This is a genomic window from Arthrobacter sp. HLT1-20 (assembly GCF_054510895.1).
This window is the reverse complement of the sequence record NZ_JBTNDR010000004.1, coordinates 1-180,191: the sequence shown is the minus strand read 5'-3', so window position 1 is coordinate 180,191 and position 180,191 is coordinate 1. Positions and strand designations below refer to the sequence as shown.

The 180,191-nt window shown below is 62.6% G+C and carries 166 protein-coding genes, 1 tRNA gene and 1 pseudogene; 98 read left to right on the top strand and 70 right to left on the bottom strand.

From position 1 onward, the window contains the following. Both ACX80Q_RS04235 and ACX80Q_RS04230 read left to right on the top strand, forming a co-directional pair. Positions 1-118: pseudogene (locus ACX80Q_RS04235) on the top strand (lipoyl synthase); the annotation flags it as partial. 28 nt (positions 119-146) lie between these two features. After that, positions 147-947 (top strand): methylenetetrahydrofolate reductase, encoded by an 801-nt coding sequence (locus tag ACX80Q_RS04230; RefSeq protein ID WP_459329268.1) that lies wholly within the window; start codon positions 147-149, stop codon positions 945-947. Between the two features lie 2 nt (positions 948-949). On the opposite strand, the gene ACX80Q_RS04225 is transcribed toward ACX80Q_RS04230, so the two are convergent. Both ACX80Q_RS04225 and ACX80Q_RS04220 read right to left on the bottom strand, forming a co-directional pair. Beyond that, the gene (locus ACX80Q_RS04225; protein WP_459329267.1) at positions 950-1,837 is read right to left on the bottom strand and encodes an FHA domain-containing protein; all 888 of its coding nucleotides are present in this window, start codon (positions 1,835-1,837) and stop codon (positions 950-952) included. Between the two features lie 10 nt (positions 1,838-1,847). Continuing rightward, the gene (locus tag ACX80Q_RS04220; RefSeq protein WP_459329266.1) at positions 1,848-2,102 is read right to left on the bottom strand and encodes a hypothetical protein; all 255 of its coding nucleotides are present in this window, start codon (positions 2,100-2,102) and stop codon (positions 1,848-1,850) included. Positions 2,103-2,373: 271 nt separating this feature from the next. On the opposite strand from ACX80Q_RS04220, the gene ACX80Q_RS04215 reads away from it, so the two are divergent. After that, positions 2,374-2,751, top strand: a complete 378-nt coding sequence (locus ACX80Q_RS04215; RefSeq protein WP_459329265.1) for a VOC family protein — start codon at positions 2,374-2,376, stop codon at positions 2,749-2,751. Between the two features lie 279 nt (positions 2,752-3,030). On the opposite strand, the gene ACX80Q_RS04210 is transcribed toward ACX80Q_RS04215, so the two are convergent. Further along, entirely contained in the window at positions 3,031-3,708 is a 678-nt protein-coding gene (locus tag ACX80Q_RS04210; RefSeq protein ID WP_459329264.1) for a GAP family protein, read from the bottom strand. A 411-nt stretch (positions 3,709-4,119) separates the two neighbouring features. Between ACX80Q_RS04210 and ACX80Q_RS04205 the strand changes: the two genes are divergently transcribed. Beyond that, entirely contained in the window at positions 4,120-5,706 is a 1,587-nt protein-coding gene (locus tag ACX80Q_RS04205; RefSeq protein ID WP_459329263.1) for an ABC-F family ATP-binding cassette domain-containing protein, read from the top strand. Positions 5,707-5,722: 16 nt separating this feature from the next. Here ACX80Q_RS04205 and ACX80Q_RS04200 read toward each other — a convergent pair whose 3' ends face one another. Both ACX80Q_RS04200 and ACX80Q_RS04195 read right to left on the bottom strand, forming a co-directional pair. Continuing rightward, on the bottom strand, positions 5,723-6,253 hold the full coding sequence (locus ACX80Q_RS04200) for a hypothetical protein (RefSeq protein ID WP_459329262.1): 531 nt from the start codon (positions 6,251-6,253) through the stop codon (positions 5,723-5,725). Between the two features lie 27 nt (positions 6,254-6,280). Further along, positions 6,281-8,524: an MMPL family transporter gene (locus ACX80Q_RS04195; RefSeq protein ID WP_459329261.1), complete on the bottom strand. Its 2,244-nt coding sequence runs from the start codon at positions 8,522-8,524 to the stop codon at positions 6,281-6,283. A gap of 89 nt (positions 8,525-8,613) precedes the next feature. Here ACX80Q_RS04195 and ACX80Q_RS04190 point away from each other — a divergent pair, with 89 nt between their 5' ends. The 7 genes from ACX80Q_RS04190 (at position 8,614) to ACX80Q_RS04160 (ending at position 16,714) form a co-directional block, all read left to right on the top strand. Further along, positions 8,614-9,123 (top strand): MarR family winged helix-turn-helix transcriptional regulator, encoded by a 510-nt coding sequence (locus tag ACX80Q_RS04190; protein ID WP_459329260.1) that lies wholly within the window; start codon positions 8,614-8,616, stop codon positions 9,121-9,123. A gap of 172 nt (positions 9,124-9,295) precedes the next feature. Next, a complete protein-coding gene (locus tag ACX80Q_RS04185) occupies positions 9,296-11,236 on the top strand; it encodes a penicillin-binding transpeptidase domain-containing protein (RefSeq protein WP_459329259.1) in 1,941 nt (646 codons plus the stop codon). A gap of 433 nt (positions 11,237-11,669) precedes the next feature. Continuing rightward, positions 11,670-11,945, top strand: a complete 276-nt coding sequence (locus ACX80Q_RS04180) for a DivIVA domain-containing protein (protein ID WP_459329258.1) — start codon at positions 11,670-11,672, stop codon at positions 11,943-11,945. Positions 11,946-12,161: 216 nt separating this feature from the next. After that, a complete protein-coding gene (locus ACX80Q_RS04175) occupies positions 12,162-13,421 on the top strand; it encodes an APC family permease (RefSeq protein ID WP_459329257.1) in 1,260 nt (419 codons plus the stop codon). Positions 13,422-13,505: 84 nt separating this feature from the next. Further along, positions 13,506-15,353, top strand: a complete 1,848-nt coding sequence (locus ACX80Q_RS04170; protein ID WP_459329256.1) for a DUF2264 domain-containing protein — start codon at positions 13,506-13,508, stop codon at positions 15,351-15,353. Between the two features lie 431 nt (positions 15,354-15,784). Continuing rightward, positions 15,785-16,405: a hypothetical protein gene (locus ACX80Q_RS04165; RefSeq protein WP_459329255.1), complete on the top strand. Its 621-nt coding sequence runs from the start codon at positions 15,785-15,787 to the stop codon at positions 16,403-16,405. 18 nt (positions 16,406-16,423) lie between these two features. Beyond that, positions 16,424-16,714, top strand: a complete 291-nt coding sequence (locus ACX80Q_RS04160; protein ID WP_459329254.1) for a hypothetical protein — start codon at positions 16,424-16,426, stop codon at positions 16,712-16,714. 102 nt (positions 16,715-16,816) lie between these two features. On the opposite strand, the gene ACX80Q_RS04155 is transcribed toward ACX80Q_RS04160, so the two are convergent. The 3 genes from ACX80Q_RS04155 to ACX80Q_RS04145 are packed head-to-tail and all read right to left on the bottom strand — an operon-like array spanning position 16,817 to position 20,100. After that, a complete protein-coding gene (locus tag ACX80Q_RS04155) occupies positions 16,817-18,457 on the bottom strand; it encodes an ABC transporter permease (RefSeq protein WP_459329253.1) in 1,641 nt (546 codons plus the stop codon). Beyond that, positions 18,454-19,416: an ABC transporter ATP-binding protein gene (locus ACX80Q_RS04150; protein ID WP_459329252.1), complete on the bottom strand. Its 963-nt coding sequence runs from the start codon at positions 19,414-19,416 to the stop codon at positions 18,454-18,456. The genes ACX80Q_RS04155 and ACX80Q_RS04150 overlap by 4 nt, the downstream gene beginning before the upstream one ends. A gap of 9 nt (positions 19,417-19,425) precedes the next feature. Continuing rightward, positions 19,426-20,100: a TetR family transcriptional regulator gene (locus tag ACX80Q_RS04145; RefSeq protein WP_459329251.1), complete on the bottom strand. Its 675-nt coding sequence runs from the start codon at positions 20,098-20,100 to the stop codon at positions 19,426-19,428. A gap of 281 nt (positions 20,101-20,381) precedes the next feature. Between ACX80Q_RS04145 and ACX80Q_RS04140 the strand changes: the two genes are divergently transcribed. Both ACX80Q_RS04140 and ACX80Q_RS04135 read left to right on the top strand, forming a co-directional pair. Then, complete coding sequence (locus tag ACX80Q_RS04140) at positions 20,382-21,095, top strand: NUDIX hydrolase (RefSeq protein WP_459329250.1); 714 nt, start codon at positions 20,382-20,384, stop codon at positions 21,093-21,095. Between the two features lie 32 nt (positions 21,096-21,127). Next, positions 21,128-21,346 carry a PLDc N-terminal domain-containing protein gene (locus tag ACX80Q_RS04135; protein ID WP_459329249.1) on the top strand — a complete coding sequence of 73 codons (219 nt, stop codon included), beginning with the start codon at positions 21,128-21,130 and terminating at the stop codon, positions 21,344-21,346. Here the strand turns inward: ACX80Q_RS04135 and ACX80Q_RS04130 are convergent. The 3 genes from ACX80Q_RS04130 to ACX80Q_RS04120 are packed head-to-tail and all read right to left on the bottom strand — an operon-like array spanning position 21,343 to position 24,701. Beyond that, on the bottom strand, positions 21,343-22,923 hold the full coding sequence (locus ACX80Q_RS04130; RefSeq protein WP_459329248.1) for a 5-oxoprolinase subunit B/C family protein: 1,581 nt from the start codon (positions 22,921-22,923) through the stop codon (positions 21,343-21,345). The two genes, ACX80Q_RS04135 and ACX80Q_RS04130, sit on opposite strands and share 4 nt — an antisense overlap. Further along, entirely contained in the window at positions 22,924-23,682 is a 759-nt protein-coding gene (locus ACX80Q_RS04125) for a LamB/YcsF family protein (RefSeq protein WP_459329276.1), read from the bottom strand. It abuts the gene before it with no gap. 23 nt (positions 23,683-23,705) lie between these two features. Further along, complete coding sequence (locus ACX80Q_RS04120) at positions 23,706-24,701, bottom strand: malate dehydrogenase (protein ID WP_459329247.1); 996 nt, start codon at positions 24,699-24,701, stop codon at positions 23,706-23,708. 113 nt (positions 24,702-24,814) lie between these two features. On the opposite strand from ACX80Q_RS04120, the gene ACX80Q_RS04115 reads away from it, so the two are divergent. Further along, entirely contained in the window at positions 24,815-24,973 is a 159-nt protein-coding gene (locus ACX80Q_RS04115; RefSeq protein ID WP_459329246.1) for a hypothetical protein, read from the top strand. 265 nt (positions 24,974-25,238) lie between these two features. On the opposite strand, the gene ACX80Q_RS04110 is transcribed toward ACX80Q_RS04115, so the two are convergent. Beyond that, positions 25,239-29,615: a family 20 glycosylhydrolase gene (locus ACX80Q_RS04110; RefSeq protein ID WP_459329245.1), complete on the bottom strand. Its 4,377-nt coding sequence runs from the start codon at positions 29,613-29,615 to the stop codon at positions 25,239-25,241. A 381-nt stretch (positions 29,616-29,996) separates the two neighbouring features. Continuing rightward, positions 29,997-30,623, bottom strand: coding sequence for a malonic semialdehyde reductase (locus ACX80Q_RS04105; protein ID WP_459329275.1), 627 nt, complete (start codon positions 30,621-30,623; stop codon positions 29,997-29,999). A 175-nt stretch (positions 30,624-30,798) separates the two neighbouring features. On the opposite strand from ACX80Q_RS04105, the gene ACX80Q_RS04100 reads away from it, so the two are divergent. Further along, complete coding sequence (locus tag ACX80Q_RS04100; RefSeq protein WP_459329244.1) at positions 30,799-32,085, top strand: ATP-binding protein; 1,287 nt, start codon at positions 30,799-30,801, stop codon at positions 32,083-32,085. A gap of 16 nt (positions 32,086-32,101) precedes the next feature. Here ACX80Q_RS04100 and corA read toward each other — a convergent pair whose 3' ends face one another. The 3 genes from corA to ACX80Q_RS04085 all read right to left on the bottom strand — a co-directional run bounded on the left by corA (position 32,102) and on the right by ACX80Q_RS04085 (position 34,867). Then, positions 32,102-33,097, bottom strand: coding sequence for a magnesium/cobalt transporter CorA (corA, locus tag ACX80Q_RS04095; RefSeq protein WP_459329243.1), 996 nt, complete (start codon positions 33,095-33,097; stop codon positions 32,102-32,104). An 87-nt stretch (positions 33,098-33,184) separates the two neighbouring features. Beyond that, positions 33,185-33,700: an Lrp/AsnC family transcriptional regulator gene (locus ACX80Q_RS04090; RefSeq protein WP_459329242.1), complete on the bottom strand. Its 516-nt coding sequence runs from the start codon at positions 33,698-33,700 to the stop codon at positions 33,185-33,187. A 138-nt stretch (positions 33,701-33,838) separates the two neighbouring features. After that, a complete protein-coding gene (locus tag ACX80Q_RS04085; protein ID WP_459329241.1) occupies positions 33,839-34,867 on the bottom strand; it encodes a nitronate monooxygenase in 1,029 nt (342 codons plus the stop codon). Positions 34,868-34,884: 17 nt separating this feature from the next. On the opposite strand from ACX80Q_RS04085, the gene ACX80Q_RS04080 reads away from it, so the two are divergent. Further along, on the top strand, positions 34,885-35,796 hold the full coding sequence (locus ACX80Q_RS04080) for an N-acetylglucosamine kinase (protein ID WP_459329240.1): 912 nt from the start codon (positions 34,885-34,887) through the stop codon (positions 35,794-35,796). Between the two features lie 90 nt (positions 35,797-35,886). Here the strand turns inward: ACX80Q_RS04080 and ACX80Q_RS04075 are convergent, their stop codons facing one another. Beyond that, on the bottom strand, positions 35,887-36,909 hold the full coding sequence (locus ACX80Q_RS04075) for a LacI family DNA-binding transcriptional regulator (RefSeq protein WP_459329239.1): 1,023 nt from the start codon (positions 36,907-36,909) through the stop codon (positions 35,887-35,889). Positions 36,910-37,120: 211 nt separating this feature from the next. Between ACX80Q_RS04075 and ACX80Q_RS04070 the strand changes: the two genes are divergently transcribed. From ACX80Q_RS04070 to ACX80Q_RS04055, 4 genes are all read left to right on the top strand, one after another. After that, the gene (locus ACX80Q_RS04070) at positions 37,121-39,061 is read left to right on the top strand and encodes a beta-galactosidase (RefSeq protein WP_459329238.1); all 1,941 of its coding nucleotides are present in this window, start codon (positions 37,121-37,123) and stop codon (positions 39,059-39,061) included. 28 nt (positions 39,062-39,089) lie between these two features. Beyond that, positions 39,090-40,049: an ABC transporter substrate-binding protein gene (locus tag ACX80Q_RS04065; RefSeq protein WP_459329237.1), complete on the top strand. Its 960-nt coding sequence runs from the start codon at positions 39,090-39,092 to the stop codon at positions 40,047-40,049. Between the two features lie 67 nt (positions 40,050-40,116). Then, positions 40,117-41,334 carry a pyridoxal phosphate-dependent aminotransferase gene (locus tag ACX80Q_RS04060; protein ID WP_459329236.1) on the top strand — a complete coding sequence of 406 codons (1,218 nt, stop codon included), beginning with the start codon at positions 40,117-40,119 and terminating at the stop codon, positions 41,332-41,334. A 14-nt stretch (positions 41,335-41,348) separates the two neighbouring features. Further along, positions 41,349-42,203 (top strand): PPK2 family polyphosphate kinase, encoded by an 855-nt coding sequence (locus tag ACX80Q_RS04055; protein ID WP_459329235.1) that lies wholly within the window; start codon positions 41,349-41,351, stop codon positions 42,201-42,203. A gap of 106 nt (positions 42,204-42,309) precedes the next feature. Here ACX80Q_RS04055 and ACX80Q_RS04050 read toward each other — a convergent pair whose 3' ends face one another. Genes ACX80Q_RS04050 through xseA form a run of 3 tightly spaced genes read right to left on the bottom strand, consistent with a single transcriptional unit; the run spans position 42,310 to position 44,814 of the window. Next, positions 42,310-43,227: a CE1 family esterase gene (locus tag ACX80Q_RS04050; protein WP_459329234.1), complete on the bottom strand. Its 918-nt coding sequence runs from the start codon at positions 43,225-43,227 to the stop codon at positions 42,310-42,312. Between the two features lie 40 nt (positions 43,228-43,267). After that, positions 43,268-43,513: an exodeoxyribonuclease VII small subunit gene (locus ACX80Q_RS04045; protein ID WP_459329233.1), complete on the bottom strand. Its 246-nt coding sequence runs from the start codon at positions 43,511-43,513 to the stop codon at positions 43,268-43,270. Continuing rightward, on the bottom strand, positions 43,510-44,814 hold the full coding sequence (gene xseA / locus ACX80Q_RS04040) for an exodeoxyribonuclease VII large subunit (RefSeq protein WP_459329232.1): 1,305 nt from the start codon (positions 44,812-44,814) through the stop codon (positions 43,510-43,512). Before xseA ends, ACX80Q_RS04045 begins: the two co-directional genes overlap by 4 nt. 165 nt (positions 44,815-44,979) lie before the next feature. Between xseA and ACX80Q_RS04035 the strand changes: the two genes are divergently transcribed. Together ACX80Q_RS04035 and ACX80Q_RS04030 are read left to right on the top strand one after the other, a co-directional pair. Next, positions 44,980-45,813 carry a hypothetical protein gene (locus ACX80Q_RS04035; RefSeq protein WP_459329231.1) on the top strand — a complete coding sequence of 278 codons (834 nt, stop codon included), beginning with the start codon at positions 44,980-44,982 and terminating at the stop codon, positions 45,811-45,813. A 10-nt stretch (positions 45,814-45,823) separates the two neighbouring features. Continuing rightward, positions 45,824-46,897 (top strand): 4-hydroxy-3-methylbut-2-enyl diphosphate reductase, encoded by a 1,074-nt coding sequence (locus ACX80Q_RS04030; RefSeq protein WP_459329230.1) that lies wholly within the window; start codon positions 45,824-45,826, stop codon positions 46,895-46,897. Here the strand turns inward: ACX80Q_RS04030 and ACX80Q_RS04025 are convergent. Then, positions 46,894-48,072, bottom strand: a complete 1,179-nt coding sequence (locus tag ACX80Q_RS04025) for a DNA recombination protein RmuC (protein ID WP_459329229.1) — start codon at positions 48,070-48,072, stop codon at positions 46,894-46,896. The genes ACX80Q_RS04030 and ACX80Q_RS04025 overlap by 4 nt on opposite strands. A gap of 252 nt (positions 48,073-48,324) precedes the next feature. On the opposite strand from ACX80Q_RS04025, the gene ychF reads away from it, so the two are divergent. Continuing rightward, on the top strand, positions 48,325-49,410 hold the full coding sequence (gene ychF, locus ACX80Q_RS04020) for a redox-regulated ATPase YchF (protein WP_459329228.1): 1,086 nt from the start codon (positions 48,325-48,327) through the stop codon (positions 49,408-49,410). A 67-nt stretch (positions 49,411-49,477) separates the two neighbouring features. On the opposite strand, the gene ACX80Q_RS04015 is transcribed toward ychF, so the two are convergent. Genes ACX80Q_RS04015 through ACX80Q_RS04005 form a run of 3 tightly spaced genes read right to left on the bottom strand, consistent with a single transcriptional unit; the run spans position 49,478 to position 51,513 of the window. Beyond that, a complete protein-coding gene (locus ACX80Q_RS04015; RefSeq protein ID WP_459329227.1) occupies positions 49,478-50,245 on the bottom strand; it encodes an SCO1664 family protein in 768 nt (255 codons plus the stop codon). Beyond that, entirely contained in the window at positions 50,245-50,796 is a 552-nt protein-coding gene (locus tag ACX80Q_RS04010) for a DUF3090 domain-containing protein (protein WP_459329226.1), read from the bottom strand. The genes ACX80Q_RS04015 and ACX80Q_RS04010 overlap by 1 nt, the downstream gene beginning before the upstream one ends. A 24-nt stretch (positions 50,797-50,820) precedes the next feature. Beyond that, entirely contained in the window at positions 50,821-51,513 is a 693-nt protein-coding gene (locus ACX80Q_RS04005; protein ID WP_459329225.1) for a histidine phosphatase family protein, read from the bottom strand. Between the two features lie 522 nt (positions 51,514-52,035). On the opposite strand from ACX80Q_RS04005, the gene ACX80Q_RS04000 reads away from it, so the two are divergent. Then, complete coding sequence (locus ACX80Q_RS04000; protein ID WP_459329224.1) at positions 52,036-52,680, top strand: dihydrofolate reductase family protein; 645 nt, start codon at positions 52,036-52,038, stop codon at positions 52,678-52,680. Positions 52,681-53,166: 486 nt separating this feature from the next. Next, a complete protein-coding gene (locus ACX80Q_RS03995; RefSeq protein WP_459329223.1) occupies positions 53,167-53,331 on the top strand; it encodes a YiaA/YiaB family inner membrane protein in 165 nt (54 codons plus the stop codon). Positions 53,332-53,421: 90 nt separating this feature from the next. On the opposite strand, the gene ACX80Q_RS03990 is transcribed toward ACX80Q_RS03995, so the two are convergent. Continuing rightward, complete coding sequence (locus ACX80Q_RS03990; protein ID WP_459329222.1) at positions 53,422-54,051, bottom strand: NAD(P)-dependent oxidoreductase; 630 nt, start codon at positions 54,049-54,051, stop codon at positions 53,422-53,424. Between the two features lie 242 nt (positions 54,052-54,293). Between ACX80Q_RS03990 and ACX80Q_RS03985 the strand changes: the two genes are divergently transcribed. After that, entirely contained in the window at positions 54,294-55,181 is an 888-nt protein-coding gene (locus ACX80Q_RS03985; protein WP_459329221.1) for a DUF808 domain-containing protein, read from the top strand. Between the two features lie 117 nt (positions 55,182-55,298). Here the strand turns inward: ACX80Q_RS03985 and ACX80Q_RS03980 are convergent, their stop codons facing one another. The 3 genes from ACX80Q_RS03980 to ACX80Q_RS03970 form a co-directional block, all read right to left on the bottom strand. Next, on the bottom strand, positions 55,299-55,556 hold the full coding sequence (locus ACX80Q_RS03980; RefSeq protein ID WP_459329220.1) for a hypothetical protein: 258 nt from the start codon (positions 55,554-55,556) through the stop codon (positions 55,299-55,301). A 74-nt stretch (positions 55,557-55,630) separates the two neighbouring features. Then, entirely contained in the window at positions 55,631-56,671 is a 1,041-nt protein-coding gene (locus ACX80Q_RS03975) for an LLM class flavin-dependent oxidoreductase (RefSeq protein WP_459329219.1), read from the bottom strand. 216 nt (positions 56,672-56,887) lie between these two features. Then, on the bottom strand, positions 56,888-57,283 hold the full coding sequence (locus tag ACX80Q_RS03970; RefSeq protein WP_459329218.1) for a VOC family protein: 396 nt from the start codon (positions 57,281-57,283) through the stop codon (positions 56,888-56,890). Between the two features lie 115 nt (positions 57,284-57,398). Here ACX80Q_RS03970 and ACX80Q_RS03965 point away from each other — a divergent pair, with 115 nt between their 5' ends. The 10 genes from ACX80Q_RS03965 (at position 57,399) to ACX80Q_RS03920 (ending at position 70,157) form a co-directional block, all read left to right on the top strand. After that, complete coding sequence (locus ACX80Q_RS03965) at positions 57,399-57,935, top strand: DinB family protein (RefSeq protein WP_459329217.1); 537 nt, start codon at positions 57,399-57,401, stop codon at positions 57,933-57,935. 199 nt (positions 57,936-58,134) lie between these two features. Further along, on the top strand, positions 58,135-59,925 hold the full coding sequence (locus ACX80Q_RS03960; protein ID WP_459329216.1) for an ABC transporter substrate-binding protein: 1,791 nt from the start codon (positions 58,135-58,137) through the stop codon (positions 59,923-59,925). A 64-nt stretch (positions 59,926-59,989) separates the two neighbouring features. After that, entirely contained in the window at positions 59,990-60,646 is a 657-nt protein-coding gene (locus ACX80Q_RS03955) for a hypothetical protein (RefSeq protein WP_459329215.1), read from the top strand. Between the two features lie 281 nt (positions 60,647-60,927). Further along, complete coding sequence (gene typA, locus ACX80Q_RS03950; protein ID WP_459329214.1) at positions 60,928-62,844, top strand: translational GTPase TypA; 1,917 nt, start codon at positions 60,928-60,930, stop codon at positions 62,842-62,844. A gap of 265 nt (positions 62,845-63,109) precedes the next feature. Then, on the top strand, positions 63,110-64,744 hold the full coding sequence (locus ACX80Q_RS03945; protein ID WP_459329213.1) for a peptide ABC transporter substrate-binding protein: 1,635 nt from the start codon (positions 63,110-63,112) through the stop codon (positions 64,742-64,744). A gap of 201 nt (positions 64,745-64,945) precedes the next feature. Further along, entirely contained in the window at positions 64,946-65,872 is a 927-nt protein-coding gene (locus tag ACX80Q_RS03940; RefSeq protein ID WP_459329212.1) for an ABC transporter permease, read from the top strand. Next, entirely contained in the window at positions 65,865-66,878 is a 1,014-nt protein-coding gene (locus ACX80Q_RS03935; protein WP_459329211.1) for an ABC transporter permease, read from the top strand. The genes ACX80Q_RS03940 and ACX80Q_RS03935 overlap by 8 nt, the downstream gene beginning before the upstream one ends. Positions 66,879-66,882: 4 nt before the next feature. Beyond that, on the top strand, positions 66,883-68,664 hold the full coding sequence (locus tag ACX80Q_RS03930; protein ID WP_459329210.1) for an ABC transporter ATP-binding protein: 1,782 nt from the start codon (positions 66,883-66,885) through the stop codon (positions 68,662-68,664). Between the two features lie 126 nt (positions 68,665-68,790). Beyond that, on the top strand, positions 68,791-69,702 hold the full coding sequence (locus tag ACX80Q_RS03925) for a PIG-L family deacetylase (protein ID WP_459329209.1): 912 nt from the start codon (positions 68,791-68,793) through the stop codon (positions 69,700-69,702). After that, the gene (locus tag ACX80Q_RS03920) at positions 69,699-70,157 is read left to right on the top strand and encodes a hypothetical protein (RefSeq protein ID WP_459329208.1); all 459 of its coding nucleotides are present in this window, start codon (positions 69,699-69,701) and stop codon (positions 70,155-70,157) included. The genes ACX80Q_RS03925 and ACX80Q_RS03920 overlap by 4 nt, the downstream gene beginning before the upstream one ends. 268 nt (positions 70,158-70,425) lie before the next feature. On the opposite strand, the gene ACX80Q_RS03915 is transcribed toward ACX80Q_RS03920, so the two are convergent. Next, complete coding sequence (locus ACX80Q_RS03915; protein ID WP_459329207.1) at positions 70,426-70,659, bottom strand: putative acetyltransferase; 234 nt, start codon at positions 70,657-70,659, stop codon at positions 70,426-70,428. A gap of 111 nt (positions 70,660-70,770) precedes the next feature. On the opposite strand from ACX80Q_RS03915, the gene fdxA reads away from it, so the two are divergent. The 6 genes from fdxA (at position 70,771) to ACX80Q_RS03885 (ending at position 75,658) form a co-directional block, all read left to right on the top strand. After that, positions 70,771-71,094, top strand: coding sequence for a ferredoxin (gene fdxA, locus ACX80Q_RS03910; RefSeq protein WP_054012064.1), 324 nt, complete (start codon positions 70,771-70,773; stop codon positions 71,092-71,094). A gap of 10 nt (positions 71,095-71,104) precedes the next feature. After that, positions 71,105-72,268: a succinyldiaminopimelate transaminase gene (dapC, locus tag ACX80Q_RS03905; protein ID WP_459329206.1), complete on the top strand. Its 1,164-nt coding sequence runs from the start codon at positions 71,105-71,107 to the stop codon at positions 72,266-72,268. A gap of 211 nt (positions 72,269-72,479) precedes the next feature. After that, entirely contained in the window at positions 72,480-73,763 is a 1,284-nt protein-coding gene (locus ACX80Q_RS03900; RefSeq protein WP_459329205.1) for a citrate synthase, read from the top strand. A 120-nt stretch (positions 73,764-73,883) separates the two neighbouring features. Beyond that, positions 73,884-74,069 carry a hypothetical protein gene (locus ACX80Q_RS03895; RefSeq protein WP_459329204.1) on the top strand — a complete coding sequence of 62 codons (186 nt, stop codon included), beginning with the start codon at positions 73,884-73,886 and terminating at the stop codon, positions 74,067-74,069. 57 nt (positions 74,070-74,126) lie between these two features. Next, the gene (locus tag ACX80Q_RS03890) at positions 74,127-74,750 is read left to right on the top strand and encodes a TetR/AcrR family transcriptional regulator (protein ID WP_459329203.1); all 624 of its coding nucleotides are present in this window, start codon (positions 74,127-74,129) and stop codon (positions 74,748-74,750) included. A 296-nt stretch (positions 74,751-75,046) separates the two neighbouring features. Beyond that, positions 75,047-75,658: a hypothetical protein gene (locus tag ACX80Q_RS03885; protein WP_459329202.1), complete on the top strand. Its 612-nt coding sequence runs from the start codon at positions 75,047-75,049 to the stop codon at positions 75,656-75,658. A 6-nt stretch (positions 75,659-75,664) separates the two neighbouring features. On the opposite strand, the gene ACX80Q_RS03880 is transcribed toward ACX80Q_RS03885, so the two are convergent. Continuing rightward, entirely contained in the window at positions 75,665-76,558 is an 894-nt protein-coding gene (locus ACX80Q_RS03880; protein WP_459329201.1) for a hypothetical protein, read from the bottom strand. Between the two features lie 42 nt (positions 76,559-76,600). After that, entirely contained in the window at positions 76,601-77,590 is a 990-nt protein-coding gene (dapD, locus tag ACX80Q_RS03875) for a 2,3,4,5-tetrahydropyridine-2,6-dicarboxylate N-succinyltransferase (RefSeq protein WP_459329200.1), read from the bottom strand. A 206-nt stretch (positions 77,591-77,796) separates the two neighbouring features. Here dapD and ACX80Q_RS03870 point away from each other — a divergent pair, with 206 nt between their 5' ends. Both ACX80Q_RS03870 and ACX80Q_RS03865 read left to right on the top strand, forming a co-directional pair. Continuing rightward, positions 77,797-78,933 (top strand): glycosyltransferase family 2 protein, encoded by a 1,137-nt coding sequence (locus ACX80Q_RS03870; RefSeq protein ID WP_459329199.1) that lies wholly within the window; start codon positions 77,797-77,799, stop codon positions 78,931-78,933. Between the two features lie 5 nt (positions 78,934-78,938). Beyond that, a complete protein-coding gene (locus ACX80Q_RS03865; RefSeq protein WP_459329198.1) occupies positions 78,939-79,103 on the top strand; it encodes a hypothetical protein in 165 nt (54 codons plus the stop codon). 68 nt (positions 79,104-79,171) lie between these two features. Here ACX80Q_RS03865 and ACX80Q_RS03860 read toward each other — a convergent pair whose 3' ends face one another. The 5 genes from ACX80Q_RS03860 to ACX80Q_RS03840 form a co-directional block, all read right to left on the bottom strand. Next, positions 79,172-80,293, bottom strand: a complete 1,122-nt coding sequence (locus tag ACX80Q_RS03860) for a hypothetical protein (RefSeq protein ID WP_459329197.1) — start codon at positions 80,291-80,293, stop codon at positions 79,172-79,174. Positions 80,294-80,609: 316 nt separating this feature from the next. Beyond that, positions 80,610-82,214, bottom strand: coding sequence for a molybdopterin-dependent oxidoreductase (locus ACX80Q_RS03855; RefSeq protein WP_459329196.1), 1,605 nt, complete (start codon positions 82,212-82,214; stop codon positions 80,610-80,612). A gap of 128 nt (positions 82,215-82,342) precedes the next feature. Beyond that, a complete protein-coding gene (locus tag ACX80Q_RS03850; RefSeq protein ID WP_459329195.1) occupies positions 82,343-83,161 on the bottom strand; it encodes an anti-sigma factor in 819 nt (272 codons plus the stop codon). Next, positions 83,161-83,742, bottom strand: a complete 582-nt coding sequence (gene sigK / locus ACX80Q_RS03845; RefSeq protein ID WP_459329194.1) for an ECF RNA polymerase sigma factor SigK — start codon at positions 83,740-83,742, stop codon at positions 83,161-83,163. Before sigK ends, ACX80Q_RS03850 begins: the two co-directional genes overlap by 1 nt. Before the next feature lie 93 nt (positions 83,743-83,835). Beyond that, positions 83,836-84,510 carry a fasciclin domain-containing protein gene (locus ACX80Q_RS03840; RefSeq protein ID WP_459329274.1) on the bottom strand — a complete coding sequence of 225 codons (675 nt, stop codon included), beginning with the start codon at positions 84,508-84,510 and terminating at the stop codon, positions 83,836-83,838. 269 nt (positions 84,511-84,779) lie between these two features. Between ACX80Q_RS03840 and dapE the strand changes: the two genes are divergently transcribed. Continuing rightward, positions 84,780-85,856 (top strand): succinyl-diaminopimelate desuccinylase, encoded by a 1,077-nt coding sequence (dapE, locus tag ACX80Q_RS03835; protein ID WP_459329273.1) that lies wholly within the window; start codon positions 84,780-84,782, stop codon positions 85,854-85,856. A 95-nt stretch (positions 85,857-85,951) separates the two neighbouring features. Here dapE and ACX80Q_RS03830 read toward each other — a convergent pair whose 3' ends face one another. The 4 genes from ACX80Q_RS03830 to ACX80Q_RS03815 all read right to left on the bottom strand — a co-directional run bounded on the left by ACX80Q_RS03830 (position 85,952) and on the right by ACX80Q_RS03815 (position 89,253). Then, positions 85,952-86,794, bottom strand: coding sequence for an amino acid ABC transporter permease (locus tag ACX80Q_RS03830; RefSeq protein ID WP_459329193.1), 843 nt, complete (start codon positions 86,792-86,794; stop codon positions 85,952-85,954). Continuing rightward, positions 86,791-87,441, bottom strand: coding sequence for an amino acid ABC transporter permease (locus ACX80Q_RS03825; protein WP_459329192.1), 651 nt, complete (start codon positions 87,439-87,441; stop codon positions 86,791-86,793). The genes ACX80Q_RS03830 and ACX80Q_RS03825 overlap by 4 nt, the downstream gene beginning before the upstream one ends. Before the next feature lie 85 nt (positions 87,442-87,526). Continuing rightward, entirely contained in the window at positions 87,527-88,423 is an 897-nt protein-coding gene (locus ACX80Q_RS03820; RefSeq protein ID WP_459329191.1) for a glutamate ABC transporter substrate-binding protein, read from the bottom strand. Positions 88,424-88,497: 74 nt separating this feature from the next. Then, positions 88,498-89,253 carry an amino acid ABC transporter ATP-binding protein gene (locus tag ACX80Q_RS03815; RefSeq protein ID WP_459329190.1) on the bottom strand — a complete coding sequence of 252 codons (756 nt, stop codon included), beginning with the start codon at positions 89,251-89,253 and terminating at the stop codon, positions 88,498-88,500. A gap of 121 nt (positions 89,254-89,374) precedes the next feature. Between ACX80Q_RS03815 and ACX80Q_RS03810 the strand changes: the two genes are divergently transcribed. From ACX80Q_RS03810 to ACX80Q_RS03790, 5 genes are all read left to right on the top strand, one after another. Next, entirely contained in the window at positions 89,375-90,148 is a 774-nt protein-coding gene (locus ACX80Q_RS03810; protein ID WP_459329189.1) for an LOG family protein, read from the top strand. Between the two features lie 51 nt (positions 90,149-90,199). Further along, positions 90,200-90,691 (top strand): DivIVA domain-containing protein, encoded by a 492-nt coding sequence (locus ACX80Q_RS03805; protein WP_459329188.1) that lies wholly within the window; start codon positions 90,200-90,202, stop codon positions 90,689-90,691. Positions 90,692-90,696: 5 nt separating this feature from the next. Then, a complete protein-coding gene (locus ACX80Q_RS03800) occupies positions 90,697-91,332 on the top strand; it encodes a DNA-3-methyladenine glycosylase I (protein ID WP_459329187.1) in 636 nt (211 codons plus the stop codon). Then, complete coding sequence (locus ACX80Q_RS03795) at positions 91,329-92,582, top strand: hypothetical protein (protein ID WP_459329186.1); 1,254 nt, start codon at positions 91,329-91,331, stop codon at positions 92,580-92,582. Before ACX80Q_RS03800 ends, ACX80Q_RS03795 begins: the two co-directional genes overlap by 4 nt. 168 nt (positions 92,583-92,750) lie before the next feature. Further along, positions 92,751-92,918, top strand: a complete 168-nt coding sequence (locus tag ACX80Q_RS03790) for a DUF3117 domain-containing protein (protein WP_082000207.1) — start codon at positions 92,751-92,753, stop codon at positions 92,916-92,918. A gap of 79 nt (positions 92,919-92,997) precedes the next feature. Here ACX80Q_RS03790 and ACX80Q_RS03785 read toward each other — a convergent pair whose 3' ends face one another. After that, a complete protein-coding gene (locus ACX80Q_RS03785) occupies positions 92,998-93,630 on the bottom strand; it encodes an O-methyltransferase (RefSeq protein ID WP_459329185.1) in 633 nt (210 codons plus the stop codon). A 187-nt stretch (positions 93,631-93,817) separates the two neighbouring features. Here ACX80Q_RS03785 and sigE point away from each other — a divergent pair, with 187 nt between their 5' ends. Both sigE and ACX80Q_RS03775 read left to right on the top strand, forming a co-directional pair. Next, positions 93,818-94,465, top strand: a complete 648-nt coding sequence (sigE, locus tag ACX80Q_RS03780) for an RNA polymerase sigma factor SigE (protein WP_459329184.1) — start codon at positions 93,818-93,820, stop codon at positions 94,463-94,465. Positions 94,466-94,576: 111 nt separating this feature from the next. After that, complete coding sequence (locus tag ACX80Q_RS03775; protein ID WP_459329183.1) at positions 94,577-94,993, top strand: Sec-independent protein translocase family protein; 417 nt, start codon at positions 94,577-94,579, stop codon at positions 94,991-94,993. Between the two features lie 227 nt (positions 94,994-95,220). On the opposite strand, the gene ACX80Q_RS03770 is transcribed toward ACX80Q_RS03775, so the two are convergent. Genes ACX80Q_RS03770 through ACX80Q_RS03760 form a run of 3 tightly spaced genes read right to left on the bottom strand, consistent with a single transcriptional unit; the run spans position 95,221 to position 98,233 of the window. Further along, entirely contained in the window at positions 95,221-96,348 is a 1,128-nt protein-coding gene (locus ACX80Q_RS03770; protein WP_459329182.1) for an Mrp/NBP35 family ATP-binding protein, read from the bottom strand. A 12-nt stretch (positions 96,349-96,360) separates the two neighbouring features. Then, complete coding sequence (locus ACX80Q_RS03765) at positions 96,361-96,912, bottom strand: DUF1003 domain-containing protein (protein ID WP_459329272.1); 552 nt, start codon at positions 96,910-96,912, stop codon at positions 96,361-96,363. Between the two features lie 37 nt (positions 96,913-96,949). Next, positions 96,950-98,233, bottom strand: coding sequence for a magnesium transporter MgtE N-terminal domain-containing protein (locus tag ACX80Q_RS03760; protein WP_459329181.1), 1,284 nt, complete (start codon positions 98,231-98,233; stop codon positions 96,950-96,952). A gap of 167 nt (positions 98,234-98,400) precedes the next feature. Between ACX80Q_RS03760 and ACX80Q_RS03755 the strand changes: the two genes are divergently transcribed. From ACX80Q_RS03755 to ACX80Q_RS03745, 3 genes are all read left to right on the top strand, one after another. After that, the gene (locus ACX80Q_RS03755) at positions 98,401-99,228 is read left to right on the top strand and encodes a general stress protein (protein WP_459329180.1); all 828 of its coding nucleotides are present in this window, start codon (positions 98,401-98,403) and stop codon (positions 99,226-99,228) included. A gap of 525 nt (positions 99,229-99,753) precedes the next feature. Next, positions 99,754-100,209, top strand: a complete 456-nt coding sequence (locus ACX80Q_RS03750) for a hypothetical protein (RefSeq protein WP_459329179.1) — start codon at positions 99,754-99,756, stop codon at positions 100,207-100,209. Further along, a complete protein-coding gene (locus tag ACX80Q_RS03745) occupies positions 100,206-100,490 on the top strand; it encodes a transcriptional regulator (RefSeq protein ID WP_459329178.1) in 285 nt (94 codons plus the stop codon). The genes ACX80Q_RS03750 and ACX80Q_RS03745 overlap by 4 nt, the downstream gene beginning before the upstream one ends. Positions 100,491-100,602: 112 nt before the next feature. Here ACX80Q_RS03745 and ACX80Q_RS03740 read toward each other — a convergent pair whose 3' ends face one another. Beyond that, complete coding sequence (locus tag ACX80Q_RS03740) at positions 100,603-102,177, bottom strand: aminopeptidase P family protein (protein ID WP_459329177.1); 1,575 nt, start codon at positions 102,175-102,177, stop codon at positions 100,603-100,605. Positions 102,178-102,310: 133 nt separating this feature from the next. On the opposite strand from ACX80Q_RS03740, the gene ACX80Q_RS03735 reads away from it, so the two are divergent. From ACX80Q_RS03735 to ACX80Q_RS03725, 3 genes are all read left to right on the top strand, one after another. Next, positions 102,311-103,159 (top strand): PHP domain-containing protein, encoded by an 849-nt coding sequence (locus ACX80Q_RS03735; RefSeq protein ID WP_459329176.1) that lies wholly within the window; start codon positions 102,311-102,313, stop codon positions 103,157-103,159. Between the two features lie 359 nt (positions 103,160-103,518). Then, positions 103,519-105,210 carry a sodium:solute symporter family protein gene (locus tag ACX80Q_RS03730; RefSeq protein WP_459329175.1) on the top strand — a complete coding sequence of 564 codons (1,692 nt, stop codon included), beginning with the start codon at positions 103,519-103,521 and terminating at the stop codon, positions 105,208-105,210. Between the two features lie 9 nt (positions 105,211-105,219). Further along, a complete protein-coding gene (locus ACX80Q_RS03725) occupies positions 105,220-105,351 on the top strand; it encodes a putative transporter small subunit (protein WP_243399839.1) in 132 nt (43 codons plus the stop codon). A 105-nt stretch (positions 105,352-105,456) separates the two neighbouring features. Here ACX80Q_RS03725 and ACX80Q_RS03720 read toward each other — a convergent pair whose 3' ends face one another. Both ACX80Q_RS03720 and ACX80Q_RS03715 read right to left on the bottom strand, forming a co-directional pair. After that, positions 105,457-107,124: a DEAD/DEAH box helicase gene (locus tag ACX80Q_RS03720; protein WP_459329271.1), complete on the bottom strand. Its 1,668-nt coding sequence runs from the start codon at positions 107,122-107,124 to the stop codon at positions 105,457-105,459. A gap of 309 nt (positions 107,125-107,433) precedes the next feature. Further along, on the bottom strand, positions 107,434-108,906 hold the full coding sequence (locus tag ACX80Q_RS03715; RefSeq protein WP_459329174.1) for an RNB domain-containing ribonuclease: 1,473 nt from the start codon (positions 108,904-108,906) through the stop codon (positions 107,434-107,436). A gap of 65 nt (positions 108,907-108,971) precedes the next feature. Here ACX80Q_RS03715 and ACX80Q_RS03710 point away from each other — a divergent pair, with 65 nt between their 5' ends. Then, positions 108,972-109,676, top strand: coding sequence for a ferritin-like fold-containing protein (locus ACX80Q_RS03710; protein ID WP_459329173.1), 705 nt, complete (start codon positions 108,972-108,974; stop codon positions 109,674-109,676). On the opposite strand, the gene ACX80Q_RS03705 is transcribed toward ACX80Q_RS03710, so the two are convergent. From ACX80Q_RS03705 to ACX80Q_RS03685, 5 genes are all read right to left on the bottom strand, one after another. Then, a complete protein-coding gene (locus tag ACX80Q_RS03705; RefSeq protein ID WP_459329172.1) occupies positions 109,666-110,082 on the bottom strand; it encodes a RidA family protein in 417 nt (138 codons plus the stop codon). The genes ACX80Q_RS03710 and ACX80Q_RS03705 overlap by 11 nt on opposite strands. Before the next feature lie 69 nt (positions 110,083-110,151). Then, positions 110,152-110,916, bottom strand: coding sequence for an amino acid ABC transporter ATP-binding protein (locus tag ACX80Q_RS03700; protein WP_459329171.1), 765 nt, complete (start codon positions 110,914-110,916; stop codon positions 110,152-110,154). Next, on the bottom strand, positions 110,913-111,842 hold the full coding sequence (locus ACX80Q_RS03695; protein WP_459329170.1) for an amino acid ABC transporter permease: 930 nt from the start codon (positions 111,840-111,842) through the stop codon (positions 110,913-110,915). Before ACX80Q_RS03695 ends, ACX80Q_RS03700 begins: the two co-directional genes overlap by 4 nt. Before the next feature lie 12 nt (positions 111,843-111,854). Then, the gene (locus ACX80Q_RS03690) at positions 111,855-112,778 is read right to left on the bottom strand and encodes a transporter substrate-binding domain-containing protein (protein ID WP_459329169.1); all 924 of its coding nucleotides are present in this window, start codon (positions 112,776-112,778) and stop codon (positions 111,855-111,857) included. Then, a complete protein-coding gene (locus tag ACX80Q_RS03685) occupies positions 112,775-114,076 on the bottom strand; it encodes an alpha-hydroxy acid oxidase (RefSeq protein ID WP_459329168.1) in 1,302 nt (433 codons plus the stop codon). The genes ACX80Q_RS03690 and ACX80Q_RS03685 overlap by 4 nt, the downstream gene beginning before the upstream one ends. Positions 114,077-114,194: 118 nt before the next feature. On the opposite strand from ACX80Q_RS03685, the gene ACX80Q_RS03680 reads away from it, so the two are divergent. The 9 genes from ACX80Q_RS03680 to ACX80Q_RS03640 all read left to right on the top strand — a co-directional run bounded on the left by ACX80Q_RS03680 (position 114,195) and on the right by ACX80Q_RS03640 (position 123,780). Beyond that, entirely contained in the window at positions 114,195-115,856 is a 1,662-nt protein-coding gene (locus tag ACX80Q_RS03680; protein WP_459329167.1) for a PucR family transcriptional regulator, read from the top strand. Next, positions 115,853-117,259 carry an MFS transporter gene (locus tag ACX80Q_RS03675; protein WP_459329166.1) on the top strand — a complete coding sequence of 469 codons (1,407 nt, stop codon included), beginning with the start codon at positions 115,853-115,855 and terminating at the stop codon, positions 117,257-117,259. The genes ACX80Q_RS03680 and ACX80Q_RS03675 overlap by 4 nt, the downstream gene beginning before the upstream one ends. A 392-nt stretch (positions 117,260-117,651) precedes the next feature. Further along, positions 117,652-118,857 carry a hypothetical protein gene (locus tag ACX80Q_RS03670; protein WP_459329165.1) on the top strand — a complete coding sequence of 402 codons (1,206 nt, stop codon included), beginning with the start codon at positions 117,652-117,654 and terminating at the stop codon, positions 118,855-118,857. Continuing rightward, entirely contained in the window at positions 118,857-119,213 is a 357-nt protein-coding gene (locus ACX80Q_RS03665; protein WP_459329164.1) for a hypothetical protein, read from the top strand. The genes ACX80Q_RS03670 and ACX80Q_RS03665 overlap by 1 nt, the downstream gene beginning before the upstream one ends. A 108-nt stretch (positions 119,214-119,321) precedes the next feature. Continuing rightward, on the top strand, positions 119,322-119,723 hold the full coding sequence (locus tag ACX80Q_RS03660; protein WP_459329163.1) for a LexA family protein: 402 nt from the start codon (positions 119,322-119,324) through the stop codon (positions 119,721-119,723). 33 nt (positions 119,724-119,756) lie between these two features. Then, complete coding sequence (locus tag ACX80Q_RS03655) at positions 119,757-121,034, top strand: Y-family DNA polymerase (protein ID WP_459329162.1); 1,278 nt, start codon at positions 119,757-119,759, stop codon at positions 121,032-121,034. 36 nt (positions 121,035-121,070) lie between these two features. Continuing rightward, complete coding sequence (locus ACX80Q_RS03650) at positions 121,071-121,487, top strand: DUF2809 domain-containing protein (protein ID WP_459329161.1); 417 nt, start codon at positions 121,071-121,073, stop codon at positions 121,485-121,487. A 41-nt stretch (positions 121,488-121,528) separates the two neighbouring features. Further along, positions 121,529-122,617 (top strand): FAD-dependent oxidoreductase, encoded by a 1,089-nt coding sequence (locus tag ACX80Q_RS03645; protein WP_459329160.1) that lies wholly within the window; start codon positions 121,529-121,531, stop codon positions 122,615-122,617. Between the two features lie 164 nt (positions 122,618-122,781). Next, positions 122,782-123,780, top strand: coding sequence for an LLM class flavin-dependent oxidoreductase (locus ACX80Q_RS03640; protein WP_459329159.1), 999 nt, complete (start codon positions 122,782-122,784; stop codon positions 123,778-123,780). Positions 123,781-123,824: 44 nt separating this feature from the next. On the opposite strand, the gene ACX80Q_RS03635 is transcribed toward ACX80Q_RS03640, so the two are convergent. Then, complete coding sequence (locus tag ACX80Q_RS03635; protein WP_459329158.1) at positions 123,825-124,535, bottom strand: HAD family hydrolase; 711 nt, start codon at positions 124,533-124,535, stop codon at positions 123,825-123,827. A 174-nt stretch (positions 124,536-124,709) separates the two neighbouring features. Further along, the gene (locus tag ACX80Q_RS03630; RefSeq protein WP_459329157.1) at positions 124,710-125,681 is read right to left on the bottom strand and encodes an NAD-dependent epimerase/dehydratase family protein; all 972 of its coding nucleotides are present in this window, start codon (positions 125,679-125,681) and stop codon (positions 124,710-124,712) included. A 133-nt stretch (positions 125,682-125,814) separates the two neighbouring features. On the opposite strand from ACX80Q_RS03630, the gene ACX80Q_RS03625 reads away from it, so the two are divergent. Next, complete coding sequence (locus ACX80Q_RS03625; protein WP_459329156.1) at positions 125,815-126,513, top strand: TetR/AcrR family transcriptional regulator; 699 nt, start codon at positions 125,815-125,817, stop codon at positions 126,511-126,513. Positions 126,514-126,624: 111 nt separating this feature from the next. Here ACX80Q_RS03625 and thiE read toward each other — a convergent pair whose 3' ends face one another. After that, positions 126,625-127,305: a thiamine phosphate synthase gene (gene thiE, locus ACX80Q_RS03620; RefSeq protein WP_459329155.1), complete on the bottom strand. Its 681-nt coding sequence runs from the start codon at positions 127,303-127,305 to the stop codon at positions 126,625-126,627. Between the two features lie 133 nt (positions 127,306-127,438). Between thiE and thiO the strand changes: the two genes are divergently transcribed. Genes thiO through ACX80Q_RS03600 form a run of 4 tightly spaced genes read left to right on the top strand, consistent with a single transcriptional unit; the run spans position 127,439 to position 130,144 of the window. Then, positions 127,439-128,695 carry a glycine oxidase ThiO gene (gene thiO, locus ACX80Q_RS03615; RefSeq protein ID WP_459329154.1) on the top strand — a complete coding sequence of 419 codons (1,257 nt, stop codon included), beginning with the start codon at positions 127,439-127,441 and terminating at the stop codon, positions 128,693-128,695. After that, a complete protein-coding gene (gene thiS / locus ACX80Q_RS03610) occupies positions 128,692-128,931 on the top strand; it encodes a sulfur carrier protein ThiS (RefSeq protein WP_459329153.1) in 240 nt (79 codons plus the stop codon). Before thiO ends, thiS begins: the two co-directional genes overlap by 4 nt. A gap of 53 nt (positions 128,932-128,984) precedes the next feature. Beyond that, positions 128,985-129,785, top strand: a complete 801-nt coding sequence (locus tag ACX80Q_RS03605; RefSeq protein WP_459329152.1) for a thiazole synthase — start codon at positions 128,985-128,987, stop codon at positions 129,783-129,785. 23 nt (positions 129,786-129,808) lie between these two features. Continuing rightward, entirely contained in the window at positions 129,809-130,144 is a 336-nt protein-coding gene (locus tag ACX80Q_RS03600) for a 4a-hydroxytetrahydrobiopterin dehydratase (RefSeq protein ID WP_459329151.1), read from the top strand. 105 nt (positions 130,145-130,249) lie between these two features. Here ACX80Q_RS03600 and ACX80Q_RS03595 read toward each other — a convergent pair whose 3' ends face one another. The 3 genes from ACX80Q_RS03595 to ACX80Q_RS03585 form a co-directional block, all read right to left on the bottom strand. Next, positions 130,250-130,555 carry a hypothetical protein gene (locus ACX80Q_RS03595; RefSeq protein ID WP_459329150.1) on the bottom strand — a complete coding sequence of 102 codons (306 nt, stop codon included), beginning with the start codon at positions 130,553-130,555 and terminating at the stop codon, positions 130,250-130,252. Positions 130,556-130,601: 46 nt separating this feature from the next. Beyond that, the gene (locus ACX80Q_RS03590; RefSeq protein ID WP_459329149.1) at positions 130,602-130,826 is read right to left on the bottom strand and encodes a DUF3107 domain-containing protein; all 225 of its coding nucleotides are present in this window, start codon (positions 130,824-130,826) and stop codon (positions 130,602-130,604) included. Between the two features lie 62 nt (positions 130,827-130,888). Continuing rightward, a complete protein-coding gene (locus tag ACX80Q_RS03585) occupies positions 130,889-131,527 on the bottom strand; it encodes a TetR/AcrR family transcriptional regulator (RefSeq protein WP_459329148.1) in 639 nt (212 codons plus the stop codon). A 111-nt stretch (positions 131,528-131,638) separates the two neighbouring features. Here ACX80Q_RS03585 and moeB point away from each other — a divergent pair, with 111 nt between their 5' ends. Both moeB and ACX80Q_RS03575 read left to right on the top strand, forming a co-directional pair. Further along, complete coding sequence (gene moeB / locus ACX80Q_RS03580) at positions 131,639-132,838, top strand: molybdopterin-synthase adenylyltransferase MoeB (protein WP_459329147.1); 1,200 nt, start codon at positions 131,639-131,641, stop codon at positions 132,836-132,838. A 71-nt stretch (positions 132,839-132,909) separates the two neighbouring features. Further along, positions 132,910-133,896 (top strand): SDR family NAD(P)-dependent oxidoreductase, encoded by a 987-nt coding sequence (locus ACX80Q_RS03575; protein ID WP_459329146.1) that lies wholly within the window; start codon positions 132,910-132,912, stop codon positions 133,894-133,896. Between the two features lie 82 nt (positions 133,897-133,978). Here the strand turns inward: ACX80Q_RS03575 and ACX80Q_RS03570 are convergent, their stop codons facing one another. Beyond that, positions 133,979-135,316, bottom strand: a complete 1,338-nt coding sequence (locus ACX80Q_RS03570) for a glutamyl-tRNA reductase (RefSeq protein WP_459329145.1) — start codon at positions 135,314-135,316, stop codon at positions 133,979-133,981. A 164-nt stretch (positions 135,317-135,480) separates the two neighbouring features. Here ACX80Q_RS03570 and hemE point away from each other — a divergent pair, with 164 nt between their 5' ends. The 9 genes from hemE (at position 135,481) to ACX80Q_RS03525 (ending at position 145,022) form a co-directional block, all read left to right on the top strand. After that, complete coding sequence (gene hemE / locus ACX80Q_RS03565) at positions 135,481-136,536, top strand: uroporphyrinogen decarboxylase (protein WP_459329144.1); 1,056 nt, start codon at positions 135,481-135,483, stop codon at positions 136,534-136,536. 34 nt (positions 136,537-136,570) lie between these two features. Beyond that, on the top strand, positions 136,571-138,124 hold the full coding sequence (locus ACX80Q_RS03560; RefSeq protein WP_459329143.1) for a protoporphyrinogen/coproporphyrinogen oxidase: 1,554 nt from the start codon (positions 136,571-136,573) through the stop codon (positions 138,122-138,124). Between the two features lie 74 nt (positions 138,125-138,198). Beyond that, on the top strand, positions 138,199-138,894 hold the full coding sequence (hemQ, locus tag ACX80Q_RS03555) for a hydrogen peroxide-dependent heme synthase (RefSeq protein WP_459329142.1): 696 nt from the start codon (positions 138,199-138,201) through the stop codon (positions 138,892-138,894). Beyond that, positions 138,891-140,072 carry a ferrochelatase gene (locus ACX80Q_RS03550; protein ID WP_459329141.1) on the top strand — a complete coding sequence of 394 codons (1,182 nt, stop codon included), beginning with the start codon at positions 138,891-138,893 and terminating at the stop codon, positions 140,070-140,072. Before hemQ ends, ACX80Q_RS03550 begins: the two co-directional genes overlap by 4 nt. Positions 140,073-140,089: 17 nt before the next feature. After that, on the top strand, positions 140,090-141,073 hold the full coding sequence (gene hemC / locus ACX80Q_RS03545) for a hydroxymethylbilane synthase (RefSeq protein ID WP_459329270.1): 984 nt from the start codon (positions 140,090-140,092) through the stop codon (positions 141,071-141,073). After that, on the top strand, positions 141,070-142,086 hold the full coding sequence (locus tag ACX80Q_RS03540; RefSeq protein ID WP_459329140.1) for a uroporphyrinogen-III synthase: 1,017 nt from the start codon (positions 141,070-141,072) through the stop codon (positions 142,084-142,086). Before hemC ends, ACX80Q_RS03540 begins: the two co-directional genes overlap by 4 nt. Positions 142,087-142,103: 17 nt before the next feature. Continuing rightward, a complete protein-coding gene (hemB, locus tag ACX80Q_RS03535) occupies positions 142,104-143,084 on the top strand; it encodes a porphobilinogen synthase (RefSeq protein ID WP_459329139.1) in 981 nt (326 codons plus the stop codon). 42 nt (positions 143,085-143,126) lie between these two features. After that, the gene (hemL, locus tag ACX80Q_RS03530) at positions 143,127-144,434 is read left to right on the top strand and encodes a glutamate-1-semialdehyde 2,1-aminomutase (protein WP_459329138.1); all 1,308 of its coding nucleotides are present in this window, start codon (positions 143,127-143,129) and stop codon (positions 144,432-144,434) included. A gap of 39 nt (positions 144,435-144,473) precedes the next feature. Continuing rightward, a complete protein-coding gene (locus tag ACX80Q_RS03525) occupies positions 144,474-145,022 on the top strand; it encodes an MOSC domain-containing protein (RefSeq protein ID WP_459329137.1) in 549 nt (182 codons plus the stop codon). A 79-nt stretch (positions 145,023-145,101) separates the two neighbouring features. Here ACX80Q_RS03525 and ACX80Q_RS03520 read toward each other — a convergent pair whose 3' ends face one another. The 4 genes from ACX80Q_RS03520 to ACX80Q_RS03505 form a co-directional block, all read right to left on the bottom strand. Next, complete coding sequence (locus ACX80Q_RS03520) at positions 145,102-145,839, bottom strand: amino acid ABC transporter ATP-binding protein (protein ID WP_459329136.1); 738 nt, start codon at positions 145,837-145,839, stop codon at positions 145,102-145,104. A 3-nt stretch (positions 145,840-145,842) separates the two neighbouring features. Next, positions 145,843-146,601 carry an amino acid ABC transporter permease gene (locus tag ACX80Q_RS03515; protein ID WP_459329135.1) on the bottom strand — a complete coding sequence of 253 codons (759 nt, stop codon included), beginning with the start codon at positions 146,599-146,601 and terminating at the stop codon, positions 145,843-145,845. 6 nt (positions 146,602-146,607) lie between these two features. Then, the gene (locus ACX80Q_RS03510) at positions 146,608-147,543 is read right to left on the bottom strand and encodes an ABC transporter substrate-binding protein (protein ID WP_459329134.1); all 936 of its coding nucleotides are present in this window, start codon (positions 147,541-147,543) and stop codon (positions 146,608-146,610) included. Positions 147,544-147,888: 345 nt separating this feature from the next. Continuing rightward, a complete protein-coding gene (locus tag ACX80Q_RS03505) occupies positions 147,889-148,575 on the bottom strand; it encodes an exonuclease domain-containing protein (protein ID WP_459329133.1) in 687 nt (228 codons plus the stop codon). Positions 148,576-148,643: 68 nt separating this feature from the next. Here ACX80Q_RS03505 and ACX80Q_RS03500 point away from each other — a divergent pair, with 68 nt between their 5' ends. Genes ACX80Q_RS03500 through ACX80Q_RS03490 form a run of 3 tightly spaced genes read left to right on the top strand, consistent with a single transcriptional unit; the run spans position 148,644 to position 155,886 of the window. Next, on the top strand, positions 148,644-149,114 hold the full coding sequence (locus ACX80Q_RS03500; RefSeq protein ID WP_459329132.1) for an MGMT family protein: 471 nt from the start codon (positions 148,644-148,646) through the stop codon (positions 149,112-149,114). After that, on the top strand, positions 149,111-152,452 hold the full coding sequence (locus ACX80Q_RS03495) for an ATP-dependent helicase (protein ID WP_459329131.1): 3,342 nt from the start codon (positions 149,111-149,113) through the stop codon (positions 152,450-152,452). Before ACX80Q_RS03500 ends, ACX80Q_RS03495 begins: the two co-directional genes overlap by 4 nt. Then, complete coding sequence (locus ACX80Q_RS03490) at positions 152,449-155,886, top strand: ATP-dependent helicase (RefSeq protein ID WP_459329130.1); 3,438 nt, start codon at positions 152,449-152,451, stop codon at positions 155,884-155,886. Before ACX80Q_RS03495 ends, ACX80Q_RS03490 begins: the two co-directional genes overlap by 4 nt. A gap of 10 nt (positions 155,887-155,896) precedes the next feature. Here the strand turns inward: ACX80Q_RS03490 and ACX80Q_RS03485 are convergent, their stop codons facing one another. Beyond that, positions 155,897-157,093, bottom strand: coding sequence for a macrolide 2'-phosphotransferase (locus ACX80Q_RS03485; protein ID WP_459329129.1), 1,197 nt, complete (start codon positions 157,091-157,093; stop codon positions 155,897-155,899). 152 nt (positions 157,094-157,245) lie between these two features. On the opposite strand from ACX80Q_RS03485, the gene nudC reads away from it, so the two are divergent. Then, positions 157,246-158,211, top strand: coding sequence for an NAD(+) diphosphatase (nudC, locus tag ACX80Q_RS03480; RefSeq protein WP_459329128.1), 966 nt, complete (start codon positions 157,246-157,248; stop codon positions 158,209-158,211). Further along, a complete protein-coding gene (locus tag ACX80Q_RS03475; protein ID WP_459329127.1) occupies positions 158,208-160,355 on the top strand; it encodes an ATP-dependent DNA helicase UvrD2 in 2,148 nt (715 codons plus the stop codon). Before nudC ends, ACX80Q_RS03475 begins: the two co-directional genes overlap by 4 nt. Here the strand turns inward: ACX80Q_RS03475 and ACX80Q_RS03470 are convergent. Next, positions 160,316-161,527 carry a TOMM precursor leader peptide-binding protein gene (locus ACX80Q_RS03470; RefSeq protein ID WP_459329126.1) on the bottom strand — a complete coding sequence of 404 codons (1,212 nt, stop codon included), beginning with the start codon at positions 161,525-161,527 and terminating at the stop codon, positions 160,316-160,318. The genes ACX80Q_RS03475 and ACX80Q_RS03470 overlap by 40 nt on opposite strands. A 53-nt stretch (positions 161,528-161,580) precedes the next feature. Here ACX80Q_RS03470 and ACX80Q_RS03465 point away from each other — a divergent pair, with 53 nt between their 5' ends. Next, entirely contained in the window at positions 161,581-162,240 is a 660-nt protein-coding gene (locus tag ACX80Q_RS03465) for a M48 metallopeptidase family protein (RefSeq protein WP_459329125.1), read from the top strand. Positions 162,241-162,266: 26 nt separating this feature from the next. On the opposite strand, the gene ACX80Q_RS03460 is transcribed toward ACX80Q_RS03465, so the two are convergent. Next, complete coding sequence (locus tag ACX80Q_RS03460; protein WP_459329124.1) at positions 162,267-163,640, bottom strand: zinc-dependent metalloprotease; 1,374 nt, start codon at positions 163,638-163,640, stop codon at positions 162,267-162,269. 254 nt (positions 163,641-163,894) lie between these two features. On the opposite strand from ACX80Q_RS03460, the gene ACX80Q_RS03455 reads away from it, so the two are divergent. The 3 genes from ACX80Q_RS03455 (at position 163,895) to ACX80Q_RS03445 (ending at position 168,353) form a co-directional block, all read left to right on the top strand. Beyond that, positions 163,895-164,989, top strand: coding sequence for a YlbL family protein (locus ACX80Q_RS03455; RefSeq protein ID WP_459329123.1), 1,095 nt, complete (start codon positions 163,895-163,897; stop codon positions 164,987-164,989). Between the two features lie 111 nt (positions 164,990-165,100). Then, on the top strand, positions 165,101-168,103 hold the full coding sequence (locus tag ACX80Q_RS03450; RefSeq protein ID WP_459329122.1) for a UPF0182 family membrane protein: 3,003 nt from the start codon (positions 165,101-165,103) through the stop codon (positions 168,101-168,103). Positions 168,104-168,276: 173 nt separating this feature from the next. Further along, positions 168,277-168,353, top strand: a tRNA-Met gene (locus ACX80Q_RS03445). A 136-nt stretch (positions 168,354-168,489) separates the two neighbouring features. On the opposite strand, the gene ACX80Q_RS03440 is transcribed toward ACX80Q_RS03445, so the two are convergent. Further along, positions 168,490-170,298 carry an SLC13 family permease gene (locus ACX80Q_RS03440; protein ID WP_459329121.1) on the bottom strand — a complete coding sequence of 603 codons (1,809 nt, stop codon included), beginning with the start codon at positions 170,296-170,298 and terminating at the stop codon, positions 168,490-168,492. A 197-nt stretch (positions 170,299-170,495) separates the two neighbouring features. Here ACX80Q_RS03440 and ACX80Q_RS03435 point away from each other — a divergent pair, with 197 nt between their 5' ends. The 4 genes from ACX80Q_RS03435 (at position 170,496) to cls (ending at position 175,565) form a co-directional block, all read left to right on the top strand. Then, positions 170,496-170,873, top strand: a complete 378-nt coding sequence (locus ACX80Q_RS03435) for an SHOCT domain-containing protein (RefSeq protein WP_459329120.1) — start codon at positions 170,496-170,498, stop codon at positions 170,871-170,873. Positions 170,874-170,904: 31 nt separating this feature from the next. Continuing rightward, positions 170,905-172,458, top strand: a complete 1,554-nt coding sequence (locus ACX80Q_RS03430) for an AbgT family transporter (protein WP_459329119.1) — start codon at positions 170,905-170,907, stop codon at positions 172,456-172,458. A gap of 33 nt (positions 172,459-172,491) precedes the next feature. Further along, complete coding sequence (locus tag ACX80Q_RS03425; protein WP_459329118.1) at positions 172,492-173,997, top strand: leucyl aminopeptidase; 1,506 nt, start codon at positions 172,492-172,494, stop codon at positions 173,995-173,997. Between the two features lie 101 nt (positions 173,998-174,098). Continuing rightward, on the top strand, positions 174,099-175,565 hold the full coding sequence (cls, locus tag ACX80Q_RS03420; protein WP_459329269.1) for a cardiolipin synthase: 1,467 nt from the start codon (positions 174,099-174,101) through the stop codon (positions 175,563-175,565). A 117-nt stretch (positions 175,566-175,682) separates the two neighbouring features. On the opposite strand, the gene ACX80Q_RS03415 is transcribed toward cls, so the two are convergent. From ACX80Q_RS03415 to ACX80Q_RS03405, 3 genes are all read right to left on the bottom strand, one after another. Further along, positions 175,683-176,819: an AI-2E family transporter gene (locus ACX80Q_RS03415; protein WP_459329117.1), complete on the bottom strand. Its 1,137-nt coding sequence runs from the start codon at positions 176,817-176,819 to the stop codon at positions 175,683-175,685. Between the two features lie 424 nt (positions 176,820-177,243). After that, entirely contained in the window at positions 177,244-177,912 is a 669-nt protein-coding gene (locus tag ACX80Q_RS03410; RefSeq protein ID WP_459329116.1) for a TetR/AcrR family transcriptional regulator, read from the bottom strand. Further along, on the bottom strand, positions 177,909-178,769 hold the full coding sequence (locus tag ACX80Q_RS03405; RefSeq protein WP_459329115.1) for an enoyl-CoA hydratase-related protein: 861 nt from the start codon (positions 178,767-178,769) through the stop codon (positions 177,909-177,911). The genes ACX80Q_RS03410 and ACX80Q_RS03405 overlap by 4 nt, the downstream gene beginning before the upstream one ends. A 79-nt stretch (positions 178,770-178,848) precedes the next feature. On the opposite strand from ACX80Q_RS03405, the gene ACX80Q_RS03400 reads away from it, so the two are divergent. Next, the gene (locus tag ACX80Q_RS03400) at positions 178,849-180,021 is read left to right on the top strand and encodes an acyl-CoA dehydrogenase family protein (RefSeq protein WP_459329114.1); all 1,173 of its coding nucleotides are present in this window, start codon (positions 178,849-178,851) and stop codon (positions 180,019-180,021) included. Positions 180,022-180,191: the final 170 nt, after the last annotated feature.

The window sequence follows — 180,191 nt, the reverse complement described above, 5'->3', positions numbered from 1 at the left end:
CACCGCCATGCGCAAGAAGGGCCGCGACATCCCCGAACACCTCGCCCACATCGCCGACGGCATCGAGGACTCCGGCCACACCCGCCAAGAAGCAGCCTCACTCATCACAGCCCGGTAGTTCCACTCCTCCAGGGAAGAGCCTGACCATGTTCCCCTCACGCTTGGAAGTAATCCCCACCAAGGACATAGTTCCCGCGGTGTTGGCACAGGTTTCCGCCGGCACCACCATCACCGTGACCTGCCTGCCCCAGCACGGGGTGGAACGCACCATGGAAGCGGCGTCGGCCTTGGCCGGGCATGGCTTTCATGTGGTCCCGCATTTGGCTGCCCGCTCCATTGCCTCACGCGGGCAGCTCGCAGGCATTTTGCGTGCGTGCAGCACCGTCGCAATCACAGAGCTTTTCGTCATTGGTGGCGACAAGGGTCAGGCTGCAGGGCCCTACGAATCAGGTGAAAGCCTCATGCGCGAGATCGCGCAGTTGAGTGGCAACAGCATGAGGATGGGCGTTGCCGGCTACCCGGAGGGGCACCCGTCCATCCCAGAGGACCAGCTCTTGGAATCGCTGCGGACCAAACAGGAACTGGCAACTCACGTTGTGACGCAAATGTGCTTTTCACCGGCGAAGATCGCCGAATACATGGCGGGTCTGCGCCGTGAGGGCGTGATGCTGCCCGTATGGGCCGGAGTTGCAGGAGCCGTCCCGCGAACCAAGCTGCTCCGCCTCGCCACGAAGATCGGCGTGGGCAGTTCGCTGCGGTTCATCAGTGGCAAGGGAACCTTGGGCAGAACCTTGCTGGGCGGCACCAGCTACCAGCCAGAGCAGTTCATTGCGGACTTGGGGGAGCTTGCCGTTCCGCCGGCCGGCATTCACTTGTACACCTTTAACAGCCTTGACTCCCTGCCGGAAGTGAGTGGGTACGGCGCCACTGCCGTCCCTTCCCCCTAGAACTATTGTGGCTGACGCGAATCACCCACACCTGCGACGGCGTCGTACTCCAGCTGCCCCCGGCGCGGATCAAATTGAGGACGCTGGGGGCGGGCAAATTCGCCTGCCGAACGCCCACCAAACGGCCGTCCGTGGTCGGCGTACTCCTCCCGGAAGAAGACCAGCCGCCACGGTCCCAGCACCAGACGTGCGCCGGTGCGCAACACCTGCGCTCGCCCTGCAGGGCTGTCGGGCCGGCCAGCGATGAACACGTACTCGTCGTCGTCCCTGTGCACTATATGTGCTTGGACGTCAGTCAATTCCGGCAAGACGAATGTGGCGTCGCTGCCACTGCCAATGAGGGTTGTTTCCGCCACCAAGTTGAACTCGCTGGGTGGGCGTCCGTCCCAGGTTTCGCTGTCCCGGACGAATATCAGCCGGGGCCGCCCGCCGCCAAAGGTGTAGTGCGTGGTGGTGGGTTTGAGGCGGAAGCGCCGTTGAAATGTGGGGGCCAACGGCAAAGGCGTGCCCGGTGGAATGAGGCTGCCTTGGAATTCGCCTCGGGTTTGTGCCTTGAGCAGGGTTGACCAGGTGTTCGATTTGCCCGGCAAGATATGCGCAGAATTGGTGATCAGCCGGTGAAGTGCCGAGACCTCCACGGCCCCCAGGCTGACAATGGTGCCTTCCGGGACGGAAACCGTAACCGTGATTCCGTTCTTCGCCAAGTAACGCGCCGCGTCCCGAATGGCTGGCAAATTTCTGCGGGAGCCCAACCGGAACAGGGCCGCACTGTCGGTGTGTATTTGTATTTCCCGTCCGGCGGCCTTGATGGTGCCATGCACCACTGCCGGCTCGCTGCCGTCCTCAACAGGGAGCTCAACAGAGAAATCCAGATCAATGTCAAAACGCATGGGCCATCACCTACGGCTTCGGCGCCGGGGAGACGGTGCCTTCATTGTCGCTTGTGGTCACGCGCAGTGTGCCGTTGAACTTCCACGTGGCCCTGGGTGCGTCGGGTCCAATGTCGCGGGGCACTTCAACGCTCATGTCCACAAAGCTGTAGTTGACCTCTGCTCCGCGCCCCGTCAAGTACTGCCACAGCTGCTGCCCCAAATCGGACCAATCGCTGATGGGAACTGAGCGGAAGTCGTCAGTCAGTGGGTGGTTCTCAGTCATGGCGGTGCCCTCCAAATAAGTGGCTGGTGGTGCCCAGCGCCCCGCCAGAAGTGCACAATTCACGAGTAAAAGCTGGTCGCTTTTTGTTGGTGCACTTGCTGCAACCCTAGTGATTGCGGCTGGCGAATGATATAGATACTTCAACAATCTGAATATATGTTTTACCACTCATTTTGATGCGGCGGCTGCAGCAAATTTGGCCGGCAACTGACGTTGGCAAATTGGCGCGAAGCCCTGTTGGTAAGTGCTACCACGGAGTAGCGTGTCCGGCATGGACTGGAAACTTGAACTGGTATTTGTCCCCGTGTCCGATGTGGACCGCGCCAAGGATTTCTATGTGAACAAGGTTGGCTTCAACGCCGACTATGACGAGCGGCCCGGAGGTGGAATCCGCTTTGTGCAACTGACGCCACCCGGCTCGGCCTGTTCCATCTGCATTGGTGAAGGTCTCACGGATGCTGCCCCGGGCACTGCGCCGAACCTGCAAATGGTTGTCAGCGACATCCAGACCGCCCATGACCAGCTCAAGTCCAACGGTGTGGAGGTCAGCGACGTCGATATTCAGGACTGGGGCCACTTTGTGTACTTCGCGGACCCGGACGGTAACAAGTGGGCCGTCCAGTACCTCCCCAACAGGCCCAACGGCTAGCTGAAATCTCGACGCCGTTCGGGGCCTATCCTGCTAGGGCTGGGCCCGCACAAGCGGCTGTGGTGCTCCGGCGCCGGGCTCTGTGATGCGTCCCTGGTGGGTACTCCCGCAGATGTAGGGGTTCCCACTGCGAAAGGCCACAGGCCTGTGATTTTCTCGACCTTGTGCTCCATGCTTTTTCCTCACCGATCGCGGCAGCAGACTGCCCTCTGTGGTGCGGCCGGATGAAACTGCCGCCCACTTAATTCGGAGCGGCGGGCTGTTCGGATTGGAGCTAATTTATGCCTGGAAGCTGCCGATTCCGTTGCCGATGAGGATAAAGCCAAACACCAGCAGCAACAGTCCCGTCATGATCGAGTGGTTGGTGCGCAGCCAACCCATGAGCGATGCCAGCGGTACCGCCATTTTTTCCGGTGCCACCAGGTAGCCGGTCACCGGAAGAACGACTGTCACCGAGCACACCACCAAGAAGGCCGCCATGGCCCACAGCTCCTGCGTCACGCTGAGGCTGGCAGCACCGATGGTGACACCTGCAGCCGCCGTAATCATCAGGTTCTTGGGGTTGGCAGCGGATAGTGCCAACCCGGTCAACAGGCTGCGGGAGGGTGCCATGGTCTCGGCGGAGGCCATCCAACGGGGGAGGGAACCGGCGCCGGACTGTTTGATGCGCTTGGCAAACTTGCGTCCTGCCAGGAACAGCAGCCCGGCGCCCAAGGCAAGGCGCAGAATCCCTGCCACGGCGTTCGGGTCCCCGTTTCCGGAAGATTCAACGGTGTCCAGCAGGAGCGTGAGCGCAGCGACGATGACAGCGATTCCCGCCACCCAGCCAAGCAGGAACGCCAGGCCGTTCGCCTTGGGGTGGGTGGATCCCAGCAGCAGCACAATCATGATGATGGGAAACGGACTCAATGAAATGCCCAGTCCCAGGGGGATCAGCGTCCCAATGACCTCATACATCTCCGGCGTCTCCTGATGGCGATGGATACAACTCTTCATCGAAGTTTGGCACGGATACTCGGAGAGTCAAGACAATACTTGAGTTGCCCAGCGCAAAAAATTGCGGTTGATGGTGTGGTGGGACAAGCAATCCACGAGGGACTTCGGTGGGCGCCCAAACAGTGGCGCCACTAGGAAAAGTGAGGGGTCGGCATGAGAATGAATCTGACCAGCGTGCTCGTTGACGACTAGGCGAAGGCGCGGCCTTACTCCACAGGGGTACTCGGGTTCGTGCTCAAGCATGACCTTCCGATGGGCCCTGAGCGTTGTTTAGCCCCCGGCCCCTGGCCGCAGTGCCCGGGTGCGCCTGCGCGGTAAAGTGGAGGCGGGTGTTTTTCCTGCCCCGACTTTCCGCAACAAAGGACCACACCCATGAGCTTGATCCGCCTCAATGACGTTTCCGTGCGCTTCGACAAGGTTCAGGTGCTGCGCGAGGCGTTTTTCAAGCTCGAAGCCGGCGACCGGGTGGGCATGATTGGTAAGAACGGCTCCGGAAAATCCACGCTACTCAAGCTCGTGATGGATCAGGTGGAACCGGACACCGGCACCGTTGCCGTGGAGCTCGGCACCAAGATTGGCTACTTCTCCCAGTTCTCCGAGCTGAACGGGGCTTCCACGATCCTGGAGGTGCTGGAAGAGCTCTTTGCCCATGTCAAGGACATTGAGGCTGAGCTGGCTGGCATCGACGCTGCCATCGCGGCGGACCCCGCAGCCGATGAGCTGGACCGCCTGATCCACCGCCAATCCGAGCTGTTCGATGACATGGACCGCCTGGACGGCTGGGACTACAAACGCAACATCGACAAGGTGCTGACCACCCTGAGCTTCAGCGAGGCCCACCGTGTTTCGGCCATTGATGACCTCTCCGGCGGCTGGCGCAACCGTGCCGCCCTGGCCAAGATCCTGCTGGAAGCGCCCGATGTGTTGCTCCTGGATGAGCCCACCAACTACCTTGACGTGGCAGGTGTGGAATGGCTTGAGGCCTGGTTCAAGAACTTCAAGGGTGCGGCGATCATCGTCTCCCACGACAGGAAGTTCCTCGATGCCGTGGTTAACCGGATCATTGAGTTGGAGAACTTCCACCTGCACGAGTACCCCGGCAACTTTGCCGAGTACGTTGTGGCCAAGCAATTCCGGCTGAAGACGCTGGAAAGCCAGTTCATGCACGAATCCGAGTTGCTGGCGTTTGAATCTGAAGGAATCTCAGATCGGCGCGAGGCCGCCAAGGCTGCGTCCAAGGGCCTGGATTCGAAGCTCTCCAAGATCAAGAAGTCCCGCGCGCCGCGCCCCGTGGACAAGATCATCACCGAGATTTACGGTGGCCTGCACGTCAAGGATGTTCTCTGCCGGGTGGAATCGCTTACCAAGTCCTATGGCGAGCGCACCTTGTTTAGCGACCTTAGCTTTGAGATCCGCCGCGGCAACAGGATTGTGGTGCTGGGATCCAACGGCTCCGGCAAGTCCACGCTCCTGCGCGCCCTGACCGGGGAAGAGGCCGCCGATTCCGGCTACGTCACCTGGGCCAAGGGTGGCGGGCTGGTCTCCTACAACCAGCTCCTGGACGAACTGGACCCAGATGACACCGTCACACACGCCGTCAACGCCATGCCGGACAGCCTTGCCCTGACCGCCACCAAGAAGTCGGTCAACAGATTCCTGGCCATGTTCCAGTTCTCGGAGGCCGATCTCAAGCAGAAGATCAGCAACCTCTCCGGTGGTCAGCGTGCCCGTGTAGCCATGGCGCAGTGCCTGCTCTCCGGTGCCTCGGTGCTGGTGCTCGATGAGCCCACCAACCACTTGGACATGTCCAGCACGCAGGTCATGGAGCGGGCGCTGCTGCATTTCCCCGGCGCAGTTCTGGTGGTCAGCCACGACAGGTTCTTCACGGACAAGATCGCCAACCGTCGTTTGGTGTTCGACGCCGGGAACCCGGGAGTCATCGCCGTCAGCGGCGGCTAGGAAACTGGTCCGGGATCTAGCGTCTGGAACGGACCTTCCGGCCCCGGCGCGGAGCCCGGAGTTTCTGGGCACGGGGCTTCCTGATGCGGGGCCAGATGTCCCGGATGGCCAGCCACACCAGAACTAGCGCGATTGCCCAACCGATCACTGCCGAAACTATTCTCCCCGACAGGGTGTATGGCCTTCCCGGGTCGACTGCCAGCCGGGCGGCCTCGGGCATTTGAGCCGCGTACACCACCCCAACCCGCTGATTTTTGGTGTAGTTCCTGTTGCTTCCCGCTGTGTAGACACGTGTTGAGACGGGGACGCCGTCACGAGTTGTGAATGCCACGTGGATGACCCTGCTGCTGGATTTTCCTCCGGTCCCCACTTCAGTCACCCTGCCAGAAACCTCCTGCAGCGTGGTGCCAGCGCTCTCAAGGGCAGCAGTCCGCTCCGCGTCGGTCAAGCTCTTGGACACGCCCATGATGCCGCCCGCGACAAAAAGGGCAATCAAAAGGGTGCAGGCCAGTGTCCCCACCCAGTTCCAGGGTTTCTTCTTGGCCATGCGGGTGGGGCTCCTTGCTGGTGGCAGTTACGGCCCATCAAGCCTACCGGTGATCGAGCCTGTCGAGACCGGGATTTGGACGGGCTCAATCACCGCCGGGGCCGCTGCGCCCAGTTTGGATGGCCACCACACCCTGTTGCCAATGTCGTACGTCAGTGCCGGAACCAGAAGGGTCCGCACAATCACGGTGTCCAGCAGCACACCAAATGCCACGATGAACGCCAATTGCACCAGGAACAGCAGCGGAATGATGCCCAAAGCCGCAAACGTTGCAGCAAGGACCACTCCGGCGGAGGTGATGACCCCGCCGGTCATGCCCAAACCTCGCAGTACCCCGGCGTGAGTGCCCATCACCATGGACTCCTCCCTGACGCGCGTCATGAGGAAGATGTTGTAGTCAACACCTAGCGCCACCAGGAACACGAAGCCGAATAGCGGAACCGTTGCGTCCGCACCCGGGAAGCCGAACACATGGTTGAACACCAGCGCCGAAACGCCCATGGTGGCCACATAGGAGAGCACCACAGTGCCAATCAACAACAGTGGCGCAACGATGGAGCGCAGCAGGAAGATCAAGACGATGAAAATGACAATCAACACCAGCGGCACAATCTTGAACAGGTCACTTTGTGCGGTGACATTGGTGTCCAGGGCAATCGCGGACACGCCGCCCACCAAAGCGCTGGCATCCACGGCCGGCAATTGCTGGCGCAGTTTCACCACCACCTGCTCCGCAGCCTCCGAATCAGCCTGATCCTGCAACGTGGCATTGATCAGCACGCGCCCATCCTTCACCACTGGCGCCGCTGCGGGGTCGGGGCGGCCATTGCCCGTGAAGAGGCTGGCCTCGCCGATGCCTTCCGTGCCTTCGACGGCAGCCAACACCTGATCGGATTTACCTTGGTCAGCAATGATCAGCACCGGGCTGCCGCTGCCGCCATCGAAATGCTCGGCCAACGCCCGTTGTCCGTCCACGGCGTTGCTCTGGCCCAAAATAATCTCGGTTTGTGACACCCCGTTGGCCTGCAACTGCAAAATTCCAGAGCTCGCGGCCAGCAGCAGCACCAGGGTGGCAACCCAGGTCATGCGCGGCTTGCGGGCAATGAGAAGGCCAATGCGTCGCCACAGGCCACCAATCCCGGCCAGTCCGCGGTCAACGTCGGTGGCGGTTGCCCCCTCCATCCCGGAGCCCACAATGGCCTCATGCTTGTGAGCATGCTCCACCTTCGGCTTGAAAGGCCAAAAGGAGCCGCGGCCAAACGCCACCAATAGGGCGGGAAGGCACGTCAGGGCCGCGAGCAGCGAGAAGAAAATGCCAATTGCGGCGATGGGCCCCAAGCTCCTGTTGGAGTTCAAGTCCGAGAACAGGAGGCAGAGCATGGCCAGGATGACTGTGGATCCGGAGGCGACGATTGGCTCCCAGGCGCCGCGCAGGGCACGTCCCATGGCCGCCCACTTTGAATCGACCTGGTGCAGGGCCTCACGGAATCGAGCCACCAGCAGCAGCGAGTAGTCGGTGGCGGCGCCGATCACCAGAATGGAAAGAATGCCTTGGCTTTGCCCGCTGAGTTTGATCCAATCCCAGCTGGCCATGTAGTAGATCACCAGGATGGACGCGCAGAGTGCCACGACGGATGTGAATAGCACTAGAACGGGCAACACCACTGAGCGGTAGACAACCAGCAGAATAACAAAAACCGCCAAGAGTGCCACCAGCAACAGAACCCCGTCAATGCCGCCAAAGGCATTGACTAGATCGGCTGTCAGTCCTGCCGGCCCCGTGACGTAGACACTCATGCCGGCCGGAGCCGATGCGGCGAGCACATCCCGCAATTCGTCAACAACCGTCTTTATTTCACCGGTGTCGGAGATGGGGACCAGAAATTCAACAGCAAGCTTGTCTGCGGAGGGAATGGGCCCGGCGATGGTGGTTGTGGCTGGTGGTGTGGGCTTTTGCACTCCGTCAACCGCGCCCAATTTATCCGACAGTGCGGATATTTCGCCCAGCTGGGCCGCCGTCAGCGGCTCGTCGCTGGTTAGCAGCACCACAGCAGGAATCACATTGCTGTCCACGAACCGCAATTGCCATTCCCGCGCCACAGTTGATTCCGCATTGGCGGGAAGGAAGCTGGCTTGATCGTTGCTGGAGACATCGGAGATTTTGCCGAAAGTGGGCCCGCCCAGTCCTGCTATCAAGAACCAGACAACTATCAAAACTGCGGGCAATGTAAGCCGCAGCCAACGCTTGGGTGACCAGTCACTAGTTTTCATAGAAACAATAGTACTTCCACAGTGGAGAGATTCCATAGTGGAGATATTATTTTAACCAGTGAATGACAAATAGGGGGATGATTGTTCTCATGAAGTCTCCCCAGCCCCATACCGAACTATTCACAGTGATGCGCGAGTTCACCCTTGAATCGGATCGCTATGTTGAGCGGGTTGCTTCCTTGCACGGCCTGCACCGCACCGATCTGAACGCTCTGGGCTTTCTTGTGCGCCCCAGCCGCGAAGGAAACACCATGACGCCGGGCAAGTTGGGCGACGCACTCAACCTCAGCTCACCCGCCACCACAGCATTGGTGGACAGGCTGGAACGTTCAGGTCATGTTGTGCGTCAGAGAGACCAGGCGGACCGTCGGCAAATTCAGCTCTCCATGACTGAACACGCCAGGAATGTGGGCCGCACCTTGTTCCTTCCCCTGGCCATGGAACTCAGCGGTGCAGTGGAGAACTACACAGCCGAGGAGTTGGCGCTGGTGGAGCGGTTCCTGCGTGACATGACAACAGCCACCTCCACTGCCATGGAAAACCTCAAGGGGCCGGAGCCGCATGCTGACTCGGCGGCTCCCGCCCAGGTAGCCCAGTAGTCCGCAGGAGCCATCGCAACCCCGGGCCGTTGCAGCCACCACCCGTGCTGGCGTGATGAAATATCCGCCCACAGGATGAAATTGCCGCCAGAAAAGCACAACTGTCAGTGAGCGTCGCTGGATTGCTCCTCACCGTGGGTAGGCTGGGGCACATACCAACGTCAGGGAGCCCATGATTCGTCGCGCCACAGTTTTGCTGCTAACCCTCAGCCTCGCCTTCGGGGCAGTGTCCTGTTCGACGCCGGACAACGGCACCTCCACCGCCGACGCCCTGGCCAAGGCTCTGTCCGCCCACACAGTGGGGGACCTCAGCTTCGACAAGCCGGCGGCGGACGTCCAAAAGGAATTGAGCGAACTTTCCAAGAGCATTGACCCGGTGTGGCCCACTGTCACAGTGACCGGCGTCGAGGTCAAGGATGACAATGCCCGGGTCTCCTTGAACTACACCTGGAACATTCCGAAGCTGGCCAAACCGTGGACGTATTCCACCGGGGCCGACATGAAGCGCAACGGCAAGGCCTGGACCATCACCTGGACCCCGGAAATGGTGGAACCCAAGTTGGCAGCCGGTGAACGCTTCAAGCTCACCACCACCTACGGACAGCGCGCGGGCATTCTCTCCGCGGATGGCCAGGCCATTGTGAAAGACCGCCCCGTAAAAATTGTGGGCGTCAACAAGGAAGGCCTGAGCGATGCCCAGGCTGAGGCCTCAGCAAAGGCGCTAGCAGCCGTGCTGGGCATTGACGCCGCAGCCTATGTTGCCAAGGTCAAGACCTACGGCCCGGTGGTATTCGTGGACGCCATAACTCTGCGCGAAGACGCCTTTAATGCGCTGAACCAGGACCAGCTCAACGCCGTCAAGGGCCTTCTTGTCACACCTGACACCATGCCGCTGGCGCCGTCGCGCACTTTTGCCTCAGCAATTCTCGGCACGGTCCACGAGGCCACGGCCGAGGACATTGAAAAGTCCGACGGCAAAGTGGTGGCAGGCCAAGTGGTGGGTTCCGGTGGCTTGCAGGCCTCCTTTGATGCCCAGCTCTCCGGCGCCCCGGGCGTCACTGTCAGTGCCGTCACGCCCACCGCTGCCACCCCAACAGCCACACCCACGGACGCTGCTGCGAAAGCGGCCGACGCAGACAAGGCGCCAGCCAAGGTTCTCTTCACCACGGAAGCGACTGATGGCAAGGACGTGAAAACCACTCTGGTTCCGGGCCTGCAAAGCGCGGCCGAGGAGGCGCTGGCCAGCGTCAAGACGCCCAGTTCCATTGTGGTGATGCGCCCGTCAACGGGAGCCATTTTGGCGTCCGCCAACGGCCCCGACAGCAAGGGCTACAACACTGCGTTCCTGGGCCAGTACGCCCCGGGCTCAACTTTCAAGATTGCCACCTCACTGGGCCTCTTCCGCCTGGGCATGAACCCGGCTTCCACCGTGAGCTGCACGCCGGAATTCATCGCCGACGGCAAAAAGTTCCTCAACGCCCCGGGATACGCGGCCGATGCCACGGGTCAGGTGTCCCTGACAACAGCGGTGGCCCACTCCTGCAACACCGCTTTCGTGTCGCAGTTTGAAAAACTGTCGCAGGAAAAGTTGGCGGATGCTGCGGGGGCACTGGGCATCGGCATGGCTAACGACCTTGGCCTGGATTCCTACATGGGTGCCGTCCCGCGCGACTCCGCAGGAACAGAACATGCGGCGTCCATGATTGGCCAGGGCAAGGTGCTGACTTCGCCGCTGGCCATGGCGGCCCTGATGTCCGCCGTGGTCAAGGGTTCGGCCGTCCCGCCGGTCCTGGTTGACGGCCACGATGGCAAGGCCAAGCCCGCGGACGGCACGGCACTGACGGCTAAGGAGGCCGGGGACCTGCGAACCATGATGCGCGCAGTGGTTACCGATGGTTATCTGGACATTCTTGCTGATCTGCCCGGGGCCCCGGCCATTGGCAAGACAGGAACTGCCGAATACGGCAACGACGTCCCGCCGCGCACACACTCTTGGGTCATTGCAGCCAAGGGCGACATCGCCGTGGCTGTGTTTGTTGAGGACGGCGATTTGGGGGCAGTCACAGGTGGTCCCCTGGCCAAGGCCATCCTTGCCGCGGCGGCCGGCCAATAGCAGCTGCTCTGGCTAATGTTCGACGGCGGGAGGCGGGGGAGAAGGTTCCCCCGCCTCCCGCCGTCGAACGTTAATGAAGAGTGCTGGCGGCCGAAACCCTAAGGGGCGGCCCGGCCCAAAGTGGCGCCGGAATCGGTGGAGCTGCAAGGGTTGCCAACACCACAATGAAAATTGCCACGAGTGCGCAGAGGCAGGCACAAAGACGGCGGTAATTCTTCACCGCAGCCCTACACGAGTGCTTGCAGGGGCAGTACCTGCTCACCACCGACGGTAGTCGATTTCCTGGGGCTGAACCGCTTTTGTACTGCCCCAGGGCCGAAACCTCGGGCCGCTTTAAGGATTTCTTAAGTATTATTCCGGCACCCGGTTTAGGGTGGGCATGGAACGTCAATTGCGGAACAATGTTGTTTCGCCCGGCGGTAAGGCGGCAAAGATGCATAGTTCGGAGATTTCCGCGGTTGGTTTGCCCACCACAGTGTTCCGTGAAGGCTACAACCGGGACGAGGTTGACTCCTTCATGGAGACCGCCCGCCAGTCACTTCAGCAATGGGAGGCGGGACGCGTCGGCGAGCTGACCTCCAGCGGTGTTGTTGAGGCCCGCTTCACCCCCACCATGTTCCGTTCCGGATACAAACAAGGTGAGGTGGACGATTTCCTCGACCAAATAGCTGAAACCCTGGGCAGCTATGAATCGGAGCAGCGTCCCTGACCTCCGGGTTTGGTGCCGGCCAACTTTTTGACGATCAGCGGCGAACCGGCAGGACGGCTCTCCACCTACCCTGGCGTTCACTTCCGGGCGGTATCATCGTCGAAGTTCCCCTTGTGACGTCGCCTCGCTGATGGCGGATGCGAGGCGGGCGCCGCCATGGACGTTCAACGCCCGCACCCTGTGTGCCACCAGCCTTTGTAGAGGGACTTCACCCGCATGAGCAATCCTCCCGCCCTTGCCCGCCGCCTGGGCGCCTTTGATGCCGTGGTCATTGGAATGGGGTCGATGATCGGTGCCGGTGTGTTTGCCGCGTTCACCCCGGCCGCCGCAGCAGCCGGATCGGGTCTGCTGGTAGGACTCGCGGTGGCCCTGCTGGTTGCCTTTTGCAACGCTACTTCCTCCGCCCAGCTGGCCGCGGCCTACCCCAGTTCGGGTGGCACATACGTGTACGGCCGTGAACGGCTGGGGCCCTGGTCCGGGTACCTGGCCGGGTGGGGGTTCATCATTGGCAAGACCGCCAGCGCCGCGGCCATGGCCATGACGTTTGCCGCCTATGCGGCCCCTGCAGGGTGGGAGCGGCCGGTGGCGATCGCCGCCGTGGTGCTGCTGGCCGCAGTCAACTACCACGGGGTGAGCCGGACTGCAGGGCTGACCCGCATCCTGGTGGTTGGGGTGGTCCTGGCATTGGGCATTGCAGTGGCAGTGTGCTGGGGCGGGCTGGCCCCGGAACAGGGGCATTTTCTTGGCAGCGGACTGCTGGCGCACGGCTGGTACGGGATCCTGCAGTCTGCCGGACTGCTGTTCTTCGCGTTTGCCGGCTACGCCAGAATAGCCACCATGGGGGAGGAGGTGCGCAATCCCCGGCGCACCATCCCCCGGGCCATTGTGCTTGCTCTGGCCATCACCGCCGTTATCTACGCAGTGATTGCCGTGACGTTGCTGGCCGCACTAGGGCCCGACGGCGTGGCAGCCACCCCCACGCCCCTGGCCGACGCCGTGGGGACGGGCTCGTGGGCGGCCCCCATTGTCAGAATCGGTGCAGCGGTGGCGGCTCTTGGCGCCCTGTTGGCGCTCATCGCCGGGTTGGGCAGGACCAGCCTGGCCATGGCCCGCGAGCGCGACCTGCCACACTGGCTCGCCGCCATCCACCCCCGCTACCAGGTCCCACACCGGGCCGAGACTGTCCTTGCCGCGGTGATTTGCGCAGTCATCCTGGTCGCTGACCTGCGCGGCGCCATCGGCTTCTCCTCCTTTGGCGTGCTCATCTACTACTTGGTGGCCAACATGGCCGCGTTCACCCAGCCTGCCAGTGACCGCCGGTACCCCAAGTCGCTGCAAGTCTTTGGGGCAGTGGCGTGCGTGGTTCTCGTGGCCACACTGCCGCCCCTGTCGGTAGGACTTGGCCTGGCCATGTTTGGTGTGGGCATCTGCCTGCGACTGCTTCGTCTGAATCGGGCCCGGCCGGGCAAAGGCTGACATTCACAATTCACTCGGAAAGCCCTTTCCAGGTACTGTAAAAGACAAGTTTCCTGACGCGGCAAAGGAGCAGCAATGATTGGCATGCCTGAAGACAACCGGGTGTTGAGCCCCATCACCGGCTACACACGCGAGCACTGGCTGGCTGCGGCGGATGCCCAGTTGCAGGCAGTGCGTCCCTTCGCTTCCAGGGGACGAGCTCTCATCAATCTGCCCGGCATCGCCAGCGTTTCCGGGGAACTGTCCGACGGACTGGAGGGCTTTGCCCGCACCTTCATGCTGGCAGCATTCAGGGTCGCCGGCGAAGCTGGGAATGATCCGCACGGCCACCTCGAGTTCTACCGCAAGGGCCTGCTGGCCGGCACCCACCCGGAATCCACCGAGGCGTGGCCCCGCATCAACGTGACCCGGCAGGCTTTGGTGGAGGCGGCGTCGTTGGTTCTAGGTCTGCATCTGACCCGGCGCTGGCTCTGGGACACTCTGGAAACTGCGGAACAGGACCAGGTGGTTGCCTGGTTGGGCGGATCTGTTGGTGTGGCCATCCCGGACAACAACTGGGTCATGTTCAAGGTGATGGTCCAGGAATTCATCGCCTCCACGGGGCGGCCCTGCCATGAGGAGGACATCACCAACGGACTGGCACGCATCGAGGACTGGTACGTGGGGGAGGGCTGGTACACCGACGGCGACGGGCAGCGCTTTGACTACTACGCCGGCTGGGCCATGCACCTCTACCCCTGCCTGTGGACGCTCATGGCGGCGCAGCGCGTACCCGAACTGGCCTCGCAGAAGGCAGCCATTTACACCGAACGGCTGCGCCAATACCTGCAGGACTTCCCCTACTTCTTCGGCTCCAACGGTGCCCCGCTGTTCCAGGGCCGCTCGCTGATCTACCGTTTCGGTGCCACGGCCCCGCTGTGGCTGGGCGAACTCATGGGCGTCAGTTCCCTGGGTCCGGGCGCCACCCGCAGCCTGGGCAGCGCGGCGCTGAAATACTTCAACGACGGCGGAGCCTTCGGTTCGGCGGACACTCTTGGCTGCGGCTGGTTCGACACCTTCCGCCCGATGACCCAGAGCTACTCGGGGCCGGCCTCCCCGTACTGGGCGTCCAAGGGTTTTCTGGGCTTGCTGCTTCCGGCCGGCCACCCGGTGTGGACGGACACCGAACAGGGCGGGCCCGTGGCCGCCGCGGATTCCGTGCGGGTCCTGCCCGCCCCAGGATTCCTGCTCTCCAGCACTGCCGCGGACGGAGTGGTGCGCCTGACCAACCACGGCAGCGACAACTACTTCGGCGCCGGACAAGCGGATGACCTGCACTACTCCCGCCTTGCCTACTCCACCCACACAGCGCCGGAGTATTGCGCCCCGCTGGACAATCACCTTGCCGTGTTGGATGCCTTGGACGCCCCGTCCCGCCGCACAGCAATCCACCGCCGTGAGAGTTCGACGCCGGACACCCTGGCCAGTGCCCACCGCCCGGTTTGGGGCAGCAACGAAGGGGAGATGGACTCGCCATGGCTGATCACCACCGCCACTGCAGTCCGGGGACCTTGGGAACTGCGCCTGCACGTGGTGGAATCCAGTACCGGGCAGGGTGCCACTGTTCGTGAAGGCGGCTACGCAGCTCCCTGTGGCGGTGCCGTGTCCACGTTCCTGATCCCCGTACTGGGCTACACCGGTTCGGGGCTTGAGAATGCCCAGGGAAGCAACCCCATGGCGCCGGCCACCACCATTCCGTGGCTGTCCGGGGAGCACTTGGGTGGCACCCGCAGTGTGCACGCCTCTTTGGCAGTGCTCACGGGTGACCCGGGCGTGGTGGCCTTGATGGCCGGGGCTGGGCTGAACCCCGAACTGAGCGAACAAGAGGGTGTGGTGGCCCTGAGCGTCACAGTCCCGGACGGCTCACGGCTCAGCGCCGGGGTGTTTATCTGACATCTCAACGGGGAGGGGTGTTCCGGGACGATATCTCGGCTGTGGAAACGCCAAATTTCAAACTTTGCCACATCATTGTGAGTGCCTAGACGGACAGAATCTACTGTTAGATTCCTAGCTGCAAGGTGCAGGAACATCCCCTTGGATCCATCGTTCGGTCAGGCCACTGATCTTTCGGCGTTCAATCGCGTGATTGCGGACAGTGCCACTGGCAACGGCTTTGACACAGTATCTATTGCGTCATTGATGATTGGGGTGCCCTTGCCCAGGGGAGAAGTTTCCAACCTCACCGAAAGGACAGGGCAACCGCAAGTGGGTCAGTTGGGCCAGCTGGCCCAAGTCCGTGTTTAGCCGCCTTGCGTTCTTGCGTCTAACGTCTTGATTGTCGGCTTGTACATGAGTCACCGACATGACCTATTGGGGGACTGGACATGGAAAACTTGCTCAAGAAACACAAAAAGCCAAAGACTCGGGCTTGGTCTGCTCTGGGTGTTGCTGTTCTGATGTTGCTCGGAGGATCGCCGGCTCTCGCTGTGCCAGCTGCGCAAAATGCTGAGTCCGCTTCTTCTTCGCCCGCCAAATTCAACTCCACGCCAACGAAATCGAACAACAAAGAATTTGATGCACAGGTGTCAAAGGCCCTGAAATTCATGCGGGCCACTGGGGGACAGGCCAGCTACTTCGATACTGCGGCTGCCGAAGCGGGCGGCGCTGACTCTGTAACGCTTGAAGTCGGTGCCATAGTCAACTCTCTGGCAGCAGGGCAAAACAATGGTGGAGGTGACCAAGCGGCGGCAAAGTTGGGCCTTCCCATTTGGGGCAACTGGTGCGGCCCTGGCCACGGCGGTGGAGCTGCGGTGGATGTGCTGGATTCGATTTGCCGGACACACGACAAGTGCTACGGCTCCCGTGGTTACTTTGCCTGTTCCTGCGACCGGGCCATCATTAGCGACATCAACAAGAATATTAACAAGATGAAGACACAGGAACGCGTAACCGCTGCCGCAGTAAGCGTCTACTTCACCTATTGCATGTGCAATCCATTCAAGTAAGGACAAGGCCTGCGCACCATGACGAGTATCAATCAGCCAACGGATTCAACGAGCCCAACAGGAAAGCCAATCGTCACCTGGGCGTTCATGGCCCTGGCAACGGTGGTTGTCTTGCTCATGCCCGACTGGAGCGGTTCCGGCAGCACTAGGCCGCTTTGGCTATTCTTGGTGCCGATCGCGCTGGGGATTGCCGGGGCGGCCTTTGCCCTGAGGAGCCGGCATATCTGGTGGGCCATGATCTCCGGGTTGTGGGGATTCGCCTTGATCCAGGGTCTTGTCCTCCTCGTTACCCTTGTCAGCGGGCCCTGAACTGGCTCACCCAATGGCCGTGGGTGCCAGCCGGTGCCACGGCCTTGGAAGGGTCACGGCCCAGCGCAGGGTTTTTCACCCGACATGTCACCCGGGAGGACCTTACTCCCCGAGGATGTCGCGCGTGCGGAAACGCCAGATGCCCGGCGCGGCGAGCACCACCGCGAGGACCGTTAGCACCAGCAAGGGAAGCAAGGTGAAATTGTCCGCCGGCATGCGCGGCACGGCGCCAAAGGGGGTGGCCTTGATGGTTTCCTCCGACAGTGAGAACAAGCGGCCGAACATGGCCACCAACAGGGAAACGCCATACACGGCCCAGGTCAGGCTGACACTCCACCGCGGCAGGAAACCGTGGAGGAACAGCAGCAGGCCCATCAGCAGCAGCACCGCAGGCCAGTAGGCAAGAGACGCCGAGGCCATGGCGCTGCCGGTGATTGCGCCGCCGGATGATGCTCCCGCCAGATAGCCGCCCAACAGCAGCATGAGCATGGAACCCGCACCGGCAACAAGGATCTGAGCCGCCTGCCACTTGTACCGTGACAGTGCCCCGGCCAGTTGGGATTCCAGCCGACCGCCCGCTTCCTCGCTGCGCGTCATGGCCAGACATTGCACGGCGAAGGCGGCGGCGAGCACTCCATTGAACAACGCAATGAGGCTGAAGACGCCGTCGAGCACGCTATTTGAGCTGCCCAGCAGGGACTTGCCGTAGAAGCTTGAGGGGTCCATCACCTCGGTCATGGCCCGGGCCACACTGCCATAGAACAGTCCGGCAACCACGTCGCCCATGAACCAGCCCACCAGACTGCCACCCTGCAGGCGCAGGGCCAAGCCAATGGGGTGGGTCAGGAAGGCGGATGCACGCCCCGGGCCGCGCCGTTCAGGCAGCAAACCCATCCCCAGATCCCGGTTACTTTCGATCCTAAGGGCTGCGGCAGAACCCACAACGCTAAGTGTCAGCAGCGCAACCAGCGGCCACCAGTTGTCCTGGCCAAAGGGGCGCATGTTTTGTGCCCAGCCAAGGGGGGAGAGCCAGCTCAGCGGGCTGACGTCAGTGCCATTGGCTTGGAGGTCGGCCCCTGCACGGATGAAGTAAAACAGGGCAAGCACGCCAACGCCCAATGAGTTGGCGCCGCGACTGGTTGAACCCAACTGTCCGCAGAGCGCGGCAACGGCCACGAAGGCCAGCCCCGTTCCTGCAATGGAGGCGCCCATGACCCACGAGCCGGCCATGGGCAGGCTGGCGGACAGGCAGAGCAGCGACACCAGCAAACCCACCAGCACGCTCAAGCCGCCAGCCACACCATAGTTGGCCACACTGTAGGCATGGCGTCCCACGGCGGAGGAGCGCAGCAGTTCGGTGCGCCCCGCCTCCTCATCGGCCCGCCCGTTGCGGGTCACCAGGAAAATCGAGGCAAAGCCAAGAGCGACGGCAAGCGTCATCCAGATCTTGATGACCAGTATGCCGCCCAGGGAACCTGCCGCATACGGCAGGCCGGTCATGGCTGCCACGGCGGGGGTGTTTGCCACCTGGGCGTAAGCATCCCGGGCTGCCTGGGTGGGGAACGCCTGCTGCTGGGAGTCGTACACCACGGGGATCATGACGGCCAGGACTACCGCCCACACGAGCAGCCGCAACCAGTTCCGGCGCAGGATAAAGCGCACACACAGCAGGAATCCGGTCATGGTGCCCCAGGGTGGCACCGCCCTGGCCGCGCTGTGGGCCCCAAGCGTTGCCGTGCTCATCGTGCACCTGCTCCCTGGGCTGCCTTCTTGGACAAGGCTGCTGCGCTCGCCGCAGAAGTGTCCAGGACGGTGCCGCCGTAGTGGCGCAGGAACAGGTCTTCCAAGGATGGCGGGCTGGAGACAAGCGTGCGCGGTGAATACGCAGACAGGGCAGCCAGGACACCACCCAACTCCTCCTCACCCACAGTGAACGTGGCCTTGGGGCCGTCAACTACTAGCTCATTCACCCCTGCCACGGACGCCAGTACCGAAGCATCACGGTCCAGGACCACCGAAACCACAGTGCTGTGCAGGTGGCGGAGTTCATCGAGCCGGCCGGCCTCAACTGTTTGGCCGTCACGGATGATGGTGACGGTGTCGCACAGTTTCTCCACCTCGGCGAAGATGTGGCTTGAGAGCAGTACGCTGCGGCCCGCCGCCTTCACGTCGCGGATGCACTCCGTGAAGACCTGCTCCATGAGGGGATCCAGGCCGGAGGTGGGCTCGTCCAGGATCAACAGCTCGGCATCCGAGGCCAAGCCAGCCACCAGCGCCACCTTTTGGCGGTTGCCCTTCGAGTAGCTGCGCGCCTTCTTGGACGGGTCAAGCTCAAACCGAACAAGGAGTTCGTCGCGCTTAGCGTAGTCAACCCCGCCGCGCAGCCGGGCCAAGATGTCAATGGCCTGTCCACCTGTCAGATTGGGCCACAGGCTCACGTCGCCGGGGACGTAAGCGATGCGCCGGTGCAGGTCCACGGCGTCACCCCACGGATCGCCGCCCAACAGCCTGGCCGTCCCGCCGTCGGACTTCAAAAGCCCCAGCAGGATGCGGATGGTGGTGGACTTGCCGGATCCGTTGGGGCCCAGGAAGCCGCCAACGCTGCCCTGGGCAAGCTGCAGGTTCAGGCCCGCCAGTGCTGCAGACTTGCCAAAATGCTTGTGCAGCGCCGTGACCTCGATGACCAAATTACTTGAGGACATGATGATTCCTTAGCGAGGTGCTGTTTCTCCCGCGAGCCCCACGGGTGGGTGGTTGGTGGCGGTTAGGTAGCTGAGGTATTCCTCGAGATAGCCGCGCCCGGTGAACAGGCCCTCCGTGAACAGCTCGAGGGTTGGCAGCAGGGCGTCGGCGTAGGAGGCCTCCATGACGCCCTGGAAATCATCCAACGCGGTGTCGGGGTGCATGGCCAGCCGGACCACCATGGCCCCAACGGATTGGTACGTGAGGAAGCGAACCCGCGCTTCCTCATCGCGACTGGGCACCACCAGGCCGCGTTCCTCGGCGTTGCGGGTGAACAGCAACGCGTCGGCAACCATGTGTTCAATGAACTCGCGGCCGGCCGCGCCGCCCTCGCGGACGCTGCGCAAAATGTAAACCAGCAGGATGCCGCCCTCCCTGGAGACAGGGAACTGGGCAAACAGCTGCTGGGGAGCGGTCTCGATGCTCTCCGTCTTCAGTGCGCTGTAGCGCTTGAGGACAGTGGCGTCGCACTCGGCACGCAGCCGCTTTTTGGAGCCAAAATGGTGCCTGACCAGGCCAGCGCTGACCCCCGCGCGTGCGGCAATGGCCCGCAGGGATTCATCAAAACCCTGCGCCGCAAAGCATTCGATGGCCGCATCCCGCAGCCTTGCCCGTCCGGTCAGGTCCTCATGAGCTGCGCTCATGAATAGGATGCTACTCGCATGTATAGGGGCCGGCAATGGCCAGTGTTGGCTTTGGCCATGCGCGCTGCTGGCCACTTGGTTTGCGCAGGAATGACAGTGGCGCAGTGCCAGCACGCTCCCTCGCGCATAGCCCAAGTCAACTTTGGCCATGCGCGCTGCTGGCCACTTGGTTTGCGCAGGAATGACAGTGGCGCAGTGCCAGGACGCTCCCTCGCGCATAGCCCAAGTCAACTTTGGCCATGCGCAGGCTGCGGTGCCGGCGTGGGGACTAGGATGGCTGCATGAACACAGACGCACCACTTGCGCCGCTTGAGGACGCCTGCACCATAGTGCTGATACGTGACGGTGCTGCGGAGCTTGAGGTGTTGCTGCTGGAGCGCCCGGATAACAGCAGGTCCTTTGCCGGTGCTTGGGTCTTTCCCGGCGGGAAGGTGGACCCGGCGGACCGGGTCGATGCCAGCGGTGGTGTGCGGAATGACTTTGCCGCCGCCCAAGTGGCGGGACTTCGCGAATTGGCCGAGGAAACAGGGCAGCAGCTCGCGGCGGATGACCTGGTGTGGCTGGCCCAGTGGACACCCATGCAAAACATCCCACGACGCTTCAGGACCTGGTTCTTCCTGGCCGCAGCCTCCTCCGACAATGTGGTTTTGAACCCTGAGGAGCACGAGTGGTACGCGTGGATGTCACCGGCCGAGGCACTGCGTGCGCACGCCGCCCAGGAGATGACGCTGGTGCCACCCACCTGGGTCACCTTGCACCATTTGGCCCAGCTGGATTCCATGGCCCAGGCGCTGGAACAAAGCAGGAACACGGATCCAGTCATCTACGAGACCCAGCTGTTGATGCCCGAGCCCTTGATCAAGCCAAAAGACAGCGGTCCGGCAGGTCTTTTGTGGGCTGGAGATGAGGCGTACCCCGCTTCCACGGCCCCAGCCGGTGCCCGGCACAGGCTCACCATGGCCGGGCTGCCCTGGGTTTTTGAACGTACAGTGTGAGCACCATCCGCCGTCAGAAAACAGGAGCCGTCATGTCCACCAGGAAGCATTGGAAAGACCTCAGCAAGTCCGCCAAGGTTGCCATCATGTTTGGCACTGCGGTTCAAATTTTCCTGCAGGTGGCTGCCCTGCGTGACCTCTCCAGGAGGACCCCGGCGCAGGTCAACGGCGCCAAAGGCAAGTGGGTGGCGGCGTCGTTCCTGAACTTTGTGGGACCCATTGCGTACTTCCTCAAGGGCCGGAAAAACTAGGTACCAGCCGCTGGGGGCACGAACCGGACAGCCGCCCCAGGCGGCAGCTGGGCCGCCATGTCCAAGTCCTCGCGGAGCACCACGCCCAGAACGGGATAGCCGCCCGTTACCGGGTGGTCGGCCAGGAAAAGCACTGGCAGGCCCGACGGCGGCACTTGGATTGCGCCGTCGACCATGCCTTCGCTGGGTAGCTCCGCAGGCTGCGCCGCAGCCGTGCGCTCCAGCGGAGGTCCGTGCAGCCGCAGCCCGATCCTGTTGGACTGCGCCGTCACGGTCCAGGTCTGTTGTCCAAATGCCAGCAGTGACGCCGGAGTGAACCAATCGGCCCGCGGCCCGGGGCGGAAACGCAGTTCAGTGATCCCCCGCTGGGGAGTGGGCGGCAGCTCTGGCAGAGCGACAATGCTGCCCTTGTTAGCCGGAGCCACGGGCAGGAACGTCGCCGCAGTGATGGCCGCCGGCCCCAATCCGGAGAGGAGGTCGGTGGAGCGGCTGCCCAGCACCGCCGGAACGTCCAGGCCACCGCGCACCGCCAAGTAGCTTCGGAAGCCGTGGCTGCCGGGAGCGCCGCCGAGTGTGAGGATGTCGCCGTTGAACAACATAAACGGTGTGTCCAGGGGGGCCAGTCTGTGCTGACCTGCCGTGTCCTTAATATCCAGGGCAACTGCCGCGCCGGTGACTGCCACAACGTGGCTGCCCACAGATTTCACCCTGAGCCCCGTGAGGACTGTTTCCAATGCGGCCGCGCTTGTGTTGCCGTTGCCCACCATCCTGTTGGCCCGGCGCAGGGCCGCCCTGTCTAGGGCGCCGGATGCAGGCACGCCCAGATGGGCAAAACCGGCCCTACCCAAATCCTGCACGGTGGTGAGGGTCCCCGCGCCAAGAACCTGAAATCCCTGCCGGGCCTGCGAGGCTGGAGTTGGGGGCGTTCGGAGTGTTGCCGCGCGCAGCCGCGCCAACTCCCGCACGGGCCTGAAGCGGACCCTGTCGCCGGGTTGCAGGAGCGCAGGGACCTCTGCCGTTGAATCCCACAAGGTGCTGTTGTTGCGGCCCAGGAGTTGCCAGCCGCCCGGTGAAGTTGATGGATAGACGGCCGAGAACTTACCACCCACAGCCACCGAACCTGCCGGGACGGCCGTGCGCGGGGTTGCGTGACGGGGGATTGCCAGTGCGCGGCAAGATGGTGTGAGGTACATGAACCCGGGCGCGAAGCCGCCAAACGCAGCAAGCCAATCCTGCCCGCTGTGCCAGCCCGCCACGGCGTCCGCGCTCAGGCCCACCAGCTGGGCAACGTTGGCGAGGTCGGCGCCGTCGTACACGGTATCAAGGGTGTGCAGCGTTCCCGCACCAACGGCCCGGTGCTCCACTGTGGCGGTGGCCAACCAACGGGTGAGGCGTTGAACTGTTGCGGGGGATTCGCAGCTGATGAGCACCGTCTGGGCTGCCGCCACAATGTCCACCAAGCCTGCAAGGTCCTGCTCACGCAGCGCAGCCTGCAGGTCCATGACCTCAGCCAAGGTGTCAAGCTCCACGAGGATGGCGGTTTGCCCCACGGGCCGGATGTGCAGTTTTTGGGCCATCTAGGCGAAGCTGCGGATGGTGACGCCGGCACCCGTCAAGGCTGTGCGCACGGCGGCGGCCAGCTGCACAGCACCGGGGGTGTCCCCGTGCAGGCACAGGCTGCGGGCCGCGATGGGTATGCGGGTACCGTCCATGGCTGTCACTTCCTGGTGCAAGGCAATGTCCAGGCTTTGGGCAACCACGGCATCCAGATCATGCAGCACCGCTCCGGGCCTGGTGCGGGACACGAGAGTGCCGTCGGTGTTGTAGGCGCGGTCCGCGAAAGCCTCGGTCACCACGCTGAGGCCCGCCCCTGTTGCCAGGCGTTGCACCTGTGAATTGGGTGCAACCAGGAGCTGCAAGGAAGCGTCCACGGCAAGTACCGCATCCACGACCGCCTGCGCCTGCCCGGTGTGGTGGACGATCGCGTTGTACAGGGCCCCGTGTGGCTTGACGTAGCGCACGCTGGTGCCTTCGGCTCCGGCCATGGCCTGCAGGGCGCCGATCTGGTAGATAAGTTCCTGGGTCAGCTCCTGTGGGTCAACATCCATGAAACGCCTGCCAAAGCCCGCCAGATCCCGGTAGCTGGGGTGCGCGCCTATGACCACGCCAGCGGCCGCTGCGAGGGAGGCGCTGCGGCGCATGGTGGCAGGATCACCGGCGTGGAATCCGCAGGCGATGTTCGCGCTGGAAACGTGGGCCATGATGGCTTGATCGTCGCCCAGGCTCCACTGCCCAAAGGATTCGCCCACATCTGCGTTGAGGTCAAGGTGGTGCACAGGCAGGATTGGTGCAGGCATTGTTAGAGCAGGCCCAACTCAGCAACGGCGCTGCGCTCTGACTCGAGCTCCGCCACCGAGGCGTCGATGCGTGCACGGGAGAACGCGCTGATCTCAAGATTGGGCACAATGCTGTATTCGCCGTTGGCTGTGGTGACGGGGAAGGAACTTACCAGGCCCTCGGGAACACCGTAGGAACCGTCCGACGGCACAGCCATGGAGGTCCAGTCGCCGTCGGGCGTGCCCTGCACCCATGAGCGCATGTGCTCCAGGGCCGCGTTGGCTGCCGACGCGGCGGAGGAGCCGCCACGCACCGAAATGATCTCGGCCCCCCGTTTTGCCACCCGCGGAATGTACTCATCCGCCAACCATTGCTGATCCACCAGTTCATGGGCGGGCCGGCCAGCCACAGTGGCATGGCTGATGTCCGGGTATTGGGTGGCGGAGTGATTGCCCCAGATGGCCAGCCTCTTGATCTGGCTTACGGGGATGCCGGTTTTGGCGGACAGCTGGGCCAGTGCCCTGTCATGATCCAAACGGGTCAGGGCTGTGAAGCGTGAGGCGGGGATGTCCTTCGCATGGGATGCTGCAATCAAGGCGTTGGTGTTGGCGGGATTGCCCACCACAACCACTTTGAGATCATCGGCGGCACCGGCGTTAAGTGCCTGGCCCTGCACCGAGAAGATGCCGCCGTTGGCACTGAGCAGATCTGCCCGCTCCATTCCCGGGCCGCGCGGCCGCGAGCCCACCAGCATGGCGATGTTGACGCCGTCGAACGCCTTGAAAGGATCATCAAAGACTTCCAACCCGGCCACCAGCGGGAACGCACAGTCCATGAGTTCCAGGACAGTGCCCTCGGCCGCCTGGGCTGCCTGCGGGATCTCCAGGAGGTTCAGCTTGATGCGAACGTCGGGGCCCAGCATGGCGCCGGAGGCTATCCGGAACAGCAGCGCGTAGCCGATCTGACCTGCGGCACCGGTGACAGTAATTGTGACGGGTGCGGAATCATGTGCGTTCATGGGGAAAGTCTAACCACACACTGGCACGGTGGCAGGAAAATCATCCTAAAGCTGCGTCGCTCGCCTATGCTGAACAAGGATGTGACCGCCCATCAGCCAAGGAGTTTGCAAGCATGCCACAGTGGCTAATTTTCGCCGTGATTGCACTTGTGTGGGCCGCGGCCGTCCTGGTCATCGTCGTATTCATGATCGGTGCATCCCGTGCGCGCCACAAACAACGCCAGCTCGAAAAAGCTGCTGCGGAAAAGCGCTTGGCCCCCACCGACAGCTGAGGAATTTTGGCCGCGGGCACAGTTGCGCGTGTGGACCCAGGATCGGATCGCCGGGATACGGCCACTGGGAACTGCAACCGACTCCCACAGTCTCCTGCCGCACCTACGACGCTCTCGCAACAATGGCTGGATTTTCCGGGGCCATATCGCAGCAACGGCTGACTTTTCGACGACGCTATCGCGGTGGCAGAAATGAAAATAGTGGGGTCTGCCAGTTGAACTGGCGGACCCCACTATTTTTCAGTTGGTGCCGCTCATCCCAGCTTTAGGCGTGGGATGAATTTCGCTTGCGGCGGCTGACAACGGCTACGGCTCCTGCGAGCAGCAGCATCAGGCCACCGAGCAGGAACGGTGTGGTTCCTGCGCCGGTGTTGGCCAGACCATCAGTACCGGGGTTGGTAGCGGCGGTGGTGCTGCCAGCAGCCTTTGTGGTCGGTGTTGTGCTGGCGGCTGCAGCCACGGTCAGCTCGATGCGGGCTTCAGCGGCTTCGCCGTTGGTGCCGGTGCCGGTGATGACCACGTTGTGGACACCTGCGGGAACGTTTGCCGGCAGTTTGGCCGTCAGTGACACTGTCCCGTCGGCTGCCACCACTGCCTTACCCAGAACTACCGGGTCCGAATGCAGTGTAAACGTGGCCGTGGTGCCGGGCTTGAAGTTGCTGCCCTTCATGGTCAGCTCTTCGCCAGCTGACACCGAGGTATCGCCCAGCGATGCTGTGGGGGCCTTGCCGGCCGGTGTAGTCGGCACCGTGGTGGGCGGGACTGTTGGCTGTACCGTCGGTTCGGCCGTCGGGCTCGCCGTGGGTGTGGCCGTCGGTGTCGCCGAGGCTGTGGCCGTGGGCTTCACTGTGGGCGTGGCAGTCGGTGCAATAGTGGGTGTCGCCGTCGGGGTTGCCGAAGGTGTGGCACTGGGTGTCGCCGAAGGTGTTGCTGTCGGGGTTGCCGTCGGCTCAACTGTGTCCGGAACCGTGCCGCCAATGTTAACCTCGGCGCCACCGGCGAACGCATTGCCGGCGATGGAGTTCAATCCCACCAGCTTGACGTACCGGCCGGCCTTGCCGCCGGCAATGGCAACAACCTGCGGACGGCTCAGGTCCAGGAACGAACCCGAGGCAACCTTGGTGCCGAAGTCGGTGGGGCTGTCGGAGACATACAGCTCATAGTCCTTGATCTTGGCATTGGAGTTGGACTGGCGCTGCGTGTATTCAAACGAAGAGACGTTGTAGCTCTTGCCCAGGTTGAACACCACAGAATGTGGGAAATTGTCCGTCCCGCCGGAGTATTTGGTGTGCCAGAACGAATCCAGCTTGCCGTCCAGAAGCGCAGTGGCGGGTCCGCTGGGAGCAGTCTCGCTGACAGTTTCCTGCGATGTCACAGACTGGATGCTGATCTCGGCCTGCGGGATCTTGTTTTCCAGGGGCACCAGCTTGGAATTGACTGTGATGTTGTCAGTTGCCGTCCGGGCACCCTGAGTTGCCGTGAGCGTGAACGTCCCGCTAAAGACGCTGGGGTACACGGGCAGTTGGAAGGTCAGCTTGCCGGTTGTGTCAGGCAGAACGGAACCCACACGGCCGCAGTCGAGCGTCAGGACCACGTACTTGCCGGGCTCAAAGCCGGTCAGGGTGGTCAGGGCTCGGTAGCCAGCCTTGACGGGTGTATCCACGGTGCTCAGGGTGGGGGTCTGCGAAGAATCCCACACTGCCGGTCCTGCTGGATCAGCCGTGCCAGCGGCAACTGCCACGGTGAACTTGGCCGTAGTGCCGTTGGAAGCCGTCAACGTTCCCGTGTAGGTGCCAGCCGTTGCGTAGCTGTGCGTGCCCTTGAGGGTGTAGAGGCTTCCCGCGGCGAGTGAGTGGCGTGCTTCCTTGGTCACAAACGTGGCGGGGGTGGCGGCGCTGCCGTCGCCCCAATTGACGGTGACGCCAAGGTTTCCGATGATGCTGGAGGCGCTGACGCCGTCGGCGTCGTCAACAGTGTCCACGGAAATGGTGGAACCATCGGCTGAGGCCTTGGTGCCGGGGGCTGCAAACTGCCCAACGTTGAGGTTCAGGCTCTTGCCCGGTGCAACAGCAAGGGGGGAGCCGGCCATGGAGGAGCGCCATTTGGCTTCGTTTCCGTCGTAGAAGTTGGTGCCTGTGTTCAACATGCGCTGGCCCATTGAGGACATGCGCACCTTGAAGTCGGCCGCGTTCCGCTTGGACTGCGGCGTCCAGCCAATCTCGGCGAAGGATACGACGCGCGGGAAGGCGAGGAATTCTGCCTGCCTGCCACCGCGGATGGTCTCGGACCACTGGGCCGCTTCCACGCCCAGGATGCTGGCATCGGGAAGGTTCACGCCGGCGTCTTTGACGGTAGCTGCTGGATCCCAGTTGTAGTACTTGGTGAAATCGCCCGTTCCGGCCCACGTCAAACCGATGGGTGTCTTGGAGTTGTACTTCATGTCGATGTATGAGGTGGAGCCGTTGGACACCATCAATTTGGCGCCCTTGTTCTTGATGGCGTTCAGTGTGTCGGCGGTGCCGCCGGTCCAGTACTGGATGCCGTCACCGGCGGTGAGCCCGCCAATGGCGGCCTCGTTCCAACCGATCGGCTTCTTGCCCAGGTCGTGGACAATCTTCACAGTCTTGGTGATGAACTCAACGTAGTTGTCGTGGCCGGTCACGTGGGACTCGTCGCCACCGATGTGGACGTAGTCGCTGGTGGTGGTCATGCCGGCGATCTGGCCGAACACGTGCTCCAGGAACGTCCAGGTCACCGGTGACGCGACGTCCAAGGTGGAGCCGCCCACGTTGCCGGTGCCGTCGGCGGGGACAACGCCCCACTCGTCAACGCCGGGCTTGGTGCCGGCCGTATTCAACTGCGGAATGGCGTGCAAGATGGCCGAGGTGTGTCCCGGGACGTCAATTTCCGGGATGATCTCTATGTGGCGCGACGCGGCGTAGGCCACGATGTCCTTGTACTCATCCTGGGTGTAGAAACCTGTATGGCCCAGCTCGTCCTGGAAGCCCAGGTTTTTGGTCATGCCCGTCTTGCCGGAGACATCTGTCAGCAGGCCATAGTCAATCGTGTCGCCGGCCTTCTTGCCGTCGTTGGTGATCTGGATGCGCCAGCCTTGATCGTCCGCCAGGTGCATATGCAGCGTGGAGATCTTGTAGGCAGCCAGGGAGTCGATGATGTTTTTGACCTCATCGGGGCTCTTGAAGTCGCGGGCGACGTCGAGCATCATGCCACGCCTGTCGAAGCGGGGAGCGTCGGAGATTTCCACTGCCGGAGCGTTCCAATCGGCGAACACCTTTTGCTTGGACTCGATGAATGCCGGGAACAGCTGACGCAGGGTTTGGACGCCGTTGAAGACACCGTCGCTGGTGGGGGAGGTGACCTTTGCGCCCGTGAGCGCGTCAACACTGAGGGTGTAGGCCTCGGCCTGCATTTGGGTGTCCAAGTTCGGGATGACGCCGGGGGTCTGGACCAACACAATGTCGTCGGCGTCGCCCGTGCTGCCATCGGCCACGGGAAGGGCCAGGCCGGTGGACGCGCGGAAGATCGCCGCCAGGTAGTTGGCGGTCTTCTTGGTCTCAGCGTTGTTGGCCACGATGCGTGACCCGGTGCCAAGTTTGAAGGGTGCCTCGGTGGGTGCCTCCATGTTGACGGGCAGCGGGATCAAATTGATGCCTTCGGCCGGAGCTGCCGTGACGGCTTCCTCACCGTCCCAAACCTGGAACTCCCACATGGACATGCCGTACTTGGTGCCGCCAATGGGTGTGCGCTCAATACCCTGCATGCGTACGTACTGGTACGGGGTTGCCGCCACGGCGGCTTTCAGCTTCTGGGTGTCGCGGGTGTTGCACGTCGGGGCGATGATGTCAGTGGCGTCGGTGAAGGCCACGCCGTCGGTGGAGACCTGCAGCTTGTACTTGGCTGCGCACGCCTGTTCCCACAGGATGCTGACGTGGTCAATCACCGTGGGGGCTGCCAGCTTGACGGTGATTTGGGCGTTGTCGGCGGTATTGGAGGACCACCGTGACTGCTGGGCGTTGGGTCGGCTCTCATCGGAGTCGCCATCGATGACCAAAGCCGGGCCCCACTGGGTGGGAACTTCCTGTCCGGAGGCCGTGACAGTGGCACCGGCCGAAGCTAGGGCGACGTTCTTGCCGGCGGCTACCGGGATGCCCCAGACTTCCATTTCATACAGGGAGATGCCCCATTTGGTGCCGCCGATGGGCGTGCGTTCCACACCTTGCATGCGAACGTACTGGTACTTGGTGGCGGCCAGGGCAGCTTTGACGGTCTGGGTATCGGGTGTTGCTGGATCGCAATTCGCGCGGGAGATCACATCGGTGGCGTCGATGAAGGAGACACCGTCATTGGAAACCTGGAGCTTGTACTTGGCGGCACAGGCGGCTTCCCACTTGATGACAACTCGTTCAATGACAGTGGGCTTTGCCAACTTCACCGTCAACTGCGCATTGTCGGCGTGGTTGGAGGACCATCGGGTGCTGGCGCTGCCGTCGGTGGCAAGGTCTGTGCCGTGGCTGCCCGCCGACTCGTCTCCGGACGAAGTTACAGTTCCGCCGGCAGAGGCCAGCGCCAGATTGGCCGAAACGGGGTCGCCAGGGGCTGCAACAACCGGAGGGGCGGCCATTGTTAGCAGCATCGCCGGCGTCACCACCGCCATTGCTAATGTCTTTTTCCACATGGAATGCACGTGTTCATCCTTTGCTGAAATGAGAGATACAGGTCACACAAACCAAATGTTATCCATATCAAATTTGCTTGGGAAGAGTGTTAACTTCACGGCCGGGGTGTGGCCCATGGCGGCAGAAGGCGAGATTCTCGTGCCGTCTCTAGGTAGTGGTATCGGGAATGGTGAAAAAACGCCAGATGGTGGCAGTCCGGTTCGGCCCACAGTCCACGCCGTTCAGGGTGAGGGCACGCAAAAACGCGCTGTCGCCCGTAAAAAACGAGGACAGCGCGTCAGCTGGTAATTAAAACCAATTTTGTTCCGAAGAACTGAAAAAAACTTTTACAAGGTTACGGTGGCGAGGTCAAAATCCAGTCGGTGGAGGCGGTCGCGATCGGCGTCACCGCTGGGCTTGCCCATGTTGATCACCATGAAGGACTTGAAATGAGAGTCAGCGTTGAACTCGGCGTCCACGCCGGCGGGGTTGAATCCTGTCATGGGGCCAACGGCCAATCCTGCGGCGCGGGCGGCAAGGATGAAGTAGCCAGCCTGGACATGCGCGTTGTTGTTGCCTGCGGCAATGCGGGATTCAGCGTTGGCCTCGAACATGGGCATCAGCATGTCCGCCATGTGAGGTGCCGTGGTGGGCATGAGGGCGTGCCAGTCCTGTGAGAAGCTCAGCACGGCCACCATGGGGGCTGTAAGGGTCTTGGCTTTGTTGCCGTCCATCATGTGCTCAACCAAACGCTCGCGGGCCTGTGATGAGCGGACCCAGGTAATGCGCAGGGGCTGGCCGTTGAAGGCCGTGGGCCCCATCTTGGTCAGGGTGTAGATGGCCCTTAGGGTCTCATCGCTGACCTCTTCCGCTGACCAGGTGTTGGCCGTGCGTGCCTCCGTGAAGAGCGCCGCAGCTGCGTCCGCGTCAAGAATGAGTTGGTTGTTCAGGTCCAGTTCAGATGCGATATCAATGCTCAAGGGGTCCGGCTTTCTTGATGGTGAGGAATGCTCTCTGGGTTCTACAGCGCCCGATGGTCCCGGATTGTTTCCGCGTTTCCTGTGACTTCAAGCACGCTATTGGTTTCCGTGTGCACAGGGCACTGTGCCATGATGACGGCATTGGCTAACGCAAAGGAGCGGCAGTTACATGACGGCATGGACAATCCGTGATTTTCATTCACAAGACGTTGAGGGCATTCTTCAGTTGTGGCAGTCGCTGCGGGAGAACGGTGTGGACCCTGTCTATGACCTTTCCGAGGTGCTGGCGTCCTGCGAAAAGGACCATGCCGTGGTGGCCGTGCACGGTGAGCAAATTATTGGTGCTGCGGTGGGCCGTGCGGCCCACGATCAAGGCTGGATCGTTTTCCTCGCAACGCTGCCGGTGTTCCGCGGCCGGGGCATTGGCACCTTGCTGCTGGCGGCTGTGGAAAATCGCATGGCCGCCCATGGCTTGAACAAACTCTCAGCCCTCATGCCTGAAAGCGAAACCCGGGTGGAAGCCTTCAGCAACAGGGGCTTCGTGGTCAAGAAGAACCTGCGCTATTTTGAACGCCGCATCCCCATCCAGAGGGCTGAGCGCGGCGCGCTGGAGGAATTAGGCGGGCGGCTGTTGCCCCGGGACCTCTGGGACCGGGTGGCTGGCATGGTGGATGAAAAGGAACTGCTGGAGCGCCGCCTGGTGTTGCCCTTGGCGGAGTCAGAGTTGGCTGAGGAATTCGGTGTGGTGCCACCGCGGGCAGTGGTGCTCTTTGGCCCTCCGGGAACTGGAAAAACCACTTTCGCCAAGGCCATCGCCTCGCGTCTGGAATGGCCGTTTGTGGAAGTCTTCCCGTCCCGGCTGGCCGGCTCCCCTGGCGGACTGGCCGGCGCCTTGCGGCAGACTTTCCTGGAAATCGCAGAGTTGGAGCATGCAGTGGTCTTCATTGACGAGGTCGAGGAGATTGCCTCGCAGCGTTCGGGGGAGCCGCCGTCGCCCATGCAGGGTGTCACCAACGAGCTGCTGAAGATCATTCCGGCGTTTCGTGACCAGCCCGGCCGGCTGTTGGTGTGCGCCACCAACTTCATTCGTTCCCTGGATTCGGCGTTTCTGCGCCACGGCCGTTTTGACTACGTCATTCCCATTGGGCTGCCCGATGCCCAGGCGCGCACGGCCATGTGGCACCGCTTCATTCCGGGACACGTGGTGGAACACATCGATGTGCTGGCCTTGGTGGGTGCCAGCGGCGGATTCTCGCCAGCTGACATCGAGTTTGCCGCGCGGAGTGCCTCGCAGCGTGCTTTGGAAAAGGCCGTGTTCGATGACGTTGCGCCCGCCGAGCGCCGGGGTCCCGTGACGAGCGACTACCTGGACACCATTGCGGAGACCAAGGCCACCGTCAGTGAGGCTGTGGCCGCCGACTTTTTGGAGGACATTGCGGCGCTGGCCCGGACCTAGCCCGCTACAGTGTGAGCTACAGCCACGTTTTCTTCTTGAAGATGATGTACATGACAAAGCCCACCAGGAACATCAGGATCAAGGCGAACGGGTACCCCAATGCCCAATGGAGCTCGGGCATGTTCTCAAAGTTCATGCCGTAGATGGAACCCACAAAGGATGGCGCAAACAGGATGGCCGCCCAGGAGGAAATCTTTTTCATCTGCGCGTTTTCGGCGGCACTGGCCTCGTTTTGGCGGTTGGTGGTCAGGGTGCCGTCAACTGTTAGTGCGTTTTGCAGCAGCTGACGGAATGAATCGGCCTTGGCCGTGACAGCTTCAACATGGTCCTCAACGTCCCGAAGGTAGCGTTGCAGTTCAACGTTGACGCCGTATTTGTTGAAGCCACCCTTGAGCCGGACCAACATGTCACTGAGGGGATGGATGGCCCGCTGGAACTGGATGACCTCGCGTGAGAGTTCGTAGATACGCCGGGAAACGGTGGGATCACCGGAGAACAACTGATCCTCAATTTCATCAATGTCATTTTCCAGGCCATTGATGACGGGCTGGTAGTCGTCAACTACCTGGTCCATGATGGCGTACAGCACAGCCTCCGGGCCCAGTGCCAACAGTTCCGGATCCGCCTCCAGGCGGGTGCGGGTGGATGAGAGCCCGGGAGTGTCGGCGTGGCGAATGGTCACCACAAAGTCCTTGCCCGTAAAGATGTGCAACTCGCCAAACTCAACGGCTTCGGTTTCATCAATGTATTTGGCGGGTCGAAGCACAGTGAACAGGACGTCGTCGTACCTCTCCAGCTTGGGGCGCTGGTGGGCCATGATGGTGTCTTCAACGGCGAGTTCGTGAAGGGAGAACTCCGTGGCGAGTGACGTCATCTCCGTCTCGTCGGGACGGTACATGCCAATCCACGCCATCCCGCTGCATGAGGCCATGAGCTCATAGGTCTGGTCAAGGCTGGTAGGGGCCGCGAAGCGCTTGCCGTTGACGTACACGGCGTTGTCGATGATGGTCACTTGCCCATTATGGGTGAGGATGGCGGAAAAGATTCACAGCCGCCCCGGCCGGGCCCCCACGTCCTGACCGGTTTGCGCGGAGCGGGACTAGTCCAGTGGGCCCGTGTGGCCTGGAATGTGCTTGAAGACCAGGGTTGTTTCGGTGTGGCCCACCACAGGATCCGTGGTCAGGTTATCCAGTACCCAGTCACGCAGGGCATCCGTGTCCCGGACAGCAATATGGAGCAGGTAGTCCACGGAACCGGAGGTGTGGAAGGTGGAAAGCACTTCGGGGAGGAGGGGGACCCGTGCAGTAAAGGTGTCGATCTGGTCCCTGTCATGGGCGCGCAGGCGGACAGCGATGAGTGCCTGGACAGCCCGGCCAATGGAGGCAAGGTTCAGCTTGGCCTCGAAGCCTTCAATGGCGCCGCGTTCCATCAGGGCGCGCGTGCGCATCAAGGCCGTTGACGGGGCAATCCCCACAGCGTCGGCCAGGTCCCTGTTGGTGATGCGGGCATCGGCCACCAGTGTGTCAATGATCTGGCGGTCCACGGAGTCCAGCGGCTCGGCCCCATAGTGCCCCTGGGATTGATCTCGCCGAACGTTCTTCGGAACTGTTGCCACGGGGGATCCTCCAAGATTAGGCGAGCACTGTGGGAGGCTGCGGGGTGCGGCATCCGTTAGTTCGCCATTCTAGCAAATTGCCGAATAATTGATTCATTTTGGAGTAATTTCTGAAATTCAGCACGCAAAAAGCCCGGGCTACAGGTCCGCCAGGAAGGACTGGATCACGGCGGCTGCTGGGCCGTCCTGGGCCGTCTGCCAACCGGTGCCAGCCCAAAGATTCAAGGCTTGGGGGTCATGAGTGGCAGCTGCGCCAGCGCGCAACGGGGCCGTCAGGAAGTGGACCTCCGGGTAGGCGCTGGGCGCCGCTGTCGAGTAGCGGCGCACAAAATCATTCATCAAGGCTCGTGCGGGTTTTCCGGTGAAGGCGCGTGTCATTTCAGTGCTGGAGTACCGCGGGTCGGCCAATGCAGCCTTGTGCACGGCCCGGGCGCCACTTTCATCCGTGCGCAACAAGGCCGTCCCCACAGCCACGGCAACTGCCCCGGCGTGCAGGACCTCCTTTGCCTGCCCGGCGTTGGCGATGCCCCCGGCACCAATCAGGGGAAGGGCCACTGCCGCCCGAACATCGGCAATGAGGTCCACGAGTGAGCCTTGGCACACTTCCCCGTCCGCCAAGAAAGCTGCTGTGTGGCCGCCAGCATTTGCATGCTGCACCACCAGGGCGTCCACGCCACTGTGTGCTGCGGCGCGGGCCTCGGCCACGCTGGTCACCGAGGCAACCACTCTGGAACCAACTTTGTGAAGTGCGGACACCACGCGGGCCGGGGCCAGGCCGAAGGTGAAACTGACCACGGGGACCGGATCGGCCAGGAGCAGCGCAATCTTCTCGTCCCAATAATCCTGTGCCCGCGGATCAGTCCACGCGAGAGAACTATCCGGAATCACTGCACCATAGTGTTCAGCCAGTGGCACCAGCATGGCTGCATAAAGTTTCAGTGCTGCGACCTGTTCAATGGCCAGCGCTTCGCTGCGTGGAACAAACAGATTGACGCCAAAATCAATGCCTGTGGCCCGCAGCGGGGCAATGTGTGCGGCAAGCTGTTCCGCCGTCAGATACCCGCCAGCGGCGAAGGCAAAGGCGCCTGAACCTTGGGCAGCCAAGGCCAGTGCCGCCGTCGTACTTCCACCTGCCATGGGTGCGGCTATCAGGGGTGAAGTGAACATGCCACTATTGTAAGTGTGTGAACCACAACATACAGAACCTGCGCAATGTCCCTGCCTACTTTGTGGGGCTGGACATTGGCGGCTCAAAAACCCGTGGCATTGCTTGGCGCGACGGCGACGTTGTGGCCGATTTCAGTGTGGGCAGCACCAACGTCCAGAATGTGAGCCCGGAAACGGCCCTGGCCAACATGGCCGAGCTGTTTGGGCTTCTGAGCGTCACAAACGCCACGGAGGTGCTGGCGGGTGCGGGAGGTGTTGACACGGACGACGACGCAGCAGCCCTTCGCGACTTGATCGCCGGGTTTGTGCCGGGTGCGCAGGTGACGGTTGTCCACGACACCCGCTTGCTGCTCGCCGCTGCCGGTGCAACGCACGGTATCGCCGTCATTGCCGGGACGGGGTCCGCAGCCTGGGGTGTGAATGCTTCGGGGGAGCAGGCCCGGGCCGGCGGGTGGGGATACTTGCTGGGCGATGAAGGAAGCGGTTACTGGCTGGGGCGCGAGGCGGTGCGCTACAGCCTCCACAGGATGGATTTGGGTGAGCCCGTGGACAGCCTCACAGCCGGATTGTTGGACTACTGCACTCTCACCGACCCGCAGGAATTGATCGCCCATTTCCACCAAGGCACCACGCGGCGTTACTGGGCTGCAGCCTCGCCGGTAATTTTCGCGGCGGCCGCTCAGGGGCATACCCATGCGCTGGCCCTCGTGGACCAGGCCGGCCAGGACTTGGCGGCCATGGCCAGCCAGGTTGCCCGGCAGCTCACGATTGCTGGCCCCATTGTGCTGGGTAGCGGCTTGGGCACCAACGTTCCCGCACTGCAGCTTGCGTTCAAGACCCATTTGGCTGCGGCCGGACTGGATGATGTCCACATCTTGGACCAGGACCCCATTTTTGGCATTCCCCTGCTGGTGGCAACCCGGAGCTAGTCTCCTGCGACACTTTCCCGCCTCGTGAACGGGGAGAAAGTGTTGATGTCAGCGCGAAACATCAGCAACTACTCCCCGCTCAAGAGAGGCCTACCTGCCTGCAGGCGGGGGAGCCGTGCTGCCGCGGACAATGAGTGTTGGCGCCACAAGATCGGGGGTGCTCTCGAGCGCCGGGTTGGCAATCTGCGCCACGAGTCGCTGCACGGCACGGCGGCCGGTGTCCTCGAAGGACTGGCGGATGGTTGTCAGCGGCGGGTTTGAGAACGCAGCCAAGTCAATGTCGTCAATGCCCACCACGGAGACGTCTTCGGGGATGCGTCTGCCCAGTTCGGTGAGGGCGCGGATGACGCCGAACGCCATTTCGTCGCTGGCCACCAAGATCGCTGTAACTTCCGGCATGCGTCCAAGGATGAGTCCATTCCGGTAGCCGGATTCGGGACTCCAATCGCCATGGAGTTCAGGAGGCACCTCGCAACCGGCCTCCTGCAAGGTCCGCCGCCAGCTGCCCAAACGGCTCGCCGCATCAGACCATTCCACGGGGCCCGCAACATGCCATACGGTCTTGTGGCCAAGATCCAGCAGGTGCTTGGTGGCCAGTACGGCCGCAATGTCCTGGTCAACACCCACCATGCGGTCGCCCATGTTGGAGGATCCGTCGGTGTTGACGGTGGGAATGCGGGAGGTGATCTTGCTGACCTGCTCGGCCGCCTCCTGCAGTGGGGCGGCGATGATAATGCCGTCCACGCCCTGGTGAACCAACCTGCTTACAGCATCCGTGAGTGCCTGCACGCTCAGGCTGGAGGTCACGGAGTTCACTGTGTACCCGGCCTCGCGCGCGCCCAACTCAACGCCCAACGCCAACGAGGAACGCGAATAGTTGTTGGTGGCCAATGTCAGCACGCCGATGGTTTTGGACTGGCCCGTCACCAAGGCCCGGGCAGTGTTGTTCCGGCGGTATCCCAGTTCCTCCACCACGGCCAAGACGCGCCGGCGGGTACTCTCCTGGACGTTTGGATGTTCATTGAGCACGCGGGACACCGTCTGCGCTGAAACGCCAGCGGCGGAGGCAACGTCGCGCATTGCTGGACCACGGGTGAACTGGGGGGCCGTCATGGGATTCCTTTGGCTGGTTCGGATATCTCCGTCAGGTGGGGACATCCATGAAGTGAGTCTGTGGCAAGTCTAATTTGTTTACTTGTAACACGCTGTGAATTCTTCCAATTCCCGCGGGTCATGAACTTTTGGAGGTATTGTTAAGAGAGTATTTGTTATCCATAACAGAATGTCCACGAGTTCGCCTGTGTGGCCAGTACCAGGAGTTTAGTTGTCTACCATCATGACCGCGTCGGTTGCCCCGGCCAGCAAATCGCCCGGGCCCACCGAGCCGGCAGAACTCGCCCCGGCTTTATCCCAGGCCCCGGTCTTGAGCTACCAGGACCGGAAACTCTTCAAGAACGGTCAGCCGCACAGGATCATCGCAGGCGCCATCCACTACTTCAGGATTCATCCCGATCAGTGGCAGGACAGGATCGACCGACTGGTGGCCATGGGCGTCAACACCCTTGACACCTACATCGCCTGGAACTTCCACCAGCCCAATGCCGATGCCGCACCTATTTTCACGGGTTGGCAGGATATTACCCGGTTCATCACCCTGGCCGGCGACGCCGGACTGGACGTGATTGTGCGCCCCGGGCCGTACATCTGCGCCGAGTGGGACAACGGCGGATTCCCGTCCTGGGCCATCTCCAACCCGGACATGGTGCTGCGTTCCTCCGATCCCCTTTTCACCAGTGTGGTGGAGGACTGGTTCGACGCGCTCTTGCCGGAAATCGCCCCGCTCCAGGCCTGCCATGGCGGCCCCGTGGTTGCCGTTCAGATCGAGAACGAATACGGCAGCTACGGCGATGACAAGGAATACTTGCGCTGGAACCGCAAGGCCTTGGCGGAACGTGGCATCACGGAAATCCTCTTTACGGCCGACGGCGGCACGGACTACTTCCTGGACGGCGGCGCCCTGCCAGACACCTGGGCCACGGCCACCCTTGGCTCCCGTGGTGACGAGGCCGACGCGATCTGGGAACGCCGGCGCCCCGGTGAGCCGTTCTTCAACGTTGAGTTTTGGAACGGCTGGTTCGACCACTGGGGCGAGCCCCACCACACGCGCGCCGGGGTTGATGCCACAGCCGAGGTCAAAAAGATTCTTGACCTTGACGGCTCCGTTTGCCTCTACATGGCCCACGGCGGCACCAACTTTGGCCTCGGTTCCGGGGCCAACCACGATGGCGCCATCCAGCCCACCATCACCAGCTACGACTCCGACGCCCCGATTGCCGAGGACGGGCGTCTGACCGAGAAGTTCCACGCCATGCGCGAGGCGTTCTATGCAGCATCCGGGCGGGAGCTGACACCCATTCCCGTCCACCTGAGCAAGCCAGCTGCCGTTGTTCCCGCCTGCACCTTCGCCTTGACCCGCGGCACAGCGCTGCTGGATTTTGTCAGGGCCATCAAGCCGGTGCGCAGCATCAAGCCGCTGTCCTTTGAAAAGCTGGGCCTTGACCGGGGGCTGGTTCACTACAGCGCCAAGGCGGTTTTGCCCGCCGGTGAGGGCACCATCAAGGTCCGCGAGCTCCATGACCGGGCATATGTCTGGGTGGACGGCGCGTATGCGGGTGTCCTGACGGACGCCAACTGCGAGACAGGCCTGAAAGTCACCACAGACGGTGGCTTGGCTCAGCTGGAAATCCTGGTGGAGAACCAGGGCCGCATCAACTACGGTCCGCGCTTTGGCGAGGGCAAGGGCATCTTGGATGGGGTCCTGATCAACCAGCGCTACGTGTTCCATTGGGAGCAGCGCCCGATCAACTTGGAGAAGCCGCTTGCCGATCTCCTGCAGGTAGGTGTTGCCGAGGATTGCTCGGACAACCCGGACAGCCCCACCTTTGCCGGAACTGCTGCGGCGCCTGCCGATGCGGAACTGGGTGCCGGCTACTTCCACGGGGAACTGCACATTGACGAACCTGCCGACACTTATTTGGCGCTGCCGGGCTTCGGCAAGGGCCTGGTCTGGATCAACGGCTTCCTGCTGGGCCGTTTCTGGGAAATTGGGCCGCAGGTAACCCTTTATGTCCCGGGACCGCTGCTGAAAGCCGGGATCAACAAGGTCACTGTGCTTGAACTTGAGCACGGTGGGACGCACGCCGAACTTCACGAGGATCCAATATTGGGTGCTGAGGGAGTAACGTATGTGGAGGATTTGAACTAGCTAGAGGGAATCGATTTTAGGGGAGGGTATGGCGCTGCGTCACGTACTTTCTGGCGCATGCGCCGTGGTTTTGCTGTTGGGTGCGCTCACGGCATGCACGCCCGAGCCCATTGTGGGCATACCCACAGCCGCGCCAGGGGCAGTATCCCTGATTGTGGGGACACCCCAGGTGCCCGACGGCGTGAACCCTCAAGAAGGTGCGCTGCTGGCCAACGTGTACGCCGCGGCGCTCAATGCCGCCGGGGTAAAAGCCAGTGTCAAAACAGCCAACGAAACCCAAGGGCCCCTGATGTCCGCCCTGCAGCTGGGCAGTGTGGATATTGTCCCTGTTTACTCCCGCGAGGCCTTGGCTGACTTGGCGCCCAGCCTGACGGCCGAGTCCCCCGCGGACGTTGTGGAATCCCTGAAAACCTCGCTCCCGGCCCAGGTGGGCATCTTGGATGCCGCCAAGGCGGAGGTCAGCGACGCCGTGGTTGTCACGGCCGTGACGGCGCAAAAGTATCAGCTCAAGAGCATCAGCGATCTGGGAAAAGTCTGCGACGAACTGACCATGGGTGGGTCGGCAGCCTTTAAGCGCGATGACCGCGGCCTGGCAGGCCTGGGCAGTGACTACAACTGTGTGCCCAAGGCGTACCTCCCGCTCGCCCACAACGAGCAACCTAACAAGGACTCCGTGGTGTGGTCGCTGCTGAGCGACACCATTCAAATGGCCGAGCTTTACCTGTCCTCCCCGGCCATCGAGGACAACTCACTGGTGGTGCTCACGGACTCCAAAGAATTGTTCCTGGACCAGAATATTGTGCCGCTGGTGGCCGCAAAGAAGGTCCCTGAGCAAGTGCAAGCTGTCTTGAACAAGGTCAGTGCAGCCCTCACCTCCCAGGAACTGAGCAACCTCAACCGCTTGTCGCAGGACCCGCAGTTCGGCGGCCTGGCCAACGTTGCCACCGCCTGGCTGGTTCAACAAGGCCTCATCAAGGCCAGTTCTTAGCCATTGGCCTGTGCCATTTGGCACGTCTTGGAAACAAACTCCGGGCACCGTGTGCCATATTTGTCTCATGGCAGAATTTACTCAATCCACCAAGCTTCACAATGTGCTCTATGACATCCGCGGTCCGCTGCTGCAAAGGGCGCAGCAGATGGAGGCCGAGGGCCACCGCATCTTGAAGCTCAACATTGGTAATCCAGCGCCCTTCGGCTTCGAAGCCCCGGACGCCATCCTGGTGGACATGATTCGCCACCTGCCCCATGCCCAGGGCTACACAGACTCCCGCGGCATCTTCTCAGCACGCACAGCAGTGGTCCAGTACTACCAAACACGCGGCATCCAAAACATCCACGTCGATGATGTCTACCTGGGCAACGGCGTCAGCGAGCTCATCACCTTGTCCCTGATGGCCCTGCTGAACAATGGCGACGAGGTCCTGATCCCCACCCCCGACTACCCGCTGTGGACAGCCTCCGTCAGCCTGGCCGGTGGGCGTCCCGTGCACTACCTGTGCGACGAGGACAACGAGTGGTGGCCTGATCTGGAGGACATTGCGGCCAAGATTACGCCCAAAACCAAGGGCATAGTCATCATCAACCCCAACAACCCCACAGGCGCCGTGTACCCCAAGCACATTGTGCAGGGCATGGTTGATTTGGCCCGCAAGCATGATCTGGTGGTGTTCTCCGATGAGATCTACGAGAAGATCCTCTACGACGATGCCGAGCACATCAACACGGCCACCATCACGGGCGAGGACGTCCTGTGCATGACCTTCAGCGGCTTGTCCAAGGCGTACAGGATTTGCGGCTACCGCTCCGGTTGGCTGGCCATTTCAGGTCCCAAAGCTGACGCCGCGGACTATCTGGAGGGCATCAATCTGCTCGCCAACATGCGCCTGTGCGCCAACGCCCCCGGCCAGCACGCCATCCAGACAGCCTTGGGCGGGCACCAGAGCATTGAGGATCTGATCTTGCCCGGCGGGCGGCTGCGTGAACAACGCGATATTGCCTACAAGCTGCTCAATGAAATTCCCGGCGTCAGCACCAACCAGGCCAAGGGCGCGCTGTACCTGTTCCCCAAGCTTGACCCCGAGGTGTACCCCATCAAGAGCGATGAGAAGTTCGCCCTGGACCTGCTGGAATCACAAAAGATCCTGATCTCCCACGGCACAGCCTTCAATTGGGTCCGCCCCGATCATTTCCGTCTCGTCACCTTGCCCAACGTCCTTGACCTCGAGGAAGCCATTGGGCGGATTGCAGAGTTCCTGAGCACGTACAAACCCTAGGGAAAGGCCCCACTGTGTCACTACCGCATGGTTTTACCTCACAACCGGCAGAACTTCTCCGTGTGGGCAAGGATTTTTCCTTGGCTGCGCAACCCACCAATGCGGCACCTGGTTTTGATGGCAAGAAGGACGACGGCGCAGCCACCTTGGCCGCTCGGGCGCCCGTTCTGGCCGGACTTCAGGAGCAGCTTTTTGCTGAGAGCCGCTTTGGTGGGTCGAAATCTGTGCTTCTGATTTTGCAGGCCATGGACACAGCAGGCAAGGGCGGCATCGTGAGTCGTGTTGTGGGGGCGGTGGATCCGCAAGGGGTGAAACTGAAAACCTTCAAGGCGCCAACGGATGAGGAAAAGGCGCACGACTTCTTGTGGCGTGTACGCCCCGCAGCGCCCGAGCCGGGGATGCTTGGCGTGTTTGACAGGTCCCACTACGAAGACGTTCTGATTCACCGGGTGCACGGTTGGGCCGATGCGGCCGAACTTGAGCGGCGCTACGCAGCCATCAACGAGTTTGAGGCGGAGCTCGCAGCCAACGGGACAACCATTGTCAAGGTCATGCTGAACCTGGGGCACGATGAACAGCTGGAGCGGCTCGCTGCCCGGCTGCACGATCCCACCAAATATTGGAAGTACAGCCCCACTGACTTGGATGAGCGCGCGTTTTGGCCGGCCTACATGGATGCCTACCAGCGGGTTTTTGAGCGGACAAGCACCGAGCAGGCGCCTTGGTACGTGGTTCCTGCGGACAAGAAGTGGTACGCCCGCATGGCTGTCCAGGAAATTCTCATCAAAGCGATGGGTGGAATGGATTTGCATTGGCCGGCAGGGAAATTTGATCTGGCCCATGAAAGGTCCCGCCTGGCCGGCGCCTGAGGTTGGAGCTGCTCCGTGGTCCCTGAAGCATCACCTTGACTGTGCAGATAACGCCCTTTCAACGCATTTTGAGGGCATTATCTGCACAGTCGCGCTGTAGATGTCTCTACTCCCTACGCTGCAGCACGGGGAAAAATTCCTCCAATGCCGCAACTGCGCTGATGTCCTGGGTGGTCCTGCCTGCAAAAATGATGGCCTTCCGGTGGCGGTTGGGCACCACATGCCCGCCGCCAACCACCGTGTACAGCGCCACCGGCGCCAAGCCGGGCTGCTCGTAGCGTGTGAGAAGCACGGAGGTCCGTCCGCTCTCGGGCCGATGTGGCAGAACCGTTGTCTTCGGTGTCGCGGTGATTCCGTTCCTGGCGGCAAAGTACTCTGCTGTCTCCGGCGCAGACGGTCCGCGCGGCCTGCCCAAAAGGCTACCAAACCAGCCCTGACCCCCGTAGGGAACCACAGGATCATGGGTCCCGTGGATCATCATCACCGGCAGTGGCAGGTGCTTGTCGGCAAAGGCCAGCCCTCCGGGCCGGGGCAAAGTGGCGCCCACAATGGCGGCTCCGTGCAGTTTCTGCGGAATCTCGTGGACAAGCCGGATGGCCAGCTGCCCGCCGTTGGAGAAGCCCAGAACTATCACCGGAACCGGGCCGTGGAGCGCGTGAAAGTGCCCGGCCAGTGCAGCCACGAAGGCAACGTCATTGGTGGCTTCGCTGGCCGACGTGTTGTGGTTCCACCTCTTCTTCAGCCCGTCGGGGTAAACAACAGCCACGCGGCCCTCTTCGGCCAGCAGGTCAAAACTGTTGCCGCTGAAGGAACGCACCCCTTGCCCTGTTTGACTTGAGCCGTGCAACACGATGAGAACAGCGGAGGGCTCGCTGGTGGCGTATGCACGGGGAATTGGCCCCATCAACAGATACGTCCGTGTCCTGCCATCCACCGTGAGCGCTTCGCTGCGGCTGGCGACCTTGGGCGCGGCGGGAGCTCGGGTGACTCCCGGCAGGCGGGACTTTAGCCACGTCTGTGCCATCGCCGACTCCTGTCCGTCGGGTGCTGATCTACTCGTGCGGTTACTGCTCGGGGCGGGATTCCGCCTCGCTGGCCCGGGCGGCGTCTAGCCGGGCCTTGGCGCCTTCGAGCCATTCCTCGCATCGCTTGGCCAACGTTTCGCCCCGCTCCCATAGCGCCAGGGAGTCCTCCAGGCTGGAACTTCCGGCCTCAAGCTGGTTGACAACGTTCATCAGCTGTTCCCGGGCCTGCTCATAGCTCAGTGCTGCAACGTCGCTGTTGGGGTTGGCGGCTTTTGTGGTGCTCATGCGGATTCCTTTGCTGTGGTGGTTGCGCTGTCTAATGTCTCAGGAGCGCCAGAGGGCGGCTCTTCGCCTGCGGCTGTGGCAGCAAAGGCGCCGCCCGCCACCCGGATGCGCAGGGGCGAACCGGCATGGACCTGTTGGGGGAGCCGCACAATGCTGCCGTCCTTCAACTGGACCACCGCGTAGCCTCGATCAAGTGTTTTCTGAGGGGACAGGGCACGCACTTGGGCCTGCAAATGCGTCAACTGGTCGGCGTGGCGCCCCACCTGGGTCCGCACAGCGGTGCGAGCCCGCCCCCTCAAGGCGGAGACGTCGTCGTACTTGGTGGAAAGCATCAGGGCAGGGTTGGCCAGCACGGGGCGGGAACGCAAATAAGCCAGCCGCTCGGTTTCACGGTCCAGGAGGTCGTGGATTCGGCGGTTGAGCTGTGTGCGGGCCTGATCCACCCGCCGCAGCTCCTCGCTAACATCGGGAACTATGCGCTTGGCTGCGTCGGTGGGGGTGGAGGCGCGGAGATCGGCCACCTCGTCCAGCAGAGGGCGGTCGGCCTCGTGGCCTATGGCGCTGACCACGGGGGTTTGTGCAACGGACACGGCGCGCACCAACGATTCATGGCTGAACGGCAGCAAATCCTCGAGGGACCCGCCACCGCGGGCAATGACAATCACGTCAATGCGGGGATCGGCGTCCAGCTCGGCCAAGGCGCCGATGACGGCCGTGACGGCGTTGACGCCCTGAACTGCCACCTCACGGATTTCAAACTCCACGGCAGGCCAACGCAGTGATGCGTTGCGTACAACGTCCTTCATGGCGTCGGAGTTGCGGCCCGTGATCAGGCCGATCCTGTGCGGCAGCAGGGGCAGTGGCTTCTTGCGGCGGGCGTCGAAGAGTCCTTCGGCGGCCAATGCCTGGCGGAGTTGCTCAATACGGGCCAGCAGATCGCCCAAACCGACGGGGCGGATGTCCTGTCCCTGCATGGACAGGCGGCCTGTTTTAAGCCAAAAGTCGGGTTTGAGCTGTGCAACCACCCGTGATCCGCGTTCCAACGGGGCCTCCAGGCGGCTCAATACTGAACCCCAGATGGTCACGCTCAGGGAGACCTCGGCATCAATGTCGCGCAGCGTCAGGTAGCTGACATTGGCGCGTTGGTTCAATTCGATGACCTGCGCCTCAACCCATGCCGGCGGGGCCTTTTCAATGTGGGCTTTCAACTTTTGGCTGAGCAGTTGCAACGGCCAGGGATTATCCGGGGAGGTCTCCGCAGCCGTGGGTGCAATGACCTTACGTTCAGGGGTTTCCGCCATGGCCCGATCTCACCGTCCTTCACAAAGGTGTCCAGCGTGGCCGTCCAGTACAGCCTATGAAGTAACTCTAGCTTTCCCCACCGACATTCAAACCTCGCTATCCACAGGCATGTACTAGTGTGGAAATCCATTATTGGATTCTTTTTTGGTTTATGAGGACGGCACATGCGCACCGCAGGCTCGGCAATTCTGATCATTGTGGCCCTATTGCTTGCATCAGTGGCAGGGCCAGCCGTGTGGTTGCAGCGCAACGTGATTGAGCGGGATGGGTTCGTGGCCCTGGCCGGACCGTTGGGCAGCAACAAGGAGTTCCAGGATGCCTTGGCCACCATGGTGGCCACCCAAACCACTGCCTCCTTGAAGCTGCCGCCCCAGTTGGAGCAGTTGGCAGCGGCCATCGTCACCTCCACGGCACGCAGTCTCTATACGGATCCGGGCTACGCACCGGCCTGGACTGACACCCTGGAACGCAGCCATGCCCTGTCCTTCGCAGCCGCCGGCAATAAGGACATCCAGGGGGATCTGCAGCTGGATGTCGCCCCCCTCGTGGCCATGGTCGCCGGCCGGGTCAGCAAGGACCTGGGCGTCACCCTGGACACACCCAAGGAGGTGGTGGTGAGCCTGGAACAGCCGCAGGCCGCGCGCCTTCTGCCCCTGGCCACCACGCTGGGCGGCTGGTCCGCCTGGATGGCTGGCATCGCCGCGGGCCTTCTGGTGCTTGGTGTATTTGTTTCCCGACGCCGGTCACTGGCAGTCATCTTCGCCGGCGTCGGTTTGGCCGTTGTGGCCTTACTGTGGTTGCTGGCCTCCGGCATGGTGGGGGGCGTCCTGGCCAATTTGGCCGTGGGCCCGGCCGCTGCCAGCCAGATGGGTGTCCAATTGGCCGCATTGGCACAGGACAGTTGGCAGAGTGGCATTACTGCCACGTTTATTGTTGCTGCCGTGCTTGCGGCAGTTGGTGGCACAACTCTCATCTTGGCGCGCAGGCGCACCACGTAAGATGGTAGCCATGAGCACCACTGCCGTTTCCGTCCCCATGCCCGCCGTTCCACGTCGCCGCAGCTCGCCCGAAGAGGTGGCTGCTGCCGCCCCCGTGACCGCCCCGAAGCGGGTGCTGCTTGCGGCCCCGCGAGGTTACTGCGCTGGTGTTGACCGTGCAGTGATCGCCGTGGAGAAGGCTCTGGAACATTACGGTGCGCCGGTGTATGTGCGCAAGCAGATTGTGCACAACGTTCACGTGGTTTCCTCCTTGGAAGCCCGTGGCGCCATTTTCGTTGAAGAGAATGAGGAAGTACCCGAAGGCGAGCTGGTGGTCTTTTCGGCCCACGGCGTTTCACCCGCCGTGGTGCAGTCGGCCGAGGACCGTGGCCTGCGCACCATCGACGCCACGTGCCCGCTGGTCACCAAGGTGCACAAGGAAGCTGTCCGTTTCGCCGAAGATAACCACATCCTGTTGATCGGCCATGAGGGCCACGAGGAAGTTGAAGGCACCTACGGTGAGGCACCCGACAGCACCACGATCGTCAACAACCCCGAAGAGGCGCGCACCGTCCAAGTCGATGACCCCGACCACCTGATCTGGCTTTCCCAGACCACCCTGTCAGTCGACGAGACCATGGAGATTGTCGACATCCTGCGCGAGCGGTTCCCCAAGTTGCAGAACCCGCCCAGCGACGACATCTGCTACGCCACCACCAACCGCCAGGTGGCCATCAAGAAGATCGCCCCGCAGGCTGAACTGGTGATTGTGGTGGGCTCGGCCAACTCCTCAAACTCAGTGCGCCTTGTTGAAGTTGCGCTGGAATATGGCGCCAAGGCTTCGTACCGGGTGGATTTCGCCAACGAGATCGACGAAGCCTGGTTTGTTGGCGTGGCCAGTGTTGGTGTCACCAGCGGGGCCTCAGTGCCTGAGATTCTTGTTCAGGACGTGCTGCGCCTGCTGGCCGAGTACGGCTATGGCTCTGTTGAAGAGGTTGTCACGGCGGAAGAAGACATCTTGTTCTCCCTGCCCAAGGAACTCCGCGCCACCATGAAAGCCGCAGGCGATCCCACCTACAAAATGGGCGCCAAGAGCAACAGCTAGCTGGCCACCTCAAACTCAGGAGCCGTGAGTACCCGTGGAGTGCTCTCCACCTGGGCGGGGGAGTCAAGCGTTTTGGGATCCATGGCGTTGAGCTTGCGGGCGGTGGGCAGCACCCTGGCTTCCAGCGTTCCCACCAACTTGTTGTACCTGTCCACGCTGGACTTGAGGGAGACGCCCACGGCGGAAACAGCCTCACCCATGGTGCCCAGGCGCGAGTACAACTGGGCCGAGAGTTCAAAGAGTTCCTTGGCGCTTTCGGTGAGCACATCCTGACGCCAGGTGAAAGCCACAGACTTCAAGATGGCCAGCAGCGAAATGGGCGATGCCAGCACCACGTTCTTACTCATGGCGTAGTCCAGGAGCTCGGGGTCGGCCATCAGGGCCGCGGACAGGATGGACTCCACGGGGACAAAACAAATCACCAATTCGGGGGAGTTCTTAGCCGAGGTCCAGTATTGCTTGCTGCCTAGGGCATCAATGTGGACCTTGACGGCCTTGGCATGGCGGGCCAGGTGTTGCTGGGTCTCGGCAGTGTCTGTTGTGCCGGCGTCGTGCGCGTGCAGGAAGGAAGTGAGCGGGACCTTGGCGTCCAGGACCAGCTCCTTGCCACCGGGGAGCCGCACCACCATGTCGGGGCGGTGAACGCCGTCGTCCGTGTTCGTATGGACTTGTTCCTGGAAATCAACGTGTGCCAACATGCCGGCGGCCTCCACCACGCGGCGCAACTGCACCTCGCCCCACTTGCCGCGGGCGCTGTTGGAGCGCAGGGCAGCGGCGAGTGAAGAGGTCGTGGCCAGCAACTTGGCGTCGGCGTCCTTGGCTTCACGCAACTGCTCGGCGAGCTGGCCGTACTGTTCGACGCGGTCGCGCTCCAGGAGGGCAACCTGGCGCTGCACGGCATTGAGCTTCTCCGAAACCGGACCCAGGGCCTGCAGGACGTTGGCATCAGAGCCCTGCTGCGCAGCAAGGGCGTGGTTCTGGGTGGCCAAGAGTCGGCGCTCGGCGTCGGCGGCAGCAAAATTCGCGTTGAGCTCGGCGGCTCGGCTGTGCGCCGCATCCGCTTCCTCAGTGGCACCGCGCAGCCTGCCCAGCAGCAGCCACGCCACCACGGCTGCGCCCAGCACAATCCCTGCCAACAACATCAAGATGGCTACAAGCCACGCGATTCCAGTCATGGAACCACTTTCGCATGAGCCACTGACATTGTGCTTTGCGGCGCGAATTTTGCGGCAGGGGGCCGTTGCAGACATTCGCTTGTGGCCGAACGCAGGCGAATGTCCACAATGGCCCCGGCGGCTCGTGACTTTGTCCGGAGCGGCCCCGGCGGCCGGTCCCGTGCGTGCGATTCTGCACTGCTAGGCCGCGGCCGGGCCCCTGCGCAGGGGCGATCAAGCATAAATCCGGCCCGACCGGTAGAATCACTTACCGTGGCTCTTACTATTGGCATCGTCGGACTGCCCAACGTCGGCAAATCAACCCTTTTCAACGCACTGACACGCAACAATGTGCTCGCAGCGAACTACCCGTTCGCCACTATCGAGCCCAACGTTGGCATTGTCAGCCTGCCCGATCCCCGCTTGGCAAAGCTGGCCGAGATCTTCGGATCCCAGCGCATCCTGCCCGCAGTGGTGTCCTTTGTGGACATTGCCGGCATCGTCAAGGGCGCCTCGGAAGGTGAAGGCTTGGGTAACAAGTTCCTCGCCAACATCCGCGAGGCTGAGGCCATCGCTCAGGTCATCCGCGTCTTTGATGACCCGGATGTTATCCACGTGGACGGCAAGGTTGATCCCAGCTCCGACATGGAGACCATCAACACCGAGTTGATTCTGGCCGACATGCAGACGGTCGAAAAAGCCATCCCGCGCATCGAAAAGGCTGTCAAGCTCAAGCAGCGCGAAGCTGCTGAGCTGAACGCCATTCTGGCGGCCCAGAAGGTTCTGGAACGCGGCGACACCATTTTCTCCTCCGTCAAGAGCGACAAGCTGGAGATGGAGCACCTGAAGGAATTGGCCCTGCTCACGGCCAAGCCGTTCATCTACGTGTTCAACGTTGATGACGCAGTGCTCGGCAACCCGGAACGTCAGGAAGAACTGCGCGCGCTGGTGGCCCCGGCCGACGCCATTTTCCTGGATGCCAAGTTGGAAGCTGACCTCGTTGAACTCGACGAGGAAGAAGCCCGCGAAATGCTGGAGATGAGCGGCCAGTCAGAGTCCGGCATGGACCAGCTGGCCCGCGTTGGCTTCCACACGCTCGGCCTGCAGACCTACCTTACGGCTGGTCCCAAGGAAACCCGTGCCTGGACCATCCACCAGGGCGATACAGCCCCGCAGGCGGCCGGTGTCATCCACACCGACTTCCAGCGCGGCTTCATCAAGGCCGAGGTGGTCCACTTCGAGGACCTCATCGAGGCCGGTTCCATGCACGAGGCCAAGGCCAAGGGCAAGGTGCGCATTGAAGGTAAGGAATACGTCATGCACGACGGCGACGTGGTGGAGTTCCGCTTCAACGTCTAGGTCCTGACCTGCTCGAAACGTTTTGCGATGGCCGCCAAGAACACGTGTTCTTGGCGGCCATGTACTTTTAGAACAGCGGCCACGGCACCGCCGGCATCTCGCCGCTCGGAGCCGGAAACCGCCCTGCCAGGCGCAATTGATCGCAGCGGGCAGCGAGCGATGCGATCTCTTCGGTGCTGAGCAACTCCGCCAGGTCTCGGCCCAGCCCACCATGCAGTCCTTCGATGACACGATCGATGCCGTCTTTTTCCTCGGCGGTCAGAGCATCTCCGTGCCATCCCCACAGCACAGTGCGCAGTTTGTGGTCACGGTGAAAGGTGAGCCCGTGGTCCACGCCGTGCCGGTGTCCGCCAGACATGGCCAGGATGTGGTCGCCTTTGCGGTCGGCGTTGTTGACGACGACGTCGAACACCGCCATGCGTCGCAGCGCCGGCGAGTCTTCGTGAATGAGGGCCGCCAGCCGTCCGCTCTCATCCCGTCCCTCCAAAACGTGTTTCCAACCCGTCTCCGGCACGTTGTCCGCCGCGACCAGGTCCACGGCGTCTTGGGCGGGATCCTGCTCCTGCCAGAGCTGCACCATTCCTTCGCCCAGCGGACCCTCGCGCAGCCACGTGTGCGGCACGACGCCCCAGCCGAGCACCTGCGAAACCAGGTAAGCGGCCACCTCCCGGTGGGCCAGCGTTCCCTGCGGAAAATCCCACAGCGGACTTTCGCCGGCCATCGGCTTATAGACGACCACCACCTCACCAATGCGGCCAAGAAATGTGGCGTTGGAAGCCGTCGTGATACGGCCGGTGAGAGTCAGCTCGGCGGCCACCAGATCCGGCGCTGACATCAGGCCTCGGGAAGTGTGCACATGTGTCCGTCAGCGTCCACAGGATAACCGCAGAGCGGGCATGTGGGACGCCCGGCACCCACAATCTCGCGGGTGCGCTTGGCGAATGCGCGGGCGGTGCCCACCGGCATTCGCACAAGCAGCATTTCGGGCTCGTTGGCCCCGTCCTCTTGAATCGATTCGTCGTCGTCAGCGTCGAGATCACTCATCGGATAGGCCTCAATGACGAGCTGCGCTGTCGTGGGGTCCCAACCGAGGCTCATGGCCCCCGTGCGAAACTGCTCCTGAACGGCCTCAAGCTGATCATTGTCGACTAGTTCAAGGGGAGTGCCCGTGGGAATGCTGAAGGGGTTGCCCTCAAGAGTTCTTAGCTGGTCGAGAATTTCGTCGATCTTCTCCGCGAGTTCGGCGGACTGCTGCTTCTCCAAGGCAATACTCACCAGCTGCTTCCCTGCACGCACCTGCAGGTAGAACGTACGCGCCCCCGGAAGACCAAGGGTGCCAACGACGACCCGATCAGGCCAGGAAAACTCGTGAACACGTGTAGGCATGTCAATATTCTAGGCCCAGGAGGTTCATGGCGCTCTTCGCCCTGCACCGCCGCCCACCGGCGCATCGCCGGAGTGGAGGCCACTAGACAGCCACGAAAGATCACCCGCATCCGTGTTGCTCGCGTAGACGCTCGGCCGGCTAGCGCCGTAGTGCACGATCGATATGGAGGCGGGGCCCACGTTGATCCGCTGGAAAAGGTCAAGGTGCATGCCGAGGGCGTCAGCGAGGATCGACTTGATGATGTCACCGTGACTAACTGCCGCCCACACGGCCCCTGGCCCGTATTCTGCTTCGAAGGCTGCGTCGTGACGTCGAATCGCTGCCACCGACCGGGACTGCATCGCGGCCATGGATTCTCCGCCGGGAAAGATGACGGCGGACGGTTGCGACTGGACAAGCGGCCACAAATCCTCCGTGGTGAGATCACTGAGCGTGCGGCCCTGCCACTGGCCGTAATCGCACTCGGTGAGCTCGTGATCAATGGGCGCATGTGGTGTGCCAGTCTGGCGATCAAGAATGAGCTGGGCGGTCTGCTGACAACGCTCAAGCGGGCTCGACACCACCCCGACTAAAGGCACGGGCGCGAGCCGGTCTCCGGTCGAGGCCGCCTGATCCCGCCCAATCTGGTCCAAGCTGACGCCGACCGCCCGACCGGCCAGCAGCCCAGTGGCATTGGCTGTGGAGCGGCCGTGCCGCACAAGAATAACTGTCGCCATCCACCCAGCCTAACCACCCGCCGCCGACGAACCCAGCCCAGAAGCCGAATGTCACCAACCTAGTGTTTATTTGGAGCTAGGCGGTTCAGGTGTAGACCCTTGACCTAGTCACGCGTTCTCGCGCTTTCCGCGCCCAGGTACTCGTGGCCTCGGGATCTTGAGTCGAGCTCCATCTCTTGCTCAAGATCCTCGTCCGACAGGGAACGAGCCTGATGCCTTGTTTTGTCGTGAAACTTGGCCCACGAAGGCAGCCCAGCCAGCGAACTTCACTCCGGCACGAGGGCCGCGGAACGGTTAACCATGGGCTGGACGGTTCTTCTCTTCGCCAGACTGAACCTCGAGCGGCCTGCCTAGCGCCGGGATGTGCCTCTCAGAATCCATTCTGAGAGGCGCCTTCTTGTCTCCCCACCATGGTGCAGCAGTCTCGTGCCCGCCACCTGACTTCCAAGAATGATTGCAGTTGGGAGTCACTCTGGGCTAGGGTTCAAGCGTTTCCGCAAATCAATCACTCAGGGAGTTGTCATGGCTCGGACGCGGGTACATAGCTTGTTGGTTTCTTCAGACGGATATGCCGCTGGTGACTATGTGACGCTCGAGAAGCCGATCGGGGATGCCGGGGCGCTCTTCAGTAAGTTCGACGGACGCGTCATCCACGGCATCCATGGCATGGACGACCCGGTGACCGCGGATCGGGCCATGTTCAGCATGTGGGGCCAAGGCATAGGGGCGGAGATCATGGGCCGCCGAAAATTCGGTCCGCAGTCCGGCGAATGGCCCGACGACGGCTGGAAAGGATGGTGGGGAGACGCGCCGCCCTTCCTCACTCCGGTCTTCATTCTGACTCACTATCCTCGCAAGACACTCGAGTTCGCAAACGGCACCAGCTTCCACTTTGTCGATGCGTCTCCCGAGAAGGCGCTTCGTCTGGCGCAGGAAGCGGCCGGCGGTTTGGACGTTCGGATCGGTGGCGGGCCGTCGACAGTGCGCGAATTCCTGCAGGCTGATCTCATCGACTTCCTGCATGTCGTGATTGTTCCGATCATGCTCGGCTCCGGTGTTCGGGTCTGGGATCACGTGGCTGGTTTGGAAGACCGGTTCAGCGTCGAATCCATCAGCACGTCCAGCGGGCTGACGCATCAGCTGTGGAATCGGAAGGACCGCGCGTGAATGAAAACCGTGCGGCAGTTGAGCTCATCATCAGCCTCTCAGGCAACAGCTACCGACTACGAAAACAACAAACCACACACACTTGGGCGCAATAGAAAAACACAACCAGTGGACCTATTTTTGGTTGGCGTCAAAAGCTGAAAATAACGCGAAGTACCGTGCTCTTTAGCGGTTTGTGTTGCGTCTGAGTTGTCCGTCAACGTGTTTCAGGGTCGCGTGATTGTTCGTTTGGACGTCCAAAGTGTCTCTCTGGAGCGACCCTGAGTGCTTAGGGCATCAAGGTAGCCTCTAGGCACAAGAGAAGCCCGGCAGCTATATCGATGCCGATGCCAGATGCAACGTTCGATGGAGTAATAAGTGTGAAGGGGTAGGAATCATGAGTGCGACCAATCAGCTAGGAAAACCGACAGGTGCTTTTGTAGGTGCTTCCTGGATTGCATTGGGGCTAGGAAGGGGGTCTACTTCAGAGGACTCTGGAACGCGAAGATGGAGCTCAATGAGAAGGGTTTCTACGGCATCGGTTTCGCCATGAGCTTGTTCGCCGTCGTAGCGGAGCGGAAGAACATCAGGGATCTTGCAGCCCACAAGGCTGTCTACCCTGATCAACACGTACAGGCCAGACACGGTTTTCTGGACAAACCAGAGCGGTAAGAGGTCCAAGTGCAAAGAAGCTGCAGAGTCCACCTCTGCGGCTTCTTCTGCGGGTCGGGTCAAGGGCCTCTTAGGCTGAACGCCGCGAACTCATCGGCTACTCAGGCCGAGCGCACTGCCGTGAGTGGACTCATTATCCAGAACTTCGAGCATGCATGCTGCGAGGTCACCACGTGGAATCGAACCGTATGGCTTCCCTTCGCCGGTTGCCCCGAGCGCGGTCCAGGCGCCAGTGGGGACCTTGTTAGTGAGGCTGGCTGACCGGACCACTGTCCAGTCAAGACCAGAGCTGGTGACGGCCAACTCCTGCTCGTTGTGGTCAGCCAAGGCCTTTCCGAGCACGAGCTGAGTTATCAGCCGAATAGGAGCCGGTAGCGCCGACGCCGAATCACCTGCGCCCAGTGAGGATTGCACAACGAGTCTGCGCACGCCTGCTTCGTGCATAGCCGCAATGATTGTCCGTGTGAGCGCAGCACGTTGATGGTGGACGCCCTTGGCCCCACCTACTGTGACAACGACGACGTCGGCTCCGGCCACGGCCGCGGCGGCTACTGCGGGATCCGTCGCATTACCGGTGATGGCCCGAGTCGCGGCTGGCGCTTTGCCGCTTCGAGAGAGGACTGTGACCGAATGCCCTGCTTGAAAGGCAAGGGAAGCCAGCTGAGCTCCGGTGCCTTTTGAGCCGCCAACAATGGTGATCTTCACGGAATCCTCTCGCATCGCCGATGTCGTTGATGCCGTTGATGTCTCCGAGAAGTTTACCGGCGCCCGCAAGGCCGAGGGTCCTCTAGAGACAAGCGCCCCGGGCACAGCGGCGGGTGCATACGCAATACCGTCCGGATTCAGTGGTTCGGTCTAAGATGTTCTCTGCCCGGCTTTTTCTCCGGAGTGCCAGAGAATCAGAGCATTGGCGCCTCTCAGGCGTCATTGCTACACCTACCGCAAGACCCAAGGAGTGCACTATGTCTGTTGGCTTGCTCGCCATCGTTGACGACATTCTGACCGCCGCTTTGAAGGCGTCCGCCAAATCGGCTGGTGTGGTCATTGACGACGCCGCCGTCACTCCGCAATATGTTGCAGGCCTGACGCCCGCTCGCGAACTGCCCGTCGTGGCCAAGATTGCGCGCGGCTCGCTCATCAACAAATTCGCTTTCATCATTCCGCTGGCCCTGCTGCTGACGGCCTTTGCGCCGTGGGTGCTGCCATACCTGTTGATTATCGGCGGCGTTTACCTCTGCTACGAGGGTGCCGAAAAGGTGACCGAATGGTTTGGTCACGTTCATGCCCACAAGGAAGAGGGGGCACGCGATGAGAAGGCGCTCATTGCTGGTGCGGTGCGCACGGACCTGATTCTTTCCACCGAGATCATGCTCATCTCGCTATCCAACCTTGATCCGGAGATGGGCTTCTGGATGCGGCTCGGAGCCCTCGTCGTGATTGCGTTGGCGATGACGGCGCTGGTCTATGGTGCGGTTGCGCTGCTTGTTAAGCTCGACGACGTCGGCATCAAGATGGAGGCCAGCGAGAACAGTGGCACGCGTAGGGTAGGCGCCGGAATTGTGCGTTCCATGCCAGCAGTGTTCCGCGTCATCAGCATCATTGGCACCGTGGCCATGCTCTGGGTGGGCGGTCACTTGGCCATCCTCAACGTGGGCGAGGTGGGCTGGCACTGGCCCATAGACCTGCTGCACAAAGTTGAACATGCCTTGGAGCCGCTCGGCGCCGTTGTGACCTGGTTCGGCGACACCCTGGTGTCTGCGTTGGCCGGACTGGTGATCGGCCTGCTCGCCGTCGGCGTCATGCTTGTGGTCCAGAAGATGCTGCCCAAGCGCCACCACGCGGAAGCCTAAGGCAGCGTACGACGGCGTCGCCAATCAGGTGAAAGTTGAATCCTGCCGCCTGGAGCTTGTCCGCCACGGGGCAGCTGCCGTCGTGCCGCCTGCGCAGACTGCCAGGGCCGACACAATCTAGCTGTAGCCAGGTTTGTTGGGTGCAAGGACCGGGCGATCGTTGGCAACGTCAACACAGCCAACCGTGCCGTGATGCGTGGACCGGATGCACGGCGCGCTGCCAGCTGCGTGCATCGCGTCAGCGAGTGCCTGCAGACCCGGGATGAACTTGTCAGCCGAGCGGCCCGGCTCCTTCATCGAGGCCGCACCCAAGGGGAGCGCAATGGCGCAGGCGCCGGTGATGATCAGGCCAGAGCCGCCGGCGGCGCGAGCCATGTAGTGATCGATCTCGGGCTGTTCAATCTCGCCGTGCTCGGAAGGCAGGGCAAGTCGCTGGTGTCCAGTAGGGCTTAGCCCTTCGACGGGGTCCAGCCCAGCGCCGGGCCCAAGGTGGTAGCGATGTCGGTCAGGATCTGCACATAGTCCTCATGGTCGAAGCTGAAAGGCAGCGCGAACGCCACTTCATCAACCTCCCGGAACCCGGCATGGGCGTGCAGCTGCTCGGCGATTTGTTCACTGCTGCCGATGAGATCAGGGGCAAACAGCATACGCTTTGGCCCCTGTGGCACTTTTGTGCGGGGCGTGCGCTCGTTGACGTATCGACGGTACTTCTCCCGCTGCCTTCCTGAAGCCGAATCCGTGGGGATGACCACCAGGCCTTGGGAGACCCGGGCTGGGCCGCGCGTCTGGGCTTCCGCGGAGGCGCCTCGGTAGGCGCGAATTTGTGATTGCTGGATGTGTGCAAACTCCGGTTCCTGAAACTCATCGGGGAAGACCACACTGCTGGTGAGTAGATTGAAGCCGTTCTCCCCGGCCCAGATGGCAGATTTGCTGCTTGCCGCCCCATACCAAAGTCGCTCACGCAGCCCGGACGAGTGCGGCTCCACGCGGTTGGAGAATTCCTCCACAACGCCCCGCTTGCCGGAAAATTCCCTGACAGCTTCCCCGGCAATCAAACGGGCAAGCCGGTCCACCCGTGCGTAGCTGAAATCCTCCAGCTCGGCGGAATCGGGGTACAACTGGTGCTTGAGCGTGTCGAAGTGCATCGGTTCACCCACGCTCAGGCCCGGATTGATCCGTCCGCCGGAGAGTAGGTCCACTGTGGCCAGGTCCTCGGCCAGGCGCAAGGGGTTTTCCCAACCCATGGGGGTCACCGCGGTGCCCAGCTCGATCCGGGAGGTGCGCTGGCTGGCCGCAGCCATGATCGCAATGGGGGAGGAGATGCCGAACTGCAGATGGCGGTGTCGCAGCCAAGCGCTGTCAAACCCAAGCCGCTCGCCCAGTTCAATGACCTGCAATGTTGATTCGTGACCCGCGGCTGGGTCCGCCGGATCGAACAAGCCAATCGTGAGGAATCCAAGTTTGCGCAGCGGAGATGAGGAGTCGGGCATGGCTTCCTTCATGTATCGGAGTACGGCTGATGCTCATCATAGGCAGGGGATCGGGTGAGGATTCCGGGACGTTACCCTCTAAGACTTTGGCACCGGACGTTGGGCTGCGCAGCCAATGCGTGGAGTTGCGGGGGGGGTCTTGCTCCCTGTGCCGATCGAATAGATCAGGCCCCTGCCCCATGCAGGCCCGGCCGGTCGGACCAGGATGCCCACAGGCTAGTGCGCGGCACGCTCCGCTTCCGTCAACGTCCGCAGCACACAGAATTCATTGCCTTCGGGATCCGCCATGACCACCCACGTGACCCCGGTGCCCTGGCCAATATCTACCCTCCTGGCACCCAGCGCCTCCAGCCGGGCCACCTCGGCCGCTTGGTCGTTGGGGCGCAGGTCAAGGTGCAGCCTGTTCTTGACCGCCTTGGCCTCTGGCACGCGCAGGAACAAAATGTCCGGGAGAACTCCAGCTTCGGGGCTGCCGGCGGGAGGTTGCAGGGCCACCTCGTCGTCATCGGCATCGTCGAGGGCGATCCGCCAGCCAAGGGCCTGCGCCCAGAACTGTGCCGTTTCGAGCGGTGTTGTTGAGTCAATGGAGAAGTTTTCGATTCGTAATCCCATGCCGCCATTGTGCCGTCCCGGGCGCCTCCTGACCAGAGCCTGCCCCTGATCTCCACCGACAAGGCAGGGGCCACAAGATCCCACCAATCGGTCCAGGGTGTGAAAAAGTTGAGTCATGGACAACCCCGAGGCACGCACACCGGAACCCCCGGACACCCGGACAGGCCCGCCGTTCATGGCGGGGGAGCGGGAGTCTCTTGAGGCCTGGCTGGAGTTTTACCGGGCAACCCTGCCCATCAAGGTGGGTGGACTGACGGCTGGTCAGCTGTGCCAGGCCGCCGTGGCGCCGTCGAGCATGACCATCGCCGGGATTGTCCGCCACCTGACGGACGTGGAACGGTATTGGTTCTCGAACATGGCGGCCGGAAGCGCGCAAGCCGCCCGCTATCAAGCGAAGGACCCTGACGCCGACTTCAACGCCTACACGGAAGCGCAGGCCCTGGCCGACGTGGCCGCCTACACTGAGGAACTCGCCAGTGTCCGCTTGCTGGCCGCCGCCGTCAGGAACCTTGACACGCCGCTGCCCACGCTCCGGCACGGGCAGCAGCTGAACCTGCGCTGGGTTTACACGCACATGATTGAGGAGTACGCCCGCCATTTAGGGCATGTGGACCTGCTGCGCGAATGTGTTGATGGTAGAACCGGGTACTGATTTACGACGACGGACGGCTGGGCCGGGTGCCGGCGCCCGCCATGAGCCACTGCTCACATTCATCCGTTGAGCTAGGACATTCCACAGCTCCTGTCCAGAACGCTGCGGTACGCTGAAACGCAGGATTGTTCCAAGGGATTGGCGAGCCGCCAACGAAGTCCCGTAATGCCCATTTTGAAGCGAAGAACCTGGAGGTGGAATGCGGCCCGGACGCATTTCCAAAGTACTGGCCACGGCCGCGGCACTTGCCTTGGCCCTGGCGGCTTGCACGGGCACACCCCCGGCACCCAACCAGACCACAACGTCCCCAACACCAACGGCCGGCGGGAATGTCACAGTTCTTGAGGGCTCCCCATTCACCTCGTTCAACGCCACCAGCGTCACAGGCAACACCCTGACGAACACCCGCATCGCCTCGGCCACGCACTCCGGATTCAACTCCGTGGGCAGCGACCTGAAGATCGTCAAGAATGACAAGTTTGGCAAGTATGAAATGGTCAAGGACAAGCCCCTGACCATCAAATACACCATCAATAGCGGTGTCCAATGGTCAGACGGTGCGCCCGTGACGGCCGACGACTTGCTCCTGCAGTGGGCGGCGGCGTCGGGCTATTTCAACGACGCAACCTTGGATGCGAACTTTGCCGTCACGGGCGGGACCGCGTACTTCCACGCCGCCGGCGACAACACGGGCCTCGCCAAGAGCGAACTTCCCGTCATCGGCGACGACGGACTGTCGCTGACCTTGACCTACACCACCCCGTACTCCGACTGGGAGACAGCTCTTGGCTCCACCGTGGACGTCCCGGCCCACATTGTGGCGGTTCGAACCGGACTGAAAGACGCGCAGGCATTGACAGCGCTGTTGCAGTCCGTGCCCAAGGGTGATCCCGCAAAACCTGCTCCCGCCAATCCCATGCTGCGCAAGGTAGCCGATTTCTGGAACACGGGTTTTGACACGAAAACCATGCCGGATCCCACACTGGCACTGTCCAACGGGCCGTACCTGGTCAAGGGAATCACGGCGGACAAGGAGCTTGTTCTCACCCGCAATGCTGACTACACGTGGGGGGAGGTGCCCAAGTTGGACACCCTGACCGTCCACTATGAAAGCGACCCGGACAAGCAGATCGCAGCGCTTGAAGCAGGGACTGCCGATGTGGCCACGCCTGTTGTGAGTGCGGAACGGGTCAGTGCCTTGGCGGCGATGAAGCCTGCCGGGGTGCAAGTCCAGCAAGGACTGGGTCTGGGGTTTGATCAGCTGGTGCTCAATTTCAAGGGAGTCTTCTCCCCGCCTGATTTACGGACCGCCTTCCTGCACACAGTTCCCCGCCAGGAGATCGTGAACCAGGTTGCCAAGCCCCTTGACCCCAACGCCGGGGTGCTAGATTCCTTTGTGTTCAACCCCGCGCAGGTTCCCTACAAGGAATCCGTGCGCAGCAACGGCACCCAGGACTTTGCCACAGTGGACCTGGCTGCGGCCACCGAACTCCTGGCCGGCGCCAAACCCACCGTGCGCATCCTGTACAACAAGGACGATCCTGACCGCGCCAAGGAGTATTCCTTGATTGCAGCCTCGGCCACCTTGGCAGGCTTCAGTGTCACGGACGCAGGCAAGGACTCCAAGCAATGGCTTGCCGCCTTGAAGGAAGGGGCCTTCGACGTGGCCCTCTACGGGTGGAGCCGCAACCCCACAGGTTCTGTTCAGGTGCCCCAGGTCTTCACCACGGGAGCCGTCTCCAACCTCAACAATTTCTCCAACACAGTGGTGGACCAGCTCACCGAACAACTTGCGGTGAACCCCGACTCGGCAAAACAAAATGCCTTGAAGCTGCAAATTGACCAGCTGGTTGTTGAAGCTGGCTACGGTCTGCCCCTGTTCCAACGCACAGCCCTCAGCGCCACGGGCAAGCACGTCTCGGGCGTGCAATACTCCCCGCTGGACGTTGGTCCGTGGCAGAGCGTCGCCCAGTGGTCGTTCGTCAAGTAGTTCGTTGTGCACGGCAGCCTGCCAACGCAGGGCGCGGCCCGAAGCGCCAAGGAAAGAAGAATTCATGAATGCCGAAGCAATCCCCCCAAGCGCCCTGCGCGTCACCAGCCACGAAGTCCTGGCCTTGCTTTCCTTTGCACCCGGGCCCGGGCCCGGGCCCGGGGCCGAGTTGAGCCGCAAGGTCCTGGTCCTGGCCGATCTGCCCGAGGACAGCGACCTTGTCCGGGCCGGATTGGCCACCCTGCATGTTCGGGACATGGCCGAGGCCGACGGCGACGGCATCCACCTGCGCGACGGCGCCCTGGTGCTATCAGTCATCCTCTCCACCGCCACCGAATGGTTTGAGGCCACCCGCTACGGCGCCACCTCGTCCTTGCCCGCCTACATGGTCAGCTCTCCTCACGGCAAGGCAGCAATCTTCCTCCGGCCGCTGAGCCAGTACCTGTGCCTGCCGCTGCGTGCCGACATGGACCTGCATGATTTTCTTGCGCAAACGGTGAACGGCCTCACGGCCGAGGCCCACGGCATGGGTGGCGGTCTGGTCACTGTCCGCCACCACCAGCAGGGTGCCGAACCAGCAGCGGCCAACGTGAAAGTAAATGCCGATGGTTCACGCCAGCTGGCAGCCCTGCCTTTGCAGAAAGACGGGCAGCTGACACTCACCACCCTTGACGAAAGCCAGGACGCCGGAGCTTGCGTAAGCACCGCTTTTCGCGGCTGAGCACCCCAGCCCACTTCTTAGGTGAGTTTCATCACTCACGGAAGCGTCCGGCGTCGAACATTTAATGCGGGAATGCGCGGTTAACCGGCGGTTGGGCGGTGACCCATGGTCATTTCATGGAAAAAATGCGCCCAAGATGGGATAAAGTGACTAGGCCGTATTTGTCAGTACGACTAGAATGGTGTTATCTGCCGATTCTTCACGGCCAACCATCAATGTGACTTTCTGCTTTAGCCCTTTCCGGGCCTGCAGCCGGGCCCAACTGAAACGAGTCTTAACGCATGAACGACACTTCTCTGAACACTGCTTCGCGCACTGACCTGCGCAATGTCGCCATTGTGGCGCACGTTGACCACGGCAAGACCACCTTGGTTGACGCCATGCTCAAGCAGACGCACTCCTTTGCCGATCACGGTGTGGTTGCAGAGCGTGTCATGGACTCCGGTGACCTGGAGCGCGAAAAGGGCATCACCATTTTGGCCAAGAACACCACGGTGGCCTACAACGGTCCTTCCGCTAACGGCCAGGTCATGACCATCAACGTCATCGACACCCCCGGTCACGCCGACTTCGGTGGCGAAGTTGAGCGCGGTTTGTCCATGGTTGACGGCGTTGTTCTGCTCGTTGACGCGTCTGAAGGCCCGCTGCCGCAGACCCGCTTTGTACTGCGTAAGGCACTGGCGGCAAAGCTCCCCGTGATCCTGTTGGTCAACAAGACCGACCGCCCCGATGCCCGCATCGACGAAGTTGTTGCCGAGTCCATGGACCTGCTGTTGGGCCTGGCCTCGGATATGGCTGACGAAGTTCCGGACCTGGACCTCGACGCCGTTCTGAACGTGCCGGTTGTTTACGCATCCGGCAAGTTGGGCCGCGCCTCCACCGTGCAGCCCGAGAACGGTACCGCGCCTGACAACGAGGACCTTGAGCCGCTGTTCAAGACCATCATCGATCACATTCCGGCCCCGACCTACAACCCGGAAGGTGTCCTGCAGGCGCACGTCACCAACCTGGATGCTTCGCCGTTCCTGGGCCGTTTGGCTCTGCTGCGTATCTTCAACGGCACCCTGCGCAAGGGCCAGACCGTTGCCTGGTGCCGCGCCGATGGCACAGTCAAGCCTGTCAAGATCACCGAACTGCTGGCCACCCAGGCGCTGACCCGTGTTCCGGCCGAGTCCGCTGGCCCCGGTGAAATTGTTGCTGTTGCCGGTATCGAGGACATCACCATTGGTGAGACTCTGACCGACTTGGAAAACCCGCAGCCGCTGCCGCTGATCACCGTTGACCCGCCGGCCATCTCCATGACCATCGGTATCAACACCTCGCCGATCGCCGGCCGCGTCAAGGGCCACAAGGTCACAGCACGCCAGGTCAAGGATCGTCTGGACAAGGAACTTGTCGGTAACGTTTCCTTGAACGTTCTCCCCACCGAGCGTCCCGACGCTTGGGAAGTTCAGGGCCGTGGCGAATTGGCGCTGTCCATCCTCGTTGAGCAGATGCGTCGCGAAGGCTTCGAGCTGACCGTTGGCAAGCCGCAGGTTGTGACCAAGCAGATCGACGGCAAGACCCACGAGCCGATGGAGCACATGACCATCGACGTACCCGAGGAATACTTGGGCTCCGTGACGCAGTTGATGGCTGCCCGTAAGGGTCGCATGACCAACATGGCCAACCACGGCACCGGCTGGTGCCGCATGGAATTCATCGTTCCGGCCCGTGGCCTGATCGGTTTCCGTACCCGCTTCATGACCGACACCCGCGGTGCCGGTATCGCAGCCTCCATCTCCGAAGGCTACGAGCCGTGGGCCGGCCCCATCGAATACCGCACCAACGGTTCCATCGTGGCTGACCGCTCTGGCGTGGTCACCCCGTTCGCGATGATCAAGCTTCAGGAACGCATGAACTTCTTCGTGCAGCCCACCTCCGAGGTCTACGAGGGCATGATCGTTGGCGAGAACTCACGCGCCGATGACATGGATGTGAACATCACCAGGGAAAAGCAGCTCACCAACATGCGTGCAGCTTCCTCGGACACCTTCGAGAACATGACCCCGCCGCGCAACCTGACTCTGGAAGAGTCCCTCGAATTCGCTCGCGAAGACGAGTGCGTTGAGGTTACCCCGGAGTCGGTCCGCATCCGCAAGCTGATCCTGGACGCTTCCGAGCGCGCCAAGGCCGCCCGCAGCCGCGCCAAGAACTAACTACTGATACTTTCAGTGGTGCCATGAGATTCTCATAGCACCAACACAACAGCCCGTCCCAGCATCTGCTGGGGCGGGCTGTTGTGTTTAAAGTCTCATCTCGGTAAAGATTCGTCCAGAATGTGTCCTCGTTTACTTGCAAGTAACATTTTGTGGCTAGGCTCATAGAGTATGAGTTGGAACACTACCTGGGTCAACGGCGATCCCGGTTAACCTGCAACACGGATGTTTCTTCTCGCAACCATTAAAAAATCAAGGAGGCGGAATGCGTTTCTCACGCACTTCCAAGGCATTGGGTCTGGCAGCAGTCGTTGCTATGTCCCTGTCAGCATGCGGTGGCGGCACGGACAGCGGCAACACCGCGACCGGCGACACCACGAAGGTTATCTCGGCGAACAGCACGGAGCCGGAAAACGGCCTGCTACCCGCAGACACCAATGAAGTGGGTGGCGGTAGGGTCATGGACCTCATCTTCACCGGCTTGGTGAGCTACGACATTACCGGTCGTACGGTCAACGAGCTTGCGGATTCCATCGAAACCACGGATTCCCAGAACTACACCATCAAGATCAAGTCCGGGGAAACCTTCAGCGATGGCACACCCGTCACTGCCAAGAGCTTCGTGGACGCTTGGAACTTTGGTGCTGCTGCAAAGAACGCACAGAAGAACTCCTACTTCTTCGAGTCCATCAAGGGCTATGCCACGGTTTCCGCCGAGGGTTCCACAGTGGACACCATGGAGGGCTTGAAGGTTGTCGACGACACCACCTTCACCGTTGCCCTTGCTCAGCCCGAGTCTGACTTCAAACTTCGTCTGGGCTACACGGCGTTCTACCCGCTGCCTGAGTCCGCTTTTGCAGACCCGAAAGCATTTGGTCAGAACCCGATCGGCAACGGTCCGTACGTCATCGCCAAGGACGGCTGGAAGCACGACGTTTCCATCTCGCTGGTCCCCAACGACAAGTACAAGGGACCGCGCAAGGCCAAGAATGGCGGTGTGAACTTCACCATCTACGCCTCGGCCGAGGCCGCCTACACCGATGTGCAGTCCGACAACCTCGACGTGCTGGATCAGGTACCTCCGAGCAACCTGCCGAACTTTGCCAAGGACTTCGAAGGGCGCAACGTCAATCAGGCTTATGCCGGCAACGCGACCATGACAATCCCCAGCTACTTGCCCGAGTTCCAGGGCGAGGCCGGACAGCTTCGCCGCCAGGCAATTTCCATGGCCATCGACCGCCAGCAGATCATCGACAAGATCTTCTTCGGCAACAAGAAAATTGCGAAGGACTTCACTTCACCCGTTTTGGACGGCTACAGCGATTCGCTCTCAGGCGCCGAAGTTCTGACCTTCAACGCCACCAAGGCCAAGGACCTGTGGGCACAAGCTGACAAGATCAGCCCCTGGCCGGCAGGCAAGGTTTTCACCGTCTCCTCGAACATCGATAGTGCTGGTAACAAGGAATACATCACAGCCATGACCAACCAGATTGCCACCAACCTGGGCATCAAGGCTGAGTTGAACCCGATTCCCACGTTCAAGCAGATGCGTGAACTGGTCAACTCCAAAAAGCTCACCGGCGCCTCACGCGCCGGCTGGCAGGCTGACTATCCCTCACTGTACAACTTCCTCGGCCCGCTGTACGGAACAGGGGCAGGCTCCAACGATGGCGACTACTCTAGCGCCGAGTTCGATGCCAAGCTGAAGACCGGCTTGGCAGCAAAGAGCGTTGAGGATGGCAACAAGATCTTCAACGAAGCCCAGGAAATTCTGCTCAAAGACTTGCCGGTTGTACCCCTGTGGTACCAGGCAGTTCAGGGTGTCTGGAGCAACAACGTCACCAACGTGAAGTTCAGCTGGAACGGCGTTCCGGTTTACAACGAAATTACCGCAAAGTAAGCAGTTAGTTCCGTGGTATGAAATGGGGGATCCGGCCTTGGTGCCGGGTCCCCTTTTCCTGCCCTAAAGCACGCATGTGTGCTAGTTTCCGTACAGTGGTAGGCGCGCGATCCGCAGCCGGCCACCCTGTACTAACCACTATTGAACAGGTAATTTCATGAATTCTTTGCGATTGGAAGCCCGGCGAGAGGAGACACCGCAATGGTGATGTTCGCCCTCCGCCGCTTCCTGCAGCTGATCCCCGTCTTCTTTGGGGCAACACTGCTTGTCTACTTCCTTGTTTTTGCAACTCCAGGCGACCCCATCGCCGCACTGTCCGGCGGCAAGCCCATGGCTCCCGCCGTTGAAGCCGCCTTAAGGGCGCAGTACAACTTGGATCAGCCGTTCTGGGTTCAGTACGGGCTCTACCTGAAAAATCTTGTCACCTTAAACTTGGGTCAAACTTTCTCCGGACAGGAGGTGTCGGCGGTCATTGCCCGCGCCTACCCGGTAACCGCCCGTTTGGCCATCATGGCCCTGGCATTTGAAGCTTTCTTTGGCATTCTCTTCGGCGTCATCGCCGGCCTGCGCAAGGGCAAGCTGTTCGACAGCACCGTCTTGGTTGCGTCTCTGATCGTCATCGCCGTCCCCACCTTTGTTTTGGGCTTCGTGCTCCAGCTGATCGTGGGTGTCCAACTCGGCTGGGCCCGTCCCACCGTAAGCGGCACTGCGCCGTGGAATGAACTTGTCCTGCCGGCGCTGGTCTTGGGACTCGTGTCGCTGGCTTACGTCATTCGACTCACCCGTGCATCCATCAGCGAAAACATGAACGCCGACTACGTCCGCACCGCCACGGCCAAGGGCCTGACTCGTCGACGCGTCGTCGTCGTCCATATTTTGCGTAACTCCCTCATCCCGGTGGTGACCTTCCTGGGTGCCGACCTGGGTGGGCTCATGGGTGGCGCGATTGTCACCGAAGGTATCTTCAACGTCCCCGGCATTGGCAACCTGCTCTACAAGGCCATTCTTAAGGGCGAGAGCGCTACCGTAGTTGCCGTCGTCAGCATCCTGGTCATTGTGTTTGTAGTTGCCAACCTGGTTGTTGATTTGTTGTACGCCTGGCTCGATCCGAGGATTCGTTATGTCTGAGAACCTGACACCTGAAAAAGAACCTGCTGCCCGGGCAACCCCCGCGAGCCGGCAGGGAAAAACGTCCAGCCGCTTCATTGAGCACTATGTGGCCCCGTTGGAGGAAACCCCGCTGGTTGCCATTGACAAGGTTGATGAGACGGCGGCGCCGTTGAGTCTCTGGGCCGAAGCGTGGAGGAATCTGCGCAAGCAGCCCCTCTTCATCATTTCCGCCCTGTTGATTGTTTTGGTGGTTGTTGTTGCGTTGTTGCCCAATCTGTTCACGAGCGTTGACCCGACGTCCTGCACACTGGACGATTCCTCGGCGCCGCCTGCCCCGGGGCACCCAATGGGGTTCACCTTGCAGGGTTGCGATGTTTATTCACGAATGATTTTTGGTACGCGAGCCTCGCTCATGGTGGGCGTTTTCACCACCATTGGGGTCGTCCTCATTGGCGGCATCATGGGCGCAATTGCTGGCTTCTACGGCGGCTGGCTCGATTCGATCCTTGCGCGCCTGGGCGACATCTTCTTCGCCCTGCCCCTGATCCTTGGCGCCATCATCATCATGCAGTTGCCCGCATTCCGCGACAACCGCAGCGTCTGGACGGTGGTGGTCACCCTGGTGATCTTCGGCTGGCCGCAAATTGCGCGCATCACCCGAGGCGCCGTGCTTGAGAACCGCAACGCGGACTTTGTCACAGCATCAAAGGCGCTAGGCCTTTCGCCGTTCCGGGCATTGGTCAAGCATGTCATCCCGAACTCGCTGGCACCGGTGATTGTGGTTGCGAGCATTTCCTTGGGCACGTTCATTGTTGCCGAGGCGACGCTGTCCTTCCTGGGACTGGGGCTGCCCGGCACTGTCATGTCCTGGGGCAATGACATTGCAGCGGCACAGTCGCAGGTTCGCAACAACCCCGCCGTGCTGATGTGGCCGGCACTTGCGTTGGTCATCACCGTCTTGAGCTTCATCATGCTCGGTGACGCCCTGCGCGATGCCCTGGATCCCAAAGCAAGGAAGCGGTGACAGCATGTCAATTTTTGAAAAAGGTACACCCGTGAATTCCACTCCTGCCCGCAACGACGATGCGCCGCTTCTGGAGATCCGGGACTTGGCCATCACCTTTGACACGCAGAACGGTCCCGTCAATGCCGTGCGCAAGGCAAGCCTGACCATCCTCCCAGGAGAGACAGTGGCCATTGTGGGGGAGTCCGGTTCGGGCAAGTCCACCACGGCACTGGCAGCGATCGGGCTGTTGCCCAGCAACGGCCGGGTCAGTGGCGGGCAGATCATTTTCGACGGTGAGGACATCACCAACGTCAGTGAAAAGCGCATCATTGAACTTCGCGGAAACTCCATCGGCATGGTCCCCCAGGACCCCATGTCCAACCTGAACCCTGTGTGGAAGATTGGCTTCCAGGTCAAGGAGACGCTGCGGGCCAACGGGCTCGACGGCGGCAGTGCCAAGGCACGCGTGGCGGAAGTACTCGCCGAAGCTGGCTTGCCCGATCCGGTGGAACGCGCCAAGCAATACCCGCATGAGTTCTCCGGCGGCATGCGCCAACGCGCGCTCATCGCGATTGGCCTGGCCTGCCGGCCGCGCCTGCTCATTGCCGATGAGCCCACCTCCGCCTTGGATGTGACGGTGCAGCGCCAGATTCTGGACCATCTGGACCGGATGACCACGGAGTTGGGCACAGCAGTGCTGCTCATCACCCACGACCTTGGCCTTGCAGCCGAGCGGGCAGAGAAGGTCGTCGTCATGTACAAGGGGCAGGTGGTTGAATCGGGTCCCGCACTGGAGATCCTGCGCAACCCGAAGCACCCCTACACGCAGCGCCTGGTCAACTCGGCGCCGTCGTTGTCCTCACGCCGCTTGCAGTCGCAAAAGGCAAAGGATGTTCTGGCAGCGGCCGTGGAAGACATCGAAGCGTCGACTCCCGACGTGGTGGACGGCCCGCATGTACCGCACGTCAGCCACGCCACGCCGTCGTCCGGGGCACGCAAGCCCGCGGGCAAGGGCGACATCATCTTGGAGGTCAAGAACCTTACCAAGGAGTTCAAGCTCCGCGGCGCGCTGGGCAAGTCCTCGCAGTTCAAGGCCGTTGATGATGTGTCCTTCAGCGTCAAGCGCGGAAGTACCATGGCCATTGTGGGCGAGTCCGGATCGGGCAAATCCACGGTGGCGCAGATGGCGTTGAGCCTGTTGGCGCCCACGGAGGGCAGCATCCTCTTTGACGGTGTGGAGGTGAACACGCTTAAGGGGAAGGCACTCTTTGACTTCCGCCGCCGCGTGCAGCCCATCTTCCAGGATCCCTACGGTTCCTTGGACCCGATGTTCAACATCTACCGGACCATTGAAGAGCCGCTGAAGATCCACAAGATCGGTGACGCCAAGTCGCGCGAGAAGAAGGTCCGTGAGCTATTGGACCAGGTGTCCATGCCAGCGGCGACCATGCACAGGTACCCGAACGAGCTCTCCGGCGGCCAGCGCCAGCGCATCGCCATTGCGCGCGCCCTGGCGTTGAACCCGGACGTCATCATTTGTGACGAGGCTGTCTCGGCACTGGATGTGCTGGTGCAGGCGCAGGTGCTGAACCTGCTCAACGAGTTGCAAGAGGACCTGGGCCTGACCTACCTGTTCATCACCCACGACCTGGCCGTGGTTCGCCAGATCGCTGACCAGGTGTGTGTCATGCAGCGGGGCCGCATTGTGGAATCAGCTTCCACCGATGAGGTCTTCAACAACCCGCAGCAGACCTACACACAGGATCTGTTGAACGCCATTCCGGGAGCCACACTCCTGGTTTAGCGGCTGCCTAGAAGCCGGCGTACCCGTGGCCCTGCCGCGGTGCGCCGGCTTCTTTGCGCCCAATGGCTGGCGGGGTGGCGGGCGGGCATTGGGGGTGCGCCGCTGCCAGCGAGTAGATTGGTGGGCATGGAGAACAATGACGCCACCGCTGTTGCGCCCCTTTTGCCGGGCGCGGGACCGGACGCCACCGCCTTGTTTGTGCACGCACACCCGGACGATGAAACCATTGTCACAGGTGCCACCATGGCGGCGTTGGCCGCCGCCGGGACCCGTGTGGTGCTCCTGACGTGCACGCGTGGGGAGCTCGGGGAGGTCATCGTGCCGGAGCTGGCCCATCTGGAAGTGAAGGCGGCAGATCTTGTTGCTGGCACTCACGACGCCGGCCACACCAGCAACGCCTCAGCGGCGGACGGCACGGGGCTGGCGGTGGAACGCGAACGCGAACTGGCAGCAGCCCTGAACGCCCTAGGGGTTGGCGAACACATCTGGCTTGGGCAGGGGCTCACGGCGCCGGCCAGCGGAGAGGTGACCTTCCGTGATTCCGGCATGCAGTGGGGGTCCGACGGCAGGGCCATGGCCGCCTCAACCGTGCTGCCGGGGTCCTTCTCCAAGGCGCCGCTGGCACAGGCTGCCGAGCTGCTGGCCGCCGCCATCCGTTCCCTGCAGCCAACCCTTGTTGTCACTTACGCGGCCGACGGCGGCTACGGCCACCCCGACCACGTGCGGGCCCATGAACTCACCATGGCCGCCTTGCGTGCAGCCGCAACGCCGTCGCAGGAGGCACCCGGCTGGGTGGTTCCGGCCATCTATGCCATTGTCAGCGACCGCCCGGAGCGCGTGCTGGCCGAAGGCGTGCCCCGGATTGCTGTCACGGGCAATCTCGCGGCAAAAATTGCGGCCATGCAGGCCCACCGGACGCAGATCACCGTTGACGGGGAGCGGTTTGCCCTTTCCGATGACGTGTGGCGGGACATCTCTGCCGTGGAAGAGTTCGTGGCCCTGGATCCGGCCACGATTTACGGGGTGCAGACGCCATGACCGAACCCTTGGAGGCTGGCAGTCAGGAACCGGGCACGGAGCCGCTAAAGGCCGCACGGGTGGAAAAGACCCGTTTCTCCCTTCCGCCGCCGCGCCGGTGGGCCGTCCTGGCGGCAGCTGCCGGGGCGGGTGTTGGCAGCGGACTGCTGGGGACATCCCTGCACGGCCACCTCTGGCATCTCGACGGCGGTGCAGTCATCCCCTACGGCGGGGGACTGGCTCTGCTGTTGTTGGCGGCGGTGGGCCTTTTCGTGGGACTGTGGAGCAAAAGTTCCTGGGTTGTGGTGCTCTGCGGCGGCGCTGCGTACCTCACGGCAGGGCTGCTGTCGATGCAATTGGGCGCCGTCGGCATGATCACCGACAACCTTCAAGGCCGGGTGTGGCTGTACGGTATAGCGTTTGTGACGCCCCTGGTGGCCCTGTTGGTCTGGCGCCTGCTGCTCCCCAAAAAGTAACTCCCGACGCTCTCGCAGCAATGGTCAGTTTTTCCCCGACGCTCTCGCAGCATTGGCGTGTTTTTTCCTGACGCTATCGCAATCGCGGGGTGCAGATTCAGCAGATTCTTCTAGCACGGTGTTGGGCGAGGCGAGCCTGCCGAAACAACGGCGCCCGACGGCGAGCCGTGAGATAGCGTCGCCAAATATCCAGCCATTGCTGCGAGAGCGTTTCCAGAAAACACGCCAGTGCTGCGAGAGCGTCGGGGGAGGACAGGGGACGGGCGGGTCAGTACTGCACGCGTCGTTCGCGCCGCGGGGGAGGCGGGGGAACCGCCTTGGCGAGCTGGACGTCGTCGAACATTATGGTGATGGCCCCGGTGCGGGTGGAGACGGTGCAGCCGTGGTGGTCACGGGCCACCAGGTCGCCCAAGGCGTCCGTGAAGCCGGAGCCGATCCTGTAGCGGATAACCACGCGCGTGCCCAGGGGAAGCTGGGTCAGGCGCTCAAGTGCACTGTTCACCTCTTCATACTAAGTCTCGCGGAGGTGCGGGCATGGCGGCGGTGGGGGATAATGGGTCAAGCGGTGCTTTTTGTGCCCCGCCCATTGAACTTTTGAGGAAGGTTGGGGTTCGTGACGTACGTAATTGCGCAGCCATGCGTGGATGTCAAGGACAAGGCATGTGTTGAGGAATGCCCTGTTGACTGTATCTACGAAGGCGAACGCTCGCTCTACATCCACCCCGACGAGTGTGTTGACTGTGGTGCCTGTGAACCTGTCTGCCCCGTAGAGGCCATCTACTACGAGGATGACACCCCGGATGAGTGGGCCGAGTACTACAAGGCCAACGTTGAGTTCTTCGACGTGCTGGGCTCACCCGGCGGCGCGGCCAAGATTGGCAACACGCACACCGACCACCCGTTCGTTGCGGCCCTGCCGCCGCAGAATCAGGACTGATCAGCTACACATGACTTCGGCTTCGCAGCAAACACCCAGCAACTTTGGCCTGAATCTGCCTGACTACCCGTGGGATGCCATGGCGCCCTATCAGGCAACGGCAGCCAAGCACCCGCACGGTGTGGTGAATCTTTCCATCGGTACGCCCGTGGACCCCACCCCGGCCTTGATTCAGGACGCCCTCAAGGCGGCTGCGGATGCGCCGGGTTACCCCACCACGCATGGCACGCTGGCCTTGCGCCAGGCCATTGTTGACTGGTTTGCGCGCCGCCGCAACGTTTCCGGGCTCGACCCGGCCGACGTCATGCCAACGGTGGGTTCCAAGGAACTGGTGGCCTGGCTGCCCCTGCTGCTGGGCCTGGGCGCCGGCGACGTTGTGGTCCGCCCCAAGGTTGCCTACCCCACGTATGACATGGGGGCCGTGTTTGCCGGTGCCACGGCTGTTGCCGCCGATTCCCTGGAGGAGCTCGACGCCGAAACCCTCGCCAAGGTGCGCCTGGTGTGGGTCAACTCCCCGGGCAACCCCACAGGCATTGTGCGCGGGGTGGCCGAGCTGAAGGCTCTTGTTGAGCAGGCCCGGGCCATTGGTGCTGTGGTGGCTTCGGATGAGTGCTACGGCGAGCTTGGCTGGGGTGCGTGGGATACCGAAAACGGTGGCGAGCCCGTGCCCAGCGTGCTGGATGCCCGCGTTTCCGGCGGCTCGAATGACGGCCTGCTGGCCGTGTACTCCCTCAGTAAGCAGTCCAACGTTGCCGGCTACAGGGCCGCGTTCGTGGCTGGTGACAGCGCCATCATGGCGAACATGATCAACAGCCGCAAACACGCCGGCATGATTGTGCCCTACCCCGTTCAGGAGGCCATGCGCGTGGCCCTGGGCGATGATGCGCACGTGAAGGAACAGAAGGACCGCTACAGAAGACGTCGCGAACAGCTGGTGGGAGCACTGGAAGCTTTTGGGCTCACCATCCACCATTCCGAGGCCGGACTGTACCTGTGGTGCACGGCCGGTGAAGACACTTGGACAACCATTGGGCGCCTTGCAGAGCTGGGCATTTTGGCTGGTCCGGGCACCTTCTACGGCGAGGCCGGAAACGGTTTTGTCCGGGTGGCGCTGACGGGCAGCGATGAGCGCATTGGTGCCGCTGTGAGTCGACTCGGCGCAAAAACACTGTGATTTTGTGCAAAGTAGCCACTTTTTGGCCGCAGGATTAGTCTTGAAGGCCCTTAAAGCGGTAGTTTCATAGGTAGCCGTCTAGGCTACCGGACGCTTAATTTGCTGAGTTTTTCTTTTGGTCTTCACCACCAATGACGCGGATTTTGCGCGGATAAGAAAACTTGCATTGAACTAACCAAAGCCTTGAAGGCTACCTCATGAAGGGGACTCCATGTCTGATTCCACGAGCGCGACCCTGCGCTACGACGGCGGAGAACTTGAACTTCCGCGACTCGAAGCAGTTGAAGGTAACGCCGGGTACGACGTTTCCAAGCTCCTGAAGACCACCGGCGCGGTCGCCTACGACCCCGGTTTCGTCAACACCGCAGCCACCTCCTCTGCCATCACCTACATCGACGGTGACAAGGGCATTCTGCGCTACCGCGGCTACCCCATCGAAGAACTGGCAGAGCACTCCAGCTTCCTGGAAGTCTCCTTCCTGTTGATCTACGGGAACCTGCCCACGCCGGCAGAACTGGACGCCTTCGACCAGCGCATCCGCCGCCACACCATGCTGCACGAAGACCTCAAGGGTTTCTTTGGCGGCTTCCCGCGCGACGCACACCCCATGCCGGTACTGTCCTCGGCCGTCTCCGCGCTGTCCACGTTCTACCAGGACTCCCTGGACCCGTTCGACGACGAGCAGGTTGAGATGGCCACCATCCGCCTGATGGCCAAGATGCCCGTCATCGCCGCCTACGCGTACAAGAAGTCCATCGGCCAGCCCATGCTGTACCCGGACAACTCCATGAACCTGGTGGAGAACTACCTGCGCCTGAGCTTCGGCCTGCCGGCGGAGCCCTACGAGCTGGACCCGGTAGTGGTCAAGGCCCTGGACCTGCTGCTGATCCTGCATGCAGACCACGAGCAGAACTGCTCCACCTCAACCGTCCGCTTGGTCGGTTCAGCAAACGCCAACATGTTTGCCTCCGTCTCCGCAGGCATCAACGCCCTCTTCGGCCCGCTGCACGGCGGCGCCAACGAGGCCGTGCTGAACATGCTGCGCGACATCCAGGCCAGCGGCGAGCCCGTTGAGAAGTTTGTTGAGCGTGTGAAGAACAAGGAAGACGGCGTGAAGCTCATGGGCTTCGGGCACCGCGTCTACAAGAATTACGATCCGCGCGCCACGATCGTGAAGGCCACGGCCCACGAGATCCTCGAGAAGCTCGGCGGCAACGACGAACTCCTCGCCATCGCCATGCGTCTGGAAGAAGTTGCGCTGACGGATGAGTACTTCATCTCCCGCAAGCTCTACCCGAACGTTGACTTCTACACGGGCCTGATCTACAAGGCCATGGGCTTCCCGGAGAAGATGTTCACCGTCCTCTTCGCCATCGGCCGCCTGCCGGGCTGGATTGCCCAGTGGCGCGAAATGATGAAGGACCCGCAGACCAAGATCGGCCGCCCGCGCCAGCTGTACACAGGCGAGCCGGAGCGCATGTACCCCTCGCGCTAGCACTCTCGGCGGTCGAGCCTGCCGAGACCAAAGTACGACGGCGGCGGGAGACTTTCCCTTGGGGGAGTCACCCGCCGCTTTTCTTTTGCGTAACCTGGGACGAAAGTAAAAATTATGAAAATGTCGACGCTGTTGCTGCACACGTTCTCCATGGCATTCCCCATTGTGGTGGTGGTGCTGGGAATCCTGCTGCTGCTGGGGAAAACTGTATTCTTGCCGTTCTTCATCGCCTCGCTGGTCATCATGATTGCGCTGTTGGTGCTCCTGCGCCGGGACAAGAAGAAGGACGCCGCCGCGTCCGAATAGCGGGCCGCATCCTCCCGTGGTTGAGCAATTGTGAAACATCTGTGCTAAAAAAGATGTGTGCCCAAAATTGTTGATGCAGACCAGCGCCGCGAGCTCGTTGCCGATGCCGTATTCCACGTCATTGCCGAGCGAGGGCTGACACAAGCTTCGCTACGTAACGTGGCTGAGAGGGCAGGTCTGGCACTGGGCTCGGTGCGGCACTACTTTGACGACCAAGCCGAGCTGATGGAATTTGCCTTCCGGGTAAATTCTGAGCGCATCCACCTGCGTGCGCTGGAAAAGTTGGAAGCCCTGGAGACGGCGGAACTGCCCACCCAACTGGACACCCTGGTGGAGAAGTGTTCCGGTGTCCTGGCTGAACTGCTGCCACTGGATGAGCCCCGCCGTGCAGATGCCGTGGTACACATGGAATTTATGCTGGATGCACGCACTAACGCTGCACTTACTGATGCCGCCCAGGACGACTACCGCGCCACGGGTGCCGTGGTGGGACGGGTGATGTTGCAGCTCATGGAAAGCCCCTTGATGGCAAAGGACCTGGTGCCGGTGGACGAGGCTGAGCGCCTCATAGCCATCCTTGACGGCCTGAGCCTGCGCATGGTCCTGCAACCGGCATGGTCGGCCCCCCAGCACGGCCTGGCGACTCTGCACCGGCACCTGGAAGACCTCCTGGCCCCCTAGCCCCAAGCGCCGTAAACCAAAAACGCTATCGCACTAATGGTGTGTTTTTCGTCGTCCTCTCGCAGCAATGGTGACTTTTTGGCAGACGCTATCGCAGTTTCTTGTCAGCGGCCGCTGCTAGTTGCGATAGCGATCCATATTTTCCAGCCATAGCTGCGAGAGCGTCGGGAAAAAACACACCATTAGTGCGAGAGCGTCGGGTGGGGGAGATATTTGCCGTGCCGACGGCTCTGCGCCGGAGTAATCTTGGAGTACGGATTGTTGCACCATTGTCGCGGCGGCTGGAGGCAGAAATAATGCATCACACAGGTGGCCCTGGTTGGCGGATCACAATGGACACTTGCAGTCCAATGCTGACGGCTCTGTATCTGCGGGATGTGGCGGGCCTGGACGGTGCCGGCACCCCGGCCCTTTCCCATGTGGCGCCCACAGTGCGGGCAGCGGATCATTCAATGCTGACCTCCGGTGTGGGAGGCGCTGAAGCCCTGCGGGACCAGTGGGAGGTGTGGTGGAACAGGCTGCTGCAAAACTTTCCGGACAACCAGCAGAAGCTGTCCCCACCAGACTTCCCTGAGCTGGGTGGCATGCCTGCCCTGCAGCGGGTGGCACACGCCCACTACGGGGCCGCCGTCACCTGGGCACGGGAACAGGCACAGCTATACGCCCTGATGGCCGCCCAGCGCGAAACCTTGGGCGGGCACAAAATTCTGGCTGACCTGGTGGAGAACCGCGAACTGGAACTGGGCCGCCGGGCGCGGGAATTTACCCTGAGCATTGTGGAAGTTCCGCTCGCCGAACAACGGGCCTGGTTCATCGAACCCAACCGTTTGATCATGAGCTCCCACCTCATGGATGACCCTCAGGCATTTTGCAGCTACGTCCAACCCGTGGTGGAACTGCTGGTCTGAGCCGGGCTACTGCTTGACCGGTGGCGCAGCCGCCATGATCAGGCTCAACTGACCCGGAACAGCAGCACTTCCACCCTGCCAGCCCACGTTGTGCCCGCCCTCATTGGTGTTCCTATCCCACACTTTTCCGGCGTAGCTGATCTGTGAAATGCCAAACTGTTCCGCATTTGCCAACAGCCAGTGGGCAGTGGTCCAGTCAGCCGCATCGGGGACGTCCATGAGCACGCTGACGCTGCCATCAGCGGCAGCAGCGGTGGTGAACGGCACCTGGCCCATGACGGCGGACATGGCCGCAGCCATGGCTTCGGGAGTGCTGACAACCGTGGCAGGTGGCAGCGTGCAGTTCAGGCCCTGGGGCGTCTGCCCGGTCAATGCCGAGGCAAAGGCCCGGGACAGGGTCTCATGTTGGGCATAGGCATGCGGGTACCCCGATCGCTGCACAATCTGTGCGGCGTCGTTGATGGGCATGTCCACATAGCCGGGCACCTTCGCCAGCACGTCATAAAACGCGTTGGCGGAGTACAGGGGGTCCATGATTTCCTCCACGCTGCCCCAATCCTGGGACGGGCGCTGCTGGAACAAGCCCACGGAATCCAAATCACCGTAATCAATGTTGCGCAGCTTGGATTCCTGCAACGCCGTGGCCAGGGCAATCGACGCGGCACGCGCAGGCATGCCGCGGTGCATGGCCACAGCCGAGATCAGGGCCGCGTTCTGGCTTTGGTCCAAAGCCAAGGTATAGCTCGATTCCCCCACGGTGGCCGTGCAGCCCAGCGACAAGCCAGGGGCAAACGCGTCCTTGAAGGCATGGCTCAGCCAGACACCGCCGCCAATGAGGAGACCGGCGCTGACCGTAGCAACGGTCAACCAAGCCACAATGCGCCGACTGGTTCTGCTCATGGTCGCCCGGCCGGTGCCTGAGTGGACCCGCCGGTGGCGCCACTAGTTGGCATGCAGGATCTCATTGAGGGCAACGGTTGTACCCTTGCGGGGAAGCGCTTCAACGCCACCCGAGGTGGAGTTGCGGCGGAACAGCAGATTGGCCACGCCTGAGAGTTCGCTGGCCTTGACCACCACAGCCGTATCTTCGCCGTCGGCGTCCTTGGGACCCAAAACACGCACCCGGGTGCCGGCCGTGACGTAGAGGCCCGCCTCCACCACGGAGTCGTCGCCAATGCTGATACCAACGCCGGAGTTGGCGCCGAGCAGCACGCGCTCGCCCAGGGTGATGCGCTCCCGGCCCCCACCGGACAGCGTGCCCATGATGGACGCGCCGCCGCCAACATCGGTGCCGTCGCCAACCACCACACCGGCCGAGATCCGGCCTTCCACCATGGAGGTGCCCAAGGTGCCGGCGTTGAAGTTCACAAAGCCTTCGTGCATGACAGTGGTGCCGTCGGCCAGGTGGGCGCCCAGGCGGACCCTGTCGGCGTCGGCCACGCGGACACCTGCGGGGATTACGTAGTCCACCATGCGCGGGAACTTGTCCACGGAGTAGACAGTTACGGGACCCCGACGGCGCAGCTTGGCACGGGTGAGCTCAAATCCTTCCACGGCGGCCGGGCCATAATTGGTCCACACCACATTGGCCAGCTTGCCGAAGATGCCGTCCAGGTTGATGCTGTTCGGTGCCACCAAGCGGTGCGAGAGCAGGTGCAGGCGAAGGTAGGCGTCCGCGGCGTCGGCCGGTTCGGCATCCAGGTTGATCTGGGCAAAGACCACCCGCTGGATCACGCCGCGGTCGGCGTCTTCGCCGGCTTCAGCCAGGGCTGTGAGTTCGGCGCTGGCCTCCGGAGCATTGCCCAAGGCATCTGTGGCGGTGCCCAGCTCCGGGGCGGGGAACCATACGTCAAGAACATCACCGTCGCTGGTGATGCTGGCGAGGCCGAAGCCGTAGGCGGAACGTTCTGTCGCTGCAACTGTGAGAGTCATGGTCCTAAGTTTATCGGCACTCCACGGACTCGGTGACAGCCGGGGCGCCAGTCCCTCACCAGACCGGTGCTGCTCACCACCAAAGGTTGTCTTGATCGACTCTTGATTCACTCTTGTTCCTTTCCTGACCGATTCTTATCCGTTAGCTGAGTTGTCACCGCCATAGTTGGAAAACGGCAGGAAATCACAAGCAGGGGAGGAATTCGATGCACACCGAACACACTATTGGCGCAAGGGTTCTTCCCTCCGCATCGTCGGAAGCAGCCGCGGGCTTCCACAGGGCACCTGGCGGCGTGGTGACGGTTTTGGTCCCCGCACACAATGAGGCCGAGGCCATCATCGAGACCTTGGAATCCCTTGGCCAGCAAACGCGCAGGCCCGATCGGGTGATTGTCATTGCAGACAACTGCACGGACGCCACCGAGCAGCTTGCTTTGGCCTACGGTGCGGAAGTGATCCGCACCGTAGGAAACACGGACAAGAAGGCCGGTGCTTTGAACTTTGCGCTGGATGGCCTGCTCAAGGATGCCGCCCCGGAGGAACTCATCCTGGTCCAGGACGCCGACTCACAGCTTTCGGCAGATTTCATTGAGAACGCAGTGCGCCATTTGAGTGCGGACACCATGCTTGGTGCGGTTGGCGGCGTGTTTCGCGGCGGGCCCGGAGGCGGCTTTGTTGGCCATCTGCAGCGCAATGAGTATGCCCGGTACGCCCGGGATGTGAAACGGCTCCACGGGAAATGCCTGGTGGTGACGGGAACCGCAGCGCTGTTCCGGGTGCAAACGCTCAAGGGCGTTTCAGCGGCCAGGGTCAACGGTGCACTTCCGGCCGGCAACGGCCGCGGCGGCGTCTATGACACGTCAGTCCTGACGGAAGACAATGAACTGTCGTTCGCGCTGCTGACACTGGGTCACAGCATTGCCTCACCTGCCGACTGCACCTTGGTTACGGAAGTCATGCCAACGTGGCGCGAATTATGGGCTCAGCGGCTCCGGTGGAAGCGCGGCGCAGTAGAGAACTGCGTGCAGTACGGCTGGACGAAGGTCACGCGCCCTTACTGGGGACGGCAGGTCCTTTCAATGGTTGGCGTTCTGGTCACCATCGCCTACTTCTCCTCCATTGCGGTCGCCCTGGGTTCAGGGGCAGGCCTGCACATACACGCCTTCTGGATGGCCGTGACTGGCGTTTTCGTGCTCGAACGGGTGGTGACAGTGCGGCTGCGGGGCTGGAAGTACATGCTGCTTGCGGCCACCATGTATGAGACGGTGATCGACCTGTTCCTGCAGTTGGTTCACGCCAAGGCGTACACGGATGCAATTTTTAACAAGAAGAAAGTTTGGTGAGGGAAATGTACAACAATCCAGCAGCACCCATGGCCGCAGGCGCAGGTTCGGCAGCACTTGCCATGACCGGAGCGAGCCAGCTGTTTTGGTTCGCCTTGGCAGCGTTCGCGATGCTGGCACTCGGCATGGCTGTCAAGCGCATTGTCCCGGTGCGCAAGCGCAAGGCTTAGCGACGGTCTCCAATCCCCTGAAGCCGGGAACCGTGGAGTTTCCTCCACAGGTCCCGGCAGCAGCGGGCTTACTTGATGGGTGCGGTGGAGGCAGAGTTCTTCGACACCGTGGTGTAGCCGGACTTGGAGCCGGTGACACGCACCATCATGGTTTTCCCGACGTCGGCTTTGACCAGCTTGTAGGTTTTGCCCGTGGCTCCCGTGACGGCTGCGCCCGAGCGGTACCACTGATACTGCAGGGTTGCGCCGGTGGTCCAGGTGCCGGGGTTGGCCGTCAAGGTGCTGCCCGTCCGCAAGGTCCCGCTGATGGTGGGTGTCGGGGCAGTGAGCGTCAACGGGGCACTGGCTGGCGGGGTGAAGGAGAAGTCACGAATCGTGACGGTTTCCGGGGCAACATGGGCCGGGTCGCCACCGCCGCCGCCGGTTACCCAGAGGTTGAAGTGGATGGCTTCCTTGGCCGGCACCGGCACCGTCGAGCCCGACATGACGGTGCGCTTGAGCAAGGTTCCTGTGTAGCCCTCGCCGGCGTACGTTTCAAAAGTCAGCTTGCCCGGTTCCCACACCATCTTGTGGGTCAGGATCAGATCGTTTGTCACATCAAAGGTGATGGTGCTGTTGCCCTGCCCTGGCGGCTTGCCGGCGTCGAACCAGTAGCCGTGCCCTTGGGTGACGGGCCAGGACTCGCCATAGCTGGCTCCACCGCCCCAAGCGGAGGCTTCGCAAACATCAATTTCGTTGAACCCGGGTGACGCCTCGGGATCATAGGTGAACAGGCAGCCCCAGACCACTTCCTTCGCAAGCGTACTGACGTCCTTCTCCACTGTGGTGCTATAGGTGCCATAGCCGAACCCTTCCCGAGTCGACTGGAATTCCGCGCCAGCCGGTGCAGACCCGCTCGGGTTGGACAGGGTCAGGGTGACGTGTCCGTTCGCGTCGGGGCTGCTGACGTTGGCCGGATCATAGCTCTGGTTGTATTGTGGGGCTCCGCCCCAGAAGCGCTTCTGCCAGTTGAAACCCTTCCATGCAAAACTGCCAACCGGGCCGGGATTCTCCGCCATGGGAGTTGTATCAGCGGCCCGGGAAGGAACCACCCCAACCGTCATGCACAGGCCCAGCGCGAGGAAAAGGGCCAGCGGATTTACCTTCTTGGAAAGAATCCGCGCCTTGCTGGGTTTGGATGTGCTCCTCATATGGAGAAGCGCAATTACCGTCCGTGTCATAGCCGAGACCTCCGCTGTTCGGTCACCCGGTGACCACCCTGGCCCCGTGGTTGGCAAGCCGAAGTGGTCCGGCTTGCCTGCACTGCTGATCAATTGCCCAGCAGCGTCGCTACAAACCCCACCCAAAGTATGCAACTCATTGATTATGGAACACGTCACAGGTGTTTGGGTGAAATCTTTGCAGATTTGTTGACGCACCATGGCCTGGGGCGAAGGTTAAAGACAAGAAAGGAGGCACCGGCCGGGGAGAGTGAATCCCCTGCCAGTGCCTCCTCTTCGGCCGTGCCTAGGTGACTGTGAAGTTGATGGAATGCCAGCCCGTGGAACCATCAGGCTCGGGCGGAGCCTGCTGTTCGATCTGCAATTCGCCAGCTGCGTCATAGGCGCGGACCCGCACTTTGTGGGTTCCGGCTGGGGCGTTGTCCCAGATATAGGACCATTGGCGCCAGGTGTCCACGGAGGCCTCGTCCGCCAACTGCGCAAGCTGCCATGCGCCGTCGTCGAGCTGGACCTCCACCTTGGAGACGCCCTTGGTCTGGGCCCAGGCGCTGCCGCCAATGGAAACCTGCCCTGCCGGCACCCTGCCAAAAGCCCGGGGCACCTCAACCCGTGATGCGGTCTTGATGGGACCGTGGGAGGACCAGCCACGCGATGTCCAGTAGCCGGCCTTCTCGGCGAAGGTTGTGACTTCCAAGTCCACAACCCACTTGGTGGCCGAAACAAAACCGTACAGGCCGGGGACAACCATGCGCACGGGGAAACCGTGGTCGAACGGAAGCGGTTCGCCATTCATGCCCACAGCGAGCATGGCGTCACGGTCATCCTGCAGCACGGGTAGGGGAGTGGAGGCGCTGAAACCGTCAATGCTGGTGGAGAGCACCATGTCCGCGCCGTCCTTGGGCTTGGCCCGGGCAAGCACCTCCCTGATGGGTAGTCCCAGCCATTTTGCGTTGCCGGCCAGGTTGCCACCCACCACGTTGGAGACGCAGGTCAGGGTGACGTAGCTTTCAATGAGCTCGGAGGACAGGAGCTCGTCAAAGCTGATGGTGAATTCTTCCTCCACCATGCCGTGGACGCGCAGCTTCCAGGAGGAGGGGTCGATTTCCGGCACGATCAGGGCAGTGTCAATCCGGTAAAAGTCTGCGTTGGGGGTCACAAACGGCGTGACACCCACAACGGGTGACTGAACGCCCGCGGGCAACGCGGCGGCCATGGTCTTGGGTGCGGGAAGCTTCAGAGCTTCACGGACGGTGTTGACTGCGTTGCGGGTGGTGGAAAGGACAGTCCCGCCAACGCCAACGACGACGGCGATCCCCGCCAAGGCGGCCGAGCGCAGCATGAAGGATCGCCGGCTGGGGCCGGGAGCGGGTGCCGGCTGTGATGGCGCGGCCGGGCTGGTGTTCACCGGCGTATCAGCGGGGTGCGGTTTGACTGTACTTGCTGGCGTCAAGTACCTCAGTGCCCACAGACCAGCCGCGGTTCCCAGCAGGAGCGGCACCAGGTCAAAGATGCCAGCCCCCGCCCGGGTAATGATGCACAGGGCCATGACCAGCGCAAAGGCAAGAACCATGGCCGAGCCTGCCTTGAGGCTCCTGCGAGCCACAACTCCTGCTGCTGCCGCCAGAAGCGCCGCAGCGATGGTCATGGAAAGGAGCAAAACCATTTTGTCGTTGGTGCCAAACGTGGCAATGGCGAAGTTCTTCATCCACTTGGGGGTGAAGTCAATAAAGGTTGATCCCACGGATGTCAGGGGGGAGGCGACAGGTCCGAAGAATGCCGCAACGAGTTGGGCTACAGCAAAGAGGACCCCGGCGGAAATGACTCCCGCGAGGGCTCCTGGCAACAATGCCCGCCAGTGGATTTTCCGTGTCGCCGTGCTCTGCTTGCCCATATCAGGATCCTTAGAACGCTTGCTTGTTCTACCGCAGGTTCCTGAAGTAGAAGTACTTGCAGGTACTTCGGAGCCGAAAGCCCACCGGATTGCTCCGGTGGGCTGATTCCTGGCAAAGAACGAACTGCCTAGATGGCTTGGACCACTATGGGAGTTGTGGTGGGAGCGGGCGAACCGCCGGCCGGCTCCACCGTGATGCCCACATGTGTTGCGCCGCCCAAAGGCCCGTTGAGTACCTGCATGGCCGGGGCTTCCGGGTCGGCGTGGTCCATGAGGCCTGCCGGTACTGCGCCTGCTGCCGAGATGAACCACAGTTCATAGGTTTTGCCTTCCGGAGGTGCCGGCATGCCGCTGACCATGACTGCCGCCCTGTTGGCCTTGCCCGACGACGCCACGGTGACGGTTCCGCCGTCGGACAATGCAGTGGTGGCGATTTTGGCGTCGGGTGAGCCAACAATGCTGAGCATGGCTTCCTGCTGGGCCGCAGCAGCCTTCTGCTGGGCCTCCATGGCGACGAGCTTCTCTTCCATGTCCCGCTGCGTTGCGTTTTGGCCGGCAGCCCAGCCGCCCACGCCAACTCCGGCAAAAATAGCCAGGGCTGCCGCGGCGCTCAGGGCTGGCACCCAGGGGCTGCGGCTGCCCTTGTTCAGCTGTTGTGCGGCGCTCTGTGAGGGGTGCCGCCTTGCCGATGAAATATCCCTGACCACTGAGCTGGCGGGCAACTGGCGGGTGTTGCGGATGGCGGCCATGACATCTGCCTTCAACGCGGCCGGAGGGGCTTCGGAGACCGTGCCGTAGGCAAGAAGTGCAGCCGTCTCGCTGAGGCTGCGCACTTCATCCAGAGTTTCCGCGTCAGTCAATGCGTAGCGCTCAAACTCGGTGCGTTCCCCGCGCTCCAAGGCGTTCAAGGCGTAGGAGCCGGTGAGTAAATGCAATTGCTTTTCCATCACGCTACTCCTAACCTGTCCCTGAGCCTGATCATTCCGTCGCGGATTCTTGTCTTAACAGTGCCGACTGGAATTTTGAGCAGTTCGGCAACTTCTTGGTGTGTGTACCCACCGTAGTAGGCCAAGCTGATGGCTTCCTGTTGGGGTTGCGTCAGTGTTGCCAAGGCAATCCTGACGCGTTCGGATTCCATCTGGGTCTCGACGGTGTCTGCGACGTCGTCGTAACTCTCCTGGTATTCCTTCATGCCCTGGCGAAGGTCCCGATCGGAACTTGCCTGGCTGGCCCGGACCTTGTCAACGGCTTTTCTGTGCGCGATGACCAAAATCCAGGACATTGCTTTGCCTCGGTCGGCGTCAAAGCGTGACGCCTGTGACCAAATGTCGATGAAAACCTCTTGTGTCACTTCCTGGCTTTGGGCCGGGTCGCGAACCACTCGCCGCACCAAGCCAAAGACGCGAGGTGCAACGGCGTCGTACAGTTCTTCGAAGGCCGCCTCGTCGCCCAAGGCGACGAGGCGGATCAGGTCCTCATGGGTTGGTGGTGCCAGGGGCTCCACGGACCGCAACCAAGGTAAACGCATACTGTCTACCTTGCCATGGTCCGTCCCCATGAGCCCATTCCCTCCGACGTGTGTTGCATTTTGTTGACGCGGTAGTTCAGCAGATCGCGGCAGTTACTTCTTTGCCGGGGGCATCAGGACCGTGTCGATCAGGTAAACAGTGGCGTTGGCTGTCTTGACGCCACCACAGATGACCTTGGCGCCGTTGACCATCAGGTTGTCGCCGCTGCCGGTGACTTCCAAGTTGCCGCCCTCAGCCGTTGCGTGCTCGCCGGCAACCTTGCTCGGTGCCAACTGGCCGGGGACCACATGGTAGGTCAGGATGGAGGTCAGGGTTGCGGAGTCCGTCTTCAGGCCCTCGATGGTTTCGGCCGGGATCTTGGCGAAAGCGTCATCAACGGGGGCGAAGACAGTGAAATCACCGGAGTTCAGGGTGTCAACCAGGTTGACGTCCTTGTTCAACTGGCCGGAGACGGCTGCCGTCAGGGTCTTGAGCAGCGGGTTGTTTGATGCGGCGGTTGCAACCGGGTCAGCTGCCATGCCAGCCACTGAGCCTGCGCCACTGGGAACGGCTGCTGCATAAGCGGCACAGCCCGAACCGACCAATTCGCCAGCCATTGCTTCGGTGGTGGCCATGGGGGCTTCGCTGGTTGCCATGGGGGCATCCGAGGTGGCGCTGGGGGTGGTGGTTCCGCCGCTGCAGGAAGTGATTCCCAAGGCGGTGATGGCCAGGATGCCCAGACCGAGGCTGAGGCTCTTACGGTTTGCAAACTTCAAGGTGGTGTTCATGATGATCTCCGTAGTGTGAAAGCGGAAGGATTCCGATTTGCTTCCCATGTCCGTTGCCTTCAATACTCTGCGCCGGGCTCCGGTGGGCTGTCAGAGAGTACTTCGGAGCCGCGGATGGTGCGGATTGGAAGGAAGGCAAAAATTATTTTTGGACTGTTTGGCGCCGGTAAACTGGGGCCATGACTAACTCCAACGCCCCAATAACTATCGGCACCACAGCGGCAGGCGGGCCCGGTGGCGGCGACGAGGCAACCGGCGTCGAACAAGAGATGCACACCCTTGAGCTGCACGGGGACGTTGCGGCGCTCACGGCTGCGCTGATGGACATTGAGAGCGTGTCAGGCAACGAGCGGGCGCTCGCCGACGCGGTGGAGGCGGCGCTGTCAACGCTGGGGCACCTGCAGGTGACGCGCAACGGTGATTCCATTGTGGCCAGGACGCAACTGGGCAGGGCCGAGCGGGTGATTCTGGCCGGCCACCTGGACACCGTCCCGCTGCCCACCACGCCGGGATCGCGCGGGAGCGTACCCAGCACGTGGGACGGCGAGGTGCTGTACGGCCGCGGCGCCACGGACATGAAGGGTGGTGTGGCCGTGCAGCTGGCCCTGGCCGCCACCGTGCTTGAACCCACCAAGGACATCACCTTCATCTTCTACGACCATGAAGAAGTGGCCGCAGCCAAGAGCGGGCTGGGGCGTTTGGTCCGGGAAAACCGGGAATTGTTGGACGCAGACTTTGGCATCCTGCTGGAGCCCACCAACGGAACCGTTGAGGGCGGCTGCAATGGAACCATCCGTTTTGAAGCCACCACCTCGGGATTGGCAGCACATTCGGCCAGGGCATGGATGGGGGAGAACGCCATTCACGCCGCAGCCCCCATCGTGGCCCGGCTGGCCGCATACCAACCGGCCACCATCACCGTGGACGGGCTCGACTACAGGGAATCACTGAACGCCGTGAAGATTCACGGTGGCACTGCCGGCAACGTGATTCCGGATAAGTGTGTTGTGGAGATCAACTACCGGTTTGCCCCGGACAAGACGCCAGATCAGGCTGAGGCGCACGTTCGTGAGCTTCTGGAAGGATTCGAGCTTGTGCGCACGGATGCCGCAGCCGGAGCCCGTCCGGGGCTCAATGCGCCTGCCGCTGCCAGCTTTGTTGCCGCCGTGGGCCGGGCACCCCTGCCCAAGTATGGCTGGACAGATGTTGCCCGGCTCAGCGAGATGGGCATCCCGGCAGTGAACTTTGGCCCCGGGGACGCCCTGCTGGCCCACAGCGACAACGAGCACGTCCACGCCGATGACATCCGCGAGTGCCTGGCCGCACTGACGCGCTGGCTGGGTTAGCCCTCCTTAGCGCAGCTGGCCCGCGGAAAACGCCGAACCTCGTGGTAAACCTTTTTGTTTTTTTTTTTTTCTGCGGGCCAGTTGCCTCAGCGGTGCTAGCCGGCCATGCCAACCTTGGCCTTGACGACCTTCACACGGGAGGACATCTTGTATTCGGTGAACTTGGCAACACCCGAGAGGATCAAGCACAAGCCCACGTAGATGACTGCCGCGACCATGAGACCGGGGACCACCGGGGAACCGTATTGGATCTGGGATCCAAGGAAGTTCGCGTAAAACAAGATCTCCTCGTACAGGATGAGGAAGCCCAAGGCGGTGTCCTTCATGATGACCACCAGCTGGGAAATGATGACCGGCAGCATGGCCCGGACGGCTTGGGGCAACAGAATGGTGCGCAGCACCTGCCCCTTGGACATGCCGATGGCGTACCCTGCCTCGCGCTGCCCCTTGGGCAGGGACTCAATGCCGGCACGGAACACCTCTGCCAAGACCGAGCCGTTGTAGAGGACCAGGCCCACCACGACGGCGATGAAGGGCGTGATGCCCTTGATCCCGGCTGAGGACAGGCCGTAGTACATGATCATCATCAGGATCAGCAGCGGCACCGCACGGAAAAGCTCCGTGAACCAGTAGCACGGAATCCTGACCCACTTGGAATCGGCTAGGCGGCCAAAGGCGAGCACGATGCCCAGGATCAGGCTGCCGACGGCCGCGACGCCGAAGGCGCTCAGTGTGGCGCCGATGGCCTCAAGAAAATTTTGCTGGACGAGCGGGAAGGTGAAGATTTCCCACTTCTCAGCCGTGAACTGTCCCGATTCGTAGAACCGGAAAAGGATGAAACCCACAACGCCAACAACCACAATGAAGGTGATGAGATTGAGGTAAACGTTGCGCACACGGGCCCTGGGGCCCGGAACGTCAAAAAGCACTGCACTCATCGCGCAACCCTCCACTTCTTCTCGAGGTAGCGCTGCAGTGGCGTCAGGATGCCCAGCACCAGCACCACGAAGATCAAGGCAACCCCCAACAAGCCGGGCAGCAGGGGCTCGCCGCGTTCACTGAGGTAGGCGCGAATGGCGCCGGCCTCGAACACGGAGAAACCGGCCGCAACCGTCGTGTTCTTCAGCAAGGCGATAAAGACGCTAAAGAGCGGCGGAACCACCGAACGGAAGGCCTGCGGCAGCACAATCAAGGAAAGCGTCTGCATGAACGGCAGGCCAATGGCACGCGCCGCCTCGGACTGGCCCACGGAAACCGTGTTGATGCCGGAACGGATGGCCTCGGAAACGTAAGTTGCCGTGTACAGCGAGAGGCCGATGATGGCAGCTGTCATGAAGTCGATGGGTGGCAGCCCCAGTTTCGGGTAGCCGAGAGCAAAGAAAGCCAGGATCAGCGTCAGGGGGGTGTTGCGGACAGCGTTGACGTACAGGGTTCCCGCGGCACGCATGGCCGGTGCCGGGGAGACTCTCATCCCGGCAACAATGGTGCCCAGGATCAAGGCAAAGAACGCAGAGATGATAAACAGGATCCCCGTGTTCTTGAAACCAGTGACAAACAAGTCACTGTTATCAATGAGTACATTCACAGTGCAGCGTCGCTTTCAGTGAATTCGAGAGGACAGAAGCTGTGGTGGTGCGGACACATCCGCACCACCACAGTTCAACGGACTTTTAGTACTGGTCAACCTTGGGCTGTTCAACCTTGGTACCGGAGAGGCCCAGCGTTGAATCGAAGATCTTGGTCCAGATGGCGCCACCGTTGGTGAGGGTCTCGTTCAGGTGGGTGCGCAGAACCGTGTCACCCAGCGGCAAGCCGATGCCGTACTTTTCAACCGTGAACGGTTCACCGACAACCTTCATGAGGTCCGGTTCCTGTGAAGCAAAGCCGAGCAGGATGGCCTGGTCTGTGGTGACCGCGTCCACATCACCGTTCTTCAGCGCCTCAACGCACTTTGAGTACAGGTCAAATTCCACCGGAGTGGCCTCCGGGAAGTTCTCCCGAATGTTCTGGATGGGGGTGGAACCGGTGGCGGAGCAAACCTTCTTGCCGGCCAGGTCCTTCTCACTCTTGATGGTGTCGTTCGCCTTAGCCACCAGCAGGCCCTGGCCCGTAACAAAGTACGGGCCGGCAAAGTCGACGAGCTTCTTGCGCTTATCGGTGATGGAGTAGGTGCCTACATAGAGGTCCACATCGCCCTTGGCCAGGGCTGTTTCGCGGGTGGCGGAGGGTATTGACTTGAATTCAATCTTGTCCGCGGCAACACCCAGCGAGGCAGCCATCCAGGTGGCGATCTCAATGTCGAAGCCGCTGTATTTTCCGGTGGCTGCGTCGAGGAAGCCCAAACCGGGCTGATCGGGCTTAACACCAATGCGGATGGTGCCCGAGGACTTGATCTTGTCAAAGGTGGGGCTGCCGGTCAGGGCAACATCCTTGGCAACTTCAAAGGCCGGGGCAGCGCTGGTGGAGCCGCCACCGGCGGTGTCGCCGCCACAGCCTGTGAGGGCGAGGGCAGCAGCAGTGATAACAGCCGCGACGCCGAGGCTTTTCCTGCTAAAGATATTCTTCATGATGATTCCTTTCAGGGACGGCCATGATGGCCGTTCTAATGAGTGGCTGCAAGAGCCAAAAACAAGGGGGCTGGCTAGTTGGTGAGGATTTTGGACAGGAAGTCCTTGGCCCGGGGAGTTTGCGGGTTGGTGAAGAACTCGTGGGGTGTGGCTTCTTCCACTATTTGCCCATCCGCCATGAAAATGACCCTGTCGGCAGCCTTGCGGGCAAAGCCCATCTCGTGGGTGACAACCACCATGGTCATACCCTCCTTGGCCAGCTCGACCATGACGTCCAGGACCTCGTTGATCATTTCCGGGTCCAGAGCACTCGTGGGCTCATCAAAGAGCATGACCTTTGGCTTCATTGCCAAGGCCCGTGCAATGGCCACGCGCTGCTGCTGCCCACCGGACAGCTGGGCGGGCAGTTTCGCGGCCTGATGACCCACGCCAACGCGTTCCAACAAACCCATGGCGAGTTTGTCGGCGTCGGCCTTGTTCATGCCCTTGACCTTGATGGGGCCCAAGGTGACGTTCTCCAAGATGGTCTTGTGGGCAAAGAGATTGAATGACTGGAACACCATGCCAACATCGGCACGCAGCGTTGCCAATTCCTTGCCTTCCTTGGGAAGTTCCTTGCCATCGATGGTGATGGAGCCATTGTCAATGGTCTCCAGCCTGTTGATGGTGCGGCACAACGTAGATTTGCCGGAACCCGACGGTCCAATGACCACCAGAACCTCGCCCTTAGCCACTTGCAGATTGATTTCCTGGAGCACATGGAGGGGGCCATAATGCTTGTTGACGGCCTTAAGTTCCACGAGCGCAGGAGCATGTGCGGGATTTGTCATGGTTCGAATGTATCGACAATCACAAGCCTCAGACATGTTTTTGGCCCCTTCGGCGGGGATCGTAACGCTAACGAGATAATGTGAGGCAGGCCATGTCACCTTTTCACGTACCCTTGTTCCCATGAGCGCACCAACAGGATCCAGCCGAAACCCCCTCCCGCAACTTCGCCGTTTTGGCATCTGGCGCAAGAACGGCTCGGGCCGCGACACAGCCGATGCCAGGCTGTTGGAAACACCGCCCAGCAGCGACTTCACCCACACCGATCCGTGGCGGGTCATGCGCATTCAAAGCGAATTTGTTCAAGGCTTTGACGCCTTGGCCGACATTGGCCCTGCCATTAGTGTTTTCGGTTCGGCACGCACCAAACCCGAATCTCCCTACTACGCCGTGGGTGTTGACGTGGGCAAGCGCCTGGTGGAAGCCGGCGTGGCCGTCATTACCGGAGGCGGGCCGGGCTCCATGGAGGCCGCCAACCGTGGCGCATCGGAGGCCGGCGGGCTCTCCATCGGCCTAGGGATTGAGCTCCCCTTTGAAGCAGGCATGAACGAATGGGTTGGCCTGGGCGTGGACTTCAGGTACTTCTTTGCCCGCAAAACAATGTTCGTCAAGTACGCCCAGGGCTTTGTGGTGCTGCCCGGCGGCCTTGGCACCCTGGATGAGCTCTTCGAGGCCATGGTCTTGGTGCAGACATCCAAGGTGAGCCAGTTCCCCATAGTCCTGGTTGACAAGGCCTTTTGGGGTCCGCTGATGGACTGGATCAGGGATGTCATGGTGGTCCAGGGTCTTGTTTCAGCCGAGGATCTGGACATCGTTGCCCTGGTGGACACCGCCGAGGAAGCCGTGGCCCTGGTGATGGCGGGCAAAGCCGGTGCGAAAGTTGCTGGACGCGGTTAGGGGCGGCTTCACGAAGGCTTAAAGCGGCCCGGCATCTGGCACGATGGACTAGTGACTTACTTCCTAATTTTTCTTGCCGTGATGCTGGCTGCCGCGGTGGTGCTTTACGTGGTTGGCTTGAACAAGCCCGACGCCGGGTCCCCCGTGTACCAGGACGGCATGGCGCCGCCCGTGGCCAACCTGCCACCGGTGCTGCTGCCCGATGCGCCCCAGTCAGCGGACGTGGACAAATTGCGTTTTTCACTGGGCCTGCGCGGTTACCGCATGGACCAGGTTGACGAGGTGCTTGACCGCCTGCGGGATGAGCTGGCCGCCAAGGATGTGCGCATTGCCGAGCTGTTGATGCCCGACGCCGATGCCCCGGCTCCCGCCGCCGACGCCCCGGCTCCCGCCGCCGACGCCGGTGACGCGGTGGCTGCCCAGGGTGACGCAGTGGTTGCCGGCATAGACGCCGAGGCAGCAGAAGTGCACAAGTCCGCCGCAACCCAGACACCGGAGGAATCCGGCGTGGCGGCAGTGCCGCAAACTTCCGGCAACGGCTAGGCCCCATGGATCTTGTGAGTGGCGCCGATGGAAAGATTCGCTGCGCGTGGGCCGGGATTGAGCGTGATGAGCAGTATCAGCAGTATCACGACACCGAATGGGGCAGGGCCGTCATAGGGGAGGGGGAGCTCTTTGAGCGCCTGAGCCTTGAGGCCTTCCAGTCGGGCCTGAGTTGGCTGACCATTCTGCGTAAACGAGAATCCTTCAGGCGAGCATTCGGCAATTTTGACCCCTCGGTGGTTGCCGCCTTTGACCAGGACGACATTGACAGGCTCATGGCGGACGCCTCCATTGTGCGCAATTCGATGAAGATCAACGCCACGATTGCCAACGCCCGCGCCTTGCTGGCACTGCCGGCGGGCATCACGCTGTCCGGGCTGTTGGCCAGCCATGCCCCGGCTGCAACCCGGCCAGGCGGCGAACCCATTCCGGGCAAAACAGCCGAATCCCTCCAACTGGCGAAGACCTTGAAGAAGTATGGTTTTGCATTTGTGGGACCCACCACCGCCTACGCCATGATGCAGGCCGTGGGCGTGGTCAACGACCACCAACCCGGCTGCTGGCTGGCTGCCCCCAACGCAACTGCCCCCAACGCAACTGCCCCCAACGCAACTGCCCCCAACGGGGAGGCTTCCAAATGACCATGATGGCAGTGCGATCCTCGGCGGACACCGCCAGAACCACCATCAACGATGAGCTTTACGCCTTGTTGCGCCGTTTTCTGGCCCCCCTGCGCCGGGCGCCCTGGTGGCTCAAGGTCACCTTGCTGTACGCGGCAGCGCGGCTGGTTTCCTTCGCCATCTTCCTTGGCGCCGCCTGGCATGCTGAGGCCTCCCCGTGGGGCGGCAAGCAGCCCGACTACCTGACGTTCATCAACCGCTGGGATGCCGGCTGGTATGAGCGGATTTACGACGGCGGGTACCCCACCACTATTCCGCGCAACGAGGACGGCACGGCACAGCCCAACCAGTGGGCCTTCTACCCCGTTTTCCCCTTGATGGCCCGTGCGCTGAGCAACGTGACGGGGCTGGCCTGGGCTCCCGCGGCCGCCCTTGTGGCAACCGCGGCAGGACTGGCCGCTGCCTTGATGATCTATGTCCTGTTCAGACATTTCGCTTCGCCCGTAACGGCTCTGTGGGGTGTGGCCTTCTTTGCCATGTTCCCCATTTCCCCGGTGCTGCAGGTTCCCTACGCCGAATCCCTGGGCACGTTTTTCCTGGCCGCCGCCCTGTACCTGCTGATCAAACGCAACTATTGGGCAGCCATTCCGGTGGTGATGCTCCTGTGCCTGTCACGTCCGGCAGGGGCGCCGTTTGCCGCCGTCGTGGGTATCCATCTTTTGATCCGCCTCTGGCACCGCAAGAGCGATCCCTTCCCGGCCAGGGAAATGCTCAGCGGGGCGCTACTGGCTGTGGTGAGCCTGGTGATGGCGTTTTCCTGGATTTTCATTGCCTGGTGGTGGACGGGGGACCGGACCGCCTACACGGACACCGAGACCGCCTGGCGTGGCGAGGACCTGGTGCTTTTCAAGCCCTGGTTCGACGCCGGCGTGGACTTAGTTGGCCCGTTCTGGGGCCCGCTGCTGCCGGTGTTGTTGGTGGCGCTGGCCGCCTTGTTCCTGAACTCGAGGGCCGTGCGGGCCATCGGCGTGGATCTGCGGATCTGGTGCGGCATGTACCTGCTGTACCTCATGGCTGTGCTGCACCCGCAGTCCAGCACGTTCAGGATGATGCTGCCGCTGTTCCCGCTGGCCCTGGCGGCGGCCTTCATCTCCACGTCCAAGGCATACCGTTGGAGTGTCCTGGTCATGTTTGGCGTGCTGCAGATCGTCTGGGTGGTGTGGCTGTGGCAGTTCGCCGCCATCAGCACCGGACAGGCATGGCCGCCGTAAAGCACGCCAGGAGCACTAGGCTTGGAGGTAGCACTTGTCAACAGGGTGGCACCGATTAGCACCCCGGCGGGCAAGTGCGGAATAATAGTTGTGATCGATACAACACAAACGCTTTGCTGGGGAAATCCCAACAGATGCGGGTTTGTACTACGAAAAGGGGAACTTCTGATGGCTGCCATGAAACCTAGAACCGGCGACGGTCCAATGGAAGTAACAAAAGAAGGTCGGAGTTTGATCCTGCGATTGCCGCTGGAAGGTGGCGGACGGCTCGTAGTGGAGATGAACGCAGACGAGGCAGTCAGCCTTAAGGAATGCCTCGTGGGCGTTACCGAATAGTTTTTGCTCCACTAAGAATTACCCGGCGGGGCAGCGGAAGCTGCCTCGCCGGATTGCTTTAAGGCTCTAAGGATAGGTGCTAGCGCTTGACGGCGAGCAGTAGGCCATCGCCAGTGGGCAGCATGGCGGAGATCAGGGATTCGTGCTCGCGGATCATTTTGCCCACCTTGCGCAGAATCACCGTGGTGGTTTCGCGGATGGCCGGATCCGAGACCCTGTCCTTGTCCAGCGCATCATTGATGATGAGTAAGCCGCCCGATTTCAACAACCTGATGGCCTGGTCCACGTAGTCGGGGAAGCTGGGCTTGTCCGCGTCAATGAACACCAGATCGTAGGCGCCGTCGGTCAGGCGCGGCAAAACATCCTGGCCACGTCCGGAAATGGTGCGGGTGCGGTTCGCCGGGGACCCGGACTCGGCAAACGCCTCACGGGCCGCCTTCAAATGGTCAACGTCCGGATCAATGGTGGTCAGCACCGCCCGCGGCCCCAACCCGCGCAGCAGCGCAACACCCGAGACGCCGGCTCCCGTGCCCACTTCAACAGCCGTTTGTGCCTTGGACGTTGCCGCCAATACCGTCAACGCGGCCGCAACGCCGGGGCTGACGGCGAACAGGCCGAGCTCGTGCGAGCGTTCGCGGGCGCGTCGCAGGACAATATCTTCCACGGGGAGGCCCTCTGCATAGGACCAGCTGGTGGATTTATCGGCACTCATGGGTGGCATTTCCTAAACTGTTGCGGTATCTAGCTCTAGCCTACTGCCTAACCCCACGGCACAATCCCCGCAACTCTTCAGCAAAATGTCAGCTTTGTTTGACACACTGTGGGGACTATAAGGGAAACCTTCCTGTAGCGTAGATTCCCCGCATCAGGGGATGAAGCCAATGAAGCGAGGTGCAGCGATGAGTTCAGCCACCACCCCCGTGCTCCGTCCCGCTGTTGCAGCCCAGGATCAGACCGGGCCGGCAGCGCACTGGGTTACGCCGTCATGGGATGAGGTGGTCACGAATCACTCCGCTAAAGTTTTCCGGCTCGCGTACCGCCTGACAGGCAACAAGCACGACGCCGAGGACCTCACCCAGGAAGTCTTTGTGCGCGTCTTCAAATCCCTGGACAACTTCAAGCCAGGAACACTCGATGGCTGGCTGCACAGGATCACCACCAACCTCTTCCTTGACACGGCCCGCCGCAAACAACGCATCCGCTTTGACACGCTGTCCGAGGACGCCGCCGCACGCCTGGCCGGCACAGACCCCGGCCCGGAACGGACCTTCGAATTCAACAACCTTGACAGGGACATTGCCGCCGCACTGGAGGCACTGCCGCCGGACTTTCGTGCCGCCGTGGTCCTTTGTGACATGGAGGGGCTCTCCTATGACGAGGTGGCGCACGCCCTGAACATCAAGCTGGGCACGGTGCGCTCGCGCATCCACCGGGGACGGGCCATGCTGCGCGAGTCCCTCGCCGACCGTGCCCCAGGCCGCGGGAAGGATGTGCGCCCAACGCGAAAGGCCAGATTGTCGCTGCCGCGCATGATGGGGGCACGCTAGAATCATTTCAGCCAAAACCCGGCTGTCCATCCGCAATTTGCGAAGCTAAAACTTCCAAGCGTTACCGCTAGGAATCGTTGCTTTCAGTGTTGAGAGGGTAATCTTCCTAACGTGTTTGGTATCAATACCCCTGAGCTGATCCTGATTGTCCTCGTGGCAGTTTTGGTGATTGGCCCCACCCGGCTTCCCGGTTACGTGGAGAAGCTGAAGAACCTCATCCGCGAGGTGCGCAAGATGGCTTCCGGCGCGCGCGAAACCATTAAGGAAGAGGCAGGGGTTGACATTGACGACATCGATTGGAAGAAGCTCGATCCCCGTCAATACGATCCGCGCCGCATCATTCGTGAAGCACTGATTGACGACGACGAGCTGGATCAGCTGAAGTCGCTCAAAACAGCACCCTCCGCAGCCCTGGCCTCCATGCTGGGCAAGGACGGCGACAGCAAGGTTTACTCGGCCTCCGATGAGCCCGTCATCGAACGCCTGGCCGACGGCCAGCTTGCCCCGTTCGACGTCGAAGCCACCTGATCCCCACGCCCTCCCAAGCCTCGTACCTCGACTCGGGGCCCTCGGGCGCGTGGGCCCATCCACTCCTCCCAAAGCACAGCCGCTGGCGCGTCTGAACTTTGGTTCCCTCGGAGTTGTGGGCCGATCCACGCCCTCCCGCGCACATACGGCGCACTTTTTTCAAACGCCTGCTCACCTGGTGAGCGGGCGTTCACGTTTAACGCCCCGTAAGTGCGAGGGCGTGGGGATTACCGGGGCGTGACGCCCAGGTTCATTCCGGCCAGGCCGCGCGGGCGAACGGATAATTTCTGCGCGATGCCCAGCAGGGCCTGCGCCGCCGGAGATTCCGGATCAGCCAGCACAATGGGCATGCCCACATCGCCGCCTTCGCGCAGCGCCACATCCAGCGGGATCTGGCCCAGCAGTTCAACGCTGGCGTTCACGCTCTGGCTCAGGCGCTTGGACAGGATCTCCCCGCCGCCGGAACCAAACAATTCCATGGTGCTGCCGTCGGGCAGCGTCAAGAATGACATGTTCTCGATGACCCCGGCAACCTTCTGGCCCGTCTGCACGGCGATGGCGCCGGCCCGCTCGGCCACATCCGCCGCGGCGGCCTGCGGTGTTGTCACCACCAGGATCTCTGCTTTCGGCAGCAGCTGGGCCACCGAAATGGCAACATCTCCCGTGCCCGGGGGAAGATCCAGCAGCAACACGTCCAAGTCGCCAAAGTAGACGTCGCCAAGGAACTGCTCCAGGGCCCTGTGCAGCATGGGCCCGCGCCAGGCAACGGGCTGGTTGCCTGCCACGAACATGCCAATGGAAATGACCTTCACGCCATGGGCCACAGGGGGCAGGATCATCTCATCCACCCGCGTGGGGGACTGGGTGATCCCCATCAGGCCGGGCACCGAGAAACCGTAAATATCGGCGTCAACAATGCCCACGCGCAGACCCTTGGCTGCGAGGGCGCACGCCAGGTTCACCGTGATCGAGGACTTGCCCACCCCGCCCTTGCCGCTGGCCACCGCATAAATGCGAGTCAGGGACGTTTCTGCGTTGAAGGGGATGCCTCGTTCGGGATTGCTGCCCTTGAGCTTCTCCTTGAGTTCGGCACGCTGCTCGGCCGTCATCACCGTGAGTTCCACGGCAACGTCCGTGACGCCGTCGAGCGTCCTGAGCGCCTCCGTGGCGTCCTGGGTGATGGTTTCGCGCAGCGGGCAGCCAGCCACCGTGAGCCGGACGACGGCGCGCACCTGGCCGCCGTCGAACGCCTCCACCGACTCGACCATGCCCAGCTCCGTGATGGGGCGGCGCAGCTCGGGGTCGATGACTGTGGCGAGTGCGGCTAGCAGCTCGGGGTGGGACGGGGTGTTCATGCTGGGGTGGCCTTAGGAGTTGGTGGTGCGCTTGGGTGCGGCTGTTTTGACGGTGTTCATGGCGTTGGTGGCGGGATTGCGCTGGTTGTTCCGGGGTTCCTTGGCGTCACCATCCTCCTCCTGAAGGGCGATGAGTTCCTCCAGAAGGCTGCGCAGCTCGGAGCGAACAAAGTCACGGGTGGCCACCTCGCGCAAGGAAATGCGCAGTGCCGCAACTTCCCGGGTCAGGTACTCGGTGTCTGCAAGGTTGCGCTCGTTGCGGGAGCGGTCCTGTTCAATCTGGACCCTATCCCTGTCATCCTGCCGGTTCTGGGCCAACAGGATCAGGGGTGCCGCGTAGGAGGCCTGCGTGGAGAAGAACAGGTTGAGCAGGATGAACGGGTAGGGGTCCCATTGCAGCCCGAACAGGCCAATCACGTTGAGCGCAATCCAGAAGATGACAAAAATGGTCATGTAGAGCAGGAAGTTGGCCGTGCCCATGTACCGGGCAAAACGCTCGGCGAAGCGGCCAAAAAGGTCCGGATCGCTGGTCAGATTGGGCAGGAGCCGGGACTTGAGCTCCATGGGGGTGTCGAGGCCGCCACCCTTGGCGTGATGCCGTTCAGCCAATGCGTCCTCCTAATTTCCGGGCGGGTCCGCCGTCGTCGTGGTTGCGCCAGTCTTCGGGCAGAAGATGGTCAAGCAGGTCATCCACCGTCACGGCACCCACCAGGCGGCCCTCCTTGCTGACAACCGGAAGCGAGTTCAGGTTGTAGGAGGCCATGATGTGGCTGACCACACTGATGTCATCCTGGTCGGAGACCGGCTCCAAATTCTTGTCAACAATGGTGCCCAACTGCTCAGGCGGTGCGCTGCGGAGCAGCTGCTGGATGTGGACCACGCCAAGGAAGCGGCCTGTGGGGGTTTCCAGCGGGGGTCGGCAAATGAAGATTGCCGAGGCAAGGGCGGGGGACAGGTCTTCGCTGCGGACGTGGGCCAGCGCCTCTGCCACAGTGGCTTCGGGAGGCAGAATCACGGGGACGGAAGTCATGAGCGCGCCCGCGGTGCCCTCGGCGTACTGGAGCAGGCGGCGCACATCCTTGGCCTCATCGGGTTCCATGAGGAGTAGGAGCTCTTCGGCCTTGGCCTGGGGGAGATCTGCCAGGAGGTCGGCGGCGTCGTCGGGATCCATTTCCTCCAGCACGTCGGCTGCTCGCTCATTGTCCAAGGCGGAGAGCAGGGTGACCTGGTCATCCTCGGGGAGCTCGGACATGATGTCAGCCAAGCGCTCATCCTGGAGCTCGCTGGCCACCTCCACGCGGCGTTTGTCGCTCATCTCCTGCAAGGCGTCGGCAAAGTCGGAGGGCTTGAGATCCTCATGGGTGGCCACAAAGAAGGTGGCGCTTTGCGGTTCGGCGACGTCGTCGGTGTGCGCCTCGGACCAGTCGATCAGCATGGTGTGGCCGCGGCGAAGTCCACGCAGGCGTGATGTGGAGGAACCCCTGCGCACAAAAAGTTTTGTCACGAGCCAGTCGCCGTTGCGCTGTTTGTCCATGGCGATGTCTTCAATGACGGCGAACCCGGAGCCGTCGGCAAGTGTCACCTTGCGGTCAAAAATGCCGCCCACCACAAGCTGTTCGGCGCCGCGTTGTTCAAAACGGCGCAGATTGACCAGTCCGGTGCAAATGATTTGTGACTGGTCCATGGAGGTCAGACGGGTCATGGGCACAAAGACGCGCTTCTTGCCCGGGACCTCCACCACGATGCCCACCGCGTGCGGGGCCGTGGTTTGGCTGCCGCCCAGCACCACCACGTCACGCAACTTTCCGAGCCTGTCCCCCAGAGGGTCGAAGACGTCCAAGCCCAGGAGTCGGGCGACAAAGATGCGCGTAGGTTGAGTGCTCACAGATACAGGCTACTTCCCCCGCCCAGTATTGACCCAACCTCTGCCGCGGTTGCCCGGTGCCGGCGCGGCTTTTTGGGGCGCTGTGACACGGCATTGTCATGGGCTGCGCATTTCACTGCCAGCGATACTCCAGCCAACGTGCAGGAACATGGTGAACAATGGGGAGTATGGCAAACCTCTTTGGACGCAGCACCCCCTTGGACGAGGCCCGTATTGTCCCTACGGGAGAAACAATCGGTTCTTACACTTCCTACTTGGATGCGCAGAAGGCGGTTGATTACCTAGCCGATGAGAAGTTCCCCGTCCGGCACGTGTCCATTGTGGGCAACGACCTGAAAATGGTTGAACGTGTCACCGGCAAGCTTAGCTACCCCCGCGTTGCCCTCACCGGCGCCATGACGGGTGCCTGGTTCGGCTTGTTCATCGGCGTCATGCTTTCCTTCTTCGACTCCAGCAGCAACGCCGGAGCACCCTACATCAACGTCTTTACGGCTGTGCTGATGGGTGCCGCGTTCTGGATGTTGTTTGCGATCATTGGTTACGCGGCCCAGCGTGGCAAGCGTGACTTCACCTCCACCAACCAGGTGCTGGCTTCTAGCTACGACGTTATTGTCACCCCGGATGTTGCCCAGGATGCACGCCGGCTCCTAGCCCAGCTGCCCATGAACTCCAACGCCCCGCGTCCGGTCCAAAGCGTCAAAGACCAGGGCCAGGGCTACCACCCGCCGGTGCAGCCGCCCAGCTCTGCCGGACCCGCACCCACGCGCCCGGACGGCTGGCATGATCCGTATGGCGCGCCCGCTCCTGCCGCTGATGCTGCCCCCGCCGAGGAAAGCCACGACCGCCCCGGCCAGGCACCCTTGGATGGGCCCCGCCGTGGCGAGTTCCCCGATCTTCCCGATGGCCGCCCGCAGTACGGCATCCGGGTAAACACTCCCGCTCCCGCTCCCGCAGAACCAAACACGCCGCCGGCCCCGGAGAGCCCGGAAAAGTAGTTCACGGGCCAGAAATGCCGCCGTTCCCGCATATTGCCGCCGTTACACCTGCGGCAATATGCGGGAACGGCGGCATTTTCCGTCTGATGGTGTGGCATGGACTGTCCACTAGGAAAAATGATTCAACCAGTGAACCGTGCGACGCCATTGACGATGCACACTCACATGCGGCCGCCCGGCGGAGTGGTTCCCTTCCCGCTGACCGGCAGTAGTCCCCACCCGCACCTCAACGTCGCGCCTCGGGCCCTCGCTGCCGTGGGCCCCTCGAAAAGTGCGTTTTCGCTGTGTTTCTCGACGACCACGGCAGTTGTCCAATGCGGGAACCTCCTTGTCGCGGAGGCCACAGTGGACATTTGCCGCTGGTCCACCGGCATCCGGTCACCACAGCGGCCCCCTGAGTCCACAACGGCCCCCCGCATGAGTCCGGGTAAGCCGCAGACGCGTAGCTGGCACGTCGTCTGCACGGCGGTGAGGAACTTGAGAACCGGTTGACTTTCCATTGCGGAAAGTGATTGACTTTCCATTATGGAAAATCAATCTGCCTCCGATGCACGCGTAGCCCTAGCCGCCATTGACGATGCACGCTCACATGCGGCCGCCCGTCTGGTCACGCCGTGGTGGTACCACCCGGTGCTCGGGTTACTCGCCGCCGTATTTGTTGTTGCCTACACCATCGGAGGCACCGTGATCATGATCAGTGTGGCCGTCGTATATTTCCTTGGGTTGGGTGTCCTCATGGGGGCCTACAAGGAAAGGACGGGCTTGTGGATCAACGGACTCAGGGCGGGAAAGGCCAGCTGGTGGACGGTTCCCCTGGTGCTGATCATGATTTTGTGCGCGGGCGGGGCCTACTATTTCCATGCCGAGAAGGGCATTGATTGGCCGGCATGGTTGGCTGGCGCAGTCGTCTTTGTTGCCATCAACTTTTTCGGCCGGCGCTTTGACAGGGCGCTTCGTGCGCAGCTGCGGCGCACGCCGTGACACCCGGGCTGAACGAGGTCATCCACCCACCCAACAGGCTGCGGATCTGCGCTTTCCTGAGCACTGTAGACCAGGCGGAGTTTGGCACGCTGAGGGACATGCTGGGCGTGGCAGATTCCGTGGCCAGCAAGCAGCTCAAGGTCCTTGAGGAAGCCAGCTATGTGAAGTTAAGCAAGCCCACAGGGAAGGGCCGCGTCAAGACGTGGGCGTCCCTCACCCCGGATGGAAAGCGTGCCTACCAGGAACATGTGGCGGCACTCAAGACGCTGATCGAAGGCTGAGCCGCGTCCCGCCGTCGTGCCCTTAAACAAGTAGCCCGCAGAAAACGGCGAAAAACTCGTCCAAAACGTGAATTTTCGGCGTTTTCTGCGGGCTAGTTGCAGAAGCGGCGGGTCAGCCGGAGAGGCGGGCCATCCAGGCTTCGACGTCGTCCGGGGTGCGCGGGAGTGCCGCACTCAGGTTGACCGGACCGTTGGCCGTGATCAGGATGTCGTCCTCGATGCGCACGCCGTTGCCGCGGTACTCGGCCGGGATGGCCAGGTCCTCGTCCTTGAAGTACAGGCCAGGTTCAATAGTGAAGACCATGCCCTCGGTGATGACGCCGTCAAGGTAGAGCTCGGCGCGTGCCTGGGCGCAGTCGTGCACGTCCAGGCCCAAGTGGTGGCTGGTGCCGTGCGGCATCCAGCGCCGGTGCTGCTGTCCCTCGGAGGAGAGCGCAACCTCAGCGGTCACCGGCAGCAGGCCCCACGCTGCGAGGCGGTCCGCTAGAACCTCCATGGCGGCGTTGTGGACATCGCGGAACTTGCGGCCCGGGATGGCCACGGCGAAGGCTGCATCGGCTGCATCTAACACCGCCTGGTAAATCTTGCGCTGCACCGCGGAGTACGTGCCGTTGATGGGCAGCGTGCGGGTGATGTCAGCGGTGTACAGGGATTCGGCCTCGACGCCGGCATCCACCAGAAGCAGCTGGCCCTCGTTGACGGTGCCGGTGTTCCGGTTCCAGTGCAGCACAGTGGCGTTGTTCCCGCCGGCGGCAATGGTGTCGTAGCCGAGCTCGTTGCCGTCCTCGCGGGCACGGGCAAAGAACGCACCTTCAACGACGCGTTCGCCGCGCGCGTGGGCAACCGCGCGCGGCAGGGCCTTCACAATGTCCTCGAAGCCGGCAATGGTGGCAGCCACGGCCACCTTCATCTGCTCAATTTCCCAAGCGTCCTTGACCAGGCGCAGTTCGGAGACAACCTCGGCGAGCTTGGCATCCAGCTCATCCAGGGCGCCGAAGTCCATGTTGTCAGGGTCCTTGGCTGTGTTGTAGCGGGCCGTGTCTACCAGCGCGTCAATGTTCTCATCAACCTTGCGCATCAGACGGATGGACGTGCCGCCAACAGAGGGCTCGCCCACGTTCTTGGTGATGGCCACTTCAAGTTCGGAAATATCTGCCGTGGGCAGGCCCAACTGTGCCTGGAACTGTGCCAGGGAGGGGCGGGTGCCAATCCAAAATTCGCCGCTGCGGGAGTCTGCGTAGAACTCCTTGGTGTCCCGGCCGGCCATGGGACGGAAGTACAGCGTGGCGCGGTGGTGGCCGCCGTCGTCGCCCTTGCCCTCGGCAACGGGATCCAGGACCAGCACGGCGTCGGGCTCGTGGTCAACGCCCAGACCCGTCAGGTGCGCGAAAGCCGAGTGCGGGCGGAAGCGGTAGTCGCAGTCGTTGGAGCGGACCTTCAGGGGGCCGGCGGGGAGCACCAGGCGCTCGGTCTTGAACGCCTCGGAGATGGCACGACGGCGGCGCGCGGCATGGTCTGCCACGTCGGCCCGGGCGGGGGCCTCCGTGGAGACGGGTGCCCAGCTGGAAGCCATGAAGGCGCGGAAAGCCTCTGAATTGGGGCGGTGCGAACGGTTGTTCACACGCTCCTCAAGCGGCTGCTCGCTGGAAGGGTCGGGGTGCGCGGAGGATTGCTCAGTCTGGTTCACCCCTCAAGTCTCTCACCGGCCGCGCGGCGGAACAAAGAAATGTGGGCAAAATCCGCTCGTGACAGAACCGGGCGCAGCCGGCGCCGCACCGCGGCAGCGCACGGCGCAGGCACAACGGACGTACGCTTGGAGCGTGAGAATCGATTTACACGCACATTCAAATGTTTCCGATGGCACCCAGAGCCCGGCGGAACTCATGGCGGCCGCTGCGCAGGCCCGCCTTGACGTCATCGCGCTGACCGACCATGACTCCACGGACGGTTGGGCCCCGGCGCTGGAGGCCGCCCAGCAACTTGGTGTGGGATTGCTCCCCGGCATGGAAGTCTCCTGCAAGACGAGCCGGGGCGTGAGCGTGCACCTGCTCAGCTATCTTCACGACCCCAACCATCCGGGACTGCTGGAGGAAATCACCAAGGCCAAGGTGGCCCGCCTGACTCGCGCTGAGCGCATGGTGGAACGGCTGGCTGAAGATTACCCACTGAATTGGGATGATGTGAGCGCCCACGTGGCTCCCGGTGCAACCATTGGCCGCCCGCACATTGCCGACGCCCTGGTTGCCGCCGGCATTGTGGCGGACAGGAATGAGGCTTTTGCCAGCATTCTGACCTCCCATTCGCGCTACTTTGTCACCCACTACGCACCGGACCCGGTCCTGGCCGTGGAGCTGGTCCGCGCCGCCGGCGGCGTGCCCGTGTTTGCCCACCCCGTGGCCAGTGCCCGCGGCCGGGTGGTGGCGCCGGAAATCTTCTCCGACATGATCGACGCCGGGCTCTTGGGTTTGGAGGTGGAGCACCGGGACAATCCGCCCGAGGGTCGGGCCTGGCTGCGAGAATTGGCGCAGCGCAGGGGGCTCTTCATGACGGGTTCCTCCGACTACCACGGTGCCGGGAAGCCGAATCTGCTCGGTGAAAACCTCACGGAGCAGGACGCACTGGAGCGCATCCTTTCCGCGGGGACCGGTTCGCAACCCTTCCTGCCGTAGCGGTCAATGGATGCGCCATTGTTACCTTTGGGTGGCAGTGGCAACCACTGTGGATCACGGCCGCCCTGTTACAGTGAAATCAGATGACTGGTTCGAAAGGGCAACTAAAGCTGCCTGCGAACCGTTGTATTCCCGTTGCCGGCTGAACGTCAGCCGTTGATTTTCCGGTAGTGACTGTTCGCCTAGTACGCGAATCACTTTGGGCCGCCTGCACAGAATTGTCTGCTTGCCTTGGCGGCTGGTCCCGGGCGGGTAGTGCGCCTGACAGCTCCCTCACCGGACTGCTTCATGCACTTTTTTGGCGGCGCACGCTGATGTTGGCGGAATGCCGGTGAATTTCGTCCTACGAAAGGACACACATGGTGCCGGATGGCGCAGGACTTCACCAACTGGGAAGTTGGACAGTAATTGGGCTTTTAGTGGTGTTTTACGGCGGTACGCTGCTGATGACACTGTTTATTGGCCGCAAGAATGAAAATGCTGACGGCTACATGACAGCGGGCAACAAGGTCGGCTTTGGAATATCCGCAGGAAGCATGACAGCAACATGGATCTGGGCGTCGTCAATGTACGCCTCGGCCACCTCCGGGTACACGTACGGGATTTCCGGGCCCATCCACTATGGCCTGTGGGGCGCGTTGATGATCTTGTTCATCTACCCGTTTGGCAAGCGAATCCGCGCCGTTGCACCCAAGGCACACACCCTGGCAGAGGTCATTTATGCCCGGCACGGCAAATCCAGCCAGCTGATGCTCGCCGGGTCCAACATTGTTGGATCAATGGTCAGCATCACCTCCAACTTCATCGCCGGAGGGGCGCTGATTGCGCTGCTGTCCCCATTCAGCTTCACCCAGGGAATCCTGTTCATCGGCGGCGGCATCCTGCTGTACTCGCTGTGGTCAGGATTCAGAGCATCGGTGCTCACAGACGCAGCTCAGGTGTTCGCCATGCTGGGCGCCGTGGTGATCATCATCCCTGTGGTGTTCTTTGCCGCCGGCGGCCCGGACATGTTCGTCTCGGGCGCGGCCAGGCTGACACCGCAACAGTCCAACTTCTTCTCCTCAGAGGCGTTTATGAACCAGGGTGCGCCGTACATTGCTGCTGTCTTGGCCTACGCCATTGGCAACCAGACCATTGCTCAGCGGCTCTTCGCCGTCCGTGAGGACCTGATCAAGAAGACCTTCGTGACAGCCACTGTTGGCTACGGCGCCACCATCATCGGCATCGGCATGATGGGCGTCATGGCCCTGTACGCGGGCGTTGTCCCGCTGGATGGGGACACCAACAACTTGATCCCGCAGATGGCCGCGACCTACCTGAGCCCCGTTCTGTTGGGGATCTTCCTCATCATGATCGTGGGCGCGTTGTCCTCCACGGCTGACTCCGACCTCTCCGCCATGTCCTCGATCATGATGGCCGATGTGTACGGCCAGAACATTGCTCAGGAGGGGAAAGCGAACCCCAAGACCATGCTGTTCATCGGCCGCATCACCATGATTGTTGCCACCGGCGCCGGCTTGTACTTTGCCAGCGGACAGTTGAACATCCTTGACCTGTTGGTCTTCGTCGGGGCCCTGTGGGGCGCCTTGGTGTTCCCCGTCATTGCCAGCTTCTACTGGCAAAAGATCACCAACAAGGCCTTCACCATCTCCGTGATTGTTGCCTTGGCCTGCTTCATTCCGGTGCGCTTCGAATGGATTGCCATGGGCGGACTCACCGGACTCGTGGTGGACCTGCTCTCCATTGTGGGCATTGGCGTTGTCCTGGGTTTGATGGCGTTTGGCTTCTTTGGCCTGAAGACGGCCAAGATTGTTGCGGCCGTTGCCATGCTCGCCGTTGCGCCGTTCGCGATCGGCGTCCTGCAGGACTATGCAGTGCTCTCCGGGTCGCTCGTTGCCTACGCGGTCAGCACTCTGGTGTGCTATTTCATGTGCTTCCGCAATCAGGTGACCTTCGACTTCGCCTCCATCAAGGACCGCATTGGCGACTTCGACAACCGGGAGGAAGCCAACCAAGGCGCCCCCGGAATCCTTCTCGAGAAGAAAGCATAGGAAATATCCATGACAGCATTTTTTCTCACCCTGTATGTGCTGATTTGGCCGGTCATAGTGGCTGGCGTGCTGTACGTGCTGGGCAAGGCATTCATCCAGGAGATTCGCGACGCCAGACGTGAAGGCCGCCCGCTGATCTAGCTGCACCAACCAAAACTGACCCGCAGAAAACGCCGAAAATCACGGTAAAACCGTGAATTTTCGGCGTTTTCTGCGGGCCAGTTGGAATCAGCTGGAAAAGAAGGGCTACTCGCCGGACTCCTGCTTGGCCACTACTTCACCGTTGCGGCGGCGGGTGCGGGTGCGCGGACGCGTGGCACCCTCAACGGGAGCCGCGCCCTCGGCAGTTGCAGCGCCGGCGGCTGCGGAGGAGGGGCGACGGCGGCTGCGGCCGGAGTCGCGCTTCTCGCCTGCGGAGCCAGTGCTGCTGGCAGCTGCGCCGTTGGCAGCGGCGTCGCCGGAGTTGCGGCCGGCGCCACGGCCGGAGTCGCGCTTCTCGCCGTGGCGGGCACCTGAGTGGTTTCCGCCGCGGTTGCCACCATGGCTACCGCCTCGGCCCGAATCAGTCTTGGGGGAGTTGCGCTTGCCCGTCTCGCCAAGATCTTCCAAAACTTCGGCATCAATGCCGGCGTGCGTGCGCATGTTGCGAGGCAGGCGGCCCTTGGTGCCAACCGGGATGTCAAGGTCGCTGTACAGGTGGGGAGAGGAGGAGTACGTTTCGATCGGCTCGGGAACGCTCAGCCCCAGCGCCTTGTTGATGAGAGCCCAGCGGGGCATGTCATCCCAGTCAACGAAGGTCACGGCAGTGCCCTTGTTGCCGGCGCGGCCGGTACGGCCAACACGGTGCAGGTAAATCTTCTCGTCCTCAACGCACTGGTAGTTGACCACGTGCGTGACGTCGTCGACGTCGATGCCGCGGGCAGCGACGTCGGTGGCCACCAGGACATCAACCTTGTTGTTGCGGAAGGCGCGCAGGGCCTGCTCGCGGGCGCCCTGGCCCAAGTCGCCGTGGATGGCAGCTGCGGCGAAGCCGCGGTCAACCAATTCCTCAGCAACCTTGGCTGCGGTGCGCTTGGTTTTGGTGAAGATGATGCTGCGGCCGCGGTCCTTGGCCTGCAGGATCCGGGCCAGAACCTCAATCTTGTCCATGCTGTGGGCGCGGTAGATGAGCTGGCGGATATCGCGCTTGGTCAATCCCTCGTCATCAGGATCAGCGGCACGGATGTGCGTGGGCTGGGTCATGTAGCGGCGGGCCATGGCAACAACCGGGCCGGGCATGGTGGCCGAGAACAGCAGTGTCTGGCGAACCGGGGGAGTGCCGGCAATCAACGTCTCAACGTCGGGCAGGAAACCCAGGTCCAGCATTTCGTCGGCCTCGTCCAGGATCACCATGCGAACGTGCTTGACGTTCAGGTGGCGCTGCTTGAGCAGGTCGATCAAACGGCCGGGGGTGCCAACAATGAGTTCAACACCCTTTTGCAGGGCTTCAACCTGCGGCTCGTAGGCACGGCCGCCGTAAATGGTGGCGATGCGGATGCCGCGGTGCTTGGAGGCAACGGCGAGGTCGCCAGCCACCTGGACGGCGAGTTCTCGTGTGGGCACAATAACCATGGCCTGGGGCGCTCCCGGGGCCGCGAGCTTTTCAAAGCCCTCATCCTTGGGGGCAACGATGCGGTTCAGTGCGGGGATGCCGAAACCAAGGGTCTTGCCCGTTCCGGTCTTGGCCTGGCCAATGATGTCATGGCCCGTCAGGGCAATGGGCAGCGTCATGGCCTGGATGGGGAAGGGGTGCAAGATGCCGGCCTCGGTTAAGGAGGAGACGATCTCGTGGTGGACGCCAAAGCTGGCGAACGTTTCCTTTTCTTCCTTGTGCGGGGGCTCATGGGTGACCAGGGATCCGTCAATCTCGACGATTTCGCTGCTGTCTTCTGCCTGCAAGAGGGAGTCTGCTTCAATGCTCAAATGCTTACCGTTCAATTCGTCTATACAAGGTGCCGCCTACAGGGCTCAACGCGGGCGCGGAAGGCCTCACGGAACCGCAGGACAGCGGCACAATCTTAGGGAAGCCGATCGCGGGCTAACAAAAACTTAGCCCTCCCGCCGTCGTACATGACGGGTTCGGGAGGAGCTGAAAAGACGCGCGTAGGGGCGGGTTTGTTGAATCAAAAACTATCAATCAACGACCGGGCATCCATGTCTACCCCCTTAGTCTAGCGGCACACCCTAATTTTGGGCGGATTGGACAAACTTCACACTTCGTTTGGCAATGTCCACCGAATCCAGTGTCACGCGCACCACGGTGCCGGCCTGAAGATCGCCGTCGCAGTATCCCGTCACGGCCGGCTCGGCAATCTGGATGAAACTGCGTGCAGCGCCCGCCTTGGAAGAGTGGCCGTTCCGTTTGGGTCCTGCCAGTACGACGGCGTCAAACTCGCCTCCCACCTGGTGGCTCAGCAGCGCGGCCTCAATGGTGTCGATGGCGGCCTTGTCCACCTTGTTGGCCAGCTGGTTGGAGGCGCTCATGATCTCCGGCAGCTTGTCGAGGGCCTCAATGGCCCAGCCCGGGACTGGTTCCTTGGCGCACAGGGCCGCGCAAATGGCCAGCACAAACCTGTCCACCAGACGGCGCAAGGGTGCCGTGGTATGGGTGTACGGCGCGGCCACTGCCGCCTGCATGACTTCCGCCGGGACGCTGCCGTTAAAGGGTGTGTAACCGGCGCCCCTGAACAGGGTGCTGGCTGCGTGCATCAACGCCAAATGTTTAGGATCGGCGGTGTTCAAGGTGCGCAGGTAGGCGCCATAGGCCATGTCCGGGTCCCACGGGTTTCCCAGGGCCTCAGTTTGCAGGCGGTAGGCGGCAATGGCCTCGGCATCCGGGGCAGGCATGGTGCGCAGAATGCCCACTTTCCCGTCGATCATGAGTTGGGCGGCTGCCATGCCTGTCAGCAGGGAAATTTGGGCGTTCCAGTCCTCTATGGGCAGATTGGGGCGGAACGCCAGGACGTAGCGGCCGTCCACAAACTCCACTTCTTGGGCCGGCACCTTGAGGCTGGCACCGCCGCGGGCGCGCTCCAGGTCAATGCGCTTGGTCCCGATCTCGGCCAACAGCGCCAACGTTTCGGCAAAGGCGGCGGGTGCGTTCCCGGCGTCGTACATCTTTTGGGCCTCCTCATAACCCAGCTTGGCAACACTGCGCACTGTGGCCCGGCGGACCAAGGCCGAGGCCTGGGTGCCGTCCGCGGCCAGGTGAATTTCCCAGACGTAAGCGGAGCGGGGATCGTTGGCAAACAGGCTCGCGGCGCCCTCACTCAAGGGTGTGGGGTGGAGGGGAATGCGCTGGCCGGGCGTGTAGATGGTCTGGCCCCGACGGCGGGTCTCGGCATCGAGCGGACCGCCGGCCGGAACAAAGGAGGGGACATCGGCAATGGCATAGTGCACCACGTACCCGTCGGCGCTGCGCTGCAGGAACATGGCCTGGTCTAGGTCCTGCGAGGTGGGCGGATCGATGGTGATGAAGGGCAGTGCTGTCAGGTCAGGGGCTGGGAGTTCATGGCCGGCAATGACCGCATCCACCTCCGCTAGCACCTCGGGGGAGAAGCCATCGGGCAGCTTGAACTCGGTGCCCAAGTCGGCCAGGGCTTGGGCAAGGGACTGCTGCGCGGCGCTTTGACTGACGCCAATGTGAGAGTACGGCACGGTTTCAGCGTAAACGATTCGCGGCAGGGAACAAGTGTGGCGCGGCACGGACTACCCTAGAGCGTATGAGTATTCCAGCCTCCGACGCCGATGATTCCGTTTCCGCAGGGGAACTGAGCGCCCGCTACGACACCTTTGTTGTTGATTTGCTGGGCAGCATTGCGTATGGGGAGCTGTCCGCGTTTGAGCGTTTGGCGATCGACGCGCGGCACTCGCCATCGCTGCGCGACAGGGCTGTGCTGGGCAAAATGGCTGTGTCCGAGTTTGGCCATTATGAGGCCATGTGTGCCCGGCTCAACGCCATGGGCATGGACCCGGAATTGGCCATGGCGCCGTTTGTGCGCATGGTGGATTCCTTCCATGAGCGCACCAGGCCCGCCGACTGGCACGAATCGCTCATGAAGGCCTACGTGGTGGAAACCATCACGGAGGAGTTTTATGGCGCCATTGCCGAGCACCTTGACGACGCCACCCGGGCGGTTATTGCCCAGGTGCGCACCAGCGACGAGCAAATTGAAACGTTGACGTCGCTGCTGAAAATGATGCTGGCGGAGGACCCGCGGCTGTCCTCCCGCCTCGCGCTGTGGGGGCGCCGGATGGTGGGCGAGGCGCTGACCCAGGTGCAACGCATTGGCGCCAAACACAGTTTCCTGGTGGGCCTGCGCCCCGATGCCACCCAGGAACAGGCTGCGGCCGAGGTGCAGGCCATCCTGAGCACCCTGACACGCAACCATTCCAGGCGCATGAGCAAGCTGGGCCTCACAGCCTAACTGCACGCCTTGCGGGCACGGCCTCGGCGGGGATGACGGCCACGGCGTCGACCTCTACCAGAAAGTCACCTAGGAACGAGCCCACAGTGGTTCGTGCGGGGTAGGGGGCTTTGACGAATTCCTCGTAGACCGCGTTGAACCCGGCAAAGTCCCGGGCGGGCTCCTGCAGGTGGACGGTGGCCTTGACCACGTGGGAGAAGTCCAGGCCGTGGGCGGCCAACACGGCGGCCAGGTTCTCCATGGCCGCCCGGGTCTGCTCGCCGATGGTCTCGCCCACGGTGTCATCGGTGACCGGGTGGTGCGGGGTCGCACCGGCGGTGAAGAGGAAACCGTTGGCGGCAATGGCCTGGGAATACGGTCCCGCCGGGACAGGTGCCAAGGTGGTGCTGATTTGGGTTCGGAGCATGGTGCTTTTCCTTTTCTGCTGGCTGCCTGAGAGCGGCCAAGGTGATTGTTGCAAAGAAGTGTTGGGGTCTTAGAGGACCTTGGAGAGGAACGCCTTGGTCCGCTCGTGTTGGGGTGCCACCAGCACTTCCGACGGCGGGCCGGTTTCCACCACCACGCCCATGTCCATGAAGACCACCTGGTCGGCGACCTGCTTGGCGAAGGCGAGCTCATGGGTGACCACCACCATGGTCATGCCGTCAGCGGCCAGGTCCTTCATGACTTCAAGCACCTCGCCAACGTTCTCGGGGTCGAGTGCGGAGGTGGGCTCGTCGAACAGCATGAGCTTGGGTTTCATGGCCAGGGCCCGGGCAATGGCTATGCGCTGCTGCTGACCGCCGGAGAGGTCCTGGGGGTAGGAATGCCCCCGGTCGCCCAGACCCACACGGTCCAACAGGACCTGGGCTTCCTTGATGACTTCCTTTTTGGGCCGGCCCAGCACGTGGACGGGAGCCTCAATCACGTTTTCCATGACTGTCATGTGCGGGAAGAGGTTGAAGCGCTGGAACACCATTCCCGCAGTGAGGCGTGACTTGGCAGTGTGGCTTTCCTTCTTTTCGTACAGGCGCCCGTTGCGTTCGGTGTAGCCCACAAGTTGCTGGTCCACGTACAGGCGGCCGGCGTCGATCTTCTCCAAGTGGTTGATGCAGCGCAGGAACGTTGTCTTGCCGGAACCGGACGGGCCGATCAGGCAGGTCACCGTGCCCTGTTCGATCTTTAGATCAATGCCCTTGAGAATTTCAATGGCCGCGAAGTTTTTGCGCACCCCTTGGGCTTCCACCATTGTTGTGCTCATGATGCTTTCCTTCTCTTGGGCCGGCGAACCAGGCGGGTTGCAGTGTCAAAGCCGCGCCCGTAGCGCCGCTCGAGCTTGTTTTGGAAGAAGCTCAGGACAGTGGTCATGAGCAGGTACCAGAGGCTGGCCACAATGAGCAGTGGGATGGTCTGGTAGTTGAACGAGTAGATGATCTGTGCCGAGTAGAGCAGGTCGGAGATGGCCAGCACGCTGACCAGGGAGGTCCCCTTGAGCATGGAGATGACCTGATTGCCCGTGGGTGGCAGGACCACGCGCATGGCCTGCGGCAGGATGACACGCATCATCAACTTGCTGCGGTTCATGCCCAGCGCCCGGGCGGCGTCGTGCTGGCCCTTGTCCACCGAGCTGATGCCGCTGCGGATGATCTCCGCCATGTAGGCGGCTTCATTCAAGGCCAAACCGAGAAGTGCTGCACCCAGCGGGGAGATGAGCACGTTGGCTGAGCCGATCACTATGGAGGGCCCGCCGAAGGGCAGTCCCAACGCAATCACCGGGTACAGGGCCGCAATGTTGTACCAAAAGATCAACTGGACCAGCAGCGGCGTGCCTCGGAAGAACCAGATGTAGGCCCTGCTGATGGTGTGCAGAATCGGGTTTGTGGACAGGCGCATGATCGCCAGGACAGTACCCAGTGCGATGCCGACAGTCATCGAAACTACTGTCAGGACCAGCGTCAGGCCGGCACCTGTCAGGATTTCCGGGGAGAATAGGTACGTGGCCACAACGTCCCAGTGGTAGCGCTCATTGGTGGCCACATCCAGGGCTGCGCTAGCAGCGATGAGGATCAGGACCAGTGCCAGGGCGTTGCGGATGGGATGGCGCAGGGGCACCACCGGGACAGAATCACCCGAAGCTGCTGGGGGAAGGTGGTGAGGAGTGGTTGAAGCTGATTGTTGTTGCTGCATGGTGTTCACCTCCTATTGGGCGAAGTTGACGCGGGGATCGGTGATGGCGCTGCTTTGAAGCCCGTACTTTTTCAAAACTTTCGTGTAGGAATCGCTTTTGAGAATGTCCACCATGACAGCGGACACCGACGTGACTAGCTCGGATTCGATGGGCAGTCCCACCCCCACCGGGGTGAAGTCATACTGGGAGGAAATCTCAATGTCCGGATTCGCCTTGGCCGCGAAATCAAGGATGGGCGAGTCAGCCAGCACGGCGTCCAAGCGGCCGCTGGTCAACCCGGAGATGGCCTGGCGGGTGTCCTGGAATTCGCTGGTCTGGATCGGCTGTTTGCCCGCCGCCTGGCATTTCTCGTCGGCGGCCGGCACATTGGCGGTGAGCTGGTAGGAGCCGATTAGCAGGCCCACCTTCTTCCCGCACAGGGCTGCTTCCTCCGTGATGCCTTGAGGATTGCCTGTGCCCACGGCTATGGAGTTGCCCATCTGAAGGTAGTCCACAAAGTCCAGAACTTTCATCCGGTTTTCGGTGGGTGTCATGGAGGAAACGGTCATGTCGTACCTGCCGGCGGCCATGCCGGGAATGATGGAGTCAAAGTTGGCGACCTTGATGTCCACCTTCACCCCTAGCGCCTGGCCAATCAGCCGGGCAATATCCGGATTGGTCCCCGTCATCTCCCGGGTGCCCTCGCGGTAAAACTGGGTGGGCGGCTCGTTGGTGGGGATGGCCACCGTCAACACCTTGGCGGCCTTGATGGCGTCCGGGAGTTGCGCCGCGGCAGCCTGGTTGACGGCCATGGCTGGGATCCCGGCACCAAGTTCGGCAACGCCGTCGGACGCCGTCGAACGTCCACACGCAGCCAGTGAGAACAGCAGCGCTGCCGCGGAGGCGGCGGCGGCAGCGGCGCGGACACGCCTGCGGACGGCGGACGGGGCACTCATCGCGGAGTTCCCAACTCTGCCAGCGACCGCTGTGAATCAAGGTCTGATGCGGCCGCGACGCGGACAAAAGTTTCGCTGTGGTGGCGGATGAGCTCGCGGCCGCCTTCCTTCAGCTCTGCAATGGTGGTGACACCCAACAGGGCCATGGTGCGGTGCATTTCAGTCTTGAACAGCTTGAGAACGTGGCTCACACCGGCTTCACCGGCAGCGGCGAGACCGTACAGGTAGGGGCGGCCAATAGCGCAGGCATCGGCGCCCAGGGCCAGGGCCTTGATGACGTCGGAGCCGCGCCGGATGCCGCCGTCCACAATGATTTCCATGCGGCCCGCCGTGGCGTCAACCATCTCCGGGAGCACATCCATGGGGGAGACCATGTGGTCCAGCTGGCGGCCGCCATGGTTGCTGACCTGGATCGCGTCAAAGCCCATGCTGGCCGCAATGGCTGCGTCCTTCGGGTTCACGCAACCCTTGAGGATGATGGGGCCGTTCCAGCGGGTGCGGATGTCCGCCAGATCGCTCCAGTCGGTGGGCTCGTAGGATCCGGCCAGCAGGGTGCGCCACATATCGGGTGTGCTGGAGAGCGGGCCCTGCGGGATTTCGGCGTCGAGATTGGGGAAGGCGATGGCGTCGTTGGCCAGGAATCCCAGTGCCCAGCGGGGGCGCAGGGCGCCTTCGAAGACCGTCCTGGGCTTGATGGACGGCGGGGCCGTGAAGCCGTTGTGGTAGTCGCGTTCCCGGTGCCCCACGTCGCGGCAATCGATGTTGACGATGAGGGCCTCGTAGCCGGCGTTGGACACACGGTCCAGAACAGCCTGAAGCATGGCCTTGTCATTGGTGGGCTCAAGGTTGAACCAGCGGCGCAGGCCGGGGGCTGCCTCCGCCACGTGTTCCATGGGCGTGGTGCTCAGGTGGGCCAGGCCGTAGGGCACGCCCGCGGCCAGGGCGGCACGGGCCGCGGCGATCTCGCCCTGCGGGTGGAACAGCCGGGTGCCGCCGGTGGGCGACAGCATCAGCGGCATGGCAGCCGGGCCGCCCAGGATGGTGGTCCTCAGGCTCAGGTTTTCCACCGAGCCCCACTTGGGCAGGAAGGCCCAGTCGTTGAAGGATTCGATGTTCCGGCGCATGGACGCCTCATCCTCGCCGCCACCTTCGATGTAGTCGAAGATGCTCTTGGGCAGGGCCTTGGCGGCCATTTTCTGCATGTCGCCTACGCTGTAGCAGCGACGGTCCAGACGTTCCGCCGTGGAGCGCGCCGGGCCTTGGATGGATGCCAGTGCCCTGATGTCCTTGAATTTCATGTGCTGCCTTCTAACTGCTGAGGTTTATTGCGTTACCTCAATAGTGATTCAGATCTCATTCAATCTACATGTGACTTCTCACAAATTAATGGCAATTTCCTTGTGATAATCTCCAGGCATGGAGCGTGATGTGGAGAATCCTGGCCGCAGCGGGATGCGCAGCGGCACTGTTCGGCTGCTTGACTGCTTGCAGTTGATGCAGGCGGATCTTGTGCAGGCCAATCCCGGCCCGGAGGCGGGCGAACACCGGGTGTCCGGCGTGCTGATGTACGACCCCCTGGATGACCTTGCCCCCGTTGAAAACTGCATCATCCTTGCCGTTGGCCTCCGCCTTGAATCGGCGGATTTCGACAGGCTGTTCGCCAGGGCGGTGGCTGGCAATGCTGCCGCCGTGGTGGTCAAGGCCTACGGGGTGCCCATGGAGCGGGCCCGGGCTGTGGCGGTTGACCATGGGCTGGCACTGCTGGTGGCCACCGACTCCACGGACTGGACCCGGCTTGTGTCCCTTGCCCGCGCTTCGGTGGGTGGTGCGGGCGCGGACTTTGTCTCCGGCGTGCGGCTCGGGGACCTCTACGCCTTTGCCAATGCCGCGGCATCAATCACCAACGGGGCAGTGAGCATTGTGGATCCGCTGGGGAGGGTGATCGGCTACTCAACACTGCCCGGCCAGCCCATTGACGAGTTGCGGCGCGTCACCACGTTATCCCTTGAGGAGACCACGGCACCGGCCTTCGACGCTGACTTTAAGACGGTGTACGACTCAGCGAGCGCCGTGCTCATCCCCGCCACGGAACAGGAGATGGCACGGCTGGCGCTCGCCGTGCGGGCGGGCGATGAGCTGTTGGGTTCCATCTGGGTCATCGATCCGGGCGAGGAAAAGCGCCGGGCTGCGCTGGCGGCCATGGACCGGATGGGGGCCCTGGCCGGACTGCACATGCTCCATGCCCGCCAGACCTTCGACTTTGGGCAGCGCAGGAACGGGGATCTCATGCGCACGCTCATGGATGACACGGCCCATGCTTCCTTTGCCGCCGCCCAGCTGGGGCTCGATGCGGCCAAGGGGCTGGCCGTGGCAGCATTTTCCATCCTCCGGCCCACCACCGGCAATGTTGAGGCGATCCAGGAAATCCAGAAGCTCCTGCACCTTGTCACCACCGTCTGCAACGTGCAGTTCAACAGCAGCCACAGTGCCATCATCGATTCCGTTGTTTACGCGCTGCTTCCGTGTGAAGGCAGCACACCACGGGCTGTGCACAGGCGCGTTGTTGCCGACATTGGGGCGTACGCACGGACTATCAGCAGTTTTCCCCTGATCGCGGCGGTTGGTGGCATTGCCCCAACCGTGGAGGGGCTGCCCGCATCCAGGGCGCAGGCGCTGGAGACTCTTGCCTTCCTGTTGCGCAGCCAGCCAGCCCAGGGACGTGGTGGAAACTCTCCGGCCGTGGGGCTGTACGAGGACCACAGGGTCCCGCTGAACCTGATGAAAATTGGGGAGTTCATGGACCAGCACGGCATGGCCGAGCAGGACGAAATTACCCTGATCCAGACCCGTGACGCCGAGGCGCAGACCGCATATCTTGACACTTTGCGGGCCTACCTAGTGTGCAGCGGGAACATCGCCGCCATGGCCGCCAGCCTGCACGTCCACAACAACACTGTTCGCTACCGAGTCAGCCGGCTTTCAGCCGATTTCGGCATCGACTTAGCCGACCCGCAAAAGCGGTTGTGGCTGTGGCTGCGACTGACCACCACGGATCTCACCTCGGGGCACGCCCAATGAAAAGTGCGACGGCGGCCGGCGCCAGTTCCTTCAGCCGTGCCTTGGCCCTCTTGGTTGCCGGGACCTATTTCATGGAAATACTGGACGGCACCATCATTTCCACTGCCGCCCCGGCCATCGCAGCGGACCTGCGCGTGCGGGCGGTGGATATCAATGTGGCCATGACGGCCTACCTGATTACCCTGGCGGTGGGCATCCCCATCAGGGGCTGGTTGACCGAACGCTTTGGTGCGCGGCGGGTGTTCACTGCCGCGATTCCCGTTTTCACCATCGCCTCGCTGCTCTGTGCGCTCAGCCCCAACCTTGCCTTCCTCTGTGTGGCCCGCATGCTGCAGGGTTTGGGCGGGGCCATGATGGTCCCCGTGGGCAGGCTGGTGGTCCTGCGTGATGCAAACAGGAAAGAATTTCTGGAGGCCATCGCCTACCTGACCTGGCCGGCCCTCATTGCCCCCGTGCTTGCCCCTGTGGTGGGCGGGCTGTTGGTCAGCTACGCGAGCTGGCACTGGATCTTCCTCATCAACGTCCCCTTGGGCGTGGTCGCCTTCGGCGTCGCGCTCAAGGTGGTGCCGGACATCCGTGCCCGGGCGGTGCCGCCACCGGACTGGGTGGGATTCGGCCTGTGCGGCGTTGCCCTGGCTGCCTTGGTGATCGGCATGGAACTGGTTGGTTCGGCACCCACGCCGTGGTTCGCCGTCGTGCTCTGGATTGTGGCGTCCCTGGCCTGCATCGCGGGGGCGCTGTGGTGGTTTAGGCGGGCCATGCACCCGCTGTTGGATCTGCGTGCGTTGCGGATCCACACCTTCCGGGTTGGCAACGGCGGGGGCGCCCTGTACCGGATGGTTATCAACGCTGTGCCGTTCCTGTTGCCGCTGATGTTCATGCTGGGATTTGGCTGGGGCGCCTTCGAGGCAGGACTGATGACCATGGCCGTGTTTGCCGGCAACGTACTCATCAAGCCCGCCACCTCGCCGTTGATCAGGCGCTTTGGTTTCCGCACCGTGCTGCTGCTGAGCAACATTGGCGGTGCGTTGGTGCTGGTGGCCTGTGCCCTGCTGAATCCGGAGACACCACTTGCCGTGATTGCCGTGCTGTTGTTCGCCAGCGGCGTGCTGCGCTCCATCGGGTTCAGCGCGTACAACACCTTGCAGTTTGTGGACGTTCCCAAGGCCGGCATGTCAGATGCCAACACTCTGTCCTCCACGATCGCCCAGATCGCCACCGGCCTGGGCATCGCCGTGGGGGCCCTGATCCTGCGTGCCGCCCAGTCCCTCTTGGCACCCGATGTTCCAGCAGAGGCGGGGTACCAGCTCACCTTCGCCGTGCTGGCGCTCATCATGCTGGTCCCCGTGGTGGAGGCGCTGCTCCTCTCCCGGACTGCGGGGGACTTGGTGCTGGCGCGGTAGCTGAGGGCAGCAGCGTTGCGGCCAATGACGTATTCAATGGCGCCAGTCAGGAGGCCACGGCCTGACCTGACAGACAGGATTGAAAGAAATCCCGGCGCACTAAGACTGTCCTTTCGGATAAAAAATCCTGCACGAAGGAATTTGTGCACGAAGTATTCCCGAACCAGCTGATTGCATGACGTAGTGTCGGAATTTCTCAGATCCATTGTTGTTTCGAATCCAGGAAATAGTGAATCCAGCCGTGATGCATATTTCCCCCGGGAAACTTTCCTGCGGCCCACTTTTGGGCGGTTTGCTCGCGGCCAGGTCGATGTCCACGAAGAATTTGAAACACACGATGCTCGCCATTTCAGGTTTATGGGCTGCTTGCCGGGAAAGTGAAGGGTTCAGAAATGCATAACATGCTGACAAGAGGGCAATCCAAGAGATTTCTTGCCACGATGCTCGCGGCAGCCACCGCGTGTTCCCTGGTTCTTGCTTGGGCAGATCCAACTGTGGCGGCGGAGCTGCCCGGTGGTGATACCGTCGCCGAGGCCGCGGCCGCCTATGACGCCGGCGATCCAATGTCCATAGCGGCTCTCGCGCAAGCGGCGTCGCCAACCAGTGCGCAGTTGCTGGGTGAGACTGCCACGGGCGCGGCTACCCTTACCGAGAACGGCGCTTTTGTTTCCGTTGACAATCGGGGGACTGTTTCGTTGTCGGGCGAGGGAGTCCCCGACATTTCCATCGGCGCGGCCGGTACGGGTACCGAGGCGACAATTTCTGATGGGGTGTCGGTGCAGCGCGATACAGCGCCCGGCACAAATATTGTTGCTCGAGCCACTGGGCAGGGTGCTCAGCTCATAGCGATTCTTGAGGACTCCGGCGCCTCTCCCACGCTTGATTTTGAGTTCGACATGCCGGCGGACGCGGAGCTCGTCATGAACGCTGATGGTTCGGTTGCCGTCGTTGCAGACACAACCATCATGGAGCCAGTCGGCGACAGCTTCGACACCACTGCCGCGCAAGTCGAGAAAATCCTCGGAGATTTAAGCGATCCAGAAGACATCTCCAAGGAAAAATGGGCCCAGATTGAAGCGTTGCCTGTGGTGGAAACCCAGACAACCACCACTCGCCAGCAGATTGCACTCATTGAAACGCCGTGGGCCGTGGATGCCGACGGCCAGGCACTGGAAACACATTTTGAACTCACGGGCAATGGCCTGTCGCAAGTAATTGAAACGAGTGAACAAACGGCTTTTCCCGTAACTGCAGACCCGAGCATCGTCTGGTGGGTATGGACGGCTACAACGTGCGCGGCTAACCTGGCCACTCTTCTGTTTGGGGCGGCGCAACTTGCAAAAGTTATTACAAAAATGGGAAATCTGGTGAATAGGAGCGTCAAGCTTTCTGCCGCAGTTTCGAAACTGGGTGGCGCGAAGGCTTTTCTCACAGCCATTTACAAAGCCGCCAAGGGATTTGTGGAAGGTAGGATAGGAAAGTACCTCTCAAACAGCCAACGATTGGGACTTGCCGCTGTGGGGTCTGCGGGCCTATCGCTTGTGGGTGATGCGTTGGGGATCGGTTCGTGCATATCTCTAGTGAAAGCCTACATTTGATGATTTCTGCGGTGATGTTTGGGGTGCTCTATGGACTTGCGACCGCCACATATCTCACAATCCTGTGGTCGGCTGTGCGGGCCAAGGGTGTTGTGGCGGGTTTGATCGCCGTCGCCCTGGTCCTGGTACAAGTCGCGGTAGCCATCCTCGACGTGCCGTGGGCGCCATATCCCACAAGAGTCGCGGAATCGATGGGCGTCAGTGTTGACGGTGATACGCGGCTCCCCATGTTTCTCACACTTTTCATGGTTGCCGGCGGGGGATTCGCGCTTGCTCAGCTAAGTGGTGTGGTTCGCCGGATCTCACACTGGATTGACGCTCTCGTGCCCGCGGACCCTGCCACCGGTGACGACTAGGCACTCGGTCAATAGCCCCGCGGGACCGGGTGGAAGCCTCGCCCCGAAGTAGGCGGTGGTACGCTGGTACTTCGAAACTTTGTACTAGGCGGTGGTGGCGTGTTTGGCATGGATCTGGTTTCCCCCAAGCCGTCCAACACCGAACCCACGGGCTTTGTATCCCCTGCCCGCGACTACTTCAATGGCGGGATTGATCTCAACAAGCACCTGATCAGGGACAGGACCTGCACGTTCATCATGCGCGTGGCGGGCAGCTCCATGGCAGGTGCCGGGATTGCCGACGGTGATGAAATCATCGTGGACAGATCACTCACCCCGCGCGAGGGCTCGGTGGTGGTTGCCGTGGTGGAGGGTGAACTGTTGATCCGCAGGCTTTCCATGCTCGACGGCGTGACCTCCCTGGTGACGCAGCCCGCGGATGCCCAGTCCCCGGCGGCCGGCACCCGGACCCCGGTGGTGGGGGAGTTGGCAGTATGGGGCGTTGTGACCCGCTGCCTGCATCATGTCTAGGGTGGCCAGGGGCCGCCACCGGGGGTGGCGCGAATGAGCGCCAATCACATCGCCTTGGTGGACGTGAACAACTTTTATGTCTCCTGCGAGCGGGTCTTTGACCCAACGTTGGAAGGCCGGCCCGTGGTGGTGCTATCCAACAACGACGGCTGCGTGGTAGCGCGCTCGGCGGAAGCCAAGGCGCTGGGGATTGCCACCGGTGCCCCGTGGTTCCAGTTGCAGGCCCAGGCTAAGGCGTGGGGGCTGGTGGCGCGCTCCAGCAACTACGAACTGTATGGAGACCTGAGCGCCCGGGTCATGGAAGTGGTGGGCCGCTTCGGCACGTGGCAGGAGGTGTACTCCATCGATGAATCGTTCATTGGCGTGGTGGGGGACCCTGTGCAGCTGAACACCACGGGCCGTGAGGTTCGCGAAGCAGTGATGCGCCACGTGGGCGTTCCCGTCTGCGTTGGCGTGGCGGGCACCAAGACGCTGGCGAAGTTTGCCAATAGGATCGCCAAGCAAAATCCGGCGCTGGCTGGTGTTTGTGCCCTGGACGCCATGCCGGCTGGACACATCTCGGGCATCCAGGAACGAGTGCCAGCGTCAGGGTTATGGGGCGTTGGTGGCAAGACGGCCGCCAGGCTGAAAATGATGGGCATTGAAAGCATCGCCGATCTCAAGGCCGCCGACCCGGCGTTGATTCGCAAGAAGTTCTCGGTGGTGCTGCAGCGCACCGTCATGGAGCTCAACGGCACCGAGTGCATTCCTCACACGGAGGAACACGTGGACAAGCAGCAAATCATGTTCTCCCGCAGCTTCTCCACCCCCGTCACCACTGTTGCGGGCATGGAGGAGGTTATGGCCATCTACGCCCAACGCGGGGCAGCCCGCCTCAACCAGGAAGGCCTGCGCGCCTCCACCATGACTGTCACGGCGGGAACCAGTCGCTTTGCCGGGGGAGAGGGTAGCTTCCCGGCGGTCACCATCAGGTTCCTGACGCCCACCCAGGATCCCATTGTGTTGATCCGGGCAGCCGTGGCAGCCATCGGCCAAAGCGCAGTCCCCGGGGCGGCGTACCTGCGGGCGGGCGTCATGTTCAACGGACTGGAACCGGCCTCCGGGGCGGGCATGCTTGATGTTTTTGGCGCCGCGGCGGAGCAGGCAGATGTGGGCGATGTGATGGGCGAGGTGCGCAACAAGTTTGGCAGCACGGCCATTGGCATCGGAGTGGGCGGCCTTGCCCAGGCGCCGCTTTGGTCCATGAGGCGCGAGCACTCCTCGCCCCGGTACACCACCGAGTGGAAGGAACTGCCGGTGGTGCGGGCCTAGCCAGGCTGGTGCGGCGCCGCGGTTAGACTCAAGCCCATGGCATTTCTAAGAACCCCCAAGTCCCGCCGCCTTGCGCTGCTCATCGCCGCCACCGACGTGGCCGTCCTGGGGCTGGCCCTGCACTTCCTGGTGCCCGGTGACATTGCCTCACTGATTACCGACGCCCTTTTCACCGTGCTGGTATACCTGCTGTTGGCGCTCATCCTCCCCACGGTCCAGCGCCACTGGCTGGCGTTAGGTGCCTTCGGCATCAGTGCCTTCATTGAGCTGGCCCAGCTCACGGGAGTTCCCGCGCAACTGGCCCAGAGTTTCCCGCCGTCACGCCTAGTCTTTGGTACCACCTTCTCGGCCCTGGACCTGGTGGCTTACGCCGTGGGGGCCGCGGCCGTCTACTACGCGGATAAGGCGCTCTCGCAGCGTGGCCGCACGTGGCTTGCCACACAAACGGAATAGCTGCCTCTCCGACCCGGTTCCACCACTAAAAGGAGGCAACAATGCTGGACGTGGTGGTTATCGGAGCAGGCCAGGCGGGACTGTCGGCGGCGTATTACTTGGCGCGGCAAGGGCTTTCGCCCGAGACAGATTTTGTGGTTCTCGACGCGAACCCCGCGCCCGGCGGTGCCTGGCTGCACCGCTGGTCCTCACTGACACTTGGCGCAGCCCACGCCGTGCACGACCTCCCCGGCATGAAACTCCCCCCGGCCGATCCTGACGAGCCAGCGTCGGTGGTGGTGGGGCGCTACTACGGCAACTATGAAAAGACGTTCTCGCTGCCCATTCGCAGGCCCGTGAAGGTGCACGCCGTGCGTTCGCTTCCCACGGACGACGGCGTTCCCTCCAGTGCTGCCGCGTCGCCCGTGGCGGTGGAGACTGATGCTGGCGTATTCACCACCCGGCTGGTCATCAACGCCACCGGCACCTGGGACAAGCCGCACTGGCCGCACTACCCGGGGGTGGAAACTTTCGCCGGGCGACAGCTCCACACCCACGACTTCAGCTCGGTGGCCGAGTTCGCCGGGCAAAAAGTACTGGTGGTGGGCGGTGGAACCTCGGCGGTGCAATTCCTGCTCCAACTTGCCGACGCAGGCGTTCACACGGCCTGGTCCACCCGCCGTGCGCCCGAATTCACCTCCCGCGAATTCAACCCCGACTGGGGCCGAGACGTGGAAGCCCGCGTGAACGCCCGCACCGCCGCCGGACTGCCGCCACTCAGCGTGGTGGGTGTGACGGGGCTGCCCATGACCAGGCAGTACCAAGACGGCATCGCCGCTGGAACGCTGGTTTCCCGCGGTCCCCTGCAACGGCTGACATCCGGCGGTGCGGTGTTTGGGGACGGCAGCACCTTTGCCGCCGACGCCATCCTGTGGGCCACCGGATTCCGGGCTGCCATGGACCATCTGGCGCCACTGAAGCTGCGCGAACCAGGCGGCGGCATTGTCATGGACGGGGTGAGAGTGGCCCGCGAACCGCGCCTGCTGATGGTGGGTTACGGTGCCTCCGCATCCACCTTGGGCGCCAACCGGGCGGGCCGCGCCGCGGCGGTGGCTGCCCTTGAGCGGCTCAACGTTCCGGTGGGTGCGTAACACCACATCCACGTGCCAGGCGGGTGTCGGTGCGGGTCCGCGCCCGGGCTGGCTCCGGCGTCGGACATCCCGCGATCGGGCAGACGTGAGAGAGGCCACGGGCGGAAATATCCGGGCGCGGTTGGGGGTTGGGGCTAGTGAGACCACTTCGAAAGGCAGCACCCATGACGCTTCCCATTTCCATCCTTGACCTGGCCCATGTTGGCCAGGACGGCATCGCCGCAAGCCTGCGCGCATCCGTGGATTTGGCGCAGAAGGCGGAAGAGTGGGGCTACAAGCGGATTTGGTACGCCGAACACCACAACATGCCCTCGATCGCCTCCTCCGCCACGAGCGTTTTGATTGCCCACGTGGCGGCCCACACCAAAACCATCAGGCTCGGCGCCGGCGGCATCATGCTGCCCAACCATTCCCCGCTGCAGATTGCCGAGCAGTTCGGCACGCTGGAGACGCTGCACCCGGGACGCATTGACCTGGGGCTGGGACGTGCGCCGGGCAGCGACCAAAACACCATGCGCGCCCTGCGCCGGGACCCCTCCGCGGCGGACACCTTCCCGTCCGATGTGCAGGAACTACAGGCCTACTTTGACGGGGCGAGCCGCATTTCCGGGGTGAACGCCTACCCGGGCAAGGACACCGCCGTGCCGCTGTACATCCTGGGCTCCTCCCTCTTTGGTGCGCGCTTGGCGGCTGCCCTGGGGCTGCCGTACTCCTTTGCATCGCACTTCGCCCCGCAGGCGCTCGAGGATGCTGTGCGGATTTACCGCCGCGAGTTCAAGCCCTCCGCCGCGCTGGCCGAGCCGTATGTGATTGCCGGGGTCAACGCCATCGTGGCAGACACCCAGGAGGAAGCCGATGTCCTGTCGCTGAAGGCCCGTCGCCGCATGGTGGGTGCGCTGGTGGGTGGCGGGCGGACCTTCACCGACCCCGAGGCTGACATGCTGCTGGAATCCCCGGCGGGCCAGCAGGTGGTGAACATGTTCCGCTATGCGGCCGTGGGCACGCCGTCCGCGGCGCGTGACTACCTGGACGAGTTCGCCGTGATGGCCGACGCCGACGAGCTGATTGTGGCGTCGCAGGTCACCGACAAGACGGCCTGGATTCGCAGCTTTGAACTGCTCGCCCAGGCCATGGAACTGCGTCCGGCCCAACTGCCGGTCTAGGCTGGCAGCCTTAGGCTGGCTGTTTTGGTCTGGCTGACCTGGCCCTAGCTGACCTGGCCCTGGCGCAGGTCCAGCTCCAGGCACGCCGGGGTGATGGCGGCGATGATGATGCGTGCGTGTTGTTCAAGCACCTCCCGCGGGTGGGTGCCCTCCACACAGATCGCAATCATCCCGGCCGCCGCCACGGCGCCAAGACCGGGGACGGAGTCCTCAAACGCCGCCACCTTGGCCATGTTCTCTAGACCCAAGGCGCGTGCTGCTTGCAGGAACCCTTCAGGGTTGGGCTTGCCGTCGGTGACGTCCTCGTCCGTCACGACCACGCCAAACAGCTCCAACAGGCCCGCCCGCTGCAGCGCGGGGATGACCTGGGGCCTACTGGCGCCCGTGACCACGCCCAGCGTCAGACCGGCAGCATGCAGGGTCCGCACCAGTTCCCGGGTGGCTGGCCGGATCAGGCTCTCCCTGGCCACCCGGGCCTTGTATTCGGCGTCGATCATGGGCAGAAAGGCCTCCACGCCGCGGGGTTCATCCGTGGCCAGGGCCAGGATGTCCGCCATGATCTCGCGGTCGCTGCGGCCAGCGAGATCCTCCTGATACTGGCGTGCCGTAATGGCAACTCCGCATTCAGTTCCGGCCAGATCGATGAAGAGATCCCGCAGGACGCCCTCGTCGTCGGAAAGTGTGCCGTTGAAATCAAACAACACCCCATCAAGCTCCAGCAGGGTCAAAGTGGTGCTCGCGGTGACTGCGCTCATGGTGAAAAATCCGTTCAGTTCTCTGGGCAAATCCGTGTGGAAAGGCTGACTCCTGGTCTGAATCGCCAAGGTGTCCGGCCAGAGCCTAACCTGCCCACGTGAACGCCCGGAAACGGGCCGGGAAACATCCGCTAGTGGGTTGGGGACGCAGCTGGCCGTTCGGTGTCTGCGATGTCAAGGGCTGGTTAGCTGTGAGCGCCACCACTGAACCGTGGCGTGGGCGGCGGCGCTCAACGGCGTGGGCTCCAATCCGAGCGTCTCCTGGCTGGCCTTCGAATCCATGACGAATGGGGCCTGAAACTGGTAGAGAGTCTCGGTCAGCTCGCGCATCTCGGCGGAAAAGATCCCCGCGGCCCTGATGGCCCAGCCTGGAACCGCGCTGACCTTGGGGACGGATACTCCAGCGGCCGCCGCAAGTGCCTGGGCAAGTTCACGCTGGGTCACAGCCGGGGTGCTGGGCGCGTGAAGCACTGTGTTCCAGACTTCCGGCATGGCGGCTGCCCGGACCATGGCCGCGGCCAGGTCCGGGACGTAGGTGAAGGTGTGCGGGATGTCGGCACTGCCCACCACCTGCAGGCCCTGACCGTTCAATATCCGCGGCACCATGCGGTCTCCTGCGTGGGCCATGAGCACCCGCGGCCCAAAGAAGTCCGACGCTACAACACTGACAGTTGGCGTTGTTGATGCCGCCCGGGCCTGCAGCAATGATGTTCGCACGCCACGCTTGCCGCCTCTTGCGTTCCGCGGGTCCCGCTCAGTCATGGGCTGACCGGGGTTGCTGTATGAGTAGAGGCTCTCCGGGAAAACCACCACGGCACCCACGTGGCAGGCAGCGTTGAGCACCACCTGTTCAGCCCCTGGCAGCTCCCGCCCCCACACCGTGGCGTTGTATTTTGAGCCGTGCATGCAGTGGAAAATGGTATCCACATCAGCCGTGGCTGTGCGGACCTGATCCGCGTTGCCGGCATCCCCTTGGATCCTTTCGATCAGCGGATGCTCGGGTCCTGACCCCGACCGGGTCAGGACGCGAACCCTGTGCCCTGCGTCGGCCAGCTGGGCGGCGACGGCCCAGCCGACTGGTCCTGCGCCGGTGACCAACTTGATGTCTCCGGCACGCTCTGGGGTACGCGAATTTTGGGCGCTCATGGTGGATGGTCCTTTGTGTCGGAGGCAAGTGAGAGCATTGCTCTCGCTTTAACTATCAATCCGGCTGCGATTAAAGTCAAGAGCAGCGCTCACTTAAGTTGACGGTAGTCTCGAAAGTGCGAATGATGGTGGCATGACTCAAACACCCCGGGAACGTGCGCGGTTACAAACCATGTCTGAGATCCTCAGTATTGGGCGCCAGCATCTGACGGTTCACGGCGCGGCGGGGCTTTCCCTGCGGGCCGTGGCTCGGGACCTCGGCGTGGTTTCCTCAGCTGTCTACCGGTACGTCAAAAACCGGGATGAGCTGCTGACCTTGCTGCTCGTGGATGGGTACAGCGCCCTGGGTGACGCCGTCGATCAGGCTGTGAAGCAGGTCCCGGCGGACGATTTTTCGGCGCAATTCCGGGCACTTGGCGGAGCTGTTAGGGCATGGGCAGTGGCCGAACCCGCGCGCTACGGGCTGCTTTTTGGCTCACCCGTGCCAGGATACGAGGCGCCCGCGGAGCAGACCACCGGACCCGGCACGCGCGTCGTCGTTCAGCTGGTGCGGATCATCGAGGGCGCCCACCGGGCTGGCGCACTGCGGGAGGTGGCGCCCGGCTCAGCGCCGGATCCACGCCTGGCTGCTGACTTCGCCGCCATCCGCGAGGAGATGGGGCTGAGCGTCCCGGGCACCGTCCTGGCCCGCGGCGTCCTGGTCTGGGCGGCCCTGTTTGGTGCCGTGAACTTCGAGGTCTTTGGCCAGTATGGCCGGACAACCTTCAGCGATCCGGCAGCCCTGTTTGAGCTGCACCTGGCGGCCCTGGCGGACTTGGCCGGGCTCGGCTAGACCGACGGCTGGACCGACAGCTGGATCGACGGCGTGCCAAACAGGTCAGGGCCCATGAAATTTCATACGCCGTCACCCGTTTGGCACGCCGTCAGCGTCCGGTCGCTGAGACTACCCCAGCGCGGGCAGCCGGGACAGCAATTCCTGGGCGGCCGCCGTCGGATCTTCAGCCTGTGTGATGGCCCGTACAACCACAATCCGGGAGGCGCCGGCCGCCACCACCTGGTCAATGTTGGAAAGATCCACCCCGCCAATGGCAAACCACGGCTTGGACGTGCCCAGCGAGGCGGCGTGTTCCACCATGGACAGTCCCACAGCGGCCCGCCCGGGCTTGGTGGGTGTGGCCCACAACGGCCCCACGCAGAAGTAGTCGGCGTCCGGATGGGCTGCGGCAGCTGAAATCTGGGCGGGGTCGTGGCTGGAGAGGCCCATCGACACCTTGGCGCCAAGCAGGGACCGCGCGGCCGGCAGGGGCAGGTCCTTTTGGCCCACATGGAACACCGGGGCGTCGCTCAACAGGGCAATGTCCGCCCGGTCATTGACCGCCCACAACTTGCCGGATTCCTCGGCAACGGAGCGCAACACACCCAGCAATTCCAGCTCTTCGCCGGCCTCAATGGACTTGTCGCGGAGCTGGATGATGTCCACACCGCCAGCGTAGGCGGCGCGCAAAAAGTCGGCGAAATCGCCTTGTTCCTGGCGCGCATCAGTGCACAAATACAGCCGGGCCGTGGCCAATGTGGGGGTGGAAAGTGCGGGTGTGGCGTCATAAGTGATCGAAGAGCTGCTCATATCTCATAGACTAATGCAGTACCGCGGGAGCCAGTGAAGCTGGCTGAGAGGGCGCCGACTGCGCCGACCGAAATACGTCCGCAAGGACGTGGAACCTGATCCGGCTCATACCGGCGTAGGGAAGGAGCCGCTAGTGCTGCACACCGTGCCGCAAATTATCACCACAGACGTGGCCATCATTGGCGGCGGAATTGTGGGCCTCGGCATTGCCGCCGAAGCCCAACGCGCAGGCCATGCCGTCACAGTCATTGACCCTGCCCCTGCCATGGGTGCCACCTTTGCCGCCGCCGGAATGCTGGCACCCGTCAGCGAACTTCACTATCAGGAAGAAGACCTGCTGGAGCTGACGCTGGCCGCCTCGGCACGGTGGCCGGAGTTCCTGGCAAGTCTGCCCACCGGCAGCAACACCGGATTCAGCGCAGCACCAACACTGGTTTTGGGGGCCGACCCGGCGGACCGGGCGGCGCTAGCTGATCTGCGCGATGTCCAGGGGCGGCACGGATTAAACGTCGCAGCCCTGACCATCAGAGAAGCCCGCGCCCAGGAGCCCATGGTGGGTCCGCACATATCTTGCGCCTACCGCATAGCGGACGACCACAGTGTTGATCCCCGGGCGCTGGCCGAAATCCTGCGCCACCAGCTCATCGAAGTTGCCGCCTCGCATGGCCGGACTGCTCCGGAGGACACCTTCGTGGCCCAGAACGCTGTGGGCCTCCTGCACCAGGACTCCGGAAACACCCACTCCGCGGTGACGGGAGTTGCCCTTGCCGATGGCAGGGAAGTGCAGGCGCGGGAGGTCATTGTGGCCAACGCCCTGGGTGCCCCGCGCCTGGCCGGCCTGCCGGACGGGCTGGAACTTCCCGTGCGCCCGGTGTACGGGGACATCCTCCGGCTCAAGGTGCCGGCGCATTTGCTGCCGCTGACCACCGCCACCATTCGCGGTTTGGTGCGCGGGCTGCCCGTGTACATCGTGCCGCGTGAGGACGGCACAGTGGTGATTGGTGCCAGCAGCAGGGAGGATGGTTCGCCCGGAGTCAGTGCCGGGGGAGTGCACCAACTCCTGCGCGACGCCCAAGTGCTGGTGCCGGCCGTGGCGGAACTGGAACTGATGGAGACCACCGCCCGGGCCAGGCCCGGCACCCCGGACAACGCCCCCTTGCTGGGCCGCGTTGCAGGCGCCGACGGGAAGGACATCAAGGGGCTCATCATTGCCACAGGGTTCTTCCGCCACGGCGTGCTGCTCACCCCCATCGCGGCACTCATTGCCCGGCAGCTCTTGGGCGGGATCACGGATCTGGCGTGGACACGCTTCCGCCCGGACAGGTTTTCACCGGCGCTGCAGGCAGTCCACCACGAGCCACGCCAGAACAGAAATCAGGAGACAGTATGAGCACCATCCAACTCAACGGCAGCACCCACCCCTACGTTGCAGGCACCACCGTTGCCGAACTCGTCACGGCCATGACGGGGCGGACCCTGCTGGCTTCCGGGCAGGCGGCCGACGGCGGCCGGCTGGGTGTTGCCGTGGCCCGCAATTCAGACATTGTGCCGCGCAGCCAATGGGGCGCAACCCCCCTCGAGCTCAACGATGAGCTGGAGATTGTCACGGCCGTCCAAGGCGGCTAGGACAATTTTCTGCAGCCCACCACCCCCTGAAAAATTTCGAAAGAAGAAGTGTCATGACTGAAACCCTCACCCGCAACGACGCGCTGATCATTGACGGGGTGGCCCTGAAATCCCGGCTCATCATGGGCACTGGCGGTGCGCCGAGCCTTTCCGGGCTGGGCGCCGCGCTCATCGCCTCCGGTACTGAACTGACCACCGTGGCCATGCGCCGCTACTCCGTGGACGAGGCTGCCGGCGGGGGCACCAACCTGTTCAAGCTGCTGTTGGAAAACAACATCCGCATCCTGCCCAACACGGCGGGCTGTTTCACCGCACGGGAGGCCGTCATGACGGCCGAGCTGGCCCGTGAGGCGTTGGAAACCGATTGGGTGAAGCTGGAGGTCATCGCCGACGAGCACACGCTGCTGCCCGATGCGCTGGAGCTGGTGGAAGCCACGGAGCAGCTGGTCAACCGCGGCTTCAAGGTGTTCGCCTACACGAATGACGATCCCGTTCTTGCCCTGCGCCTGGAGCAGTTGGGGGCTGCCGCCGTCATGCCCCTGGGCGCGCCGATCGGCACGGGCCTGGGCATCCTGAACCCGCACAACATTGAATTGATCGTTTCCCGGGCCGGCATCCCCGTGGTGCTCGACGCCGGAATCGGCACCGCCTCGGACGCAGCCCTTGCCATGGAACTGGGCTGCGACGCCGTGTTGCTGGCAACCGCCGTGACCCGCGCACAGGATCCGGTACTTATGGCCCAGGCCTTCAAACACGCGGTGATCGGTGGCAGACTGGCTGCACAGGGTGGCCGCATTCCTAAACGTCAGCACGCGCTGGCGTCCTCAGCAATGGACGGCCGTCCCGATCTGTAGGGAACTACTGTAAGGACTCTGCCATGACTGCCCCCGACGATGTGCTGACCAAGACCCAGATCGACACCGAACTCTCCACACTGCCCCACTGGCGCTACACAGGTGAGCTGCGCACAGTGCTCAAGTGTCCGACGTCGGCCATCGCCTTGGATTTATTCGCCACCATTGGGGAGGTGGCCCAGAAGGCCAATCACCACCCCGATGTGGATTGGCGCTATGACACCCTGTACATTTCCACGTATTCGCACGACGCCGGCGGGCAGGTTACGGCGCGTGACGTGGCCCTGGCGCGGAACATTTCCCTGGCTGCCGTGGCGGCAGGGGCCGTGGCCAAGCCGGAGCTGATCCGCGGCGCCTGACACCCGCTTTGCCGGGACCGCCCGCGGGCTGTCGCACCCCGCAAAACACAAATGCGCAGGACCCTGACGGGTCCTGCGCATTGAGGCAGTGCTTGCGGGTGCTCTCTAGTGCATCTGCAAAATGGCCGTGGTTCTTGCCACCTGGGCCGCATGGCGGGCACGCCCCACCAAACCGGCAGTGGCCCATGCAGCTGCGCCGCCCACAACAATGGAGAGGATCCACGGGATCCAGGCGGTGGCACTGTCATTGCCCAAGCCAAGGGCCATAGTGATGATCCAGACAAGAAGGGAAGAGGCTATGGCGGCACCGGCCGGCAGCGCTGCGCCAAACGTGGCGCGGTACTGATCCACTGCCCACGCTATAGCGCCCAGGGCGCCAGTCGTTAGGGCAATAATGATCAAAGCAACCATGAAAATTCCGTCTCTATCTATCTGGATTGTTCGTCTTGTGGGGTGCTTAGAGCGCGCCGAATCCTACGCTGCGGGCCTTCTCGCCACCCAGTTCAACGTACCCCAGGCTGTTGCCGGGAACAATTATCAGCCGGCCCTTTTCGTCTTTAAGACGCAGCTCTGTGCCTTTGGTCATTGCCTCGGAAACCAGGGCAGCGACGTCGTCCGCGCTTTGCTCGGATTCAAGCACGATTTCACGGCTGATGTGTTGGATGCCGATCTTGATTTCCACAGATGTCTCCTGGTGCAAACTAAAGGCTTAATAGATGTACCCACCACTCTAGGGGCAGCTGACTAGGATTCCTTGGGGAAGCGGCTAATTCCGCGCCAAGCTAAACGGTACACAAGATCACTGGCCACATCGATGTCCAGATCGCCGTTGGCTTCCAGCCAATACCGGGCACTGACCTGTGCCATGCCGGCCAGGGCGCGCCCCAATAGTGTTGCCTCCACGGGGGGCAGTTTGGTGTCCTCGGCGATAACCTGGCCGATGGCGTCGGAGTAGTTTGCGTTGAATTTTTCAAGGCGGGCAGCAACCTCGGGGTCATTGACAAGATCGGATTCGAAGACCAGCCTGTGGGCCTGGTCGTCATTGGCCATGAACAGGAAGTACGCCTTCATGGTGGCCTGGACGCGCAGCTTGTTGTCCGTGGTGGAACTCAATGCGGCAACCAGCATTTTGGTCAAGGACTCCAAATGGCTGTCCAGCAAAGCCAGGTACAGTTCCCGCTTGCTGGGGAAGTGTTGGTAGAGCACCGGCTTGCTGACTTTGGCCGTCTCCGCGATTTCATCCATGGCCGCACCGTGATAGCCGTGATTGACAAACACTTCCAGGGCGGAGGCCAGCAGCTGTGCGCGGCGCTCATCCCGGGGCAGTCGCGCCGGTGCGGTGCGGGGGGCGGGTGCGTCCTTGGCGGAGGAATCTAAAGTCATGATGGCAACCTTTCTCTCCGTCACCCCATGGTTGTCCGCAGGGGCCCGGCTGGTCCCATTGTACCCGCGGGTAATGCGCAGCCGGCTGCAAGCAGGACTAGATTAAAGGGTATGGTTTCCTTGATTCAACCCAATACCTCCGCCCCCGCTGTTGCCCTGCCACCCCTGGTGGAGCCTGGCCCTCCGCTGGCCGCTGCGGAATTGGAAAGGTATTCGCGCCACGCCCTCATCCCGGAGATCGGTTTGGAAGGGCAGCGAAGGTTGCGAAACGCCCGAGTTCTGGTCATTGGCGCCGGTGGCCTGGGCTCCCCGGCCCTGCTGTATCTGGCTGCCGCAGGCGTGGGTACCCTGGGTATTGTGGACGACGACACTGTGGAGTTGAGCAACCTCCAGCGTCAGGTCATTCACGGGGTGGCGGACATTGGCCGCACCAAGCTGGAATCGGCCAGGGATTCCCTTGAGTCCATCAACCCCGGCGTTAACGTTGTGCTTCACCCGGTCCGGCTGGACGCCTCCAATGCGCTGGATATTTTTGCCGATTATGACGTCATTCTGGACGGCGCCGACAATTTCGCAACCCGCTACCTCGTTAACGACGCCGCGGCACTGCTGGGCAAGCCCTATGTGTGGGGATCAATCCTGCGCTTTGACGGCCAGGTCAGCGTCTTTTGGGAGAAGTTTGGGCCCAATTACCGTGATCTGTACCCCGAGCCGCCGGCTCCCGGAACTGTGCCCTCTTGCGCGGAGGGGGGTGTCTTCGGAATGCTGTGCGCCTCCATTGGGGCCATGATGGTCACCGAGGCGGTCAAACTCATCACAGGCATCGGCCAAACGTTGCTGGGGCGGCTCTTGATCTTTGATGCCCTCACCGCCCGCTGGCGTGAAATCCGGATCGCCAAGGACCCGGAAGCAGCACCCATCACCGAACTCATCGACTATGACTACTTTTGCGGAATCCTGGCGCCGGATCACGGCAGCGGCGATTTCATCTCAGTGGACCAGCTCGACAAGCGCCTGGCGCAGCGTGCGGCAGGAACCGACGACTTTGTTTTGATCGACGTGCGAGAACCCGTGGAATTTGAAATTGCCGCCATCTCCGGCTCGGTGCTCATTCCCTTGGCGGGCATTCGGGATGGTTCAGCGCTGGATCACGTGCCGCAGGGGGTTCCGCTGGTGCTGCATTGCAAGGCTGGCACTCGCTCGGCCCAGGCTTTGGCGAGCCTGCGTGCGGCCGGATATGAAGACGTGGTTCATCTGGACGGCGGCATGGATGCGTGGCTTGCTAGCGACAAACGCGGCGCACAGGAGTAAATTTCGCTCAAGGACTTCAACGTAAAAGGCCTAGCCATGTCATGGCCCGGCACTCGAGGAAGAGGCACGCCATGAGCCATGCGGAAAAACTACACACACCCCAGGAGCCCATTGCTTCGGGTTTTGGTCACGACACTGCGGCCGCGGCGGTGTTGGAGGGCATGGATTTGCACGGCTGCACGGCCATTGTTACAGGAGGCTACTCGGGTCTGGGCTTGGAGACCGTCCGCGCCTTGACCGGAGCCGGAGTCAAGGTCACTGTGCCGGCACGCCGGGCCGATCATGCACGGAAGGTCCTTGCCTCCGCTGATCTTGGCGGCGTTCAGGTCCATGCCATGGATCTGGGGGACCAAAAAAGTGTTAAAGCCTTCGCCCGGGAGTATCTGGCATCCGGGGCGGGGCTGGACATCCTGATCAACAATGCGGCCATCATGGCCTGCCCGGAAACACGGGTTGGACCCGGCTGGGAGGCGCAATTTGCCACCAACCACCTGGGCCACTTCACCCTGGCCAATGAGCTGTGGCCCGTGCTGGCCGACGGCGGAGCGCGGGTGGTCTCCCTGACCTCCACGGGACACAAGATATCCGGCATCCACTTTGACGATCCCCAGTTCACCACCGACTACGACAAATGGCAGGCGTACGGGCAGGCAAAAACGGCCAACAGCCTGTTTGCCGTTGAACTAGATAAGCGCGGGGCGGACCACGGCGTGCGGGCTTTCGCCGTGCACCCGGGCGGGATTATGACCGAGCTACAGCGCCACCTCACCCATGAGGAGATGGTGGCCGCCGGTTGGATGAATGACGAAGGCGTTGTGCGTGAGGGTTTCAAGACACCGGAACAAGGCGCCGCAACCTCCGTTTGGGCAGCCACCTCCCCACTGCTGGACGGCAAGGGCGGCGTGTACTGCGAGGACTGTGACATTGCTAGGCCTACGGACCCACAATCCCCGCTGGCCCGCTTCATGGGGGTGGACGACCACGCCGTGGATCCGGACGGCGCGGTCAGGCTGTGGGATCTCTCGGCCAAGCTGACAGGCGTGAACGCCCTCCCGTAGCCGCCCACCATCTGACCCGCAGAAAACGGCGAAAATCACGGTAAAACCGTGTATTTTCGCCGTTTTCTGCGGGTCAGTTGTCTTAAGCGGAGGCTGCTTCGGCGTCGCCTGCTTCTCCGTCGAGGCGGTCGGCTAGGGTTGCGCTCAGGGCTGCCGGCTCGATCTTGAGGCCGTACAGCGCATCCAATGCGGCCAAGTAGCTGCCGGCGTCGCCCGCGGCGGCCAGTTCCTTGGCGCGCACCGTGGGCACATGCAGGAGTTGCTTGACCATGCGACGCATGGCGAACGCCACCTCGTCGGTGGCGGCCGTGCAGCCGTGCTGCTTGCGGACCTTGGCGATCTCGTCATCCAGTACGGCCATGGTGTGCCGGCGCAGGGCCACGATGGCGTGGTCCAGCGAGCGGGCGTTCTGCGCCTGGGCAAAGCTCTGCGTGGCCGTGGAGACCATGGTGGCCGCCTGTGCCAGGGTGGATTCCTGTTCGGCGGGCGCCGCCTGCCGGACAGTCTCCAAGGTCAACAAGTCCACCCCGTCGAGGGCGGCAATGTCGGGGGAAAAGTCGTGTGTCAGGGCAAGGTCGATCACTGTGAGCTGCTGCGAATCGGTGCTGCGAACGCGGGCCAAATCGTCCCGTGTGAGCTGTTGGTCCGAACCGCTGCAGCCCACCAGCAACGATGCTGTGGCCAGCGCCTGCGGCAGGGAGTCGTCGTCGAGCGCCGTGCCGCCGCGTGAGGCTACAAACGTTTCAGCCCGGCCCGAAGATGAATACACCGAAATATCTGTGCAACCACGCTGGATCAACTGGGCCATGGCGGCACCGGCGTAGGCGCCCGTGCCGAAAAGGACAGCGGATTTGCCGGTCAGGGACCGAGTTTCCGTCGGCGCATCGGCCAATTCCGCGGCCAGGTCCAAGGCCACTGAGACAATCGACATGCCACGACGACCCAAGGCCGTTTGGGCGCCAACGTCCTTGGCGGTTTTGGCCGCAGCCTGGAAAAGCCGGACCAGGGAAGGTGTTGTGACGCCCTGGGTCTGCGCCTCGCTGAGCGCGCGGCGCACCTGGCCGGCAATTTCACGTTCGCCCACCACAGCCGACTCCAAGCCGGTGCTCACGGCAAAAAGATGCCGGGCGACGGCGTCGCCCTCCTGGGTGGTCAACGCCTGGGAGACTTGCGTTTCCGCCAGGCCGGAATGCTTGCTCACGGCAGCAATGACCGAGCTGCGGGCAGATTCGAGATCCTGTGCGCTCTGGGCGTGAACATAGAGCTCATAGCGGTTGCAGGTGGCCAGTGTGACCATGCCGGCAACAGCGTTTTCCTGCCCTGTCAGCTCAGCACTGACAGCCGCGGCCCCAGCGCTAAGGCGGGCAACGGTTTCCAAGTCAATGGTGGTGTGCGAGGCAACGAGAGAAAAAAGAACCACAATGGCAATATCGTAGACCTTTAAACTGGGTGTTTATACACAGGATGCCCTGAACCGTCACCAAAAAACTGTGACGCTGCTTACCTGGACCGCAAATGGCGTGCTCTACTACGGTGACAGTTTGTGCACAAAATATGCCCAGATTGGCTCTGTAGGGTGGTGCCATGACACTGAGCCCTAACCACCCGTTGATGGATGGCCGCACCGCCAATTCCCCGCTGATCACCGCCTACCGCGGCGGAAAGCCCAGCCGCCGACCCGTCTGGTTCATGCGCCAGGCCGGCCGTTCGCTGCCCGAATACCGCGAGCTGCGGGTGGGCACCACCATGCTGGACTCCTGCCTCTTGCCCGCCATGGCAGCTGAAATCACGCTCCAGCCCGTGCGCCGCCACGACGTTGACGCCGCCATCTTCTTCTCCGACATTGTGATCCCACTGAAGCTGGCTGGCGTGGGCGTGGACATTGTTCCCGGCGTGGGCCCCGTGCTGGAGAAGCCCATCCGCACCGCCGAGGACGTTGCAAACCTGCCCGAGCTCACCGAGGAGGCGCTGGCCCCCATCCGTGAGGCCGTGGCCCTGACCGTTGCCGAGCTGGGCAGCACCCCGCTCATCGGCTTCGCCGGCGCGCCGTTCACGGTGGCCGCCTACATGGTGGAGGGCCGCCCCTCCCGCGACCACCTGGGCCCGCGCACCATGATGCACGCCCAGCCCGAGGTGTGGGCGGCACTCATGGAGTGGGCTGCGGACGCGTCCGGAAAGTTCCTGCGCGCCCAAATCGAAGCCGGCGCCAGCGCCGGCCAGCTCTTCGACTCCTGGGCAGGTTCGCTGGGACTTGCCGACTACACCGAACACGTGGCCCCGGCGTCGTCCCGGGCCTTGGACCATGTGCGCGACCTTGGCGTGCCGCTGATCCACTTCGGCACCGGCACCAGCGAACTCCTCGGCGCCATGCTCGAGGTGGGCGTGGACGTCATTGGCGTTGACTACCGGTTGCCGCTGGATGAGGCCAACCGCCGCCTGGGTGGCAAGGTGCCGCTGCAGGGCAACATTGATCCGGCCTTGCTGAACGCTCCGTGGGGGGTGCTGGAAGCCCACGTGCGCGAGGTGGTCGCGGCTGGCGCCTCCGCGCCCGGACATGTGGTGAACTTGGGTCATGGGGTGCCGCCGGAGACTGATCCGGCCATTCTGACCAGGCTCGTTGAGCTCATTCACTCCATTTAGCGCCAGATTTAGCACCAGCCATTGAGGGGACACCATGGAAAACCGAAAACTCGCCGCTAGAGCCCACAGGCCGCAGCAACACCCTGCACCCAACAGCGCAGTGGTGGTGGGCGGTGGCATCGCGGGGTTGCTGGCGGCCATGGATCTCCAAAAGGCCGGCTTCCAGGTGAGCATCTTCGACGCGGCAGCCTCCTGGGGCGGCTGCGTGGGGAGCCATGAGGTGGCCGGCGTGGTGCTGGACAGTGGTGCGGAATCGTTCGCCACCCGCAACAGTGCCGTGGCCGATCTTGCTGCGGAGCTGGGGCTTGCAGACAAGATCGTGACCCCCAATCCCGCCGGGGCCTGGGTGTGGCTGCCGGAGGGTCCTGTGCCCCTGCCCAAAACAGGTATTTTGGGCATCCCGTCGGACCTTTCAGCCCCCGAGGTGCGTGCCGCACTGGGTGCCTCCGGCGTGCTGCGGGCAGCTCTGGACGCCAAAATGCCGGTTTCGGTGGGCACCAGCGAGCCCGTTTCCAGTGTGGCTGAGCTGGTCAGGGCGCGCATGGGCAAGCGGGTGCTGGAGCGGCTCGTGGCGCCCGTGGTTGCCGGCGTACATTCGGCGGATGCTGAACTTTTGGACGTGGACATGGTGGCGCCGGGCCTGCGGGCGGGCATTCTTGAGCATGGATCGCTGGCTGCCGCGGTGGCGGCGCAGCGGGCGGCCGGCACCAAGCCCGGATCCGCGGTGGCTGGGCTCACCGGCGGCATGCACACGCTGGTGGCGGCCCTCGTGGAGTCGCTGCGTGCCGGCGGCGTTGCCATGCATGCCGGGCACCAAGTCAAGGCCCTTTACCGCGGCGACACCGAGCCCGCTGCTGCGTCGGCTGATGCCAAGTCTGTGCCGTCCAAGCGGTACGACGGCGGCGCCCCCAAGCGCTGGATCGTGGACTGGGAGCGTGGCACGGAGCGCGGATTTGCTGCCGCCAACGTCCTGGTGGTGGCCACCGACGGCCCTACAGCCGTGAGACTTTTGGGCCAGGAGCTCCCCGAGCTGCTGCCTTTTGCCCCCGCCCCGGGCCCGGACATCCGCCTGGTGACGCTCGTGGTGGACGTTCCGGAACTCGACTCTGCACCGCGCGGCACGGGCGTTTTGGTGGCTCCCGGCGTTGACGGCATCGAGGCCAAGGCGCTCACCCATGCCACGGCCAAGTGGGACTGGCTGGCGTCCGAGACGGGCCCCGGCACCCACGTGCTGCGGCTCTCCTATGGCCGGGCCGGGGTCAAGGCGGCCGACGCCGTCAGGCTCACGGCACGCACGCCGAACGACGCCGATCTCATTGCCACCGCCCTCACAGACGCTTCGGCGCTGCTGGGCGTGCCCGTAGGCGAGGCGGACCTCTTGGGTGCGGACATTGTCCGCTGGCGCGGCGCCCTGCCGTTTGCCGCCGTCGGGCATCAGGGGAAGATGGCGCAGGTCCATGCCCTGGCACAGGCGGTTCCGGGCCTGGTACTGGCCGGGGCGTGGATGAGCGGCAACGGGCTGGCGGCGGTGGTTGGCAGCACCCGGCGGCAGATCCGGGCCGTGGTGGACGCCGCCAAAAAGCAGTGACCTTCCTCACTTTCTACGTCATGTAGAGAAGTTCGGTTTCAGCTTTCGGGGCTCATGGGTGCAAACTTGAACTCATGAGCCACACAAACGCAGAATCTGTCACTAAAACTCCTGACGCGACACCGTTCACCCTGTGGACCGTGTTCAAGCGGACGGGCTCCTTCGCCGGCGCAGAAGCCGCTGTTGCAGAGTTTGATGAATTGGTGGCCGCCTTGGCTGCGGAAAGCATCACGCTGCGCGGGGCCTACGACGTCTCCGCCATGCGCAACGACGCCGACATCATGGTGTGGCTGGTGGGTGCCGTTCCGGAAGACCTGCAAAAGGCCATCCGCTCCATCCGCCGCACGGAGCTTTTCGCCAACACCGAGATCGCCTGGTCCGCCATGGGCGTGCACCGCGAAGCCGAATTCGCCAAGAGCCACGCCCCCAGCTACATGGGCCCCAACGAGCCCAAGGGCTGGGTGTGCGTCTACCCGTTCGTGCGCTCCTACGACTGGTACATCCTGCCCGCCGAGGACCGCAGCCGCATGCTCCGCGAGCACGGCATGCTGGGCCGGGAGTTCCCGCAGATCCTGGCCAACACGGTCTCCGCCTTCGCCCTGGGCGACTGGGAATGGCTGCTGGGCCTGGAAGCCGACGAGCTCACCGACCTGGTGGACATGATGCGCCACCTGCGCTACTCCGACGCCCGCCTGCACGTCCGCGAAGAAGTGCCGTTCTACACGGGCCGCCGCGTGTCCTCCGCCGAGGTTGCCGAGGTCCTGCGATGAACGCGCCTGTTTCGGCCCCAGTAGCCGCCCCGGCCCAGTACGACGCCATCTTGCTCGCCTCCTTTGGCGGGCCCGAAGGCCAGGACGACGTGATCCCCTTCCTGCGCAACGTCACGCGCGGGCGCGGCATCCCGGACGAGCGCCTCGAAGAGGTCAGCCACCACTACCGCAAGAATGGCGGCATCAGCCCCATCAACGCCCAGAACCGTGCCTTGAAGGCCGCTCTGGAGGCCGAGCTGGCGGCCCGCAACATCGCCTTGCCGGTGCTGTGGGGCAACCGCAACTGGGACCCGTACATTCCCGCCGTTTTGCAGGACGCGTACGACGCCGGCCACCGCCGACTCTTGATGGTCACCACCAGCGCCTACTCCTCATACTCAAGCTGCCGCCAGTACCGCGAGGACATTGGCATGGCGCTTACGGATTCCGAACTAGATGGCAAGCTAGCCGTGGACAAGGTCCGCCAGTACTTCGACCACCCCGGATTTGTGGAGCCGTTCATTGAAGGCACCGCCGCGTCCCTGGCCACGGTCAAGGCTAAGCTGGCCGCCGCCGGCAAGCCCGCCGATTCCGTGCACGTCATGTTTGCCACGCACTCCATCCCCACTCGGGATGCCGAAGCCGCCGGCAACTCCGAACTCGAGCTGCGTGAGTTCACCGAAAACTCGGCTTACGTGGCCCAGCACCTGGCCGCGGCCGAGGCCATCATGGCCCGCGTTGACCCCACTCAGGAGTGGTCGTTGGTGTACCAGTCCCGTTCCGGTGCTCCGCATGTGCCGTGGCTGGAACCTGACATCAACGACGCCCTGGCCGATCTTGCCGCCACCGGCGCCCAAGGCGTGGTGGTGGTTCCGTTGGGCTTTGTCAGCGATCACATGGAGGTCCGCTGGGACTTGGATACCGAAGCGGCAGAAACGTGCGCCGAACTCGGGTTGACCTTTGACCGTGCGCCCACCCCGGGAACGCACCAAAAGTTTGTCAGCGGCCTGGTGGACCTGATCTGCGAACGCACCATTGAAAACCACATCGAGGACCGCCCTGCGATGACCCCACTGGGGCCCTGGTACGACGTGTGCAACCCCGGCTGCTGCGCCAACTTCCGTGGCACCAAGCCGGTCATCTCCGAGGTGGGCAGCACCGTTGGCCTGGTGGCCTCCGGCAGCGGGAATAGCCGCTAAACGCCGCGGCAGGGATAATAAGTACTGTGAAAATTGGAACCCGCGGAAGCAAGCTGGCCCTGAGCCAGACCCAGCAAATTACCGAGCGGCTCAGCGCCGTTGGCGGCTTTGAGGCAGAGATTGTACCCATCAAGACCGACGGCGACGTCCTCACGGGCCCGCTCTCGCAAATGGGTGGAACCGGCGTCTTCGCCGCTGAATTGCGGGCTGCTGTCCTGGATTCACGCGTTGACGTTGCCGTGCACTCCCTCAAGGACCTGCCCACGGCGGCCGTGCCGGGCCTGACCCTGGCTGCCGTGCCGCAGCGGGTGGACGCCCGTGACGCCCTGTGCGCCCGCGACGGCCTCACCCTCGCCGAGCTGCCGGACGGGGCAAGTGTGGGCACCGGCTCACCCCGCCGCGCCGCCCAGCTCTTGGCTGCCCGCCCGGACCTGGACGTCGTGGACATCCGTGGCAACGTGGACACCCGCCTGGCCCGTGTTCGCGGCCTACCCGGCAACCCCGCGGCCGATACGGTGCCCGGCAAGACCGGTGACCTCGACGCCGTGGTTCTCGCCGCGGCCGGGCTGACCCGCATTGGCCGCCTGGACACCGTCACCGAGTTCCTGTCCTCCGAGGTGATGCTCCCGGCCCCTGGCCAAGGCGCACTCGCCCTGGAATGCCGCACCGCCGACGCATCCCTCACCGGCATCTTGGGCCAGTCCCTGGCAGCCGTGGACCACCAGGACACGCGCCTGGCCATCACGGCCGAACGCGCACTCCTTGCCCGCCTTGAGGCAGGGTGCAGCGCCCCCGTCGGAGCCTTCGCCTACCGCAAAGGCTCCATGCTCTACCTCGAAGCAGTTGTCTGCTCCCTCGACGGCGCCCGCACCATGCGCGTCAAAAAGGCCACCGACGGCCTCACCAGCGTTGGCGCCACCCTCCTTGGCATTGAACTGGCCGAGGAACTGCTCGCGGACGGTGCCGGGGACCTGGCAGATCTGGCCGGCTCGGCACAGTGACTGACGCCGCGCGTACCGGCCACGCCGGCCGGAGTCTTGCAGGGGCCCCGCCCGCTTCGCCGGCGCCCGAAGCCGCTCCCGGGCCCCTGCAAGACTCCGTCCTCAACGTGGCCGTTGCGCCGGTTGCTTCCGGTGCCGAGGCCGCCGGTTCTCTTGCCGGGTTGAGGGTTGCCGTGACCCGCAGCGCCGACCGGGCCGGGGCTTTTGCCGAGGCACTTGCTGCGGCCGGGGCCGAGCCGGTATTGGTGCCCGTCATTGACTTTGAAATCTCAGACAATGAGTCCTTGGGTGCTGCGCTGGGCCGGCTGGCGGCGGGGGAGTACCGCTGGCTGGTGGTCAGCTCCATCACCACTGTGCGGGCCCTGAAGCAATGGTGTGAGGCGGCCGGGACTTCGCTGGATGAACTTATTCCCGCAATAACGTCGGTGGCAACCATTGGGCCCACCTCTGTTGCCGTTTTGGCGGCTGAGGGCATCCACGCGTCGCTGGCGCCCACGGATCTGCAATCTGCTGCTGGATTGATTGAGCTGTGGCCGCACGCGCCCGGCGAGGGTGGGCGGGTTCTGCTGCCGCAGTCGGACCTGGCCGAGCCCACACTGGTGGAAGGCATGCAGGCCAAAGGTTGGGACACCGACGTTGTCACGGCCTATCACACGGTGGAGGCCCCGGCACGTGACGAACTGCGCCTGACGGCAACGCTGGCCCGTTCAGGTAAAACCACCCATACACCAGCGAACGCCAGCTACCCGCTCCTCACCCCGGCCCAAGCGGCACGGGAGGTGCAGGCGGGGGCGATTCACGCCGTCGTACTGGCTTCAGGAAGTGCCGCGCGTCGGGTTGCCGCAACCATGGCTCCGCTGCCGGACGAATGCCTGGTGGTAGCCATCGGGCAGCCGACTCGGGACGAAGCCCAGCGGCTTGGTCTGCGGGTTGCGGCCACGGCCACGCACCCCACACCAGCAGGAATTGTTGCCGCCTTGGCAGCAGCGCACAACACTATTCACACCAAGTAGTCTACGGAGAATCCACAGTGAGCTTCCCCCAGCACCGTCCGCGCCGCCTGCGCACCACCGCCGCCATGCGCAGTTTGGTGAGCGAATTCCGGCTGGCGCCGCAGGACCTCATCCTGCCTGTTTTCATCCGCGAGGACCTCAGCGAACCCCGGGCCATCAGCTCCATGCCCGGCGTCGTCCAGCACACCACGGCTTCCCTCGTGGCTGCCGCACGCGAGGCACGAGAGCTGGGGCTCGGCGGCATCATGATCTTCGGCATTCCCGCCGAACGCGATGCCACAGGTTCCGCCGGACTGGACCCGTTCGGGGTGCTGAACAAGGCCATCAGGGACGTGCGCGCCGTGGTCGGCGATGACCTGGTGGTCATGAGCGACCTCTGCCTGGACGAATTCACCGACCACGGGCACTGCGGCGTGCTGAACGCCGCCGGCGAGGTGGACAATGACGCCACCTTGGCTATCTACGCCAAAATGGCCGTGGCACAGGCTTCCGCCGGGGCACACGTGGTGGCGCCGTCGGGGATGATGGACGGCCAGGTGGCAGTCATCCGCGAGTCGCTCGACGCGGCCGGCTACGCCGACGTTTCCGTGCTGGCATATGCGGCAAAGTACGCCTCGGCGTTCTACGGCCCTTTCCGTGAGGCCGTGGATTCACAGCTCGACGGCGACCGCCGCAGCTACCAGATGGACCCGGGCAACCGCCGCGAGGCGCTGCACGAGGTGGAACTCGACCTGGCCGAAGGCGCAGACATTGTCATGGTCAAGCCGGCCATGAGCTACCTGGACATCCTGGCCGACGTGGCAGCCATGAGCCCGGTACCCGTTGCGGCATACCAAATCTCCGGCGAGTACGCCATGATTGAGGCCGCAGCAGCGAACGGCTGGATCAACCGCCGGGCAGCCATTGAGGAATCGGTGCTGAGCATCAAACGGGCCGGCGCCAACATGATCCTGACGTACTGGGCGGCCGAGCTGGCCGGCTGGATGCGCACCAACTAACAGCCCGCCCCGGATTGCCACCACTTACTTGAAGGACATTTCATGACCAGCTCGCAGGAACTTTTTGACCGCGCCAAGACCCTCATGCCCGGCGGGGTGAACTCGCCCGTGCGCGCTTTTGGCTCCGTGGGCGGAACCCCGCGCTTCATGGTCAACGCCAAGGGCGCTTACCTGACCGACGCCGACGGCCGCGACTACGTTGACCTGGTCTGCTCCTGGGGGCCGGCACTGCTGGGCCACGCCCACCCCGACGTGCTGGCGGCAGTCCACACAGCCGTTGACCACGGCCTGAGCTTCGGCGCCTCCACCCCGGCCGAAAGCGAACTGGCCGCCCTGGTGCAGGGGCGCGTGTCCGGCGTCGAACGCCTGCGCATGGTGTCCACCGGCACCGAGGCCACCATGACGGCCGTGCGCCTGGCCCGCGGATTCACCGGCCGGGACCTGATCATTAAGTTTGCCGGCTGCTACCACGGCCACCTGGATTCGCTGCTGGCCGCAGCCGGTTCTGGCCTGGCCACCCTCGCCCTGCCCGGCTCGGCCGGTGTCACGGCCGCAACGGCCGCCGAGACCCTGGTGCTGCCGTACAACGACCTGGCCGCCGTTGAAGCCGCATTTGCCGCTCATGGGGACAGGATTGCCGCCGTCATCACCGAAGCAGCGCCCGCCAACATGGGTGTGGTGACGCCGGGCGTCGGGTTCAATGCCGGCCTCTCCCGCATCACCTCAGCCCACGGCGCCCTGCTGATCCTGGACGAGGTCCTGACCGGATTCCGCGTTGGGGCAGCCGGGTACTGGGGCCTGACCGGCGCTTCGGAAGGGTGGACGCCCGACCTGTTCACCTTCGGCAAGGTCATTGGCGGCGGGCTTCCCACGGCGGCGCTCGGTGGCCGTGCGGACGTCATGGACTACCTCGCCCCCTTGGGCCCGGTCTACCAGGCTGGCACGTTGTCCGGCAACCCCGTAGCCATGGCTGCCGGTGTTGCCACCCTGACGGCCGCAACTGCATCTGTCTACGAGATTGTTGATGCACGGTCACTGGAACTGTCCGGCGCCTTGTCTTCTGCCTTGTCCGCCGAGGGTGCTGACCACTCCATCCAGCGGGCCGGGAACCTGTTCTCGGTGGCCTTCGGCACCTCCGTTTCCGGGGTCCGCAACTACGCCGACGCGCAGGCCCAGGAGGCATTCCGCTACGCGCCATTCTTCCACTCCATGCTGGATTCGGGCGTGTACCTGCCGCCCAGCGTCTTCGAGGCCTGGTTCCTGTCCGCCGCCCATGACGACGCCGCCATGAACCGCATTTTCGCAGCCCTGCCGGCTGCTGCGAAGGCTGCGGCGGGAGCGACCCGCTAGTAGCGAGTCAGTTCCATGGGGTGTGCTTAGACTGATGCCGTGAACACTATTGCGCAGATCGTGGCCGTCCATGCCGACACCGCCCACCGTTTCAGCAAAAAAGCAGTGGCTGTGATCGAGCTGCAGGCCGGACTTGGCGTGACCGGTGATGCCCACAGTGGTGCCACCGTCCAACACCGTTCCCGGGTCCGTGCGGATCCCACGCAGCCCAACTTGCGCCAGGTCCACCTGATGCACCAGGAGCTGTTCGACTGGCTGGGTGGCCGCGGATTCACAGTTGAGCCTGGGGATCTTGGCGAGAACGTGACCACCACCGGCCTAGATCTACTGGGTCTGCCGCGCGGCACCCTGCTGCAACTGGGCCCCGACGCCGTGGTGGAGGTGACGGGCCTGCGCAATCCCTGTTCGCAAATTGAGGACTTTCGGGCCGGTCTGCTCAAGGAGCTCGTGGGCTACGACAACGCCGGGACCCTCATCCGGCGGGCCGGCATCATGGGTGTTGTCCGCCGCGGCGGCACCATCCGCCCGGGCGAGGCGATCGCCGTCGTGCTTCCGAAAGAGCCGCACGAACCCCTTGAACGGGTTTAAACATCTGACCCGCAGAAAACGGCGAAAATGGCGTCCAAAACGCATATTTTCGCCGTTTTCTGCGGGTCAGTTGAAAAAATCAGAGGACGTCGGAGAGGAAGCCCTTGAGGCGGTCCGTCTTCGGTGCCGTGAACAGCTCATCCGGCGAACCGGTTTCAACCACCACGCCGCCGTCCATGAACGTCACGGTGTCGGAGACGTTGCGGGAGAAGCCCATCTCGTGGGTCACCACAACCATTGTCATGCCGCCCTTGGACAGGTCCGTCATCAACGCCAGCACCCCCTTGACCAGTTCCGGATCCAAAGCTGAGGTGGCCTCGTCAAAGAACATGACCTCGGGCTCCATGGCCAGCGCGCGGGCAATCGCCACGCGCTGCTGCTGGCCACCGGAAAGGTTGCCGGGGCGGGCGTCCGCCTTGTGCTTGAGGCCAACAAGGTCCAGCTGCTCCAGCGCCTTGGCGTGAGCCTGGTCCTTGGGCATCTTGCGGATCTTGCTCAGCGCCAGGGACACATTCTGGACGACCGTCTTGTGCGGGAACAAGTTGAACTGCTGGAAGACCATGCCAATGCGACGGCGCAGCTCGTCCGGGTTGTCCTTCAGGACTGAGCGGTCATCGAGAAAGATGTCGCCCTGATCCGGTTCGATCAACCGGTTCATGACCCGCAGCAGCGTTGACTTGCCCGACCCCGAGGGGCCGATCACGGACGCCGTGGTGCCCTTGGGCACGTGCAAGTCGATGCCACGCAAGACATGGTTGGAACCAAAGGAAAGATGGATGTTCTTGGCGGTCAGGGTTCCTGAACTAAATTCACTCATGGTTTAGAGTCCCTTTCCAATTACTGCTGCTGCTTCATCGGGTTCAACCTTTTGGGCTTTGCCCTCACGCATGCGCTTGTCCATAAAGTTCACCAGGTGGGTCAGCGGAATGGTCAGGCACAAGTACAGCAGACCGGCGGCGATCAGGGGTGACAGGTTGCCGGTGTTGGCGGCAGCGTCGTTGCCGATCCTAAAGATTTCGCGCTGGCTGGCCAGCAGGCCCAGCATGTAGATCAAGGAAGATTCCTTGATCAAGGTGATCAGCTGGTTCACCAGCGCGGGCAGTACGCGCCTGATGCCCTGGGGAATAACTATCAGCACCATGGCTGAGCTGTAGCTAAACCCCAGGGCGCGGGACGCCTCGAGCTGACCCTTTTCAACGCTTTGAATGCCTGAACGGAAGATTTCGCCAATGTAGGCCGCAGCCATCAAGGAAAGCGCCAAGATACCCAAGGGGTAAGGGTTGGTGCTGCCCGTGAGGATACGGAATACCGGGCCAAGCCCCAGACCAATCAGGAGAATGGTCAAAATGGCTGGCAGACCACGGAAAATGTCCGTGTACACCCGGGCGATCCAGCGAGGAATGGGATTCCTGGAAATTCCCATGACTGCCAAGATCATGCCCAGGACACACCCGATGATTGCCGAGGAGACGGCCAAAATCAAAGTATTGGGCAAACCGACCGTGAGCATGGCGGGAATTACTTCCGCCATAGCCTCCCAGTCAAAAAACGTTTTTGCGAGCTGCTCGAGTACATCCATAAAAAATTAGGCCTTCGGGACTGTTACTGCCTTGGAACCCGGTGACCAGTCAGCGGGCATGGAACGGGTTGGGTACCATTCCTTGGTCAGTTTAGACCACGTGCCATCGGCGATGACTGCGTCCAAGGCGGAGTTCAGTGCGTCCGTCAAGGCCTTGTTCTCGGAGTTCACGGCGTAGGCGGTGAAGTTCTGAGTGTTGACAACTTCTTCGGCGATGACAGTGCCGTCGCCGTCCTTGACCTGGCCGGTGGCCTGCTGGGAAGGTGCAACCCAGGCGTCAACCTGGCCGTTCTTCAAGTTGGCGTAAGCCGTGTTGTAGTCGGAGAAGCGGACCGGCTCAATCTTCAAGGTGTTGGTGACGTAGTCATCCTGCACGGTGCCGCTGACAACTGCAATGCGGGTATCTGCCTTCAGATCCGCGAAACCCTTGATGGCCGAATCGGTCTTCGCCACAACGGCCATGTAGCCAAAGTCATAGCCGTTGGTGAAGCCAACGTTCTTGCGGCGTGCGTCCGTGGTGGAGATCGAGGAGGATCCGACGTCGAACTGCTTGTTCTCAACCTGGGCCAACAAGGCGGCGAAGTCAGTGGACTTGAACTCAACCTTCAAGCCAAGCTTCTCGCCCATGGCGCGCAGCAGCTCGTTGTCGTAGCCGGTGAACTTGCCGTCCTTCAAGAAGATGTTCGGCGGGGCATCGGAGAGCGTGCCAACCGAGATGGTGCCGGGGGTGGTCAAGCCAAGAGCTGCCGTGTCAATCTTGTCCAAGGGGGTGACGTCCTTGGTGGTGTACTTGTCCAGTGACACCTGGTCGCTGCCAGCCAGCGCATCTGTGGGCTTGGCTGAGCCGGAGTCAGTGGCCGCTCCGCCGCAGGCTGCCAGCGAGAACGCCAGTGCAACGGCAACGGGGACTGTGGTGAGCCACTTGAGGGCTGATTTCTTCATCAAACTTTCACTTTCATTGCAGGTGCCCGGCCCGAAAGACGCATCGGGCGGGGGAAGCGTAGCGTGGGGAGTGGTGAAGAAACTCACAGGAGTTTCGTAGCAGAACTCGGGCCACAAAACTAAATTATGTCATCCGGCCTCAAAATGTGGCGGATGCGAATTTATGCTTGCCAAAATTGGCATTTCGCAGAACAAGGTGCGATCAATGTTGATTCGGTGAATGGCGCGGGCGTTGCCGGGGTCACACTGCTGCACGACTGACGTGCCACTGTGCTCCGAGAGTGAGGCATCCGGTGCTGTGATTTAGATCATGTTTATTGAAAAAGCGTCAAGTGCCTCCTGGCGTTAGGGAAGTACCGGCCAATCGCCCTCAATGACAGCCGCCGGATCCTTGACCCGTCGCAGATATCCCTGGAAATCAGCGGCCTGCTCCAAGGCCCAGGTGACCTGCAAGGTGTGCAACTCCATGACGTCAATGCGCAGTGCGCTGTATTTAGCTGCCAAGGCGTCGGCCAGCCGCAGCGTGGCTTCAGCGTCGGCAGCCGAGGTGTGGGCGGCGTCGAGCTTAATCCCGTATTCCTCGCAGAGGGCAACCAGCGTCCGGCTGCCCTTACGGAATTTGTCCAGGTGCTTGTTGCAGATGAAGGGGTCAATGACCGGGGCGGCGGTGATCTGTGCCAAGCCGTGCCGTCGAGCCTCATGGGCTAGGACGGTGAAGTCGTAGCTGGCGTTGAAGGCAATCACGGGGATGTTGTTGGCAAAAAGAGTGGCCAGGACGGCGCCCACCTCGGCAGCCACAACAGCCGCCGGGCGTCCATGCTCACGGGCATGCTCGGTGCTGACCCCGTGAATGGCTGCCGCTTCCTCGGGAATCTCCATGCCCGGATCCGCGAGCCATTCGTGCACGTCAACCACGGCGCCAGTCTCATCAACCACCACAATGGAGGCAGTCACAATCCGGGCAGTCCGGGGATCCTTGCCCGTGGTTTCCAAGTCAAACGCGGCCCGGGGGTGCATGCTCCAGCTAGTCATGCCCCAACGCTACCCGTTGGGGCGGACATCCGGGCGCGCGGGCCGCCGCGGCGAACTACGCTTGAAGCATGCGTGAGCAGTATGTTGAGGCGGTTTTGGCCGTGGCTGAGTTGATCCCCGCGGGCAGTGTTTTGTCCTATGGGGACATTGCGGCGTTGCTGGAGAGCGGCGGCCCGCGGCAGGTGGGTGCAGCCATGTCCGTCGACGGCGGCGCCGTGCCCTGGTGGCGGGTGATCCGGGCCAGTGGCAGCGCCCCGCAGGGCCACGAGGCGCGGGCACTGGGCCACTACCGTCAGGAGGGCACAGCCCTGCGTGGTGACCTTGCCGGGCCGCAAATGCCCGGCCGCACCCCCGGCTGGCGCGTGGACATGAAAACGGCCCGCTGGAATCCGCGCGAGGCGGATTTCTTAGTCATCGACGCCATCGCCGGGCGCCTGCACGCCGAGGACCAGCTGCCGCCGGCTGGCAAGGCGCCAGAAAACAGGGCACCAGCACAGAGCGCGCCAATGTCAGAGCCTCGTGATGGACTGGGAACATGAGCATGCAAGCAAAGCAGGAGCAGCCGAGGTCCAGCCATGCCGGGCCTGCGCAGCTGCTGCCCAAACTCACCCTGGTGGCGCCCGCCCAAAGCGATGTCAGTGCGCCGCTGCTGAGTCCCGGCCAGCAGGCAGTGGTTGAGCTCATGCCCGGAACCGGGCCCGTATTGATCTGGGGCGCCCCTGGCACCGGCAAGTCCACGGTGCTGATTGAGGCTGCCGTGAAAAGGATTGAGCACGACGCCGTTGATCCGGCCGGTGCCTTGCTGCTGGCGCCATCTCGCCTGGCCGCCGCCCGGTTGCGCAATGGCTTCAGCGCCCGGCTGAGCAGAAGTTTGAGCACCTCGCCAGCCAGAACCTGGTCCTCCTATGCCTTCGATCTCCTGCGCCGGGCCAAGGTGGAGGGCCGCATGCCACACCTGGACGGCCCGCCACGGCTCATGAGCGGTCCCGAGCAGGACCTCATCATCAAGGACCTGCTGGCTGGCCACAGGATGGGGCTGGGCACGGACCCCCAATGGCCGGCGGAACTTGCCGAGGCCCTGGACACCCGCGGGTTCCGCCAGGAGATCCGCCAACTCTTTGACCGGGTCATTGAGTACGGCCTGGCGCCCGATGATCTGGCCGAGCTGGGTGTGGCCAATCAGCGCCCCGATTGGGTGGCTGCGGCCGCTCTGTACGGCGAGTACCGGGATGTGGTGGATTGGGGCAAGTCGGGCTCCTTTGACCCCGCAGGCATCATCACCGCGGCAACAACCCTGCTGCGCATCGACCCGGAATTCCTCGCCCAGGAACGCCACCGGCTTTCCCTCATTGTGGTTGACGACATCCAGGAGGCCAACAAGGCGGTGCACGAGCTCCTGCAGTTGGTGGGCCATGGCAAGGATGTGCTGGTCGCGGCGTCACCGGACACGGTGGTCCAGGGCTTCCGCGGCGCCCGCCCGGACCTGGTGGCCACGCTGGGCGAATCCTTGGGCAGCGACGAGTTTCCGCTGCGGCAATTTTCGCTGTCCACCTCCCACCGGATGAGCCGGCCGCTGGCCGCAGCCTGGTCGGGGGTGGCTGAGCGCATCTTCCAGATTCGTGGCGGTCACAAGGCGCGCGAACTCAACTGGCCGCAGGCTGGTGACGCGAACCCCGAATCCTATGTCAGCGCCCATGTTGTGGCCTCCGAGGTGCACGAGCTGCGCCTGGTGGCCGAACGCATCCTGCACCTGCAGCACCTGGGCGGGCACGGCCTGAATGAGATTGCTGTCATTGTGCGCACAGGATCGGCCCTTGCCGCCCTGCAACGCTACTTGAGCGGGCAGGGCATTGCCGTGAAGGTTCCCGTGGCGGAGAACCCCGTGCGGGATGAGCCAGCCGTGCGCCCCTTGCTTGAGGCCTTCGCCGTGGCGTTGGCCCCTTCGATGTTCGACGCCGAGGCCGCCGTTGCGCTGTTGACCTCCCGGTTGGGGCGTTCCACTGCCCTGCAGCTGCGGCGCCTGCGCCAGGCCCTGCGGCAGCAGGAACTGCATTCCGGCGGGGGGCGTGTCAGTGACGAACTGCTGGTGGAGGCGCTGCTCAATCCGGAAAAGTTGGCCGGGCTGGGCTGGGAAGCCGCCAACGCCACAAGGATTTCCGCCATGCTCGCGGCCGGACACCAGGCCGTGGCCCTGCCCGGCGCCAACGCCGAAACTGTGCTCTGGGCCCTGTGGGATGCCTGCGACAGTTCCGGGACGTGGGAATCCCAGGCCTTGCGCGGCGGGCCCACGGGCATCCGCGCCGACAGGGACCTTGACGCCGTCATGGCCCTGTTCCAAACGGCCGAGCGCTATGTTGACCAGCTGCCAGGCTCCAGCCCCCAGCAGTTCCTTGACTACTTGATGAGCCAGGAACTGCCCATGGACACCCTGGCGGCGCGCGCACAGCGCTCTGACGCAGTGGAAATCCTGACACCTGCCAGCGCTGCCGGCAGGGAATGGCCTGTGGTCATTGTGGCTGGCCTGCAGGAGGGCGTCTGGCCCAACACCCGCCTGCGTGGTGAGCTACTGGGCAGCCAATTGCTGGTGGATGTCCTGGAAATGGGTGCCCAGGCTGCCCGCCAGATCGAGCCTGCCGCGCGCCTGCGGGACATCAGGTATGACGAACTCCGCAGTTTTGCCGCGGCCATGTCGCGGGCCAGCGAGAAACTCATTCTCACGGCGGCCGCCGGCCACGACCTGCAGCCTTCACAGTTCGTTGACCTGGCAGCACCATACATCCCCGTCACCGATTCCGGCGGTGAATCCCAATACCCCGTGCGCCCCGTTGAACACGTGCCGCGGCCCATGACGCTGCGGTCTTTGGTGGCTGAGTTGCGGCAGGAATCGGAAATGCATGCCGACCCTGAGGCGGGGCGAATGCTGGCGGTGCTGGCGCAGAAGGACATTGCCGGTGCTGATCCGCAGCAATGGTGGGGGCTGCTGCCCCTGAGCACGGATGCGCCCATCATTGCCCCGGGCGAGCCGGTGACCGTCTCGCCGTCGAAGGTTGAAGAGGTGGTGAAATCGCCGCTGAACTGGTTTATCAAGGCAGCCGGCGGGGAAGCAACCACCGACTTTGCCCGCAGCTTGGGCACCCTGATTCACGCCATCGCCCAGGACATTCCCAACGGGGCCGGCCACGAATACCTCGCGGAGCTGGACAAACGGTGGCCGTCCCTTGGCCTGCCGGAATCGTGGGAAAGCGATGTGGACTACCGGCGCGCCCAGGAGATGCTGGGCAAACTGGCCCAATATGTCATCACTGCCCGGCAGGATGGCCGCACCCTGCTGGGCGTTGAGCAGAACTTCAGTGTGGAATTGGGGGAGCTGCCCGCAACGGGGAATGCCGACGGCGACTGGACAGCAGCCGGTGCCGGGACGCCTGATCTCGGCCGGATGGTTGTTTTGCGGGGCCAGGTGGACAGGCTGGAAGCCGATGCCAACGGCAGGCTGATTGTTGTGGACATCAAGACAGGGCGCAGTAAACCCACCAAGGAGCAGGTTGCGGCGCATCCTCAGCTTGGCGCCTACCAGGTGGCTGTGACCGCTGGCGGCTTCGCCGAACAAGCCGCTGCCGCCGGTTTGGCAGGGGCGGCCTCCGGAGGGGCGGCGCTGCTGCCGCTGGGGGACGGCACCAAGGCGGTAAAAACCCAGGACCAGGCAGCTATGGTGTCAGGAAGTGAGGACGACCCCACTAAAAAGGTCATGGAGGCCGCCTTGTTGATGGCCCAGTCCGTGTTCCCAGCCCGCCACGGCGCCGACTGGTCCGAGCGCAATGGCTGCCCGCTGCCCACTATTTGCCCGCTGTGCCCGGAAGGGAAACAAATCACCGAATGAGCCTTTCACCGCTTCTGAGCCCCTACGAACTTGCCGATTTGTTGGAACAGCGCCCGCCCACGGCCGAGCAGGCAGGCATTATTTGTGCCCCGCTTGAACCGCTGCTGGTCATTGCCGGGGCTGGATCGGGCAAGACCACCACCATGGCCGACCGTGTGGTGTGGCTGGTGGCCAACGGCCTGGTGCTGCCCGAGGAAATCCTTGGCGTCACCTTCACCCGCAAGGCGGCGGGGGAGCTCGCTGCCAGGATCAGGGGCCAGCTGGCCAAATTAGGCACCCTGGCCCGCTCCGGTGAGGTGGACCTGGCCCCGGCCGCAGCCGCCCGGGACGCGCTGGAACCCAAGGTGTCCACCTACCATTCCTACGCCAGCGGCATTGTCACCGACTACGGACTGCGCCTGGGCATTGAACGGGACGCCGTGGTGATGGGTGCCGCGGAGGCCTGGCAGCTGGCCAGTGAAGTGGTGGAGGCCCATGATGGTGCCCACGAACACTTCACGGCCGCCAAGTCCACGCTGATTCAGTCGGTCATGGATTTGGCCGGTGAATGTGCCGAGCACCTGCAGGATCCCGCCCAGGTGAAGAACGTGATTGAGGGCTACATCGGCAGTTTTGCGGCCCTGCCCTACATTGCCGAGACCGCCAAACCAGCCACGGCCGCCGTCAAGAAGCAGTTGGATGTGCTGCGCACGCGCGCTTCCGTGACGGCCCTGGTGCAGAACTACGCGGAGGCCAAACGCCGCCGCAACGTCCTTGACTACGGGGACCTGGTGGCCCTTGCGGCCAAGATTGCCCAGGACGTCCCCCACGCGGGGGTGATGGAACGCCAACGCTACAAGGTGGTGCTGCTGGATGAATTCCAGGACACCTCGCACGCCCAGCTGCAGCTCTTTGCCCAGCTCTTTGGCGGCGGGCACCCCGTCACGGCGGTGGGCGATCCCCACCAGTCCATCTACGGGTTCCGGGGCGCCTCCGCCGGCCAGCTGTTCAGGTTCCCGGAGATTTTCCTCAAGCACGACGGCGGGTACGCGCCAACGGCCGAGCTCACCATTGCCTGGCGCAATTCCGCCCACATCCTCACCGCAGCGAACGTCATGTCAGCGGAACTGGCCCAGGCCCAGACCCGCAAGGCCAACGCCAAGTTGGCGGCAGGCCTCTCCGAGGCGGAGCGCGCAGCGGCCGGGCCCAACGTGGTGGTGTCGCCCCTGCGGGAAAAGCCCAACGCGCAAGCTGGGGAGGTAGTGCTGGCCCGGTACGAGACTGAACTGGAGCAGGCAGAGGCCATTGCCGATCAGATTTTGGCCCGGAAGGGCGATTTCAGCCACCGCGGGGGCGCCCAAGGTGCCATGACAGTGGCAGTGCTGTGCCGCCGTCGTGCACAATTTCCGCGCCTGCAATCGGTGTTTGAGGCCCGGGGGATTCCCTACGAGATTGTGGGCCTAGGCGGACTGCTGGGGACCCCGGAAATTGTGGACCTCGTCTCCACCTTGCGGGTCATTGCCGATCCCGGCCGCTCCGATGCCCTGATGCGCCTGCTGACAGGTGCCAGGTGGCGTATTGGTCCGGCCGACTTGATGGCCTTTGCGGATTGGGCGCGGTACCTGGCCCGGCGCAGGCAGTGGGCGTCCAGAAACAGGGTGGACTTTGACGCCGCCGTGCGGGCCGATGCCGGGGCAAGCCCGGATGCACCGCCGGCCGCCGATGTTCCAGAAACCGTGGTGGCCGCCGATCTGGTGGATTCGTCCTCCTTGATCGAAGCCCTGGACTACCTCAGCCCCGACTACTGGCCGGAGGCTGCACGCCCGCTCAGCGTCGTTGCCAGGACACGGCTGCTGGCCTTGCGGGACGAGCTGCGGGTGCTGCGAACCTTCGTGGGGGAGGACCTGAGCAACCTGCTCGGCGTGGTGGAGCGGACCATGCTTCTGGACATTGAGCTGGCTGCCAAACCCGGCTCCAGCATCCACCATGCACGGCGGAACCTGGATGCCTTCGCCGACGCCGCGGCAACGTTCATGCAGGCAGCCCAGAGGGTTGACCTGGATGCGTTCCTCGGCTGGCTGGAAACAGCGGAATCCGAGGAGGGTGGACTGGAAATGACCCCCACCGAGAGTAATCCGGACGCCGTGGCCCTGCTGACAGTGCACGCGTCCAAGGGGCTGGAATGGGATGTGGTGTTTGTGCCGAGCATGAATGCCGGCGCGTTTCCCAGCACCCGGGCGGATCGGTGGAGTACTGGCGCCAAATCCCTCCCATGGCCTCTGCGTGGGGACAGGGAGGACCTGCCCGAATGGGACCTCAACGTGCCGGATTCGAAAACGTTGATGGAGAACGAGAAATTGTTTGCCGATGACGTCCTGCTGCACGGCGAAGAGGAGGAACGGCGGCTGGCCTATGTTGCCTTCACCCGCGCCCGCGACTTCCTCATGTGCTCTGGCACCGTCTGGGGGAGCGGGAAGAAGCCGCTGGAACCGTCGAAGTTCCTGGTCGAACTGCTGCCCCTGGCTGAGGGTGCCGCTCACACAGCGGAGATTTCGCAGTGGTTTGAGGATCCCGTGGAGGAGGCTGAGAACCCTGTGAGCGCAGGGGCCGAAAGCGCCCAATGGCCTTACGATCCGCTCAACGGTCCCGTCATCGTGGGCCGAAGCGGCGTTGCGGAGCAGCTGGGGCGGCGCGAGAACGCCGAACGCTCCGCGGCAGCCGTCCGGTCAGCAAGGCTGCAGCTGGCCGATGCCGCGGATTTGGATGCTCAGGAGTTCCTTGACGCCAACCCGCACTGGGGCAGGGAACTGGCCGTTCTACTGGCCCAGGAGCAGGTGGCATCCGATCAACTCCGCGTGGAGCTGCCACCCCATATTTCAGCATCGAGGCTGGTGGCCCTCGGCGAAGACCCGGAGAAGGTCACCCGTGCCATGCGCCGGCCCGTGCCCACCAAGCCCGGCATGGCGGCCAGAAAGGGAACCGCCTTCCACAGCTGGATTGAAGATTACTTTGGGACCAGTGGCCAGCTGGACTTTGACGAGGTGCCGGGCGCTGACGCGTATGTTGATGAGGCCTATGGCCTTGCCGACATGCAGGAAACGTTCAAGAACTCCGCGTGGGCGGCCCGCATCCCGGCCGAACTGGAGGTGCCCATTGAGACAAGGGTTGCCGGGGTTGTGGTGCGCGGGCGCATTGATGCGATCTTCCGCGACGACGACGGCGGCTGGGACCTGATCGACTGGAAAACCGGAAAGGTCCCATCCAAGGCGCAGCTGGCGGTGCGGGGCGTTCAGCTGGCTGTGTACAGGCTGGCCTGGTCACGGCTCAAGGGTGTGCCCCTGGAGCAGGTTCGTGCAGCGTTTTACTATGTGGGCCAGGACAAACTGATCCGTCCCGTGGACCTGGCGGGCCAGGACGAGCTGGAGGCGATCGTCACCAACGCCTACTCCGCCTAGGGTCTGCCGCCTACTGCTTCTTGAGAGGGATGACCTTCAAGGAGGCTGTGGCCGGTTCCGTTGCGGATGCAGTGTCCGCATCGGACAGCTCCGTTGCGCCGGCCTTTTCAGTGTCAGTGTCGCCGGCGGGGTTGGCAGTCTCTCCGCCGTCGGCATCCGCATTGTGGGGGGCGCCGTCGCCTGCTGTTTCGTCAGCACCTTCCTCTGCAGTCCCGCTGACAGTCCCGCTGACAGGTGTGGTGACAGCGTCGGCGGGGGCAACAGGCACCACAGTGGCTTCAACACTGATGGGCTGCCCACCGTGCTCGGCAATGTCGGCCTCCAGGGTGCGCAGCATGGACTCTGCGTCCTCCACCATGCGCGCACTGTCCGCAGCATAGCCCTTGACAAGCCACTGGGCCAGCGCAAATTCGGCGCTCAGGGCGGCACGGCGCAACAGGTGGGGATCGGGAGTCTCCTGGCGCGCCGCCGCATAGGCCGCCATCACAGCGTCCACAAAGGTGGAATCGTTCACGGCCACCAGCCAGGCAAAGTCGTCCGCGGGGTCGCCCACGCGCAGATCCGTCCAGCCAATGACAGCCGTGACGCTCTCGCCGTCGAGCAATATGTTGTCCTCATGCAGGTCCCCGTGGACCACGCACGCGTTGAAACGCCAGAGGGCCACATCCTCCATGGCATGTTCCCAGCGGCGCAGCAGGGCCGGCGGGATCTTGCCGGTGGTGGCCGACTGGTCCAGCTCGTTGAGCTTGCGCTGGCGGAATTCATTGGCCGTGTAGCTGGGCAGGTCGTAGGTGGTGACAAGGTCCTGCGGCAGGTCATGGATGGCGGCGATGGCCGTGCCAATCTCCAACGCCATCGCGGCGCTTCCGGCAGCCAATTCCTCCACCGTGGCGGCCCGGCCGGCAATGTGGGAATACACAAAAGTGGTGAGCTCGCCCTGGCGGACAGTCCCGGCAACCGTAGGCAGCAGGAACGGCAGTTCGGCGCGGATGGCGGGCGGGAACGCGCGCAGCACCTGGCGTTCGGTTTCCAGGCGTGTGCTTGCCTCGGCATGCCGCGGGGAGCGCACCCGCCAACGCCGCTTGTCCGAATCAACGAGCAAAGCTGAGCAGAAATCGGCAGTGTCATCTGGCTCCGGGCCAAAGGCGGTCACGTTAAGTCCGGGCACGGCAGCGCTGGCAATAGCGGCCAATTCGATTGCAGTCATTCTTCTCACACCTCTACCGTAGAACGCTATTGCGCCAACGCAGCGCCGTTGCGGCGGCGAGTCGTGAGAAGTAGTGGCCAAGCCCGTCAACTTGTCCACAATCACGCGGGTATGGAATGTAAAAACAAGCCGCGGATGCGTACGGTAGAAGCATGACCACATCCAAGCCCTCTGCCGAAACAGTTCTTGACAGGGCGTGCGAGCAACGTATTGAACCCGGCTACTTGGATGCCGTGCAGCGCGATCCCTCGCACCGGGTGGTGCTCCTGCACAAGGGCAAGGCCCTGATGAGTGGCGGTGCGCTGAGCTACTTGGACCCCGCGGACCTCCCCGCGGCGCTTCCGGCCAGCACTATCACAGTGTTCTTGGGCAAGGTCAACGATGACCATGACCACCAGCTGCCAGCCAAGACATCCCTGGTGCTCCACATTCTCCCGAACGACGCCGGTCTTCCGGACCAGGCCCACGTGCCGGCCTGGGTGCCGGCCGGCGCCACCTTTGGCACGTACCGTGAGGCGGCCGCGCATCTGCCTGCCGCCGATGCGGAGGTGTTCATCCAGGCTGCCGCCGTGGCCAATTGGCACACCACCCACCCATGCTGCCCTCGGTGCGGAAGCCTGACGGAGGTGGCCACGGCCGGGTGGATGCGACGCTGCCCGGTGGACGCTTCAGAGCACTTTCCCCGCACCGATCCGGCCGTCATCGTGGCCATAGTGGGCGCCGACCAGCGGATCCTGCTGGCCAACAACTTCGCGTGGGACCTCCACAGGTACTCCACCGTGGCCGGGTTTGCCGAGGCGGGGGAGAGCGCCGAACAGGCGGCCGTCCGTGAGATTTCCGAGGAGGTGGGTGTCCACCTCCATTCACTGGAGTATTTTGGCTCCCAAGCCTGGCCGTTCCCCCGCTCCCTGATGCTGGGCTTCATTGGCTACACGGATGACGTGGTGCCAACACCTGACAATGTTGAGGTCAGGGAAGCCAAGTGGTTTAGCCGGGAGGAACTGCAAACCGCCGTGCTCCAGGGCGAGGCGGCCATTTCCCACAGGCAGTCCATTGCCCGGTCTTTGATTGAGCACTGGTACGGCGGTCCCATCCTGGAAGCTGGAGAGCAGCCATGAGTTTTGATTCACGTCTAACCGGTCTGCCAGTCATGGATGAGGGAACCGCCGAGGAACGCATCCTGGCCGGACTGGATGAGGAACAACGCACTGTGGCCACAACACTGAGTGGTCCCTTGTGTGTGTTGGCGGGTGCCGGCACGGGCAAAACCCGTGCCATCACCCACCGCATTGCCTACGGCGTGCACACGGGTGTCTACAATCCCAACAGGCTCTTGGCCGTGACGTTCACCGCCCGCGCGGCCGCGGAGATGCGCACCCGCCTGCGTGACCTGGGCGTGGGAGCCGTGCAGGCCCGCACCTTCCATGCCGCAGCGTTGCGGCAGCTGCAGTATTTCTGGCCACACGCCGTCGGCGGCCAGTTGCCGGGCCTGCTGGAACACAAGGCAACCATCATTGGTGAGGCGGCCCGCCGACTGCGGCTGCCCGCCGACAGGGCTTCCATCCGTGACCTGGCGGCGGAAATTGAGTGGGCCAAGGTTTCCATGCTCACCCCGGAGACGTACCTTTTGAAGGCAGTTGACCGCGGCGAGCCCGGCGGCCTGGACAAAGTGGCGGTGGGACGGCTTTTCCAGGGCTACGAGGACGTCAAGGCGGACAGGAATCTCATTGACTTTGAGGACGTGCTGCTCATCACCGTGGGCATCCTGCAGGAGGACCCGCGGGTGGCGGCCACTGTCCGCGACCAGTACAGGCATTTTGTGGTGGACGAGTACCAGGATGTGTCCCCGCTACAGCAGCGCATGCTCGATTTGTGGCTGGGCGGGCGCGACGAACTCTGTGTGGTGGGCGACGCCAGCCAGACCATCTACTCCTTCACCGGTGCCACGCCGCGGCACCTGCTTGACTTCCCCAAGCGCTTCCCTGAAGCCAATGTGGTCAAACTGGTCCGCGACTACCGTTCCACCCCGCAGGTGGTGGGGCTCGCCAACTCGCTGCTGGGCAACCGCCGCAGCGGTGGCTTGAGCGCCGATGCCCTGTGGTCGGCACCCCTGGAGCTGGTGGCCCAGCGCCCCGGCGGCCCGGCCCCGGAATTTCTGGAGTGCAGCGACGACGAAGCCGAGGCAGCGGCGGTTGCCGCCAGAATCAAGATCCTCATTGAGCACGGCACGCCCGCCAGCGAAATTGCTGTGCTGTTCCGCACCAATGGGCAGTCCGAAGCCTATGAGCAGGCGCTCACGGGTGCGGGAGTCGGCTATCAATTGCGAGGCGGCGAAAGGTTCTTTGCCCGCAAGGAAGTCCGCGATGCCATGCTGCAGTTGCGCGCCGCCTCACGAGCAGCCGAAGACGAGCCGCTGGGCCAACTGGTGCGCGATGTGCTCCAAAACCTTGGCTACCAGGCGGAGGCGCCCAAGACCGGTGGTGCGGTGCGTGAACGCTGGGAGTCCCTGTCGGCGCTGGTGGCCCTGGCCGATGAACTGTTTGTTTCACGCAGCACCCCCGAGCACGTTTTTACGCTGGTTGACTTCGTGTCCGAGCTGCAGGAGCGCGCCTCTGCACAGCACGCACCCACTGTCCAGGGCGTCACCCTCGCATCGTTGCACTCGGCCAAGGGCCTGGAGTGGGATGCGGTGTTCCTGGTGGGGCTCAGTGAAGGGCTCATGCCCATTTCCTTTGCTGACACCCCGGAAACTGTCGACGAGGAACGCCGGCTGCTGTACGTGGGCATCACCCGCGCCCGGGAATTCCTGAACTTCTCCTGGTCAACCGCCCGGACCCCGGGCGGACGGGCCAACCGCAGGCCCTCCAGGTTCCTGGACGGCCTGCGGCCCAGCTCGGTGGGCGGCGCACCCACGGGCCCCCGCCAGGCCGCGGCGAAGAAGTCGCGCAAGGTGGCGGGCCCTTCCGTGTGCCGGGTCTGCGGGAAGATCCTCAACACCGGTGCTGAGCGGAAGGTTGGCCGCTGCCCCGACTGCCCGCCGGGTTACGACGAAGCAATCTTTGAACAATTGCGCCAGTGGCGTCTGAAGGAGTCCTCGGCCGCTGAGGTCCCGGCCTTCGTGGTGTTTACGGATGCCACCCTCATGGCCATCGCCGAGGCGGCGCCACAGGACCTTGATGCCCTGGCGTCACTGCCCGGGGTGGGCCCGGCCAAACTGGAACGCTACGGTGAGGCAGTGCTGGAGATTGTGGCCGGCGGCTGATTCTGCCACTGGCAGCCGCACTCGGGGTGGGGGATGAACTCTTGCTGCGTCCACCGCCCGTTGTCCGGGTGGAACGTCAACACGGATGACCACGAGGCGGGCTGGTTCACCGCGTCCAGGAACACGAGGGCGTGCTGGGCAGCCGTCCCCGCCAAGCTGACGGCAAGGGCCGCGTTCTCCAACAAGTGCGCCGTGCGCCTGTGGCCTGCGGCATTCTGTTCGCTGCTTCCCAGCTGGACACACATCTCCAACCACTGTGGATCGTGGGTGCTGCGGTGCCGTTCCACGCACTCTGCGCACGCGGTTTCGCCGGGCACCACCAGCGGACCCACCACGCCGTCCTGCTCGCGGAGCAGCACAAACAAGTGTGGCCGCTCGGCACCCATGAAGCGGGCGGACGTAGAGGCGTGCACCACGTCGTGGCCCACCACAACGGCAAGGTCAAGGTACTTCAGGCTGGGACCGCCCGTCCCGCCGTCGTGCACAATGTGGGCGTTGCTGCTGGGATCGAGCCGCAGCAGGTGCCGGCGCACAGCAACCGAACGGGACATGCCAATGTCGGCCAGCAGGAAAGACCCAGGACTGACATCCGTGGCGAGCACGGCCCTGTCATCCTCGAGCAACAGCGTCCCCACGCCGGCGCTGACCAAAACTGCCGCCAGCGTGGCGCCGGTGCGGCCCAGCCCCACCACATGCACCACGGCATGCTCACGCCGGGCCATGAAGTCCTGGCACGGTCCCCGGTACAAACCCAGCAGTGCGGAGCGTTCGGGCTGGAGCCGTTCGCCGCGAAAGCCCTGGTTGCTTAGCTGGGCGTCGCTGAAAAGCAGCTCGGAAATTGTGGCGCAAATGTCCAGGGCACGAGCCTGCTCCACACCGAGCGCGGCGGCCCGCGCGAACACCTCGCCATCGGCGATGCCCTGCCCCAAGGCGGCCACAAACGCCAGATCGGATTCCGCCAGACCCTCCAGGATCATCCCGCCAGGTCCCAGGCCTATCTGGATGCTGTTGCTGCTGCGCCGCACCATGCGAAGCCCCGGGTTGATGGTTGTCATGATGGCCTCCTTGCGGATTTTCTTCGGGCTGGCTAGTGGCAACAGCACCACCTTTTTGATCATGGCACTTTGCGCCCCGACGCGCACCGAGTTATCCACACCGTAAAAGTTGTCCACAATCCTGTCCCGCCGACTTTAGAACAGGGGCACCGCCGCTGTACCGTCGAAGCATGGCAGCAGCATTGGATCCACGCAGGCGGCCCATCGGCAAGGGGACCCCCGGGCCGCTGGGCGACTCATACTCAATTCACCGGCGCAGCAACGGGGAAGCCGTGGTGGTCCGGCGGACTGCCCGGCGGAAAACCGGCCTGGCCGCATTCTGGGAAGGCCCCCAAGCAGTCATAGCCGTGCCGGCACGGCTGAGCCTTGAAGACGAGCAGTACTGGGTGCCGCACATGGTTGCCAAGCTGGAGGCCAGCCTCAAGGGCGGCAAACCGCGGATTCAACCCAGCGACGACGCCCTGATGCAGCGCAGCATGTTCCTCTCCGGAACGTACTTGGGCTCCCGCGCAATACCCGAATCCGTGCGGTGGGTCAGCAACCAGAATGGTCGCTGGGGTTCGGCAACGCCGGCCCGTAAAACCATCCGCATCTCCCACCACGTGCAGGGCATGCCCGAATGGGTGGTGGACTACGTGCTGCTGCACGAGCTCACACACCTGATCCACCCCAACCACAGCCCGGCATTTTGGGCCGAGATGTCTGGTTTTGCCGACTTGGATAGGGCCAAGGCGTTCCTTGACGGGGCCTCGTTTGCCGCCAACCGCAACATCCACGGCATGGGCAACGACCTCGATGACGACTTTGGGGATACCGAATCCACTGATTAACCAGCCGCGGGGGCCACCCTGGGTGGTTACTTGTCCGTTTCGGGTTCGGCGTCGCCCGAGGGGGTGTCGTCAAAACCGCCGTCGAGGAGCTTTGCCAGCGCCGCGTCAACATCTGAATCAGAGGCGTCCTCGGCGCTGCGGCGGGCGCTGAAGCCTGCGGCGTCGTCCAGGTCGGCTGCGGTGGGGAGCAGGTCCGGGTGGGCCCAAATGGCGTCGCGGCCGGCAATGCCGCGCTGTTCCTTCAGCGAAGCCCACAGAGCAGCGGCCTCACGGAGCCTGCGGGGGCGCAGCTCCAAGCCAACCAGTGAGCCGAAGGCGTGCTCGGCCGGGCCGCCCGTTGCGCGGCGGCGGCGGATGGTCTCGCGGATGGCCGCGGCGGCCGGAAGGTTCGCTGCAGCCTCAAAGCTGAGCTCGTCAACCCAACCCTCAACCAAAGCAAGCGCGGTTTCCAGCTTGGCCAGGGCGGCATCCTGCTCGGGTGTGCGGGCCGGCATGAAGACACCTTGCGAGAGTGCGTCCTGCATGGCTTCGGGATTGGCGGGATCCAGGTTCTGGGCCAGGTCCTCGATCCGGGACATGTCGATGTGGATGCCGCGGGCGTAGGACTCGATGGCGCCCAACAGGTGCCCGCGCAACCACGGCACCTGCACAAAAAGGCGCGCGTGTGCGGCCTCACGCAGGGCCAAGTAGAGCAGGATCTCCTGCTCCGGCACTTCAAGACCCTCACCAAAGGCCTTGATATTGGAAGGAATCAACGCCATCTGCAGATCAGCCAGCGGGATGCCAATGTCGGTGGAACCCAGCACTTCCTTGGCCAAGGCGCCCACAGCCTGGCCCAGCTGCAGGCCGAACAGGGCCCCGCCCATGTTCTGCATCATGGATGCGGCACCGCCCATGGCCGACTTCATTTCCTCGGGGAGCTGTTCATTCATGGCCTTGGAGATGGCGAAGGCGATGCTGTTGGCCACCGGCTCCGTCAGCCGCTGCCACGTGCCAAGGGTTTCCTCAACCCAATCCGCCCGCGACCAGGCGCGGCCAATGATGGCTGTTGCGGCAAGATCCGTCACAGGGTCCAACCACATTTCGGCCAACCGCAGTGCCTCATCCACGGCCTGCTGCTGGGCGGCGGTCACGGAGGGGTCGTCTCCTGCTGCCGCCTTGCGGGCGGCATCACGGGCCAAGTCCCAGTTGACGGGGGTGTCCGAGGAGCCGCTCATCATGGCCTGCACTTGGGAGAACATTTGCGCCAGCGCGTTGGGATCCGAGGGCAGCCCGGCTGCCTTGGCCAATTCGGCAGGGTCAAAGCCTTCCATGCCCTGGCCGCCCAAGAGGTTGGCGAGCATTTCCTGAAGCGGATCCTTCGGGGTGTCGTCGTCGTTGTTGGCTGGTGTGGAAGACATGATGGCCCGTTCGTTGGCGTGGACGCTGAATACTTTTACGTTACCGCTGCTGCCGCACGTTGTCGCCCCATGGCAGGCGCCTGTTCGCTACAGGCAAAGGGTTTTTTGGGCCGCAGGCACGTGCGGAAGCACTCACTGCCTGCTCCCAGCCCGGGCACATGGGCAACACAATGAGACGCAGTAAGCTTGGTGGTTGGCACCTGATTTCTGACAGGTTCCAGCGAGGCCCAAAAGAGCTTGGAAAGGTCACAGGTTTGAGCCAGGAGATACTAGAGACAGCCCAGTCGCCGCGCATAGTTCGGGACAAGCGATTCTCCATCATGCTGGTCTCCGGGGCCCTGTCGGTGGTGCTGGCGGTGGCAGCCATGACCATCCCGGTCCCGTATGTGGTTGAATCGCCGGGCCCGGCCATCAATACGATCGGCGAATTCAACGGCAAACCCATCATCACCATCTCGGGCCACGAAAATTTTCCTGCCACCTCCGGCAGCCTGGACCTCACCACCGTTCATCTCACCGGCGGCCTGCCGGACAGCCGGATCAGCTTCTTTGACGCATTCCAGTCGTGGCTCACGCCGTCGCACACCCTCTACCCGGCCGAGCTCATCTATGCCCCGGGCGTCAGCCAGGAGACGGTCAACAGTGAAAACTCTGCCGCCATGACGGGCTCCCAGGAAAACGCCACGGCCGCCGCATTGACAGCACTGAGCATCCCCTTCGAGTCGAGCCTGACCGTGGCGTCCATCCCGGCCGACGGTGCCGCCTCCGGCATCCTCAAGCCCGACGACGTCCTACTCACCGTTGGTGGGCGGAAATTCACCGACCTGTCAGTGGTTCAAGAGGTGCTAGCCGAGGGCAAGGGTGCCCCCGTGGAGCTGACAGTGCTGCGCAGCGGGGTGGAGAAGACTGTTTCCGTGACACCAAAACTTGGTGATGGCGGCAAATACTTGTTGGGCATCGCCACGCAAAACACCTTCAAGTTTCCGTTCGAGGTCAAGATCTCCCTGGAAAACGTTGGCGGCCCCAGCGCAGGCATGATTTTTGCGCTCGGCATCATGGACAATCTGACGCCCGGGGAGCTCACGGGTGGCAAGAAATTTGCCGGCACAGGTACCATCGACCCGGCAGGCAAGGTAGGCGGCATTGGCGGGATCGCCCAAAAAATGATCGGCGCACAGCAAAACGGGGCCGACTACTTCCTGGCTCCGGGCGCCAACTGTGGCGATGTTGTGGGGCATGTGCCCAAGGGGCTACAAGTCATCAAGGTCGACACGCTCGAGGCGGCCTACGACGCCGTCTCCCTGATTGGTTCGGGCAAAGACGGTTCGGCATTGCCCAGTTGCACGTAACAATTGCGCATCATATGGAACTTTGATTGCTAGCTGTTCGTAGCAACAGGGGAGAGTACTAAGTAGTAGCACCTGCATTTTCAGTTCCACCACTTGAGTTAGAGGTAGAGAGTGACATCCCGCCCAGCACCGCCGCCGAGCAATTCCATCCGCCCCAAGCGTCGCAGTGCGCTGCTGCCAACCATCATTGTCGTGGCGGCACTGGTGGTTGGTGTTGTGCTTTTCTCCGGCGTCTACACGGACCTACTCTGGTTCGGCCAGATTGGCTTTACGCAGGTTTTCTGGACTGAGCGCATCGCCAAGCTGGCGATCTTCTTTGCCGGCTTCCTCATCATGGCTCTGGCGGTGTACTTCTCCATCCGGGTGGCATACCGGGCCCGGCCCATCTACGCCCCGGACAGTGCCCGCGAGGACAACCTCAACCGCTACCAGATGCAGCTGGAACCCATCCGCCGCGTGGTGATGATTGGCATTCCCGTGGTCTTTGGCTTGTTCGCCGGGACGGCCGCCATGGCCCAGTGGGAAAAGGTCATGCTGTTCCTGTACCAGGTGCCTTTTGGCAGCGCGGACCCCGAATTCGGCATGGACATTAGCTTCTACACCAACACCCTGCCCTTCCTTGGCTTCGCAGTGGGCATGCTGATTAGCGCCACGGTCATCGCCTTCATTGCGGGGCTGCTCACGCACTACCTCTATGGCGCCATTCGCCTGACTGAGCGTGGCATCTTCACCTCCCGTGCCGCCCAGATTCACATTGCCGTCATGGTGGGTGTGTTCCTGATCCTGCTGGGCGTGAACTTCTGGCTGGGCCGCTTCGCCACCTTGCAGGATAACGGTGGCTACCGTGCCGGTGCCATGTTCACCGATGTGAACGCTGTGATCCCCACCAAAGCCATCTTGGCCGCGGCAGCCATCATTGTGGCGATCCTGTTTATTGTGGCCGCCTTCATCGGCAAGTGGAAACTGCCACTCATTGGTGCCGGCATGCTCGCGGTGACAGCCATTGTGGCCGGCGGAATCTACCCCTTGGCCGTCCAGGAATGGCAGGTGAAGCCTTCCGAGGGCGATGTGGAGCTTCCCTACATTGCACGCAACATTGAGATGACCCGCAATGCGTATGGCCTCTCCGGCATGGAGGTCACCCCTTACAACGCCACCACGACGGCGGAAGCTGGCGCCCTGCGCAAGGACGCCGACACTGCGGCCAACATCCGCTTGCTTGACCCGAATTTGATGTCCTCCACCTTTGCGCAGTTGGAACAGTTCCGTCCTTACTACAAGTTCCCCAAGACCTTGAACGTGGACAGGTACACCGTTGACGGCAAGGTTCAGGACGCGGTCATTGCTGTGCGTGAACTGAACCCCCAGGGCATCAACCCCAACCAGCAGAGCTGGTACAACCAACATCTGGTGTACACGCATGGCTACGGCATGGTGGCAGCCTATGCCAACAGGGCCACATCAGATGGAAAACCCGATTTCATGCAGTCCGGGGTGCCTTCCACCGGCGTCCTGGGGTCTGACACCAGCTACCAGCCGCGCATCTACTTTGGCCAGTCAACCACTGACTACTCCATTGTGGGTGCACCGGAGGGAACAGATCCCATTGAGCTGGACCGCCCGCAGGGAAGCTCAACAACCACCGGAAGCGACGATCCCGCCTCCGAGGCGCTGACAACCTTCACCGGGGACGCCGGCCCCAATATTGGCAACTGGTTCAACCGACTCATGTACGCCTTGAAGTTCCAGTCGACGGATCTGCTGCTGACCAACGGTGTCAATGAGAAGTCGCAGATCCTTTACGACAGGACCCCGGCCGAACGTGTTGCCAAGGTTGCCCCGTACCTGACCTTGGACAGCAACCCGTACCCGGCCATTGTTGACGGCAAGGTCAAGTGGATTGTGGATGGCTACACCACAAGCTCCGCTTACCCGTATTCCCAGCAGCAGCAGCTTCAGGAAGCCACCACGGATTCGCTGACGGCTGCCAACGGTGTTGCGCCGCTGCCCAACGCCTCGGTCAACTACATCCGCAACTCGGTCAAAGCCACGGTGGACGCCTATGACGGTTCGGTGGAGCTTTTTGCCTGGGATGCGCAGGACCCCATCCTGAAGTCCTGGCAGAACGTTTTCCCCACCACCGTGAAGCCGTTTTCGGAAATGTCAGGGGATCTGATGGCGCACGTGCGCTACCCGGAGGACCTGTTCAAGGTTCAGCGTGAGCTCATGGGCCGCTACCACGTCACCGATGCCAGGGACTTCTTCAAGAACACCCTGGCCTGGAGCGTGCCGGATGACCCCACCACCACGGCCAAGGACAAGCAGCCGCCGTACTACATGTCCTTGAAGATGCCAGGAAAAGACAAGACAGCGTTCTCGCTGACCACCGACTTTATCCCGCAGGAAGTTCAAAACACCGACTCCCGCAACATCCTCTACGGCTTCATGGCGGCCAACGGTGATGCCGGCAACGTCAAGGGCGTCAAGAGCCCGGACTACGGCAAGCTGCAATTGCTTGAACTTCCGGACGCCACCCAGGTGCCAGGGCCGGGCCAGGTTCAGAACACCTTCCAATCCAATACAGCAGTCTCTGAGCAGTTGAATGTGCTCAAGCTGGGGCAGTCGGATGTCATCAACGGCAATCTGCTGACCCTGCCCATGGGCGGCGGCATGCTCTACGTCCAACCGGTGTATGTGAAGTCCACGGGTTCCACCTCATACCCCACCTTGCAGAAGGTTCTGGTGGCCTTCGGTAACAGCATTGGCTACGCTGACACCCTCGATGGGGCGTTGGACAATCTCTTCGGAGGTGACTCCGGTGCCACCGCGGGCGACGCCGGCGTCGACAAGGACCCCGGTTCGGGCGGAAGCTCCACGGGTGGGGGCACGCCCTCGAGCACCAATCCCGCACTCGCCAAGGCCCTCAATGACGCAAGTGCGGCGCTGAAGGCCGGCCAGGCAGCGTTGGCCAAGGGCGACTTTGCGGCCTACGGTGAAGCCCAGAAGAGCCTTGAGGCTGCGCTTGCTGCAGCTCTGGCGGCCGAGGGTGTTGCCGGAACTCCTGTGCCGACCGCCACACCGTCTGCCACACCAACGCCGAGCGCAGCACCCTAGCTCCGCCGTCGAAGGTGCAATAGAGAAGGCCCTGTCACCTGTGGTGACAGGGCCTTTCTGCGCTCAGCCCGGGTGAAATCCGCGTAAACACGGGGCGAACGGGGTGGGAGACGAACGTCACGTGCTTTCAGTTTGGCACCCGGGACTGGGGCAGCGTAAAGTAATAATCACATCGCGGGGTGGAGCAGTTCGGTAGCTCGCCGGGCTCATAACCCGGAGGTCACAGGTTCAAATCCTGTCCCCGCAACCATGGAAACGAAAGTCCCCGATCTTCGGATCGGGGACTTTCTTGTTCCCCGCACCATCTGTGACGCAGTAGATGCATCAGACAGCGCTTTCCCTGAGGAAATTGCAGCACCTACTGCGCCACAGATGGTCGGTGGTGCCTAGAAGGGCCAGAAGACTGGCACCAGGAACACGGCCACCGCCACGTAGAGCGCCATGATGACCAGCCCGAATTTCCAGTAGTCGCCAAACTTGTACCCCGCCGGGCGCATGATCATCATGTTGGCGGGGGTGGCAATAGGTGTTAGTAAGGCTGCGGCCGAGGCCACGCTGACGCACATCAACACCGTGAGGGGTGACAGGCCAGCCTCGTTGGCCACCGACAAGGCGATGGGGATGATGATCAGGGCGGTGGCCGTATTACTGATCAGCTGGCCCAAGATGGCTGTGACAACAAAGATGCCCAGCAGCAACAAATAGGGGCTGCTGCTGCCGGTGAGGTAGACAATGCCGTTGGCCAACATTTCAGCAGTGCCGGTCTTGGTGATTGCCGCCGACAGCGGGATCATTCCCGCCACCAGGATCAGTGTTTGCCAGGACAATGAACGGTGCGCCTGGCCCATGGTGACCACACGGCTCAAGACCATGGCCATGGCCGCCAAGAGTGCGGCCACGGAGGCCGGGACAACGTTGGTGGTCATCATGACAACCATGGCCCCCAGAATGATGAGCGCAGGAATGGCGCCGGGACCCAACGGCACGGTTTGGCGTCGGATGGCATCGGGGGAGTCAACCAGAAGGACGTTTTGGTCGCGGGTGTGCTGATCCAACGCATTCCAGCTTCCCTGCAGCAGCAAGGTGTCGCCGGCCTTGACCTGGTTTGCGCCGGACTCGGGGGACTTGCCAGCCCGCTGGTGCGCCAAGACCACCAGGGATCCACTCTCCGTGACCATGCCCGGGTATACGCTGGTGCCGATCAAATTTGAGCGGGGAGCCACCAAGACCTCGGCAACCCCGAATGATTTGCTCACCAAGCCGCACGCGATGTCACTTCCCTGGCTGGTTTCCACATTCATCTCGTGTTCTACGGCAAAGTCGGAAATGTCGCTGGCCGTGCCGCGCACCACGAGGAAGCTGCCAGCACCCAACACCTCTGAGGACAGCGGCTTGCCAGCTGCGTTTTGCACACTAAGCAGGTGTACCCCGCCCCGGGTGGCAGGCAGCACTCCGGCGATTTTGTCACCAACGTGGCCGCTTCCTGCCGGAACCAGGAGGCGAGCTAGTTCATGCTCGGCGGGCCAGTAGTGACCCAACAAAACGCGGGGATGGTCACTCAAGTCCTTGGGTGAGTCCTCTGGAACCCGCTGTGGCAGGAGCTTGGGCCCCAAATAGACGGCCACAGCAGTGGTGCCGATCAGCAGTGGCACGCCAACCAGTGCAAATTCAAAAAAGCCAATGCCCCGGCCGGTGGAGTCGATCGCAGCCTCGAGAATCAAAATGTTCACAGGAGAACCAGTCAAGACAAGCAAGGAGCCAGCGTGCGCGGCAAAAGCCATGGGCATGAGCAATTGGCCAGGTTCCCGACCCAGCCGCACAGCCAGAACAACCACCATGGGCAGCAGCGCAGCAACCGCGCCATTCACGCTGATAACAGCCGTAAGAAACGCAGTAAACAGCATGATCAGGGCAATCAGGCGGGGCCTGCTGTCACCGGCAAACTTCACCAGCAAACCGCCCATCCAAGTGGTTATTCCGGCAGCATCAATGGACTCCGCAACCACAAAGAGCGCAGCAATTAAGATGACCGTTTGCGAACCAAAACCTGAAAACGCGTCGTCAATTCCAATGATTCCGGTGGCGAACAGAATCAGGGCAACACCGATCGCCACTATCTCCACGGGGATTTTATTCCATACGAAGATGACAATGGTGATTGCCAGAATTATCATCATGACGGCGATTTCGCTCATAGGCACAGGCTAACTTCTTGACGGCTGCAGAACAATTGGGGCGCTACCTCAAACCGTTGAGACATTGTGACCTGCCGGAGGACTTCCCCGAGCCGGCAACTGCTAATCTGGCAAAGAAACACGGTTCCAAGAGCTACATGAATTACTTTCAGGGCACTAGAGTGTGCCCTTTCCGTTCAACCGATTTTGGGGTAACAATGAACTTTCTTGAAACACTTTGGTCCATCATTATCTTCTTCCTGTTTTTGTCCTACCTGATCCTGCTCTTCCAGATTGTTGCTGATCTTTTCCGTGACTCCAAGCTTTCGGGCTGGATGAAGGTCCTGTGGATCATCGGCCTGGTTGTGCTGCCATTCCTGACAGCACTGGTTTACATCATCGCCCGCGGCCAGGGCATGACCGAGCGCAGTGTCGCCCAGCTGAATCAGGCGCAGAAGGAAACTGAGGAGTACGTGCGCCGTGTGGCCCACACCCAGAGCCCTGCCGAGCAGATCGCCGCTGCGAAGGCCCTGCTCGACGCCGGGACCATCACCGAGGACGAGTATGCACAGCTCAAGGCCAAGGCCCTGGTCTAAGCACTAAAGCGACGATTGGGGCGGATGCATCTTGGCCGAGAAGGTGGCGGAACTCAAACCACAGAAGAAGTCATTTCTGGAGAAATTTCTGACAGGTGTTGAGGTGGTGGGGGACAAAGTTCCCCACCCGGCCGTCATCTTTTTGATCCTCATTGGCTTGGTCATGGTGCTGTCGGTGATCTTCTCCTGGGCCGGTGCCAGCGCAACATTCCAAAGCGCCAACATCGTCACAGGGGAGATCGACGACGTCACCACCAAGGTGCGCAGCCTGCTGGACGCCGATGGTATCCGCTTCCTTTTCACCTCCATGGTCACTAACTTCACCAACTTTGGTGTGGTTGGCGTGATCCTGGTGGCCATGCTCGGCGTGGGCTTGGCCGAGGAGGCCGGGCTGATCTCCGCCCTGATCCGCAAACTGGTGTTGGTGACGCACCCCAGCATGATCACCTTTGTGATTGTGCTGCTGGGCGTCATCTCCAGCATTGCCACCGATGCCGGCTACATGGTGTTGATCCCGCTTGGTGCGGCGATCTACCACTCCCTGGGCAGGCATCCGCTGGCCGGTCTTGCCGCAGCGTTCTCCGGTGTTGCCGCGGGCTTTGGCGTCAATGTCCTGATCACCCCGCTTGACGGCATGCTCACGGAAGTCACCAACGAGGCCATCCACATGATGGACCCCGCACGGAACCTGGATGTAACGGCAAACCTGTACTTCAGCATCGCCTCCACCATCCTCGTGACTGTCGTTTGCACCGTGCTGACGGACAAGTTCGTGGAACCCCGCCTGGGCGTCTACGACGGTCCGTCAGCCGGTCACGAGGACGGTGCCCTTGACCCTGCGGAGAAAAGGGGCCTCACGTGGGCCATGGTCACGGGGCTTGGCATAGCCGCCGTCGTACTGCTTCTCTCCCTGCCGTCCTGGGGCCCGCTGCGCAATCCTGAGACAGGCTCCTTGATTGTTGCCGCACCACTGATGGACAGCATCATCTTCCTGGTCATGATCGTCTTCCTGGGCTGCGGCATCGCCTACGGACTGGGCGCCGGGACCATCAAGAACAGCATGGACATCATCAATCCGATCGTGAAGACCTTTGCCAATCTTGCGGGCCTGATCTTCCTGCTGCTGGTCATCGCCCAGTTCATCGCCTACTTTGCTTACACGAACCTGGCAACAGTGGGTGCCGTGGGCATGGCCGACTGGCTGGAAACGTCCGGCTTTGGCCCGGTCCCGCTGTTGATCGGCTTTGTCCTTGTGGCACTCATCATCGACATCCTGATGCCCGGGGGCCTGCCAGCCTGGGCCATCCTTGCCCCCATCTTCGTGCCACTGTTCATGCGCCTGGGCATTGAGCCCGAGGCCGTACTGGCTGCCTACCGGGTGGGCGATTCACCCATGAACATCGTCACCCCGCTCATGCCCTACTTCGCCATGATCGTGGTCTTCGCCCAAAAGTACCGCCCAAAGTCAGGCGTGGGCACCATTGTGGCCATGATGCTGCCCTACACTGTGGTCTTAATTGTGGTGTGGACCACGTTCCTGGTGCTCTGGTTCGTCACGGGCATCCCGTGGGGCCCCGCAAGCTAGCAAGCGTTTCACTACGAGAGAAAAGGTTTTCCCATGGCGCATACGCCCATTAAATTGATTCCCGAACAGTACAACCCGGCCCCTTCGCTGCTGCTGGACCCGGCAGTATCCGCAGCGTCGGCACCCAGTGGTGCAGCGTCCGCCGTGGGCTACTTTGTGTCCACTGATGGTGATGTGCCGGCCGAACTCGGCTTGGGCAGGGATGCCTTGGCAGCTGCCGGCTTCAGCGGCGCCGCCGGCCAGACCCTGGTCATTCCCCGTGAAGATGCGACGGCGGCAGTTGCGGTGGGTGCCGGATCCGGCGCCACCCGCACGGCCGACGAGCTTCGCGACGCCGCGGCGGCGTTCGCCCGTGCCGCTGCCCGCCACGCCAAGTTGGCTCTGATCCTCCCGGCAGGCCACGGGCTCGACGGCGCACTGGCCGCCCAGGTTGCCGTGGAAGGCGCCCTGCTGGCCCGGTACCGTTTCAACGCCCTGCAGACGGCTCCCAAGGATGTGGCCGTCGAGAGTCTTGAGGTGGTGGGCGCCGGCGACGGTGCAGCAGCCGGCGCGGCCCGCGGCAAGGTCCTGGTGCGTTCGGCAGCGTTGGCCCGCGACCTGGCCAACAACCCGCCCGGGCACCTGACGGCCACCGAATATGCTGACTTCGCCACGGAGCAGGGCCCCTCGTTTGGGCTGACGGTGGAAACGTACGACAAAGCTGCGCTCATTGACCTCGGTTGCGGCGGTCTGCTCGGCGTGAACGCAGGCAGCGCAGAGGAACCACGCATGATCGTGCTGCGCTACAAGCCGGCAGGCGAACCCACGGCCCACCTGGCCCTGGTGGGCAAGGGCATCATGTATGACTCCGGCGGAATCAGCCTGAAGCCCTCGGACCCGATGCACCTGGCCATGAAGATGGACATGGCGGGTTCGGCAGCAGTCCTGGCCGCCATGACGGGGCTTCGTGATTTGGGTGCAACGGCCGAGGTCAGCGCCTGGCTCATGTGCACCGACAACATGCCCTCCGGCACGGCCACCAAGCTCGGCGATGTTCTCACAGCCCGCAACGGCAAGACGGTTGAGGTCAAGAACACCGACGCCGAGGGCCGCCTGGTCATGATGGACGCCCTGTGCCTGGCCATGGAGGAAACCCCTGACGCCATTGTGGATGTTGCCACGCTGACCGGTGCTGCCATGGCAGCCCTGGGCACCCTGGTGGGGGCCGTCATTGGCAACAGCCAGCCGCTCGTGGAGCAGGTCAAGGCTGCCAGTGCCGACTCGGGAGAGTCCATCTGGCAGCTCCCGCTGGAGACCCGCTACCGCAAGCAGCTGGACTCGGAGATTGCCGACATCTCCAATATGGGCGGTCCCACGGCCGGGGCCATCACGGCGGCGCTCTTCCTGTCAGAGTTCGTCAAGGGCACGCCCTGGGCGCACCTGGACATTGCCGGGACCATGAAGAGCGACACCGACGATTCCTGGCGTCCCCGCGGCGCAACAGGGTACGGCACACGCCTGCTGAGTGACTTCATCTTGAATTTCGCCAAGGTTTCCTGACTTGCTTGCCCTAAACTGGCAAGAATCACAGTGACGCAGCGGCGGACTCGAAGGGGTCCGCCGCTGCGTATTTTTCATGAGGGAGAGAACTTTTTGTGAGCATCCTGAACTGGTTCAGCGACGCCAACCATCTGGCCTGGGTCCTGCTGGGCCTGCACGTGGTCCTGGGCGCCGTGGCTGTGGCCTACATATCCGCACGACGGCGGCCGGCAACGGCCATCGCGTGGATGCTGACAATCATCTTCATCCCATTCATTGGCATCATCGGTTTTTTGCTGGTCGGCAACAACAGGCTGCCCAAGGCCCGGCGTGACAAGCAAAAGCATGTCAACGAGCTCATCCTGGAACGCACCGAGGGGCTGGGCCAGCTCAGCCACCGGGAGGACTGGCCCCAGGGCCTGGCCACCCTTGTCACCCTCAACAACAACTTGGGTGCGCTGCCCATGGTGGGAGGCAACGGCGTCGAACTTCTCCCCGACTATCACGGCTCAATAGCCGCCATGGCCAAGGAAATCGACGCCGCCCAAAGCTACGTTCATGTGGAGTTCTACATCCTGGTCCACGACGCAGCCACCAAACCGTTCTTCGATGCGCTGGAACGGGCTTGTCGGCGCGGGGTGAGCGTGCGCGTTCTCAGCGACCATCTAGCGTCCGTCATGAACCCCGGGCGGAAGGAAACGTTGGCCGTGTTGGCCGCAATGGGTGCCGAATACCATGCCATGCTGCCGTTGCGGCCGTGGCGGGGCCAGTGGCAGCGGATCGACCTGCGCAACCACAGGAAGCTGCTGGTGGTTGACGGTCTGGTGGGATTCACCGGATCCCAAAACCTGGTCCACGAGAGCTACAACAAAAAGAAGAACATGGCCCGCGGACTGCGCTGGCACGAGCTCATGATGCGCGTGCACGGGCCCGTGGTGCGTGAGCTCGACGCCGTTTTCGTCACCGACTGGTTCAGCGAGACAGACGTTTTGCTGGAGCTGGACACATCGCCGGTTGTCATGGACCCGGCACCGCATTTGGTGGACGCGCAGGTGGTGCCCAGCGGGCCGAGCTTTGAAAATGACAACAACCTGAAACTTTTTGTCTCCATGATCCATCAGGCCACCGAACGGATCAGCATCACCAGCCCGTATTTTGTGCCGGAGGACTCGGTGCTGCTGGCCATCATTACGGCGGCCGGGCGCGGCCTGGATGTGGAATTATTTGTGTCTGAGATTGGCGACCAGGCCATGGTCTACCACGCGCAGCGATCGTATTATGAGGCGTTGCTGCGGGCCGGGGTGAAGATTTACCTGTACAAGGCCCCGGAGGTGCTGCATTCCAAGCACTTCAGCATTGACCAGGACGTTGCCGTGATTGGCTCCTCCAACATGGACATCCGTTCCTTCTCGCTGAACATGGAAATCTCCGTGCTGATCCACAGCGCCTCCTTTGTGACGCAAATGCGTGCCGTGGAAGACGGCTACCGGGCCAACAGTCGGGAGCTGGAACTGGCCGATTGGGTCAAGCGCCCGTCGGGGGAGAAGTTCTGGGACAGCGCAGCCAGGCTGACCTCAAACCTGCAATAACCCCGGCCCTCCCACTTTTTTCAGACGCTATCGCAGCAATGGTCAGTTTTTTCCGAACGCTCTCTCACTGGTGATGCGATAGCGTTCGCCAAAATGGCACCATTGCTGCGATAGCGTCTATCGGGGCTTGGGGGTTTTCGCCGCCTTCGCCGCCTTCGCCGCGGCACGCTGGGCCGCCAGCATGGTTTTGGACTCTGCAACGTCGCCAATGAAGGGCCGCAGCCAGGCTGCCTGAGGGTGCGAATCAACCAGGATGGCCCGCGCAAACAGGGACAAAGGCACGGCCATCAAGGCGCCCAGCGGTCCCAGCAGTGCCGACCAGAAAATGACCGACAGGAATGTCAGGGTCATGTTCAAGTTCACCGAACCGGAAACGAACTTGGGCTGGATGATGGACTGGATGATCGAATTGATGACGCCGTAGAAGGCCACCACGGCAATGAAGGACGGCAGGCCGCCAGCCAACAGGGCCATGATGGCGGCAGGGACCAGGCTGATCCAAAAACCAATGAACGGGATGAAGCCGCACACAAAGGCCAGAAGGGCCCATAGCCCGGCGCCCGGAACGCCCAGAGTGAGCAACAGAATGAGGTTCAGCACGGCCACAATGGCACCGAAGATGGTGGTCATGACCATGAAGGAGCGGGACAGCTTGGCGAAGTTCCCCAAGGCCTCCACCACGGGCGCGCGCTTTTTCTGCACGACGGCGAGGATGGCGGGGAAGTAGGTGGCGTCGATGCTCATGAACATGACCAGCAGCAACAGGAAAACCGTGCCGGAGCCAACATTCATAGCGCTGCCGAGCAGGTTGTAGGCGGTGTCCACCAGAATCCGCAGGTCGATGGAATCCACAATGGCACGGACTTGCTCGTCGCCAATGCCCAAGTAGTCGTGCAGGAATACCCGGACGCTTGCACGCAGATCGGCAATCTGTGGTGCAAACTGCGGCAGCAGTTGGGTGAGCTGCACGGCCGACACCCACAGGGAGGCAACCAGTGCACCGATCATGGCATACACGGCCACAATGGTGGAAACCGTGGCCAAGGCGGCAGGGACGCCGCGCAGGATGAGGCGTTGTTTGAGCGGATAAACGCAGATGGTGAGAACTAATGCCAGGAACACGGGACCCACAATGGAGGAAATGCGGCTCAACCCAAAGAGCACAATGACGGCAGCAGCCAGACTGATGAGAACCTTTGTCCCCGATGAATCTTTTCCGGAAACGGGGTTCTTTATCCCCTGGGAGTCACTCATTAACAATCCATTTCGCCGCAGCCATCGCAATGCCCCAATGGCATTGAAATGATCTTATCGGGCGGTCGCGGGAACGCCGCCTCCGGCAGGATTCGGGGGCAATAATTTGATGCAATTCCCCACCCAATAGTGAGAGTGCGCCGATGCGCGACGTCGTCGTGCCAGTAGCCGCTGGCAACTCTGCCGGAGTGGCAGGGATTCCCCTTTGTTGGCGAGATCTGGTTGACACAGCAAAGTGACCTCAGGGCATGCGCCACGCCCCGTCCCCCAGCAGGCGCATAGGCAAACAAATCCCACTGACGGTCAGGGACAACCCGACGCTCTCTTTTTAGAGCGCGTTGGGCAGTTGGAATACGGGGTCGCATTCAGCCAAACTGCCCAACTCAGCCTAATGGCGTTGTCGTTGAGTCAGTTGCAAGGGGGGCTACACGGCCGGGACAGCCTTCTCCACAATGACCGCAAGGGTGCTGGCCAGCAGGGCATGCACCTGCGGACGGGTCAGGGTTTTGCGCAGCAGCCATTCGCGCCCACCGCTGCGGGCCAGCTGCGCATAGATCCGGAACATGGCGCGAATCTGCTCGCGCCCCTCCGTGCGCCCGGCCAGTCCGCACGTCTCGATGAGCAGCTCAATGGAATCGTTCTCCGCCGCGATCAGGATCTTTTCCAAGTCAGGGTCACGGCCCATGCTCCCGGAACCCAGCGTCAGCCAGGACGTGCCGGATTTCTCCAACGAATCCAGGTACCAGTCCACCGCCAGGTCGATTCGCTCCTCAAGCGTCCCCTCCGGCAGTCGCGCCACGGCAACCGCGGAGACCGTTGAACTGATCCGGATGACTTCCAAATACAGGTTCCGCTTGTTGCCAAAGTAGTGGTTGATCAGGCCGCGGGCCACCCCGGCCGCCGCCGCAATGTCCGTTGCAGACACGTCCTCGTACGGGTGCGCGTTGAACAATTTTTGGGCGCACACGAAGATCTGCTGACGCCGCTCGTCCGGGTTCAGTCGCTGCCGCCGCATCTCCGGATGCTCGACGCCGGGCACCTCCTTGGCCGCGGAGATTCCAGTTGGCGGCGGGGCCGGGTGGGGCGCGGTCACGGTGTTGACCCGGCTTCCAGCCAGGGTAGCCACTGCGGCAGGTCCTGCGGGACCTGCAGCGGAAAACGGGGTGGGCGCTTTTCCAGAAATGAGGAGACCCCTTCAACAGCGTCGCTGTGCCCGGGAAGCCCAGCAATCAGCCGGGAGTCCACAGCATGGACGGGGATGGGGGAGTCCAAACCGCTGAGCCGGTTGAGCATCTGCTTGATGACTGCCGTGGAAACCGCTGAAGTGTTGGCAATCAGGTGCCGTGCCAGCGCGTAGGCGGCTTCCAGCACATCCTCGGGCGCGTGCAGGGAGGTGACCAGTCCGGCGTCGAGCGCTTCCTCGGCACCAAAGAGCCGCCCCGTCAGCATCCAATCCGTGGCGCGGGAGATGCCCACCAGTCGCGGCAGGTACCAAACGCTGGCACCCTCGGGGAAGATGCCTCGGTGGCTGAACGGAAAGGAGAAGCGGGAATCGTGCGAGGCCAGGCGGAAGTCGCAGGACAGGGTGATGGTGATGCCGCCACCCACTGAGACGCCGCGCATGGCCGCGATGACCGGCTTGTTCATGGCAAAGATGGTCTTGGAGCACCGGCCGGCAGGTTCCTGCCAGCCGTCAGTGGGCTCGGCCGGCATGATGGCGTCAAAGCTGCCGCCGCTGAGATCAGCGCCTACGGAAAAGTCCTTTCCCGTGGAGCTGAAGACCACCACCGAAACGTCCGGGTCGGCGTCGGCCGCGGTGAAAGCATGTTCCAACTCATGGGCCATGGTCCCGGTGAAGCCGTTACGGGCCTGCGGCCGGTTCAGACACACAGTGGCAATGCGATCGGCCACCGCATATGTGATGGCCGAATATGTTCCGGAGCTGTCCATGGTCATCGCCTTCAAGGAGGAAAGTAAAGACTTGCGCCACCTATTGACACGTTGTCAATAGTCCTGAACTATTGGCGGTATGTCAACAACTAAGTTTTCGTCTGACTGGATCGATGAGGATCTTCGCGATGTGGCGTCCCTGCTCAAGGAATTCTTCAGCAAGGAGGTTGCCCCGCTCGAGGAGAAATTCCGCGCGCAGGGATTCCCGGACAAGGCCCTATACCAGCGCGCCGGCGCGCTGGGGCTGACAGGTATGTCCATCCCCGAGGAGTATGGGGGAGGCGGCGGAACCTTCGCCAACATGGCCTTGCTGCTGGCGGAGCAGACCGCTGCCGGCGCGGGGGGCCTGGGTTTTGCCGTCAGCGAGGGCATTGTGGCCCACTACCTGCTGGCCTACGCCTCGCAGGAGCAAAAACTTGCGTGGCTGCCCAAGCTCTGCAGCGGTGAGTGGGTGGGCGCCATCGCCATGACTGAGCCGGGTACAGGGTCGGATCTGCAGGCCATCACCACCCGGGCGGTGCGCGACGGCGACGACTATCTGGTGACCGGCGCCAAAATCTTCATCTCCAACGGCCAGCTGTGCGACTTGGTGATCATCGCCGTGAAGACGGACACCGCCCAGGGCGCCAAGGGCATCTCACTGCTGGTGGCCGAGGTCAATGACGCAACGCCCGGCTTCACCCGAGGCCGCAACCTGGACAAGATTGGGCTCAAGGGTCAGGACACCTCCGAGCTGTTCTTTGACAACATGCGGGTCCCGGCAGCCAACATCCTAGGTACCAAAAAGGGCGGTACCAAAGAGGGCCAGGGCTTCTACCAGCTCATGGCCCAGCTGCCGCAGGAGCGGCTCATCACGGCCATCCTGGCGCAGGCCATGAGCGAGGCCGCGGTGGAGGCTGCGCTGGAATACACCAAAACCCGTGAAGCCTTCGGCAAGCCGTTGTTTGAGCTGCAAAACACCCGCTTTGAGCTCGCCGAATGCGCCACCATCACCCGCATCAACCGGGTTTTTCTGGATGACTGCATCGTCAAACACATCAATGGTGGGCTGGATGCCGCCACGGCATCCATGGCCAAATACTGGGTCACTGACAGGACCGCCGAGGTGGTGGACCGGTGCCAGCAGCTTTTCGGCGGATACGGCTACTGCTTGGAATACCCCATTGCTGGCATGTATGCGGACAACCGGGTGCTGCGCGTATTGGCCGGCGCCAATGAGGTCATGAAGGAACTCATTGCCCGCTCGCTGTAGTCCCTCACCGCTCCCACCTCTCGCAAGCTCGAGGCGGGACCCTCGCGGTGTGGGGCCCACCTCACCGCTCCCACCTCTCGCAAGCTCGAGGCGGGACCCTCGCGGTGTGGGGCCCACCTCACCGCTCCCACCTCTCGCAAGCTCGAGGCGGGACCCTCGCGGTGTGGGGC

Coding starts and splice junctions, on each gene's coding strand:
- ACX80Q_RS03970 (WP_459329218.1), bottom strand. CDS start 57,283: ATGGGATTACGAATCGAAAACTTCTCCATTGACTCAACAACACCGCTC.
- ACX80Q_RS03605 (WP_459329152.1), top strand. CDS start 128,985: ATGACTGAAACCCTCACCCGCAACGACGCGCTGATCATTGACGGGGTG.
- ACX80Q_RS04110 (WP_459329245.1), bottom strand. CDS start 29,615: ATGGCCGCCCCTCCGGTTGTTGCAGCCCCTGGCGACCCCGTTTCGGCC.
- ACX80Q_RS03415 (WP_459329117.1), bottom strand. CDS start 176,819: ATGAGTGACTCCCAGGGGATAAAGAACCCCGTTTCCGGAAAAGATTCA.
- ACX80Q_RS04030 (WP_459329230.1), top strand. CDS start 45,824: ATGAGCACCACTGCCGTTTCCGTCCCCATGCCCGCCGTTCCACGTCGC.
- ACX80Q_RS03635 (WP_459329158.1), bottom strand. CDS start 124,535: ATGAGCGCAGTCACCGCGAGCACCACTTTGACCCTGCTGGAGCTTGAT.
- ACX80Q_RS04100 (WP_459329244.1), top strand. CDS start 30,799: ATGACGGCATGGACAATCCGTGATTTTCATTCACAAGACGTTGAGGGC.
- thiE (WP_459329155.1), bottom strand. CDS start 127,305: ATGAGCAGCTCTTCGATCACTTATGACGCCACACCCGCACTTTCCACC.
- ACX80Q_RS03940 (WP_459329212.1), top strand. CDS start 64,946: ATGGTGATGTTCGCCCTCCGCCGCTTCCTGCAGCTGATCCCCGTCTTC.
- ACX80Q_RS03465 (WP_459329125.1), top strand. CDS start 161,581: ATGGCAGCAGCATTGGATCCACGCAGGCGGCCCATCGGCAAGGGGACC.
- ACX80Q_RS03945 (WP_459329213.1), top strand. CDS start 63,110: ATGCGTTTCTCACGCACTTCCAAGGCATTGGGTCTGGCAGCAGTCGTT.
- ACX80Q_RS03550 (WP_459329141.1), top strand. CDS start 138,891: ATGAACGCGCCTGTTTCGGCCCCAGTAGCCGCCCCGGCCCAGTACGAC.
- ACX80Q_RS03435 (WP_459329120.1), top strand. CDS start 170,496: ATGAACTTTCTTGAAACACTTTGGTCCATCATTATCTTCTTCCTGTTT.
- ACX80Q_RS03955 (WP_459329215.1), top strand. CDS start 59,990: ATGAATGCCGAAGCAATCCCCCCAAGCGCCCTGCGCGTCACCAGCCAC.
- ACX80Q_RS04050 (WP_459329234.1), bottom strand. CDS start 43,227: ATGGCACAGACGTGGCTAAAGTCCCGCCTGCCGGGAGTCACCCGAGCT.
- thiS (WP_459329153.1), top strand. CDS start 128,692: ATGAGCACCATCCAACTCAACGGCAGCACCCACCCCTACGTTGCAGGC.
- ACX80Q_RS04085 (WP_459329241.1), bottom strand. CDS start 34,867: ATGTTCACTTCACCCCTGATAGCCGCACCCATGGCAGGTGGAAGTACG.
- ACX80Q_RS03560 (WP_459329143.1), top strand. CDS start 136,571: ATGGAAAACCGAAAACTCGCCGCTAGAGCCCACAGGCCGCAGCAACAC.
- ACX80Q_RS03690 (WP_459329169.1), bottom strand. CDS start 112,778: ATGAGTGCCCCGTCCGCCGTCCGCAGGCGTGTCCGCGCCGCTGCCGCC.
- ACX80Q_RS04150 (WP_459329252.1), bottom strand. CDS start 19,416: ATGTCCTCAAGTAATTTGGTCATCGAGGTCACGGCGCTGCACAAGCAT.
- ACX80Q_RS03830 (WP_459329193.1), bottom strand. CDS start 86,794: ATGAGTGCAGTGCTTTTTGACGTTCCGGGCCCCAGGGCCCGTGTGCGC.
- ACX80Q_RS04170 (WP_459329256.1), top strand. CDS start 13,506: ATGCCTGAAGACAACCGGGTGTTGAGCCCCATCACCGGCTACACACGC.
- ACX80Q_RS04195 (WP_459329261.1), bottom strand. CDS start 8,524: ATGAAAACTAGTGACTGGTCACCCAAGCGTTGGCTGCGGCTTACATTG.
- ACX80Q_RS03490 (WP_459329130.1), top strand. CDS start 152,449: ATGAGCCTTTCACCGCTTCTGAGCCCCTACGAACTTGCCGATTTGTTG.
- ACX80Q_RS03840 (WP_459329274.1), bottom strand. CDS start 84,510: ATGAACACCACCTTGAAGTTTGCAAACCGTAAGAGCCTCAGCCTCGGT.
- ACX80Q_RS04185 (WP_459329259.1), top strand. CDS start 9,296: ATGATTCGTCGCGCCACAGTTTTGCTGCTAACCCTCAGCCTCGCCTTC.
- hemQ (WP_459329142.1), top strand. CDS start 138,199: ATGAGCCACACAAACGCAGAATCTGTCACTAAAACTCCTGACGCGACA.
- dapC (WP_459329206.1), top strand. CDS start 71,105: ATGACTTCGGCTTCGCAGCAAACACCCAGCAACTTTGGCCTGAATCTG.
- ACX80Q_RS03485 (WP_459329129.1), bottom strand. CDS start 157,093: ATGACTGCAATCGAATTGGCCGCTATTGCCAGCGCTGCCGTGCCCGGA.
- ACX80Q_RS03665 (WP_459329164.1), top strand. CDS start 118,857: ATGATTTCTGCGGTGATGTTTGGGGTGCTCTATGGACTTGCGACCGCC.
- ACX80Q_RS04060 (WP_459329236.1), top strand. CDS start 40,117: ATGGCAGAATTTACTCAATCCACCAAGCTTCACAATGTGCTCTATGAC.
- ACX80Q_RS03520 (WP_459329136.1), bottom strand. CDS start 145,839: ATGAGTGAATTTAGTTCAGGAACCCTGACCGCCAAGAACATCCATCTT.
- hemE (WP_459329144.1), top strand. CDS start 135,481: ATGACACTGAGCCCTAACCACCCGTTGATGGATGGCCGCACCGCCAAT.
- ACX80Q_RS04045 (WP_459329233.1), bottom strand. CDS start 43,513: ATGAGCACCACAAAAGCCGCCAACCCCAACAGCGACGTTGCAGCACTG.
- ACX80Q_RS03695 (WP_459329170.1), bottom strand. CDS start 111,842: ATGCAGCAACAACAATCAGCTTCAACCACTCCTCACCACCTTCCCCCA.
- ACX80Q_RS03785 (WP_459329185.1), bottom strand. CDS start 93,630: ATGAGTGCCGATAAATCCACCAGCTGGTCCTATGCAGAGGGCCTCCCC.
- ACX80Q_RS03700 (WP_459329171.1), bottom strand. CDS start 110,916: ATGAGCACAACAATGGTGGAAGCCCAAGGGGTGCGCAAAAACTTCGCG.
- ACX80Q_RS03730 (WP_459329175.1), top strand. CDS start 103,519: ATGGTGCCGGATGGCGCAGGACTTCACCAACTGGGAAGTTGGACAGTA.
- ACX80Q_RS03790 (WP_082000207.1), top strand. CDS start 92,751: ATGGCTGCCATGAAACCTAGAACCGGCGACGGTCCAATGGAAGTAACA.
- ACX80Q_RS04230 (WP_459329268.1), top strand. CDS start 147: ATGTTCCCCTCACGCTTGGAAGTAATCCCCACCAAGGACATAGTTCCC.
- ACX80Q_RS04160 (WP_459329254.1), top strand. CDS start 16,424: ATGACGAGTATCAATCAGCCAACGGATTCAACGAGCCCAACAGGAAAG.
- ACX80Q_RS03975 (WP_459329219.1), bottom strand. CDS start 56,671: ATGCCCGACTCCTCATCTCCGCTGCGCAAACTTGGATTCCTCACGATT.
- ACX80Q_RS04225 (WP_459329267.1), bottom strand. CDS start 1,837: ATGCGTTTTGACATTGATCTGGATTTCTCTGTTGAGCTCCCTGTTGAG.
- ACX80Q_RS04015 (WP_459329227.1), bottom strand. CDS start 50,245: ATGTCAGCGCCGGATCTGGTGGCCGCCGAGCTGACTCTCACCGGCCGT.
- ACX80Q_RS03650 (WP_459329161.1), top strand. CDS start 121,071: ATGGCATTTCTAAGAACCCCCAAGTCCCGCCGCCTTGCGCTGCTCATC.
- ACX80Q_RS04180 (WP_459329258.1), top strand. CDS start 11,670: ATGCATAGTTCGGAGATTTCCGCGGTTGGTTTGCCCACCACAGTGTTC.
- ACX80Q_RS04005 (WP_459329225.1), bottom strand. CDS start 51,513: ATGGCGACAGTTATTCTTGTGCGGCACGGCCGCTCCACAGCCAATGCC.
- ACX80Q_RS03500 (WP_459329132.1), top strand. CDS start 148,644: ATGCGTGAGCAGTATGTTGAGGCGGTTTTGGCCGTGGCTGAGTTGATC.
- ACX80Q_RS03980 (WP_459329220.1), bottom strand. CDS start 55,556: ATGGCTCGCGCCGCCGGCGGCTCTGGCCTGATCATCACCGGCGCCTGC.
- ACX80Q_RS03625 (WP_459329156.1), top strand. CDS start 125,815: ATGACTCAAACACCCCGGGAACGTGCGCGGTTACAAACCATGTCTGAG.
- ACX80Q_RS03820 (WP_459329191.1), bottom strand. CDS start 88,423: ATGAAGAATATCTTTAGCAGGAAAAGCCTCGGCGTCGCGGCTGTTATC.
- ACX80Q_RS04200 (WP_459329262.1), bottom strand. CDS start 6,253: ATGGCCAAGAAGAAACCCTGGAACTGGGTGGGGACACTGGCCTGCACC.
- ACX80Q_RS04065 (WP_459329237.1), top strand. CDS start 39,090: ATGGCGCTGCGTCACGTACTTTCTGGCGCATGCGCCGTGGTTTTGCTG.
- ACX80Q_RS03920 (WP_459329208.1), top strand. CDS start 69,699: ATGACCGAACCCTTGGAGGCTGGCAGTCAGGAACCGGGCACGGAGCCG.
- ACX80Q_RS03660 (WP_459329163.1), top strand. CDS start 119,322: ATGGATCTGGTTTCCCCCAAGCCGTCCAACACCGAACCCACGGGCTTT.
- ACX80Q_RS03990 (WP_459329222.1), bottom strand. CDS start 54,051: ATGCGAGAGGATTCCGTGAAGATCACCATTGTTGGCGGCTCAAAAGGC.
- dapD (WP_459329200.1), bottom strand. CDS start 77,590: ATGACTCTCACAGTTGCAGCGACAGAACGTTCCGCCTACGGCTTCGGC.
- sigK (WP_459329194.1), bottom strand. CDS start 83,742: ATGCGTTTACCTTGGTTGCGGTCCGTGGAGCCCCTGGCACCACCAACC.
- xseA (WP_459329232.1), bottom strand. CDS start 44,814: ATGGCGGAAACCCCTGAACGTAAGGTCATTGCACCCACGGCTGCGGAG.
- dapE (WP_459329273.1), top strand. CDS start 84,780: ATGCACACCCTTGAGCTGCACGGGGACGTTGCGGCGCTCACGGCTGCG.
- ACX80Q_RS04190 (WP_459329260.1), top strand. CDS start 8,614: ATGAAGTCTCCCCAGCCCCATACCGAACTATTCACAGTGATGCGCGAG.
- ACX80Q_RS03400 (WP_459329114.1), top strand. CDS start 178,849: ATGTCAACAACTAAGTTTTCGTCTGACTGGATCGATGAGGATCTTCGC.
- ACX80Q_RS03670 (WP_459329165.1), top strand. CDS start 117,652: ATGCATAACATGCTGACAAGAGGGCAATCCAAGAGATTTCTTGCCACG.
- ACX80Q_RS04025 (WP_459329229.1), bottom strand. CDS start 48,072: ATGACTGGAATCGCGTGGCTTGTAGCCATCTTGATGTTGTTGGCAGGG.
- sigE (WP_459329184.1), top strand. CDS start 93,818: ATGAGTTCAGCCACCACCCCCGTGCTCCGTCCCGCTGTTGCAGCCCAG.
- ACX80Q_RS04135 (WP_459329249.1), top strand. CDS start 21,128: ATGTCCACCAGGAAGCATTGGAAAGACCTCAGCAAGTCCGCCAAGGTT.
- ACX80Q_RS04205 (WP_459329263.1), top strand. CDS start 4,120: ATGAGCTTGATCCGCCTCAATGACGTTTCCGTGCGCTTCGACAAGGTT.
- moeB (WP_459329147.1), top strand. CDS start 131,639: ATGGTTTCCTTGATTCAACCCAATACCTCCGCCCCCGCTGTTGCCCTG.
- ACX80Q_RS03800 (WP_459329187.1), top strand. CDS start 90,697: ATGGATCTTGTGAGTGGCGCCGATGGAAAGATTCGCTGCGCGTGGGCC.
- nudC (WP_459329128.1), top strand. CDS start 157,246: ATGACCACATCCAAGCCCTCTGCCGAAACAGTTCTTGACAGGGCGTGC.
- ACX80Q_RS03750 (WP_459329179.1), top strand. CDS start 99,754: ATGGAAAATCAATCTGCCTCCGATGCACGCGTAGCCCTAGCCGCCATT.
- ACX80Q_RS03505 (WP_459329133.1), bottom strand. CDS start 148,575: ATGACTAGCTGGAGCATGCACCCCCGGGCCGCGTTTGACTTGGAAACC.
- ACX80Q_RS03510 (WP_459329134.1), bottom strand. CDS start 147,543: ATGAAGAAATCAGCCCTCAAGTGGCTCACCACAGTCCCCGTTGCCGTT.
- ACX80Q_RS03925 (WP_459329209.1), top strand. CDS start 68,791: ATGGAGAACAATGACGCCACCGCTGTTGCGCCCCTTTTGCCGGGCGCG.
- ACX80Q_RS04115 (WP_459329246.1), top strand. CDS start 24,815: ATGCCACAGTGGCTAATTTTCGCCGTGATTGCACTTGTGTGGGCCGCG.
- ACX80Q_RS03655 (WP_459329162.1), top strand. CDS start 119,757: ATGAGCGCCAATCACATCGCCTTGGTGGACGTGAACAACTTTTATGTC.
- ACX80Q_RS03725 (WP_243399839.1), top strand. CDS start 105,220: ATGACAGCATTTTTTCTCACCCTGTATGTGCTGATTTGGCCGGTCATA.
- ACX80Q_RS03575 (WP_459329146.1), top strand. CDS start 132,910: ATGAGCCATGCGGAAAAACTACACACACCCCAGGAGCCCATTGCTTCG.
- ACX80Q_RS04210 (WP_459329264.1), bottom strand. CDS start 3,708: ATGTATGAGGTCATTGGGACGCTGATCCCCCTGGGACTGGGCATTTCA.
- ACX80Q_RS03440 (WP_459329121.1), bottom strand. CDS start 170,298: ATGAGCGAAATCGCCGTCATGATGATAATTCTGGCAATCACCATTGTC.
- ACX80Q_RS04175 (WP_459329257.1), top strand. CDS start 12,162: ATGAGCAATCCTCCCGCCCTTGCCCGCCGCCTGGGCGCCTTTGATGCC.
- ACX80Q_RS03810 (WP_459329189.1), top strand. CDS start 89,375: ATGAGCGCACCAACAGGATCCAGCCGAAACCCCCTCCCGCAACTTCGC.
- ACX80Q_RS03595 (WP_459329150.1), bottom strand. CDS start 130,555: ATGGTTGCTTTGATCATTATTGCCCTAACGACTGGCGCCCTGGGCGCT.
- ACX80Q_RS04145 (WP_459329251.1), bottom strand. CDS start 20,100: ATGAGCGCAGCTCATGAGGACCTGACCGGACGGGCAAGGCTGCGGGAT.
- ACX80Q_RS03475 (WP_459329127.1), top strand. CDS start 158,208: ATGAGTTTTGATTCACGTCTAACCGGTCTGCCAGTCATGGATGAGGGA.
- ACX80Q_RS03515 (WP_459329135.1), bottom strand. CDS start 146,601: ATGGATGTACTCGAGCAGCTCGCAAAAACGTTTTTTGACTGGGAGGCT.
- ACX80Q_RS03895 (WP_459329204.1), top strand. CDS start 73,884: ATGTCGACGCTGTTGCTGCACACGTTCTCCATGGCATTCCCCATTGTG.
- ACX80Q_RS03880 (WP_459329201.1), bottom strand. CDS start 76,558: ATGAGCAGAACCAGTCGGCGCATTGTGGCTTGGTTGACCGTTGCTACG.
- ACX80Q_RS03585 (WP_459329148.1), bottom strand. CDS start 131,527: ATGACTTTAGATTCCTCCGCCAAGGACGCACCCGCCCCCCGCACCGCA.
- ACX80Q_RS03495 (WP_459329131.1), top strand. CDS start 149,111: ATGAGCATGCAAGCAAAGCAGGAGCAGCCGAGGTCCAGCCATGCCGGG.
- ACX80Q_RS03995 (WP_459329223.1), top strand. CDS start 53,167: ATGGAGCTCAATGAGAAGGGTTTCTACGGCATCGGTTTCGCCATGAGC.
- ACX80Q_RS03855 (WP_459329196.1), bottom strand. CDS start 82,214: ATGGGCAAGCAGAGCACGGCGACACGGAAAATCCACTGGCGGGCATTG.
- ACX80Q_RS04165 (WP_459329255.1), top strand. CDS start 15,785: ATGGAAAACTTGCTCAAGAAACACAAAAAGCCAAAGACTCGGGCTTGG.
- typA (WP_459329214.1), top strand. CDS start 60,928: ATGAACGACACTTCTCTGAACACTGCTTCGCGCACTGACCTGCGCAAT.
- ACX80Q_RS03685 (WP_459329168.1), bottom strand. CDS start 114,076: ATGAAATTCAAGGACATCAGGGCACTGGCATCCATCCAAGGCCCGGCG.
- ACX80Q_RS04215 (WP_459329265.1), top strand. CDS start 2,374: ATGGACTGGAAACTTGAACTGGTATTTGTCCCCGTGTCCGATGTGGAC.
- ACX80Q_RS03675 (WP_459329166.1), top strand. CDS start 115,853: ATGAAAAGTGCGACGGCGGCCGGCGCCAGTTCCTTCAGCCGTGCCTTG.
- ACX80Q_RS04140 (WP_459329250.1), top strand. CDS start 20,382: ATGAACACAGACGCACCACTTGCGCCGCTTGAGGACGCCTGCACCATA.
- ACX80Q_RS03710 (WP_459329173.1), top strand. CDS start 108,972: ATGAGTATTCCAGCCTCCGACGCCGATGATTCCGTTTCCGCAGGGGAA.
- ACX80Q_RS03815 (WP_459329190.1), bottom strand. CDS start 89,253: ATGACAAATCCCGCACATGCTCCTGCGCTCGTGGAACTTAAGGCCGTC.
- ACX80Q_RS03900 (WP_459329205.1), top strand. CDS start 72,480: ATGTCTGATTCCACGAGCGCGACCCTGCGCTACGACGGCGGAGAACTT.
- ACX80Q_RS03865 (WP_459329198.1), top strand. CDS start 78,939: ATGTACAACAATCCAGCAGCACCCATGGCCGCAGGCGCAGGTTCGGCA.
- ACX80Q_RS04035 (WP_459329231.1), top strand. CDS start 44,980: ATGCGCACCGCAGGCTCGGCAATTCTGATCATTGTGGCCCTATTGCTT.
- ACX80Q_RS03425 (WP_459329118.1), top strand. CDS start 172,492: ATGGCGCATACGCCCATTAAATTGATTCCCGAACAGTACAACCCGGCC.
- ACX80Q_RS03960 (WP_459329216.1), top strand. CDS start 58,135: ATGCGGCCCGGACGCATTTCCAAAGTACTGGCCACGGCCGCGGCACTT.
- ACX80Q_RS04120 (WP_459329247.1), bottom strand. CDS start 24,701: ATGAACGCACATGATTCCGCACCCGTCACAATTACTGTCACCGGTGCC.
- ACX80Q_RS04130 (WP_459329248.1), bottom strand. CDS start 22,923: ATGGCCCAAAAACTGCACATCCGGCCCGTGGGGCAAACCGCCATCCTC.
- ACX80Q_RS03640 (WP_459329159.1), top strand. CDS start 122,782: ATGACGCTTCCCATTTCCATCCTTGACCTGGCCCATGTTGGCCAGGAC.
- ACX80Q_RS03600 (WP_459329151.1), top strand. CDS start 129,809: ATGACTGCCCCCGACGATGTGCTGACCAAGACCCAGATCGACACCGAA.
- ACX80Q_RS04010 (WP_459329226.1), bottom strand. CDS start 50,796: ATGCCTACACGTGTTCACGAGTTTTCCTGGCCTGATCGGGTCGTCGTT.
- ACX80Q_RS03985 (WP_459329221.1), top strand. CDS start 54,294: ATGTCTGTTGGCTTGCTCGCCATCGTTGACGACATTCTGACCGCCGCT.
- ACX80Q_RS03460 (WP_459329124.1), bottom strand. CDS start 163,640: ATGTCTTCCACACCAGCCAACAACGACGACGACACCCCGAAGGATCCG.
- ACX80Q_RS03405 (WP_459329115.1), bottom strand. CDS start 178,769: ATGGACAGCTCCGGAACATATTCGGCCATCACATATGCGGTGGCCGAT.
- ACX80Q_RS03965 (WP_459329217.1), top strand. CDS start 57,399: ATGGACAACCCCGAGGCACGCACACCGGAACCCCCGGACACCCGGACA.
- ACX80Q_RS03630 (WP_459329157.1), bottom strand. CDS start 125,681: ATGAGCGCCCAAAATTCGCGTACCCCAGAGCGTGCCGGAGACATCAAG.
- ACX80Q_RS03885 (WP_459329202.1), top strand. CDS start 75,047: ATGCATCACACAGGTGGCCCTGGTTGGCGGATCACAATGGACACTTGC.
- ACX80Q_RS03930 (WP_459329210.1), top strand. CDS start 66,883: ATGTCAATTTTTGAAAAAGGTACACCCGTGAATTCCACTCCTGCCCGC.
- ACX80Q_RS04000 (WP_459329224.1), top strand. CDS start 52,036: ATGGCTCGGACGCGGGTACATAGCTTGTTGGTTTCTTCAGACGGATAT.
- ACX80Q_RS03850 (WP_459329195.1), bottom strand. CDS start 83,161: ATGGAAAAGCAATTGCATTTACTCACCGGCTCCTACGCCTTGAACGCC.
- ACX80Q_RS03935 (WP_459329211.1), top strand. CDS start 65,865: ATGTCTGAGAACCTGACACCTGAAAAAGAACCTGCTGCCCGGGCAACC.
- ACX80Q_RS03770 (WP_459329182.1), bottom strand. CDS start 96,348: ATGAACACCCCGTCCCACCCCGAGCTGCTAGCCGCACTCGCCACAGTC.
- ACX80Q_RS03795 (WP_459329186.1), top strand. CDS start 91,329: ATGACCATGATGGCAGTGCGATCCTCGGCGGACACCGCCAGAACCACC.
- ACX80Q_RS03680 (WP_459329167.1), top strand. CDS start 114,195: ATGGAGCGTGATGTGGAGAATCCTGGCCGCAGCGGGATGCGCAGCGGC.
- ACX80Q_RS03755 (WP_459329180.1), top strand. CDS start 98,401: ATGGCAAACCTCTTTGGACGCAGCACCCCCTTGGACGAGGCCCGTATT.
- ACX80Q_RS03765 (WP_459329272.1), bottom strand. CDS start 96,912: ATGGAGCTCAAGTCCCGGCTCCTGCCCAATCTGACCAGCGATCCGGAC.
- ACX80Q_RS03870 (WP_459329199.1), top strand. CDS start 77,797: ATGCACACCGAACACACTATTGGCGCAAGGGTTCTTCCCTCCGCATCG.
- ACX80Q_RS04220 (WP_459329266.1), bottom strand. CDS start 2,102: ATGACTGAGAACCACCCACTGACTGACGACTTCCGCTCAGTTCCCATC.
- ACX80Q_RS04155 (WP_459329253.1), bottom strand. CDS start 18,457: ATGAGCACGGCAACGCTTGGGGCCCACAGCGCGGCCAGGGCGGTGCCA.
- ACX80Q_RS03705 (WP_459329172.1), bottom strand. CDS start 110,082: ATGCTCCGAACCCAAATCAGCACCACCTTGGCACCTGTCCCGGCGGGA.
- hemL (WP_459329138.1), top strand. CDS start 143,127: ATGACCAGCTCGCAGGAACTTTTTGACCGCGCCAAGACCCTCATGCCC.
- ACX80Q_RS04075 (WP_459329239.1), bottom strand. CDS start 36,909: ATGACGGCCCCCCAGTTCACCCGTGGTCCAGCAATGCGCGACGTTGCC.
- ACX80Q_RS03645 (WP_459329160.1), top strand. CDS start 121,529: ATGCTGGACGTGGTGGTTATCGGAGCAGGCCAGGCGGGACTGTCGGCG.
- ACX80Q_RS03860 (WP_459329197.1), bottom strand. CDS start 80,293: ATGAGGAGCACATCCAAACCCAGCAAGGCGCGGATTCTTTCCAAGAAG.